Genomic DNA, 229,350 nt, shown 5'->3' on the forward strand with positions numbered 1-229,350 from the left:
GGGCTCGACGACGCGGCTCGCCACGACTTTCTCCACGGCAATGCCGAACGCGTATTCAGACTGGAGGCAAGCAGGTGAACGGTGCGCAGGCCCTGATCAACACCCTGGTCGACGGCGGCGTCGAGGTGTGCTTCGCCAACCCCGGCACCTCGGAAATGCATTTCGTGGCCGCGCTGGACACCGTCCCCCAAATGCGGGGAGTGCTAGCCCTTTTCGAGGGCGTCGCCACCGGCGCGGCCGACGGATATGCCCGCATCGCCGATCGGCCGGCGGCGGTGCTGTTGCATCTGGGCCCCGGATTGGGCAACGGCCTGGCCAACCTGCACAACGCGCGGCGGGCACACGTGCCGATGGTCGTCGTCGTCGGAGACCACGCCACCTATCACAAAAAGTACGACGCCCCACTGGAATCCGATATCGACGCGCTCGCGGGCACCGTCTCGGGTTGGGTGCGCCGCTCGGGTACCGCCGCCGACGTCGCGCTCGACGCGGCCGAGGCGATCGCGGCCAGCGTGGCCCGCTCGCAGATCTCCACCCTGATCCTGCCCGCCGACGTGTCCTGGTCCGACGGCGCCCAACCTGCGGCCGCGGCCGCCCGTCCGGCGAGCGCCGACCCGCTGCCGGCGCCCGAGGTCGCGCGGGTGCTGCGGTCGGGAGAACCAGCGCTGATCATGGTCGGTGGCGATGCCACGCGCGGCCCCGGGCTGGCCGCGGCGGCGCGAATCGCCGGGGCGACCGGGGCCCGCTTGCTGTGCGAGACCTTCCCGACGCGCCTGGAACGCGGCGCCGGTGTCCCCGCCGTCGAACGGTTGGCCTACTTCGCCGAGGCCGCCACGGCCCAACTCGACGGCGCCAAGCATCTGATCCTGGCCGGAGCCAAATCGCCGGTGTCCTTCTTCGCCTACCCGAACACGCCCAGCGACCTGGTCCCGGCCGGATGCGAGGTGCATGTGCTGTCGGAGTACCTCGGTGCGGCCGACGCGCTGATCGCATTGGCGGACGAGATCGCTCCTGGTACTTCCGCACCGCTGGCCGCCGCGTCGCGCCCGCAGCTGCCGACCGGCGCGCTGACCTCGGCGTCGGCGGCCGACGTGGTCGGCGCGCTGCTGCCCGAACGGGCGATCGTCGTCGACGAGTCGAACACCTCGGGCGTGCTGCTGGCACAGGCCACCGCCGGCGCGCCGGCCCATGACTGGCTGACGCTGACCGGCGGCGCGATCGGCTACGGCATCCCCACCGCGGTGGGCGTCGCGGTCGCCGCCCCGGACCGGCCGGTGCTCTGCCTGGAATCCGACGGGTCGGCGATGTACACGATCGCCGGACTGTGGACGCAGGCACGTGAGCACCTCAACGTCACCACCGTGCTGTACGACAACAGCGCTTACGACATCTTGCGGATCGAGCTGCAACGGGTCGGCGCCGGCTCTGCTCCCGGCCCTAAGGCGTTGGACCTGCTCGATTTATCTCGTCCCACAATGGATTTCGTGAAGATCTCCGAGGGTATGGGCGTGCCGGCCCGGTGGGTGAACACCGCCGAGGAGTTCGCCGACGCGCTGCGCGAGGCCTTCGCCGAACCCGGGCCGCATCTGATCGACGCGATGGTCCCGTCAATAGCGGGCTAGCACCGGAAGCCGGCTGACGAGCCAGTCCGTCAACGCATTGACGACCTCGACTCCGGTTTTGAAGCCGCCGTCGCGGACTTCGGCCGCCAACGCCACGCCCCATTCCCCCGATGGCGTGGGCAGAATCCCGAATTGCCGCACCAGGTAGCCGCCATCGCTGCCCGGACCCCAACCGCCTTTGGCCGCAGCGCCATTGGTGGCCAGGCCCCACCGGTGGTCGGGCGTGAGGTCGGTCATCAGCTCGATCACGTCCGCCGCTCCGGGGATCGACGGCAACTCGGCGGCGAATCGCGCTTGTCGCTGCAGACTCCACTGGGTCTGGTCGAATGCGGTGAAACCACGTCGAAGCCGCCGCGATTCGACCACCGTCGCGGTGTCGCCACCTTCGGCGACGACGCCCTGGACCTTGCGCGCCGCGGTCCACCGGTTCGCCCAGCAGCGCCCACAACTGTTCCGACGCGCGATTGTCCGACTCGGTGATGGCCTTGACGGCCAGCTCGCGGGCGCTGAGCCAATCGCTGCGCAATGCCGCGATGGCCAAGGGCACTTTGATCGTCGACCACGCGACCCCCGACCACCACCGGCCCAGGGAATACGTCCGGTCCGGACGGGCAATCGCGACACCAATGTTGGCCGGTACCACCTCGGAAAGCTGTTCGAAGCTCGCTTCCAACGTGAGCTCGAGGGGCCGGGACGTCATGGGGCTATCGGGGTATCGGCCATACCCGATCATGACAGTCGATACCTTCGGCCGCCAATTGCCGCTTGAGCACCTTGAACGTCACCGCCCGCGGCAGCTCCGCGCTGATCCTGACGTTCGACGGCCACTGCCTGGGTCCCAGGTCGGGCTGCTCGGCCAGGAACGCCCGGAACTTCTCGGCATCGAACTCGCTACCCGGCGCCATAACCAGTGCGGCCATCACCTGGTCGCCGACCGCGGATCGGGGATCGCGTACACGGCAACCTCGGCCGCGTCGGGGTAGCGCAGCAGCACCCGTTCGATCGGGGCGGCGCCGAGGTTCTCGCCGTCGACTCGCATCCAATCGCCCAGCCGCCCAGCGAAGTACGCGAACCCGGCTTCGTCGCGATAGCCGAGGTCGCCACTGTGGTAGATCCCACCGGCCATTCGCTCGGCCTCGGCGGCCGCGTCGTTGTAGTGACCTTCGAAACGACCCGGCCCGCTGGTGTTTACGATCTCGCCGACGACGCCCACCGGGCAGGACTTGCCGGTCTCGGGGTCGACGATGTCCAGTCCCTCGGTCAGCGGACCCAATGCGCCCGGTGGCGTATCGGGTGTGCGGGCGATCTCGACTCCGCCCTCGGTGGAGCCGAACCCGTCCTGGACCTTGCAGCCGAATCTGCGGCCAAACCGTTCGATGTCGGCGGGGAAACCCTCGTTGCCGTACACCGCCCGCAGCGGGTTGTCCGCGTCGTCGGATCGCTCCGGCGTGGCCAGCACGTAGGACAGCGGCTTGCCCACGTAGTTGGCGTGGGTCGCGCCGTACCGGCGGACATCCGGCAGGAATCCAGATGCGGAGAACTTGCGCCGCAACGTCATTGAGCCCTGGCACGCCGCGGCCACCGCCCAGCCGACCAGGACGGCGTTGGAGTGGAACAATAGCATGGACACGTAGCAGACGTCGTCGCGGCCAAGGTCGAAGCGTTGTGCCATCGTGATTCCGGCGATCGCGACCTTGCCGTGGCTGCACTTCACCGCCTTCGGTTCCCCGCTGGTGCCCGACGTGAAGATCAGCATGAAAAGGTCTTGGGCCGAGGCGGACTGGAAGCTCAACTCGGCGTCACGATGCGCGTCGACTTCGGCGGCCCACTGCGCCGAATCGACGTTGAGATGCTCGATATCATCGAGTGTCGCAGCGGATTTCGCGTCGGCCAGTACCACCTGACAGTCGGCTCGGCTGATGTCGCGGGCCAGCGCCTCGCCACGGCGCACCGGGTTGAGGCCGACCGGCACAATCCCCGACATCCCGGCCGCGGTCAGCACCGCCGAGAAGAAAGGCGTGTTCTCCAGCAGCACCCCGACGTGCGGCGGCCGGGCCGGGTCGAGGCACGCGCGCAGCGTCGCCGCGATCGCGGCGCCGTGTCGCAGGTGGTCGCGCCAGCTGGTGAACGAATCCTCGAAGTAGACGCCGCGGTCGGCGATCTCAGCCAGCGGCGCCAGCAGCTTGGTGACCGTCGGGTCAGCCGGAATCACGAAGCTAGGCAGGAGTTTCTGCCAGCTCGCGACCGATCCGGCGCAGCTGCCCGGTGGCCCCGCCCAGCGGGAACTCGGTCTCCTTGGCGGCCAGGAAGTAGCGGTGCGCCGGGTGATCGGTGTCGACGCCGACACCGCCGTGCACGTGCACGATGGTGTGCGCGACCCGGTGTCCGGCGTCGGCGGCCCAGAACGCGGCGCTGGCCACGTCGATCTCGGCCGGGATGTCTTCGGAGACCTTCCACGCCGCCTGGGTCAGCGTCAACCGCAGCCCCTTGACGTCGATGTAGCCGTCGGCCAGCCGCTGCGACACCGCCTGGAAGCTGCCGATCGGGCGGTCGAATTGCTCACGCTCGCGGGCGTATTCGGCCGTCATCTGCAAGCCGCGATCCAGCACTCCGAGCTGATAGGCGCTGCGCCCCAGGGTACCGAGCGTGCCGAGCCAGGCCACGACTTCACTTCCGCCGACCTTCCGCGCCTCATCCACCGCGACGCCGTCCAGCGCCAGGTGTCCGACGCTGTTCTTCCCGGTGGTCGTCAGCGTGGTCACCTTGACCCCCTGATCTTCGGCGCTCACCAGGAAAATGGCTGTGCTGGAATCGGTTTCGGCGGGAACCAGAAGCGTCCGCGACGGGGCCGAACCCCACCTGGGTGCGGGTCCCGGTCAACCGGTAGCCGTCACCGGCGCGGGTGGCCTGTATGGGTTCCTCGCCCATCTCGCCGTCCAGGGCAACCGTCAGGATCTTCTCACCCTTGACGGCCGGGACTCCCCAGGCCTGCTGCAGGTCCTCGGAGCCGAATCGTGCCAGCACCCCGGCGCCCAGCATCACCGAGTCCAGGTACGGCACGGCGGCCAGCTGGCGGCCCAGCGCAACCAGAATCGCGACCTGCTCGAGCGCGCCGAAACCGTCGCCGCCGAGCACGGACGCCGACGCGCTGGTGAGGATGTCGGCCTCGATCAGCTTCTGCCATGGGTCGCGGTCGAATCGCTGCTCGAGTGAGTCGAGTTCGCGTTGGTGCTCGGGCGTGCACACCGAATCGACGATCGTGTCGACCAGGCCGCCGAGGTCACTCGCCGCTTCGGTTGTCGTGAAATCCATGTCTGTCCTTAAGGCTCAGCGGTTTCGGGGCAGGCCGAGGGCGACCATGCCGATGATGTCGCGCTGCACTTCGTTGGTGCCGCCGCCGAAGGTCAGGATCAGGCAGGCCCGGTGCATCCGCTCGACCCGGCCTGCCAGCTTCGCGCCCGGCGAATCCTGGCGCACCGTCGCCGCGGTACCCAGCACCTCCATCAGCAGCCGGTAGGCCTCGGTGGCCAGCTCGGTGCCGTACACCTTCGCCGCCGACGCGTCGGCCGGGTTCAGGGCATCGCTGTGCGCTGACGCCAGCTCCCAGTTGATCAGCTTGAGCACCTCGGCCTTGGCGTGCACCCGGGCCAGGTTCAGCTGCACCCACTCCGAGTCGATTAGCCGGGCGCCACCGTCGTCCTTGGTGTTTTGCGCCCATTCGCGCACCTCGCGCAGGGCCAGGAAGATCGGCTGCGGGGACACCAGCGCGACGCGCTCATGGTTGAGCTGGTTGGTCACGAGCTTCCAGCCACCGTTCTCCTCGCCGATCAGGTTGGTCACCGGGACCCGCACATCGGAGTAATTAGGTGGCGCTGGTGTCCACCCCGGCCATGGTGTGCACGGGCGTCCAGGAGAAGCCCTCGGCGGTCGTCGGCACCACCAGCATCGAAATGCCGCGGTGCTTCTTGGCCTCGGGGTTGGTGCGCACCGCCAGCCAGACCCAGTCGGCGTAGGCGATCAGGCTGGTCCACATCTTCTGGCCGTTGATGACGTAGTCGTCGCCGTCGCGGACCGCCGTGGTGCGCAGGTTCGCCAGGTCGGTGCCGGTACCGGGCTCGGAGTAGCCGATCGAGAAGTGCAATTGCCCGGCCGCGATCTTGGGCAGGAAGAACTTCTTTTGCTCTTCGGTGCCGAACGCCATGATCGTCGGCGCCACGCTGTTGATCGTCAGGAACGGCACCGGCACACCGGCGATCGCGGCCTCGTCGGTGAAGATCAGCGAGTCCATCGGGGAGCGGTCCTGGCCGCCGTATTCCTTGGGCCAGTTCAGGGTGAGCCACCCGTCCTTGCCCATCTGCGCAACGGTGTCGCGATACGCGTTGCCGGTCCCGACCTCACTCTCGGTCGAGTGCAGCGCCTCGCGTCGCTCCGACGTCATGAGTGCAGTGAAGTACGACCGCAGCTCGCGACGCAGCTCCTCCTGTTCAGGGGTGTAACTGATGCGCATTCCAGCCGTCCTTTTGGTTAAGCGTGACAAGCTGCTATTCGACCGACGGTTACCCGTTCGTCTTCGGAGGTTGTAACACGTTCTAGTCTGGGAATCCAGCGAGCGTTTCCTCAGACGCACGTGAGCCCTATGGTGGAGCTACATTCTGAAGGGACATAGGAACGAGATCCGGGCTAGCTTCAAGGAGGATGCCGTGCGGGTGATCGTGGATCGTGACCGGTGCGAAGGCAACGCGGTGTGCTTGGGAATCGCACCAGATATCTTCGACCTCGACGATGAGGATTATGCCGTCGTAAAGCTCGATCCAATTCCGTCGGACCAAGAAAGTCTCGCCGAGCAGGCGATCGCCGAGTGCCCGCGCGCGGCGTTGCTGCGCGAAGACTAGCGGCAAGGGACTTGAGAAACTAGAGGTATTCATAAATTGACTAGCAGCACGAACGCGACCGATCTATCCGGGAAGGTCGCGGTGGTGACCGGTGCGGCCGCAGGTCTGGGCCGCGCCGAAGCGCTCCGCCTGGCCCGCCTGGGGGCCACCGTCGTCGTCAACGACATCGCCGCCGCGCTGGACGCCTCGGATGTGATCGACGAGATCAGCGCGGCCGGCTCGAAGGCCGTCGCGGTGACCGGTGACATCAGCCAGCGCGCCACGGCCGACGAACTGGTGTCCTGCGCCGACGGGCTGGGCGGACTCGACATCGTGATCAACAATGCCGGCATCACCCGCGACCGGATGCTGTTCAACATGTCCGACGAGGAATGGGACCAGGTCATCGCCGTGCATTTGCGTGGGCACTTCCTGCTCACCCGCAACGCCGCGACGTACTGGCGGAGCCGCGCCAAGGATGCGGGGGGTTCGATCTTCGGCAGGATCGTCAACACCGCCTCGGAGGCCGGACTGGTGGGCCCGGTGGGGCAGGCCAACTACGGCGCCGCCAAGGCGGGCATCATCTCGCTCACCCTGACGGCGGCGCGGGCGCTGGGCCGCTACGGGGTGTGCGCCAACGCGATCTGCCCGCGTGCGCGCACCGCGATGACGGCGGACGTGTTCGGCAGCGCGCCGGAGATCGAGGAAGGCGGCATCGACCCGCTTTCCCCCGATCACGTGGTGAACCTGGTGCAGTTCCTGTCGTCCCCGGAAGCCGCGGAGGTCAACGGGCAAGTGTTCATCGTCTACGGGCCGCAGGTGACATTGGTCTCAGCTCCGACCGCGGAGCACCGCTTCATCGCCGACGGCGCCGCATGGGAGCCGGCTCAACTGAGCAGCACGCTCCGCGACTACTTTGCTGGTAGGGATCCAGAACGTAACTTTTCTGCGACCGCGTTAATGGAACAATAACGTTCGCAAAGCTCTTTCTCCGAGCCAAATCGGGCTAGTAGAACGTGTGTCAGATTGGCAATAGCACAAGGGCTCTGAACAGGACAAATTAACGCTTTTGCTAGAGATAACCTGTTCATTGACACGGTGCACTTTCTCTGAGTTAATATGATCTGGCTCACACGGAGCCGACTGCGACGAATGACCACGCAACGGCGACGTATAGGCTTCGCCGAGAGCAGCAAAGGGGGATGCCGCGTTGATCGAACAACTTGCGGTTCCCGCCCGCGCTGTTGGTGGGTTCTTCGAGATGATGATCGATACGGCCCGTGCTTCGTTCCGACGACCGTTTCAAAGCCGCGAGTTCTTGGATCAGACGTGGATGATCGCGCGGGTGTCGTTGGTCCCGACGCTGTTGGTGTCGATCCCCTTCACGGTCTTGGTGGCGTTCACCCTCAACATCCTGCTGCGTGAAATCGGTGCGGCCGATTTGTCCGGCGCCGGAACGGCATTCGGCACCATCACCCAGCTGGGCCCGGTGGTGACCGTGCTCGTCGTCGCCGGGGCGGGTGCCACCGCGATCTGCGCCGACCTGGGTGCCCGCACCATCCGCGAAGAAATCGACGCGATGCGGGTGCTCGGCATCGACCCGATCCACCGGCTGGTGGTGCCCCGCGTTCTGGCGTCTACCGTTGTCGCACTGCTGCTCAACGGTTTGGTGTGCGCCATCGGTTTGTCCGGCGGGTACGTGTTCTCCGTGTTTCTGCAGGGCGTCAACCCGGGCGCATTCATCAACGGGCTGACCGTGTTGACCGGACTGCGCGAGTTGGTGCTGGCCGAAGTCAAGGCGCTGCTGTTCGGCGTGATGGCCGGCCTGGTCGGGTGCTACCGGGGCCTCACCGTCAAGGGTGGGCCGAAGGGCGTCGGCAACGCGGTCAACGAAACCGTGGTCTACGCGTTCATCTGCCTGTTCGTCATCAACGTGGTGATGACGGCCATCGGCGTGCGGTTCTCGACGAAGTGACGACGCGATGAGCTACGACTTCACCTACCGGCTGCGTTACGTCGCTTCGCGGCTGCAGGGGCCGGTCGACGACTTCGGCGAGCAGGCGCTGTTCTACGGCCAGACCGTGCGCTTCGTCCCCAAGGCGCTGACCCGATATCGCAAGGAGACGATCCGGCTCGTCGCGGAGATGACGCTGGGCGCGGGTGCGCTGGTGATGATCGGTGGCACGGTCGGCGTCGCGGCGTTTTTGACCCTGGCCTCCGGTGGGGTCATCGCCGTCCAGGGCTACTCGTCGCTGGGCAATATCGGTATCGAGGCATTGACCGGCTTCCTGTCGGCGTTCCTGAACGTGCGCGTGGTCGCGCCGGTCATTGCTGGCATCGCGCTGGCGGCGACGATCGGTGCCGGTGCCACCGCGCAATTGGGTGCCATGCGGGTGTCCGAGGAAATCGACGCCGTCGAATGCATGGCCGTGCACTCGGTGTCCTACCTGGTGTCGACGCGGCTGATCGCCGGTCTGGTGGCGATCGTCCCACTGTATTCGCTGTCGGTGCTCGCCGCGTTCTTCGCCGCCCGCTTCACCACGGTCTTCATCAACGGACAGTCGGCCGGTCTCTACGACCACTACTTCAATACGTTCCTGATCCCGTCGGACTTGCTTTGGTCGTTCCTGCAGGCCATCGTGATGTCCATCGCGGTGATGCTGGTGCATACCTATTACGGCTACAACACCAGCGGTGGGCCGGTGGGCGTGGGCATCGCGGTGGGTCAGGCGGTTCGGACCTCGCTGATCGTCGTCGTCGTCATTACCTTGTTCATCTCGCTGGCCGTTTACGGTGCGTCCGGTAACTTCAACCTCTCGGGGTAAGGGGACCGCTTAATTCAAATGGCAAGCAACCGATCGCGACGCACGACTGTCCGGCTGGCAGCAGCGCTGCTGGCCAGTTTGTTGGTCGCGTTCTCGGTGCTGACTTACCTGTCGTACACAGCGGCGTTCGCATCCGTCGACACGGTCACCGTCGCGGCGCCGCGCGCCGGGCTGGTGATGGACAAGGGCGCCAAGGTCAAGTACCGCGGCATCCAGATCGGCAAGGTCACCGACATCAGTTACCGGGGCGAGCAGGCCCGCCTGACGCTGGCCATCAACAGCGACCAGATGCATTTCATCCCCTCCAACGCGGCGGTGCGTATCGGCGGCAACACGATTTTCGGCGCAAAGTCCGTGGAATTCGTTCCGCCCCAGGCTCCTTCGCCGACGTCGCTGCGGCCCAATGCGCATGTCGAGGCCTCCGCGGTGCAGCTCGAGGTCAACACGCTGTTTCAGTCGCTAATGGATCTGTTGCATAAGGTCGACCCGGTCGAGTTGAACGGAACGCTGAGCGCCTTCGCCGAAGGCCTGCGCGGTCATGGTGACGACCTGGGTGCGCTGCTGTCGGGCCTGAATACCCTGACGCAACAGACGAATCCGAAGCTGGCGGCGCTGCAGGAGGACTTCCGTAAGACGGCCGTCGTGACAGGCGTCTACGCCGACGCCGCCGGAGATCTGAACACGATCTTCGACAATCTGCCCACGATCGACAAGACGGTGGTCGACCAGCAGAAAAACCTCAACGCCACCCTGCTGGCCACAATCGGCCTGTCCAACAACGCTTACGAGACGTTGGCGCCGGCCGAGCAGGACCTGATCGATGCCATCAACCGGCTGCGGGCCCCACTCAAGGTGGCCTCCGACTACTCGCCCGAATTCGGCTGCCTGTTCGCCGGTATCGACCGCGACATCAAGGAATTTGCCCCACTGCTCGGCGTTCGCAAGGCTGGCCTGTTCACGTCGTCGAGCTTCGTGCTGGGCGCGCCGTCGTACACCTTCCCGGAGTCGCTGCCGATTGTTAACGCCTCCGGGGGTCCGAACTGCCGTGGCTTGCCGGACATCCCGACCAAGCAGACCGGCGGGTCGTTCTACCGGGCACCGTTCCTGGTGACCGATAACGCCAACATCCCCTACGAGCCGTTCACCGAACTGCAGTTCGATGCGCCCTCGACACTGCAGTTCCTGTTCCACGGCGCCTTTGCGGAACGAGACGACTGCTGATGGCAAGCTCGGAAATGCCATCGCACCGGTCGATGGTGATCAAGGTCAGCATCTTCACGGTGGTGATGTTGATGGTCGCCGCGGGGTTGGTGGTGGTCTTCGGTGACTTCCGTTTCGGCGACGAAAACACTTACCACGCAACGTTTATCGACGCCTCTAAGTTGAAGGCCGGCCAGAAGGTCCGCATTGCGGGTGTGCCGGTCGGTTCGGTGAACGGCCTCAAGCTCAACCCGGACAACACCGTCGACGTGGCCTTCGAAATCGACAAGCGTTACACTCTGTACACGTCGACACGCGCGGTGATCCGGTACGAAAACTTGGTCGGCGACCGGTTCCTCGAGATCACGTCGGGCCCGGGGGAGCTGCGCAAGCTGGCACCGGGCGGAACCATCAACGCCCAACACACCCAGCCCGCACTGGATCTGGATGCGCTGCTGGGCGGACTGAAGCCGGTGCTCAAAGGCCTGGATGCCGACAAGGTCAACACGATCAGCGGCGCAGTCATCGAGCTGTTGCAGGGCCAGGGTGGAGCGCTGTCGAATGTGCTGGCCGACACCAGCGCCTTCACCCAGGCGCTGGGCCGGCGCGACCAGCTGATCGGTGACGCAATCACCAACCTGAATTCGGTGCTGGGCACCATCGACCAACGCAGCGCGCAATTCTCGGCCAGCGTGGACCAGCTGCAGCAATTGATCAGCGGGCTGGCCCAAAACAAGGACTCGATCGCGGGAGCCATTCCGCCGTTGGCGTCGACAACGACGGATCTGACTGAGCTGCTGAAGAATTCACGTCGGCCACTGCAAGGCATCCTGGAAAACACCCGACCACTGGCCACCGAAGTCGACAGCCGCAAGGCCGAGGTGAACAACGACATCGAGCAACTGGGCGAGGACTACCTGCGCCTGGCCGCGCTCGGCGCCTACGGGTCGTTCTTCAACATCTACTTCTGCTCGGTGACGATCAAGATCAACGGGCCGGCCGGCAGCGACATCCTGCTGCCCCTCGGTGGTCAGGTGGATCCCAGCCAGGGGAGGTGCGCTTTTGCCAAGTAACCCAAAGCGCGAACGCGATCCGCTACGCACCGGAATTTTCGGCGTGGTGCTGGTCGTCTGCGTGGTGTTGCTCGCATTCGGCTACGCCAACTTGCCGTTCTACCCACCGGGCCGGGTGTACGAGGCCTACTTCAGCGACGCCGGCGGAATCTCGCCCGGCAATTCGGTCTACGTGTCGGGCTTCAAGGTCGGCAAGGTGCAGGCCGTCGGTCTGGCCGGAGACAGCGCAAAGGTGACGTTCGCGGTGGATCGGCACGTCGCGGTCGGTGACCAGTCGCTGGCCGCGATCCGCACCGACACCATCCTCGGCGAGCGCTCGATCGCGGTGACTCCCGCGGGTCACGGCAAGGCCACCACCATTCCGCTGAGCCGCACGACCACGCCCTACACCCTGGCCGGCGCGCTCGAGGACCTGGGGCAGAACGCCAACAACCTGGACAAGCCGCAGTTCGAGCAGGCGTTGAACGTTCTCATCGACACGCTGCGCGGCGCCACCCCGGAACTGCGCGGCGCGCTGGATGGGGTGACGTCGCTGTCCCGCACGCTGAATCGCCGCGACGAAGCGTTGCAAAGCCTGCTGGCCCATGCGAAGTCGGTGACCGCCGTGTTGTCGCAACGCGCCGACCAGGTCAACAAGTTGGTCGACGACGGCAACGAGTTGTTCGCCGCGCTCGACGAGCGCCGCGCCGCGTTGGGGCAATTGATCGCGGGCATCAGCGGTTTGTCGGCACAGCTTTCCGGATTCGTCGCCGACAACCGCAAGCAATTCGGGCCCGCCTTGAGCAAGCTCAACGATGTACTGAGCAACCTCAACGAGCGTCGCGACTACATCACCGAGGCCCTCAAACGGTTGCCCACCTATGCGACGGAGCTCGGTGAGGTCGTCGGTTCCGGGCCGGGATTCAACGTCAACGTGTACGGCGTCATCCCGGCGCCGCTGCTGGCGGCGACGTTCGACTTCTTCTACCAGCCGGGCAAGCTGCCGGCCAGCCTCTCCGACTACCTGCGCGGGTTGATCCAGGAACGCTGGATCATCCGGCCGAAGTCGCCATGATCCAGCGAATCGCCGGCAGCCGCGGGCTGCGCTACACCACCATCATCGCGTTGGTCGCGGTGCTGGTGGGCGGCGTGTACGTGCTTTCCTCGAAAGCAAATAACCGCACCATCGTCGGCTACTTCACGTCCGCGGTCGGGCTGTATCCCTGCGACCAGGTCCGGGTTCTGGGCGTCCCGATCGGCAAGATCGACTCGATCGAACCGCGTCCGTCCGACGTGAAAATCACGATGACGGTGCCCAAGGACGTGAAGATCCCCAAGGACGCCAGGGCGGTCGTCATGGCCCCGAACCTGGTGGCGGCGAGGTTCATTCAGCTCGCCCCGGCCTACACCGGCGGGGCGGTGCTGCCCGACGGCGGCAGCATCGACCTGAACCGCACCGCGGTCCCGGTGGAATGGGACGAGGTCAAGGAAGCGCTGACCCAACTGGCCGTGTCGCTGGGTCCGACGACCGGATCGATGCAGGGACCGTTGGGCGCGGCGATCAACCAGGCCGCGGACACGCTGGACGGCAAGGGTCAATCGTTCCACAGCGCGTTGCGAGAACTTTCGCAGGTCGCTGGGCGACTGGGGGATTCGCGCAGCGACATCTTCGGCACGGTCAAAAACCTGCAGGTTCTGGTCAACGCCTTGTCCGCGAGCAACGACCAAATCGTGCAGTTCGCCGGAAGCGTCGCCTCGGTGTCGCAGGTCCTCGCGGACAGCTCGCGGCATCTGGACAACACCCTGGGCACGCTCAATCAGGCACTGTCCGACATCCGCGGCTTCCTACACGAGAACAACTCGACCCTGATCGATACGGTCAACCAGCTCAACGACTTCAGCAAGACGTTGAGCGACCAAAGCGACAACATCGAGCAGGTGCTGCACGTCGCGGGCCCCGGTATCGCCAACTTCTACAACATCTACGACCCGGCGCAGGGCACCCTGAACGGCCTGTTGTCCATCCCGGAGTTCGCCAACCCGGTGCAATTCATCTGCGGTGGTTCCTTTGAAACCGCCGGCGGGCCGCGGGCACCCGACTACTACCGGCGCGCCGAGCTGTGTCGCGAGCGACTGGGGCCGGTGCTGCGCCGGCTGGCGGTGAACTATCCGCCGGTCATGTTCCACCCGCTGAACACGATCACGGCGTACAAGGGCCAGATCATCTACGACACCCCGGAGACCAAAGCCAAGGCGCAGACGCCGATTCCGGAGCTGACCTGGATACCGGCAAAGGGCGTCCCACCGCCCGCCGTTCAGAACCCGGCCGACCTGCAGGCGCTGCTGGTGCCGCCGGCTCCGCAGACCGGCACGCCGCCGGAGGCACCGACTGTCGCGCCGGCACCCGCTCCGGGTCCGGCTCCCGGCTCCGCGTTCGGCCCCCTTCCGGGTCCTGCGCCAGGACCCGCCGCTGGGCTGCAAAACGGTCAGGGGTCCGGTGGATGAGGCGAATCTGGTTGCGCGGCGGCGCATTAGCGGCGGGCAGCGCGTTGCTTGCCGGCTGCCAATTCGGCGGCCTGAACTCGTTGTCGATGCCCGGCACCGCCGGTCATGGCAGCGGTGCCTTCTCGGTCACCGTCGAAATGCCCGACGTGGCGACGTTGCCACAAAACTCACCGGTCATGGTCGACGATGTCACGGTCGGCAGCGTCGCCGGTATCGCTGCCGAACAGCGTGCCGACGGATCGTTTTATGCCGCAGTGAAATTAGCCCTGGACAAAAACGTCGTGTTGCCCGCCAACGCGACTGCGACGGTCGCCCAGACCTCCTTGCTGGGTTCGCTGCACATCGATCTGGCCGCGCCGAAGGGCAAGCCGGCGACCGGCAGGCTGACCAACGGTTCCAAGATCTCGGAGGCCAACAACGGCCGCTTCCCCACCACCGAAGAGGTGTTCTCGGCCCTGGGCGTGGTGGTCAACAAGGGCAATCTCGGTGCGCTGGAAGAGATCACCGACGAGACTTTCCAGGCGGTGGCGGGCCGGCAGGGCCAGTTCTCCGGCTTGATCCCCAGGCTGGCGGAACTGACGGCGGGGCTCGACCGGCAGGTCGGCGACATCATCGACGCGGTCGACGGTTTGAACCGATTTTCCGCGATCCTGGCGCGCGACAAGGACAACCTCGGCCGGGCGTTGCAAACCCTGCCCGAGGCGCTGAAGGTGCTCAACAAGAACCGCCAGCACATTGTCGAGGCGTTCGGCGCGCTGAAGAAACTGGCGACGGTCACATCGCATGTGCTGTCCAAGACGAAGGTGGACTTCGCCGAGGACCTCAAGGAGCTGTATTCGGTCGTCAAGGCGCTCAACGACAACCGGAAGAATTTCGTCACGTCGATGCAGTTGTTGCTGACGTTCCCGTTCCCGAACTTCGGTATCAAGCAGGCGGTGCGCGGCGACTACCTCAACGTGTTCACGACCTTCGACCTGACCCTGCGCCGGCTCGGTGAAACGTTCTTCACGACGTCCTATGCTCTCGACCCGAACATGATGCACATGTCGGAGGTTCTCAACCCGCCCGACTTCTTGACCGGCGAATTGGCCAACCTGTCCGGTCAGGCGGCCGACCCGTTCAAGATTCCGCCCGGCACGGCAGCACAGTAGGGGCGGGGAAGTGATAGACAAGCTCACCAGGATTCAGCTCTGGATTTTCGCGGTCATCACCGCGATCACGCTGACCATCATGGCGATTTTCTACCTGCGGCTGCCGGCGACTTTCGGCATCGGAACGTACCTGGCCAGTGCCGACTTCGTCGCGGGTGGCGGCCTGTACAAGAATGCCAACGTCACCTACCGCGGCGTCGAGGTCGGCCGGGTGGCGTCGGTGGAGCTGAACCCCGATGGCGTCACCGCTGAAATGCGGCTGAACAGCGGCACTCCCATTCCGTCCAACGTCACCGCCACCGTCAAGAGCGTGTCGGCCGTCGGTGAGCAATACGTCGACCTGGTGCCGCCTAAGGATCCGGCAACCACGAAGTTGCACAACGGGTCTCGGATCGATCGGTCGCACACCCGGATCGGCCAAGACGTCTCCGATCTGTTGAAGCGGGCGGAGACATTGGTCAACAGTCTCGGTGACACCAAGCTGCGCGAGCTGCTGCACGAGACGTTCCAGGCGGCCAACGGGTCGGGCCCGGAGCTGGCCCGACTGCTCGAATCGGCCCGGTTGCTGGTTGACGAGGCCAACGCCGACTACCCGCAAGTCTCGCAGTTGATCGATCAGGCGGGCCTATTCCTGCAATCGCAGATCCGCGCCGGCGCCGACATCAAGTCGCTCTCCGATGGCCTGGCTCGGTTCACCTCCGAGGTGCAACACGCCCACCCCCAGCTTCGCTCGACGCTGGCCACCGCACCAGACGCGATCGACGAGGCCAACACCGCGTTCTCCGGTATCCGACCCAGTTTCTCGGCGCTGGCCGCCAGCCTCGCCAACCTGGGCCGGGTCGGCGTCATCTACCACAAATCGATCGAGCAGCTCTTGGTCGTTCTGCCCGCGCTGTTCGCCGCGATCACCACCGCCGCAGGGGGTATGCCCCAGGACGAAGGCGTGAAGCTGGACTTCAAGCTCGACCTCAACGACCCACCGCCGTGCGCCGTCGGCTTCTTGCCGCCGCCGCTGATGCGAACTCCGGCCGACGAGACGGTGCGCGAGCTCCCGCGAGACATGTACTGCAAGGTCGCCCAAAACGATCCCAGTACCGTACGCGGGGCGCGCAACTATCCCTGCCAAGAATTCCCCGGCAAACGGGCACCGACGATTCAGCTGTGCCGCGACCCGAAGGGCTATGTGCCGGTGGGACGCAACCCGTGGCGCGGTCCGCCGGTCCCGTACCACACGCCAGAGACGAATGGGCTGAACACGTTGCCGCCCAACAAGTTTCCCTACATCCCGCCGGAAGCGGAACCCGATCCGGGTATTCCGATCGTCGGGCCGCCCCCTCCCGGCGTGGTGCCGGGCCCGGGGCCGCTGCCCAACCACCAGCCCGCCTACGACCCCCCGCCGCCCAACGACAGCGGGCCGCCGCCGGGCAACCCGTCGTGGATGCCGCCGGGCGTCCCCCCGGTCCCGCCGATACTGCCGTATCCGAAGTGGCTGCCTCCGCCGTCGCCCCCACAAGCCATGGCGCCGCCGGTTGCTCCGAGCTTGTCGACGCAGGCCAGCGGCCCCGCGTACACCACCTATGACGAGACCACCGGCGCGTTCAGGGACCCGGCAGGAGGCACTGGTATCTTCGCGGCCGGCACGAACACGTCCAGCGCCGAGAATTGGGTGGACCTGATGCTTGATCCAAGGCCGATGTAAGTGGCCTCCGCAATCGATGGGCAATCAACCACGCCCCAGCGTGCACGTCGCCGCGCAACGCGCGCGGCGGGCCCCGCCAACAGTGAGTCGAGCACCACGAGCGAGGTTGCGCTCGAGGCCCCGGCCGCCCCGAAAAAGCAACCGGTCAAACGTGTCCAGGCCTTCAAGACGATCAAGCCGCCACCCCGGCGCCGGCCGAATGGCCGCATGGTCGGCTGGATTTCGTTCGCCGCCGCGCTGTTGGCGATCGGCGCGCTGGCCGGCAGCCTGACCGCCTTGCTCGTCTCCCAACGGCACGCCGAAGCGACGCGGGCCCGCGACCAACGCTTCGTCGACACCGCCACCCAGACTGTCGTCAACATGTTCAGCTATAAGCAGGACAACATCGACGACAGCGTGAACCGGTTCTACAACGGCACCAGTGGACCGCTGCGCGGCATGCTCGGCGCCAACAACAACATCGAGAACCTCAAGGCCCTGTTCCGCTCCACCAACGCGACATCCGAGGCGGTGATCAACGGCGCGGCTCTGGAAGGCATTGACACGGTTACCGATAACGCTTCGGTGCTGGTGTCGGTCCGCGTCACGGTGGCCGACATCGATGGCGTGCACAAACCATCCATGCCGTACCGGTTGCGGGTCATCGTGCACGAGGATGAGCAGGGGCACATGACGGGTTACGACCTGAAATACCCCGACGGGGGCAACTGATGCGACGGACCCGGTCTGTGAGGTGGCTGATCGTGGCCGCGGGATATCTCGCGGTCGTAAGCGTTGTCGGGTTGTCCGCGGCGGCCGGCTGGTTCTACTGGGAGCGGGTGGAGATCCGCGGCGAGCAGACGGCGCGGGCGGTGTTGCCCCAGCTGGCTGCTAAGGAGGTGCCCACGGTGTTCGCCTACGACTACCAGACCGTCGAACGCAGCCTCGCCGACGCGTATTCGATGCTGACGCCGGACTATCGCCAGGAATTTCAGAAGAGCGCCAATGCGCAGATCATTCCCGAGGCGAAGAAGCGCGAGGTGGTCGTTCAGGCCAACGTCGTCGGCGTCGGCGTGATGTCGGCCCAACGCGATTCGGCATCGGTGATGGTGTACATGAACCGCACGGTTACCGACAAGTCGCGGCAGCCGCTTTACGACGGCAGCCGGTTGCGGGTGGACTACAAGAAGATCGGCAACAAATGGCTGATCAACTACATCACGCCGATCTAGCTGTCAGTAGCAGATCGCAATGTTGTTGCACTGCAAGGGATAACGCTGGACGGGGCTGGGCGGTGGCCCGATCAGCTGTAGCGAGAACGGCGTCTTTTTCATCGCCAGTTCCATGCCGCAGACGGCGCCGTGCATCGTGGTGTGCGTGCCGCTCATCGTTTCATCACTGAACGCAAAGGTCTCGGTGGACGGGGCGGTGCCACCACTCGGGCATGCGACACCGTCCGCCTTTTCAACCTTGAAAGTCCACAACATGCTGGACATCCGGGCCCGGCCGCTGAAGTTTTGCAGCTTGTCGGCGCCGAAATCTGTTCGGGCGTAGAGCTTACGATGTTCAGCGCACATTGCATCGCGAAGACGATCGGGTCGCTGTAGTCGTTCATGTTCCGCGTTCCCGACGGTTGATCGCACAACGCCGAGATCGTCCAGGTGGCTCCGGACACGCCCGCCTCGTTGTAGGTGTACGTGCCGTCGGCCGGCGGCCCGAGCGCGCGCGCCGGGTTATCCGACTGCAGCGCGATACCTATTGCGACAGCCGCGAAGACGCCGGCTCCCGCCGCCAGCGCGCGACGCATTTTCACCTCGACCTCCCTTCCGGCCTCCCCGTTACGCTGCATCGAGTATCACAGCGTTTCGGCGCCAACACCATGGGTCCGCCGCGGCTGTTTCGCGCCCGGCGGATGCGCCTCGGCGAGGGCGTCGAGAAAGGACCGCGCCCAGCGGTCCACGTCATGAGCGAGCACCTGTCGCCGCAACGCCCGCATCCGGCGCCGCCCCTCGTCGACCGGCTGGTTGAGTGCCGCCTCGATCGCGTCCTTGACGCCCTCGAGGTCGTGCGGGTTGACCAGGTAGGCCTGGCGCAGTTCTGTTGCGGCACCGGTAAATTCGGACAGAACGAGCGCGCCGCCCAGATCGCTGCGGCAAGCGACGTACTCCTTGGCCACCAGGTTCATGCCGTCTCGCAGCGGGGTGACCAGCATGACGTCGCTGGCCACGAAGAACGCGATGAGTTCGTCGCGCGGAACGGAGCGATGGATGTAATGCACCACCGGATGCCCGACTTCGGCGTATTCGCCGTTGATGTGGCCCACTTGGCGTTCGATGTCGTTGCGCAGCAGCTGGTAACTCTCCACGCGTTCGCGGCTCGGCGTGGCCAGCTGGACCAGCACGGTGTCGTCGCGTTTAATGCGACCCTCGGCCAGCAGCTCGGAAAAGGCCTTCAGCCGAACGTCGATGCCCTTGGTGTAGTCCAGCCGATCGACGCCGAGCAGGATCTTGCGGGGGTTGCCCAACTCCGCGCGGATCTCCTTGGCATGGCGCCGGACATCGCGGTGTCGGGCCACCTGGTCAAGTTCGCCGGAATCGATCGAGATGGGAAAGGCGCCGACGCGAACGGTGCGGGATTCCAGCAGCACCTCGCCGAACCGAGAGCGAACACCGACGGCTCCGCGAGAAGTGTTGGCGCCCACCAGTCGTCGGGACAGGATCAAGAAATTCTGTGCGCCACCGACCAAATGGAAACCGACCAGATCGGCGTCGAGCAAGCCCTCGATGATCTCCGTGCGCCAAGGCATCTGCATGAACAGCTCTACCGGTGGGAACGGGATGTGCAGGAAGAAGCCGATGGTCAGGTCCGGTCGCATCGTGCGCAGCATCTTCGGGACCAGCTGCAATTGGTAGTCCTGGACCCACACCGTGGCGCCGCGGGCGGCGGCGCGGGAAGTGGCCTCGGCAAACCGCTGGTTGACCTCGACGTAGCGATCCCACCATTCGCGGTGATAGATCGGCTTGACGATGACGTCGTGGTACAGCGGCCACAGCGTCGCGTTCGAAAACCCCTCGTAGTACTGGGCGACGTCGTCGGCGGACAGCCGAACGGGGTAGAGGTGCAGGTCGTCTTGGGTTATCGGCTCGTCATCGACGTCGACTTCCTCGTCGACAACCCCCGGCCAGCCGACCCATGCCCCGCTGCGCTTGCGCAGCAGCGGCTCCAAGGCCGTGACCAACCCCCCGGGGCTGCGTTTCCAGGTTGTGGTGCCGTCGGGAAGCCGTTCCAGGTCGACCGGCAGCCGGTTGGCGACCACCACAAAGTCGGAATTCCCGAAGTCTGCTGTCTTCGAGCTCCGGCTTTCCCGCGAAGCCATTTACGCGTCGAGTTTCGCCGGTCCAATACCGAGCATGGACAAGAAGACGCGGCACTCGTCAGCGTCGTTCGCGTACGCCGCGACGACCCGCCTGGCCTGGTTAGCGGTGCTGTCGGCCAGCGGCTCGACATCGCCGATTTCGCCAGGGTCAGATTTCGTAGGCATGAGACAACTCTATGCGAAGTCGATATTCGCCCGCAGCCGTCCGGTATCACACCGGGCCGACGGGGTCGCGGGACCCGGTTTGTCGGCGGCGCGCACCCGACCGAAACCTGAGCGAAGCCATTTGTTCACGCAACGAACTGGACTCGTTAAGAAATACTCAATCTTCGCTCAGGTGAGATGCGGGCGCGGGCCGGCCGACGGCTGGGGCAACGCGCCGGATTTAAATCCGAAGATTCGCATTCGGTAGATTCCGATGGTGATTTTCGGGGGCGACCTGGCGAACGTTCGCCACCGCCCTGGCGCCCGCGCGTGCGGCGGGCTCAGTGCCGGTCCCAATCGACGTTCGGGCGCCGCATCTAGGTGGGCCGACGTCACCGTGATCACGCTTGCGACGTGGAAAGACGCCGCAAGACGGTGGTGTCCGGGGGTCACTTGGCGGTAGCCTGCTAAAGGCTGCACCTGTCTGTCTACTGACTGATGTCCAGTTGTTCAAAGGCAAACCAGGATGTCACGGCGACAAAGGCATTATCCTAAGCCGCAGTGCGGCGCTTTTTGGCTTCGCGCTGACGTCTAAGACTGCGGGAGAAGAACAATGGCTCTCACGCCGGCCGATGTTCACAATGTGGCGTTCTCCAGAGCGCGCATTGGGAACGTGGCTATAGCGAGCAAGAAGTCGACCTGTTCATCGACCTGGTCGAGCAAGAGCTGATTCGCCACATCGAAGAGGACGCCGAGCTTCGTCACTGCAACGCCGAGCTGCGCAACCGGGATGGGGGACTCAAGAAGCGGGAAGCCGAGCTGGCCCAGCGGGAAGCCATCCTGCACGAACAAGAATCCGCAGTCCGTCGGCACGAAGCCGAGGTTCGCAAGCACGAGGAACAGCTTCGCCATCAAGAGGCCCAGCTCGCCCACCGGGGAACGCCGCTTCCCCAGCAGCTTGCCCAGCTCCGCTACCGGGAAGCCCAGGTTGCGCAGCGCGAGGCCGAGTTCGCCCAGCACGAGGCCGAAGTCGCCCAGCACGGAGCGCAGCTCGCCCAGCGCGAGTCCGAGCTACGCCGCCGGGAGGCCGAACCCAACCGGTGGGCTTCCGAGCTGCACAAGCAGGAGGCCGAGCTCGAGCAGCACGAAGCCCGCCTCGCGCAGCGGGAATCGGAGATCGAACAGCACGAGGCCGAGCTGCATCACCTGCTGGAGCAGCCCCATGCGGTGGCCTCTGGCGCGGAGCCCACGACCAGCCAGATGGTGCGCCAGCAATTGCGTGCAGTGCCGCCGGTCGCCGTCAACGGCGCGACCCACCTCGAGGAGACGCGCGCGGTCACCGCGGTGCACGGGTGCCATGACATGGAACGCATGGCGATCCGCGCGGTCACCGACACGCTCGGCAATACGCTGACCGAGACGGTGCATGAGCGGACCCGTCGCAGCGACGGCGCCGTGGCCTCGGCCGACGAGGAACTGTCCGAACTCGATCGATTGAAGGAAGAGAACGCGGAACTGGCCCGTTCGCTGGGCCTGCTCAAATCCGTCGCCGCTTTGTTGGCGGCCGCGCTCGACCGGCCGTAGCCCGGCTGGCTGCCGCTCGGGCGACGGCGACCAACCCAACTCGGAGTCACTTACACATTTGCCGTAATGTGTAAACAAGGCGCATTCAACGACGAACGAGGTGGGCCGAATGACAGTCTCCGAGGAAGCCGACGCCGCGGCGGCCAACGCCAGCGCTAACGAGCTGGTGGCCTAGGAGACCCTTGACGAGGGCCGTGTCGCGCGGATCTGGCTCAACCGGCCCGAGGCCCACAATGCGCAGAGCCGTGGTCTGCTGGTGCAGCTGGACGAGGCGTTCGGCCGAGCGGAGGCCGACGACACCGTCCGGGTGGTGATTCTGGCGGCGCGCGGCCGCAACTTCTCCGCCGGCCACGACCTGGGCTCCGAGCAGGCCATCGCGGAGTGCACACCGGGCCCCGGCCAACACCCGAGCTTCCGGTCACGCGGGGCCACACTCGAGCCGATCATGGAGAAGCTGTACCACCAGGAGTGGCACTATTTCTTCGAAAACACTTGCCGCTGGCGCGATTTGCGCAAGATCACGATTGCTCAGGTGCAAGGCAATGCGATGTCTGCGGGCCTGATGCTGATCTGGGCGTGTGACCTGATCGTCGCCGCTGACAACGCGAAGTTCAGCGAAGTGGTCGCGGTGCGGCTCGGTATGCCGGGCGTCGAATACTATTCTCATCCTTGGTAATTCGGGCAGCGTAAGGCCAAAGAGCTACTGCTGAACGGTGATTCGATCGACGCCGATGAAGCGCATCGGCTGGGCATGGTTTCGAAGGTCTTCCCGGTCGACGAATTAGAGGAAAAGACACTGGCATTCGCGCGGCGCATCGCCGAGCGGCCCACGATGGCGTCGCTGCTGATCAAGGACTCGGTCAACGCCGCCTCCGACGCGATGGGCTACACCGAGGCGCTGCGGCACGCATTCCACGTCCACCTGCTGGGACACGCGCACTGGGCCGCCTTCAACGAGAACAGGTGGCCGGTCGGTCAACCGCCGCACGTCGAGGACTGGCGCGACGCCAAGCCGACGAAGATCGCTCGCCGCGATCAGCCGTAGAGCCTGGGTCGTTCACCCCGCGTCCAGTCCACCCTAACGAGACCCGGGGTAGCGATATTCGGGGCGGGTGCTGCATGCTTCTATAGCTAGAACCTGTTCCAGTTGAAAGGGCCCTCGTGTAGCTATCTTTCGAAGACCGGACGTATCTGATCACCGGCGGCGGCAGTGGGATCGGTAAAGGCGTGGCCGCCGGGCTGGCCGCGGCCGGGGCGTCCGTCATGATCGTCGGGCGCAACGCCGACCGGCTCGCGGGCGCGGTCGAGGAGGTCCAGAAGCTCGCCGACGGCGCGGGCAACGGCGGCGCGATCCGCTACGAGCCCGCCGACGTCACCAACGAGGACGAGGTGACCAGGGCGGTCGACGCCGCCACGGCGTGGCACGGTCGGCTCAACGGTGCGGTGCACTGCGCGGGCGGCTCCCTGACCGTCGGCCCGATCACCCACACCGACTCGTAGGCGTGGCGAAACACCGTCGACCTCAACGTGAACGGCTCCATGTATGTGCTCAAGCACGTCGGGCGGGAATTGGTGCGCGGCGGCGGCTCGTTCGTCGGGATCTCGTTGATCGCGGCCAGCAACACCCACCGCTGGTTCGGGCCCTACGGCGTCACCAAGTCGGCGATCGACCACATGATGATGCTGGCCGCCGACGAGCTCGGGCCGTCGTGGGTGCGGGTCAACAGCGTCCGCCCCGGCCTGATTCGCACCGATCTGGTGGACGCCGCCGTTATTCAATCGCCCGAGATCAGCGGCGACTACGCCCGGTGCACACCCCTGCCGCGGTGCGGGGAGGTCGAGGACGTCGCCAACCTGGTCATGTTCCTGCTCAGCGACGCGGCCGCCTGGATCACCGGACAGTGCATCAACGTCGACGGCGGTCACATGCTGCGTCGCGGTCCCGACTACTCCTCGATGATGGTCCAGATGTTCGGCGAGTACGCCCTGCGCGGAGTGGTCCCCAAATCATGAACAGGCTCGAGGGCAAACGAATCCTGGTGACTGGCGCCGCATCGGGCATCGGCCAGGCCACCGCGTGGCGGTTGCTGAGCGAGGGCGCCAACGTCGTGGCCGCCGACATCTCGACCGACGGGCTGAGCACCACCCAGGCCGGCGCCGACGAGGCCGCCACCGAACAGCGGCTCACCACCATGCCGATCGACGCCGATCGACGTCGGTGACGAGGATTCGGTGATCGACGGCGTGTGCTCGGCGGTCGAGCAGCTCGGCGGCCTGGATTCGCTGGTCAACGCGGCCGGCATCCTGCGCGCTTGGCACACGCACGAGACCACGCTGGACCAGTGGAACCAGATCATCAACGTCAACCTGACCGGTACCTTCCTGGTGGTCCGCGAAGCGCTGCCGGCATTACTGGCGAATTCGCGCAGCGCGATCGTCAACTTCAGCTCGACCTCGGCGTCGTTCGCGCACCCGTATATGGCGGCCTACGCCGCGAGCAAGGGCGGAATCCAGGCGTTCACCCATGCCCTGGCGCTGGAATACGCGAAGGACGGCCTGCGGGCGACGTGTGTGGCGCCAGGCAGCATCAAGTCCGGGATCACCGACGCGACCGGCGGATACATCCCGAAAGACGCGGACTGGTCGCTGTTTCCGCGGCTGATGCCGATCCCGCCGACCACGACGGAGTCCAGCGGCGCGGGGATGGCCGGCCCCGAGGCGGTCGCCGGCGTGATCGCGATGCTGGTGTCCGACGACGGAGCCTGGATCACCGGAACCGAGATTCGGATGGACGGCGGCACGCACGCCTAGTTGACGCAGGGGACTCCGCCGCCGTCGATCGGTTTGCCCTGATCGGGTGTCGGATAGGTGCTGGTGCCGTAGCCGTAGCTCGAACTGCTCCTGCTCGACGTGGTCGTGGTGGACGACGAGGAGGACGAGGAAGTGTACGAATCGTCCATCGATTCATCCGGCGTCGGCATCGTGAAATTGGTATCCACGACCACCCGGACATGGCCGGGCTCGACGCCGGCGTCGGGCTGCTTGGGTGCGTCCAGGTTGAGCAGGTTCGCCAGGTTCTGCGCGTCGGTTTCGGCGCCCGCGCCGTACTGGATGGACGTGGTGCCCGGGTCGAACCAGGTACGGTCGCGGACGGTGCCCGGGGTGTAGCCGTACTTCTTCAGCGTGCGCGAGACCTGGCTGGCCAGCCCGCTCATGCTGCCGGCGTTGACCACGTCGACGACCGTCGACGGATTGGGTTTGGCGGCCGTCATCGACGATGAGCTGGTCGGAATGTCGGAGCCGATCGCCGCTGCCACCTCGGCCTTGATCGCGGCCGGGTCGATGATATTGACGTCCTGGCCGTTGATGTTGTCATAGCGGACCACCGGCAGTGTGCGGAACTCGACCTGGTTTGCCGCTGCGCCGCCGGCGATTTCGCCCATCCGGCGGAACATGTCCTCGTCCCAGCCGGCCGACAGCACGACGTCCTTGCGGGCCACCGCCATCAGGCTCTTCATCTTGTCCAGGTTGGTGAAGGTGCCCGCATCCTGCAGCTCACGCATCACCGACGAAATGAACGCCTGCTGCCGGTGCGTACGGTCCAGGTCGCCGTTGTCCAGGCCATGGCGTTGCCGGACGAACGCCAGCGCCTCGGAGGCGTCCAGCCGCTGCGGACCGGCGGGGAAATCGGCACCGGAATAGGAGTCGTAGACGGCGTGGTTGAGGCACACGTTCACCCCGCCCAGGCTTTGCGCCAGGTCGTAGAAACCCGCCAAGTTGACCTCGGCGAAGTAGTCGATCGGAACCCCGGTCAGGTTGCGCACCGCGCGCAGGGTTGCTGCCCGGGCGGCCTCGCGGCCCTTCGTCTCGAGTTCTTTCTGACTACTCACGCCCTGGTTGGCGAGCTTCTGGGCGACGTACTGCTTGGTGAGGCCGTAGGCCTCCTTGATCTTGATGTGGTTGTAGCCCGGCACGCCGTTGAACGGCACCCAGTCGTCGCGGGGGATCGAGAAGGCGACCACTTTATTGTCGGCGCTGACGTGCACCAGGATCAGGGTGTTGGTGTTGTAGCCGCCGTCGTCGGAGTCGCCGGCGTGCAGCTGCTTCAGGATCGAGTTGGGCAGGTCGTTGCCGTCCTGATCTTTTCGGGAGTCCAGGCCGATCAGCAGGATGTTCATGTTGTTCCCGCTGGATCGCGGATCGTCGGGGCTCAGCGCCTGCGAGACGGTGATGCCGCCCAGCGCCCCGTGCGCCACGTAGTAGCCGGCTCCGGTCATCAGTACCGCCGCCGTCGATACCAGCGTCATGAATGCCCGCGTCACCCCTCTGCGCAGCGGCGAGGGTTGGCGCACCGCTCGATGGCGGCGATGCGCGCCGCCGGAGCGTGCCATCAGAAACCTCGACCCTTCACCCGCGCACCCCGGCGGACCGCGTCGGCGGTTTGCGGTGCTGCGGCGAAAAGCATGAGGTCAAGTATGCGGTAGCTTGCTGAGAAGGCCCCTATAAAGGGGGCCGTCAGCGACGCACTGTGGCCCTTCTCACTCGACCGAAGTACCGCCCGCAAACTTCCCCTACCAGCGTGTTTTGGCTACCATGCCTCGCGTTTGGGGTGTGTGAGCGTCGCGGGCCGGGCCCGGGAGGAAAACATGGCCGTCGAGATTGATTCCGACTCGTCACCGGACCGAGACAATGCCGGTCCGAAGGCGCCCGAGAACGGGTTTCGGCAGGTCTGGCAGAAGACTCCACCGGCGGTCCGGACCCTGGTACCCCTCGTCCTGTTGGTGGCCCTGGTGGTCGTCGGCTTCTACGACTGGGTTAGGCCGCCACGAGGTGATTGGTCGCGGCTGCCGGGCCGGCTTGTTTGCCAGGTGCAGTCGGGCACCCGCCTGCCGCCCCCGGTCAACGTGGTATCGGTCGCTGTTACACATCCCCGGGCTACCGTGCTGCAGCTGGCCGTGCGTTTTTCCCAACCACTGCCGGCGTCGCCGGGCTATCGATTGACCTACCAGGTCGCGAACAACGGAACGCCGTTCGCCGTGCTGGAGCAGCAGCAGGGCCGAGGCGAATTGCTGATCCGCGACGTCCGAAACACCGGGGACTACGTCCGGGAGGACCTGGGTACCCATGCCCATCTGACGGCACCCGACGTCGTCGAGATGACGCTGAACCTAACGCAATTCGGCATCCAAAGAGAGTTCGTGAATCCGGCGCTCACGGTTGCTTCTGAGCTGGACGCGCCGCCGACCGAACCGGTGACGTACGCGTTGCAGATCTGCCATAGCTGATAAAGCCGTTGTGGCGCAGCGCTACCGAACTCTTTCGAGATCCTCGCCCGAACGGCAGAAGACCTGGATGTTCGAGCCGGTCGCGATTTCTGCCAGGTATACGCCCAGCGGTTCAACCTCGTAGTAGTAGTGAACGTAGCCTTGCTTGTCCAACGTCGTGGCACACGTGAGGCCCGGCGCCCCGCATCGTTGCTTGGTGGGCAGCGCCAAAACACCGATTAGCAGCATGACGATGATCGCGACCAAAACCGGGGCTCGGTTCACGATGTGCCGCGTTTGCACGGAGAACGTCACCGATGGAGTGTAAGCGCAACATCGAGTAATCCCGGGGAAGTAGGGTCTGTCAGCTATGGCGCGTGCAACCCCTGACCACCCACCGCCGTCGCACACTCGGGTCGAGGTGCTCGGCAACATCGGGCCCAACTGGTTCGCCTCGGTGATGGGAACGGGAATCGTTGCGATCGGCGGCGTCACGTTGCCGTTCCACGTGGTGGGGCTGCGCGCCTTTGCCCAAGCCGTGTGGGTCATCGCTGCCGCGCTGCTGGTGGTGCTGATCGTGGTGGTGGGCAGCCACTGGCTGCGCCACCCGACGGTGGCCCGCGGCCACGCCCGCAATCCGCAGATGGCCCACTTCTACGGCGCCGCGCCGATGGCGCTGATGACCGTCGGAGGGGGAGCGATGGTGGTCGGCAGGGATCTGATCGGCGCGCGCATCGCCGTCGACCTGGACTGGGTGCTGTGGACCGCGGGCACCGTCGGCGGACTGTTCACGGCGGTCACCATCCCGTACTTGATGTTCACCCAGCACGACGTCGAACCCGACGCGGCGTTCGGGGGCTGGCTGATGCCGGTGGTCCCGCCGATGGTGACCGCGGCGATGGGAGCACTGCTGCTGCCGCACATAGCCGCGGGCACCGGCCGGCAGACCATGCTCTATTTCTGCTATGCGATGTTCGGGTTGTCGTTGCTGCCCTCGTTGAACATCATCGCGATGATCTGGAGCCGACTGGTGCTGTACGGCACCTCGGGCACCGCACGGGTGCCGACGCTGTGGATCGTGTTGGGACCGCTTGGCCAATCCATCACGGCCGCAGGACTTCTCGGGGCGGCCGCGTTGCACGGCTCCATCGAGCACGACGTGGCCGAGGACATGAATGTGTTCGCGATTTTGTACGGCGTTCCGGTCTGGGGCTTCGCGGTGCTCTGGATCGCGCTGGCCACCGCGCTCACGGTGCGTACCTTGCGGCGCGGGATGCCTTTCGCCCTGACGTGGTGGAGCCTGACGTTCCCGGTCGGCACCTTCGTGACCGGGACCTCGCAGCTCGCTGCGCACACGCACCTGCCCGCTTTCAAGGTGGCCGCGGCTATCGCCTACGCCGGGCTGCTGTTCACCTGGCTGTTGGTGGCAGTCCGCACGGCGCGGGGCAGCCTGCGGGACAACCTGCTCAAGTCGCCGCCGAGCACCGCACCGGTCAAGGCCCGCAAGGAGCACGTGTCCTGAGCGGCGATCAGCGGCGTTGCGGATGAAACGTCGTCTTACGATCTCCTGATGACGACGGCTCCTGAACAATTCTCCATCGCCGGCATGGGCAGTATTCGGATAGTCGCTGACCGTCAGGGCGACCCCGGTTCACGGGCGGTGGTGTTCTTGCACGGCGGAGGGCAGACCCGGCGGTCCTGGGGTCGGGCGGCCGCCGCCGTCGCCAAGCGAGGCTGGCAGGCGGTCACCATCGATTTGCGGGGTCATGGCGAGTCGGACTGGTCGAGCGAAGGCGACTACCGCGTCGTCAGCTTTGCCGCCGATGTGCAGGAAGTGCTGCGCGGGCTGCCCCCGAAACCGGTGCTGGTGGGCGCCTCGCTGGGCGGTTTCACCTCGATGCTGCTGGCCGGGGAGATCTCGCCCGGTATCGTCAGCGCGGTCGTACTCGTCGACATCGTTCCCAACATGGAGCAATCGGGGGCGAATCGCATCCACAACTTCATGGCCGACCGGGTGGAATCCGGATTCGCCTCGCTGGAAGAGGTCGCCGACGCGATCGCCGAATACAACCCGCACCGGCCCCGGCCCACCGATCTCGACGGCCTGACCACCAATCTGCGTCGCCGCGGTGACCGATGGTATTGGCATTGGGATCCCCAATTCATCAGTGGCACTGCGGCTTTCCCGCCCTTCGAGGTTACCGACGCCGATCGGATGCACAACGCCGTCGAACAGATCCTGCGCGGCGGAGTGCCGATGCTGTTGGTTCGTGGCCAGGTGAGCGATCTGGTCAGCCAGGAGCGCGCGGACGAATTTCTGGCGCGCTTCCCCCAGGTCGAGTTCACCGACGTGCAGGGGGCGGGCCACATGGTCGCCGGTGATCGCAACGACGTTTTCGCCGGAGCCGTCCTAGACTTTCTGTCCCGTCACGTCGATGCGGGCTGACGACCCGTCCCACCTTCGCCCGCTGGCCAGCGCAGACACGTAATTGTGCCGTCACCGCTGTGACCGGGTAGCATCCTGGCCCGACAAGAGGAGATCGGCGTGGTTGGAGCGCGAGGGTTGGGGCTGTTGGTCGCCATGATGACGGCGGCGACGGTGTTCGCGAATACGGCGGCGGCAGAGGCGCCGCCGATGCCGAGTGTGCCGGTCGATGACGAAAGTAGCAGCTGCACAGCGGATTTCGCGGCGCAGGGTGATGATGGCAGCTACTACTTGTTGACCAGCGGCCACTGCGACGCGCACGACGGCTCGGTATGGACCTACGGCCCCAGCATCCCGCTCGGATCGATCACCGCCAGCGAGAAAGAAGGCGACAAGCGCGACGCCGCGATCATCCACCTCAACCCGGCTGTCGGCGTCCCGACCGGCGGTGTCGGTGGCATGTCGGTCCGAGATGTGTTGAGCAGCAACGAACTTAAGCTGGGTGAGCCGTTCTGCAAGTTGGGTGCCGTCACTGGAGAAACCTGCGGAACGATCACCGAGATAAACGGCAACGTGGTCGAAGCCAGCGTGTACAGCCTGGGTGGCGACAGTGGCAGTCCCGGCTACGTGAAGAACGACGATGGGACGGTGAGCGCGGTTGGCATCTTGATATCCTCACCGGAAGGTGACGACAACACCACCTACTTCACCCTCGTGCAGCCGCTGCTGGGCAAGTGGGGACTGCGCATTCTGCCCCTGACCGCTCTGCGCAGCGCCCGGCGGTTTCGCCGAGCTTGGTACGGGGTACCGGCCGGTCCGGCATCTTGCGTACGGACCGCCCGGTAGGTCCCTAGGTGTCGACAGCGTCAACCGTGAAGGTAGCGGCACCAGCAACACGGAGGAGTGGGCGGTGAAACGTGCGATCGTGATCGGCGTGGCCGGCGCGGCCATAGTGGCCGCAGGTTGTGCCGGCTGTTCGAGCAACAAATCCGGCACCGGTGCTTCCAGTACGGCGGCCGCACCGGCCGGGCCGCAAGTCATCGTGGACGGACAGAAGCAGAACGTCACCGGCCCGGTCACTTGCACGCCGTCCGGCGACAACATCAACATTGGCATCGGTGATGCGTCCGCCGGTGTGGGTGCGGTGTTGACCTCCGGGGAGGACTGCGGCAGCTCCCGCAGCCAGCTTTTTAGGCTACGGCGCAATTCGGAAGCGGTCGCAGCGTCGGCCGCACCCGCGCAACTCAACTGTGCCGCGGTGGCGGAAACTGCGGGACCCTCAACGCTCATAAGTCGTCGCATACCTGGTCCATCCTGGAAAAAACCAGGGTTATATATCGCTTGTGGCACAGATCAGCAGAGGCGCTGAGACGTGGCTGGAAGCACTTTCATGACGGAGCGGCGCTGAAGGCTATTGTCCGGCAACGGCATCCATCGGCGGACCATCGCCGTGCCCGGCGTTGCGGTGGGCCAGGCTGGTGGCAAGTGCCCGGCCCCTTGTACGGTTCCGACGATGTCCACAGCGTCGTTGACCGTGAAATGCGAAGTGACGGTTAGTGGTTTGCTGCCACTGTCGGTGATCACATTCGTATCCGGGGTGAGCAGATAGGTCTGCGTGTACCCGCTCGGGCTACGCGCGGTGATCGAATCCGCCGACACCGCGATCAAGACTCCCTCTTGACTGACTGGCTGCGGGGCCGGTGCGGGCGCCTCTTCGGCGATCATATGGCTTGGCCTCGTGGGCATTTCGCTGCCGACCCCGGTGACTGCGAGCACTGCGAAGTTCGCCGCACACAACAACGAGACGGGAGCGGCGGTGTCCAGTGATCGGTGCCGTTTGACCGGACCGGTCATTCGGTGCTTGCCGCCCATGGTCAATCCCTCTTTCGGTTGCGTTGAGATTTACCCGACCCGCCTTGCGGGTAAACCCCGGTGCCGGTGAACCGTGGCTCCTTCGGGAGGCCCCTCACGACCGCCGGCCGCCGGCGCCTCAGCTCGTGTCCCGAGCTGTCGGGGTGGGCGTGGCCGGCGGGAACACGCGGCCCGCGCGGGTGGCGACCGGCGCTCACCGGGACTTGTGACAATCTCGTGACACTCGCAGACTGGATGATGTGCGGGACCGCGAGACGATCGAGGCAGAGTTGCGGCGGATCGCTGCGCGGGGTCACCAGCTGTCATCCCGAGAGGCCGACGCACTGCTCGACGAGCTGCTGGCCCACAGTTCGGGGATGCCGGTCGCCCACTCGGTGACGGCGTCCGAACATGAGCTCTACGTCCCCGACGCCTGGTTGCGTGAGACCAAGACCAGGAAGACCACCCGGCGGTGGCTTCTGGGTGGGCTGCGCCGCTTCGGCCTTGTTGCGGCGTTGCCCCTGTCTCTGGTAGCCGTCCTCGCCGCGGCGGTGGTGATGCTGGCGGCGCACCATCAGAGTCCGCCGGCGCAGTCGGCCGAGGCCCCGCCGTCGGCCGCGCCGCCTGAACGGTCGGCCCCGCCTGAGCCGGTTGCGCCGAAGGCCCCCGCACCGCGGGTTGACATCGCCGATGCCGCCTTCGTCGGGGCGTTGAAGCACGAAGGCGTGCCGGTTCCCAGTCAGGAATACGTGGTGGCGCAGGGACACGCGGTCTGCGATTTCCTGGCGCACCGACGCAATTTCGCCGACGCGGTCGGATTCGTGCAGCGATCATCGATCTGGGACGCCAACCAAAGCGCCAACGTCACCGCGGGCGCCATCGTGTCGTACTGCCCGCAGTCGCAACCGTCCATGGCGGACGAGATGCAACCGGCCTATCAGAACACGCTGTCTGACCTGCAGGCCATCGAAGGAAAACTGCAAGGCATCCAGGACGACCTGCACGGCATCCAGGGTGCCCTGGACACCCTTCCGGGTCACCCGTAAACCGAGCTATTCAGCGTTGAGCCCCCTGTCAGGATTGAACTGACGACCGCTCGCTTACAAGGCGAGTGCTCTACCACTGAGCTAAGGAGGCGGGGTAAATCGGCTGCCAGCTTAGCCGTTCAGGAGTCGCTCTCGATGATCCGCTGCGAGGGCACCGGCCGCGCGACCGGGCGGCGCCCGGGCAGCGGGATGCGCTCGGCGATGTTGCTGAGCGGGTTGACGACCATGGTCAGCGCGTTGACGGCGTCCTGCAAGGTGGCAATGGCCGGCTCCAGCGCCTCCATCCCCGGCGTCAACCGGGCCAGGGTGTCGGCGACGTCGGCAAGTTGGTCCAGCGGACCGTGTTTGGCGGTTAGCTTGTCGATCAGGCCGCCCTCGGACAACAGCCGGTCTGCCAGCCCGTCCTCGGACAGCACCCGTTCGATCAGCCCGTCTTCGGCCAGCAGTTGATCGGCTAATCCACCCGGCTGCAGCGCGCGGTGTAGGCCGCCGCCCTCCGCGGTCAAACGATCGACCAGACCGCCCTCCGACATCAACCGGTCGACCACGCCCCCGGGGCGCAACAGCCGGTCGAGCGGCCCGTCGGCCGCCATCACGCGTCCCAGCGGCGCGTCGTCGTCCATCATTCTGGCCAGCCGATTGGCACGGGTGATCGCCTCGTCGAGCCCCAACATCGACGTCACCGCGTTGGTGCGGGTTTGACCGCCCTCGCCGAGCGACCGCCTAGCCACCCCGACGGCCGCGGTGGCTAGGTTCAGGCTCGCCTCCGCAGCCGCAAGACCGACCCGGGCGGGCGCGGTCGCCGCGGAAACCATGCTCTTGGCGAGGTCCATGGCCCGAGTCTATGCACGACGCGCACCGATAAGTGGCTACCGGGTCCAAGCTGATGCAATGATTCCTGGCAGACTACTAGCAGAAGCTTGTCACCGAGCTCTCAGGAATCACACACTCACCGCGAAGACAACGTTCAACCAAGGACGGAACCAACCAGATGACAGCGGCACCCCAGGGCGAAACCAAACCGGAAGCGCGCGTCCTCGTCGTCGACGACGAGGTCAATATCGTCGAACTGCTCTCGGTCAGTCTCAAGTTTCAGGGTTTCGAGGTGTCGACCGCGACCAACGGAGCCCAAGCGCTGGATCGCGCGCGTGAAGCACGGCCCGACGCGGTGATCCTCGACGTGATGATGCCCGGGACGGACGGCTTCGGTGTGCTGTGCCGGCTGCGGGCCGACGGCATCGATGCCCCGGCGTTGTTCCTGACCGCGCGCGACTCCCTGCAGGACAAGATCGCGGGTCTGACGCTGGGCGGTGACGACTACGTGACCAAGCCGTTCAGCCTGGAGGAGGTTGTCGCGCGGCTGCGGGTCATCCTGCGGCGGGCCGGCAAGGGCAGTGCGGAAACCCACAATGCCCGACTGACTTTCGCCGACATCGAGCTCGACGAGGAAACGCACGAAGTGTGGAAGGCCGGCGAACCGGTGTCCTTGTCGCCGACCGAATTCACGTTGCTGCGCTACTTCGTCATCAATGCGGGAACGGTGCTGAGCAAGCCGAAAATCCTTGACCACGTGTGGCGTTACGACTTCGGCGGCGACGTCAATGTCGTCGAATCCTATGTGTCGTATCTGCGCCGCAAGATCGATACTGGGGAGAAGCGGCTGCTGCACACCCTGCGCGGGGTGGGCTACGTTCTTCGGGAGCCGGGCTGAGTACGCGCTCTGTCATGCGGGGAAAGTAGCAATCGGTGCCGAACAAGACAGAAACGGTTACACAGGTCCGCCGGGGATTGCCGCTGCGAGTGGGCCTGGTCGCGGCAACCCTGGTCTTGGTGGCGTGCGGCTTGGCGGCCTCGGGCATCATGGTCACCTCGATCCTGCGGCACAGTCTGGTCAGCCGGATCGACCAGACGCTGATCGAGGCGTCGCGCGGCTGGGCGTTGGCACCGCGGCGGCAATTGACGGCCTCGTCTTATGAGGGCCCGGACCCGGGCCGGCCCCCGTCGAAGTACTACGTGCGTGGCGTCGGCACCGACGGCAAACCGTTCACGGCCATCAACGACCGCAATGCTGAACCGGCCCTGCCGCCCGACAACGACGTGGGCCCCAATCCGACGACGCTGCCCTCGGTCAACGGCTCCGACATCCAGTGGCGGGCGGTGTCGGTGCACGGCCCCAACGGCCTGACGACAGTCGCGATCGATCTTTCCGACGTCCAGCACACGGTGCGCTCGCTGGTGTGGTTGCAGTTCGGCATCGGGGTCGCGGTGCTGGTGGTGGTCGGCATCGCCGGCTTCGCGGTGGTGCACCGCAGCCTGCGCCCGCTGCTCGAGGTCGAGCAAACCGCCGCCGCGATCGCCGCGGGCCAACTCGATCGTCGGGTCCCCGAGCGGGATCCGCGCACCGAAGTGGGCCGACTTTCGTTGGCGCTCAACGGAATGCTCACCCAGATTCAGCAAGCGGTGGCATCCTCGGAGTCCTCGGCCGAGACGGCCCGCGGCTCGGAAGACCGGATGCGACGGTTCATCACCGACGCCAGCCACGAACTGCGCACCCCGCTCACCACCATTCGCGGATTCGCGGAACTGTACCGGCAGGGCGCGGCGCGCGACGTGGCGATGTTGTTGTCGCGCATCGAAAGCGAAGCCAGCCGGATGGGCCTACTGGTCGACGACTTGCTGCTGTTGGCGCGCCTGGACGTGCAGCGCCCGCTGGAACACCATCGCGTTGACCTGCTCGCGCTGGCCAGTGACGCGGTGCACGACGCGCAGGCCATCGACCCGAAGCGCACGGTCACGATGGAAGTCCTCGACGGCCCCGGCACCCCGGAGGTGCTGGGCGACGAACCCCGGATCCGTCAAGTGCTGAGCAACCTCGTCGCGAATGCCTTACAGCACACCCCGACGAGTGCCGACGTGATCGTTCGGGTCGGCACAGCCGGCGACGACGCGGTGATCGAGGTGGTCGACCGCGGGCCCGGGATGAGTGCCCAGGATGCGTCGCGGGTGTTCGAGCGGTTCTATCGCACCGACTCCTCGCGCGCGCGGGCCAGTGGCGGCACCGGCCTGGGGTTGTCTATCGTCGACTCGCTGGTCCACGCTCACGGTGGCAAGGTCACGGTGGAAACCGCGCCCGGCGAGGGGTGTTGCTTCCGCGTCACCCTGCCGCGCGTCAGCGATGTACCCGCCCAGGTGGGCTAAGCCAGTTGCTCCAGGGCCGCCTTGGTCCGGGCCTGTGCTTGATCGAGCGATTCCGGCGACGGGTTGCGGTCGACGTTGGCGAAGCCGAAGTCGCTGAGGCTGCGGGTGGGGAACACGTGCACATGCAGATGGGGTATTTCCAGCCCGGCGATGATCAACCCGGCGCGTTCGGCCCGAAACGCCTTGCACACGGCCTTGCCGATCAGCTGGCTCACCGACATCACCCGCGCGAATACGGGGTCGTCGACGTCTTGCCACTGGTCGATTTCGGCGCGCGGCACCACCAGCGTGTGCCCTTGGGTCATCGGCTCGATCGTCAGGAATGCGACGACGTCGTCGTCCTCATACACGAATCGGCCGGGTAGTTCGCGGTTGATGATCTTGGTGAAGATCGACGCCATGGCCCCAGCATAGGTTCTCCCGGTCCGGCACCCGTGCGTCAGTCCTCCTGGCCGAACTCCATCACGTCGAGGTTCCAGTAGCCACGCATGTTGGTGATCAGGCCCGCTTCATTGACCTTGTAGGTGAACACGCCGCGCACCTTGCTGGTCATGCCGCCCTCAAACTTGCTCTGCAGCACGAGGATATGGGCGATCTCGTTGGGATCGCTCGATGCGAACGTCTCCTCGCAGGTGATGGTCAGCTGGTTCTTGGCGATGTTGTTGTCGAAGAACGCGCCGACGGCCGTCTTGCCGCGCACACCGGTGCCGTCCGGGTTGGTGACGGACTTGCCGATCGGGTCCTCGATGACGACATCGTCGGTCATCAGCGCCAGCCCGCCGTCGCGGTCCTTGCCTTGCGCGCAGCGCCACGACGACTGCGACGCGGTCAGTGCCGGGGATTGAGCGGTTTGGGTCATCGTTATCTCTCCTGTCACTAGAGGGCGCACGCGGCGCGTGCGCCCTCTTCGGTTGCCTTACGGATGAGCCCCAGCCCGCTGCAATCGCCGGCCGCATGCACGTCGACGTCGGGCAGGGCGGCCTTCAGGCCGTCGAACAGCGTGTGTCGGGTTCGACGGATCCGGCGATCACGACGCTGTCGGCCGGCAGCTCCCGAGTTGTCCCACCGACGGGCGTGAACGCCACGCCGTGAGGCCTGATGCGGTCGACGGCCGCGCGGACGTGCATGGTGACGCCGAGGCGGTCGAGCCGATCCATGTGCTCAGTCTTGCGCTTGTCGCCCACTTCCGGGGCGATGTCCTTGCCGGGCTCGAGGATCGTCACCTGCCGGCCCCGGACCGCCAGGAACTCGGCGAGTTCGAGGGCCACCAGGTCAGCGCCGATGATCGTGACGCGCCGACCGAACGGCATCCAGGCGCGGGTGGCCAGCCGAACCGCGGCCGGGTGCATCAGCCGCTGCCGCCAACCGCCGAGCATCCGAGCCCCCAGGCGCTGCCACGCCGGATCGGCGGAATCGGCGTGCCCGCCCAGCAATTCGCGCAAGCCCGGCCCGGTGTGCACGTGCGGCAGGTCGGCGCCCGCTATTGCCGGTACCGCGACGCGGCCACCGGTGGCCACCACAACCGCGTCGGGTGCCTGCGCGACGACGTCGTCGGCCGAAACAGCATGGCCCAGATGCTCTTTCGCGGCGCTGAGCTTGATCTCGTCACGCAGGTACCGCAGGAAGGGCTGGTTCTCGGGATGCAGGACGGACGCCCAGCGCAGTGCGCCGCCGAGCTGGCCGGCGCGTTCGAAAAGCGTGACGTGGTGTCCGCGTTCGGCGGCCACCCGGGTGGCCTCCAAGCCCGCCGGCCCGCCGCTCACCACGACGACGCGCTTGGCGCGGTCGGCTCGGGGCGCGGCGAGTTCGCGCTCCTTGCCGGTGCGGGGGTTGACCGCGCAGTCGACCGAGAAACGCTGTTCCATTGCGTCGATACAGTTTTCGCGAGAGATGCACCTACGGACCCGATGCGGCTGTCGGCTTGCAGTTTGTCCGGCAGCTCGGGGTCGGCGAGCAGCGGGCGTCCCATCGCGACGAAGTCCGCGCGCCCGTCGGCCAGGATCCGTTCGGCCCGGGCGGGGTCGTGAATCCGGCCGACGGCGATCACCGGCACGTCCACCACCTGCTTGACGGCCGCGGCGGCACCGACGTTGAGTTCGTCGCCGTCGTCGGCGGCGTTGACCATGCCGGTGACGAGGCGATCGATCACCCCGCCGCTGACATGAAAGGCGTCGCCGCCGGCGGCGACGAGTTCGGTTGCCATGCGGGCGGTTTCGTAGATCGGCCGCCCGCCGGCGATCCGTTCGTACCCGGAGATGCGCAGCGTGATCGGCAGCGCGTCGCCGACCTCGGACCGAATCGCGGCGAGTGCCTCCAGCACCACCCGCACCCGGCCCCGGGGCGAATCGCCCCGATAGCCGTCGGTACGCCGATCGCGTTGTGGGGCAAGAAAAGAGCACAGCAGCATATAGCCGTGTGCGGCGTGCAGCTCGATACCGTCGTAGCCCGCCTCGGCGGCCCGGCGCACCGCCGCCTTGTACAAATCGAAGATCTCGCAGAGTTGCCGCCTGCTGATCTCGCTGGACGGCCTGCCGGTGAGGTACGATGGGATCACCGAAGGCCCAAGCGATTCGACACCGAAGATTTCGGGCCCCAGCCCGTCGGGACCGGCGTGCACGAGTTGCGGCTGGATCTTGGCGCCGTGTTCGTGCACGACGTCCACCAACGCCCGGTGGGCGTCGACCGCCCCGTCGGTCCCCAGGTGCAGGCCGCCGGGAGTCTCCGGATGACGGTGGTCAATCCCGGTGGCGCCCAACGTGATCAGCCCAACACCGCCGCGGGCACGCGCGGCGAAGTAGTCGCGGGTGCGTTCGGACGGCAGGCCGTCGCCGGTGCTGTACATCGTCTCCATCGGAGACATCACGACCCGGTTGCGCACCGTCGTGGCGCCGATTCGTCCCGGCGCCAACAGGTGCGGAAAGCTGGTCACCCAGGACCGGTCGAATTACCGGTCGGCGTCGGTGTACCGGATAACGCCGCGAATGTTCTTGCCGTCCAGCATGTCCTGGTAGCCCTCGTTGATCTGCTCCAGCCGGTACTGGGTGGTGACCATGTCGTCCAGGTTGAGCTTGCCGGCCTTGTACATCGACAGCAGCTGCGGGATGTCGTACTGCGGGTTACCGCCACCGAAGATGGTGCCCTGCAGGTTCTTCTGCATCAGGGTCAGCATCGCCAGGTTCAGGGTCACGTTGGTGTCCAGCAGGCTGCCGATGGCGGTCAGCACGCAGGTGCCGCCCTTTTGGGTGATGTTGAGGTAGCTGTCGACGTCGGCGCCGTGCAGCTCGCCGACGGTGACCACGACCTTGTGGGCCATCAGGCCGTAGGTGACCTCGGCGATGCCCATCATCGCGGCGTCGATCTCGGGGTAGACGTGGGTGGCACCGAACTTCAGGGCCTGGTCGCGCTTCCACTCCACCGGGTCGATCGCGAAGATGTAGCGCGCACCGGCGTTGACCGCGCCCTGCAGCGCGGCCATGCCGACACCGCCGACGCCGACGATCGCGACGTCCTGGCCCGGCCGGATGTCAGGGGTACGGACCGCCGAGCCGTAGCCGGTGGTGACGCCGCAGCCCACTAGCGCGGCCACCTCGAACGGCACCGACGGGTCGATCTTCACTACCGAGCTGCGGTGCACGACCATGTACGGCGAGAACGTGCCCAGCAGCGTCATCGGGAAGACGTTCTGGCCGCGCGCCTGGATGCGGAACGTGCCGTCGGACACCGCGGCCCCGCCCAACAGGCCCGCGCCCAGGTCGCACAGATTGCGCATGCCGGCCTGGCAGGTCGGACACTGTCCGCACGACGGGATGAAAGACAGCACCACGTGGTCGCCGGGTGCGATGTCCTCCACCCCGGGGCCGACCTCGGTGACGATGCCCGCGCCCTCGTGGCCACCGAGCACCGGGAACCCCGCCATCGGAATGCCGCCGGTCACTAGATGGTGATCCGAATGGCACATCCCGGCCGCTTCCATCTGGATCTTGACCTCGTGCGCTTGCGGGTCGCCGATCTCGATGTCCTCGATGGACCACGGCTGGTTGAATTCCCAGATCAGTGCGCCTTTTGTCTTCATGAAGATCCTCCGCTAACGTGCCCTGACCCGAGTGCCGGTGAGAGGGTCCGGCCGGGGCCGGATGGCAATTTAGAACGTGTTCTCATTCGCAGACCATTATGACGTGCATCACCGAGCTGTAAACAAGCGGGGGACCACCAACCGGTCGGCGGGGCGATCGCTGGCGCGGCGTAGCCGGGCCAGGCGGGTCGGCGCCATTGGTCTAGTCACCAGATCGGAACCGGAGCCTGGCCCAGCGGGTAGTAGCCGGGCAACTTCTCCCCGGCGATGCTGCGCTGGATGCGCTTCTGCATCCCGTCGCTCAGGTCGCCGGATTCGATGAGCTTGCCGAACATGTACGCGACGTGCCCGAAGTCGAAGAAGTCACGCTGCCACTCGATGAGTGCTTCGTCGTTGAGGCGGAACCAGCTGCCGCCGATGCCGTAGATCTCGTCTTGGGTGCCGTCGGCCTTGTTGACGATCTGCTTCCAGAAGCCGACGATCTCGCCCTACTTCTCGTCGATGAGCACTTTCTGGTACTCGTAGACCCAGTTCTCCAGGCCCTCCATCTCCAGGCCGAGGGCGACGTCGCGGATCTCGTCGACGCCCACGCACATCACGTCTTCCTTGCGACCGATGTTCCAGCCGTAGGTGGCGTCTTTTGCGTAGAAGTCGGCCAGCGGCTTCCAGTCACCGGCCTTTTCGCAGTCCTTGTTGGCCTGCAGCCAGCGGTCGACCCATGCCTCGAGATCAGCACGCGAATGTGACGCCTTGTTTGTCATGGGTCAGTCTTCCTTCTCTTTGATGAACAGTGCCTGGGTGGGACACATTTGGACCGCAAGCTCGACTTCGCCGCGCGTCTCTTCCGGCGGCTCCGGGTCGACGATCTCGACCTTTCCGCGCTTGGGGACCCGGAAGACGTCTGGTACCTCTAGCTCGCACATGGCATGGCCCTGGCACAAGTCCAGGTCGACCTCGACTCGAAAACCCATGAGCGGTCAGGCTTTCCGCTTGCGGTAGCGGGCCTTGGCGGGCCGGGCCAGCTGTACGACCATCTTGGAGTGGTCGTTGTGGTAGCTGTCGGGCGGCTGAGCCATCTCGAACTCGTACTCGCGCAACAGGACCGAAAAGATCGCCTTGATCTGCATCTGGGCGAACGCCGCACCGACGCACCGGTGCCGGCCGGCGCCGAACGGAATCCAGGTCCACCGATTGACGATGTCGGCCTGCTCGGGCTTGTTGTAGCGATCTGGCTTGAACGCGTCCGGATCCGGAAAGTCCTCCGGAATCCGGTTGCTGATAGCCGGGGAGGCCGCGACGTAGTCGCCGTCGTGGATCGGGAAACCTTCGACCTCGAACTCGCCCTTGGCGACCCGCATCAGGATGATCAGCGGCGGATGCAGGCGCAGGGTTTCCTTGACCACGTTGTCCAGCTTCGGAATCGACCGCAGCGCATGGAAGCTCACCTCCTGGCCGTCGGCGTAGAGCTCGTCGAGCTCGGTCAGCACCTCGGCGTACACCTCGGGATGACGGATCAACTCGATCAACGTCCACGCGGAGGTGCCCGAGCTGGTGTGGTGGCCCGCGAACATCAGCGAGATGAACATCCCGGTGACCTCGTCGGCGGAGAATCGCGGGTTTCCGTCCTCGTCCTTGATCGACACCAGCACGTCGAGCATGTCGCGGTCGGCCTCGTCCATCGGTGGATTGGCCAGCCGCTGATTCATGATTTCCTGAACCAGCGCAACGAGTTTAACGCGAGCCTCGTCACGCAACTTGAAGCTCTCGATCGGCAGGTACGGATCGACGTAGCACAGCGGATCGGTGCCGCGCTCCAGCATGTGGTAGTACTCGGCGAACCGGTGGTCGAGCTGTTCGCGGAACTTCAGCCCGATCAGGCAGGTCGTCGAGGTGTAGATGGTCAGCTCGGCGAAGAAGTCGAGCAGCTCGATCTCGCCCTCGTCGCCCCAGTTGGCGATCATCTTCTTGACTTCGCCCTCGATGGTGGCGGCGTGGCCCTTCATCTGCTCGCCGCGCAACGCGGAGTTGTGCAGCATCTCCTTGCGCCGCTCGGGGCTGGCGTCGAACACCACCCCCTTGCCGAAGATCGGCGTCATGAACGGGTAGGCCTCGGCCTGGTCGAGATCTTCGTCGGCGGACCGGAAGAAGAACTCGTTGGCAGTTGCGCCGGACAACAGGATGACGTGTTTGTCGACCAGTTGGAACCAGCCGACGTCCCCGCACTCCTCGCGCACGCGCTTCATCAAACCGATTGGGTCGGTGCGGAATTTCTCCAGATGGCCGTGTTCTTCTTCGCCGCCGGAAACCCGGGGCACGATCGCGGTGGTCATTGTCCTGGCATCCCCTCTTCGCCGAGTGCGAGTTTCTGGCGGTCCTTGTTGTCGGCCAACGGGGCCTCGGGCTGAAGCTCCATGCTTGCGATGAAGCCACCGCGCGGGGTCTCGGCGACGAAAGCGATTGCCCTGGCCAGATCGGACGCTCGCAGGAAGTAGTCGTGGCGGGCCTGGCCCCACTTGGCCCAGTCATCTAGAGCGGGCCCGATCTTCTCGGCCGGTAGGCTCCAGCCCATGTTGGTCTTCGTCGGGCCGGGGTGCACGATCGAAGCCCGCACGCCGGTGCCCTCGAGCTCCAACTGGAAGTTGGTGACCATCGCGACCAGTGCGGCCTTGGCGGCACCGTAGGCACCCATGTGCGGCCGCTGGCGCAGTGCCACATCGGAACCCACGAAGATCAGGTCGCCGCGCCGACGCTCGAGCATCCCGGGCAGCACCGATGAGGCCAACCGGAAGGCGCCGACCAGGTGGATCTGCAGCTGCGAGTCGAACTCGTCGCCTACGATCTCGGCGAGCTTGCCGAAGTAGGTGTCGCCCGCGCCGGCCACCAGTACCTCAATGTCACCGAGCGCGTCGGCCGACTGTGCGACAAAGGATTTCACCGAGTTCGGGTCGGTGACGTCGAGGTGGAATCCGACCGCCTCGCCGCCGTCGGCGTTGATCTTGCCGACGATGTCGTCGAGCTTCTCGACCTGGCGGGCGCCCAGGGCGACCGGGAATCCGTGCGCCGCGAGTTCGATCGCGGTGGCCTCTCCGATACCGGAGGAGGCGCCGGCCACGATCACCGGTCGGCCTTCGGGAAGGGGATCGAAGCGAGGCATCAGCGGGTCTTCACGGTGATGGGTAGGTGAGCGAATCCGCGGACATTGCTGGAGTGGACGCGGACGGCGTTGGCCTCGTCGACTTCATATCCGCGGATTCGCTTGAACAACTCGGTGAGCGCCACGCGGGCTTCCATCCGGGCCAGGTGGGCTCCCAGGCAGAAGTGCGCGCCGCTACCGAAACTCATGATCTTGGAACCGATTTCACGCCCGACCAGATAGTCGTCGGGGTTGTCGAACACCCGCTCGTCGCGATGGGCGGAACCGGGCAGCAGCAGCACGTCCCCGTCGGGGATGGTGGTGTCGTAGAGGGTGAGCTCGCCGGCCACGGTGCGTGCGAGGATCTGGCTGGACGTGTCGTAGCGCAGTGTCTCCTCGGCCCACGGTGTCACCAGTTGGTGGTCGTCGTAGACCGCCGCCAGCTGGTCGGGGTTCTTGTGTCCCCAAAATACGGCGTTGGCAAGCAATTTGGTGGTCGTCTCGTTTCCGGCGATCACCATCAAGAACATGAAGCCGAGCACTTCGTCGTCGGTGAGCCGGTCGCCGTCGATCTCGGCTTCCAGCAGTGCGGTGGTCAGGTCGTCGGTGGGCTTGGTGCGCCGGTCGGCGACCATCTGCTGGTAGTAGACGATCAGGTTGATCGACGCCTCGACGGCTTCCGGCGGCACGTCGGTGACACCCTCGTCGCGGTGCATCACACCGTCGGCCCAGGCCCGGACCTGCACGCGGTCCGTCTCGGGTACACCCATCAGCTCGGAGATCACATCCATCGGCAGTTTGCCCGCGAACTCGTCGACGTAATCCACCGGGGCGTCCCCGGATTCGGCCGCCTCCAGCATGGCGTCGAGGTGCTTGACAGTGATCTCGGTGACTCGCGGTTCCAGCTCGCGGATGCGGCGCGGTGTGAAGCCCTTCGACACCAGCGTGCGCAGCCGCAGGTGGGCGGGATCGTCCATCGCGAGGAAGCTCATCGTCTTGCTGGCGTGCGGGCCGCGCGAGGCCGGGTCCAGCGAAACACCGAACTTGTTGGAAAGCGTTGTGCTGTTGCGGAATCCCTGCAGCACATCCTGATGGCGCGACAACGCCTAGAAGTTCAGTTTGTCGTTGCGGTACAGCGGGGCCTCGTCGCGCAGCCGCTTGTAGTACGGATACGGGTCCTCGTGGAAGTCGTAGTCGTAGGGATCGAGAACCAGCTCGTGGTCTCCAACATGGACGGTCATCTAAGCTCTAGTCTCCTGGCTTGTCTCCCCGGCTCCGGGCAGGATCAGACCGACCACATAGGCCAACCGGTCGGCGATTTCGTGGTAGGTGAACTGGCCACTGGCGGCTTGGACCAGTGCGCCGAAGAACGTCATCTCGAGCGCGGACACCGTGCCGGCGTCGGCGCCGGGCCCGATGGCCGTCGCGATGCGGCGGTGGATCTCCGCACCGATCCGGTCGCGTGCGGCACCCACGGCGGGATCGGCGCCACCGCCGAGCAACGCGATCGTGCACGCCGCCCCGACCTCGGGCTCGTCGGCGACCACCAATGCCAGATGGCGTAACACCTTGTCCACCCGAACCGGCATGGGATCGTTGACATCGGTGAAGAACGGCACCTGCTGCACCAGGTCCAGGTACACCTCGGCGATCAAATGGTTTTTCGACGAGAAGTAGGTGTAGGCGGTGGCCGGAGCGACTTTGGCGCGGGCCGCGACGGCGCGCACCGTCAGGTCGGCGTACGACTTCTCGCGCAGGGTTTCGATGCCGGCGGCGAGCACCTTGCGGAAGGTCCCCTCCTGGCGGCGATTGCGCGCCGCCTGACCGGGTGGTTGCTTGGTCTGCGCCGGGGCCGTAATCAGGGCATCGCTGGACACATGTCCAAGCTATCGGACAGATGGGACAGCTAGCAAGCCCGTCAGCTAAAAGTACTGGTCAATTGGCATTTATGTCGCGAATTTCAGGCCGCTTCGAGATCGGCTCTTGCACCGCGGATGACCCGACGGCTATGGTTCCAGAGGATATTATCGGACAATTGTCCATTCGAATGGGCGGATCGAGTCGCCCCTTGGATTTGCCACGCACAGATGGGAGCGGGAGATGGCCTTGTTGGCCGACGGCGTGAGTGAACTCTTCATCGACGGCAAGATGTCGGCGGGCGGTGCCGGTATCTTCCCGACGGTCAACCCGGCGACCGAAGAAGTGCTGGGAGTCGCGGCCGACGCCGATGCCGACGACATGAGCCGGGCGATCGAGGCCGCGCGTCGCGCTTTCGACGACACCGACTGGTCGCGCAACACCGAACTGCGGGTGCGGTGCGTGCGCCAGCTGCGCGAGGCGATGCTGCAGCACCTCGAAGAATTGCGGGAGATGACCATCGCGGAAGTCGGCGCGCCGCGGATGTTGACCAGCATCGCTCAGCTCGAGGTCCCGGTCAACGATCTGGCGTTCGCGGCCGACACCGCCGAATCCTACGAATACAACCGGGATCTCGGCGAGGCCAAGCCGATGGGCATCCCTACCCGGCGCACTATCGCCCGTGAGGCCGTCGGCGTGGTCGGTGCCATCATGCCGTGGAACTTCCCCCACCAGATCAACCTGGCCAAGATTGGGCCGGCGCTGGCGGCCGGAAACACTGTCGTACTCAAGCTCGCCTCCGACACCCCGTGGTGTGCCGCGGTGTTGGGCGAACTCATCGCCGAGCACACCGACTTCCCGGCTGGGGTGATCAACATCGTCACCTCCAGCGCCCACAGCGTCGGTGCGATGTTGTCCAAAGACCCTCGGGTGGACATGGTTTCGTTCACCGGGTCGACGGCCACCGGCCGCGCCGTGATGGCCGACGGCGCCGCGACCATCAAGAGGGTCTTCCTCGAGCTGGGTGGCAAGTCGGCGTTCCTTGTTCTCGACGACGCCGACCTGGCCGGTGCGGTGGGAGTGGCGGGCTTCTCGGTGTGCATGCATGCCGGGCAGGGATGCGCGATCACCACCCGCCTGGTGGTGCCGCGGGCCAAATACGACGAGGCCGTCTCCATCGCGGCCGCGACGATGGGCGGCATCAAGGCCGGTGACCCCACCGACCCGGGAACCGTTTGCGGCCCGGTCATTTCCGCGCGCCAGCGGGACCGGATCCAGGGTTATCTCGACTCGGCGATCGCCGAGGGCGGCACGTTTGCCTGTGGGAGAGGCCGGCCGGCCGACCGCGAGGTCGGTTTCTTCATCGAGCCCACCGTGATCGCGGGTCTGGGTAACGACGCCCGCGTGGCGCAAGAGGAGATCTTCGGTCCGGTGCTGACCGTGATCCCGCACGACGGCAACGACGACGCGATCCGCATTGCCAACGACTCGGCGTACGGCTTGTCGGGCACGGTGTTCGGTGCCGATCCCGAGCGGGCGGTGCGCGCGGCCGCGCGGGTACGCGCCGGAACCATCAATGTCAATGGCGGGGTGTGGTATTCGGCCGATGCGCCGTTCGGCGGCTACAAGCAATCCGGCAACGGCCGCGAGATGGGGCTGGCCGGGTGCGGGGAGTACCTGGAGACCAAGACCATCGCGACAGCGGTCTGACCGGAGGAGCCGAGCATGAGATTCGAGAACAAGGTCGCCATCGTCACCGGATTGGGCGGTGGCATCGGCCAGGCCTACGCCGAGGCGCTGGCCCGCGAGGGCGCGGAGGTTGTCGTGGCCGACATCAATGCCGGGGCGGCCGACGGGGTGGCCAAGCAGATCTGCGCCGACGGCGGGACCGCCCTGAGCATCCCGGTGGACGTCTCCGATCCGGAGTCGGCCAAGGCGATGGCCGACCGCACGCTGGCCGAGTTCGGCGGCATCGATTACCTGGTCAACAACGCGGCGATCTTCGGTGGCATGAAGCTGGACTTCCTGCTCACCATCGATCCCGAGTACTACAAGTAGTTCATGAGCGTCAACCTCGACGGCGCGCTGTGGTGCACCCGCGCGGTCTACAAGAAGATGTCCAAGCGTGGCGGCGGGGCCATTGTCAACCAGTCCTCCACCGCGGCCTGGCTGTACTCGAACTACTACGGTCTGGCCAAGGTGGGTATCAACGGCCTGACGCAGCAACTGTCGCGCGAGCTGGGCGGGCGCAACATCCGGATCAACGCGATCGCCCCCGGGCCCATCGACACCGAGGCCAATCGGACCACCACGCCCAAGGAGATGGTCGACGACATCGTCAAGGGACTTCCGTTGTCGCGCATGGGAACTCCCGAGGATCTGGTCGGCATGTGCCTGTTCCTGCTGTCCGACGAGGCCAAGTGGATCACCGGGCAGATCTTCAACGTCGACGGCGGACAGATAATCCGATCATGACCGATCTGAAGCTGGGCTATATCGGGCTGGGCAACATGGGCGCCCCGATGGCCACCAAGATGACCGAATGGCCGGGCGGGGTAACCGTTTACGACATCCGGGTTGAGGCGATGACGCCGCTGGCTGAAAAGGGTGCCGGCATCGCCGACAGCGTCGCCGATATCGCCGCGGCCGACGTCATCCACATCACCGTGCTCAACGACGCCCAGGTGCGTGAGGTGGTCGCGGAGTTGGCCGCCCACGCCAAGCCCGGCACCGTCATCGCGATCCACTCGACGATCAGCGACACCACCGCCGTCGAGCTGGCGGCCGAACTCAAGCCGCGCGACATCCACGTCGTCGATGCACCCGTCAGTGGTGGCGCCGCCGCGGCGGCCAAGGGTGAGCTCGCGACGATGGTGGGCGCCGAGCGCGCGGTGTACGAGCGGATCAAGCCGGCATTCAAGCACTGGGCGTTGGTGGTCATCCATGCCGGTGAGCCGGGTGCGGGCACCCGAATGAAGCTGGCCCGCAACATGTTGACGTTCACCTCCTACGTGGCGGCGTGTGAGGCCATGAAGCTCGCCGAGGCGGCGGGCCTGGACCTGCAGGCGCTCGGCCGGGTCGTCCGCCATACCGACGCGCTCACCGGCGGTCCGGGGGCGATCATGGTCCGGGAAGACATGAAAGATCTTGAGCCGGATAGCTTCCTGTACGAGCCTTTCCTGCACACGCGTGGGCTCGGTGAAAAGGACCTGAGCCTGGCGCTCGCACTGGGCGAGGCGGTATCGGTCGACTTGCCGCTTGCTCAGCTGGCATACGAACGACTGGCCGCCGGCCTTGGCGTACCCCACACAGAGAAAGAGTCGTAATGGACGAGCTGCGCCGCAAGGGCCTCGACAAGATGAACGAGGTGTACGGCTGGGAGATGCCCAATATCGAGGGCGACCCGTACTTCGACCTGACCGTCGACCACCTCTTCGGCAGCATCTGGACACGGCCGGGATTGTCGATGCGCGACAAGCGCCTGATGACGCTGACGGCGGTGACCGCGATCGGCAATCGTGACCTGGCCGAAATCCAGATCAACGCAGCACTTCTCAACGGTGAGCTCAGCGAGACGGAGCTGAAGGAGATGGCGGTCTTTTTGACCCACTATCTCGGGTTCCCGCTGGGCTCGGCGCTCAACGGCGCGGTCGATGCGGTCGTGGCCAAGCGGAAGAAGGCCGCGGCCAAGGGCGCCGGCGAGGACAAGAAGGCCAACGTCGAGGGTGCGCTGAAGATGCACTCGGGGAAAAACGACTAAGCCCGCCGAGCAGACGCAACGTGCCTTTCAGTACGGTTGGCCGCCCTCGGGCATCACGTATTCCGAGGGCGGTCCGTAGACACCGTTGACGGTGGTGCCGCCGTTGATCATTCCGGCAGCCATCTCCAACATGCTCTGGGGGAAGCCAAGACTCGGCTTGGTCAGCTGTCGAGCCGGGCCAACTCCTCGGCGGACAGGTGCACGTCGACGGCGCGGAGATTGTCGTCGAGCTGGGCGAGGGTACGTGCCCCGATGATGATCGACGAGACGGCGGTCTGGGCGTGCACCCACGCCAGCGCCACGGCGGCGACGTTCGTATCGTGCGCTTTGGCGATGACCTCGAGTTCGTCGATGACCGCGTAGGTCCGCTCGGTGAGCGAGCTGGCCACCAGCGCGCCGCGATCGGCGTTGTGCTGACCGGCATTCCGCCGGGTGTACTTGCCGCTGAGCACACCGCTTTTCAGCGGCGACCACGGGGTGATGCCGAGGCCGAATTCGCTGGCCATCGGAACCAGCTCACGTTCGACGGTGCGTTCCAATAGCGAGTATTCGATCTGCAGGCCGATGAACGCCGGCCAGCCGCGGAAGCGGGCGATCAGGTTGGCCTCGACGATCTTCCACGCCGGCGTATCCGACACCCCGATGTAGCGAACCTTCCCGGCCGCGACGAGGTGGTCGAGTGCCGCCATCGTCTCGTCGATCGGGGTGTTCTTGTCCCACATGTGCAGCCAGTACAGGTCAATGTAGTCGGTCTGTAGCCGCCGCAGCGAGTTTTCGCACGCGTTGATCAGCGATTTGCGACCCGCACCACCACCGTTGGGATCGCCGGGGTACAGGTTCCCGCTGAACTTGGTCGCGATCACCAGCCGATCGCGCCGTGCCGCGTGCCGCCCGACGTGGTCGCCGATGATCTTCTCGGAGTGGCTTCGGGTGTAGAAGTTGGCGGTGTCGATGAAGTTGCCGCCGCATTCGGTGTAGCGATCGATGATCTGTTGAGACTCTTCCACGCTGGTGCCCCAGCCGAGGTCTTCACCGAACGTCATCGCGCCCAGACACAGGGGGCGGACGCGCAAGCCGGACCGTCCGAGTGTCACGTATTGATCCAGAGGCATGGTGGCCGCTTCCTGGTAGATTGTTCGGATATGAGGTTGTTCGCTTATAAACTAGTTCACTACTGAACGATCTGGCAAGTCGATGTCTGCGGTTGGTGCGGCCAAGATCTGGTCTCTGAACTATCGGGTGCTGGTCTCGGTGATTTCGAGTGCCGAGGCCGATATCTGCGCGGTGGGGCTCGAGTCCAAGGAGCTGTTTCTGCTCGCCGAGATCGACGAGCACCCCTACCCGGCCGAGTTGGCCGCTGCGTTGAGCATGCCCAAGGCGACGGTGACGCTGTATCTGAAGCGGCTCGAGGCCGCCGGATTCGTGCGCCGCGAGATCGACCCGGCCGATCTACGGCGCCATCGGCTGCTGCTGACCTCGACCGGGCGCCAAGCCGTCGCCAAGGGTCTGGCGCTGCTGTCCGACGAGTTCGACAAGCGCCTCGGCCGGCTCACTCCGGCCCAGCAGAAGGACCTCAAGAACCTGCTCGAGAAGATCCTGTAACGCCGTGCCGCTAGTCTGACCTGTCGTGCGCGTTCTGGTGATCGGCTCCGGTGCCCGAGAACATGCCCTGCTGCTGGCTCTCAGCAGAGACCCGCAGGTCACGGGGTTGATCATCGCTCCCGGCAACGCCGGCACGGCCCGGTTGGCCGAGCAGCACGACGTCGACATCAGCTCCGGTGCGGACGTGGTGGCGCTGGCCCGCGACGTCCGGGCCGACCTCGTCGTCATCGGCCCCGAGGTTCCGTTGGTGCTCGGCGTGGCCGACGCCGTCCGCGCCGCCGGCATCGCCTGCTTCGGGCCCGGCAAGGACGCGGCCCGCATCGAGGGGTCGAAGGCGTTTGCCAAGGAGGTGATGGCGGCCGCCGGGGTGCGCACCGCCGCCAGCGAAATCGTGGACAATCCGGCGCATTTGGATGCGGCCCTGGACCGGTTCGGACCTGCGGCCGGCGATCCGGCGTGGGTGGTCAAGGACGACGCCCTGGCCGCCGGCAAAGGCGTGGTGGTGACGCCGGATCGCGATGCCGCCCGCGCCCATGGCGCCGCCCTGCTGGAGTCGGGTCATCCCGTATTGCTGGAGTCCTTCCTCGACGGCCCCGAGGTGTCGCTGTTCTGTGTGGTCGACGGTGAAACCGCGGTGCCGCTGCTGCCGGCACAGGATTTCAAGCGGGTGGGAGACGGTGACGTCGGCCCCAACACCGGCGGGATGGGCGCCTACGCGCCGCTGCCCTGGCTGCCCGACGACGTGTACCGTGAAATCGTCAGCGGGATCGTCGAACCCGTTGCCGCCGAGATGGTTCGGCGCGGCAGCCCGTTCTGCGGATTGCTCTATGTCGGACTGGCGATCACCGCAAAGGGGCCGGCGGTGGTCGAATTCAATTGCCGCTTCGGCGATCCCGAGACCCAGGCGGTGCTGGCCCTGCTGGACTCTCCGCTCGGACAGCTGTTGCACGCCGCCAGCACCGGCGCGCTGGCCGGGTTTGGGGAATTGCGCTGGAAAGCCGGCGCGGCCGTGACCGTGGTGCTGGCCGCCGAGAACTATCCCGGACGCCCGCGCGTCGGCGATGTCATCGGCGGATCCGAGGCCGACGGGGTGTTACATGCCGGGACGGCGCGCAGAGACGACGGTGCGATCGTCTCGTCGGGTGGGCGGGTGCTGTCGGTGGTGGGCACCGGCGCCGACCTGAGCGATGCACGCGCCGCCGCGTATCGGATTCTCGACTCGATTCGACTGCCGGGCAGCCACTTTCGCACCGATATCGGATTGCTAGCGCAACAGGGCAAAATCCACGTCTAGAACGCCACCGCTTGCCCGTCGCGGCGCGGGTCGCTCGCCGCGACGTACCCGTCGTCGAGACGCCAGATCGCCTGGCAGCTGCCGAACGCGTTGTAGTCGTCGACCACGAGCAGGTCGTGCCCGCGCCGACGCAACTCGTCGAGTGTCGACGCCGGAAAACCTGGCTCGCAGCCGACCTGCATGCCCTGCACCCAGCGAAACCGGGGCGCGTCGCAGGCGGCTTGCGGATTCTGGCCGTAGTCGGCGATGCGGACCAACAGCTGCACGTGGCCCTGGGGCTGCATCAGACCGCCCATCACCCCGAAGCTCATCACGGGCGAGCCGTCCTTGGTCACGAAGCCCGGGATAATCGTCTGGTAGGGCCGCTTGTTCGACCCGACTTGATTCGGATGTCCTTGACTCGCAACGAAACCCGCTCCACGATTGTGCAGGGCGATGCCCGTACCCGGCACCACCACGCCGGACCCGAACCCCAGGTAGTTCGACTGGATCATCGACACCATCACCCCCGTGGCATCGGCGGCGGTGAGGTAGACGGTGCCCCCGGTCGGTGTGCCTGCCGATGCGGGCCGGGCCCGGTTGCGGTCGATCAGCGCGGCGCGCTGCTTGAGGTACTCGGTGTCCAGCAGGTCCGCGGGTCGAACCGGCATGTGGTCGATGTCGGAGACGTAGGCGTCGGCGTCCGCGAACGCCAGCTTGAGCGCCTCGATCTGCAGGTGCACGCTGTCCGCGGAATCGACCGGCAGGCAAGACATGTCGAACTGCGCAAGGATTCCCAGCGCGATCAACGCGACGATGCCCTGGCCATTGGGCGGTATCTCGTGAACGGTGTAGCCGCGGTAGGTTCCGCTGATCGTGCCCACCCAGTCGGCGCGATGGGCGGCGAGGTCCCCGGCCCGCAGTGCGCCGCCGTGCGCCATCGCGTGCGCTTCGAGTCGGGCCGCCAGTTCCCCGCCGTAGAACGACTGGCCGTTGGTTGCGGCAATCTTTTCCAAAGTGGTCGCTTGGTCGGGAAACCGAAAGCGCTCACCGGGTTTCGGTGCCCGCCCGCCGGGCAGAAACGCCTCGGCGAAGCCCGGCTGCGATTCGAACGCCGGGACTTGGGCCGCCCACTGCTGCGCGATCGTCGGCGATACCGGAAAGCCGTTGCGGCCGTAGGAGATCGCCGGCTCGAAGAGCCGCTCGAACGGGAGTTTGCCGAACTTGGCGTGTAACTGGACCCATGCCGACACCGCTCCCGGCACGGTCACCGAATTCCAGCCCAGCACGGGAACACCGTTGCCGCCGAAGTACTCCGGCGTCCACGCCGCCGGCGAATGGCCGGAGGCGTTCAACCCGTGCAACTGCTTGCCGTCCCAGACGATCGCGAACGCGTCCGAGCCGATGCCGTTGGAGACCGGCTCCACCACGGTCAGCGTGATGGCGGTGGCGACGGCCGCGTCGGCGGCGCTGCCGCCCTCGGCGAGCATCCGAAGACCCGCTTGGGCGGCAAGCGGTTGCGATGTGCTCACGACGTTCGATCCCAGGACGGGCTTTCGTGGCCAGGCGTATGGGAAGTTCCAGTCGAACGGCGCGCTCACCCACGTGAGCGTAGCGTTACGGCTTAATGCGTTGCCGACAGGGCTTATGCCGTCAACAGCGGTGCCATCCAGGTCAGTTCGGCCGGCAGCTGCGCGCTCCAGAACGCGGGGTTGTGCCCGCCGGGTGAGAAGCCGCCCGCGGGCGGGTTCGGCAGCTGGGCGATGAATTGCTTGGTCGCGTCGTAGAACGGATCACTGTCGCCGCAGTCGATCCGGATCGGAATGGACGCCAGCGCCGGCATTCCGAACACCGAATTCGCGGCGAAGTCGTCAGGCCCGTCGAAAGCGCCGGGCGCGGCTGCCCCCGACGACATCCACAGCGCCGGGCTGACCGCACAGATCGCCGCCGTGCGCGCGGGCCCCAGCCGGCCGCCGAGCAGCAATGCGCCGTACCCACCCATGGACCAACCCAAAAACGCCACCCGGGAGGTGTCCAGCCGCTGGCCGTCCAGCATCGGAAGCAGTTCGTTCAACACCATCGTGCCGGAGTCTTCGCCCGAAGATCGCTTGTGCCAGTAGCCGCCACCGCCGTCGACGGCGACGACGGCGAACGGCGGTAGTCGGGCATTGACGGCCTGGGCCAGACCCTGCTCGACGCCGCCGGCCATCACGGTGGCCGCGTCACTGCCCTTGCCGTGCAGTGCGATCACCGGACGCAGCGCCTTGGTCTGCCCCGGCGGCCGCGCGATCGCCCAGTTCGTGGAGACCCCGCCGCGTGCCGCCGACGCGAAGGAGCCCGTCGTCATCGTCGGCGCCGGGTCGCCGACGGGAGCCGGCTCCAGGGGAGCGGTGGGCGCGGGAGCCAACGGAACCTGCGTGCTGGCCGTCGACACCGGAATGTTGCGAGTTGTACTGGTGTGTAACAGGTTCTCGAGCACGAACGCGCCGGTCGCACCTATCGCTGCGCCGGCACCAAGACCGAGCACCGCGCGGCGGCTCAAGTCGGGCATGCGGGCCATCATGCCATGTTGGTTCGGCGGGCCGTTTAGCGGAAATGGCAATGCAGTACCACTTGGACTGGCACGATGGTCACTCGTGACTGCAGCGGTTACTCCGAAAAAAGAACGTCGACGGTATGCGCTAGTGAGCGCCGCCGCCGAGCTGCTTGCCGAAGGCGGGTTCGAAGCGGTGCGCCACCGGGCCGTCGCACAGCGGGCCGGTCTGCCGTTGGCGTCCACTACTTATTACTTCTCGTCGCTCGACGATTTGATCGCGCGCGGTCGAACACATCGCGATGATCGAGGTCGCCCAGCTGCGAGCCCGGGTCAACGCGTTGTCGCGCCGGCGCCGTGGGCCCGAGACCACCGCCGAGGTACTGGTCGACCTGTTGGTGGGCGACCTGTCCGACCAGACCCTCGTCGAACAACTGATCTCCCGCTACGAACGAAACATCGCCTGCACCCGCCTAACCGCGCTGCGCGAGACGATGCGCCGCAGCCTGCGCCAGCGGGCCGACGCCGTCGCCGAGGCGATCGAGCGGTCCGGCCGCGCCGTGCGTATCGAGCTGATCTGCGCGGTCGACGGCTCGGTGGTCTCGGCGCTGGTGGAGGGTCGTGACCCGCGGACCGCGGCGATGGGAACGGTGATCGACATCATCGACGTGCTGGCCCCGATCGAAGAGCGGCCGGTGCGGATCTGACCTGTCATCGCTCAGGCAGCGACGGCGTCACGATGTATCCGCTGGCCGCGTCCCCGTAGATCGTGATGCGGCCCGGGCAGCGCTGGGCGAAAAGCGCCACATACGCGCAGACCACGGCGTCGACCGGGTCTTCGGCGCGGCGCAGCTCGCTCTTGCGCTGCGCCGTCGCCACCCGTTTGCGCAGCTCAATCCAGTCGGGGTGATCGGCGACGCGCATCGGTACGTCGGTGCCGGCCAGCCGCTCGACCCCGTCCATCAGCAGCAATAGCTCGGAACTGAGCCGCTGCAGCGTTCGGCCGGGCTTGGCCTTGTATTTCAGGGTCCGCTCCAGCCGGAACAGTACGACGGTCGCCGCGTGCGGGTAAACCTCGATCGCGCGCCGCGCCGGCTGCGAGCGGGGATCGGCGTCGAGGCCCAGCGCCCGGGCCAGCCGCGCCGCGCGCGGACCGTTCGCGAACTCGGGTTTTCCGGTGTTGGCCGGATGCGCACCGGCTTCGAACCGGCGGAAGTCGCGGTTGAGCGCGGTCTCGGCCGGGCGCTGACCAGTGGGGTTGTTCACCACCAGCGGCGCGTCGAACCCGACCACGCACTCGCCACCGACGTAAGGGCGCAGCGCCGCCAGGATTTCGTCGTCGTCGCGGACCGCGCCGGCGCTCACCAGGCAACTTCCGGAATCGACGACGGCGACACCGGTCGGGTTGCGCATGCCCCACGCGAGGTCGACACCGGCGTAGTACATGCCGCGAGACTGTAACCACCGACGTCTCGACTGGCGCAAATGCGTTGCCGGTCGCGGTCTCGCGGTCGATAAGCTGGCCCGGTGAACATTCCGAATGTACTGGCCACCCGGTACGCCAGCGCCGAGATGGTCGGGACCTGGTCGCCGGAGGCCAAGGTGATCGCGGAGCGGCGGCTGTGGCTGGCCGTGTTGCGGGCGCAGGCCGAACTCGGTGTTCCGGTGCCCGCCGAGGCGGTCGCCGACTACGAGCGGGTGCTCGAGGACGTGGACCTGGCGTCGATTGCGGGTCGCGAGCGGGTGCTGCGGCATGACGTCAAGGCGCGCATCGAGGAGTTCAACGCGCTGGCCGGACACGAGCAGGTGCACAAGGGAATGACCAGCCGGGATCTGACCGAGAACGTCGAGCAGCTGCAGATCCGGCGGTCGCTGGAATTGGTCTTCTCCCACGGTGTGGCCGTGGTCGCGCGGCTTGCCGAGCGGGCGGTGTCCTACCGCGATCTGGTGATGGCCGGACGCAGCCACAACGTCGCCGCGCAGGCCACCACGCTGGGCAAGCGCTTCGCCTCGGCGGCTCAGGAGACGCTGATCGCGTTGACCAGGCTGCGCGAGTTGATCGACCGCTATCCGCTGCGCGGGATCAAGGGCCCGATGGGCACCGCGCAGGACATGCTCGACCTGCTGGACGGCGACGCGGTGAAGCTGGCCGAACTCGAGCGGCGTGTCGCCGAATTCCTCGGCTTCGCAACGGTTTTGAGCAGCGTCGGGCAGGTGTATCCGCGTTCGCTGGATCACGATGTGCTCTCCGCGCTGGTGCAGCTCGGTGCGGGGCCGTCGTCGATGGCTCACACCATCCGGTTGATGGCGGGGCACGAACTCGTGACGGAAGGGTTCGCGGAAGGCCAGGTCGGCTCCTCGGCGATGCCGCACAAGATGAACACCCGCAGCTGCGAACGGGTCAACGGGCTGCAGGTGGTGCTGCGCGGATACGCCTCGATGGCCGCCGAACTGGCCGGCGCGCAGTGGAACGAGGGCGACGTGTTCTGCTCGGTGGTTCGCCGAGTTGCCTTGCCGGACAGCTTCTTTGCCATCGACGGTCAGATCGAGACATTCTTGACGGTGCTCGACGAGTTCGGCGCCTACCCCGCGGTGATCGAGCGGGAGCTGGATCGCTACCTGCCGTTTTTGGCCACCACCAAGGTGTTGATCGCCGCGGTGCGGGCCGGCATGGGGCGCGAGGCCGCGCATCACGTGATCCGCGAACACGCGGTGGCAACGGCTTTGGCGATGCGGGAACGCGGTGCCGAGCCCGATCTGTTGGATCGGCTGGCCGCCGACGAGCGACTGCCGCTGGACCGCGCGGCGCTGGACGCCGCGCTGGCCGACAAGAAGGCGTTCACCGGCGCCGCCGCCGATCAGGTCGATGAGGTTGCCGCGATGGTGGATTCGCTGGTGGGCCGCTACCCGGACGCGGCCAACTACGCTCCAGGTGCGATCCTGTGACTCTCGCCGGCGCGCTCTCGGGGATAGATTTCACCGATCTGGACAACTTCGCCAACGGTTTTCCCCATGAGCTGTTCGCCGTGCACCGCCGCGAGGCGCCGGTCTACTGGCATGAGTCGACCGACAACACCCCGGACGGTGAGGGCTTCTGGTCCGTCGCGACCTACGCGGAAACCCTTGCCGTGCTGAGAGAGCCGGCGACCTACTCGTCGGTGACCGGCGGTGCGCGACCGTTCGGTGGGACGCTGTTGCAGGACCTGTCCATCGCGGGCCAGGTGCTCAACATGATGGACGATCCGCGGCATTCCCAGATTCGGCGGCTGGTCAGCTCCGGGCTGACGCCGCGGATGATCCGCCGCGTCGAAGACGACCTGCGTGCCCGGGCGCAACGGCTGCTGGACGACGTGGTGCCCGGCGAGCCCTTCGACTTCCTCGTCGACGTCGCCGCCGAACTGCCGATGCAGATGATCTGCATCCTGCTGGGAGTGCCCGAATCCGAACGGCATTGGCTGTTCGAGGCCATCGAGCCGCAGTTCGACTTCGGCGGCTCGCGCAAGGCGTCTCTGTCACAGCTGTCGGCGGAAGAGGCCGGGTCGCGAATGTACAACTACGGCCAAGAGCTGATCGCGTCGAAACGTGCCAATCCGACCGACGACATGTTGTCGGTCGTCGCCAACGCGACGGTCGAACAGGTGGACGGACCGGTCCCGTCCGATCTCGAGGTGTATCTGTTCTTCAGTGCCGGCGCGGAGACAACCCGCAACGCGGTCGCCGGCGGGCTGCTGTCGTTGGCCGAGCACCCGGACCAATTGCGCGCCCTGCGTGGGGATCTCGGATTACTGCCGACGGCGGTCGAGGAGATGGTGCGGTGGACCTCGCCGTCGCCGTCCAAGCGGCGCACCGCCACCCGTGACGTCGTTCTCGGGGGGCAGTCGATCGAAGCCGGGCAGAAGGTACAGATCTGGGAGGGCTCGGCCAACCGCGACGCCGACGTGTTCGACCGCGCGGACGAATTCGGCATCGGCCGAAAACCCAATACGCACTTGGGCTTCGGCCAGGGTGTGCACTACTGCCTGGGGGCCAATCTGGCGCGCCTGGAGCTGCGCGTCTTGTACGAGGAGTTGCTGTCGCGTTTCGGCGACGTGCGGGGTCACGCAGCCCGTCGAATGGACGCGGAGCAACCGTCACACCGGCATCCGGCACTTGGTCGTGGAACTGACCGAGGCATCGTGAGGTTCCGGCTCGCCGACGTCGAGCCGTCACCCGATGTGTTCGCCGCGGTGATGGCGACCGGAATCCTGTCCAGCGCCGCGGGCAACCACCACTACGGCGCGATCAGCGAAGGGCTCGGCATTCTCGCTTCGCTGGGTCTGGTGGTCTTGGTCGCGCTGGTTATCGTGACCGGCGCGCGCTGGGACTTCGGCGATCCCGATGTGACGTTACGGCTGTTCACGTTTGTGGCCGCCTGCGCGGTGCTGGACAGCAGGACCGGCTGGCAACCCAGCCGGTCCTGCTGTGGGTGCTGGGGCTTGCCGCGCTGGCGGCCTGGCTGGCGCTGATCGTGCTCAGCGCCCGCAACATGGCGGCGCGACGCTGGCGGGCATTGCGCCACCAGGCACACGGCGCGTGGGAGCTGGCCAGCGTGGGCAGCTCCGGTCTGGCGATCGTGGCGGGCAAGGTCGCCCGCTATACGTCGCAGCATTGGTGGTTGTCCGTGGCGGTGCCGATCTGGCTGGTAGCGCTGTGCAGCTACGCGCTGATGACCTGGCTGATCCTGTCGCGCACCGTCGCCGAGCGTCAGGATCGGGACGGCTTCGAACCCGACACCTGGATCCTGATGGGCGGCTTGGCAATTGCGACGCTGGCCGGCGACACCATCCATCGCCTGGCCCCGGTGTGGCTTGCCGGGCCGGTACTCGTTGTCACGGTCGTGACCTGGGTGGCGGCCACGCTGTGGATACCACCGCTGATCTACTTCGGCCTGCACCGCATGAGCCGTCGCCCCGAGATGCTGCACTTCGCCGGGGTGTGGTGGGCGTTCGTGTTCCCGCTGGGCATGTACTCGGCCGCCAGCTACCCGATGGCGGCCGAGCTCGGGCATCGCTCGCTGATCACCGTGTCGCTGGTCTTCTTCTGGGACGCGTTGGCAGCGTGGCTGATCGTGGTCGTCGCGGGATTGCTGCGGGCCCGGCGCGCGCTGGCCGCACGTTAGTGCCCGCGCATCGTGACCCCCGCCGAGCGCAGTTCCAGGGCCGCGAGCGCGCGGATCGTGACGGGGTCCTGGTGACGCCAGCCGCCGACCGGAACCGCGCTGATCGCGGCCAGCTTCCCCGGGGACCGATTCGTCAGCGCGTGCAGGGCCAACAACTGCTCGCCGGCCGGGGTGGCGGCCAGGGCGGTCACGGTCAGTTTACGCCGGAAGAACCGCAGTCGCAGGTAAAGCCACGGCATGTCGGTGATCAGGATCGGGGGAGCGACGACGGCCAGGGCGATCAGCACCGCGAGCCAGCCCGCCGTGGTGACCAGCTCGTGCAGGGAACCGGCGATGTCCAGCGCGGCCTGACTGGCCGAGTTGAGCGGTTTGCTGACATTGTCTCCGACGACCGGAATATGTTGTGCGCCATGGCCCGCCGAGGCAAGGTTGCTCGCGATGCTGTGGGTTCCATCCTCGACCTGGCGGCCCGCGTCGGCGATCGTCGAGATGGCGTCGTACACGGCGGTGCCGACCAGCAACCAGATCGCCGTCCAGCCGACGATGACGACGTCGCTGAACAGCTGGGCCAACAATCGGCCGGGCGTGGTGGCATAGGGCAGGAAGCGCGATGTCATAGCCTCGATCCCAGCACAGCTCCGGCCTCCGGTGGGCTTCCCGATAGGCTGGCCCGATGCGCCCTGCACTGTCGGACTACCAGCATCTGGCCAGCGGCAAGGTCCGCGAGCTGTACCGCGTCGACGACGAGCACCTGTTGCTGGTCGCCAGCGACCGGATCTCGGCGTACGACTTCGTCCTGGACAGCACGATCCCCGACAAGGGCCGCATCCTGACGGCTATGAGCGTGTTCTTCTTCGGCCTTGTCTCCGATCTTGTCCAGGCCCCCAACCACCTGGCCGGGCCGCCCGACGACCCGCGCATCCCCGACGAGGTGCTGGGCCGCGCGCTGGTGGTGCGCCGGCTGGAGATGATGCCGGTGGAGTGTGTGGCCCGCGGTTATCTGACGGGCTCCGGACTGCTGGACTATCAGGCGACCGGCAAGGTGTGCGGCATCGCGCTGCCGCCGGGGCTGGTCGAGGCCAGCAAGTTCGCCCAGCCGCTGTTCACCTCGGCGACCAAGGCCGCCCTGGGCGATCACGACGAGAACATCACCTTCGACCGGGTGATCGAGATGGTGGGCGGGGTACGCGCCAACCAGCTGCGCGACCGCACGCTGCAGATCTATGTGCAGGCCGCCGACCACGCCTTGACGAGGGGAATCATCATCGCCGACACCAAGTTCGAATTCGGTGCCGACCGCGACGGCAACCTGCTGCTGGCCGACGAAATCTTCACGCCGGACTCGTCACGGTACTGGCCCGCCGAGGATTACCGCGTCGGGGTGGTGCAGACCAGTTTCGACAAGCAATTCGTCCGCAATTGGCTCACCAGTCCAGAATCCGGCTGGGACCGGCACGGCACCGAACCGCCACCACCGTTGCCGGACGACATCATTGCCGCCACTCGGGACCGTTATATCAATGCCTACGAACGCATTTCCGGTTTGAGTTTCGGCGACTGGATCGGTCCGACCGTATGACGGACGCCGGTACCCCACCTGTGGCGAAGCGGGTGGAGACTATCCGCGAGCACCACGGCGATGTGTTCGTCGATCCGTACGAGTGGCTGCGCGAAAAGTCGAATCCCGAAGTCATCGGCTACCTCGAAGCCGAGAACGACTATGTCGACCGGTCCCTTGCCCACCTGGAACCGTTGCGGCAGCAGATCTTTGACGAGATCAAGGCGCGTACCAAGGAAACCGACTTGTCGGTGCCGACCCGGCAGGGCGACTGGTGGTACTACTCGCGCACCTTCGAGGGAAAACAATATCGCGTCCAGTGCCGTTGCCCGGTAGCCGATCCCGACGACTGGGACCCGCCGGTGCTGGACGAGAACACCGACATCCCGGGCGAGCAGATTCTGCTCGATTCGAATGAAGAGGCCGAGGGACACGACTTCTTTTCCCTGGGCACGGCCCTGGTCAGCCTGGATGCCAACCTGCTCGCCTACTCCGTCGACGTCGTCGGCGACGAGAAATACACGTTGCGGTTCAAGGACTTACGCACCGGCCAGAAGTATCCCGACGAGATCGCCGACATCGCCGGCGGAGTGACATGGGCGGCCGACAACCGGACCGTGTACTACCTGACCCTGGACGACGCCCACCGCCCGGACAAGGTGTGGCGGTATCGGCTGGGCTCGGGCGAGGCGCCGGAATTGGTGTATCACGAAGCCGACGAACGGTTTTGGCTTGGCGCCGGCCTGAGCCGAAGTGAGGCGTATGTCTTCATCGGCTCGGGCTCGTCGGTCACCTCCGAGGTGCGCTACGCCGACGCCGCGGACCCGCACGCCGAGTTCACCGTGGTGCTGCCGCGGCGCGAAGGCATCGAGTACTCGGTGGAGCACGCGGTGGTCGGCGGGCAGGATCGATTCCTGATCCTGCACAACGACGGCGCGGTGAACTTCACGCTCGCCGAGGCCCCGGTCGGCGATCCCACGCGGCAGCGCACCCTGGTCGCACACCGCGACGATGTTCGCCTCGAAGCCGTCGACGCCTTCGCCGGCCATCTGGTCATCAGTTACCGGCGTGCAGCGTTGCCGCGAATCCAGTTGTGGCCCATTGGTTCGGACGGTGAATACGGTGAGCCCGAGGAAATCGCGTTCGATTCGGAGCTGATGTCCTCAGGCCTGGGCGGCAATCCGAACTGGGTTTCGCCCAAGCTGCGGATCAGGGCGGGATCGCTCGTCACGCCGATGCGGGTCTACGACGTCGACCTGCGCACCGGTGAGCGCAACTTGCTGCGCGAGCAACCCGTGCTCGGCGACTACCGGCCAAGCGACTACGTCGAACGGCGCGACTGGGCACTTGCCGCCGACGGCACCTGCATCCCGCTGTCGATCGTCCATCGTGCCGGTCTCGAGTTTCCGGCGCCCACCCTCATCTACGGCTACGGCGCCTACGAGATATGCACGGATCCAACGTTTTCCATCGCGCGGTTGTCGCTGCTGGACCGGGGCATGGTGTTCGTCATCGCCCACGTCCGCGGCGGGGGCGAGATGGGCCGACTGTGGTACGAGCACGGCAAACTGCTGGAGAAGAAGAACACCTTCACCGACTTCGTCGCGGCGGCACAGCATTTGGTTGATTCGGGTGTGACCCGTCCGCATCAGCTGGTGGCGTTGGGCGGCAGTGCGGGTGGCCTGCTGATGGGGGCGGTGGCCAACCTGGCGCCGGAACTGTTCGCCGGGATCCTCGCCCAAGTCCCGTTCGTCGACCCGCTGACCACCATCCTGGATCCCTCGCTGCCGCTGACCGTCACCGAGTGGGACGAATGGGGAAACCCGTTGAGCGACAGCGAAGTCTATGCGTACATGAAGTCGTATTCGCCTTACGAGAACGTCGAGACCAAGAAGTATCCCGCCATCCTGGCGATGACGTCGCTGAACGACACCAGGGTCTACTACGTGGAGCCGGCCAAGTGGGTGGCCGCGCTGCGGCACGCCAATACCGATGGAAACCAAGTGCTGCTCAAGACGCAGATGGCGGCCGGCCATGGCGGCGTCAGTGGCCGCTACCGGGGTTGGCAGGAAACCGCATTCCAATACGCGTGGCTGCTAGCCGCTGCCGACGGCGACCGCTACGGCGGCGGCGAGGAGAACGATCTCGATGGCGATGCGCTGCGGTAGCCGCGTCGTCATCGACTTGGGCGGGTTGGGCATCCGGGACGCGTAGACGTTGGCCGGGAACATGGCCAGCATCAGCAGCAGGCATGCCGCCGCCGCGACCCGGGTCTCGGGAAGCAGCAGCCCGGCCGCGCCCAGCAGGTCCAGCACCCCGGTGAGGGTGACAAGCAGGCCGGGAGCGGGTAGTCGCGGCGGCACGATCGCGATCAGGTCGCGGCGCAGCGGCGGCGCGAAGTGGGCGATCCCGGTCAGGACGAACATGGCGGCCAGCCCGACGGCGATCGCCGCGGTCCAGCCGGCGAGGTAACCGACGCCGAGCAAGCCGGCGACCCGGGCGGTGATGCTGCCCAACAGCAGGGTGATCAGCGGAGCCATCTCGATTCCAACTAGACAGTGACAAGTTCCGACGCTCCAAGGTAGGCCCAGATCTAGTCACTGTCAAGTTTGCTCGGTATGCTGGCCGCCATGGACCGCCCGAATTACCACCACGGCGACCTGCGCGCGGTGATCCTGAGCCAGGCCGCAGACCTGGTGGCCGAACGCGGCGCGGACCGGGTGTCGTTGCGCGAACTCGCCCGGGCCGCGGGCGTGTCACATGCCGCGCCGGCCCACCACTTCGTCGATCGCCGCGGGCTGTTCACCGCCCTGGCCGCGCAGGGGTTCGCGCTGCTGGCCGAGGCGCTGACCGACGCGCGGGGGCACTTCGCCGACGCCGCGCTGGCCTACGTGCGGTTCGCCATCGACCATCCCGGCCACTATCGGGTGATGTTCGACAGGTCGCTGCTGGACGCCGCGGACCCCGAACTGGCCGCGGCCGAAGCCGCCGCCGGGGCCGAACTCGCGCGCGGGGTGGCGACGCTGCGCGATGCCCACGCGCGGGCCGACTCGGCGGGTGCACAGTTGGCGGCATGGTCACTGGTGCACGGGTTTTCGACGCTGTGGCTCAATGACGCGGTCAGCGCCGCGGTCAAACAGACCGACCCGATGGACACGGTGCTGCGGATCGCGACGATGCTGTTCGACGGCTGAGCGGGTAAGTCGGATCAGGTGGCCGGCAACCCGGCGGGCTCTGGATCCTGCTCGGGCTCCGGGCGCTTCATCGGCAGGAACGCCGCCGGGACGATCGTCGCCGCCAGCAATGCGACGGCCACCACGAACACCGCGGTATAGGCGTGGGAGAGGCCGTGCGTGACGGTGGTGGCGAATTGGGGGCCCAAGGTGTTCCACGCCGATGCTGAGGATTCGATCGGCATGCGTTTACCGGTGGCCTCTTGTTGCGCCGCAACCAGCCTGTTCGCGGTCACCAGGACGGGGTTGTGATTGAACAGCTGCGTCAGGACCACCGCCATCAACGCCGCCCCGATCGACCCGCTGACCTGCTGGTTGACCGTCACCAGAGTGGTCCCGCGCGCGACCTGATGGGGGGCGAGCGCCTGCAGGACCGCCGCGGACAGCGGCGTGGTGGTGCAGCCGATTCCCAGGCCCATGATCGCCAGCCCGATCAACAGCGTCGGGTTGTAGGCGGCCCCCGTGGCGACTCCCCACGTGAAGATGCCCAGGCCCGCCGCCATCACCGGGAGGCCGATCAGCACGATCTTGCCGGGTCCGTGCTTGTCCATGAAGGCCCCGGCGAGCGGCATCGTCAACACCGCGCCCAGGCCGACCGACACCAGATGCATCCCGGACTGCATCGACGTTTGGTGCATCACCAGTTGGAAGTAGCTCGGGACCAGCAGGCCGACCCCGACAAAGGGGGCGCCGAATACCAGCAGGGCCAAATTCGCGTGGGTGACCACGCGGTTCTTGAACAGCCGCAGGTCAATGAGCGGGTGTTCGGTGCGGAAGGAGTGGACGACGAACGCTGCGATCAACAACAGCCCCGTGATCGTCGGCACCAACACCATCCGGTCGGCGATCGTCTCCCACGCCGGAATGGACGACACTCCGGCCAGAAATAGCGTGACGCCGGGTGGCAGCAGCAGCACGCTGATGACGTCGAGCGATTCCGCCGGGGCGGGGCGATCTTTGGGAAAGGTGATTGTCGCCAGAACGACCGCGAGCAACCCGATCGGCAGGTTGATCAAAAAGATCCACTCCCAGCCGTAGGCGCCGACCAGCCAGCCGCCCAGGATCGGGCCGCCGATCGGACCGAGCAGGATCGGAATTCCCCCGATCGCCATCAGCCGGCCGACCCACTTCGGGCCTGTCTCCTGGGTCAGGATCACAAAGCTCAGCGGCATCAGCATGCCGCCGCCCATGCCTTGCAGCACCCGAAACGCGATGAGCGCCATGATGTTTGGCGATATCGCGCACAGTAGCGAGCCCAGCATGAACACCAGGACCGACCAGATGAACAGCCGTTTGGTGCCGAACCTGTCGGCCGCCCACCCGGTAATCGGGATTACGGTCGAAAACGCGAGCATGTAGCCGGCCACCGTCCATGAGACGACGGCCTGGGTGGAATTGAACTGGGTGGCGAAGGTGCCCTGCGCGACCGCGACGACGGTGCTGTCCACGATTGCCATCACGGCGGCCAGACCGCAGACGAACACGACGCGCAACAGCTTGGCGTCGAGCTTGTCGGGGTAGTCCCGGCCGTCCGCGGCCGCCGCACGTCCAATGGAAGCGATGGGTACTGCGACGTTGGGAGCTGCGGAACGCCCGTCCATGGCGTCGCTGAGCATACGATCGAGCATATCGAGACACCCTCGGGATTTTGTCGCTTTACCCTGATTGCCGATCCGCTAGCACCGGTTACCAGCCGCTACCGACGTCGCCAATTCGGTGCAACGCATATTCAACAAACGCCCATCGGGACGAATTCGGCGCCCCGTGCATGAATTCCGCAGACCATCCGGGTACAGATTGCAGCAGCCCAGCTCAAGGGCCTATTCGAGCGCTGACTGGGTGGCGGGCTTTTTCGGCAGAAATGCCGCCGGGATGATGGTAAATGCCACCAATATCACCGCGACCACGAAAACCGACGTATAGGCGTGTGAAAGGTCGTGCAGCAGATCAGCCGAAAAATTCGGGTCGAGTGACTGGTGTGGTATTTGTGACGGGTCGATCGGTACCCCGGTCATCGCGGCCTGCTGTTGTAACGCCGCCAGTTTGTTCGCGGCGGTGATGTCGGCGCTGCGGTTAAACTGGTTGGTCAGGATCATCGCCATCAGTGCGGTTCCCATCGAGCCGCCCACCTGATGGCTGACGCTCATCAGCGTGGTGCCGCGGGCGATCTGATGCGGCGCCAGTGCCTGCACCGATGCCACCGACAGCGGCATCATCGTGCACCCCATGCCCAGGCCCATGATCGTCAGCGCGATCAGCAGGGTCGGTGCATAGCCGGCGTGCCTGGCCACCCCGAAAGCGAACGTGCCCAGCCCGGCGATGATCATCGCGATACCGGCCAGCACGTATTTGCCCGGTCCGTGTCGATCCACCAGCGGACCGGCCAATCGCATGGTCAGCATGGCGCCGAGTCCCTGCGGGATCAGGTGCACCCCGGCCTGCATCGGCGTCTGGTGCAGGACCTGCTGGAAGTAGCTCGGGAGCAGCAGACCGGCACCGAAGAAGGCGCCGGCGAACACCAGCATCGTCACATTGGCCCGGGTGAGAACCGGATTGGCGAACAGATGCAGGTCGATCAGTGGGTGATCGGCGCGTCGCAACGCGTGCACGACGAACGCGGCGATCAGCGCCAGCCCGATGATCGCCGGTACCAAGACGCGACGGTCGGCGACCGTCCCGCAGCGCGGGATCGACGACACCGCGAACAGGAATGTCGCCAGCCCGGGTGAGAGCAGCAACCCGCCGACGACGTCGAACGTTTCCGACCGTGCGGGGTGATCTCGCGGAAACACCAACCAGGCGAGGGCGAACGCGGCCACCCCGATCGGCAGATTGATCAGGAAGATCCACTTCCAGCTGGAGGTGTCGATCAGCCAGCCGCCCAGGATCGGGCCGGCGATGGGGGCGATCAACATGGGAATGCTCAAGATCGACATCAACCTGCCCAGGCGCGCGGGCCCGGCTTCGCGCGTCATGATCATGAATCCCAGCGGCATCAGCATGCCGCCGCTGACGCCCTGCACGACGCGAAAGATGATGAGCTGCAAGATCGTTGACGCCACCGCGCACAGTAGAGAGCCCAGCACGAACGCCACCACCGAGCCCATGAAGAGCCGTTTGGTGCCGAACCGGTCGGCCGCCCAGCCGGTCAGGGGGATCACCGTCGCCAGTCCGAGCGTGTAACCGGTCATTGTCCATGCGACGACGGCCTGGCTGGACTCGAACTCGGCGATGAAGGTGCGTTGGGCGACGGTGACGACGGTGACATCCAGGATCGCCATGATGGTGGCCAGCAGGCACACCCCCGATATCCGCAACAGCGGGGCGTCCAGTTTGTGCGGATAAACTCGTTCCTCGGCGCCCAACAGCCCGGCGGGGACTGGGGGCAGCGCGGCGTCGCCCGCTGCGGAACGGGCCTTCTTCATGGCGTTGCTTAGCATATCCAACCGTTTCCCGATCGCGATGGTGGTCCGCGTTTGCTCGCGGCAATCCGCCGCCCCGCAGCGCGCCACGGGGCGCATAGTCGATGCGGCAGGCGGCCCAACTCCGTTGCGCGAACGCCACATTCCAGGCCGGCGTGACTTCTGGCATACGCGTCGATATACGCCTGCAGTCTGCGTGTCCTTCACTGTCCCGACACCTGCGCTCGTCAAACTGCGGGTGTGCCTGGAAAACTGATCGTCTCGGTCTCGGGGATAGGCGAGCGCACCCTGGACGACGTCGAGGCGTTCTGTGCACAGATGGATTCCCGCAAAGTGCCCGTTTCGTTGCTGGTGGCTCCGCGCCTGTCCGGCGACTACCGGCTGGACCACGACCCACGCACCGTCGAGTGGCTGACCGCCCGGCGCGCCGGCGGCGACGCCATCGTGCTGCACGGGTACGACGACGCCGCCACCAAGAAGCGCCGTGGCGAGTTCGCGATCCTGCGGGCACACGAGGCGAACCTGCGGCTGATGGCCGCCGACCGGGTGCTCGAGCACCTCGGACTACGCACCCGGCTCTTCGCGGCACCCGGGTGGACCGTCTCACTGGGCGTCGTCCAGGCATTGCCGGGCAACGGTTTTCGGCTGCTGGCCGATCTACATGGCGTCACCGACCTGGTGCGCCACACCACGGTGCGTGCCCGCGTGCTCGGTATCGGCGAGGGCTTCCTCACCGAGCCGTGGTGGTGCCGGATGGTGGTGTTGTCCGCCGAGCGGATCGCTCGTCGTGGCGGCATCGTGCGGGTGGCCGTGGCGGCCCGTCAATTGCGCAAACCGGGTCCGCTGCAAGCGATGCTGGACGCCGTCGACCTGGCTTCGATGTACGGATGCACGCCCACGGTGTATCGCTGGCGGTCCGACAAGGCGATCTCGGACGCGGCCTGATTAAGCCGTCTGACTGATCGCAAGATTGCGGGCACTACCCTGGTCCGACATGAGCGATTCTTCGGCGGCAGGCTTCGCCGCTGACGCGATTGTCGTCGGGGCGGGATTGTCCGGTTTGGTGGCCGCCTGCGAGGTGGTGGGCCGCGGCTTGCGGGTGCTGGTCCTCGACCAGGAGAACAGCGCCAACCTTGGCGGCCAGGCCTTCTGGTCCTTCGGCCTGTTTTTCGTGGACAGCCCCGAACAACGTCGGCTGGGGATTCGGGACAGTCACGAGCTCGCGTTGCAGGACTGGTTGGGCACAGCGGGTTTCGATCGTGAAGAGGACTACTGGCCCAGGCAATGGGCGCACGCCTACGTGGATTTCGCGGCCGGGGAGAAGCGCAGCTGGCTGCGCGAGCGGGGTCTGAAGATCTTTCCCTTGGTGGGCTGGGCCGAACGCGGTGGCTACAACGCGAGGGGCCACGGCAACTCGGTTCCCCGGTTCCATATCACCTGGGGGACCGGTTCCGCGCTGGTCGACATCTTCGTGCGTCAGCTGCGGGACCGCTCGACGGTCCGATTCGCGCACCGACACCAGGTCGACGAATTGATCGTCGAGCGCGGCGCGGTGACCGGCGTTCGGGGGACCGTGCTGGAACCGTCGACCGCGCCGCGCGGCGTGCCCTCATCGCGAAAATCGGTGGGGAAATTCGAGTTTCGTGCCTCAACGGTGATCGTGATCAGTGGCGGGATCGGCGGCAACCACGACCTGGTCCGCAAAAACTGGCCCCAGCGAGTGGGCCGCGTGCCCGAGCAGATGCTGAGCGGGGTGCCGGCTCACGTGGACGGCAGGATGATCGGCATCTCTCAGCGGGCCGGGGCGCGGGTGATCAACCCCGATCGGATGTGGCACTACACCGAGGGCATCACCAACTACGACCCGATCTGGCCGCTGCACGGGATCCGGGTCATTCCGGGCCCGTCGTCGCTGTGGCTGGACGCGGCCGGCAACCGGCTGCCGGTCCCGCTGTATCCCGGGTTCGACACGCTGGGCACGCTGGAATACATCACCAAATCCGGGTACGACTACACCTGGTTTATCTTGAACGCCAAGATCATTGAGAAGGAGTTCGCGCTGTCCGGGCAGGAGCAGAACCCGGATCTGACCGGGCAGAGCGTACGCGCGCTGGTGCGCAACCGGGCCAGCTCTGGGCCGCCCGGGCCCGTCGCAGCCTTCGTCGATCGCGGGGTGGACTTCGTCACCGCAGATTCGTTGGGGGAGTTGGTAACCGGCATGAACAAGCTGCCCAACGTGGCCCCCCTGGACTACGCGACGGTGGAGGCCGAGGTGACTGCCCGCGATCGCGAGGTCGCGAACAAATTCAGCAAAGACGGTCAGATCACCGCCATCCGCGCTGCCCGAGGCTATCTGGGTGACTGGCTGGGCCGGGTGGTGGCACCGCACCGGCTGACCGATCCCAAGGCCGGGCCGCTGATTGCGGTCAAACTGCACATCCTGACCCGAAAGACGTTGGGCGGCATCGAGACCGACCTGGCCGGACGGGTTCTCACCGACGGCGGCACCCCGCTGACCGGACTGTACGCGGCCGGGGAGGCCGCCGGGTTCGGCGGTGGTGGCGTGCACGGTTACCGTGCCTTGGAGGGCACGTTCCTGGGTGGCTGCATCTTCAGCGGCCGGGCCGCCGGCCGCGGCGGCGCCGCCGACGTCACCTAGCGGCCGGCTACGCCGAGCCTGCAATTTTGCAGGCCCGCACTCGCACTTTGCCTGCAGTTTTACCGGCACGGCGAGAAGCACGTTTCCAGTGCCGCCAGTCCTGAGCGGGCTAGAAGGTAACCGAGCTCTCCTCGGGCAACACCTGGAAGTCGGTGTCGGTCATCTCGGTGAACCGGCCGTAGTAGATCCCCCGCGCATCGGGCGCGACGACGCCCTGGTGGATGGGTACCGCCCGGGTCGGGGATACCGCGCGCAAATAGTCGATGGCCTCGGAGATGCGCATCCAGGGCGCGGCCGCCGGCGCGGCCAGCACGTCCACCGGCTCGTCGGGAACGAACAACGCGTCACCGGGATGCATCAGTCGCGCTCGGTGGTCGCCGTCGCCCACCAGATACGAAAGGTTCTCTATCACAGGGATTTCCGGGTGAATCACCGCGTGCTTTCCGCCGAGCGCCCGAATCGTCAGCTCGCCGACCGTCAGCTCGTCGCCCGCGTGCACGGTTTGGAAGGGAGCGTCGAGCTGTGCCGCGGTTTGCGAGTCGGTGTAGAGCGCCGCATTGGGGTTGGCCTCGATCAGGGCCGGCAGCCGTGCCGGGTCGACATGATCCGGGTGCTGGTGTGTGATCAGGATGGCGTCCAGTCCGGTGATGCCCTCGAAGCCATGCGCGAAGGTTCCAGGATCGAAGAGCACGCTAGTGTGGTCGAACTCGGCAAGTAGGCAGGAATGCCCGAAATGCGTCAGTTGCATGCTTACGATTGTGCCCTGACGGGGGTGGTCGTGTGCGGTTAGTTTTCGCGACGATACTGTTCGCCGGCGGCTTGGTCGATGCCCAGGTCTTCGTGGTCCCGGCGGCGGGTGAACCGGAGACCTGTCCGCCCGTCTGCGACCAGATCCCGGCCACCGCGTGGCTGCCGCCGCGCGCCGTGCCGCTCAACTCGACCTACAACTGGCCCCCGCTGGCGGGGCTGGTCGTGCAGGTGACCGGGTCCGGGGCGGCACCGCGGTTCCGGTTCGAGGAGCTGTGCGCCGCGCGGCCGCTGGCGCAGGACCCCCGCGCCTCGGCGGTGGCGGCACGCGTGACGGTGGCCCACCCGGAGGGCCAATGGCAGCTGATGGCCCAGATCGTGCACTGGCGCGGTGACACGGCCCGGGGCGGCGCGATCGCGTCCTCGGTGTTCGACAACGCCGTCGCGGTGCTGCGCGGCTGCCAGCAGGGGGCACCGTTGCAGTCGCCGTCGATCACCACCGACGAACTGACCCGGATGGCCGCGGTGATCAGCGGCCCGGTGGTCATGCATACCTACCTGGTCGCACACGTCGCGAGCAGTACGATCAGCGAGCTGACCCTGTGGTCTGGTGCGCCGCCGCAGGTGCCGTGGCCCTCGATGGCCGACGGTCAGGTGCTGGACTCGATGACGGCCCCGCTGTGCGAGGCCTACATCGCGTCGTGTCCGTAAGCCGCGGCCGGCCGGTAGAGTTGGCGCCGACAGCAACTCGTCAGGAGGGACGCCGGTGGCGCGGGTGATCGTTAATGTGATGCCCAAAGCGGAGATTCCCGACCCGCAGGGTCAGGCGATTGTCGGCGCGTTGGGCCGACTCGGACATCCCGGGATCTCAGATGTCCGTCAGGGCAAGAGGTTTGAGCTCGAAGTCGATGACACCGTCGACGATACCGTGCTCGCCGAGATCGCCGAATCACTGTTGGCCAACACCGTGATCGAGGACTGGACGATCAGCCGGGAAGTGTCGTGATGGCCCGGATCGGCGTTATTACCTTCCCCGGTACGCTCGACGACGTGGACGCCGCTCGTGCGGTGCGCCGCGTCGGTGCGGAGGCGGTGAGCCTGTGGCACGCTGACGCCGACCTCAAAGCGGTCGATGCGGTCGTGGTGCCGGGCGGGTTCTCCTACGGCGACTATCTGCGGGCCGGCGCGATCGCCCGCTTCGCCCCGGTGATGTCCGAAGTGGTCTACGCGGCGGGCCGCGGTATGCCGGTGTTGGGGATTTGCAACGGTTTTCAAGTGCTGTGTGAGACCAGACTGTTGCCCGGCGTGCTGACCCGCAACGCGGGTCTGCACTTCATCTGCCGCGACGTGTGGCTTCGGGTCGCATCGAACTCGACGGCGTGGACCTCGCGCTTCGAGGCCGACGCCGACCTGCTGGTCCCGCTGAAATCGGGCGAGGGTCGCTACGTGGCGCCGGAGAACGTGCTCGACGAACTCGAGGGCGAGGGCCGCGTGGTATTTCGGTACCACGACAACATCAACGGCTCGATGCGTGGCATCGCCGGCATCAGCTCGGCCAACTGGCGCGTCGTCGGCCTGATGCCACACCCCGAGCACGCCATCGAAGCGTTGACCGGTCCCTCCGACGACGGCCTGGGCTTGTTCTACTCCGCGCTCGACGCCGTGCTCACCGCCTGACGTCGTCTTCGCGGAGACACCTGAGGCACTGCGCAATCCGGCGAAGGCCTGACTATCGCGTCGGTCGGCTCGGGTGGGTCTTTTCGCGCGCCGCCTCGCCGTGCCGTAGCGCATCGCGGGTTTCCTACGGGTCGGCGCGAGCCAATTCGTGCCGGTAGGAGACCGCGCCTCCGTCGTGGAAGGAAACGGGTCATTGTCGGGGCCCTGGGGCAGGCGCACCATCGAAGGATCGGCGCCGACGGGGAGGAAGCCAGTGGTACAAGCAGGTACGGGTCTGCGGGGCCGAGTGGCGCTCGTGACCGGGGCGGCGCGCGGGCAGGGACGCGCTCACGCCCTGCGACTGGCTAACGAAGGCGCCGACATCATCGCCATCGACGTGTGCGCCCCGATTTCCGACACCATCCGCTACCCTGCGGCCACTTCTGACGAGTTGGTGGAAACAGCACGGGTCGTGGAGGATTCGGGACGCAAGGCGCTGATTCGCGAAATCGATATCCGCGACTTGGCGGCTCTGCAGCAGTTGGTTGGGGATGCCGTCGATCAATTCGGCCGGCTCGATGTCGTCGTCGCCAATGCGGGCGTACTGAGTTTCGGTCGCTTGTGGGAGATGTCCGAAGAGCATTGGGACACCGTCATCAACGTCAATCTCAGCGGTACCTGGCGCACCTTGCGCGCCGCAGTCCCGGCGATGGTGCAGCTGGGAAACGGCGGATCGATCATCGTCGTCAGCTCGACCACCGGCCTGAAGGCAACACCCGGCAACGGGCACTATTCAGCGTCCAAACATGGTCTGGTGGGGCTGACCAACGCCCTGGCGGTGGAATTGGGGGAGTACGGCATTCGGGTCAATTCCGTGCACCCGTACGCGGTGAGCACGCCGATGGGAAGCTCCGAGGAGATGCTGACATTCCTGGCCGACCATCCGTCGTACCTGCACAGTCTGTCCCCGATGCCGTTTCGGGCGATCGGCGCTCCCGAAGAGTTCATGACGCCCGAGGACATCGCCGATGTCGTTGCCTGGCTTGCCGGAGACGGATCCGCGAACATGTCGGGCAGCCAGGTCGTCGTGGATCGTGGCTACCTGAAGCACTAGCCCAGGACGGGGATCCGGCGCTGGGCGGCCGGACGCTTGTGTGCGGCTTGCATCACCGTCAACCCACGTCGAGCACCATCGGCTGCGACGGGCACTCGGCGACGGAGTCCAGATCGGCGAAGAACTCGATCGCGGCGGCGATGGTGTGGTCGATATAGGTGGCGAACTCGTCAAAGTCGACGGGTTCGCGGATCTTGCGGGAGCTGCGGGCGACGACGCCGACCCGCTGCGGATCAGACGACCCACGGACGGTCACCACGACGTCGCGGCTGCGCCGGTTCCACGAGTCGGCCAGTTCGGCCAGCTCAGCACCGTCAGCCGCCGGGAAGAAGCAACCCGGGGTGACTTGAATCGTGAATTCGTCACGGTGCCAACGGGAGATCCCGAGGTGGACATGCAGCCGCCGCGGGCGGGTGTTGGCGACGTAGAAAAATTCACCGTCGTGCTGGCCGCGGAAATAGCGGCTGCCACGAGTGCACAGGTAGCGTTCGATCAGGTCGGCGGAAAACGCCTCAGTCGTCATGAAATACATGGTGCGGCCTGGGGCTTTCCGGATCCTTTGCGCCGAGCAACGTGTCGGCAAAGAATCTGGTGAGAATTTGCTGAGTTTGTAACGATCCAGTCACGCGAAGTGAACTGCCCTGCAACAGGTTACGTCCGAACGGTTTACGACAGCGACACGCACCGCAACGATCGAGCAGCCGGCGACGTTCTGCATGCTCACCGGTTTGCAGTCGTCCCAGATCACTTCGTAGCGGGGCATCGCCGGGGGTCGCCGCACCCGGCCGCGCTAGCCTTCAGCTGTGCCGTCGGCACACAACGCAAGGAGGAGTGCCAATGGGGTTCGCGGTGCAACGGTTCGACCATATTGTGGTCATTGCAACGATATTGAGGCCACCGCGGCGTGGTACGAGCGGGTTCTCGGCATGAAGCGGGAGACGTTCGGGCCGTCCAACCGAACAGCGCTGTGCTTTGGCAATCAGAAGATCAACCTGCGCCCTGTCGGCGCGCTCACCGACGACCCCGATTGGGTGTCCGGGACCGTCGAAGCGGCGGGCTCCGAAGATCTGTGTTTCATCACCGATTCCAGCCCAGACGAGGTGCGTGCGCACCTGCAAGCGTGCGGGGTCGAGATCACCGCGGGGCCGGTAACCAAGACCGGTGCACTGGAACCGATGACCTCGCACTACTGCCGGGACATCGACGGCAACCTGGTCGAGATCGCGGTCTACTGACCGTTTTCGAGCGGGTACAGCGCGGGCAGGTTGACCACGATAGCCTCCTGGCTGCTGCGGGCGATCACCACCTCCGCGATGGTGTCGGGGTCGGGGTTCTCCTCCCGGTGCGGCAGATAGGGCGGAATGAAGACGTAGTCGCCGGGCGCGGCCGCGATGCGCACCTCGTCGACGCCGTCGTGAAAGACGAACTCAGGGTGGCCGGCTCGCACATAGATCGCGGTTTCCGAGTCACCGTGGTGATGGTTGGACGAGACGGTCGCGGGTAATGCGTGCGTCTCACCCATCCACAGCTTCTCGGCGCCGACCGACTTACCGCTCAGCGCCGCAAACCGGCGCAGTCCTTCCGATTGCGCGGTATCCGAGCTGATCTCCGACGCCTTGATGTGGTGCACCCGGCGCTGCATCACCAGCTGGTTGGGTTCGTCGAAGTCGGGGTGAAATCCATCTGTCGTTGCCATACTCGCAATTGTCCCGGTTTTCTGCTCGACGTACCGTCGGCTCAGTTGGGTGCGAGCCGCGCCGGATGTTTGCGCAGGTCGTCGCCCCCAGGGTGCGGTCCTGCAGCCGTAGCAACAGTCGCGGGCCGCGTGCCGGCTCAGCTGCCGATCAGTTTTGCGGCGAGGTCGTGCAAATCATCGACCACGAGGGTCGGCCGCGCCAGCCCGTCGGCCAGCAGCGGGGCATTTCCCGGCCGGGCTACCAGTGCGGTGCTGAAGCCGACGTTGTGCGCGCCCAGCAGATCCCAGGCGTGGGCGGCCACCATCATGCAATCGGCGGGCGCCACACCCAGCGTGTCGCAGGCATACCGGTAGACCACGGGGGCGGGCTTGAACGCGCGACAGGATTCCACGCTGAGCTGTTCGTCGAAAAGCGATGCGAGCCCGGCGTTGTCCAGTGGTGTCGCGACCCCGGCCCGATGCGGCGAATTCCTCAGCGTCACCTGCCGAAATCCGTTGTCGCGCAGCGCGGTGAGGGCTTCGACGGCGTCCGGATGTGCCGGCATGGCGCCCATCTGCTCCTGCAGGCGGTGCGCGTCGGCGTCGGTGACCTGCACCCGATAGCTGTCGGCCAGCATGTGCAGGATACCTCGACCGAGGGTGAAGAAGTCCGCGTAGCAGTCGGCCATCGTGACCGTCATCGAGTACATGACGAGCTGGCCGAACCACTCGCGCAGCACCCGCTCGTCGCCGAACAGCTCGCCGAAAAGCGGTGCTATGGAATCGATGTCGATCAGCGTCTCGTTCACATCGAAAACGAGGACAGACGGTGTCGTCGGCATGCCTGCTCCTGTACCTTCTTAGGATCGGGAAGGTTCGGCCGTAAGTATCCAACCAGACATGAGCATCGCCACGACGGCGAACACGCCGTTGGAGAACGCCTGCGCTCGTTCCGCATTGGCTTTACGCACCGCCACCGCAGCCTCCCCGCGTCGTCGTATCCGGCTCAGTTAGCCGTTGGAGTTCTCCCGAGCACCTCGTCGGTGTCGAGTCCCCGGTCCACGCCGTGCGGAACGACGGTCTGGCCAGGTTCGAGGTGCAGCTGCCGGCCGTCGACAAAGACGTCGATCTTGTCGGGTTCGAAGGACACCAGGTTGCTGACCCGCTCCACCTCCGGCCACGCGTTGACGTAGGACCAGGCCGCGCGTTTGCGCTTGCCGATGTCGTAATAGGAAGCCAAGCCCTTGTATGGGCAGAAGGTTTGACCCGCAACGGGTTTGAGCATCACATCGGCGATGTCGTCGCGGGGCACATACCAGCGCGGCGCGAAACCGGATTCGTACAGCACCAGCGGGCACTCGGTGTCCGCGATCACTTGGTCGCCGTCTTGGACCACCAGATGCCTTGAGGTCGAACGAATATCGATGCGGTGGTAGGCGTCGGTGGCATGCCCGACGATGCGTTCGTCTTCTTCGTAGAAGGCTTCCATGGCGCGCCAGGCGAATGCCACCCGTCCGGCCAGTACCGCGGCCTGCGGTGGCAGGCCGGTGTGCTGCCAGGCGCCGTGGGCGGCTTCGTGCTCCGCAGTCCGAACAGTGAACCACTGCGTGTCGCCCAGGTCCTTATGCTGCGTGACGCGGTCTTCGGAGACCAGGATGGTCGCGTCGATGTCCCCGGTCGGGAAGTAGGCGACCGGGTAGCGTCCCGGCTCGTGTAGCAGCACCACTTCTTCGCTGTCGGCGATCCAGCGGTCGGCGAAGCGCACTCGCATGCGACGGCGTAATGGCTCCGCGAACAGCAGGCGTGGCGGCAACGGCTGCTCGGTGAGGAAGTGGCCGACCGATCCGGTCGCCAGTGGACCCTGTTGCCATGCCAAACCCATTGTGGTGGACTCACTTTCGCGCCAGTAACGGACCGTGCCACTAGTCGATGACGACGACCATCTTTCCGCCGGCCTCGCCGGCCTCCATGATCCGGTGTGCCTCGTAAATCTGGTCGAACGAGAAGACGTGTGACGGCGTCGCGTCGAGCTCGCCCTCGGTTACCTGGCGGGCGATGTCCTGCAGGGGCACGTCAGATAACGGGAAGCCGGGAGTGCCAAATACGAAGCTGCCGAAGAAGTTCAGATTTACCCCGCTGGCCATGCGCAACAGCGGGTTGAAATCGCCTAGGGGATCAAGCCCGCCCAGCCAGCCGGCCAGGCAGGCCGTCCCGCCGCGGCGCAGCAGGTCGAGCGAGTCGAGGATGGTGCTGTTACCCCACCAAGTCCAACACGGCGTCGATTTGCTTGGATTCGGCGATGTGGGAGGCGAGGTCGCGCCTTTCCACTTCGACGCGCGATGCACCCAGTTCCTCGAGCACCGAAGCCCGCTGGCTGCTGCGGGCGGTCGCGATGACGTGCGCGCCGGCGGCGACCGCCATCTTGAGTGCTGCCTGGCCGAACGACGAGGTCGCCCCGCGCAGCAGCAGCGTCTGTCCCGCCTGCAGGTTGAGGTTGCGGAACAGACACGTCCAGGCCACCGCATCGATTTCCGGCAGGGGCCAATTGCGACCATGGCAGTTCGGAATCGATCGGGGCGACGTTCGCGGCGCGTACCCGGGTGTGTTGGGCGTAGCTGCCGTTGATGGTTCGCCCGAGGCCACCCATCAGGGCCGCGACCTTGGTGCCGACCGGAAACTCACCGCCCGGGCACGAGTCGACGATGCCCACACATTCGATGCCGCTGACTTCCGCGGCTTCCGCCCATTCCCCCCGGCGCATGTGCAGCTCGGCGTGGTTGATCCCGAATCCCTTGACCTGGATCACCACTTCGCCGTCCCTGGGCAGCGGTTTGGGGATTTCGGTGTAGACCAAGCGGTCCAGTCCGCCGAACCCGTCGAGGATGATTGCCCGCATGCTTTCCCCACCGGGTTGCTCACGCACCACGGCGGGCGCGGTGGGCAGGGTAGAACTGGTGATCCCCATAGCACTGACCTCCCCCGAGGTTTTGCGGAAAATCCGCATCGCGCATTATGCCCCGGCGTCCGGCTCGACTAAATGGGCTATCTGACCCAATATTATGGGCGAGTAGACCTAAAATTGTCCAGGGTGCACCCACGCTGCGAGGTCTACGCGGGAACCGGAAGTATCAGCCGGGACTTCCCGTGGTGGATGGTGTGCCGGCACGGGCGCAGTTCGGTGCCGGTGCCCGCTGGCGCACCGGTGCCCTCGTTCCGCATGTATTGAGGGAACGAGCCGCCCGATACCTGTAGGCGGAGCCGGTGGCCGGCGGCAAGCCGATGTGCGCAGGGGTGCAGCTGCAGCCGTAGCGGCCCTTCCCCGGCGGCGGGGTCGAGCCGTTGGAATGTCTCAGAGAAGTTGCGGGAGCAGCCTTTCGCGTCGACATCGCAGAGCCGGACGAACACGTCGGCGTGTGGATTACTCCTGCTGTGGTGAAGCTCCACCACGGGAGTCCCGATGATTTCCAGCATTTCGGCTAGTGCGGGGGTGGTGAAGGTCAGCACGTCTGAGCGTGCCTCAAGGTCGCGGTTGTCGCGCACTCCAGCGTCGTTGTCGATCAAGGGCCCGGCAACCGTCGGCGTGGGATGAGCGGGGTCGTAAGTGAACGAGGTGGTGCCGGTCTGCGGCTGTTGCCCGGTGAGCTGCCCGCCCAGACCGAGATAGTGGACCTGTTCGGTGCTTGGTGGCGGCCAGTGCGGGTGCTCACGCCATTCGTCGGTGCCTGTGACGGCGAACCGGACGGGCTGGTGCTTGCGGGTGACGGGTTCACCGGCCAGGTGCTCGGCCATCCAGTCGAGGTTGTCGGCGCCAAGCTGCCCGTTCGCGCCGCTGACTACTTGCTGGTGTATCCATGGCCCGACGGTGAGCGCGACCTCGAGTCCACGTTCATGCAGCACCTCATACTGGCGCATGGTGTGGGTGAGGATTAGGTCTTGCCAACCGACGACCAGCCGGATCGGCACCGATACCTTGTCCAACGCGGCGCTGGCGTTGTAGGGCTGCCAAAACGGGTCGCTGAGGTCCTGGTGACACAGCCACTTGCGAAACCACGGTGCCTGATGCCCGAGCGCAATGTCCGCGGCCTCGGCCAGGGGGAGGGCCGCAACGGTGCGAGCATTGAGCTTGGCGGCCCGGGCGAAGATCCACATGACACCGAGCAACCCGAACCGCTCCTGGTTCACCATCACCCTCGACCACGTGAGTAAGTCGTGGAGACGGAAAGCGCCTGTGCCCAACCCGAACTCGACGGCATTATGAAAGCCGGCGATGATCACCGCCGTGCGCAGCTCTGGCGGCGGATCGACCAGCAGGGCCCACTGTGTCCATCCCACAGCAGACGCCCCGTAGGTGGCCAGTCGCCCGTCGAACCACGGCTGGGTGCGCAACCACTCCATGGTGTCTTGTCCATCGTCGATGTCGGCGGCTATCGGCGTGAACTGGCCACCGGAACCAAACGAGCCGCGGCAGCTTTGCACCACCACGTGATAGCCCTGTCCGGCAAACAGCCGCGCATCCATGTTGATGGGCAGGCTCCGCCCGTACGGCGTGCGCATCAGGATCGTTCCGCGGCCCCGCGTTCCGGCGGGAACATAGTGGTCGGCTAACAGCGTGATCCCATCCCGTATGGGCACGGCGAGATCACGTTCGTTCCGGAAGCGATGTGTTGCCTTGGGCAGCTTCGAACGCGAGGCGACGGCTCGGTCGAACAACGACGCGCCGAAGCCGGGCCTTATTGCCTTTACCATCCTGCTACACCTCAATGACCTGAAACCAGTTACACAACTGCGAATTTCGGCGCTATCGCCTTCGTCGTGGTCATACCGTGACGACGAGTTTCTTGGCAGAAACACCGTTGCGTAGTTGGTCAAGCGCATCGGGGATCTTGGCGAGTCCCTCGCCAACCACCACCGCCTCGGGTGCGGCCCGGTAGGTGCCATTCGCCAGCGCAACCGGCAGAAAGTGTTCGTATATGGCCGGGCCAACCTCGTTGTCTTTGAGGCTTGTGCCCCAAATGGAGCTCACCCGAACACCGTGGCGGCGTCGGCATGCCAACGCGATCCGCGTGAGCCAGGCGGGCTGTGCGGCGGCGATACGGTGGCGACCGGGTACTTTCGAAGGTCTCGGCCGGGGCGACGTGATCGTAGGGCATCCCGTTGGGGTTGAAGTACGGCATTTCGTCGCGCCGCAACAGGTTTCGCCGTCGCAGCTCGACGGGATCGATGCCCATCTTGCGGGCGGCGACGTCGAGAAGGATCTCGCGGACCAGGGTTTCGTACTGCCAGGGTCCGCGGTAGGCGGCCAGCCCGCTGGTGTTGGAGAACACCGTCTTGTAGTTGAAGCTGGCGTTGGGTACGCGGTAGGGTCCGGGGAAGAACATCCCGATCGCCGCGGTGGTCAAGACCGGGTACGGCGTCGGATAGGCACCGATGTCCTGGATGAAGTCGATGTCGGCGGCGGCGATGTTGCCGTCGTCGTCGAACGCCATCCGGGCGGTGCCCTTGACGTGGCGGGCCTGCCCGGCCGACATCAGATTCTCGCGCCGGTCCTCGATCCACTTCAGCGCCGCGGGAACCTTCCGCGCGGCCAGCATGATGCACATGTCTTCGCGCATCGGCACGACCTTCTGGCCGAAACCGCCGCCGGTATCGCGCATGATGACTCGAACCCGTTGTGCCGCAATGCCCAACAAGCGGGCGCAGAAGGCGCGCAGTTCGTGCGGGGTCTGAGTGGACGCCCACAACGTCAGTTCTCCGGTGGCGGCTACCCATTCGACGACCAGGCCGTGGGTCTCGATCGGTACCGGCGCGTAAATCTGTTGGTAGATCTCCTCTTTCACGACGTGTGCCGCCGAGCCGAAAATCTCTTCGTCGGGCGGTGCTCCAGCCATCCCGCCGGCGACGTTGTCGGCGTAGGTCTCGTGTACCAGCACATCGGAGGACTGCGCCCGGGTGAAGTCGGACACCGCGGGTAGCGGTTCGTAGTCGACGTCGACCAATTCCAGCGCGTCCTCGGCGACGTAGCGGCTCTCGGCGACGATCAGCGCGACCGGGTCGCCGACGAACTTCGCTTCGCCCTCGGCCAGCGGTGGCCGCGGGGTGTCGGGGACGTCCTTGCCGGCGACGGCGTGCCAGGCCTCGTGGACGCAGGGGTTGAGGTCGGCGGCGGTGAAGACCGCGTGCACGCCGGGCAGTTGCAGCGCCGCCGAGGCGTCGATGCCGTTGATCCGGGCGCGAGCGAACGGGCTGCGCAGGAAGCAGGCGTGCCGCATCCCGGGCCGCGAGATGTCGTCCACGAAGGTACCATGGCCGGTCAGCAATCGGCCGTCCTCGACCCGCTGGACCCGGGTCCCGGCATAGCGGGGCGTCGGGGTGCTCGTTGCCCCCTGCACATCCTGAGTCATATCGCTCCATTGGGCCGTCGCTGAGCGAGAAGGTGAATGCCATCATACGAGAGTGCGGTTACCGCCATAGCACGTCGGAGTCTTGTTGGCCGCCGGCGCCGGGCGCCGGTATGGCAAGCCGAAAGTCTTGGTCGACGGCTGGCTGGACATTGCCGTCGGCGCGTTGCGCGACGGGGGATGCGGCGACGTCGTCCTGGTCCTGGGCGCCGCGGAGGTCACCGCCCCGCCCGGCGTCACCGCGATCACCGCGCCGGACTGGCACCGGGGACTCAGCGCGTCGGTGCGTGCCGGCCTGGCTGCGGCCGACCGCAGCGGCGCCGACTACGCCGTGCTGCATGTGATCGACACTCCCGACGTCGTGGCCCGGGTGCTCGGCCGAGTTGCCGAAAGTGCGCTTGCGCGAGCGTGTTTCGGCGACCGGCCCGGTCATCCGGCGGTCATCGCGCGCCGGCACTGGCCCGATGTGCTGACCCGGATAGCGGGCGACCAGGGCGCCGGGGCGTATCTGCGCGGCAGGCACGACGTCGAGCTGGTCGACTGCAGCGACCTGGCCGAGGGTATTGACATCGACGAGCCCGGCTAACTCACAGACCCAGCAGCTTTTCCGCGTTGAGGTGGCTGATGCGCGCCCGCTCGTCGTCGGTCAGCGGCAGAGCGTCCAGAAAGGCGCGGGCGGTCTTCATCGACCCGAACGGGTAGTCGGCCGAAAACGCCACTCGCTCGATGCCGACGTGGGCGACCAGGTTGGCGTAGGTGGCTTCGTCGTTGAAATTGGCGAACGTGTAGTGCACATTGCGCCGCAGGTAGGTGCTGACGGCGTGGTTGAGGCCGGTCAGTTCCGGCTTCAGCGTGGCGTCGAAACGCGGCAGCATGAACGACGTCGCCTCGCCCATGTGCCCGATGATGAGCTGCAAGTCCGGGTAGCGGTCGAACACGCCACCGAGAATCAGTCGCAGCACATGGGTGGCGGTGTTGATGTGCCAGCCCCACCCCACCGTCGCGAATGCGAACGTGACCTCGGGGGAGAACCCGGCGTAACTGGACTCGACGACGGCCGTCGGTGGGATCGTCGGATGCAGGTAGATCGGGGCGTTCAGTGCCGCCGCGCGGTCGAGAACCGGCTCGAAGAACGGATCGTCCAGGTAGCGGCCTTGGCTGTGCCCGTTGATCACTGCGCCCCGGAATCCGAGCTCGCGCATCGCCCGCTCCAGCTCGTCGGCCGCCGCGTCGGGCGCGCCGATCGGCAGGCTCGCGAAGCCCGCCAGCCGCCCCGGGTACCGAGCGACCGCCGCGGCGAGTTCGTCGTTGCATTCGCGGGCCAGCTGGGTCGCTTTCGGGCCGTCCAGCTGCTCGACACCGGGGGCGGCCAGCGACAGCACCGCCAGATCGATTCCCGCCTCGTCCATGGCCGCGATGCGCCCGTCGCCGAGATCGGCGATGGCGTCGATCACGCCCGCCCGCGACGCCAGCCAGCTGCCCGGTCCGCGCAGGAGTCCCGCTGTGGCGTAATGCTCTTCGAGTGCGATGGTCCGCACCGGCGGTCCTCAGGTCTCCAGCACGCGGTTGGCGGCGGTCCAGTAGGGCAGTTCGTCGCGCTTGGCGGCCCAACGGATTGTCTTGGTGTAGCCGTTTCGGCCAGCGTTTCCTCGGCGTGCTCGCGCCCGAAGCCGCTGTGACCGACGCCGCCGAACCCGGTGCCGATCGCGATCCGCACGTAGTTGTTAACGAACACGGCGCCGGCCCGGATCTGCCGGCTCACCCGCAGCGCACGGTCGCCGTCCTGGGTGAATACCGCCGCAACCAGTCCGAACGGATTGCTGTTGGCGATCCGCACCGCCTCACCCTCCTCGCTGAACGGGATCAGCGTGACCACCGGACCGAAGATCTCTTCCCGGGCGACCCGCATGCGCGGCGTCACGTCGGTCAGCACGGTCGGCGATACATAGAAGCCGTCCGCCAGCCGCGGATCCTCGGGCAGCGGCGCCTGCGCGGCAATGCGCGCGCCCTCGGCCACACCGAGCTTGAGATAGTCCAGCACCTGCTTTTGCTGCGCGCGGGTGACCAACGGCCCGACGTCGGTCATGGGGTCGGCCCCGTCGCCCACCCGCAGCTTTGTGACCGCCTTGCACAGCTTCGCGGCGAACTCACCATAAATCTTGTCCTGCACCAGGATTCGCGACGACGCGGTGCACGCTTCGCCTTGGTTGAAGAAGCCACCGTCGATGGCCGCCATCAGCGCCTCGTGCATGTTGGCGTCGTCGAAGACGATCAACGGGTTCTTCCCACCCAGCTCCATCAGCGTCGGGGTGAGATTGCACGCGGCGTTGCGCATCACCGCCGAACCCGTCCGCGGCGACCCGGTGAACGACACCTTGCCGACGAAGCGGTGTCCGGCCAGCGCGGCACCCACCTCGCCCTTGCCGGGTACGGCGTGCACCACCCGGTCGGGCAGCACGGACTGGATCAGTTCGACCATGCGCAGCACTACCGACGGTGTCTGCTCCGGTGGCTTCAGCACCACGGCGTTACCGACGGCGAGTGCCGGCGCGATCTTTCCGGCGGTGTGGGTGTGGATGGGCGGCCAGTTGAACGGCACGATGGCCGCGATCACGCCGTACGGTTCCAGCGTGGTGACGTCCAGGACGGTGTCGTGGTCGCGCGCCTTGTTCGGCAGGTTCTCCACGATGCTGCTGAAGAACTCGAAGATAGAGATCGCCGCTTCGAGGTCGAACTGGCGCGCCTGGACGATCGGCTTGCCCATTTCGCGAGACTCGAGCATCGCGAGTTCGTCGGCGTGTGCGCGGATGACCTCGGCGATCTGGCGCAGGTAGCCGCCCCGCTCCCGGGCGGGCCGCTGCTTCCAGCGCAGGTGTGCGGCGTGGGCCTTGCACACCGCCTGGTCTACCTCGTTGGGCCCTGCGCCTTGCACCACCGTGACGGTTCGGCCCGTCGCGGGGTTCTCGACGACGAACTGGTCGTCGGTGGACGGAGACGACCAGCGCGTCCTGGTCCGGGTCCGGGCGGGAGCTTGCAGAGTCATTGGCACGTCCAGCAAGGTCGGGGGTTGGGGTGGTCGACGGGCGGTCAGCACGCTCGACGAGGACGACGCTACGATCACCCGCGGCATCAGGGCCAACGACATGTTCTGATGGCTTTCAGCACGCGCTGTGATAATGGCTGCATGGAGCTGCGCCACCTTGAGTACTTCCTCGCGGTCGCGGACAACCGGAGCTTCACCGAGGCCGCGAAAAAGTTGCACGTCGTCCAATCGGGGGTGTCGGCGACGATCAAGGCGCTGGAACGAGAACTCGGCGCGGAGCTATTCGTGCGGGGCTCGGCGGGTGTCGAGCTGACTCCGGCGGGAGAGGAGCTGCGGCCTCGCGCCCGCGAAACCCTGGATGCCGCCCGCGCGGCCAAAGACGCCGTCAACGCCACCCGCGGCTCCATCCGCGGCACCGTCACCGTCGGGATCCTGACGTCGATCAGTGTGATCGACATGCCCGCGGTGCTGGCTGAATTGCACGCCCGGCATCCCGGGGTGACCGTGCACTTGCGCGCCGCCAGCGCCGGATCAGCCGGCCTGGCCCGCCAGCTTCGCGACGGCGATCTCGACGTCGCCTTTCTGGTGTTCACCGGGCCGCCGCCGGCCGACCTGAATGCCCGTCTGGTCGCCGCGGTTCCGCTGCTGCTGGTTGTGCCCGCCGATCATCCACTGGCGCAACGGGATTCGGTGCAACTGGCGGAGCTGGAAGGGATGTCGTTCGTCGACAGCCCACCGGGATACGGCACCAGGACCGTGATCGACAACGCCTTCACCGCCGCCGGCGTGGAACGGACCGTCGCGGTAGAGGTCGCCGACCTGGGCACGGCCGCGACCTACATCCGAAACGGCCTGGGAATCGGCTTCCTCAGCTGGACCATTCTCGACGAGATCGACGACTTCGGTCTGGCCACCCTGCGCGTCAGCGATTACGACCTCGAATGGCGACTGTTCGTCACCACGTCGGCGGCCCGGTCGAACAGCGCGGCCACCCGAGCGGTACTCGAGCTGATCGAGGAGGTCGCGGCCCGCTGACTTAGCCGGCGATGGCGGTCTGCTCGCGCGCGACCGTCGTCCTCGCGGCCGAGCCGTAGCCGTAGCGTTCGATCACCTCGGCCCATCGCTGCGCGACGAGCGCGCGCTGTTCGTCCGGCACGTCATAGGTGTTGGTTCGGTAGTCCGCTTTGTCGGCAAGGTATTGCTGCAGCCGTGCCAGATACTTTTCGAAATCGCCCAAATCCAGGTGCTCGTACAACTTGCGCAATTGCGCCTCGGGCTCGCTGATCAGGTCCTCATAGCGCAATTCGTAAAACCTTGCGGGGTCGACGAATTCGCGGCCCTCCTCCAGCTTCCGATACAGGTCGAGGTAGGTGGACAGCACGTTTTCGGTCAAACCCGCGTAAATCGGCCGTTGCAGGCCATGGACGCGGGAGAACGTCTTGAAAAGGTGAACCGTCGACGGATAAACGACGTAGGGATCCCGGACGATGTGGATGAATTTCGCCCCCGGGAAGAGTTCCGCCAGCACCTTGATGCGGAAACTGTTCGTGGGACTCTTCAGCACTACCGTCTTGCGGCGGAGGAAGTACACCCGCTGAACGAACCGGTACAGGGTTCGTTTCCAGGCTGCCAGCTCGCGGGGTGTCAGTTGTTCGACGTCCAGATACCGCTGACCGATGATGGGCCGGTTCGGGAACGCCATGGTCAGATAGAGCGACTGCTACCCGAGCATGGACAGCGCGAACTCGTCTTCCTGCGGGTGCGCCACGCTCAACTCCATTGTCCATGGCGCGATGCTTCGACATCAGAAATTCCAGATACGGTGCAATCCGCCTGGTGAGCAAGAAATGATGGGCCTGGATGCATTCGTAATTCGTGGGCGCGGTGTGGCGCTCGTCGAGGGCCAACAGTTCGTGCAGCAACGTCGTGCCGGTACGCCAGTGGCCGACGATGAAGATCGGCGGGTCGGCGATCGTCGTGTAGGCCACGCGGCGGCCGAACACCATCTTCTGGTACATCGCCAGGCAGGAATTGACGACCGTCGCAACCGTGCAGAACAGCACGACGTGCCACCGGCTCCAGTGCACGTCGAAACGGTTACGGACAAGCAGGCGTGCCCAGCCGGCGAAATCACACCCCACCCATAGGGGTGCCGACCACTCGTGCCACCGCGCAAATCGCGATGTCTTGCCAGCGTTCATCGCAGTTGGGACCAACATCGCAGGGTTGCGCGGTGCGCAACGTCGACTCGAGAAGCCGTCATGACGCGTCACCCTTCTCGTGGCAGAACTAGGCAGAGCGGTACGAGTGGGACGGTACTTGTTAGTTGTCCTACGCACGCCTAATTAACGAGAACGTCATTTCCAGGTCACGGTGAATTCGATCCGGCGCCGTTCTTGCTGGTAGGCGGCCGGATCGCGGTCGCCGGAAAAATCGCTTGGCCCCCGGGAACAACCTCCCGACACCAACCGTTAACAACATCGACAAGTTGAGTGACCGAGACTCAATACTGGGTTGACAGGCCGGCGCCCCCGAGGGCAGGCTTGAGCGGGGTTCACTCAGCATAGTGGCACCAAAGAAGCTCTACTCAACCAGGAGGAATCACTATGGCTCGTGCGGTCGGTATCGACCTCGGGACCACCAACTCCGTCGTCGCAGTTCTCGAGGGCGGTGACCCCGTCGTCGTCGCCAACTCCGAGGGCTCACGCACCACCCCGTCCATTGTCGCCTTCGCGCGCAACGGCGAGGTGCTCGTCGGTCAGCCCGCCAAGAACCAGGCGGTGACCAACGTCGACCGCACCATCCGTTCGGTCAAGCGGCACATGGGCACCGATTGGTCCATCGAGATCGACGACAAGAAATACACCGCGCAGGAGATCAGCGCGCGGGTGCTGATGAAGCTGAAGCGCGACGCCGAGGCGTACCTGGGTGAGGACATCACCGACGCCGTCATCACCGTGCCCGCGTACTTCAACGACGCCCAGCGCCAGGCCACCAAGGAAGCCGGCCAGATCGCCGGCCTCAACGTGCTGCGCATCGTCAACGAGCCGACCGCGGCGGCGCTGGCGTACGGCCTGGACAAGGGTGAGAAGGAACAGACCATCCTGGTCTTCGACCTCGGTGGCGGCACCTTCGACGTCTCGCTGCTCGAGATCGGCGAAGGCGTGGTCGAGGTGCGCGCCACCAGCGGTGACAACCACCTCGGTGGGGACGACTGGGACGACCGGATCGTCAACTGGCTCGTCGACAAGTTCAAGGGTACCAGCGGCATCGACCTGACCAAGGACAAGATGGCGATGCAGCGGCTGCGAGAGGCCGCCGAGAAGGCCAAGATCGAGCTCTCGAGTTCGCAGAGCACGTCGATCAACCTGCCGTACATCACCGTCGACGCGGACAAGAACCCGTTGTTCCTCGACGAGCAGCTGACCCGCGCCGAATTCCAGCGCATTACCCAGGATCTGCTCGACCGCACGCGGCAGCCGTTCCAGTCGGTGATCAAGGACGCCGGCATCTCGGTGTCCGAGATCGACCACGTGGTGCTGGTGGGTGGGTCCACCCGCATGCCGGCCGTGACCGATCTGGTCAAGGAACTCACCGGTGGCAAGGAGCCCAACAAGGGCGTCAACCCCGATGAAGTTGTAGCGGTGGGAGCGGCTCTTCAGGCTGGAGTTTTGAAGGGTGAGGTGAAAGACGTTCTGCTGCTTGACGTTACGCCATTGAGCCTGGGTATCGAAACCAAGGGTGGCGTGATGACCAAGCTGATCGAGCGCAACACCACCATCCCCACCAAGCGGTCGGAAACCTTCACCACGGCCGACGACAACCAGCCGTCGGTGCAGATTCAGGTCTTCCAGGGTGAGCGCGAAATCGCTTCGCACAACAAGCTACTCGGCTCCTTCGAGCTGACCGGTATTCCGCCGGCCCCGCGCGGTGTCCCGCAGATCGAGGTCACCTTCGACATCGACGCCAACGGCATCGTGCACGTCACGGCCAAGGACAAGGGCACCGGCAAGGAGAACACGATCAAGATCCAGGAGGGCTCCGGCCTGGCCAAGGAGGAGATCGACCGGATGATCAAGGACGCCGAGGCGCACGCCGAGGAGGACCGCAAGCGTCGCGAAGAGGCCGACGTCCGCAACCAGGCCGAGTCGCTGGTCTACCAGACGGAGAAGTTCGTCAAGGAGCAGCGCGAAGCCGAGGGCGGCTCGAAGGTCCCCGAGGAGACGCTGTCCAAGGTCGACGGCGCGATCGCCGAGGCCAAGTCTGCGCTGGGCGGCACCGACATCTCCGCGATCAAGACGGCGATGGAAAAGCTGGGCCAGGAGTCGCAGGCGCTGGGGCAGGCGATCTACGAAGCCACTCAGGCCGCCGGCGGCCAGCCGGGCGGCGCCGAGCCCGGCGGCACATCCGGCTCCGCTGATGATGTCGTGGACGCGGAGGTGGTCGACGACGATCGGGAGTCCAAGTGACCGAAGGCAATCCGCAGGAACAGGTAACTGTCACCGACAAGCGGCGGATTGATCCCGAGACCGGAGAAGTACGGAATGTCCCACCCGGGCCCCCGACCGAGGGGGTGCCGGGCGGGACCGCCCCGGCGGAATCCGCGACGGAGCAAGGTGCCGACAAGGTTGCCGAGCTGACCGCCGATCTGCAGCGCGTGCAGGCCGACTTCGCGAACTATCGCAAGCGTGCGCTGCGCGACCAGCAGGCCGCGGCGGATCGGGCCAAGGCCACCGTCGTCAGCCAATTGCTGGGCGTGCTCGACGATCTCGACCGCGCGCGCAAGCACGGTGACCTGGAGTCGGGCCCGTTGAAGTCGGTCGCCGACAAGCTGATGAGCGCGCTGACCGGACTCGGTCTGGTGGCGTTCGGCGCCGAGGGCGAAGATTTCGACCCGCTGCTGCACGAAGCCGTCCAGCATGAAGGCGATGGCGGCGAGGGATCCAAACCGGTGATCGGCACCGTCATGCGCGAGGGCTACAAACTGGGCGACAACGTGTTGCGTCACGCCCTGGTCGGCGTGGTCGACACGGTCGAGGGCGACGGCGACGAGGCCGACGCCGCGCCGAGCGCGGACACCGCTGCCAGCGACACCGACGAAAATGCCGACGCCGCCGGTGAATAGGGCACAGAATCAGCACAACAAAAACAGCGAAAGGTGAGAGGAGGTGACGCGACATGGCCCAGCGTGAATGGGTCGAAAAGGACTTCTACAAGGAGCTTGGCGTCTCCTCCGACGCCAGCCCCGAAGAGATAAAGCGCGCCTACCGCAAGTTGGCGCGTGACTTGCATCCGGATGCCAATCCCGACAACCCCGCCGCCGGTGAACGGTTCAAAGCGGTGTCGGAAGCACACAATGTGCTCTCGGATCCGGCCAAGCGCAAGGAGTACGACGAGACCCGACGGCTTTTCGCCGGCGGTGGCTTCGGCGGTCGACGGTTCGACACCGGCGGCTTCGGTGGCTTCAACGTCGGCGGCGACGGCACCGAGTTCAATCTCAACGATTTGTTCGACGCCGCGGGCCGCAACGGCGGCACCAACATCGGCGACCTGTTCGGCGGCCTGTTCGGACGGGGTGCGAGCGCCCGCCCCAGCCGACCCCGGCGCGGCAACGACCTGGAGACCGAGACCGAGCTGGATTTCGTCGAGGCCGCCAAGGGGGTGGCGATGCCGCTGCGGCTGACCAGTCCGGCGCCGTGCACCAATTGCCATGGCAGCGGGGCTCGTCCGGGCACCAGCCCGAAGGTGTGCCCCACCTGTAACGGCGCCGGCGTGGTCAGCAGCAACCAGGGCGCGTTCGGTTTTTCCGAACCGTGCACCGACTGCCGGGGCAGCGGCTCGATCATCGAGCACCCCTGCGACGAGTGCAAAGGCACCGGGGTCACCACCCGTACCCGCACCATCAACGTGCGGATCCCGCCCGGCGTCGAAGACGGACAGCGCATCCGGCTGCCCGGGCAGGGTGAGGCCGGGTTGCGCGGGGCGCCGTCGGGTGACTTGTACGTGACGGTGCACGTGCGTCCGGACAAAGTCTTCACCCGCGACGGCGACGACCTCACCGTGACGGTACCGGTCAGCTTCAGCGAATTAGCTTTGGGTTCAACGCTTTCGGTGCCGTCGCTGGACGGTAAGGTCGGCGTGCGGGTGCCCAAGGGCACCGCCGACGGGCGCATCCTGCGGGTACGCGGACGCGGGGTTCCCAAGCGCACTGGCGGCAACGGTGACCTGTTGGTGACCGTGAAAGTCGCTGTGCCGCCGAACCTGGAAGGAGCGGCGCAGGAGGCGCTGGAGGCTTATGCCGAAGCCGAGCGGTCCAGTGGTTTCAACCCGCGGGCCGGATGGGCAGGTAACCGCTGATGGCGAAAAACTCCAAACGCGAAGACGCCCGCACGTTTTTGATCTCGGTCGCGGCCGAGCTGGCCGGTATGCATGCGCAGACCTTGCGTACCTACGATCGCCTCGGGCTGGTGACGCCGAGCCGCACTTCCGGTGGCGGGCGGCGTTATTCGCAGCACGACGTGGATCTGCTGCGCGAGGTGCAGCGTCTGTCTCAGGACGAGGGCGTCAACCTGGCCGGCATCAAGCGCATCATCGAGCTGACGAATCAGGTCGAGGCGCTGCAGTCGCGGCTCAAGGAAATGGCCGAGGAGATAGCGGTATTGCGCGCCAACCAGCGCCGCGACGTCGCGGTGGTACCCAAGAGCACGGCGCTGGTGGTGTGGCAGCCGCGTAAGGGCCGCTAGGCGCGGATCGAGAACACCGCGACCGCCGGTGCACCGGGATGCGCAGTCCGGTAGCCGCCGCGGCTCAGCGCGTCGGGCGGCGCGGTCATCGGCTCGAAGCACACCACGTCCTCGCCGGGCGGCGCGAAGATCTGGGTCGCCGAATATCCCTGCTCGAAGTGGACTTCCAGGCGGCGTCCGCCGCCGGACACCGCGAACACCGCGCCGTCGACCACCTGGTCGTAGGCGTCGTCAAAGGTGTTGTCGCCCAAGGGTTGTTTCCGGGCCGGCTGCACCGAAGACTCGCCGGTGGGCAGACGCCGTTCGTCGAGACTCAGATGCCGCAGCGGCGGTGTCTCGAGGACCCACTCTTTGCGCGGGGCATCGGGGATCCGCAGATACGGATGGAAGCCGAAGCACAGCGGGACCGCGCTGTCGCCGGTCGCGGTGACGGTGGTGCGCACCGTCAGCGTCCGGTCGGCCAGCCGCACGGCCACGGTCAACAGATGCGGATACGGGAAGCTGGCCAGCAGCCGTTCCTGCGCACCGAAGTCCACCTCGGCGGTGAGCTCGTTGGCCGACTCGGTCACCACCCGCCAGCCCGGATAGGTGGCCATGGTCCCGTGAATCGGCAGCCCGTTGGGATCCGCGCGCACCCCGTTTTCACCGGGCGTTAGCTCGACGGTCACGTTCTCGGCCACATAAGTGTTGCCGCGCAACCGATTTGCCCAGGGATACAGGATCGGTATGCCCATCGTCTTGCCGGCTTCGATATAGGCTTGCAGGCCGCGCCGCTGACCGAGCAACTCCACGCCATCGTCGGTCAGCGAGGTGCCGATCATGCCCGCGTCCGGCACGAACTGCGCGGCCAACGACGACGTGGGGTCACGCAGGGCGACGGGATGCACGCGGTCAGCCTAACGGCTCAGCGGGTCGTGCTGAATACGCTCCGGTGGGGCGCCTTTGGCGATCAGCGCGGCCTTGGTCGTTTGGACCATCTTCGGACCGCCGCAGATGAGGATCTGCCGATCGCCCCAACCGCCGTACTTGGTTACCACCTCGGGGAGCCGGCCGATCTGGTGGACGTGCAGTCCACGCGGCGGCGTGACGTCCGGGTAGTCCGCGGCCCACACCGGGTCGCTGTTGTATTCGGACACCGGCGAGACCGACAGCCAGGGGTTGTGCGCGGAGATCTGCCACAGCGTCGGTAGGTCGTAGAGCTCGCAGCGGTAGCGCGCGCCGAAGAACAGATGCACCCGCGGGTTTTGCACGTAGCGGCACAGGTCCATGATCAGCGCGCGCAGCGGCGCCAATCCGGTACTGCCGGCCACCATCAGGATGTCTTCGCCGTCGCGGTCGACCTGCAGGCCGCCGTGTGGACTGGATAACCGCCACCGGTCGCCCGGTCGGCTTTCGTTGACGATCGCGGTGCTGACCAGACCGCCGGGGACCTGACGGACGTGAAACTCGATCCCGCCGTCTGGGTCGGCGGGGATGGCGGGACTGAGAAACCGCCAGCGCCGCGGGCATTGCGGAATGTGGACGTCGACGTACTGACCGGGGTGATAGTGCATCGGCTGGTCGAGCCGCAGCCGCACCACCGCGAAGTCACGGGAGACCCGCTGATGTTCGATGACGGTACCGTCCCACCAGGCGGGTCCCTCTTCGGCATCGGCGGCGCCGCTCATCACCCCGGTGATCAAGTTCAGCGACTGGTTGGCGGCCGCGTCGACGGCATCCGTCCAGGCATCGCCCAAGTGGGCGCGCAGCGTCGTCCGCAGCGCTCGCCGCAGCGACTCGTAATGTGTTGGCAGCACACCGTATTTGCGGTGATCCCGGCCGAGCTGGGCAAGGAAGGCCACCGGCTCCCTGGCGCGCTGTTCCACCAGCTCGCCGTAAACCCAGTGCAGCGCGTGACCGAAAGCGGCTCGCTGCGCGTCCATTTCGGGCGGGAACAGGTCGCGCACCGAGCCGTCGACCGCGAACCAGTGGGTGTAGAAGCGGTGGACGAGCGCGCCGCCGGCGCCCGACTCGTCCGGGACCAGCGCGTCGCGCAGCACCCGTAACGCATCGGCGTCCTCTAATCCCACGGGGCCCGATTCTAAGCTCGCCCGGCCAGGTCAGCCCTGGCCAACGGTGTTCGAGGTTCCGGCGGTGGCCACATTCGGTGAGCCCCAGTGGTAGGTGACCACATTGCCCGAGCCGGTGGTGCCGATCGCGTCTGTTTTGTCGATCGTGACGCGGTTGTCCTTACCGGCGACGCTGACGCTGGTGCAGTGCCCGCTGACGGTGATCGTGTCGTCCGCGCCGCTCACCGAGAGATAGCCGCCGTTGCAGGGGATCGTTTTCGTGGTCCCGGATCCGCTGACCTGCAGGGTGCCGTTGGTGGGGACGTCGGTCGCCAAGCCGTCGTGTGCGAGATCGGTGCGGGTCCCGGTGGCCGCCCAACCGGCCAGCACCAGCCAGCCGACCAGAATGAGAGACCAGCAGGCCATCCTGGGCAGGCGGATCCACAGAACGATCGTCGCGACCGCGGCCACGACCAGCGTCGCGACGTACCACCACCGGAACGGCAGCAGCTCGGCCAGCCGGAAGACGACCGGAACCCCGCGCGGCGGCGGCGCGAGCCCGGAGTCGTCGTCCATCGTGCGAAATCCCTCCAGAAAATCTAAACTTGAGCGGAACACACTCAACCTTGACGACGTTGAACAACGCGACAAGCATTTTCCCTATACCCGAACGGAGGCGTCGTGGACTCCTTTAACCCGACCACCAAGACGCAAGCGGCTCTGACCTCAGCCCTGCAGGCGGCCAGCGCTGCCGGCAATCCCGAGATCAGGCCGGCTCACCTGCTGTTGGCGCTGCTGACGCAGAACGACGGCATCGCCGCGCCGCTGCTGGAGGCCGTCGGCGTCGAGCCCGCGACCATTCGCGCCGAAGCCGAGCGCCTGGTCGAGCGGCTGCCCCAGGCCACCGGCTCGAGTTCGCAGCCGCAGCTGTCCCGGGAATCGCTGGCGGCGATCACCACGGCGCAGCAGCTGGCCACCGAGATGGACGACGAATACGTTTCCACCGAGCACCTGATGGTCGGGCTGGCCACCGGCGACTCCGACGTCGCAAAGCTGCTCAGCGGGCACGGCGCCTCACCCCAAGCTTTACGGGACGCGTTCGTCAAAGTCCGTGGCAGCGCCCGGGTCACCAGCCCCGACCCCGAGTCCACCTACCAGACGCTGGAGAAGTACTCCACCGACCTGACCGCGCGGGCCCGCGAGGGCAAGCTCGACCCGGTTATCGGGCGCGACAACGAGATTCGCCGCGTCGTGCAGGTGTTGAGCCGTCGCACCAAGAACAACCCGGTGCTGATCGGTGAGCCCGGCGTCGGCAAGACCGCCATCGTCGAGGGCCTGGCCCAGCGCATCGTGGCCGGCGACGTGCCGGAGAGTCTGCGCGACAAGACCGTCGTCTCGCTCGACTTGGGCTCGATGGTGGCCGGCGCGAAGTACCGCGGCGAGTTCGAGGAACGGCTCAAGGCCGTGCTCGACGACATCAAGAACTCCGCCGGGCAGATCATCACCTTCATCGACGAGCTGCACACGATCGTTGGCGCCGGCGCGACCGGCGAGGGCGCGATGGACGCCGGCAACATGATCAAGCCGATGCTGGCCCGCGGCGAGCTGCGGCTGGTCGGGGCTACCACGCTCGACGAGTACCGCAAGTACATCGAGAAGGACGCCGCTCTCGAGCGCCGCTTCCAGCAGGTGCTGGTCGGCGAGCCGTCGGTGGAGGACACCGTCGGCATCCTGCGCGGCCTGAAGGACCGCTACGAGGTGCACCACGGCGTGCGCATCACCGACTCCGCGCTGGTCGCCGCGGCGACGCTGTCCGACCGCTACATCACCGCCCGCTTTCTGCCGGACAAGGCCATCGACCTGGTCGACGAGGCCGCGTCGCGGCTGAAGATGGAGATCGACTCGCGGCCGGTCGAGATCGACGAGGTCGAGCGCCTGGTGCGTCGCCTCGAGATCGAGGAGGTGGCGCTGGCCAAGGAGGAGGACGAGGCGTCCAAGGAGCGGCTGGAAAAGCTGCGCGCCGAGCTGGCCGACCAGAAGGAGAAGCTGGCCGAGCTGACCACGCGCTGGCAGAACGAGAAGAACGCCATCGACGTCGTTCGCGAACTCAAGGAACAGCTTGAGGTGCTGCGCGGGGAGTCCGAGCGCGCCGAGCGCGACGGCGACCTGGCCAAGGCGGCCGAGCTGCGGTACGGGCGCATCCCCGAGGTGGAGAAGAAGCTCGACGCCGCGCTGCCGCAGGCCGAGGCCCGCGAGAACGTGATGCTCAAGGAGGAGGTCGGGCCCGACGACATCGCCGACGTGGTGTCGGCGTGGACCGGCATCCCGGCCGGGCGGATGCTCGAGGGCGAGACCGCCAAGCTGCTGCGGATGGAAGACGAGCTGGGCAAGCGCGTCGTCGGGCAGAAGAAGGCCGTGCAGGCCGTGTCCGACGCGGTGCGCCGCAGCCGGGCCGGGGTCGCCGACCCGAACCGGCCGACAGGGTCGTTCATGTTCCTCGGGCCGACCGGTGTCGGTAAGACCGAGCTGGCCAAGGCGCTGGCCGACTTCCTGTTCGACGACGACCGGGCGATGGTCCGCATCGACATGAGCGAGTACGGCGAGAAGCACTCGGTGGCCCGGCTGGTGGGTGCGCCGCCCGGTTACATCGGCTACGACCAAGGTGGTCAGCTGACCGAGGCGGTGCGTCGGCGGCCCTACACCGTCGTGCTGTTCGACGAAATCGAAAAGGCCCACCCGGACGTGTTCGACGTGCTGCTGCAGGTGCTCGACGAGGGCCGGCTGACCGACGGGCAGGGCCGCACGGTCGACTTCCGCAACACGATCCTGATCCTGACGTCCAACCTCGGGTCGGGCGGCAGCGAGGAGCAAGTGATGGCGGCGGTGCGCGCGGCGTTCAAGCCGGAGTTCATCAACCGGCTCGACGACGTGCTGATCTTCGACGGCCTCAACCCCGAGGAGCTGGTCGAGATCATCGACATCCAGCTCGAGCAGCTGGGCAAGCGGCTGGCGCAGCGGCGACTACAGCTGGAGGTGTCGTTGCCGGCCAAGAAGTGGCTGGCGCAGCGTGGCTTCGACCCCCTATACGGCGCCCGGCCGTTGCGCCGGCTGGTCCAGCAGGCCATCGGCGACCAGCTGGCCAAGATGCTGCTGGCCGGCGAGGTGCACGACGGCGACGTGGTGCCCGTCAACGTCAGCGCGGACGGCGACTCGCTGGTACTGGGCTGATCCCCTCGACGCCGAACGTGCTCTCATGGCGAGGATCCCGCGATTTTTCCGCCACCAGAGCACGTTCGGCGTGCCGCTAGCTCGAAGTCACGGGTCTGCGCGCCGGCGTCGATCACCGCCTGCAGGAGTTGCCGGGCGGCCGGCTGCGCAAGGGTTTCGCGGAACAGCTGATCCTCGAGGCGCAGCCCCGTCGGCAGGTCATTGCCCGCGGCCGCGTCGACCGCGCGCTTGGCGTTCGCGACGGTCGTCGCGGGCGACGAGCCGATGCGAGCGGCGAGCTTGTCGACGAACCGGCGCAGCTTGTCGGGCGGCAGCGCGCGGTTGACATATCCCCAGGCCTCGGCGGTCGCGACGTCGATGTCGCCGCAGCCGAGGATGACTTCCAGGGCACGGGCCCGGCCGATCAGCCGGGCAGCCGCTGCGTGCCGCCACCACCCGGGATGATTCCGACCGCCAGCTCGGGATGGCCCAGGGCCGTCACGCCGAGCGCGGCAAACCGCATGTCGAACGCCATCGCGAACTCGCAGCCGCCGCCGCGGCAGACGCCCTCGATCACGGCGATGGTGGCCTGCGGCAGGGTGCGGATCCGCTCGGTCATGGCGTGAAACGGCGTCAGCTCGTCGTGCAGCGCCACGTCGCCGGCGGGCAGGTCCAGAATCAGCCCGACATCGGCGTGGGCGACGAAGATTTTCGGGTCGGCCGAGTCGACGACCAGCACCCGCACCTCGTCGTCGGCCGCGACCTAGCGCGCCAGCCGGTCGAACTCGTCCACCAGCGGCAGGTCGAACAGGTTGATCGGGGGATTGTCGAACGTCGCCCGGCAAACACCGTCGGCGGCGGCAACCCGAATCAGCTGGTAGTCCTGGTAGCCCATGGGCCGAACCCTACGGGTCTAGGACTCCGAAATCTTCACGTATCCTTGCTGTACCAGCTGGGTCAGCCTCGCTATCGCATTTCGGTTGATCTTGATTCCGGGGATCAGGTCGGCCTTGCCCCAGCCCATGGCTTTGGCTGTCGCACCGCAGATCTCGACCTGCGCTCCCTTCTGGACGAGGTCGGCGATGATCGGCTTGTAGGGATTGCCGGTCGCGATATGCCGGTTGACGTTGTAGGTCTGGTCGTCGAGGGCGGCGTGCCCCGCATTCGTGTGGAACACGATGATGACCTGCGGCTGCACCTTACCATTCGGCGGCGTCGTCGAGGACGAGCCCGGCGTGGAAGAGCACGGCCGGCATGTCGCCCTCGAACGACAGCGATGCCACGCTGAACACGACGTTCACCTCGTCGAGCTGGACGGGGATGTCAATGTGCAACGAGTCGTCTTGACCCGACATTCTCACTTCCCTTCGGCCGAAAAACCGATCGGACAGGCGGCGTCCGAGGAAACCTTAATTGGGTTGTGACCAGGTCGCATTCCTAGTTCCGGTGGGGGAGCAGATACGCTACGTAGGATGGTCCCCCTATGGTTCACGCTGTCCGCGCTGTGCTTCGTCGGCGCGGTCGTGTTGCTGTATGTCGACGTCGATCGTCGACGTGGCCGTAGCAGGCGGCGTAAATCGTGGGCCCGCTCGCACGGATTCGACTACGAGCGCGAATCGACCGACATCCTCAAGCGCTGGAAGCGCGGCGTGATGTCGACGGTGGGCGACGTTCCAGCCCACAACGTGGTGCTGGGGCAGATCCGCGGTGAAGCGGTGTACATCTTTGATCTCGAGGAAGTTGCCACCGTGATCGCGCTGCACCGCAAGGTGGGCACCAACGTGGTGGTCGACCTGCGGCTCAAAGGGCTCAAAGAGCCGCGTGAGAGCGACATTTGGCTGCTCGGCGCGATCGGGCCGCGGATAGTCTACTCGACCAACCTGGACGCGGCCCGTCGGGCCTGCGACCGGCGCATGGTCACCTTCGCGCACACCGCGCCGGACTGCGCCGAGATCATGTGGAACGAGCAGAACTGGACGCTGGTCGCGATGCCGGTCTCCAGCACGCGCGCCCAGTGGGACGAGGGCCTGCGCTCGGTGCGCCAGTTCAACGACCTGTTGCGGGTGTTGCCGCCGGTGCCCGCCGACAGCAACGAGCCGGCCGGACTTCGCAGCGCGGCCCCGAGCCGTCCGCTCGCCCCGGCCGGCCGGGGGGAGTTGCCGCCCCGGCGCTCGGCGCAGGACGTCTCCGGGCTGCTGGGTGACGCCGGCCGCCGTGCCCCGGAATCGCCCCGCCGCGACGAGGGCCGCACCGAAGCCATCCGGCGCCCCCCGCCGTCGACAGGACGCAACGGCCAGCAGGCCGGCAATTTTCAGCGCTGAAAGATATTGCGCTGCAACATGTCTGACCGAGACGAACTGGCCGAGCTGGTGCGTCGACTGTCCGTCGTGCACGGCCGGGTCACGCTGTCGTCGGGCCAGCAGGCCGACTACTACGTCGACCTGCGCCGGGCCACGCTGCACCACCGCGCCTCCGCCCTGATCGGCGTGCTGATGCGCGAACTCACCGCGGATTGGGACTACGCGGTCGTCGGGGGCCTGACGCTGGGCGCGGACCCGGTCGCGACCGCCATCATGCACGCGCCCGGCCGCCCGATCGATGCCTTTGTGGTGCGCAAGTCCGCGAAAACCCATGGCCTGCAACGTCTTATCGAGGGGTCCGAGGTGTCGGGGCGGCGGGTGCTGGTGGTCGAGGACACCAGCACAACCGGTGGCTCCGCGCTGACCGCGGTGCACGCCGTCCAGGATGCGGGGGCCGAGGTGGTCGGCGTGGCCACCGTGGTGGACCGCGCCACCGGCGCCGCGGAGGCGATCCAGGCCGAGGGCTTGCCGTACCGCAGCGTGCTGGGCCTGGCCGATCTGGGGCTGGGCTAGGGCTTTTTCGCTGTGCGCCAGTTCCTTGCGATAGCGATCTGTTTGGCCGTCTGTCTGGCGGGCTGCTCGAGTTCCAAACGCGCCGTCGCGCCGTACGGCGCCCAGGGCGCCTGGCTGGGCGAATCGCTGGCGCTGCTCGGCTGGAATATGTCGGTGTCGAACCTGCGCTGGGACGGCGACTACGTGTTGGTCGACGTCTCGGCTAGTTTGGCCTCACCGACGGATCCCAAGGCGCCGCACGCCAAACCCGAGGACATCCGCTTCGGGCTCTACGGCGCGCTCGCTCACCCGATGGAGTCCGCCGGCCTGGGCAGCTGCGACACCGCGATGGCCACCGTCCGCGATATCCGGACGCCGTTGTCGGCGCCGCCGGACCGGCTCACCGGCGCGGTGTGCTTGGGCCCGCTGAAGGACCGCAGCCAGGTGCGTGGCGTATACGCCTACTCCGAGCGGGACCGGATCGCCAATACTTCCGCGGCCTATCCCGCGGCGTTCCCGGTGGGGCTGCTGCCGACCAATGTCAACGACACCGGCCTGGTCGTCAAGACCAGCAGCCTGTCGGCCTGGCACGGTGACGGCAAGCCGGTGACCAAGGCGCAACTCGGGGATCCGGGGGCCTTCACCGGCGCCGGCTACATGCTGCTGGGGCTGGAGGCCGACGCGCTGGCGGCCCGGTATCGCGACGACTCCGCCCGTCGCGGCGGCCCGATGATGTTGCTGGCGTCGCCGACCGTTCCCGGTCGCGGCCTGAACCCGGCCTGCGCGGTGTACGGGTCGTCGGTGCTGATCCTGCCCGACGCCTCGCTGGACGCGGTGCGCGTCTCGGCCTCGCTATGCACGCAGGGCGAGATCAACCAGGCGCTACTGTATGCGACGGTGGCGATCGTCGGCACCCACGCGGGCGTGTGGACGCCGCGATGAGCGACTCCGGGCCCACCGAATGGGCAGTACCGCCGCCGGCCGGGGTCGGGCCCTGGGAAGGTCCGTTGCCTGACGACCCACGGTATGACCCAATCCTGTTGCGCGACGGGGACACTCGCAATGTTGTCGACGCCTACCGGTACTGGACCCGGGAAGCGATCATCGCCGACATCGACCAGCGCCGGCATCCGCTGCACATCGCGATCGAGAACTTCGGTCATGACGCGAATATCGGATCGGTGGTGCGCATCGCCAACGCCTTCGCGGTGGACACCGTGCACATCGTCGGGCGGCGGCGCTGGAATCGCCGCGGCGCCATGGTGACCGACCGCTATCAACGGCTGTGCCATCACGACAGCACGGCCGAGTTGCTGGATTTCGCGACGGCTGCGGGGTTGAGTGTGGTCGCGGTGGACAACGTGCCGGGTGCGGCGCGGCTGGAGGAGGTCGCATTGCCGCGCGAATGCTTGTTGGTGTTCGGTCAGGAAGGCCCGGGCATCACCGATGACACCCGGATGGGTGCGGCGGTAACGGTGTCAATCGCTCAGTTCGGCTCGACCCGCAGCATCAACGCTGCTGTCGCGGCCGGGATCGCGATGCATGCCTGGATTCGTCAGCACGGCGACCTATCGCGCGCCTGGTAGCCGGGGCCCTTCGCCGAGCCGCATTCGTCGCCGAGCCACACCCTTCGCCGAACGTGCTCTGGTGGCGGACTTTTCGCGATTTTCCCGCCACGAGAGCACGTTCGACGCGGCCTGACCGAACACTCGAGCGCGCCTTAGCTCCAGAGCGTGACGTGAACCTTCGGGCGAAACCTCGTCACCCCGACGCCGGATCCGCGGATCATCGCCTGGATACACCGCGGCGTGGTGATGAAGCGAACCAGCTCAGACACCGCGGGCTGACGCGCGGCGGGCGCCAACGTCGTCGCACACCACTCGCCGGACCGGTCCAGGCCCGGCCCGTTCACATGCACCAGCCGGCCCGCGGCGAGGTCCTTGGCGACTGCGAAACCGATCGTCAACGCGACACCGCCCACCCGCTGCACCTCTCGAGCGCGGCCGCATCACTCTGGAAAATTCGCTGCTGTGACTCCGGAATTGCCAAGCCGCGCAGCATGTTTGTGACTTCGCCATCCTCGCTGCCCGCCGACGGCCCGAGCATCCACTGCTGCTGGCGTAACAGCCCCGGTGCCGGAATGCCCGAGGCCAGTGGGCTATTCGGTGCCACGACGGTGATGATCTGGTATTTCAGGAAGGGCCGCACGAAGATTGAGCCGTCGGGAGCCGCCGAACTCTCGCTGGCCGGGCCGATCGCGATGTCGACGGCTCGCGAGGCGATCAGCTCGCGGAATCGGCTCGTCGGGTGCACGCTCAACTCCACCGACAGGTCGTCGGCCCGCGACGAGAACAACTCGATCAGGCCGGGCGCCGCGTGTTCGGCGAAGGACGCCGACGCCGCGATCCGCAGCAGCCGGCGTCCGTGTGCCGCCTCGGTGACCTCGATCGCGGTCTGCTGCTGCAGGCCCAGGATTTCGACCGCGCGGCTGGCCAGGCGCAGCCCGCCGGGTGTGAACGCCAGCCCCGCACCGGTTCTGGTGAACAACGGGTCGTCGAGTTCCTTGCGCAGCGCCGCGACATGCATGGAAATTCCGGCGTCGGATACGCCCAGTTCCGCGGTGGCGGCTCGCACCGAGCCCAACCGAACCACTGCCGAATAGGCCCGAAGTTGAGCCGGAGTCATGGTTATGAGCCTACGTTGGGAAGCGTGCGAGACGTGCTTGCCGAATTAATGGAGATTTGGCGCGCTGGTGGCACCGCCGGTTTGGGAACCGTGGTGCGCACCTTTCGGTCGGCGCCGCGGCTGCCCGGAGCCTCGATGGTGGTCGCGCCGGACGGCTCGGTGAGCGGCTCGGTGTCGGGGGGTTGCGTGGAAGGTGCTGTCTACCAAGCCGCCACCGAGGTGGCGGGGACCGGAGTACCGCGGCTGGAACGCTACGGCGTCAGCGACGGCGACGCCTTCGCGGTCGGTCTGACATGCGGCGGTGTCATCGACATCTTCGTCGAAGCGATCTCGCAGACCACTTTTCCCGAATTAGGCGCGGTCTCCGAGGACGTCGACGCGCAACGTCCCGTCGCGGTCGCGACCGTCATCGCCCATCCTGACCCGCAGTGGATCGGCCGCCGGCTCATCGTCGGCCGGGAGGTACAGGCGGGGTCACTGGGTTCGGCGCGCGCCGACGCCGCCGTCGCCGACGACGCCCGTGGGCTGCTCGCCGTGGGCCGCAGCGAGGTGCTCAAATACGGGCCCGACGGACAGCGGCTCGGCGAGGGCATGGAGGTGTTCGTATCCAGCTACGCCCCGCAGCCGCGGATGCTGGTGTTCGGCGCCATCGACTTCGCCGCGGCCCTGGCACAACAGGGCGCCTTCCTCGGGTACCGCGTCACGGTGTGCGACGCGCGTTCGGTGTTCGCGACGCGGGCCTGCTTCCCGTCGGCCGAGCATGTGGTGGTCGAGTGGCTGCACCGCTACCTCGCCGCGCAGGCAGCGGCCGGCGCGGTCGACGAGAACGCCGTGATCTGCGTGCTGACGCACGATCCCAAGTTCGACGTCCCGGTGCTGGAGGTGGCGCTGCGCCTGCCGCGGGTCGGGTATGTGGGGGCGATGGGCTCGCGGCGCACGCACGACGACCGGATGCAGCGGCTGCGAGCTGCGGGGCTGACCGACACCGAGCTGAGTCGGCTGTCCAGCCCGATCGGCCTGGATCTGGGCGCCCGCACACCGGAGGAGACCGCGGTCTCCATCGCGGTCGACATCATCGCCCGCCGCTGAGGCGGCGGTGGTCGGCCACTGGCCCAACTGGTCGGCCGCATCCATCACGAAGCGCCGGAGCAGCAGGTCATGGGCGAGTTCGAGGCGACTTCAACGATCCCTTAACTCGCTATTGACGCCCCCGTCGCAGCGCCCGACACTTGGGTTCCTCAGCCAAGTGAGGTGCGTCACATGCAGGTACCCGGCCCCTTCGAATACGAACGCGCAACCACTGTCGACCACGCCATCGGGCTACTGGATCGGTTGGGGGAGGGGGCGCGCGTGGTCGCCGGCGGACACAGCCTGCTGCCGATGATGAAGCTGCGCATCGCCAACCCCGAATACCTCGTCGACATCAACGACCTGGCGCTCGAACTCGGCTACGTGATCACCGACCCGACCCTGGCCCGCATCGGCGCCATGACCCGCCACCGCGAGCTGCTGGACTCCGACCCGCTGGCCGCCGTGTGCCCGATCTTCCGCGACGCCGAATGGGTGATCGCCGACCCGGTGATCCGCAATCGCGGCACCCTCGGAGGCTCGCTGTGCCAGGCCGATCCGGCCGAGGACCTGTCGACCGTGTGCGAGGCGCTCGACGCGGTATGCCTGGCCCGCGGACCGTCGGGCGAACGGGAAATACCGATCGACGACTTCATCGTCGGGCCCTACGAGACCGCGCTGGCCTTCAACGAGATGCTCGTCGAGGTACGAATCCCGGTGCGGCACAACACGTCAAGTGCTTACGCGAAAGTCGAACGGCGGGTGGGTGATTGGGCTGTGGCGGCGGCGGGTGCGGCGCTTACCCGCGAGGGCGCCGCCATCGCGGCGGCCCGGCTGGGCCTGACCGCCGTCAACGTCGACTGCGCGGCACTGGCCGACGTCGCGGCCGGGCTGGCCGGACGGCCAGCGACCGACGAGGTTTTCGCCGATGCGGGGCAGCGGGTCGCGCAAGCCTGCGACCCGGTGACCGACGTCCGCGGCACCGCCGAGTACAAGCGGCATCTGGCCGCCGAGCTGACCACTCGCACCTTGCGCACCGCCGCCGAGCGGGTGCGCGGACAAGGGAGCAACTAGCCATGCAAGTGAATATGACCGTCAACGGCGAACAGGTGAGCGCCGACGTCGAGCCCCGGATGCTGCTCGTGCATTTCCTGCGTGATCACTTGCGGCTCACCGGGACTCACTGGGGCTGCGACACCAGCAACTGCGGAACCTGTGTGGTCGACATCGACGGCGTGCCGGTGAAATCCTGCACGATGCTCGCCGTGATGGCCTCGGGTCACAGTGTGCGCACGGTCGAGGGCCTCGCCACCAACGGGCAGCTGGACCCCGTGCAAAAAGGCTTCATGCGCTGCCACGGCCTGCAGTGCGGCTTCTGCACACCGGGCATGATGATCACCGCCCGCGCCCTGCTGGACCGCGATCCCAACCCCGACGAGGAGACCATCCGGCGGGCGATCTCGGGCCAGATCTGCCGCTGCACCGGATACACGACCATCGTGCGGTCCATTCAGTGGGCCGCGTCGCACGCAGCTCCCGTGGGGGCCGGATCATGACGACCATCGAATCGCGCCCGCCGTCCCCGGAAGACCTGACCGACAACGACCAAAAGCCGTGCGGTTACGGCCGGATGATGCGCAAGGAGGATCCGCGGTTCATCCGCGGCGGGGGTCGCTACGTCGACGACATCGCGCTGCCGGGCATGCTGCATCTGGCGATCCTGCGCTCGCCGTACGCGCACGCCACCATCGTCGGCATCGATGTGACTGTGGCACTTGCACATCCGAAGGTCAAGGCCGTGGTGACCGGCGCCGACCTGGCCGAGAAGGGGCTGGCCTGGATGCCGACGCTGTCCAACGACGTGCAGGCGGTGCTGGCCACCGACAAGGTGTGCTTCCAAGGTCAGGAGGTCGCGTTCGTCGTAGCCGAGGACCGGTATTCGGCGCGCGACGCACTGGAGCTGATCGACGTCGAATACGACCCGCTGGAACCGGTCGTCGACGTGCGCACGGCGCTGGAGCCGTCGGCCCCGGTGATCCGGACCGACCTGGACGGCAAGACCGACAACCACTGCTTCGACTGGGAAATCGGCGACGCGGCCGCCACCGACGCCGTGTTCGCCAAGGCCGACGTCGTCGTCAAGCAGGAGATCGTCTACCCCCGAGTGCACCCGGCGCCGATGGAAACCTGTGGTGCGGTAGCCGACCTGGACCCGGTCACCGGCAAGCTGACGCTGTGGTCCACCAGCCAGGCACCGCACGCCCACCGCACCCTGTACGCGTTGGTCGCCGGTCTGCCCGAGCACAAGATCCAGGTGATCTCGCTCGACATCGGCGGGGGATTCGGCGACAAGGTGCCGATCTATCCGGGTTACGTCTGCGCCATCGTCGGCTCGTTGCTGTTGGGCAAGCCGGTGAAGTGGATGGAGGACCGCAGCGAGAACCTGACCTCCACCGGCTTTGCCCGCGACTACATCATGGTCGGCGAGATCGCCGCCACCAAAGACGGCAAGATTCTGGCGATCAGGTCCAACGTGCTGGCCGATCACGGCGTGTTCAACGGCACCGCGGCGCCGGTGAAGTACCCGGCCGGCTTTTTCGGGGTGTTCACCGGCAGCTACGACATCGAGGCCGCGTACTGCCACATGACCGCGGTGTACACCAACAAGGCACCCGGCGGCGTGGCGTACGCGTGTTCTTTCCGGATCACCGAGGCCGTGTATTTCGTTGAGCGGCTGGTCGATTGGCTCGCGTTCGAGCTGATGGACCCGGCCGAGCTGCGGTTGCGAAACCTGTTGCGGCCCGAGCAGTTCCCGTACCGCAGTAAGACCGGCTGGGTGTACGACTCCGGCGATTACGAGACCACCATGCGCAAGGCCATGGACATGATCGGCTACGACGCGCTGCGGGCCGAGCAGCGGGAGCGGCGCGAGCGCGGCGAGCTGATGGGCATCGGCATGTCGTTCTTCACCGAGGTCGTCGGTGCCGGCCCGCGCAAGGACATGGACATCCTCGGCCTCGGCATGGCCGACGGCTGCGAGTTACGGGTGCACCCCACCGGCAAGGCGGTGGTGCGGCTTTCGGTGCAGACGCAGGGCCAGGGCCATGAGACGACGTTCGCTCAGATCGTCGCCGAGGAGCTGGGCATTCCGCCCGACGACATCGACGTGGTGCACGGCGACACCGACCAGACCCCGTTCGGGCTGGGCACCTACGGCAGCCGGTCCACGCCGGTGTCCGGGGCGGCCGCGGCCCTGGTGGCCCGCAAGGTCCGGGACAAGGCGAAGATCATCGCGTCGGGCATGCTCGAGGTGTCGGTGGCCGACTTGGATTGGGAGAAAGGCAAATTCCACGTCAAGGGCGACCCGTCCGCGGCGGTCACGATTGCCGACATCGCGATGCGTGCGCACGGGGCCGGCGATCTGCCGGAGGGTATCGAGGGTGGGCTGGACGCCCAGATCTGCTACAACCCGGAGAACCTGACCTATCCCTACGGTGCATATTTCTGCGTGGTGGACGTGGATCCGGGCACCGCGGTGGTCAAGGTGCGGCGTTTCCTGGCCGTCGACGACTGCGATACCCGGATCAACCCGATGATCATCGAGGGTCAGGTCCACGGCGGCATCGTCGACGGCATCGGGATGGCACTGATGGAGATGATCGCCTTCGACGACGAAGGCAACTGTCTGGGCGGGTCGCTGATGGATTACCTGATCCCGACCGCGGTCGAGGTGCCGCATCTGGAGACCGGGTTCACCGTGACGCCGTCGCCGCATCACCCGATCGGGGCGAAGGGCATCGGCGAATCGGCGACCGTAGGCTCACCGCCCGCGGTGGTCAACGCGGTGGTGGATGCGTGGCGCCGTTCGGGGTTCGGCACGCCGATATGCCGCTGATACCGTCGCGGGTCTGGGAGGCCATGCAGGGCAGAGCGAGGCCACCGATTTGACGGCGATCAGCGAGCGGGCTCGGCAACTGTTGGCGGCGCGAACACCGTTCGTGCACGCCACGGTGGTGCGCGCCGCCCCGCCCACGTCGGCGTATCCCGGTGACGAAGCAATCCTGTTGGCGGACGGAACAATTGAGGGGTTCGTCGGCGGGCAGTGCGCGCAGAACTCGGTGCGCAAGGCGGCGCTGGGTGTGTTGCAGGCTGGTGAAAGTGTGCTGCTGCGCGTGCTGCCCGACGGCGATGTGCATTTCCCCGAGGCCGCCGGCGCCTGCGTGGTGGTCAACCCGTGTCTGTCCGGCGGGTCGCTGGAGATCTTCCTGACCCCGCAACTGCCCGCCCCGCTGATCCGGATCTACGGCGCCACCCCGATCGCCGACGCGTTGCTCGACGTGTGCCGGGTGCTCGGCTACGACGCCCACCGAGACACCCCCGGCGACCTGTCCGACACCACCGCTGTGGTGATCGCCAGCCACGGCGGACCGGAAGCCGAAATCATCCGCGCGGCATTGGATAACGGCGTCGGCTATATCGGCCTGGTGGCCAGCCGGGTCCGCGGCGAGTCGATCCTGAAGGATTTCGAACTCTCCGACGCCGAGCGGTCCCGCATCCACACTCCGGTCGGATTGCGCATCGGCGCCAAGACCCCCGTGGAGATCGCGGTGTCGATCGCGGCCGAACTGATCGCCTCGGTGCGCGACGGCAGCCTGACCCGGCTGAGGGCCCCGGCGACCGGCGTCCCGAACCAGGCGGTCGATCCGGTGTGCGGCATGACCGTGCCGATCGGGCCCGCCACCGAACACCTGGAGCTGGCCGGCACCGACTACTGGTTCTGCTGCCCGGGATGCCGATCGGCATTCGCCGCCGAAAAAGCCGACACATGACGCCGTCGGTGTTCAGCAGCCCCGACGACGTGGTGTGCCTGTTCGACGCGAGGGATGATCTGCTCGACACCGGCACGGCGTCGGCGATCTATCTGGCCGTCACGCTCGGCAGGCCGCTGCTACTCGAGGGTGAACCGGGAGTCGGCAAGACCACGGCCGCGAAAACCCTTGCGGCGGTGCTGAACACCCCAATGGTGCGGCTGCAATGCTACGAGGGATTGACCGCGAACGAGGCGCTGTACGACTGGAACTACCAACGCCAGCTGCTGTCCATCCGCCTGGCCGAGGCGCGTGGTACCGGTATCGAGGAAGCCGATCTGTACACCGAGACCTATCTGGTGGACCGGCCGATTCTGCACTGCGTGCGTCACCGCGGGCCGACGCCCCCGGTGCTGTTGATCGACGAAATCGACCGGGCCGACGACGAATTCGAGGCGCTGCTGCTGGAGTTTCTCGGCGAGTCCGCGGTCACCGTCCCCGAACTCGGCACTTTCGTCGCCGAGCAGCCGCCGATCGCGGTGCTCACCTCGAACCGCAGCCGCGACCTGCACGACGCGCTGCGCCGGCGCTGCCTTTACCACTGGATCGACTATCCCGAACCGGCCCGGGCCGCCGCGATCGTCCGGCGCACGGTGCCGGGCGCGTCCGCGCCGCTGATCCAGCAGGCCACCCAGTTCGTCGGCAGTGCACGCGATCTCGACCTGGACAAGCCGCCCGGGGTGGCCGAGACCATCGATTGGGTGGCCGCCCTGGTGTCGCTGGGCGTCGCGAACCTCGTCGACGATTCCGCCGTCATGAGTTTGGGGGCACTGGCCAAGACGCCCGACGACCGTACCCTGATCCGCGACGCTTTCACCGAGTACAGCCGCACCTGAGAGGACCCGCAGCATGAAGATCGCCAACCAGTTCACCGTCAGCGCGCCCATCGACCGGGCCTGGGATGTGCTGTGCGACCTGGAACAGGTGATCCCGCTGATGCCGGGCGCCCAGCTGACCGGCCACGAGGGCGAGGACTACCTCGGCAAGGTCAAGGTCAAAATGGGCCCGGTGACCAGCGAATTCAGCGGCAAGGTGCGCTTCGTCGAGCAGGATCGCGAGCAGTACCGCGCGGTCATCGACGGAAAGGGTAAGGAAGCGCGCGGCACCGGCAACGCGGCCGCCACCGTCACGGCGCAGCTGCACGCCGACGGGGAGCGCACCAGCGTGACCGTCGACACCGACCTGAAGATCGTCGGCAAGCTGGCCCAGTTCGGCAGCGGCATGCTGAAGCAGGTGTCGGAGAAATTGCTGGGCCAGTTCGTGGAATCGCTGGAAGCAAAGCTGGCCGCCGAGAAGGGCGGAGCGTCCGAGGCTCCGACCGGCGCACCGACGGGGGCGAGCCCGGTCGCCGCGGCGGGCAACTCGCACGCGGCCGGCAACTCGCACGCGGCTGCCGAGGAGTCCACCCCGGCCTGGCCGGCCAACCCGGTCCCGGGAACCGGCCAATCTCCCGCCGCCGAGCCCGAGCCCATTGATCTGCTGCAGCTGGCCGGTGGTGACCAGCTCGAGAAGTACGCCGCCCCGGCGGTGGTAGCGCTGGCCGCGCTGGTGCTGATCTGGCTGCTGCTGCGGCGGCGTTAGCGGGCTGGTCGACACCCCCCTGCTGTTGCGGGGCGTCGATTGTGCGGCGCTCGTGACAGCGCTGGTCGCCCGGCTGCGCGGCGTCGGGGTGTCGGTATCGGCCAGCGGTCCGGCGAGTTTTGTCCAGGCGCTGCGAAAGCTGGCTCCGGACAACACGTTTGCGTTGTACTGGGCGGCCAGGCTGACGCTGGTCAACCGGATGGAGGATCTGGGCGCCTTCGACGAAGTGTTTGCCGCGGTGTTCGGCACGGCCGATCCCGACGCAACGTCCGACTCAGCGCTGCCGCTGCCGGGGCCCAAAACACCGGCCGCGGGCACGGTGCGTCCGGGTGGCAGCGGGCCGGGGTCGACGCAACAGCTGCCCTGGGTGACGCGGTCCGTCGCCACCGGCGCCGACACGGCAAGCTCGAGCATCCTGCTCCCCGACGTGCTGCCTAGCCGGATCGCGGCGCTGGCCGACGAGCCGTTCGACCGTTTCGATCCCGAAGACCTTCGCCTGCTTGGTATTTGGCTGGAAGCGACCGTGGCGCGCTGGCCGCGACGGCGCAGCCTGCGATTCGAGCCCAGCCCGGCCGGAAAGCGAATCGACCTGCGGGCCACCATGAACGCCTCGCGGTCGACCGGCTGGGAGTCGATGGTGCTGGAGCGGACCCGGCCGCGCCGACGGCCTCGGCGGGTCGTGCTGCTCTGCGACGTCAGCCGGTCGATGCAGCCCTATGCCGCGGTCTATCTGCATTTGATGAGAGCGGTGTTGCGCCAGGCTGGAACTCGGCCCGAGGTGTTCGCGTTCTCGACGTCGCTGACCAGGCTCACCTCGGTGCTGTCGCACCGATCGGCCGAGGTGGCGCTGCAGCGGGCCAAGGCCCGGGTCACCGACCGCTACGGCGGCACGTTCATCGGCCGCAGCGTGGCCGCGCTGCTCGCCTCGCCGCACGGCAACGCGCTGCGCGGCGCCGTGGTGATCATCGCCTCCGACGGCTGGGACAGTGATCCCCCCGCCGAGCTGGAACACGCGATGGCCCGGCTGCGCCGGCGCGCCGAGCTGCTGGTCTGGCTCAATCCTCGTGCGGCACAGCGGGACTTCGAGCCGCTGGCCGGTTCGATGGCGGCGGCCTTGCCCTACTGCGATCTGTTTGTGCCGGCGCACTCGCTGACCGGGCTGCGCCGATTGCTGCTCGAATTGTGCCGTTGAGAGCCACGGCCGTCCGGCCGCGGCGTTGCGTGTGCGGCCACAGGGCAGCCACGCCGATCCGGGCCGCCGCGGCTGACTGCGCACTCGGCATCACCCCGGCACACGGATGAGGCAGGATCGGTAGGCATGGACCAGCTATGGGCCAACCGGGCTGCCAGTTCCGAAGCCGCTGTTTTGCAGCGTCACCTGAAACGGCTGTGGGGGTTACCCGGAACGCAGCTGGGCGTGGTGGCCTGGCCGGCGACGCGGCGGGCACGGCTGTTCGGCACCTGGCACTACTGGTGGCAGGCGCATCTGCTGGATTGCCTGGTCGACGCGCAGCTGCGCGACCCCCAGCCGCACCGGCACGCCCAGATCGTCCGGCAGGTCCGCTCGCACCGGCTGCGCAACAACTTTCGCTGGACCAACAACTATTACGACGACATGGCGTGGCTGGCGATCGCGCTGGAACGTGCCGCCCGGATCGCCGGCGTCGAGCGGGGCCGCGCGCTGCCGAAGCTCGCCGACCAGTTCCTGAAGGCGTGGGTGCCCGAGGACGGCGGCGGCATCCCCTGGCGCAAGCAGGACCAGTTCTTCAACGCCCCGGCCAACGGTCCGGCGGGCATATTCTTGGCCCGCTACGGGGAGCACCTCAAGCGCGCCGCCCAGATGGGCGACTGGATCGACCAGACCCTGATCGACCCGGAAACCCACCTGGTGTTCGACGGCGTCAAGGCCGGTTCGCTGGTGCGCGCGCAGTACACCTACTGCCAGGGCGTGGTGCTTGGGCTGGAGACCGAGCTCGCGGTCCGCACCGGCGCCGAGGCCCGGGCCCGGCACGCGGCGCGGGTGCACCGCCTGGTCGCCGCCGTCAACGAGCACATGGCACCGTCGGGCGTGCTGACGGGTTCCGGCGGCGGCGACGGCGGGCTGTTCGCCGGCATCACCGCCCGCTATCTCGCGCTGGTCGCCACCACGCTGCCGGGTGATTCCGCCGACGACGCGGTGGCCCGGGACACCGCCCGCGAGATCGTGCTGTCGAGTGCGAAATCGGCGTGGGACTATCGGCAAACGGTCGACGGGCTGCCGTTGTTCGGGGCGTCCTGGGACCGCGACGCCGAACTGCCGACGGAGGAGGGCGCGCAGGCACAATTCGTCGAGGGTGCGGTGAACGCGTCGCAGACTCCGGAACGAGACCTGTCGGTGCAGCTGTCGGGGTGGATGCTGATGGAGGCCGCAGGTAACGTCACGGCCGAATCGTCGCATTAGAAGGAGCACTCAGTGAGTAAAGTCCACCCCGATGCCGAGTCGGCACTGCGAGACCTGCTGAAGGACGGAATCACCATTGCCGCAGGCGGTTTCGGCCTGTGCGGCATTCCGGAGACTCTGATTCAGGCCCTGGTGGACAGCGGCGTCAAAGAGCTCACGATCGTCGGAAACAACGCCGGCGTCGACGATTTCGGCATGGGGTTGTTGCTCAAGGGTCGGCAGGTCAAGAAAGTCATCGCCTCGTACGTGGGAGAGAACAAGGAATTTGAGCGCCAGGTGCTAGCCGGTGAGCTGGACCTGGTGCTCACGCCGCAAGGCACGCTGGCCGAGAAGCTACGCGCCGGCGGCGCCGGGATTCCGGGCTTCTACACCCGCACCGCGTTCGGCACCCAACTCGCCGAGGGCAAGGACATGCGCGTCTTCGACGGCACCGAATACGTGCTGGAGGAAGGCATCCATGCCGACGTCGCGATCGTCAAGGCCTGGAAGGGGGACACCGCGGGCAACCTGATCTACCGCAAGACCGCGCGCAACTTCAACCCCATGATCGCCACCTGCGGCAGGGTGACCATCGCCGAAGTCGAAGAACTGGTCGAGGTCGGCGAGCTGGAGCCCGACCAGATCCACACCCCTGGCATCTACGTCGACCGCATCATCGAAGGCCCCGGCTACGAGAAGCGAATCGAATTCCGCACCACCAGCGGGGGCGCCGCGGCCAAGAAGGACAGCCCGATCCGCGAGCTGATGGCCCGGCGCGCTGCCAAGGAGCTGCGCGACGGCTACTACGTGAACTTGGGCATCGGCATCCCGACCCTGGTGGTCAATTACATCCCCGACGACATCAACGTCACCTTGCAGTCGGAGAACGGCCTGCTCGGCATCGGCGCCTACCCGACCGAGGACGAGGTCGATCCCGACCTGATCAACGCCGCGAAGCAAACCATCACCACGATCAGGGGCTCCAGCTTCTTCAGTAGCGCCGACTCGTTCGCCATGATCCGCGGCGGCCACATCGACCTGTCCATCCTCGGCGGCTTGGAGGTGGCCGAGAACGGCGACCTGGCCAACTGGATGGTTCCGGGCACGATGGTCAAGGGACCGGGTGGTGCGATGGACCTGGTGTCGGGGGTCAAGCGGGTGATCGTCGTGATGGATCACACCGCCAAGGACGGCAGCCCGAAGATTCTCAAGCAATGCACGCTGCCGCTCACCGGAAAAGGCGTGGTGAACATGATCATCACCGACCTGTGCGTCTTCGATGTCGACCCGGAACGCGGGCTGACGCTCACCGAGCTGCATCCCGGAGTGACGGTCGCCGAGGTTCGCGAAAAAACCGGCTGCGATTTCGTCGTGGCGGCGCCGCTGGACAGCGCTTAACGCCGTCGGGCCAGGTAGCCCCGGGTGGCCGCGATCAGTGCCGGCAACAGCGAGACGAACAGGATGACCAGGATGATCTTTTCCAGGTTCTGGTGCACGAACGGCATGTTGCCCAGGAAGTAGCCGGCCACCGTCACGCCGCCGCCCCACAACACACCGCCGACGATGTCGAACGCCAGATACACCGGGTAGCGCATATAGGACACCCCGGCGACGACCGGGGTGAACGTCCGGATGAACGGCATGAAGCGGGCCAGGATGATGGCCGGGGGTCCGTATTTCTCGAAGAAGGCGTGCGAGTCGGTCACGTAATGCTGCTTGAAGAACCGGGAATCTTCCTTCTTGAACAGCACCGGCCCGATCCGGCGACCGATGAAATAGCCGGTCTGGTCGCCCAGCACCGCGGCCACCGCGACCGTCGGAGCCAGCACCCAGATGTTCAGCGTTCCGTGCGCGGCCAGCAAACCACCGGTGAACAGCAGTGACTCGCCGGGCAGCAGCGGAAACAGCAGTCCGGTCTCGACGAAAACGATGACCAGGATGGTCGGCAACACCGCGGAGGCGAACGGGCCCTGGGGTCCGATCCAGAACATCGGATCGATGATGTCGGGCATCAAACCCACTCAGCCGGCACGGCGGTGCTCATGGTGCCTCAACATACCGGCCCGAGGCGGCTGCCCGCCGCCAACGTGGGGTTGCGATACTTGGGCAACTGAAGTCTTCAGGAGGAACTGCAATGCCCATCGCCACCCCCGAGGCCTACGCCGAGATGCTGGGACGCGCCAAGGAGAACGCGTACGCCTTCCCGGCCATCAACTGCACCTCCTCGGAGACCGTCAACGCCGCCATCAAGGGCTTCGCCGACGCCGGCAGCGACGGCATCATCCAGTTCTCCACCGGCGGTGCGGAGTTCGCCTCCGGCCTCGGCGTCAAGGACATGGTCACCGGCGCGGTCGCGCTGGCCGAGTTCACCCACCACATCGCGGCCAAATACCCGATCAACGTCGCGCTGCACACCGACCACTGCCCCAAGGACAAGCTGGACACCTACGTGCGCCCGTTGCTGGACATCTCGGCCAACCGCGTGGCGGCCGGCGACAACCCGCTATTCCAGTCCCACATGTGGGACGGCTCGGCCGTGCCGATCGACGAGAACCTCGTCATCGCCCAGGAGCTGCTCAAGGCGTCGGCCGCTGCCAAGATCATCCTGGAGATCGAGATCGGCGTGGTCGGCGGCGAGGAGGACGGCGTCGCCCACGAGATCAACGACAAGCTGTACACCACCCCGGAGGACTTCGAGAAGACGGTCGAGGCGCTGGGCACCGGCGAACACGGCAAGTACCTGCTGGCCGCGACGTTCGGCAACGTGCACGGCGTCTACAAGCCCGGCAACGTCAAGCTGCGCCCCGACATCCTGGACCAGGGACAGAAGGTGGCGTCGGCCAAGCTGGGTCTGCCCGACGGATCTAAGCCGTTCGACTTCGTCTTCCACGGCGGATCGGGCTCGCTGAAGTCCGAGATCGAAGAGGCGCTGCGCTATGGCGTGGTGAAGATGAACGTCGACACCGATACCCAGTACGCGTTCACCCGCCCGATCGCCGGCCACATGTTCACCAACTACGATGGCGTGCTCAAGGTCGACGGCGAGGTGGGCAGCAAAAAGGTCTACGACCCGCGCAGCTACCTCAAGAAGGCCGAGGCGTCGATGACCGAGCGCGTGATCGAGGCCTGCAACGACCTGCACTGCGCCGGAAAGTCGCTCGGCGCCTAGCCCTTCGAACGTGAAGCCAGCTTCACGTTCGGCACCAAGCCGGGGCGTCCGGCACCAAGCGAGCTAGCCGCTGGCGGATTGGCAGATCTTCCACTGATCGTCGCGGTACTGCAGGTCGAGGCTGCGCGTCGAGCGGACCTGCGGGTCGTAGGCCATGAACGTGGTGACGTTGGCCTCGGCATGCTGGCCGTTGACGACGATCTGGTCGATGCTGGCGATCACCGGATACTGCTTGGCCGCCGAAACCCGTTGGTAGGTCTCGTTCCACGAGCGCTCGTCGTAGTCGACGTAGCCGTCGCGGGTGGTGCCGCAGGTGATGCTGCGCAGCTGGGTCAGGTCGCCGCGCTGCACCGCGGTGTCGAACGCATGAATGGATTGGCGCACCAGGTCTTCCTGCGAGACGTGGGAGTGCTTTCCGCGGGTCAGCAGCACGGTGCCCAGGATGGCGATCGCCGCCAGTGCCAACACGATCACGGTGATCGCCAGCACCCAGCCCCAGTTGAAATTCCTGATGGCCGAGCGTGGCTTGGCCCCGTCACGGCCCGGAATAGATTGCGGCACAGCAGGTTTCGGAGGCATCGGCTGGCCCGGTGGACCCGGCTGCCCCGGTGGACCCGACTGCCCCGGCGGCGTCGAGAAGACTTCCGTCGCCGGCTCGGGCGTGGTGTGGATGACCGCCGTTTCCTTCGCGTCGAAACCGGGCGCGGTGAAGCGCCGTTCGCGTTGCTGATCGTCCGGATTGGACGCGGCACCGTCGCCGGGATCGGGCTTGTCGATCACCACGGTCTCGGTCTCGGGGTCGGGAGGAATCAGCGGATGGGCGTCGGTTGCGTCGTCGGTCGGGTCCTCACCCGTCGGCGTGCCGCGGTCGGGCTCCGGTGGGTTAGGCATGAGTTGGAGCTTAGTCACCCGCGGCGGGACGGCAGAATAGAAGTTATGCCACCGATGGGTGATCTCCTAGGACCCGATCCGATCCTGCTACCCGGCGACAGCGAAGCCGAAGCCGAACTGCTCGCCAACGAGAATCCCGGCATCGTCGCGGCGGCGCATCCGTCCGCGTCGGTGGCCTGGGCGGTCCTGGCCGAGGAGGCGCTGGCCGACGACCGCGCCATCACCGCCTACGCCTACGCCCGCACCGGCCACCACCGTGGCCTGGACCAATTGCGCCGCAACGGGTGGAAGGGCTTTGGCCCGGTGCCCTATTCGCACCAGCCCAACCGCGGTTTCCTGCGGTGTGTGGCCGCCCTGGCTAAGGCCGCCGACGCGATCGGCGAGACCGACGAGCTGAACCGCTGCCTGGACCTGCTCGACGACTGCGACCCCGCGGCTCGCAAAGAGCTGGGCCTCTAGAAGCTCTCCGAACAGTCGCTGTCGCGGGTCTCGATCTGCACGGTGGCGTGTTCGAGGCCGCGCTCGTGCAGCACCTCGCGCGCGTCGTTGAGCACGCGGGTCGAGTCGCTGGCGCTGATCAGGTGCACGGTGCACATGTCCTTGCCCGGCGACAGCGTCCACACGTGCAGATCGTGCACTTGGGTCACGCCGTCCACGCCGCCGAGTGCCGACCGCAGCTCCTCGACGTCGATGTGAGCCGGCGACGTCTCGGACAGGATCCGCAGTGCCGCGCGCGCCAGCGAAAACGCGCGGGGCAGCACCCACAGCGCGACCAGCACGGCGACGACGACGTCGGCGTAGGGCCAGTGCGTCGTGACGGTCACGATGCCCGCGATCAGCACGCCCAGGCTGCCGACGGTGTCGGCGATGACCTCCATGTAGGCGCCCTTGACGGCCAGGCTGCCTTCGGATTGTGACCGCAACAGCATCGCGACCACGAAGTTGGCGATCAGCCGGCCAGCGCCACCACGATCATCGGTACACCGGGGACATCGGCGCCGGTGCCGAGCCGCTCGATCGCCTCGTAGAGGATGAACGCCGCCATCCCGACCAGCAACACCGCGTTGCCACCGTGGTGAAGACCTCGGCGCGGTGCCAGCCGTAGGTGCGGTCCGGGGACGTGCTGCCGCGCTTGGCCAGCACCACCGCCGTCAGCCCCATGAACACCGCGACGACGTCGGTCAGCATGTGCCCGGCATCGGCCAGCAGCGCAAGGGAATTGATAAGCAGCGACGTGGTCAGCTCGATCACGAAGAACGTCGTGAGAATCCCGGCGGCCATGACCATGCGGGGAATCATCCGAGACGCGTCGGCCTCGGCGGGGGTGTGACTGTGTCCTGCGCCCATGGCCCACAATATATGCATGGCAACGCATATATAGCAAGGCCTAGAACCAGCGGCTCCAGAAGCGGGTCAGCGAGTTGCCCGCGCTGGCCAGCAGGTGTGGCACCCCGGAGAAGTCGAAGAACCAGGCGGTCAGCGCGAAGAGCCATTGGCCGACCGCCGGCGCCAGCAGCAGGAACAGCAGGATGAACACGCCGTACTGTTTGGCCGGTGCGACGGCGCGCTGCGTCTCGGGGCTAAGGTGCGGTTCCACGGCGTCGTAGCCGTCCAGGCCCGGGATGGGCAGCAGGTTGAGGATCACGGCCATGATCTGCAGGAAACCCAGAAACGACACACCCGCCCACAGCACCCAGTGCTCCGGGTCGAAGAACAGCCGGGTTAGCGTCAGCAGCAGCACCGCCAACAGCAGATTGGCCGCGGGCCCGGCCAGGCTGACCAGGGTGCGGCGGGTGGGCGACATGAACCAGGTGCGGACGTAGATGGCGGCGCCGGGCAGGCCGATGACGCCGAGTGCGATGAACACCATCGGCAGCAGCAGCGACAGCCCGGGATGGGCGTAGCGCCGCGGATCCAGGCTCAGGTAGCCGCGCACTTCCTGGTCGTGGTCGCCGAATCGCCAGGCCGTCGCCGCGTGACCGAATTCGTGCAAGCACAACGACACCAGCCAACCGCCGATCACGAAGATGAACACCCCGGCGTAGGACATCGGCCGCACGGTCGTCCCGGCCAGCCAGGCCAGCACACCGCCGACGGCCGTCAAAGCTAACAGTGCCAAGAAGATTGGGCTGGGTCGCACCGATGCGTGCCCGCGTGAGTCCACCGGTCGAAACTACCGGACTAGCAACCAGCCTTCGATGTGACGGTAGAACGTCGACCGTCGCGCGGACCGCGGCGCGGCGACGCCGTCGCGAACCACGACGACCCCGGTGCTGCCCAACTGCGCGGCACGCCCGCCAACCCACCGGCGCCAACGGCCGTGCACCGAGGCCCGCAGGCCCGGGACGGCCAGCGTCGGTTCGATGTAGACACCGGTGACCTCGCCGTCGAACAGCTGCGTGTCGTCGACGACGGCCTCGCCGTGAATCCGCGCCCGGCCGTCCGGTGGCAGCCAGCCGGCCCGGCCGACGATCACCGCGCCGGTCTCGTCGCGCACCAGGGTGACCCGTCCGGGCGTGCCGCGCCGGGCCCGCCGGGCCGCCCGCCGTCCCGTTTTCAAGCGGTAGATGCGGGTCGCGCGGGTGCGGCGGGCCGGCACGTAGGCCACTTCCACGTCGAGCCGGTCGGCGCGCAGCAGCCGGCTCAGCACGACGGCCAGCTCGGCGTCGCCGCCGACGACGACCAGCCTTCGGTACGGCCCGATCGCGGTGTCGACGTCGGCCGGGCTCTGGACCCGATGCAGCGGCAGGCCGCGCAGCGGACCGGGCGGTCGCCGGTCGCCGAAACACAACACGGCGTCGTCGGCCGTGTCCGCGGCGATATTCATGGGCTCCTCGCGACCTGCTGGGCTCGAGTTGAATTGCCTGGTTCCTCAGCGGGCCGCAAGCCGCCCGCATCGTCGCCAGGCTAAGGTTGGTCCCCGGCTGGACCACAATAAGCAGGCGAGACCAGGCGGGAGCATGTCATGCCGGCAATCGTCCTCATCGGCGCCCAATGGGGCGACGAGGGCAAAGGTAAGGCCACTGACCTGCTCGGCGGGCGTGTGCAGTGGGTGGTGCGGTACCAGGGCGGCAACAACGCCGGACACACGGTCGTGTTGCCGACCGGCGAAAACTTCGCGCTCCACCTGATCCCGTCGGGGGTGCTGACTCCCGGCGTCACCAACGTCATCGGCAACGGGGTGGTGATCGATCCCGGCGTACTGCTCGACGAGCTCAAGGGCCTGGAGGATCGCGGGGTCGACACTTCGCGGCTGCTGATCTCGGCCGACGCCCATCTGCTGTTAGCCTACCACGTGGCCATCGACAAAGTGACCGAGCGCTACATGGGCAACAAGAAGATCGGCACCACCGGCCGCGGCATCGGGCCGTGCTACCAGGACAAGATCGCCCGGCAAGGCATCCGGGTCGCCGACGTGCTCGACCCCGAGCAGCTGGCCCACAAGATCGAGGGCGCGCTGGAACTCAAGAACCAGATCCTGGTCAAGATCTACAACCGCAAGGCGCTGGATCCGCACCTGGTGGTCGACACACTGCTGCAGCAGGCCGAGGGATTCAAGCATCGCATCGCCGACACCCGGCTGCTGCTCAACACCGCGCTGGAGGCCGGCGAGACCGTGTTGCTGGAGGGCTCGCAGGGCACGCTGCTCGACGTCGACCACGGCACGTATCCCTATGTGACGTCCTCGAATCCGACCGCGGGCGGCGCGGCCGCCGGGTCCGGCATCGGCCCGACCCGGATCACCACCGTGCTCGGCATCCTCAAGGCCTACACCACCCGGGTGGGCTCGGGTCCGTTCCCCACCGAATTGTTCGACGAGAACGGCGAATACCTGTCCAAGACCGGCGGCGAGTTCGGCGTGACGACCGGTCGCCGGCGCCGCTGCGGCTGGTTCGACGCCGTCGTCGCGCGGTATGCCACCCGGGTCAACGGCATCACCGACTACTTCCTGACCAAGCTCGATGTGCTGTCCAGCCTGGAAACCGTGCCGGTGTGCGTCGGCTACCGCGTCGACGGTGCGCAGACCGACGAAATGCCGATGACGCAAAGCGATCTGCACCGGGCCGAACCGATCTACGAAGAGCTGCCCGGCTGGTGGGAGGACATCTCCGGGGCGCGGGAGTTCGACGACTTGCCCGCCAAGGCCCGTGACTACGTGCTGCGTTTGGAAGAGCTTGCCGGAGCACATGTTTCGTGCATCGGCGTCGGGCCGGGCCGGGATCAGACCATCGTGCGCCGCGACATCCTGGCGGCGCGCCCGTGAGCGATCGCAAGCGCGGCGAAGCCGGGCGCAGCGGGTCGCGAACCGACCAGTCTTTGACCGACCCTGATCCCAAAGAACTGGACCCCGAATACGAACACCACGGCGGCTTCCCGGAATACGGGCCCGCCAGCCCCTGCCCCGGATTCGGCCGGTTCGTCGAGGCCATGCGCCGGCTGCAGGACCTCGCCGTCTCCGCCGACCCGGCCGACGAGGTCTGGGACGACGGGGCCGATCGGGTCGTGGCACTGACGGAGTTGCTGGGGCCGTTCCAGGCTCAGGTGGAGGGCCAGGCGCCGGCGCGCCGCGCGCCCGACCTGCCCGGCATGGGCAGCCTGCTGCTACCGCCGTGGACGCTGACCCGCTATGCCCCTGACGGTGTCGAAATGACGGGGCATTTCACCCGTTTCCACGTCGGCGGCAACTACGCGGTGCACGGCGGCGTGCTGCCGCTGCTGTTCGACCACATGTTCGGGATGATCTCGCACGCCGCGGGCCGCCCGATCAGCCGCACGGCGTTCCTGCACGTCGACTACCGCAAGGTCACGCCGACCGACGTTCCGTTGCTGGTGCGCGGGCGGGTCACCAGCACGGAGGGCCGCAAGGCATTCGTCTCCGCCGAACTGGTCGACGGCGACGAGACGCTGCTGGCCGAGGCCAACGGCCTGATGGTGCGGTTATTGCCGGGCCAGCCTTGACGCGCTCGCCCGTAGCATTCAACTGTGAGCGAAGGACAGCGCGAGACCACGGCCGGGCCCCGGGTGATGTTGCTGGGTTCCGGCCAACTCAGCCGCGATCTGGCGACGGCCTTGCGACGCCTCGGCGCGCGGGTCGACGAGCAAGCCGACACCGACGCGCTGTCGGCGGCGATGGACCGGCTGCGACCGGACTTCGTGGTCACCGCCACCGGTGGCGTCTCGGCTGCGACCATCGAGGCGCTCGCGGCCCGCGCCGACGGCGACGGCGTCGAGTTGGTGCCCAACGCGCGCACCGTCCGGCTGACCAACGACCGTGAAGGCCTGCGCCGGCTGGCCGCCGACCAGCTGGGCCTGCCGACCGCGCCGTTCTGGTTCGTCGGATCGGTCGACGAACTCAAGGCGGTGGCCGCGCACGGCGGATACCCGCTGCTGGTCGAGGCGCTCGGCGGCCCGGCCGGCCGCTCAATCGTTTCCGGGCCCGCCGACGTCGAGCCCGCGTGGCGGCGCGCGGTGACCGAAACCGGGCAGCAGCGGGTGTTGGCCGAGACGGTGGTCGAGGTCGAGTTTTGCGTCACGCTGCTCGCAATCCGCAGCGAGGGGTCGAACGGGTCGGTGATCGAGTTCTGCTCGCCCATCGGGCATCGTCGCGCCGAATCCGACGTGCTGGAATCCTGGCAGCCCCAGAAGATGAGCCCGGCCGCGCTGGACGCGGCCAAATCGATCGCTGCGCGCATCGTCAAGGCCCTCGGCGGCCGCGGCGTTTTCGGCGTCGAGCTGATGGTCAACGGTGACGAGGTGTACTTCGCCGACGTGAGTGCCGTTCTGCCGCAAAGCACTTGGGTGACGCTGCGCAGTCAGCGGCTCTCGGCGTTCGAGCTGCAGGCCCGGGCGATTCTCGGCCTGCCGGTGGATGCGCTGATGATTTCGCCGGCCGCGGCGCGAAGCAGCTACCCGGCTGCCACCGCCGAGGCGTTGACCGCGGCGCTGGCCGTGCCGGAAAGCGACCTACGCGTATTCGATGCCGGACCGGGCCCGCGGCGCGGCGTCGCACTGGCCACCGCGCCGGATGTGGCGACCGCGCGAGACCGGGCCCGTGACGTGGCCGCGGCGGTGGGCGCGGGTCGTTAACTAGACTCCCGAGCATGAGCTACGCAGGAGACATCACTCCGCTCGAGGCATGGAAGTTGCTCAGCGACGACCCCAAAGCCGTGCTGGTCGACGTGCGCACCGATGCCGAATGGCGGTTCGTCGGGGTGCCCGATCTGTCGAGTCTGGGCCGCGATGCTCTCTTCATCGAGTGGAACACCTCGACCGGGCACAACGAAAACTTCCTGAGTGAACTGAAGGACCGGCTCCCGGCGAGGTCGGGGCCCGTGGTCTTCCTGTGTCGCTCCGGCAACCGCTCCATTGGTGCGGCCGAGACGGCGACCGAGGCCGGCATCGAGCCGTCCTACAACATCCTGGACGGGTTCGAAGGCAATCTCAACGCGGAAGGCCACCGTGGCGAAACCGGTTGGCGGGCAGTCGGATTGCCCTGGAAGCAGCAATGAGCCAGTCGGTCCGCACCCCGAAGGCACTGCCCGACGGCGTGGGCCAAGCCACCATCGGTGTGCGCGGGGGGCTGTCGCGATCGGAGTTCGAAGAGACCGCCGAGGGAATGTTTTTGACCTCCGGCTACGTCTACCCGTCGGCGGCCGCGGCCGAGCAGGCGTTCTCCGGCGAGTTGGATCGCTTCGTCTACTCGCGTTACGGCAACCCGACGGTGTCGATGTTCGAGGAGCGGCTGCGGCTGATCGAGGGCGCCCCGGCGGCGTTCGCGACGGCCAGCGGGATGGCCGCGGTGTTCACCTCGCTGGGCGCGCTGCTGGGCGCCGGCGATCGGTTGGTGGCCGCGCGCAGCCTGTTCGGATCGTGTTTCGTGGTGTGCAACGAGATCCTGCCGCGCTGGGGCGTGGAGGCCGTCTTCGTCGACGGCGACGACCTTGCCCAGTGGGAGCGGGCGCTGTCGGTGCCTACCCAGGCGGTGTTCTTCGAGACGCCGTCCAACCCGATGCAGTCGCTGGTCGACATCGCCGCCGTGACCGAACTCGCGCATGCCGCGGGTGCAAAAGTGGTGCTGGACAACGTCTTTGCCACACCGCTGTTGCAGCAGGGCTTTCCGCTCGGGGTCGACGTGGTGGTGTACTCCGGCACCAAGCACATCGACGGCCAGGGTCGGGTGCTCGGTGGCGCCATCCTCGGCAGCCAGGAGTACATCGACGGCCCGGTCCAGAAGCTGATGCGCCACACCGGCCCGGCGATAAGCGCCTTCAACGCCTGGGTATTACTGAAAGGCCTTGAGACACTGGCGGTTCGAGTGGACTCCAGCAATGCCTCGGCGCAGCGCATCGCGGAGTTCCTCGAGGGGCACCCGGCGGTGCGCTGGGTGCGTTACCCGTATCTGGCGTCGCACCCGCAGCACGACTTGGCCAAGCGCCAAATGTCGGGCGGCGGCACGGTGCTCACCTTCGAACTCGAGGCCCCCGGCAATGCCAAGGAGCGGGCCTTCGAGGTGCTGGACAAGCTGCAGTTGATCGACATCTCGAACAACCTCGGCGACGCGAAGTCGCTTGTCACACATCCGGCTACGACGACGCACCGGGCGATGGGGCCCGACGGTCGTGCCGCGATCGGTCTGGGCGACGGCGTGGTTCGGATCTCGGTCGGCCTGGAGAACACCGACGACCTGATCGCCGATATCGACCGGGCGCTGAGCTAGCCTGCGCGCTGTTCGGCCGCTTGTTGTTCGGCTTGGGCCATCGCTTCTTGCGTCTGCGCTTCCATCCAGTTGGTCACCACCCGGGCGTAAATCATCTGGTTGGTGATGGCCATCTGGCTCCGCGCGTCGCCCAAGAAGGTGATGAACCAGGCGATGACGGTGGTGAATCGGTTCTTGAAGCCGACGAGATACAGCAGATGTAGCCCCAGCCAGGCCAGCCAGGCGATGAAGCCACCGAACTCCAGCTTGCCGACCTGCGCGACGGCGCTGAACCGGGAGATGGTGGCCATGCTGCCCTTGTCGAAATAGGTGAAGGGTTTGCGGGTGGCCGGGTCGTCGGTGCCCTTGACCATGTACTTGATCAACGTCGCGGCGTAGCGCGCGCCCTGGATCGCGCCCTGAACCATCCCGGGCACGTTCGGCACCGACATCAGATCGCCGACGATGAAGACGTTGGGGTGACCCTTGACGGTCAGGTCGGGCTCCACGACCACCCGTCCGGCGCGGTCGACCTCGGTGCCGTCGGACTGGTCGGCGATGATCTTGCCCAGCGAGCTGGCCTGCACCCCCGCCGCCCACACCTCGCACGCACATTCGATGCGGCGCTTGGTGCCGTCCTTCTCCTTGATCGTGAGGCCCATGTAGTCCACGTCGTCGACCATCGCGTTGAGCTGGACCTCGACGCCCATCTTCTCCAGCCGACGTTGTGCCTTGAGACCCAGCTTCTCGCCCATCGGCGGCAACACCGCGGGTGCGGCGTCGAGCAGGATCACGTGGCAGTCGCGAGGCTCGATGGTCCGAAACGCGTCCTTGAGGGTGCGGTGAGCAAGTTCCTGGATCTGGCCCGCCACCTCGACACCGGTTGGGCCGGCTCCGACGACGACGAACGTCAGGCGGCGCTGGCGCTCGACGGGGTCATCGGTGAACTCGGCGGCCTCGAACGTGCCCAGAATTCGCCCGCGCAGTTCCAGGGCATCGTCGATCGTCTTCATGCCGGGCGCGTACGTCGCGAACTGGTCGTTGCCGAAGTAGGACTGCTGCGCGCCGGAGGCGACGATCAGGCTGTCGTACGGCGTCACGGTCTCCATGCCCATCAGCGTCGAGGTGACGGTGCCGGCCGCCAGGCTGACGTCGGTGACCTCGCCCAGCAGCACCCGCACGTTTTTCTGCCGTTGCAGGATCAACCTGGTGGCCGGCGCGATCTCGCCATCGGACAAAATGCCGGTCGCCACCTGATACAGCAGTGGCTGGAACAGATGAGTGGTCGTCTTCGAGATCAGGGTGACGTCGACGTCGGCGCGTTTGAGCGCCTTGGCCGCATTGAGCCCCCCGAACCCGCTTCCGATGACGACGACGCGATGGCGCGACATGAGAATCTCTCTCAGGTCGTTCGATCGGTGTGGCCTCTACAGTCTCCGCAGCGCAACTCCACCGTACGACTTCGACGAGATGAACGTTCAGTTGTCGCTGTGTGCGCTCGCTCTGATCGGCCTCATGCGAACCGAGGCGCGTGCGGCGGTTAGCCTGCGCTCGTCATGTCTGGCCCGCCCAGGACGCCGCTTCCTCGGCAGAAGCGCAGCGGGGATACACGTCAGCGCGACCAGGAAGACCGCGACGACGAACACGACGAAATAGGCGCGGGATAAATCGTGGAGTACTTCGCTCGCGAAGTCGGGGGCAAGGGGTCGACGGGGTAGGGCGGCCGGGTCGACCGGTACTCCGAGCCGGGCGGCATTCTGTCGCAGGATCGCGATCTTGGTTGCAGCGGAAATGTTTTCGCTGCGATTGAACTCGTTGGTCAGGATCACCGACATCAATGCGGTACCCACGGACCCGGCCATCTGCAGATTGACGGTGATCAGCGTCGAACCCAGCGCGATGTGATGCGCAGCCAAAGCCTGCACCATCGAGCCGGATAGCGGCATCATGGTGCAGCCCATACCCATGCCCATGATCACCAACCCGGCCAGCAGCGTGGGCAGGTAAGCCGCCTGTGTGGCGGCGCCGTAGGCGAAGGTTCCCATGCCCGCGCCGATCAGCGAGAGGCCGACGAGCACGACCCTACCCGGACCGCGTTTGTCCATGAACGTTCCGGCCAGCGGCATGGTCCCCATGGCGCCGAGTCCCATGGGGATCATGTGGATCCCGGACTGCAGCGGTGTCTGGTGCAGCACCTGTTGCAAGTAGCTCGGCAATAACACCCATGCACCGAAAAACGCGATGGCAAATAACAACATGGCCGAGTTCGCGATCGCGACCACGCGGTTCTTGAATAGCCGCAGGTCTACGAGCGGATGATCCGCACGGTAGAGGGCATGAACGACGAACCCGGTGATCAGTGCCAGACCGATCGCCACCGGAGTCCAGACCTGGCGGTCGGCAACGGTGCCGACGTCCGGGATGCACGACACCCCATACAAAAACGTCGCCACGCCAGGCGACAGCAGCGCCATGCCGAGGAAGTCGAAGGTTTTCGACGGCGTCGAGTGATCTGGCGGAAAACGATGTCCGCAAGCACGAACGCGGTCAGGCCGATCGGCACGTTGATCCAAAAGATCCACTGCCAGCTATGGGTATCGATGAGCCAACCACCCAGCACCGGCCCGCCGATCGGGCCGAGCAGCGTCGGGATACCCAGCACCGCCATCAGGCGACCGAGCCGCTGCGGGCCGGCCGCATGCGTCATGATGGTGAACGCCAGCGGCATCAACATGCCGCCCCCGAGACCTTGCACCATCCGAAATGCGATGAGTGAGGCGATGTTTGGGGCGTTTGCGCACAGCAGTGAGCCGAAAGCGAACGCCAGCACCGATCCCATGAACAGTCGCTTGGTGCCGAACCGGTCGGCCGCCCATCCCGCGAGCGGGATGACGGTGGCCAGCGCGAGTGAGTAGCCGCTCGTTGTCCAGGCGACGATCGCCTGGGTGGAATGGAATGCGCTGATGAAGGTGCGTTGCGCGACGCTGATGACGGTGATGTCCAGGTTCACCATCACCAAGGCGAGCACGCACACGCCGGCGATCCGAAACAGCGCGGCGTCCAGCTTGTCGGGATGGATATATGCACCGGTGCCCGGTTGGCCGCTGGAGGCGGCGGGCACCGGGATCTCGGCCGCAGGGTCGCACTCCCGTCGCCACGACGTGTGCGTCGAACCGGGTACCATCAGCCCCGTGCGATGGGTTGACACGGTTCCTCCGTAGTTAGGTGCTGCGCCCGGCCGGGCAGGGCGGTGGTCACTCGAGGCGGCCACGCAACCTGGATTCTTCCGGTCGACGGGATCCGGGTCGCCACCGCTGGCACCCGTTTCGAACCCGCCGCCAGCTTCACTTGGGCATACCTGCTACCTGCAATTACGCTCCCACTATCGCGTGGTGTCCTCAGCGAAGTGATCGACGTGACCGTGCAGCCAGGTTTGCGGGTCGTGTTAGCCGACGACGATGTCTTGCTGCGGGAAGGGCTGGCCAGCCCCTGCTGACCCGTTCGGGTTATCACGTGGTGGGCCAAATCGGCGACGCCGTGGGCCTGGTGGAACTGGTCCGTGCCGAACAGCCGGATCTGGTGATTGTCGACATCCGAATGCCGCCCACTGGCACCACCGACGGGCTCGATGCGGCGACGGCCATCCGCGCGGAGATGCCGAGTGTGGGGTTGCTGGTTCTGTCGGCCCACGTCGTGGTTGAACACGCGCTCCAGCTACTGGCCAGCGGCCGTGCTGTGGGATATTTGCTGAAACCTCGGGTTGCCGATGTCGCTGACTTTCTCGATGCGCTCGAGCGGATCGTCGACGGTGGATCGGTGGTCGATCCGGGTCTGATTCGCGAATTGGTAGCCGCGGGCGAACGCAACGATCCACTCGCCGCGCTGAGTTCACGCGAGAAGGAAGTGTTGGCCCTGATGGCAGAGGGGCGCTCAAACGCCGGCATTGCGCGGCGGATGTGGCTGGCAGAAGGCACGGTGGAAAAGCACGTTCGTAGCATCTTGACGAAATTGGGCCTGCATGAGGCCCGCGACGATCACCGCCGCGTCCGCGCGGTCGTCACGTTCCTAGAGGCTCGCTGACTAGCGATCACGGTGACCACGGCAAGACCACGAATACCGGGCCGGTTGAGGTCGATGCTGCTGTCACGATCACCACTGCCCACCGCGCCGGCGATTGCGGTAGCAGGCGGATTCATCGCGGTCGAAACGGTCGTGCTGCTGCTACTCAAGAAGCTCACCGGCGCCGACAACGCGTTCGGGGTCTTGTATCTGATCGGAGTCTTGGTCGTCGCAACCGGCTGGGGTGCCGGTATGACCGCCGCGATGGCGGTGATAAGTGCGATCGCGTATGCGCATTTCCGTCGTTGGCCCGACCATGGTCCGGGCCTGGCCCAGGTTCAGGACTGGGTCTTTTTCGTCGTCGTCGCCGTCGTCGCGCTGGTGGCGCACGCTTTGGCGCGCACCGTACGAACGCGGGCGGCCGACGCAGAGCAACGTCGGCAACAAGCCGAGGCGAGCCGCGAGGCACTCACCGCCCTGGCCGATCAACAAGCCGCGTTACGCCGGGTCGCGACATTTGGTGGCACGCAGAACGCCGGCATCCGAAATTTTCTCGGCGGTGGCGGACGAACCCACGATGCCTCGCGGTGACCGACGTGTCGCTGTGGCGCTATGAACCTGACAAGACCGCCACACTGATGGCCGCCCACGACTATCCGGGGCAGACCCAGCGGAAGCCGGTCGGCAGTCGCTGGCCCGTAGACGGCGAGAACATCATTGCCGCGGTGGCTGACACCGGGCGGCCTGCCCGAGTGGATGACAACGAAAATTTGGTCGGTGCCATCCCCACGCTCATCCGCGGGCTGGGGTTGCGCGCCGGGGTGGCAACGCCGATCTTCGTCGAACGCCGGTTGTGGGGCGCCGCGGTGGCCGGATCGCGCGAGGCGCGCCCACTGCCGCCGGACACCGAGCAACGGCTCGGCGAATTCACCGAGCTCGTCGCCACCTCCATCGCAAATGCCGAAGCCCAGGTCGCACTGACAGCTTCCCGCGCCCGCATCGTCGCCGCCGCCGACGATGCGGGCAGGCGGCTGGAGCGCGATTTACACGACGGTGCGCAGCAACGGCTCGTGTCTCTGGCGCTGCAACTGCGCTCCATCGAGGCCGAAGTGCCCGCCGAACTCGAGCCGCTCAAGGCACAAATGTCCGACGCCGTAGCCGGCTTGACCGCGGCGTCGGCAAATCTCCGAGAGATCGCCCGGGGCATTCATCCGGCGATCGCATCCAGCGGCGGTATCGGTCCGGCCCTCAGGGACCTTGCCCGCCACTGCCCCATCCCGGTCAAGGTCCGCGTTGAACTCAAGGGCCGATTCTCGGAATCGGCCGAAGTCGCGGCGTACTACGTTGTCGCCGAGGCGCTCACCAACGCCGCTCGACACGCGCATGCGTCCGGGGTAGAGATTGACGCCCACACCAACGGATCGGATCTGGTGCTTTCCGTTCGCGACGACGGCGCCGCGGGTGCCGACAGCAACAATGGGTCGGGACTCATCGGTTTGATCGACCGAGTGGAAGCGCTCGGTGGCCAGTTGAGCGTGCTAAGCCCGCCGGGCGGCGGCACCACACTGCGGGCCACGATTCCGTCTTCGGCCTGAATGCGTCTACAGTCGCTCCGCGGTCACAAACTCGGCGAACGCAGCCTTGTCGTCTGCCATCGGCACATCGACCCAGCGGCCCGCCCGGTGCATCGCGTCCAGCGCGCTCTGGCCCGCGGCTCGCCAACCGTGGTTGTTGAGCCAGTCGGCAACGATCGCCCGGTTCTCGTCGTGGTAGGTCAGCTCAAGCACGTCCACGGCCTCCTCGAAGCCCAGCGCGTCGGCGACTTCCTTGAATCGCTCGCGCATCTGGTCTTGTCTCTCGTCGCTGTGCCGGGGCGAGGTTTCGGCCGCCAGCCGGCTGCCCGCGGGGCTGAGCTCACCGATCTCGGCGAAAAGCTTGTCCTGCGCTTCAGCGGGCAGGTTCATCAACAGCCCCTCGGCCAACCAAGCGGTCCGTGCCGTCGGGTCAAAGCCCGCGGCACGCAGAGCGGAGGGCCAGTCCTGGCGCAAGTCGATGGGCACCGGGCGGCAATCTGCAGTAGGCGCCACCCCGTTTTCCGCCAGCATCGTGGACTTGTATGCCAGCACCTTGGGCTGATCGATCTCGTACACGGTGGTCCCGGTCGGCCAATCCAGGCGGTAGGCACGGGAATCCAGTCCCGACGCCAGGATCACGACCTGCCGGATTCCGCCGGCAACGGCGTCGTTGCAGTACGCGTCGAAGAATTTTGTCCGCACGGCGTGATAGTCGGGCGTGTGCGCGACGGTGGCCGCGACTTCGGCGTCGATAGCTTCGAGCTTGGCCACCATCGCCGGGTCGAGCATCGCTACGCATAACAGGTCCGCGTCGGCGTTGGCGACCAGCAATTTGGCGTACGGGTCGCGGACCAACGGGTCGGGCCGGTCGGTTTCGACAGCACGGGCCGCAGCGACCATCACCGCGGTACTCCCGACACCGGTCTTGATGTCCCAGGTGTCGTCATGGGTGCGCACTGCGCTCATGTCGTCTTCTTTCGTTGCATTGCGTGAAGCTGCACAGAGCGGCTTTGAGAGCCCTGGCCGCCGCAAACGGTAGCCCGACACGATCACCGGTGTCGTCCCTGCTGCCTGGCTTCTTAACCCCCTGGTACCCGGTAAGCAGCACTTAGCTTGTTCATTCCCAGATCAAGACGTTGGGCAGGGAAGGGTCGACGCGCCGCAGCATCGTATAGCCGACGCCGGCAATCCCGCGGAAAAGACCAAGATTGAAGCGGCTGATTCCGCCGTTACATCGATAGCTGCCGCTTGACCTCGCAGTCTGTGCAACCGCTAGCAGCCGCTGGGTGGCCGTGTCGCGCAGATCGGTCCGGCGGAGCACGTCGGCGGCTTCCCACAAGAATTCGATGCTGCCGAGCGTCCCGCAGCAGAGCGTGTCGGTCGATGCCGGCCAGGCCCGCTCTACCCCCACCAGCGCGCGGCGAATGTCCGTCACGATGGGCTGGCCGCGCAGCGCCGTGTGCTTTGTTATCGCCACCCTGGCCAGGCCGATGCCCGGTGCGCCACGACACCACTTACCGGACCATGTCGTGTCGGAGCCGCTAAATGTGTCTGGCCAATTGCTGCGCTCGGCATCAAAGCTCGCGTTCTCAAAGGCAATGCATTCCTCTGCAACACTTGCGAACTCATCACTTCCGGTCGCCGAGGCCAATACTGCCAGTGCGTAGGCGAAGCCCGCGGCTCCGCGCGGCATGCCGTTGAGCGGGCGGCCGGAACCGGGCGCAGGCCAGCTGCGGCGGCCGACGGGGCCAACGCGGGGCTCGGCTAGCAGATGCCTGCCGCAATTGGTTGCGCGCTCAAGTGCATCGCTGGAACCGGTCTGGCGATAAAGGCGAAGCAGGCCCAAAGCGGCGCCCGCGCTGCCGGCCAGGATGTCGAGTTGTCGATCCGCCGAAATGACGTCGGGGGCAATCAATTTCGCCGCCCGGTGAGCGTCCGATAGCACATCGTCGGCATCGAGCAGCGCGGCGATCACCGCGAGGCTGTAGACGATCGATCCGAGACCGAGCCCACCGCCCAGACCGAGCAAGCGTGCGGTCTGTGCTGGATTACGGCCTCGTAGGGTCTCGCGGAGCCGGGCCAGGGCGGCGATGGCGAGGTCCCGCGATGATGTGCTGCCCGCAACGGCAGCATGTGCGGCGAGAAAGAGTGCGATGCCGCATGTGCCGTTGTAGAAGTCGTCGCCGAGCGCAATCAGTTGTGAGATCTCGGAGTCGCCGAGCCAGTCGAGGCCGATCCAGGCCGCGCCAGGACCCTCGAAATGGGCGTGGCTGAATAGCGTTCGGGCGACCGTGTCGGCTTCCGCCACGAATACTTCGTGGCTGGGCTCACCCGTCGTGACGAGGCCGTGCAGCCGGTTGGGCTCGGCTTCTCGCGGTTTTTGTCTAAGGCTGTCGGTGCTCTGTCGAATCACCTCGACCTGCCACGCGATTTCCTCACTGTCGAGGTCGCGGAGGCGGGCACGCGCGCGGTCGAGGCCCGACGTCCCCCGCACCGGGATTGAAGTTCCGGCCGCGTCGCGGATTTCATGACCAACGCTGGTCATCGTGAAATGCGGCACGTTCAAGTCGACGACGGCCGCCCGTTCCAGGCGTTGCAGCGGCCACACGGGATCGTAGTCTTGCTGCCAATCCGCAAGTCTGGCGGCGAAGTCGGCCTGAGCAGACCAGATGGCACCGTCGTCCATCGTGCGGTGATCTTTGAGACGCTCCAGCAGCATGTAGTAGAACCTGGTCGGCCGGGCGACTTTGCGGATCGTCAATCCGGCGAAGCCGTCGAAAAGGTCGTCCCGACGCTGCCGGCGAAGGAACATCGCGTAGTCGTTGAAACCCGAGATGAAGTCATCGAGGTGATCGCCGAGCCGGGCATGGCGGCCCTCGATATGCGGCAAGTTTGAAATCGTGCCGCTGTCAGCAACTTTCGTCGGCCGCATCGTGTCGGAATTGATGTCGGTCCACATCAGCTTGACGCGAGGTGCAGGGTTTGAGGTCACTCCGCCGATCGAAAAGACTGTGTTGGAATGCTTGCCGTAGACGGGAAGCATTCCGATCTCCTGGACCGAGTTGCTGAGCTTTTCTGTCGCGGCCTGGTATGCCCGTCCCGCGCCGTCGTCGGAATCCAGGCCGCCGGGTGCGTCAGCCGCCTGGAGGATCATCTCGAGATCGATCGGTACGGGGTGCTCACCGCGGGCGATGATGTTTTCTTGATGCATGTCGACGCCGGCGAAGCAGTGGAAGAGCGCCAACCACCCCCCGGCTCGACGAAAATATCTCCGAAAGCTTTGCGGTTCTTGGCAACTCGTGTGATCGACAAATTCGGTCCAGCCGTAGCCGGCGCGCGCCAGCACACGTGGCACCTGCAGGTCGATCGGAGCGCTGCGGTTCAGTCGCTGGATGAGCGCGTACCACGCTCGGTCAACGGTGAGACCCTTCGGTTTGTACACGACTCGCGAACCGTCGTCGAAGCGAATGGTTCGGACACTGCGGCCGAAGTTGTGCGGATCAGAAAGGCCACCACCAATACTGGCTATTTCGCCGCACGTGTCGACTCCAAACAAGTCGTGACGAATCGCGGGCAAGTCGGCGTCAAGCCGTCTGACCAGTTCGGCTGATGCGTCGATCCACTGCCGGGTGAGCGAGGCCATCAGTCGCAGCAAGACGGGCTTGGCGTCGAACAGGCGACGCATTCCCCCGCCTGCATCTCGGAAACGAAATCCTGGTAGCGGGCCGTCGAACGGCTGTGCGCCCCGTCGGCGTGAACGATCAGGTCCGCGTCGTCCTTTCGCGCCTTGGCGAAACGTTCGTACATCGCGGGGGCCGCGAGGTCAGATAGATCGACCACGAGTGCCCGGCGCAGGCTTGCGCGCGCCCGCTCACCCACGGCGGGGTCGACGCGACCGCCAACATCGGACCAAAGACGTGCTTCCGCGTCGCGCACCACCGGTTCCAGTAAATCGTCGAACGCGCAAGACTCCGCTTGGGGCGCAAATGGTTTCGAGACTGTCCTGGTGGCGGTCTGCGATGCTTCACAGATCCAGACCGCGTCGTCGATCCACGTCGGTACCGGTCGGGCAGCGTTGCGACGGATGGTGGCGAACCTTGCCAACACGCCGTCGATCGATAGTCCGTCTCGTCCTAGCCGGCGAGCGAACAGCGACCAGTCGCCACTGGCCGAGGACCGGCACCATGCGGCGAGACGACGGGCGGCCAACTCGCTGTCGCTCTTTTGGCCGGGCAATTGTTCGAACGCGTCAGACAGCAGCTCGTCGATGGTCGCAGCGCGAAAAACGAGGCGCTCGAAGAAAGCTTCCATCGCGATCTCCCGGATCACGCCGAACCGGCGTCTGCGGCCAGCAGCCGCGAACTACGGCAAACAGTACCTGAAGTTTCGCTGTGACACTCGGAGTAGGGAATCCGATCCAGAGCCCGAATACGTCCTGGCCCGACGGTGCGCACCCAACGGCCGAGTAGCTCTTCTGCCACACCGGTTTTCGGCGGCCGTCTGTCACGAATCGCATTCCCCGCAAGGTCGGCAGTTCGGCGGGGAATGGGATTCGCCAATCAGGGGTGGACACTGGTGAGGAGTCCGAAGGCATTGTCACTTACATGTCGGCGTCAATATGGTGGCCACCATGCGCGTGGCGCCGGCACTTTCCAACGCTTCGTCGGAACAGCTGGGGGCGAGGATGTCCTCAATGCGGTCGAAGGTGATCAAGGTGCTCATAACGGTCTCCTTTTGTTCAATTCATGGATCCTCATAGCGCTCCCGAAGAAGGCGTTATGTGAACCTTTGGATGCCACAACGGTAGCCAGACTCGACCGTCGTTGTCCCCCCTGCTACCCGGCTTTTCGACCCCCTGCTGCCCGGTATTCGGCCGGGGCCGCCGCGGATATCAGCACGCCGGCTAGGCCCAGACGAAGTGGATGAAACCACATGCGGCGCAGCAGATCTCATCTTTCGTCGGCCGTCAGCCTCACCTTTCGATGCAAACCCGAAGTCGACAGGGCTCGGGCACGGGTCGCCACCCCAGCGCCAACGAGGCGCCGGGCTCCCGCTCAGCCTGCTCGCCGACCGGCTGCACCTGGCATTGGCGAAATAGCGTGGCCAGCACGACCCTCATCTCGTATTGAGCGAATGCCGCACCGAGACAACGGCGAACGCCACCACCGAACGGGATCCAGGTATACGTCCCGGCTCGTTGCTCGAGGAATCGGGCGGGCCGGAACTGCGGCGGGTCGGGGTAAATGTCCGGGCGCCGGTGCATGAGGTAGATCGAAGGCACCACCGTCACCCCGGCCGGCAACGGGACACCGCCAATTTCCATCGGTGCCTTCAGAAGCCGCGGGACCAGCGAGAAAACCGGCCGCAAGCGCAATGTCTCCATCACGACGGCATCGAGGAACTCGTACCCGCCCGCATGCACCTCGTCGACAAGTCGCGACTGCACGTCGGGGTGACCGACCACCCACTCCACCGCCGACGCGAGCGCGCTGGCGGTGGATTCGTGACCGGCCAACAGCAGCGTCATCAATTCGTCGCGGATCTCGACATCGCTCAACGGCCGGCCATCCGCGTGGCGGGCCCTCAGCAGCATGGACAACACGTCGGCGCGTTCGTCCAGGCCATCTGTTCGACGCCGGTCGTCGATCTCGGCGTAGAGCAAGCGGTCGACGGCGCGAAACATCTTGTGTGTCAGCGCTGCCCTGACGCGCTGGGGGCTCAGAACCAGCAACAGAAGCCGCCCGGGACTGCCCGTTGCCGTTGTCAGCATGCGCACGAGTTCCATCCGCAGCTGGTCGAGTCGCCCGCCCTCGGACAGCCCGAACACCGCGCGCAGGATGACCTCCAGCGTCAATGCCTGCATCCGGGTACGCACCAGCACGCACCTCGCCGTGCGGCCAGCGGGCGATTTCATTTTCGGCGATCGCGGTCATCGTGTCCGCGTAGGACTGCAAGTGGTTGCCGCGAAACGGCGGCACGAGTAGCTGGCGCTGTTGTTTATGCGCCTCACCGTCGAGCAGGAGCACCGAATTGGCGCCGACTACGGGCAACAGGATGCGATTGGCCTCCCCACCCCGCAGCAGCTCTGGGGGTCCGGTGAATACTTCTTTGACCGCGTCAGGATGGGACACCATCACCCAGGTCCCCTCACCGGCCAGTCTGAGAGTAAACGTGTCGCCGAAGCGAGCCGCCGAACGCTCCATGAACCTCCACGGGTTGGTCATCCACGCCGCAGTCTGAACGCTGACCGGGAGTCGGGGGCCCGGCAGGTGAGTCATGGGGCCTAAAGCCGCCGATCCACCAGGAGTTCGCACGCCGGCAACGCGTTCGAAGGTAACTGTGCTCATGCCAAGCTCCTTTTCGTTGAACCGGCGAAGTGCTAGATAGCGGGCACAACGCTAGCCCGACACGATCGCTGTTGTCCCCCCTGCTGTCCGGTATTCGGCAGCTGCCGCCGAAGGCCAATTCCGCAGTGTCACCTCGCCCGATCGGTCCGCATCGCCGGTCGGCCGTCCACCCGCAATGACGAGCTTTCGCCCCTCTGGCTGCGTTAGAGTCCCTACAGCATGAAGCAATTCATCGTGGTGGGACTGGCCACCGTGCTGTCGGCCGGCGCATTGGTCGGCGCCGCGCCCCCGGCCAACGCCGGCTGCCAGTTGGGCGGCGCCGTCATCAGCAAATGCGACGGTCCGGTCCAGGTCGACGGAACCTGGCAGCGGTGCGTCGTCTTTCCCCCCGCACCCGGGCGTGACGGTGCTCCGGTGTACGTCACCAATACCAACTGCCAGACGCTGGGTCCCGGCCAGCATTCGTCAAGCGCTGCCTTCGCAGACCCACCAACGCACATCGACGACTGACGCGGCTCACGGCCAGGCGGACGCGTTGCCCTTGTAGTTCCCGTTCAGCGCGGTACAGAAGTCGGAATTCGTGCCGGCGAGCAGCACGATGAAGTCGCCACCCTTGTCGTTGAATGTCTGTGGCGGATAAGCCCATCCGCTGTTGCACATTTGCGTCGGGCTGCCCAGCGAAGGCCTGCGTCAGTTGGACATCTCGCACGCCTTCATCGCGGCGACGTCCGGGTAGGCGCTCTTGGCGATGACGAGCATCGCGCCACCCCACTTGCCGTCATTGCGGCGGTAGCCGCGGGCGCCGAATCCGGCGTTGTCCTTCTGGCAGCCCAGCGCGCGCTGCAGCGCCATGAACGGCAGGGCGAGGTCGCGATCGTCGATACCGGCTGCGGCAGCGATGAATTGGGCCGTGTCCGAGCCGTCGACCTCTTGGACGTTGGGATCCTTGAGGCTCTTGAGTTGCTGCGACATCTGCGAGGCGTTGCCCCCGCCGCCGATGATGGGCCCGCCGTTGGTCGTCGTCATCGGGGGCAGCGTGCCGGTGGGATCGGCGACGGCACTGGGCATCGCCAACGCTCCCAGGGCCAGCGTGCCCGCAGCGATCGCTCGAATGCGCATGGCTGGAACTCCTCATCTCGCCGGCGGCATCGGTGGAGTGGCGTTCGGAGCCATCACCGCGCCGATCTTGCGGAACAGTATGTCGGCCTGATTACTGTAGTTGCCCTGGTCGTCGAAGGCCTCCAGGGCGTAGGTGACCGCGACGGCGATCGCGATCTTCTGCGCCGGCAGGTAGGCCTCGACACCCGCGCACCCGGAGAACAACGGATTCTGCATCAGCCAGTCGCCGGAGATGATGATGCCCAGCCCGTAGGTGTAGCCCTCGTTCTGCTCGAAGCAGGTCGGGCAGCCCGGCTGGGCGTGGGTCTTCTCGCGCAGCGCGGTCGACACCATCTTGCGGTACGAGTCGCCCGAGAGCAACTTGCCGGAGCCGATCCCGACGGCGGTGGCTTCCATGTCGCCGTGGGTAATGGTCCAGGACGGATTCCAGTACGTGGACTCCTCGTAAAACGGTGTTCCCGCAGGGATTTTGAGTGCCTGGCGCCGCTCGGAGGTGAACGTGTGCAGGACCGGCCAGGTATCGGCGTTCGCGGTGTGCTTCAAGTCGAGTGGCCCCAGCACCTCGTTGGCCAGCAGCGTCGGCATGTCCTGGCCGGTGGCCTTCTCCAGCGCCAGCCCCAGCAGCACGTAATTCGTGTGCGCGTAATTCCAGTTGGTCCCCGGCTCGTAGAGCAGTCGGCGCCCAGAGATCTGGGCGAGTAGGTCTTGAGTTGTCCACTGCTGGAACGGGTTTGCAGAGGATTCAGTGGCGAACTGCTTGTTGCCGAGGACGTAGTCGGGGTAGCCCGACGTCATCTGCGCCAGCTGCCCCAACGTGACGCGCCCGGCGTTGGGGAAGTCGGGCAGCCATTTCGACAACCGGTCATCCAGGCTCAGCTTCTTCTGGTCGACCAGCTTCAGCAGCAACGTCGCCACATAGGAGATCGCGACCGCGCCGTTGCGGAAGTGCATGTCGGTGGTGGCCTGCACCCCGGTCATCGAGTCGCCGACGGCCCGGGTGAGGACCTCCTTGCCGGCCACCGTGACGCACACGATCGCGGCCTTCAGGTGCGCCTGCGTCATGAAGTTGTGCACCACCCGCAGCACGGCATCGGCCTTGGCCTGGTCGGCAGAGGCCGCCTGCGTGGGCGCCGGTGACGGCGTCGATCCGCAACCGGTCACGATCAGGCACGCGACGACCAGACACGCGACCCGGCGCAACATCAGATCCCCAGATCCTTGGCGATGATCGTCTTCATGATCTCGTTGGTGCCGCCGTAGATCGTTCGGGTGCGGGCATCGACGAAGGCGCGCGACACGCTGTATTCCCGCATGTAGCCGTATCCGCCGTGCAGCTGCAGGCAGCGGTCGGCGGTGCGGACCTGCAGGTCGGTGGTCCACCACTTCAGCCGGGCCGCCCGCGCCGCGGTGAGCTCGCCGACCAGATGCTCGGCGAGGCAGTCGTCGAGATAGGTGCGGGCGATGTCGAGCTCGGTAGCCAGTTCGGCGAGGACGAATTGGCTGTGCTGAAAACTGGCGACCGGCGCCCCGAATGCCTTGCGGGCGCGGACATACTCGAGAGTCTCGGCCAGCACGGCTTCGGCGGCGGCCACCGCCCCCACTGCCAGCGCGAGCCGTTCCTGCGGCAGATTTCCGACCAGCTGATAAAAGCCGCTACCCTCCTCGCCGAGCAGATTCTCCACCGGAACCCGCATGTCGGTGAAGGTGAGCTCGCTGGTGTCCTGGGCGTGCAAACCGATCTTTTCCAGGTTGCGACCACGCTCGAATCCCGGGGTGTCGGCCTCGACCACCAGCGGCGACAGGCCCTTGTGCCGGTCCGGCGAAGTGCGCACCGCGACGACGAACAGGTTCCCGCTTTGTCCATTGGAGATGAATGTCTTGGCGCCGTTGACGACGTAGTGGTCACCGTCACGCACCGCGGCGGTGCGGATGCCGGCCAGGCCGCTTCCGGTGCCGGGCTCGGTCATCGCGATCGCGAGCACCGTCTCGCCGGTCACCACGCCGGGCAGCCAGCGCCGCTGCTGTTCGGTGTGGTCAGATCGGTGAGGTAGGGCAGCACGATGTCGTTTTGCAGCGTGAACGAGATCGCCTCGGCGGCCGCTCCGGCCCGCTGCAGTTCGTCGATCACGATCGCGTTGTAGTGAAAGTCGTCCACGCCTGCGCCGCCGAACTGTTCGGGCACCGAAAAGCCCCGCAGCCCAAGCTTTCCGGCTTCGGTGAACACCGAGCGGTCCCACTGCCCGCTGCGTTCCCAGGTCTCGTGTGCGGGGACGACGGTCTGCTGGACGAAATCGCGTACCAGTTCCCGGAACTGGTGATGTTCGGGGGTGTATTCCAGTCGGGTGGCCATCGAAACTCCTTCAGCGGAACGCGTCGCTACCGGTGAAGGCCTGGCCCAGCACCAACTGATGCATCTCGGGAGTGCCCTCGTAGGTCAGCACCGACTCCAGGTTGACCATGTGCCGGATGACGGGGAATTCCAGCGATATTCCGTTCCCGCCCAATATAGTTCGAGCGGTCCGGCAGATCTTGAGCGCCTCGCGGGTGCTGTTCAGCTTGCCGAAGCTGACCTGCTCGGGGCGCAGCCCGACGCTGTCCTTGAGCCGGCCCAGGTGCAGCGAGAGCAGCTGTCCCTTGTGCAGTTCGACGGCCATGTCGACGAGTTTGGCCTGGGTCAGCTGGAATCCCGCGATCGGCCGGCCGAACTGGGTGCGCTGGGTGGCGTATTCGAGCGCGGCCTGCCACGCCGTGCGCGCCGCGCCCATCGATCCCCAGATGATGCCGTAACGCGCCTCGGACAAACACGACAGCGGCCCGCGCAGCCCCTGGGCGTGGGGCAGCATCGCGTCGGCGGGCAGCCGCACGTCGTCGAGCACCAGCTCGCTGGTGATCGAGGCGCGCAGCGACAGCTTGTGGTGAATTGTGTTGGCGGCGAAGCCCGCGGCGCGGGTCGGCACGATGAACCCGCGGATCCCGTCGTCGGTGTCGGCCCACACCACCGCGACGTCGGCGACCGAGCCGTTGGTGATCCACATCTTGCGGCCGTTGAGCACCCAGTCCGAACCATCCCGTCGCGCATGGGTTTTCATCGCCGCCGGATCGGATCCGACGTCGGGTTCGGTGAGCCCGAAGCAGCCGAGCAGCTCACCGGCGGCCATGCCGGGCAGCCACTGCTGCTTTTGCTCCTCGGAGCCGAAGTTCCAGATCGCGAACATCGCCAGCGATCCCTGCACCGAGACCATCGACCGCACCCCGGAGTCGGCGGCCTCCAGCTCGGTACACGCCAGGCCGTAGTGCACCGACGAGGACCCGCCGCACCCATAGCCCTCCAAGTGCATGCGGAGCAGCCCGAGCTCGCCGAACTGCTTGCCCAGTTGGCGCACCGGCACGTCGCCGATCTCGAACCACTCGGCGACGTAGGGGATGACGTGCTCGGCGCAGAATTTCCGGACCGTGTCGCGCACCGCGATCTCGTCGTTGGACAGCGACGCGTCGAGGCCAAGCGGGTTGTCGCGATTGAACGCGGGAGGTTTGTGTGTGCTCATGGGAGCCAGCCTGCCACCGCGCCCATCGCCAAGAACAGCGTCCGGCCCAGCCCGGTAGTCTCGCTCTATGCAGCGGCTGGGTTGGCTCGGCGTCGACGTGGTGTGCGTCTTGGTGTTCTGTGCCGTGGGACGCCGCAGTCACGACGAAGGCCTCAACCTCACCGGCATCGCGACGACGGCCTGGCCGTTTCTGACCGGGACCGTGATCGGGTGGCTGGTGAGCCGCGCCTGGCAGCGGCCCACCGCCGTGGCGCCCACCGGCGTGGTGATCTGGCTGTGCACCGTGGTGATCGGCATGGTGTTGCGCAAGGCCACCTCCGCGGGCGTGGCCGCGAGTTTTGTCGTGGTCGGTGACGGTGACCGCGCTGTTGTTGCTCGGTTGGCGAGCGGCCGCCGGACTAGCGTTGCGGCGCTGCTCCGGCGTCTGATGGCACGGGCCGACGACGACACGTGGGGTCCCGACAGCGGCGTCGGAATGACCGCGACGTTCGGCGCGGTCGCGCGGGCGCTCGCGACCGGTAAGGGCCTGGTCAGCGATCCATTCGCCGAGCCGTTGGTGCGCGCCGCGGGCGTGCCGTACTTCACCCGGATGGTCGACGACGAGCGGTACACCGACGGCGGCGACAACGCGATCGTGACCGGGCTCGTCACGCTGCTCGGGGCGCACACCCGGTTCCTGGACGGATTCCTCGCCGACGCCGCACGGGCGGGCATTCGGCAAGTCGTGATCCTCGGCTCCGGCCTGGACACCCGGCCGTATCGGCTGTGGTGGCCGCCCGGAACCACGGTGTACGAGATCGATCAGCCCGACGTCATCGACTTCAAGACCGCGGTGCTGCGTCATCTAGGCGCCGAGCTGACCGCGCACCGCCGGGCGCTCGGGGTCGATCTGCGCCGCGACTGGTTGTCGGCGCTGCACCGGTCGGGGTTTGCTGCCGACGAGCCGACGGTGTGGATCGCCGAGACGCTGTTGACCGGGTTCCTGCCCCCCGACGGCCAGACCCGGCTGCTCGCCGATGTCTCGGCGGTCAGCGCGCCGGGCAGCCGGTTCGCCGGCGATCACATGCCGACCTGGGCCGCATTCCAGCTGGAGGCCGCCCAGACGTTCGTCGACACTTGGCGGCAATTCGGTCTCGACGTCGATCTGGCCGGACTGACCTACCCGGGCGAATATCGCGTCGTCCCGCAGTATCTTGCCGAGCACGGCTGGCAACCGGTCGAGCGAAACGTCGCCGATTTGTTCAGTGCGATCGGAATGAGCAGCCGCTGGCGCGGCACCCCCGCTGACGACGCGATTACGCCCCGCTATGTCACCGCACCGCGCGCAACCGGGCCCGGGGTGACACCGGGTCGGAATGCATCCGCCTGATAGGCGTTAGAGGTGAGGTGATGTCCAAGACTCGGCTCCGGTTCGTCCCCGCCGCGCTGGACGACGCGCTGGCGCAGCCGTTGCTGGCCGAGTTGGCCACCGAGTACGCGCAGCGCTACGACAGCACGGCGCCGACGGTGTTGGCGTGGCTCAAGGACAACCCCACCGACGAGTTCGCGCCACCGGACGGGGGCATGTTGATCGGCTTACTGGATGACCGCCCGGTGACCGGTGGCGGGTTTCGCCGCTTCGACGCCGAGACGGCCGAGCTGAAGAGAATTTGGACCGACAGCGGACATCGCCGCCGCGGCTACGCGATGGCACTGCTGGCCGAGCTGGAAGGCGAGATCGCGGTGCGCGGCTACCGCAGGGTCTACCTGATGACCGGCAACCGGCAGCCCGAGGCCGAGGAGTTGTACCGGGCCGCCGGCTACACCCGGCTGGACGAACCGCTGCCGTCCGAAGGTCCCGTCTTTCCGATCGCCTTCGAGAAGTGGCTCACATGACCGACCCGCTGCATCTGGCCGTCGCGCTGGACGGATACGGCTGGGACCCGCAGGCGTGGCGGCCCACCCTGGCGGCCGACCCGGACACGCCGTCGCCGCTCAGCGGCCGCTACTGGGCCGACCTGGCGGTCACCGCCGAACACGGGCTGTTCGACTTCCTGACCATCGACGACACCCTGATGCCGCAGCCCGGGCGCCGCGAGCGGATCGATCCGCGACGGCTGGCCGGTCGCGGCGACGCCGCCCTGGTGGCGGCGCGCATCGCACCCGCGACGCGGCACATCGGGCTGGTTCCGGTGGCGACGGTGACCCACACCGAGCCGTTCCACATCTCCAAATCCATTGCCACGCTTGACTACGTCTCACACGGCCGGGCGGGCTGGCAGCCTCGCGTCACCTCGACCGCGCACGAGGCGGCGTTGTTCGGGTGCCGCGAGGCAACATCGGACGGGTTGTTCGAGGAGGCCGCCGATTGCGTCGAGGTGGTGCGCCGGCTCTGGGACAGCTGGGAGGACGACGCGATCATCCGCGACGTGGCCACCGGGCGCTACGTCGACATCGACAAGCTGCATTACATCGACTTCACCGGCAAATTCTTCTCCGTCAAGGGCCCGTCGATCACGCCTCGCCCGCCGCAGGGTCAACCGGTGGTGGCGGTGCTGGCCCACCAGCGGCCGATCTACGAATTCGCCGCTGCCAGTGCCGATCTCGTGTTCATCACGCCTCACGACGAGGGGTCGCTGCGCGGCATCCTGGACGAGGTGGCCGCCGCCGGGGGCGAGCGGCTGAAGGTGTACGCCGACGTGGTGGTCTCGTTCGGGGGTGCCGGCGATCCCCGCTCCGATGCGCTCAACTTCACCGGAGCCGCAACCGAATTGGTGGACCTACTGCTGGAATGGCAGCGCCTCGGGGTGGCCGGGGCGCGGCTGCGCCCCGGCGTCAATGCCACCGACCTGCCGGTGATCGTGGACCAGGTGGTTCCGCTGTTGCAGCGGGCCGGCCGCTTCCGGGAGGCCTACCGGGACGGCGAAACGCTGCGGGCCCGGCTCGGTCTGCCGGTCGCGCCCAACCGATACGCGGCGGTTTCGCGATGAACGTCGCGCTCTCAATTCTCGACCTCTCGCCGATCAGCGCGGGTAGCGATCCGGCGACGGCGTTGCGCAACACCATCGAACTGGCCCAGCGTGCCGAGGACTGGGGCTTTCGCCGTTACTGGGTGGCCGAGCATCACTTCGTCGGCGTCGCCAGTGCCGCGCCGGCGGTGTTGATCGGCCAAATCGCGGCTGCTACCAACAGAATTCGGGTTGGTGCCGCGGCCGTGCAACTGGGCTATACCACCGCCGTCGCGGTCGTCGAGAGTTTCGGCATGCTGGAGGCTTTCTATCCCGGGCGCATCGATCTGGGGATCGGCCGGTCCGGGCAGCGCCGCTTGGAAAGCCAGAAGCCAAAAAAACCGAAAGAGCCGCGGCCGCCGCGGGTGTGGCACGAGGTGGACGGCGTCGTCGTTCCGACCCCCTTCGACCTGCGCGGGCTGCTCGATCTCGAGCAGCTGCAGGCGACGATGGGCATCCTGCAGCAGCCCGAGGCGGTATCCCCGGACTTCGCCGAACAGGTTGACGACATTCTCGCCCTGCTCGACGGTACGTATCACGTTGGCAAGTTCGACGTGCGCGCCGTGCCCGGCGAGCGAAGTGGATTGCGGCCGTGGATCTTCGGCAGCACCCGGGGGCAAAGCGCACGGGTCGCCGGCGCCTTGGGGTTACCCTTCGTGGCCAGCTACCACATCACGCCGGCCACCGCGCTCGAGGCCATCGAGGCCTACCGTGACGCGTTCGTGCCGTCGGCCGCGTTGGCGAAGCCGTATGTGGTGGTGTCGGCCGACATCGTCGTTGCCGACGACTCCGAGACCGCCCGTCACCTGGCCGACGGCTACGGCCATTGGGTGTACTCGATCCGGAGCGGCGTGGGTGCCATGCCCTATCCCGAGCCGGGCAGCTGCCCACCGCTGACCGACCAGCAATACGACCTGGTAAAGGACAGGTTGGCAACGCAGTTCGTCGGTAACCCGGACGAGGTTGCGCAGCGACTGCAGGCGCTGCAGCGGGTGGCCGGCGCCGACGAACTCGTGATCACCTCGGTGACGCACCGGTTCGAGGACAGGTTGCGGTCGCACGAGCTGATCGCCAAACGCTGGGGTCTGACGGAATGAATATCAGAAACGGCAAGCACCGCAAGCCGATTCATTTGGCCGCGCACTTCCCGGGTGTCAACAACACCACGGTGTGGACAGATCCCAGCGCGGGCAGCCAGATCGAGTTCGACTCGTTCACCCATCTTGCCCGTACCGCCGAGCGGGGGCTGTTCGACTTTTTCTTCCTGGCCGAGGGGCTGCGGCTGCGTGAACACCGCGGCCGGATCTACGATCTCGACGTCGTCGGACGGCCGGACACCTTCACGGTGCTGGCGGCCCTGGCGGGCGTCACCAACCGGATCGGGCTGACCGGGACCATCAACACGACGTTCAACGAACCATTCGAGGTGGCAAGACAATTCGCCACCCTCGACCACCTGTCCGGCGGTCGCGCCGGCTGGAACATCGTCACCTCGTCGGATGCGTTCACCGGCGCCAACTTCCGTCGCGGCGGCTTTTTGAAGCACGCCGACCGGTACCGGCGGGCCGAGGAATTCCTCATGACCGCACGGCAATTCTGGGACAGCTGGCAAGACGGCGCCGTACTGGCCGACGTCGAGGGCGGCACCTACGTCGACCTCGACCGGATCCGCAGCATCGAACACCAGGGGTCGCACTTCAACGTCCGCGGGTTCGCCACGCTGCCGGTCGGGCCGCAAGGCCATCCGATCCTGCTGCAGGCCGGCGACTCCAACGAGGGCCGGGCGTTCGGCGCCCGGTACGCCGACGCGTTGTTCACCTTGCACGGTTCGCTTGAGGACGGTCAGCGCTACTACGCCGACGTCAAGGGTCGGGCCAAGGCGTCGGGCCGAGAGCCCGATCAGCTCAAGGTGTTTCCCGCTGCGACCTTCGTTCTCGGAGACACCGACGCCGAAGCCCAGGACAAGGCGCGTCACATCCGCTATCAGCAGGTCAGCGGTGCCACAGCGATCGCGATGCTCGAACAGGTTTGGGGCCGTGAGCTTTCCGAGTACGATCCGGACGGTCCACTGCCCGAATTCGACCCGGTCGTCGACAGCGACATCACCCAGGGCCGGGTCCGCCACGTCGACCCGGTCGCGGTGGCCGGCAAGTGGCGAGAACGCGCCGAAGCGGAGAAGCTGTCGATCCGTGAGCTGATCATCGCGGTCACCACCCGGGAGCAATTCGTCGGCACCGCATCACGGATCGCCGACGAGATCGACAGATACATCCAGGCCGACGCGTGCGACGGCTTCATCCTGGTGCCGCATCTGACGCCGCACGGTCTCGACGAATTCGTCGACCGGGTGGTGCCGCTACTGCAGGAGCGTGGCGCGTTCCGCACCGAATACACCGGGGAGACGCTGCGAGATCATTTGGGGCTCAGCGAGTTCGCAGCGCATACATGATGACGGCCACGCCCAGCAGGCAGATCAACGCGCCGATGATATCCCAGCGATCGGGGCGAAACCCGTCAAAGCCCACGCCCCACAACAGCGAGCCGGCAGCGAAGACGCCGCCATACGCGGCCAGGATGCGACCGAAGTGGGCGTCCGGCTGCAAGGTGGCGACAAAGCCGTAGGCGCCCAGCGCCACGACGCCCTAGCCCACCCACATCCAGCCGCGGTGTTCGCGGATGCCCTGCCACACCAACCAGGCCCCGCCGATCTCGAACAGCGCCGCCAAGGCGAACAACGCGATCGACTTGGCGATCGTCACAGCGCGCCCGCTTTTCGCAGTGCGGCATCGGTCGCCTCGCGGATCGAGCCGCGCCAGAGCGGGCCATGCCCCGGGGCCAGGACTTCGGTCTCCAACAAAGCCAGCGCCGAAAGGGTTCTGATGCAGTCTTGCTGGCTGTAACTGAAGATCGCCGGCAGCAGCTGTGGCCCGTCGTGCCGGATCAACGGGTGCCCGGTGATCAGCGCGTCGCCGCTGGCCAGCACACCGTCGACCAAATAGGAGCAGTGGCCGTTCGTGTGGCCGGGGCTGAAAACGGGCCGCGGGTGGCCGGGCAGCGACGCGGCGATCTCGGGCCTCAGCGGCTGGGTGGTCGGAATCCCGTCGCGGATCAGGCCGCCGCTGCGCACCACGTGGGCCGTCCACACCGCCCACGTCGGACGCCAGATGCGCAGCGCAAGGTCGACGATCGAGACCTGTTCTAAGTACTCGCGCTTGGCGTGGCCGACCTCGTCGGCATGGCAGTAGACGGGAGTGCCGTGGGCGCCGGCGAACCAGATCGCCGAGCCGAGATGGTCGATGTGGGCGTGTGTCAGCAGGATCGCGCGCACGTCGCCGACGCCGTACCCCAGCGCCTCGAGGGAGGCCAGCACGGCTTCGCGGTCCCCCGGATAGCCGGCGTCGATCAGCAGCACCCCGGTGTCGTCGGCGACCAGCGTCCAGTTGACGGCCTCCCCCTGGACCAGGTGCACGGTGTCGGTGACTTGAACAAGCGTTGGCGCTGGTGCCATGCCGAACACTGTAGGAGCGATCGCAAGCGCGGCGAAGCCGGGCGCGGCGGGTCGCGACCAGACAATTAGGAGTAGAAATAACGGGTGGCCGAACTGAAACTTGGATACAAAGCGTCTGCTGAACAATTCGCACCGCGCGAGCTCGTCGAGCTGGCTGTCGCCGCCGAGGCACACGGCATGGACAGCGCCACCGTCAGTGATCATTTTCAGCCGTGGCGGCACAAGGGCGGGCACGCCCCGTTTTCGCTGGCCTGGATGACCGCGGTCGGGGAGCGGACCGAGCGCCTGGTGCTGGGCACATCGGTGCTCACCTCGACCTTCCGGTACAACCCCGCCGTCATCGCGCAGGCCTTCGCCACGATGGGCTGCCTGTACCCGAACCGCATCTTCCTCGGCGTGGGCACCGGCGAGGCGCTGAACGAGCTCGCCACCGGATACGAGGGCGAGTGGCCGGAGTTCAAGGAGCGCTACGCGCGGCTGCGCGAGTCGGTACGGCTGATGCGCGAGCTGTGGCTCGGCGACCGCGTCGACTTCGAGGGCGAGTACTACACGACCAAGGGCGCCTCGATCTACGACGTGCCCGAGGGCGGTATCCCGATCTACATCGCCGCGGGGGGACCGCAGGTGGCCAAGTACGCCGGGCGCGCCGGCGATGGGTTCATCTGCACCTCCGGCAAGGGCGAAGAGCTCTACAAGGACAAGCTGATCCCCGCAATGCGCGAGGGCGCCGAAGCCGCCGGTAAGAACGCCGACGACATCGACCGGATGATCGAGATCAAAATCTCCTACGACACCGACCCCGAACTGGCCCGGGAGAACACCCGGTTCTGGGCGCCGCTGTCGCTGACCGCCGAGCAGAAGCACAGCATCGACGACCCGATCGAGATGGAAAAGGCCGCCGACGCGCTGCCGATCGAGCAGATCACCAAGCGCTGGATCGTGGCATCGGATCCCGACGAGGCCGTCGAAAAGGTCGGTCACTACGTCGAGTGGGGTCTCAACCACCTGGTGTTCCACGCGCCCGGCCACGACCAGCGCCGCTTCCTGGAGCTGTTCGAAAAAGACCTGGCGCCCAGGCTGCGGCGACTTGGCTGATACCGCTCGTCCTGCCTCGGGGATCTACATCGCGGCGCCCGAGCCGGAAACCGGCAAGTCGACGATCGCGCTGGGGCTACTCAACCGACTGACGGCGACGGCCGCCAAAGTCGGTGTCTTCCGGCCGATTACGCGGCTTGACGGCGAAGAGCGCGACTACATCCTGGAGTTGCTGCTGACCCGGACCACCGCGGGCCTGCCCTACGAGCAGTGCGTGGGTGTCACCTATCAGGACCTCCACGCCGATACCGACGCCGCGATCGCCAGCATCGTCGACGCGTATCACGCGATGGCGCAATCCTGCGACGCGGTGGTGACTGTCGGCAGCGACTACACCGATGTCACGACGCCCGCCGAACTCTCGGTCAACGCCCGCATCGCGGTCAATCTCGGTGCGCCGGTGCTGCTGGCGGTGCGAGCCAAGAATCGCACCCCCGATCAGGTCGCCGCGGTCGTCGAGGTGTGTCTGGCCGAGCTGGCCGTGCAGCGCGCGCACACCGCGGCGGTGGTCGCCAACCGGTGCGATCCGGCCGAAGTGGGTGCGGTTGCCGAAGCGCTGCATATGTTTACGCCACCGGGTTATGTGCTGCCCGACGAGCCGCTGCTGCTGGCGCCGACGGTGGCCGAACTGCAGACGGCCGTGCACGGGACGCTGGTCAGCGGCGACGTCGAACTGGTTCGCCGCGAGGCGATGGGCGTGCTGGTCGCGGGCATGACCGCGGACCATGTGCTGGAACGGTTGCGCGACGGCATGGCCGTGATCACCCCCGGCGACCGCTCCGACGTCGTGCTGGCCGTCGCGAGTGCACATGCGGCCGAAGGGTTTCCGGCACTGTGCTGCCTGATCCTTAACGGCGGCTTCGACCTGCATCCGTCCATCTCCGCGCTGGTGTCCGGCCTGCGACTGCGGCTTCCGATCATCGCCACCACGCTGGGCACCTACGACACGGCCAGCCTGGTCGCCGCGGCCCGGGGGCGGCTCACGGCCGACTCGCATCGCAAGATCGACACCGCGGTCGAGCTGGTGAACAGCCACATGGACGTCGCGGATCTGATTGCGCAGCTTGCCATTCCGATCCCCACGATTACAACCCCGCAGATGTTCACCCATCGGCTCATGCGGCAGGCCCGCGCCGACCGCAGGCACATCGTCCTTCCCGAAGGCAACGACGACCGTATTCTCCAGGCCGCCGGCCGGGTGCTGAAACGTGGTATCGCCCATCTGACGATCCTGGGTGACGAAGGCCAAATCCGGTTACGCTCCGCAGAACTCGGCGTCGACCTGCACGAAGCCACAATTATCGATCCGCACAACGAAGAGCTATGCGACCAATTCGCCAAGCAGTACGCCGAGTTGCGCAAGGCGAAGGGAATCACCGTCGAGCAGGCTCACGAGATCATGCACGACGTCTCGTATTTCGGCACCATGCTGGTGTACAACCGCATGGTGGACGGCATGGTGTCCGGTGCGGTTCACACGACCGCGCACACGGTCCGTCCGGCGTTCGAGATCATCAGGACGGTGCCGGATGTCTCGACGGTGTCCAGCATCTTCCTGATGTGCCTGCCCGATCGGGTGCTGGCCTACGGCGACTGCGCGATCGTCCCGGACCCCACGCCCGAACAGCTGGCCGACATCGCGATCAGCTCGGCGCGTACCGCCGCGCAGTTCGGCATCGAACCGAAGGTGGCCATGCTGTCCTATTCCACCGGTGATTCCGGAACCGGCGTCGACGTCGACAAGGTCAGGAAGGCAACGGAATTGGTGCGCGCCCGGGATCCGCAGCTGCTGGTCGAGGGTCCGATCCAATACGACGCCGCGATAGACTCGTCGGTGGCCGCCACCAAGCTGCGCGACTCGCCGGTGGCCGGTCATGCCACCGTGCTGATCTTCCCCGACCTCAACACCGGCAACAACACCTACAAGGCGGTGCAGCGCAGCGCCGGGGCAATCGCGATCGGTCCGGTGCTGCAGGGCTTACGCAAGCCGGTCAATGACCTGTCTCGCGGGGCGCTGGTCGAAGACATCGTCAACACCATCGCGATCACCGCGATCCAAGCCCAGGGCAACGGCGATGGCTGAACACGTTGTGCTGGTCATCAATGCCGGCTCGTCGTCGCTGAAATTCCAGCTGGTGGCGCCCGATTCGGGCACGACGCGGGTGGGCGGGGTGATCGGGGAGATCGGCGAGCCGTCCGGGCGGGCCGCCGATCACGAGGAGGCGCTGCGCCTGGCGTTTCACCAGTTGGCCGAGGACGGTATCGACCTGAAGTCCAGTGGGCTGTTGGCGGTCGGGCACCGCGTCGTGCACGGCGGCCGGGCTTTCTATCGCCCGACACTGCTCGACGACGAGCGGATCGCCGACCTCGAGAAGCTGTCGGAGCTTGCCCCGCTGCACAATCCGCCCGCGGTGCAGGGCATCAAGGTGGCGCGCAAGCTGCTGCCCGACGTCGCGCATATCGCCGTGTTCGACACGGCCTTCTTCCACCACCTGCCCGCCGCGGCCGCGACGTACGCGATGGATCGGGAGCTGGCCGAGCGATATCAGATACGCCGCTACGGATTTCACGGCACGTCACATCGTTACGTGAGCGAGCGGGCCGCCGAATTCCTGGACTGGCCGCTGGCCAGCGTGAATCAAATCGTGCTGCACCTGGGTAACGGCGCGTCGGCCTCGGCGATCGCCGGCGGCCGGCCGGTCGACACGTCGATGGGCCTGACCCCGTTGGAGGGTCTGGTGATGGGCACCCGCAGCGGCGACATCGACCCCGGTGTCATCAGCTACCTGTGGCGCAGCGCGAAGATGGATGTCGCGGCGATCGAGTCGATGCTCAACAACCGGTCCGGGGTCTGGGGTCTGGCCGGTGAGCGTGACTTCCGCCGGCTGCACGCGATGATCGAATCGGGAGACGGCTCAGCGCAATTGGCGTACGACGTGTTCATCCACCGGTTGCGCAAGTACATCGGTGCCTACCTGGCGGTGCTTGGGCGTACCGACGTGCTGACTTTCACGGCGGGCATCGGCGAGCACGACGCGGCGGTGCGCCGTGACGCGGTGGCCGGGCTACAAGGGCTGGGCATCGTGCTCGACGACAGTCGCAATCAGGCCGGAGGAAAAGGCGTGCAACGGATTTCGGCCGACGATTCGCCGATCGCCGTGCTGGTGGTGCCGACCAACGAGGAACTCGCGATCGCCCGCGATTGCGCGGCCCTGCTGGACGACTGACCCGCTACCCGCCGCCCGCCTCGTCAGCCCTGTCACCCGCCGCCTCTCGTCGAGTGTGTGCTGACGGCTTTCAATGTGCGCCCACGGCGGCCTTCGTTCGGCGTGTCGCCACCTGGACGCACACTTAAAACCGCGAACGCACAGTCACCGCCCCTGTGTATGAATGAATATTCAGCCGAGCTGGTTATGCGATGGTTCCCACCATGTGGGATTCGAGTCGGCCATTCATCGGCAGTGAAGCATTGGCGTCTGGCACGTTGAGTCGGCATCAACTGCGGGCCCGCTACCGCGCGGTGCTTCCGAATGTCTACCTGCCGAAAGGCATCGAGCCGTCACTGGAACTGCGTGTCGTCGCGGCGTGGCTTTGGTCAGGGCGCCGAGGAATCGTGGCTGGAGCGGCCGCCGCCGCACTGCATGGCTCCCAATGGATTCCCGATGGCGCGCCTGTTGAGCTGATACATATCAATCCCCGTACACCGCCTGGTGTGCTTACGCGGCGGGATACGTTGCTGGACAATGAGATACAACTGATCGATGGCATCAAGGTGACTACGCCAGAGCGAACGGCCTTCGACATCGGGCGGCGTGGCGCCATTCGCTCAGCGGTTGTTCGACTCGACGCACTGGCACGGGCAACGGGGTTCAAGGTCGATGACGTGCTCCGCGTTGCGAAAAGTCATCCTCACTCGCCTGGACTGCGGCGACTGGAGTCGTCGCTGGAACTCGTCGATGCTGGTGCCCAGTCGCCGCGGGAGAGCTACTTGCGGCTGCTACTGATCGATGCAGGTCTGCCGCGGCCGCAGACCCAGATATCGGTGCTCGGAGTCGACGGTATTCCCGTTGCCTACCTCGACCTTGGCTGGGAGGACTGCATGGTCGCGGTGGAGTACGACGGGGACCACCATCGGACCGATCGACGGCAATACGTGAAAGACATTCGTCGGCGGGAGATGCTTGAGCAGATGGGCTGGATCGTTGTCCGCATCGTGGCCGAGGACCGGCCCGCCGCGATTGTACGTCGTGTCCGCGAAGCTATCGGCGCTTCGGCTGTGCGGCAACGGTTTTGAGTGTGCGCCGACGGCGGGGTTTCGTCGGCGTGTCGCAGCCCTGGGCGCACACGCAAAGCCGTGACGGCACACCGACTGCCCCGCGAGCGCAGCGAGCAACGCAGCATACCGACCGCCCAGCGAACGCAGCACACCCAGCGAGCGACCCGCCAGGCGAGAAATTAGAAGGTGCTGGTGGGGCGGACGCGATTGGCCATGTCGACGAGGGTGTAGCGGTGCCGCTGGGTGGGCGCGACGCGGGCCAGGCTGCGCAACGACGCCTCGACGCCCAGCCGCAGCCCGTGCTGGGTGAACGGGAAGCCGAGGATGTGGTTGGTGCTCGCGGTGTTGGTCTCCAGCCAGTCCATCGCCCCGCCGAGCACCAGCGCGCGGATCTGCAACACCCGAGGCTCGGTCGGTGGTAGCGCCTCGACTCGCCGGGCGGCGTCGCGGATCTGCTCTTCGGTGATCTCACTGGTCGACCGGCCGGACAGCAGGGTCACCGCACTGGTCAGCCGCGCGGTGGTGAAATGCCTTGAGGTGGCGGGCACTTCGTCGAGGGTGCGCACCGCGCCGATTCGATCCCCCTCGGCCGACAGCGATCTCGCCAACCCGAAGGCCGCCGAGATCACGCCGTCGTTGGTGCGCCACACCGTTCGGTAGAACTTGCCCACGTCGTCGTGGCCGGCGAGTTCACCCGTGGCGGCCAGCGCCAGCTTGGGCGCCAGCTCGCCGGGGAAGGTGTCGAGCACCTCGGTGAAATGCTTGATGGCGGAGTCGTAGTCGCCGGTGAGCAGCTCGGCGACGGCCCGGAACCAGACCAGCCGCCAGCGCCAGCCCACCCGCTCGGCCAGGTCGTCGAGCTTGCGCGTCGCCTTGGCCACATCCCCGAGGTCCAGCAGCGCGCGGACCTCCATCAGCGGCAGCTCGACGGACTCCGACACGTCGATGCCCTCGGCGGCCAGTGAGCCGTGCCGCGCCGCGCGCAACGAGTCGAGCGTCTGCACCGGTTGCGAGAGCACCGTCGCCTGCAACACCGGGGCGGCGACGTCGGTCGGATCGACCAACGGCACCGACAGCGCGGTCACGATCTCCCGGGCGGTCAGCTTCTCCGAATGCACCTGCCCGTCCAGATAGACGTCGGTGTGGGCCACCGACAGGTCGACGCCGAAGGTGGATCGGCTCGGGCTGAACAGCGTCGACAACCCGGGCCGCGGCACGCCCGAATCCTGGGCGACGACCTCGCGCAGCACACCCATCAACTGCGCGGAGATCTCCTCGGCCGAGGCGAACCGGCGCCGCGGGTCGGGGTCGATCGCGCGGCGCAGCAGTCGACCGAACGAGTCGTAGGTGGACAGCACCGGGTCGTCTTCGGGCAGGCCGTCCACGTAGCGGCCATTGCGGGTGCGCAGATTCAACGTGAGCGCGGCCAGCGTGCGTCCGACCGTGTAGATGTCGGTGGCGATCGTCGGGCCGGTACGCACGATCTCGGGCGCCTGATAGCCGGGTGTGCCGTAGAGGTAGCCGAACGAGTTGACCCTCGACACCGCGCCCAAATCGATCAGCTTCAGCTGCTCCTCGGTGAGCATGATGTTCTCCGGCTTGAGGTCGTTGTAGACCAGGCCGATCGAATGCAGATAGCTCAGCGCCGGCAGGATTTCCAGCAGATAGGCGATGGCCTCGGCGACCGGCAACCGGGGGTCCTTCTTGCCCCGCTTCAGCGACTGCCCGCCGATGTACTCCATGACGATGTAGCCGACCGGGTCGCCGTGCCGGTCGGTGTGCTCGACGAAGTTGAAGATCTGCACGATCTGCGGGTGCACCACCTCCGCGAGGAACTGCCGCTCGGCCATCGCGATCGCCTGCGCCTCGGCGTCCCCGGAGTGCACCAAGCCCTTGAGCACCACCGGGCGGTCGTTGACGTTGTGGTCGACGGCCAGGTACACCCAACCCAGCCCGCCGTGCGCGATGCAGCCCTTCACCTCGTACTGGCTTGCGACGATGTCGTCCGGATTCAATTGGGGCAGAAACGAATACGGGCTTCCGCAGGACGGACATTTGCCCTCCGACTCGCCCTTGCCTTCGGAGGTGGAGCGCCCCACCGGCTTTCCGCAGTTCCAGCAGAACCGCTTGTGCTCCGGCACCACCGGGTTCGTCATCAGGGCTTCGAGCGGGTCGATGTCGCGGATGCGGGGGATTTCGACCAGCCCACCACCGAGCTGCCGGGTCGGCGGCAGCACCCGGGTCGCGACTATCATCCGGTCTTGCGGTTCGGTATCTACGCCGCCCAGCGTGATGTGCGGCAGGTCGTCGTCATCGTCGTCCCACTCGGGACGAAAGAGGGCCTGGGTCGCATGCGCGCGACCGGTCGTCGCACCGGTCTGTGCGTCCGGTGGCTGGGTGCCGGGGTCCATGTCCTCGGCGTCGGCGTCGTGTTCGGCCTCGGTCATCAGTCCACATACTTCGGTACGGGCGGGGCGGGCGCCGGGCCGAGGACGGTCAACCACTTGCGGTACAAGGTGTTCCAGGTGCCGTCTCGGCGAATGCGTTCCAGCGTGCCGTTGACGAACCGCACCAGTCCGGTGTTGTCCAGGTTGATACCGATGCCGTAGGGCTGGGTCGCCATGTTCGGGCCGACGATGTGCAGATACGGGTCTTCCTCGACCAGCCCGGCCAGGATCGAGTCGTCGGTGGACACGGCGTCGATCTCCCGCTGTTGCATGGCCACCAGGCAATCCGCCCAGTTCACCACCGAGACGACCACCGGGGGCGGGTCGATCTGGCGGATGCGGTGCAACGACGTGGTGCCCCGGGCCACGCAGACGCGCTTGCCGGACAAATCGCCGACCTTGGTGATCGCGGAGTCGCGCGGCGCCAGGATCCGCTGGCTGGCGTCGAGGTAGACGGTGGAGAAGTTCACCTGCTTGCGGCGCTCGCAGGTGATGGTCATCGTCTTGACGACGATGTCGACCTCGGAGTGCTGCAGCGCGGTGATGCGTTCGTCCGAGGACAGGATCCGGTACTCGACGTGGGACGGGGCGCCGAAGATGTCGCGCGCGATCTCACCGGCGATGTCGACGTCGAAGCCGGTGATCTCGCCGGTGATCGGGTCGCGGAAGCTGAACAGGTTGCTGCCGATGTCGAGCCCGACGATCAGCCGGCCGCGGGCCCGGATCGGGGCCACCGCGGCATCGGCCTCGGGCTTGGTGTCGAACGGGCGCAGGCTGGCGGTGGCGTTGCAATCCTGGCCGGCGTCGTCCGGCGGCAGCGGTGATTCGGCCCCCAGTTGCTCCATGCCGACCGGGGTGGGCGGCGGCAACGTCGGCGCGGTGGCGACGGTCAGTGTCTCCGTGTGCCCGCAACCCGCCAGCACGATCGCCGTGCCCAATACGGCGGCAGCCCGGCGGATCCTGGGCGGGCGGCGCATTATCGATACTCCTTCAGCCGCGGCCACAGGCCCAGCGCGACCGCGATCGCGGCACCCAGACTGAGCACCACACCGCCGACCTGGGCGCCGGACAGCCCGCTGCGCGCGTTGATCACGTCGTTGCGCAGATGCGCCCGGCACTGGGTCATCGCCTTGCCCAGCTGATCTTCGAGCTTGTCGAACGCGGGGGTGGAGTCGTCCTCGGCGCTGCCCAGCGCGATCTGAGTGGCGGCGCGATAGTTACCGACCGAGATGTAGGAATTGATGCGGTCGTTGGCCTGCCGCCAGCGCACCAGCAACTGATCGGCACCCTGCAGGTCGGGTTTGTCGACGGCGTCCCGTCGGGCCATGTACTGGTCGATCTGGGAATGCATGAAGTCGATGCGCTGATAGAACGACTGTTTGCGGGCCTGCTCGTCGCCGCGCCGAATCAGCGACAGGGTCTCGTCGGCGCGGGCCTGCTGCGCGGTGATCGCCACGTTGGTCACGGTCTTGAGCGACTCGGCGGCCGTGTCCTTGGCACTACGGCTGGCGGCCGTCGAAATTGTCAGCGCGGTCCCGACCCACACCACCATGACGAGGATGCCGAGCCCGCCCACGACCAGTCCCGGGTTGATTCGGCGCCGGGTGCGCCGGGCCAACCAGCGATGTGAGAACAGGCCGAACACCACCGTGGTGGCAATGACGAGGACCACCGGAGCCGGGAAGTGGGTAGACGCGGTCGTTTCCACATCCACCCGCTCCGAGGTCGCCTGATAGAGCTGCGCCGCGTCGGGCAGGATCGTCGACTGCATCAGACCCGAGGCTTCCGACAAGTACGACGAACCGACCGGGTTGCCCTCCCGGTTGTTGGTCCGCGCTATTTCGATCAGGCCCGTATAGACGGCCAGCTCGGCGTTGATCTTGCCGAGTAGCTGCACCAGCGGTTCATCGGTCAGGCCGCTCGAGGCGCGGGTGACGGCGACCGCCGCGTCGGTGATGGCCTGCTCGTATCGCATCCGCACCGGCCACGGCTCGGCCTGGGCGATGAACGCGGTGGCCGCCGCGGCGTCGGCCACCGACAGCGTGGTGTAGAGCCGCCCGGCCGCGAACGCCAACGGCTCGGTGTGGTTGAGCACGGTCGACAGCACTTGCTGGCGGTGGTTGATCGTCGTCGAGGTGGCGAACGCGCTGGACACCCCGAGCGCCGCCAACACGATGCCGATCGTCAGGATGCGACCGGGGGTCGTCGAGATGAACCACCAACGGGGGTGGGCCGGTTCGCCCGGCGACCGTGACCCCAGCGGTTCGGTCGACGGATGCGCCAGCTCAACCGTCACGTGTTTTCCGACCTCAACTTTCGGTCACTGAACTGCGCTGCTCGTAGGTGTATAAGCGAATTCTAAGAGGATGTCGGGGCCGATGGGGGAGGCGGACCCAATTTCGTTGATCGCCTGCATATCCTGAACGCGTGCATGGCGACAGTGACGGATGGGTGGTATCCGACAGCGGCGCCCACTACTGGGGTCGGTTCGGCGCGGCCGGTCTGCTGCTGCGCGCGCCACGGCCCGACGGAACCCCGGCGGTGCTGCTGCAGCATCGGGCGGTGTGGAGCCATCAGGGCGGCACCTGGGGGCTGCCGGGCGGCGCCCGAGACAGCCACGAAACCCCGGAGGAGACCGCCGTCCGCGAAGCCCACGAAGAGGCCGGGCTGCCCGCCCAGCGCCTCGCGGTGCGCGCGACGGTGGTCACCGCCCAGATCGCCGGAATCGCGGGCACGAACTGGAGCTACACCACCGTCGTGGCCGACGCCGCCGAGTTGCTGGACACGGTGCCCAACCGGGAGAGCGCCGAGATGCGCTGGGTCGCCGAGGACGAGGTGGCCGACCTGCCGCTACACCCCGGCTTCGCGGCCAGCTGGGAACGGCTGCGCACCGCGACGGCGCTGATTCCGCTGGGACACGGCGACGAACGTCGCCGGCACCTGCCGCGCACGCTGGAGATCGACGCCGGAGTCTTCGTCTGGTGCATGTCGGTCGAGGCGGATCAGCCGGCGTCGCAACTGAGTCCCCGGATCAGCTCGCTGCTCGAAGCGCTGACCTGAGCCGATCGGCCGCGGCCCGGGGATCGGCGGCGGTTGTGATCGCGCGCACCACCACGATCCGGCGCGCCCCGGCCTCAAGCACCTCGGGCAGCCGCTGCGCGTCGATACCGCCGATCGCGAACCACGGCGTGGCGGTCTGGAGCGCGGCGGCGGTGCGGACCAGTCCCAGGCCGGGCGCGGCACGATCGGGTTTGGTGGGCGTCGGCCAGCACGGGCCGACGCAGAAGTAGTCGACTTCCCCTGTTTCCAAGGCCGCGGCGGCGTCGGTGACCTGGCCGGCGTCGTGGGTGGACAGGCCGATCAGCGTGTCGGGGCCGACGATGTCGCGGGCGACCGCCGGCGGCAGATCGCCCTGGCCCAGGTGCAGCACGTCGGCCCCGGCGGCGACGGCGATGTCGGCCCGGTCGTTGACCGCGAACAGCGCGCCATGCCGGCGGGCCGCGTCCGCGAGGATCTCGCAGGCGGCCCGCTCGTCGCGCGCCTCTAGCGGACCGAACCGCCGTTCACCGGCCGATCCCTTGTCGCGCAGCTGGATGATGTCCACCCCGCCGGCCAGGGCGGCGTCGGCGAAATGGGCCAAGTCGCCGCGCTCGCGCCGCGCGTCGGTACACAGATACAGCCGGGCAGCGGCAAGACGGGTAACCGGATCGTGCACACCGCGACGCTAGCGCGCTAGCGTAGAACCCGAACAACGAGAGACACGGGAGTTCCGGGCGATCTGCGGGGCTGAGAGTGGACACAGCCGGAGTAACCGGAGCTGTCCTTACCGTCACACCTGATCCGGATCATGCCGGCGAAGGGAGCGGAGATGCATTCAGGTGCACCGGCCGGGACGCTGGCCGTCATCGGCGGCGGCGTCATCGGACTGTCGGTGGCGCGCCGGGCGGCCCAAGCCGGATGCGCGGTGCGGGTGCACCGCGCCGGCGCCCACGGCGCGTCCTGGGTGGCCGGCGGCATGCTGGCCCCGCACGGCGAGGGTTGGCCCGGCGAGGAACGATTGCTGCGACTGGGCCTGGAGTCGCTGCGGCTGTGGCGCGAGGGCGGCTACCTGGACGGCCTGCCTCCGGACGTGGTAACCGCGCGCGAGTCGCTGGTGGTGGCCGTCGACCGGGCCGACGTCGCCGATCTGCGCACCGTCGCGGACTGGCTGGCCGACCAGGGACACCCGGTGATCTGGGAGCCGGCCGCTCGCGACGTCGAACCTCTTCTGGCGCAAGGCATCCGGCACGGTTTTCGAGCACCCACCGAGCTTGCCGTAGACAACCGCGCCGTGGTCGAGGCGCTGGCGACGGCATGTGAGCGCCTCGGCGTCCAGTGGGCCCCGCCGGTGCACGACCTGACGCGGGTCTCCGGCGACGCGGTGGTGATCGCCAACGGCATCGACGCACCGTCGCTCTGTCCCGGCCTTCCGGTGCGCCCGGTGAAGGGCGAGGTACTGCGGCTGCGCTGGCGCAAGGGCTGTATGCCGTTGCTGAGCAGAGTGATTCGCGCGCGGGTGCACGGCCGCCAGGTGTACGTGGTGCCGCGTGCGGACGGAGTGGTGGTGGGCGCGACGCAGTACGAGCACGGCCGTGACACGGCGCCGGTGGTGTCCGGTGTGCGGGATCTGCTGGACGACGCGTGCGCCGTGCTGCCGGCATTGGGTGAGTACGAGCTGACCGAGTGCGCCGCCGGGCTGCGCCCGATGACACCGGACAACCTGCCGCTCGTGCATCGCCTCGACGAACGCACTCTGGTGGCCACCGGGCACGGGCGGTCGGGTTTCCTGCTGGCGCCGTGGACCGCCGAACAGATTGTGTCCGAACTCGTTCCGGTGGGAGTCCAGTGATGATCGTGGTGGTCAACGAAAATTCGGTCGAGGTCGACGGGCAGACCACGGTCGCCGGGTTGCTGGCATCGCTCGGCTTTCCCGAGCGCGGTATCGCGGTGGCGATGGACGACGCCGTGCTACCCCGATCACGTTGGGCCACCCAGCTTTTCGACGGAGCTCGGCTCGAGGTAGTGACGGCGGTGCAGGGTGGTTGATTCCAAGCTGACGATCGCGGACCGCAGCTTTTCTTCGCGGCTGATCATGGGCACCGGGGGAGCGACGAGCCTGGCGGTGCTCGAGGAGGCGCTGCGGACCTCGGGCACCGAGCTGACCACCGTCGCGATGCGCCGCGTCGACGCCGAGGGCGGTACCGGACTGCTGGACCTGCTCAACCGGCTCGGCATCACGCCGCTACCCAACACCGCGGTGTGTCGCAGCGCGGCCGAGGCGGTGCTCACCGCGCAGCTGGCCCGCGAGGCGCTGAACACCAACTGGGTCAAACTCGAGGTGATCGCCGACGAGCGCACACTGCTGCCCGACGCGCTCGAATTAGTCCGGGCGGCAGAACAATTGGTCGACGATGGATTCGTCGTACTGCCCTACACCAACGACGATCCGGCGCTGGCCCGCCGGCTGGAAGACACCGGTTGCGCGGCGGTGATGCCGCTGGGCTCGCCGATCGGAACCGGTCTGGGCATCACCAACCCGCACAACATCGAGATGATCGTCGCGCGCGCCGGTGTTCCGGTGATCCTCGACGCCGGCATCGGCACCGCCAGCGACGCCGCCCTGGCAATGGAATTGGGTTGTGACGCAGTGTTGTTGGCCACGGCGGTGACCCGGGCCACCGATCCGCCGGCGATGGCCGCCGCGATGGCGGCCGCGGTCACCGCCGGCTATCTGGCACGACGCGCCGGGCGGATCCCGAAACGCTTCTGGGCGCAGGCATCCAGTCCCCATCGATGAAACGCTATGTAGCGCTGGGTAGTTCGATGGCCGCCGGCCCGGGGATCCGGCCACGTGCGGCGGACGCCCCGCGATGGTCGGGCTGATCGGCGCGCAACTACCCGCATCTGGTTGCCGAGCGGATGAACCTCGAGCTGGTTGATGTCACTTTTTCCGGCGCCACCACCGGCCACATCCTCACCGATCGTCAGCACCACGCGCCGCCCCAGATCGACGCGCTGGACGGCTCGGAGGAGCTGGTCACCATCACCATCGGCGGCAACGACGTCGGCTACGTGCCGCTGCTGATGGCCGCCGCACTGCCGCGTGCGGCCCGGCGGCTGCCCCTGCTGGGCGCGCGGATCGCCGAACTGCTGGACCGTGACGAACGGGACCGGGCGCTGGACGACGTGGTCGATTCGTTGTGCGCGGTCGGCATGGCGGTGCGTGCCCGCGCGCCGCGCGCCCGGGTCCTCTTCGTCGACTACCTGACGATGCTGCCGCCCGCGGGCTTATCCGCCCCGCCGATTTCGGACGCGCACGCCGAATTGGGCCGCCACGTGGCCACCACCCTGGAACGACGCACGGCCGACGCGGCCGCGGCATCCGGCTGCGGGGTCATCGGCGCCGGCGCGGCCAGCCGGGACCATCACGCATGGTCCACCCAGCCATGGACCACCAGGCCGGCGAAATACGTCGTGCCGCTGCCGGGCCGGCCGGCTCCCCTGCACCCCAACGGCGCGGGAATGAGCGCGGTGGCCGAACTCGTTGCGGCCCAACTGTGATCAGGCGTTGGCCTGCCACCACTTGTACAGCGACGGGATGTCGGACTTGGAGAAGATGGAGCCCAACACGTTTTTCCGTCGACCGTCCAGAGCACCAGGCTGACGTCCTTGTAGGTTCCGCACGCCATCTGGGCACCGGCCTGGTCGGCGTTGCCTTGGTGCCAGGGACCCGGCTCTTTACTGCCGCTGCCGCTGCACGAGGCCAGGGTAACGTCTTTGAGGTTGGAGGAGTAGGCACCGCTCAGGTCGTTGGCGCTCTTGAACAGCTGGTAGACCGCGGAGGCCGGCCCATTCGAGTCGGGGTTTTGCCCGCATTACAGCTCGGCCACCTCGGCACCGGTCAGGGGAGACGACTGACAGTTGTTGAGGCCGTAGCCCTTCGCAAGCGAAGCGGCCAGTGTGTTGACATCTGCCGTGGTGTCCGCGGTCGCGGTGGCAGTGCCGACGCAGCAGAAAGCAGCCGTAAGAGCTGCGGCCGTCGTGGCGCGCAGCGAGTTGGTGGGGTGAAGCATCCTCTACTCCTGAGGTTCGTCGGACCGCCGGGACGGCAGCCCCAGCAAATTGTTGCCAGACTGATAGTAAGGCTAAACCGTAGTTATGCAACCCATTCCGTCGCATACCATTTACACTGGCAACATTCGGGGCAACGTGCGCACGGAACCCGTTGCGGCTCAACCGTAAAGCTCAGCCGTTGTCGCGCCACTAGTTGTAGAGGGACGCGACGTCGTTGCCGGAGGCGCGGATTACGCCCAGCATGTTCTTGGCGTCGTTGCTCCAGACGACCTCGGCATGGTTCTGAAAGGTCCCGCACGCCACCAATCCCGCGCTCGTGGTGGAGCTGCCCTGGTGCCATAGCGTGGGTGAGGAGGCGTCCCCGCAGTTGCTCACGGCGTCACCGGCGACTACGCCGTGGAACGAGTTCAGCAAGGCGCTGCGGTCGGGAAAGAGGAAATACTTGCCGAGCATCGGCCCGCCGGGGTCGGGGCTCGGTCCGCACCACAGGTAGGCCAGCGCGTCGCCGGGAGCCGCCTGCACGATGCAGTTGTTGAGGCCGTATCCCTTGGACAGCCCGCTGGCCAGGGTGTTGATATCCGCGGTGTCGCCGGAGGTGGGATCGGCGGTCGCCGTCGCGGCGCCCGCAAACGCGAAACCACCCATCAGCACCGCGGCGGACACGGTGCCCAGCGCGTCGGTCAGAGGTGACATCCGACGACTCCTTTCGGTGGTCGCGACGGCGGTGCTGCTACCGGAATCGTAGGGCTATGTCGTGGCTGTGCAATACATTCCACCGGATACTGTCTTTCTGGGCACTATTCCCGGTTGACCTGGGCAATTCCGTGTGCGTGCGGGATTGCGATGCACACAACGCATTTCGTCGGTGCGGCGACTTTCGAGCTAACCCGGCCAGTCGGAGAGCCCCTGCGGCGACGTCGATGTCGCGGGTGCTGGCGAACCGATTTCTGCCAAGTTGATGCCCCGGTGACTTTGCTCGGGTATGGTAGGCACCGCTTCACGCCAGCTAACTTCTCGTGACTGGAGAATTCATGACTGCACAACACGCCCCCCGGTTACCCGCCCCAGCAGCCCGCGGGGCAAGCACCGGATAACTATTTGGTGTGGTCCATCTTGGCGACACTGTTCTGCTGTTTGCCGTTGGGCATCGTGGCCATCGTCAAATCCTCTCAGGTGAGCGGATTATGGGCGCAAGGTCAGTACGCCGAGGCGCAGGCCGCAGCCGACGCCGCCAAGAAGTGGGTGAAGTGGTCGGTCATCGCGGCGGTCGTGAGCGCCGTCCTGTACGGCATCGTGCTGGCGATCATCGCCATGACCGCTGACAACTCGACCCCCGCGGCGCTGGCCGCAATGCTGTAAAGGGGTTGCACTCACGGTGACCCCCCGGCGGCCGCTCACGTTCGGTCTCGGCGCCCCGCTGATGGTGGCCGCGTCGACGATGGTGCTGTGCGCGGCCACCTGGGTGGGTGATCCGACCACCCCGGGCGGCCCGCTTTCGGTGTGTCCCACGAAGGCTCTGCTGAGCATCGACTGCCCCGGGTGCGGCAGCCTGCGCATGATCTATTCGCTTTTGCACGGCAACTTGATGTCCGCCGCCAGGTTCAACGCGTTGGGCTTGGCGGCGGTCGTGCTGTTGGTGTGGGCGTACCTGGCCTGGACCTATGGCCGGGTGACGGGCCGGCGGATCAAGAGCTGGCAACACCAGCGCTGGTCGGCCGCGATCGACCTGGCGCTGGTATCGGTTTGGTTGGTGGTGCGCAACATTCCGTTTGCCCCCTTCACTGGGCTGTACGTCTGACCTCACGCCGCGGTGAGCCCAATGGGCTGACGGGCTAACCTTGGGCGCGATGGTGAACAAATTCCGAACGCTGGCGGCGATGCTCGCCGCGGTCGCTCTCGCCGCAGTGTCGTCCGGATGTTTGCACCGTCCGGCGAACTCCCAGCAGGCAAGTGGCCCCGCCGCGGCGCAGTTCGCCAACGTGGTGCACAACAAGGTCACTGCCGACGCGATGATGGCACACCTGACGAAGCTGCAAGATATCGCCAACGCCAACAACGGCACCCGCGCGGTGGGCACTCCCGGCTACGAAGCCAGCGTCGACTACGTGGTGAATACGTTGCGCCACAGCGGTTTCGACGTTGCGACCCCCGAGTTTTCGGCGCGGGTCTTTCACGCCGAGAAGCCCGTCGTGACGGTCGGCGGCAGGGACGTCGAGGCGCACGCGCTCGAGTTCAGCCTCGGCACCGGACCGGACGGGGTGCACGGCCCGCTGCTGGTGGTGTCGACGGGCAACGGCCTAGGCTGTGCGGCCTCGGACTACGACACTCTGCCGGCCAAGGGCGCGGTGGTGCTGGTGGATCGCGGCACCTGTCCGTTCGCGCAGAAGGAGGAGGCCGCGGCGCAGCACGGTGCCGCGGCGATGATCGTCGTCGACAACGTGGACGAGGAGCAGATGGGCGGCACACTCGGAGCCAACACCGAGGTGAAAATGCCGGTGGTCGGCGTCACCAAATCGACCGGGATGCTTCTTCGTGCCCAGCCGGGGCCCGCGACGATCAAGCTGGACGCCAGCAGCCGGAGTTTCAAAGCCCGCAACATCATCGCCCAGACCAAGACGGGTTCGCCCACCGACGTGGTGATGGCCGGCGCGCATCTGGACAGCGTGGCCGAGGGGCCGGGCATCAACGACAACGGTTCGGGAGTGGCCGCGATCTTGGAAACCGCGGTGCAGCTGGGTAATTCACCGCCGGTGCGTAACGCCGTGCGGTTCGCCTTCTGGGGCGCCGAGGAACTCGGTTTGATCGGATCGCGCAACTACGTCGAGTCGCTGAATCTCGACGACCTCAAAAGCATTGCGCTGTATCTGAATTTCGACATGCTCGCGTCGCCGAACCCCGGTTACTTCACCTATGACGGTGACCAATCGCTGCCGGCGGACGCCCGCGGCCAGCCCGTGGTTCCGGAAGGCTCGGCCGGCATCGAGTACACGCTGGTGGCCTACCTGAAGTCGGCGGGCAAGACCGCACAGGACACGTCGTTCGACGGGCGTTCCGACTATGACGGCTTCACCCGGGCCGGTATCCCGGCGGGCGGCCTGTTCTCCGGCGCCGAAGCGAAGAAGTCCGCCGACCAAGCCAAGCTGTGGGGCGGAACGGTCGACGAGCCGTTCGATCCGAACTATCACAAGCAGACCGACACCCTCGACCACATCGACCGCACGTCGCTGGGCATCAACGGCTCCGGCGTCGCCTACGCGATCGCGCTGTACGCCCAGGATCTCACCGGGCACAACGGGGTTCCCGTCATGGGGGACCGCACCCGCCACGTGCTTAAGCCATGATTCGTCGCCTGGGCTCGGTGTTGGCGCTGATCGTTCTGGCGGTGGGGTGTTCGTCGCCCCGGCCGGGGCCGCCGACAGCCGCGCCGGACCTCGGCCGCACGCTTGCCGGAAAGGTCACCGCCGACGGGATGTTCGTCCACCTGCGCGTGCTGCAGGATATCGCCAACGCCAACAAGGGAAACCGGGCCGAGGGAACGCCGGGCTATGACGCCAGCGTCGACTACGTTGCAAAAACGCTACGCTCCAAGGGGTTCGAGGTAGCCACCCCGCAATTCGACCGGCTGTATGCGGTCGCGCCGGGTAAGCCGTCGCTGACGATCGCGGGTGGCACCTATTCGGTCGACCAGGCCTCGCTGCTGGTCCGGACGCCACCCGGCGGGCTCAGCGGGCAACCGGTCCGACCCGCCCGGCAGCCGTCGGGTTGTGCGCCGGACGACTATCTGTCGGCACTGCCCGCCGGGGCGATCGCCGTCGTCGACGACGCACGCTGCTCGGTGGTCGACAAGCAGAACAGCGCCAGGGCAAAGGGAGCCGCGGCCCTGATCGTGGTCAGCACGCCCACCGGCCGCGGCGCTCCGCCCACGTTGTTCACCCCGGGCTACTACAAGCAACTGACCCTGCCGGTTGCCGTCGTCGGCAGCTCCGGCGGCAGCGCGCTGGCCCACGCCACCGCGCCGGTACGCCTGGTGCTGGACGCCGAGAACATCAAGATCACGTCGCGAAATGTGTTGGCGCAGACCAAAACCGGCTCAACCGACGATGTGATCTGGTCGGTGCACATCTCGACGGCCCGCGCGGCGGTCCGGGTATCAACGACAACGGATCCGGGGTCGCCGTGGTGCTGGAAACCGCACTGCAATTGGGCCCGCTGGCGCCGGTGAACAACGCGGTGTGCTTCGTGTTCTGGGGAGCCGACGAGGACGGTCTCAACGGCGTGATGGATTACGTGTTCGGCCTCGACGACGAGCAGCTCAACGACATCGCGATGTACCTGAACTTCAACCTGCTCGGTTCGCCCAACGCCGGGTTCTTCACCGATGACGGCGACCAGTCTGGCCCGCCCGCGCCGGGAATCGCGGCCGGTGACGTGCCCGAGGGATCGGCCGGTGTCGAGCGCACGCTGTCCGCTTATCTCAACCTGGCCGGGAAGCGGCCCGCCGATATGCCGTTGGGTCCCCGGACCGACTACCACTCCTTCATGGCCGCCGGCGTGCCGATCGGGGGCATGAGCACCGGGGCATCACAGCTGAAAACCCCTGTGCAAGCACGCCTGTGGGGCGGCAAGGCCGGTGTCGGCTTCGGTCCCAACTTCCAGGGCCCCCGGGACACGATCGACAACATCAACCGGGAAGCATTGGCCGTCATGGGTTCTGGCGCGGCATACACGGTGGGCAGCTACGCGATGTCGATTTCCGGCGTCAACGGCGTCCCGGCCCACGACAAACGGCATCGCACCCGGCTACCCTAGCGACGTTTGCTGGGTCCGGTGTTTTCGCTACGCTGTTCAACCAGCGGACCTGGAATGAGAACCCCTTGATGCTGCCGGGCGGCCGGCCGGGATGAGGTTGGGCATGATGAACGGCGGGCGAAGTCGACGGCGGTCCCACGGCGGTCGCCGCCGCGCGTTTGTCGGTTCGCTGAGGGCGGCAATCGCCTGCGCAGCGACGGTAGTCGTGGTAGCGGGATGCACGACGGTCCTGGACGGGCGGGCCCTGTCGATGCTCAACGACCCGTTCCGGGTGGGCGATCTGCCCGCCACCGACGGTCACAGCGGGTTCCGCGAGAACCTGCCCGCGCCGATCGGCACGGTGATCAACACCGACAACGGGCTGATCGACAAGTTGTCGTTGCTATCGGTCAACGACATCGAGGAGTACTGGAAGTCGACGTACAGCCAGTCGCTGAAGGGAACGTTCCTTCCGGTCGCCAAACTGGTCTCCTACGACTCCAACGATCCGAGCAGTCCCATCGTTTGCCACAACGAGACGTACAAGCTCGTCAACGCGTTCTTCACGTCGCGCTGCAACCTGATCGCCTGGGACCGCGCGGTGTTCATGTCGGTCGCGCAGAAGTATTTCGGCGAGATGTCCGTCACCGGTGTGCTGGCACACGAGTTCGGCCACGCGTTGCAGCAGATGGCCCAGCTGGTGACGAAGAGAGACCCCACCATCGTTCGTGAGCAGCAGGCCGATTGTTTCGCGGGTGTGTATCTGTATTGGGTAGCCGCCGGGAAGTCCCCCCGTTTCACGCTGAGCACCGCCGACGGCCTGGACCATGTGCTGGCCGGGATCATCGTCACCCGGGACCCGGTGATGGACGCCGAAACCGAGAACGACGACGAACACGGCTCGGCGCTGGATCGCGTCAGTGCCTTCCAGATGGGTTTCATCAGTGGTGCTTCGGCGTGCTCGGGAATCAACCACGAGGAGATCGCGCAGCGCCGCGGTGACTTGCCCAAGGCTTTGCAGACCGATCCCTACGGCGACACCCAGACGGGCGAGGTCGCGATCAACGAGGCCACCTTGTCGATGCTGATGGAGCTGTTGGGAACGGTGTTCTCGCCGAAGAGCGCCCGCCCTGTCCTTCCACACGACCGGGTGCCCGGATGCCAAGCCCAGCCCGCCCGCGTCCTACTGCCCGGCCACCAACACGATCATGGTCGACCTGGCCGGCCTGGCGGCGATGGCGAAGGTCTCCGACGAGAAGGAACACACGCTTCCGCAAGGTGACGACACCGCCCTGTCGATCATGATGTCGAGATACGCGCTTGCGGTACAGCACGAACGCGGCCTACCGATGCAGAGCCCGTGGACCGCGCTGCGCACCGCGTGCCTGACCGGTGTGGTGCACCGCAAGATGGCCGAGCCGATCGACACCTCGTCCCATAAGGAGCTGGTGCTGACCGCCCGTGACCTGGACGAGGCCGTCGCCGGTTTGCTCACCAACCACATGGTCGCCAGTGATGCGGACGGGACCAGCGTGCCGGCCGGCTTCACCCGTATCGCGGCGTTCCGCGGCGGCGTGGCCGGCAACGTGGACGCGTGCTATTCGCGCTATCCCGGCTGAGCGGGCGTAGAGTATGGGCCACTTGACCTCAGGAGGCGTCCGTGTCGGAAGAACCGCCTAGCTATCCGCCGCCACCGGGCGAATCCGGGTATCCCCCGCCGGGACAAAGTCATTCGCCGCCCCCGCCGGGTCCGGGTTATGCGCCCCCGCCGGGCCCCGGTTATCCGGCGGCCGCGGGCACCAACAGCATGGCCATCGCGTCGTTGGTCTGCTCACTGTTGGGGTGGCTCTGCGGTGTCGGCGCCATCCTCGGCATTATCTTCGGCATCGTCGCCCTGGGCAAGATCAAGGAGACCGGTGAAGGTGGCCGCGGTTTGGCCATCGCCGGAATCGCGATCGGCGCGGTGCTGATCGTGGGCGGCATCATCGTCGGGATCTTGAGCGCGATCACCGGGAGTATTACGCACGAGCGGTATCACGACAGGTATACCGGAGCTCCGGCCGTCGTGCTCACCGTCGCAAGCATCGCACCGCCGGCCATCCCGGGTATCGCTGCCTGAATAGACTGGCGCCCAACCGATCTCGGTCTTGGTGACGCCATGTCGTGCAGAAGTCGGAGAGCAGCGGCACCGGCCGGGAGACGATCGAGCCGTGCAACGACGCTGGTAACTCAGCCCACCAGTCGCAGCGCCGCGTCCGCGGCGAGCGCGGGCACGTCCAGAGTCTTGCAGCGCAAGTCGTGTCGCGCGCCGGTGATTTCGACGACCTCGGTCGGGGCCGCGATCAGTGCCGCGGCGTCGCGCACTTCGGCGGGGGTGCCGAACGGGTCCGACGTTCCGTGGGTGAACACCGTGGGCACTCGGATGTCGGGCAGGTGTTCGGTGCGGGGCCGGTCCGGCTTTCCCGGCGGATGGACCGGGTAGGAAAACAGCGTCAGGACGTCGACCTTGGCCGGACTCGACTCGGCGACCACCATCGACGTCTGGCGCCCACCGTAGGAATGCCCGCCCGCGATCAGCGGACCGTCGACAAGGCTGCGGCACAACGCGATTGCCTCTTCGATTCCGGCGCGGTTGGTTGCCGCCGAGCCCGACAGCGGCCCCTTGGGCCGGCGCCGGCGGTAGGGCAGGTTGTACCGGATCGCCAACCATCCGCGCCGCGCCCACTCGTCGCAAATCCGTTGCAGCAGCTCGGATTCGCGGTTGCTCCCGGCGCCGTGGGTCAGCACCGCGACGCCGCGCGCCACGCCGTCGGGTTGGTGTGCGATGCCCGCGATCGGTTCGAGATTCATGGCAGGAAGCGGGCAATCATGTCAGCCGGAACAGCGGGGAGACCGGGCCGTGGCCGTGGCCGAGTGGGTAGCCGCCGCGCAGGCATTCGGTGACCCATCGCTTCCCGAACTCGACCGCCTCGGGAACGGCACATCCATGGGCCAGTGCACAGGCGATCGCGGCGGCCAGCGTGTCGCCGCCGCCGTGGTCGTTGCCCGTCGCGATGCGCTCGGCATCGAACTCGTGGAAATCGGCACCGTCATAGAGCAGGTCGCTGCTGCGTTGCGAGAAGCGCAGGTGACCTCCTTTGACCAACACCCACCGTGGGCCCAGCGCGTGCAGCGCCTTGGCCGCCGCGCGTTGCGATTCGCCGTCCACCACGTCGATACCGACCAGCAACCGCACCTCGTCGAGATTCGGCGTCACCAGCGTGGCCAACGGAAACAGTTGGGTGCGCAGCGAATCCAGGGCCGCGGGCGCCATCAGCGCGGCGCCGTGCATGGACGCGGCCACCGGGTCGACGACCAGCGGAACCGTCAATCCGAGCCGGCGCCAGGTGTCGGCCACGGTGTCGATGATGCGCGGTGAGGCCAGCATGCCGGTCTTGGCGGCCTGAATGCCGATGTCGGTGACCACCGCTTCGATCTGGCCGGCGACCACATCATCGGGTATCGCGTGAAAGCTCTTGACGCCCAACGTGTTCTGCACCGTCACGGCGCTCACCGCCACGCACGCGTGCAGGCCCAGGAGCGCGATGGTGCGCATGTCGGCCTGAATACCCGCGCCGCCACCCGAATCCGATCCGGCGATGGTCAGCACCCGCAGGGGCGTCGTGCCCCGCGGCGGTAGCGGCAGGAAACTCACTGGGTCGTGATCGGCAAATATACCCGGTTGCCGTGCTCGGCGAACTCGCGGGACTTCTCGGTCATGCCCTCGTTGAGCATGGCTTCGATGTCCTTTTCGGTCTCCAGACCGTGCTTGGCGGCGTAGTCGCGGACGTCCTGGGTGATGCGCATCGAGCAGAACTTCGGCCCGCACATCGAGCAGAAGTGCGCGGCCTTGGCGGGCGCGGCGGGCAGTGTCTCGTCGTGGTACTCCCGCGCGGTGTCGGGGTCCAGCGACAGCGCGAACTGGTCGTTCCACCGGAACTCGAACCGCGCTTGGCTCAACGCGTTGTCGCGGTCCTGCGCGTGCGGGTGCCCCTTGGCGAGATCGCCCGCGTGGGCGGCGATCTTGTAGGCGATCACCCCGTCCTTGACGTCCTTTCGGTCCGGCAGCCCGAGGTGTTCCTTGGGGGTGACGTAGCACAGCATCGCGGTGCCGGCCTGGGCGATGATGGCCGCACCGATCGTCGAGGTGATGTGGTCGTAGGCCGGGGCGATGTCGGTGGCCAGCGGGCCCAGCGTGTAAAACGGGGCCTCCTCGCACCACTCCTCTTCCAGCCGCACGTTCTCGACGATCTTGTGCATCGGGATGTGGCCGGGGCCCTCGATCATCACCTGCACGCCATGGGCTTTCGCGATCTTGGTCAGCTCGCCCAGGGTGCGCAGCTCGGCGAACTGCGCGGCGTCGTTGGCGTCGGCGATCGACCCGGGTCGCAGCCCGTCACCGAGTGAGAAGGTGACGTCGTATTGGGCGAAGATGTCGCAGAGCTCTTCAAAGTTGGTGTACAGGAACGACTCCTGGTGGTGGGCGAGGCACCAGGCCGCCATGATCGACCCGCCGCGGCTCACGATGCCGGTGACCCGCTTGGCGGTCAGCGGCACGTAGCGCAGCAGCACGCCGGCGTGCACGGTCATGTAGTCCACGCCCTGCTCGCACTGCTCGATCACGGTGTCGCGGTACAACTCCCACGTCAACTCGGTCGGGTCGCCGTTGGTCTTCTCCAGCGCCTGGTAGATCGGCACGGTGCCGACCGGCACCGGCGAGTTACGCAGGATCCACTCGCGGGTCTCGTGGATGTTCTTGCCGGTGGACAGGTCCATGATGGTGTCGGCGCCCCAGCGGGTGGCCCACACCATCTTGTCGACCTCCTCGGCGATCGACGACGTCACCGCCGAGTTCCCGATGTTCGCGTTGACCTTGGTGGCAAACGTCTTGCCGATGATCATCGGCTCGATCTCGGGGTGGTTGTGGTTGGCCGGGATGACGGCCCGCCCGCGGGCGACCTCGTCGCGCACCAGCTTGGCGGGCATGCCTTCGCGCGCGGCGATGAACGCCATCTCGGCGCTGATCTCACCGGCACGAGCCCGCTGCAACTGGGTGCCGCGATCGCGGACCACGCCGGGGCGCGGCGGCAGCCCGGCGGTCAGGTCGATCGCGGCGTCCGGATCGGTGTACGGCCCGGACGTGTCGTACAAATCGAAGTGCTCGCCGTTGGAGAGGTGCACCCGGCGCAGCGGCACGCGGGCCCCGGGCACCTCGTCGAGCTCGAGGTAGGCCTTCGTGCTTCCCCAGATGGGCCCGGTGGTCACGGATGGTTCGACGGTGACGGTCATGTTTTCATCTCCCTACGCCGGCATTACCCGGTCAGGTTCGTACGGTCGACGGCCCCAAGCCGTCCTCTCAGCGCACTCGGCGTGCGCTCCCGCGTCGTGTGGATACAACCAACGCGACGTTACCCCTACACCGGACCATCCGCGCCGCGCGGGCGTGCGGAAGTAGCGACGGGATCCGCACCAGCCCGCCGCTAGGCCTCTTCCATCGCCTCGCCGATTTCTTCCAGCAGCCGATTGTGGTGATTGCTGGCCAGCATGTGTCCGGCTGCGATCACCAGCGCCACCGGCCAGTCGATCAGTTCGAGCGCGGCCAGCGCGGCCAGCCCGCCGTAGTAGGCCAGCTGTTCGGGCCGTGGAATCTCGGTCTGCCCGACCACCGGCAACTTCACGACGAAGGTTTCGCCCGCGCGAATTTTTTCTACCGCATCGCGTTGCGATGTTGCACGGCGAGTTTTCTTTTCCGCCATCATTTGCCTTTCAGTAACGAGGGGTTTCCCAACTCGCCGGGTGACTTGGTCACCGGCGGACCTATGTCGACGACCGATTCCCTGGTCGATCCGATATTTTCATCCGTTGCTTCGGTGCTGCGAGTCCCGTTGCTCGAACTCTATGCGCTGCTGTGGCGCGTCGGGATCGTGGACATAGTCCAGCCCGATCGGACACACCGCAGGGCGCCGCGGTTTTCGTCGCGAGTGGTCTCGAGGCCCCGGGGGACGATCTGCCCGGACCCGTCCGCCCATGCTGTCGCGCGGCCGCACGGCCGACCGCAGCGCGCGTCGGCGTAGGTCGGTTTGGTTCAGTTGGTGCTGCGCAACTCCGCAGCACCGGCCCGCCGTCCCGTCGTCTTCTTGGCGGTCGACTTTCGCGGTGCGGCTTTTTGGGGCGACGACTCGCTGGGCACCGGCTTGAGCTGAGCTTTCGCCGACGATCCGTTGGATTGGTTGAGCCGGTGCAATACCAATGCCCCGCCGCCGACGGCCAACAGCACCGGCCACTCGATCAATCCGGCCACACCCAGCGCGCCGAGCGCCAGTGCGGCCGCCGGCGTCGAATGGCTGCCCGAGCTGATGCCGCGTTTGATGCCTTCGGCGGCGCCGGTGACCCCGCCGACGATTCCACTGATTGCGGCGCCCCCGACAGCGCCCGCGGCGGCGGTGGTTGCATCCGCCGCGCGGGTGACCGTCTTCCCAGCATTACGGACTGCCCCTCCGACGACACCCATGATGACTCCCTGGTTCCTCGGTCGCGCTCGTTGGGAACGCGTAGCAACATGTATACCCGCCGAACGGCAAGTTAACAGCGCTGGCAACAAATTGTTCACGCATCTAACAGGGAGAAATGCTGCCACGTTGCAAACGCTCAGACAACGCAAAGGTGCCTGAATTTCCTCGGTTTACTCAGGATTCAGGTCGACCAAAACCGGCGCATGATCACTGGGCGCCTTTCCCTTGCGCTCTTCCCGCACGATTTGCGCGTCGGCCACCCGTGCGGCCAGCGCCGGTGAGGCGAGGATGAAGTCGATGCGCATCCCTTGCTTTTTCGGAAACCGCAGCTGGGTGTAATCCCAATAGGTGTAGACACCGGGGCCCGGAGTGAAAGGCCTTACCACGTCCGCGAATTGCGCGTCGACAATGGCATTGAACGCCCGGCGTTCCGGATCGGAGACGTGCGTGGCGCCCGCGAAGAATTCCATGCTCCACACGTCTTCGTCGGTGGGTGCGATGTTCCAGTCGCCCACCATTGCGATCTGCGAGGTGGGATCGGCGGCCAACCAACCCGCGGCCGCATCATGCAGGGCGGCAAGCCATTCCAGCTTGTAGGTGTAGTGCGGGTCGGCCAGGGTGCGACCGTTGGGCACATACAGGCTCCACACCCGGATGCCGCCACAGGTGGCGCCCAGGGCGCGCGCTTCCGCGGTCGCGGAGACCTCCGGCTTGCTGCTCCAGCTGGGCTGGCCCTCAAACCCGATCCGCACATTCTCCAGGCCCACGCGTGAGGCGATCGTTACGCCGTTCCACTGGTTGAAGCCGACGTGGGCGACCTCGTAGCCGAGTTCCACGAACGGCAGGGCGGGGAACTGGCTGTCGGAGCACTTGGTCTCCTGCATGGCCAGCACGTCGACCTCGGCGCGGGCCAAGCCAGTCGGTGACGCGGTCGAGGCGAGTGCGGATCGAGTTGACGTTCCAGGTGGCCAGTCGCACGCGCGGCGACGCCGGGCGTAGCGGGTCGCCGCGATCAACACTGCCGTCGGGCATGGCTAGACGGTATTCCAGCCACCCGGCCGGACTTCGAAGTAGCGACGGCGGTGGTGCAGCCGGAAGCCCAGACTCGCGGCGAGGCCGCCGGCGGCCTCGTCCGCCTCGTCGACCGCGATGTAGGCGTGGGTGGCGCCGTGGTGTGCACTCCAGACCAACAGGGCTTCGCGCGGCGCCGAAAGTCCGACCCACCGGGTGCCGTCCGGCGCGTCGGTCACGGCCGCGCCGGTGGCCGACGGATCGGACTCGCGGGACGCGAGGTCACCCACGTCGCGCACCAACACCCGCTCGGTGTGGTCGGCCACCAGCGTGCGTGGCAGCGTCAGCAACCGGTCCGGGATGGCCAGAAGCGGGGGGAGGCCGCGACGGTCGTACCAGTCGACGATCGCCGGGACGGTGCTGAGCTGAGCCGAGATATCCAGTGGCACAGCGGAATTGGCTCTACCGTCGGTTTCGTCTCCGGCCCGCAGCAGCCAGCCGTCCACCCAGGCGTGCTCCGCGCCGGGCCGGGCCGCGTCGGCGGCATGCTCCAGCGCGCGGATCGCCGACGTGCGCACCGGCGCGTCGGTCACCACCCGCAGCGCCACCACGTCACCGGCCGAGAACTCGACGATTGCGCCCGTCTTCGTCCGCACCCGCACCACCGGATCCACCGCCAACAGGTGGCCCACCGCGTCCGTCAGCGGCGGAGCCGACCCGGCCGGACGCCGGTAGCGAACCGTCACCCGCGTTCCCAGGTCCGGCCACGAGACCATCAGTGACCGAACGGATCCGGTCCCTCGCCCGGCAACCAGGACAGTCCGGGCACGCTCCAGCCGTGGGATTTGACGCAACGCTTCGCGGCGCGAGCATGCCGGCCGATCAGGCGGTCCAGGTAGAGGAATCCGTCTAGGTGCCCGGTTTCGTGTTGCAGCATCCGGGCGAATAGGCCGGTGCCCTCGATCGTGACCGGTTTGCCGTCGGCGTCCAGGCCGGTGACCCGTGCCCATTTCGCCCGCCCGGTGGGAAACGACTCACCCGGAACCGATAGACATCCCTCGTCGTCATCATTCGGGTCGGGCATGGTCTCGGGGATCTCCGAGGTCTCCAGGATCGGGTTGATAATCACACCGCGACGGCGCTCGGTCATGCCGCGATCGTCGGCGCAGTCGTACACGAACAGTCGCAGGCCGTAACCGATCTGATTGGCGGCCAGCCCGACACCATGGGCGGCGTCCATGGTGTCGTACATATCGGCGATCAATCCGGCGAGGTCTGCCGGTAGCGAACCGTCGGCACCGACGGGCACCGGTTCGGTCGACGTGTGCAACACCGGATCGCCCACGATGCGAATGGGTACCACTGCCATGGTCGGCTAGCTTAAGCGGCCGCGATGCAAGCAATGTAGCCAATCCGCCGACTCGCGGGTCTGGATGAGGACTTGAGGGTTCGCGGCGTGGTTCAATATTCGCCGAAACACGCCCCGGTGTAAGTCATGTCAGTGGAGCTACAGGGAATTCGGCGGAAGGGTCCAGGGGAAGCAATATGGACAGCGCCATGGCGCGGGCAAATCGAGCGGGGGACGATGCTGAAATCGCCGATGGGCTGACCCGACGCGAACACGACATCCTGGCCTTCGAGCGCCAGTGGTGGAAGTTCGCCGGTGTCAAGGAAGACGCGATCAAAGAGTTGTTCTCGATGTCGGCCACGCGGTACTACCAAGTCCTCAACGCGTTGGTGGATCGGCCGGAGGCACTGGCCGCCGATCCGATGCTGGTGAAGCGGTTGCGGCGGCTGCGGGCCAGCCGCCAGAAGGCGCGCGCAGCGCGGCGCCTCGGGTTCGAGGTGACCTGACTGGTTACAGTAGGGCTCGATGAAAGAGCGTGTTCCCGACTCCACGGGACTCCCACTGCGGGCCATGGTGATGGTGCTGTTGTTTCTCGGCGTCATCTTTTTGCTGCTCGGCTGGCAGGCGTTGAACTCCTCGGGGAAGTCGGACGACGACTCGGCGTCACCGGCCTCGAGCGTGACCAGCTCCAGCGCCCCCGCTTCGCCGGCCTCGACGAGCGCTAAGCCCGCGGCGACCGACGCCGACATCCACGTGTACAACATCTCCGGCAAGGAAGGTGTCGCCGGGCATGCCGCGGACCAACTCAAGGCCGGCGGCTTCAAGGTCGTCGGCGTCGGCAACTTGACGTTGCCCGAAGTGACGGTCACGACCGTCTACTTCACCGACGCCGACGGCGAGCATGCCACCGCCGACGCGGTCGGCAAAAATCTGGGAGCGCCGGTCGAACCGCGCCTGCCCGCGCTCAGCGGAGAACCGCCCGGCGTAATCGTCTTGGTCACGGGCTGACTCCGGGTCGTGGGCCGGGTTAGGCTCTCGCTATGCCTACGCTTGCCGGTCGCCGCAATGTCGTCGTCACCCTGTCCGCTCTCGGCGCAGTCACCAGTGTCGTTTTGCTGAGCGCGTGCTCCTCGCCGCAGCACGCGTCGTCGGTGCCGGGCACCACGCCGGCCATCTGGACGGGATCGCCCGCCCCGTCGGCGACCGCGGGCACCGCGAGCGAGGGCAAGCAAACCATCACCACCCACCTCCGCGCACCCGACGGCACCCAGGTCGCGACCGCGACGTTCGAATTCGCCAACGGCTATGCCACCGTCACGATCGCCACGACCGGTGAGGGCCAGATTACGCCCGGCTTCCACGGCGTGCACATCTCCAAATCGATAAATGCGAGGCCAATTCGGTCGGCCCGACCGGCGGGGCGCCCGGCGACTTTTTGTCCGCGGGCGGCCACTTCCAGGCGCCCGGCCACTCGAGCGAACCCGCCAGCGGGGACCTCGCCTCGCTGCAGGTGCGCAAGGACGGTGCCGGAACGTCGGTGACCACCACGGACGCCTTCGCGATGGACGACCTGCTCTCGGGTGAAAAGACCGCCATCATCATCCGCGCGGGCGCGGACAACTTCGCCAACATTCCGCCGGAGCGCTACACCCAGGTCAACGGGACGCCGGGTCCGGACGCGACGACGATGAGCACTGGTGACGCCGGCAAGCGAGTGGCGTGCGGTGTCATTGGTGCCGGCTAACAAGCTCGTCCCGCACATCGATTTCGCCCGGTCGCCGCGGCCGACGCTCGGCGTGGAGTGGGAGTTCGCGCTCGTCGACGCCCAGACCCGCGACCTGAGCAACGAGGCGACCTCGGTCATCGCCGAGATCGGCGAAAACCCGCGCGTGCACAAGGAACTGCTGCGCAACACCGTCGAGGTGGTCAGCGGTATCTGCGACTGCACCGGGCAGGCGATCGAGGATCTGCGGCAGACCCTGGGCCCGGCGCGCCGAATCGTCCGGGACCGCGGCATGGAGCTGTTCTGTGCGGGTGCGCACCCGTTCGCGCAGTGGAGCACCCAGAAGCTCACCGATGCGCCCCGCTACGCCGAGCTGATCAAGCGCACCCAATGGTGGGGCCGGCAGATGCTGATCTGGGGTGTGCACGTACACGTCGGAATCTCCTCGGCGCACAAGGTGATGCCGATCATGACGTCGCTGCTGCGCTACTACCCACACCTGCTGGCGCTGTCGGCGTCCTCGCCGTGGTGGACCGGCGTGGACACCGGATACGCCAGCAATCGGGCGATGATGTTCCAGCAGTTGCCGACGGCCGGCTTGCCGTTCCAGTTTCAGACCTGGGGTGAGTTCGAACGGTTCGTCTACGACCAGAAGAAGACCGGCATCATCGACCACGTCGACGAAGTCCGTTGGGATATAAGACCTTCCCCGCATCTGGGCACCCTCGAGGTGCGAGTCTGCGACGGCGTGTCCAACCTGCGTGAGCTGAGCGCGCTGGTGGCGCTGACGCATTGCCTGGTGGTCGACCTGGATCGCAGGCTGGAAGCCGACGAGTCGTTGCCGACGATGCCGCCGTGGCACACCCAGGAGAACAAGTGGCGCGCGGCGCGCTACGGCCTGGACGCGGTGATCATCCAGGACGCCGACAGCAACGAGCGGCTGGTCACCGAGGACCTCGTCGACGTGCTGACCCGGCTGGAGCCGGTCGCCAAGTCGCTGCACTGCAGCGACGAACTCGCGGCGGTGGAGGGCATCTGGCGCCACGGCGCCTCCTATCAACGGCAGCGGCGGGTGGCCGAAGAGCACGACGGCGATCTGCGCGCGGTCGTCGATGCGTTGGTGGGCGAACTGGACATCTGATGGAGCTGGCGATGTTTCCGCTGGAGTCGGCGCTGCTGCCGAATCAGGATCTGCCGTTGCGCATCTTCGAGCCTCGCTACGTCGCACTGGTGCAACATTGCCTCGGCACCGGTGAACCCTTCGGCGTGGTGCTGATCTCGCGTGGCCGTGAGGTGGGGGGCGGCGACGCGCGCTGCGACGTCGGCGTGCTGTGCCGCATCGACGAATGCGTCGAGCAGGGGGGTGGGCCGATACTGGCTGCGTTGCCGGACCGGCGAGCGGATTCGGGTGTCCGAGTGGCTGCCCGACGATCCCTACCCCCGGGCGTCGGTGCAGCCGTGGCCGGACGAGGCGGGGGAAACGGTCACTCTGGCACAGCTTGTCGATGTCGAGGACCGGATGATGGCCTTGTTCGAGCGGATCGCGGAGGCGCGCGGCGCCATGCTGCCGGACCGCGAGGAGCTGCTGGGCCCCGACGACGCCGACGCGGGAGAGCGGTTGTACACGTTGGCCACTCGCATCCCGATCGGAGCCGCCGACCGCTACGCCGTCCTGTCGGCGCCGTCGCCGGCCGACCGGCTCGCGGCGCTGGGTGAGGCGGTGGACGCGATGGCGGAGATGGTGGAGTTTCAGTTGTCGGAGTAGCGATGTGCTTTCCTATAGGGAAACTAACTGCGCGACTGGATGGTTGAGTGAAAGTACATCTGCAAGTCAACGGATCGCCGACCGGTGCCTTGGCAAGCGCGGCCGACATCGCCGCGACCGGCGCCGACGGCCTGTTCACCTTCGAAGGTCAGCACGATGTGTTCTTTCCGCTGGTCGTCGCCGCCACCGAGACCAGCCTGGACTTGATGACCAACGTCGCGATCGCCGCGCCGCGCAGCCCGCTGCACCTGGCGCATGCCGCCTACGATCTGCAGGTCTTCAGCGGCGGCCGATTCCGGCTCGGGCTGGGCTCGCAGATCAAGGTCCACATCGAAAAGCGCTACGGCAGCACATGGGATCGGCCCGCGGCGCGGATGGCCGAAACCATCGCCGCGATCAAGGCGATCTTCGCCTCGTGGGAAGGCCAGTCGCCGCTGAACTTTCGGGGTGAGTTCTTCACCCACACCCTGATGGCACCCAATTTCAACCCCGGCCCCAACCCGTTCGGACCGCCACCGGTGCTGATGGGGGCGCTCGGCCCGATCATGACGCGCACCGCCGCCGAAGTCGCCGACGGCCTGCTGGTGATGCCGTTGAACAGCGCCCGCCATTTCACCGAACGCACTATCCCGGCGATCGACGAGGGACTGCGCCGTTCGCAGCGCTGCGCCACCGATTTCGAGGTGATCGCCCAGGCCATGGTCGCGGTCGGCAGCAACGAAGGCGACCTGGCCGCCGCCGTCGACGGTGTCGCGTCGCTGATCGCGTTCTACGGCTCGCCGCCGGCCTACCTGCCGGTGCTCGAGGTGGAGGGCTGGGCGGACGTGCAACCCGAACTCAACGCGCTGTCCAAGCGGGGCCGGTTTGCCGAGATGCGCGCGCTGATCACCGACGACATGGTGGCCCGGATCGGGATCGTCGGAAACCCCGAGCAATGTGCTCGGCAGATCGCGGAGCGGTTCGGCGACCGCGTCGACGAAATATGTTGCTACTTCCCGTACTACACGCCGGTCAACACCGATCTCGCCGGCCTGATCGACGCCCTGCACCGGAGTCCCGCGCGGCGATGAGCGGTGACCTGGTGGTCGAGGTCGACGCGGGCGTGGCGGTGCTGACGCTCAATCGGCCCGAGCAGCTCAACGCCTACACCGCCGAGATGGGCGCGCTGCTGAGCCGGGCGTACCGGGAGTGCGACGAGGACGACGACGTCCGGGCCATCGTGGTGACCGGCGCGGGCCGGGCCTTTTGCGCGGGCGCCGATTTCTCCGGCGGCGCAACGCCGTTCGACAGCCCGCAAGACGTCGACGCGTTCTCCGCGTCGCCGATCGACCCGCCGGCGTTCGACTTGCGCAAACCGGTGATCGCCGCGGTCAACGGGCATGCCATCGGAATCGGGCTGACCATCGCGCTGCAGGCCGACATCCGCATTCTGGCCGAGGACGCGAAATATGGTGTGGTGCAGGTGCGCCGCGGGGTGATACCCGATTGCATGTCGCACTGGACGCTGGCGCACCTGACGGATTTCGGCGTCGCCACCGAGGTGCTGCTGACCGGGCGCACCTTTGACGGGTCCGAGGCCGTCGCGTATGGCATCGCGAATCGCGCGCTTCCGGCCGCGCAGGTGCTCGACGCCGCGTTGGAGATGGCCCGCGACATCGCGGTCAACGTCGCACCGATGTCGGCGGCATTGAGCAAGAGGTTGTTGTGGGACACCGCGATTCACGGCTACACGCCGCGGCAGGTCGCCTGGCTGGAGACCCAGTTGCATCACCGCGTGATGGGCACCCCCGACGCGGCCGAAGGCGTCGCCGCGTTCGTTGAGCGGCGGGCGCCGCGGTTCGAAGCGCGGGTGTCGCGGGACTGGAAGCCCTGGCCGGAGCCGCCGAGTTCGCCGAACACGCGGTTCAGCTCTTGAGCAGGTCGGCCAGCGCGACACCGAGGTTGTGCAGGTTGGTCTCCAATGAATAGGTGCGATCGAGCGTCCAGTTGACGATGCCGCCGGAGAGCGCACCAACGATGATGTCGGCCAACGTATCCGCGTCGTGGCGAGTGCTGACCTCGCCGCGGGACACGCCGTCTTTGATCAGTTCGCCGAACGTGGCGTGCAGGTTGAACCCGCGCTGAATGCCGTAGCCGGAGGTGGCCAGCATTTCGCCGATCAGCTCGCGGTAGGTGTCGCCGGACTTGACCAGCGTCGTGGCGATGTCGTCGAACACCCCGACCAGTCGGGCCGGGATCGGTTGGTCGGCGCGGTCGAAGACCACCTCGTGCAGGTTGACCAGTCGGCGCTGCGCCAGCGCACGGATCATGTCCTGGCGGGTGGCGAAGTGGTTGAAGAACGTCCGGTCGGCGACGTCGGCGCGCTCGCAGATCTCCTCGATGGTGGTGGCCGCCACCCCTTGCGCCAGAAACAGGTCGAACGCGGCGACGAGGATCTTCTCCCGCATCTCGTGCTTGCGCCGTTCGTGTCGGTTCATGCGCCGGCACACAGCTTCTCGGACAGGGTCCAGAACTCGGCGGCCCACTGTTCGTCGCGTGCGTAAGGTGCGGCTTCGCCGATCCCGCAGTCTTCCAGGTACAGCGCGCCCCGGTCGGCCAGCTCGGGGCTCACCGCGGCCCACACCTGGGTGGCCGCCCCCTGTTCGGGTGTGGCGAAATCGAGGCGCCCGTTGCTCGTCTCACCCCGTAGCGCACTGTTGGCTACGACGAGCTTGCGCAGATCGGAGAAGTCCTCGCGCGACATGTACCGCGCCAGCGAGGTGGCGACGGTTCCGGGATGCACGGCGTAGACGCGAATGCCCAGGGCGCGCAACCGCCGATCGGCCTCGATCGCGTGCAGGATGTTCGCCGTCTTGGCGGCGCCGTAGGCCACGAACTTGTCGTATTCGCGACGTTCCCAGTTCGGGTCGTCGAAGCTTACGTCGCCAAGCACGTGGCCACCGGAGGACAGGATCACCACCCGGGCTTCCCGCGCGGCGGTCAACTGTGGGACTAGTAACCGCGTGAGCTCGAAGTGCCCGAAATGAATTGTGCCGATTTGCAATTCGAACCCGTCTCGGGTCCGGTCGAACGGGGTGAACATCACCCCGGCGTTGTTCATCAACACATGTAGCGCGGGTGTGAGATCGCCGATCTCCGTGGCCGCCGCGCGGACGCTGGACAGCGCGGTGAGGTCGAGCTCGACGGTCGAGGTAGTCGCGCCCGGTACCTCGGCCCGCACCCACGCGGCGGCCTCGGCCAGGGCGGATTGGTTGCGCGCGGCCAGGATCACGTGGGCGCCCACGGCGGCCAGCGCTCGCGCCGACTCCCGGCCCAGGCCGGACGAGGCTCCGGTGATCACACATGTCTTGCCGGACAGGTCGATTCCCTCGACCACCTGTAGCGCGGTCCGCTGCTTGCTCATCGGTGAGCGAGCTGCCAGAGCGGAACGACCGTGGCCGGGTCGCATTCTTCGTCGACGATCCACTTGCACATCCGCCGGATCGGTTCGATGGCGTCCTGAGGCATCGCGATCGCGACGCTGCATGCGTAGCCCAGGCTGGTCAGCCGCTGGGCGCCGAACAGCGGCAGCGTGTTTAGCAACTGCCGTTTGAGCGATTCGGGGTAGATGCCGATCGTCTGAGTATAGGCGTTGACTGCGGCGGTCACCCGGTCGATGCTATCGACCGGCACGATGTTGGCGACGCGCCCCGACAACATCGGCGAATAGTCGACCGGCTCGTCGAATTGGGAGACGACGATCGCGCCTTCGCATTGCTCGCCGCCGATCACGCGATAGAAGTCGTCGGTCAGGCGCGAGGCCTCGAGATGATCGAGCAACTCGCGGTTGGGATAGCGCGGCGCGGTGCTGACGATGTCGGGCAGCGAGACCAGTTCTCGGTAGATCAACTCGCCGAGCCGGTTCGCGTTGGCCAACCCCTCGGCGTCGGTTCCGCTGAGCACATAGATGACCCGGGCGTTGGCGCAGCCCTCCTGATTGGCCACGCCGATGTCGGTGGCGGCTCATCGCGCCACCTCACGCAAGGTGTCGTCGTCGGCGAACGCCTCCGGGCCGATGATCGTCGCGCTGCGTTTCGGATCGAGCGCGATCAGCTCCAAACCCGGTTGGATGTGCCGGGTTACGTGCTTGACCGACGCCATCTCGCCCCACGTCACGATCTTTTCGATGTGCTGGGGCCGGTAGAGCCGCTCTTCGACGGCCAGATCGCCACCCTTCCAATACCCGACCGCCAAATGCCGGGTGATCGGATGGTCCGGCGCGATATCGGCCAGCGTGCGGGCGATGGCGATCGCGGTCAGCGGATCGTTGGACGGGGCCTTGATGATGACGTCGGACCGGGTGATCACCGACCGCAGGATCGTCACCGCCGACACCAATCCGCCGTTGCCCGCCGGGATGTGCAGCACTCGGGATCCGAAGGCGCGCACCCGGAGTTCGCGTCCGTCGCGCAACGTTTGCGGACCCATCCGTTGAGGTAGTCCAAACCGACCTGGCTGTCCGCGATTTCGGTGACGTTGTCCCGCGAAAACAGCGGCCGCAGCACGAGATAGCTGTTCTTCATCATCTCGCCGGGCAGCACGTTGGCGACCAGCGAGGCCTCGTAAGCTTCCTGCAGGTGGGTGTTCGACTCGAAGTCCAGTGCGTCGCCGAGGGCGCCCAGCACGTCGAGGATCTCGTCCAAGCTCAGCTCGTAGAGGTCGCTCATCTCGCTGGGGCTGTGCAGCGGCAGCCGCTCGACGTACTTGCTCATGTCCGGCGCCTGGAACCGGGCGGCGCCGATGCGGGTGTCGAACGGAACGAGGTCGTCGGTGATGATTTGTCCCCGCAGGAACAGCGGGACGGTGTAGGCGATCACAGCTCGACGCCCTTCATGAAGTTCACCGCCTCGTTATGCACCTCATGTGTTGCGGCGCAAGTGATCCGGTCGTCGTCAACCCCTGCTTCTCGCTGTAGCGCATGATGTCGCGTTCGAACGCGAGGCTGGCCTGGCCGCACGGGCAGTGCAGGTCCCAGTCGATGGTGACCTCGTCGCCGGTGATGACGCCGCCCCAATGCGCGCGCAGCAGGATGTCGTAGACGGCGGCGCGTCCGGTCTGCACGCCGCTACGGGGAGTGGCTCGCTGGTGTCCGGGTCGAGCACGAAAGGCACTACCCATGGCGCGACGTGGTAACGGCCCTCGCTGCAACCCCAGTGAAAGGTGCTCGACTCCGAGAAGCCGTAGCCGACCTGGATGCGGTCGACGCCGAGGAAGTCCTTGATGACGTCCATGAAATCGTCCGGCAGCGCAACACCTTTCATACCGCCACCGGTGAGGATCGCGGAGTCGGGGGCGAACACGTTACGCACGCCGCGCTGCAGGCCTGCCTTGGCGATGTCGTACATCAAGTGATATGTGCCGAGCATGAACACCCGCTTGCCACACAACTGCTCGGTGATGCGGGCGAAGAACGCATCCATGTCCTGGGCCTGGCGGGCCTGCATGGCGATGAACTCGTCCTTGCGGGCGGCCAGCGCCGGGTCGATCTGCAAGCGGTCGAGTTCCCCGCGCGATGCCGCCACGCGCATCTTGGACGCCAGGAACATCAGGTCGGTGTCGACCGCGAACGGGTAGAGCGCGTGGAAGCGGCTTTCGTCGCCGCCGGTAAAACCGCGCTTGATCATGTTGGCAATGCGCAGATGTCCGAGCTTGCCGTTGGCGAAGTTGGGCCACACTACGTCGACCGACGGGTTGAGTTCGGCCTCGGTCGGCTCCCGGCCGAAGGTCTGGAACAGGCAGATCTTCCACAGCGTCATGCCTTCTTCGGCGCCGCGCTTGTCCTTGGGCAGGATCGAGATGGTTCCGGTGGTGCCGCTGGAGGTGATGACCTCCAGCGGCGTTTGCTCGTCCAGTCGCTCGATCCAGTCGTCGATCCCGGTGCAGCCGTCGGTGTCCACGCCCGTCAGGTCGTAGCTGGTGAGTTTGTCCAGCCACTTGGTCATCAGGTCGAAGCGCTTCCTGTCCACCAGAGCGGCCGGGTACGACTTGAATGCGGTATGCGAACAGCAGGGGGACAACGTCAGTGAATTGGTTGAGTTCTTTGATGCCCAGCCGGTCGGCCAGTTTGCGCAGCATCTCGATATCCCGGTAGTGCTCACGAAAGCGGATGCCCATGGCCTGGCGCTGCAGCTCTTCGAGCTCGCCGCGGCCGATGCTGTGCATGCGGGTGTAGGACTGGCCGAAGAAGCCGATCGGGTCGTTCATGAACTCGGTCACCGGCCGCGCCGCCGTACTCGTCATCGGGCCATGGTAAGCATTTGATGCAGCAGCACGCAGTAGTGCAGTTTACTGCAACATCCCGCGCCCGACGGATGTCCTGCCGGCTTTGCGGAGACCCCACACCCGGCGTGCGAGCTTCATCCGACGGACGTAACCGCCTCGGCGAGAACGGGTTCGGTGCTACCACGTGGGTTGACGACGCAGACGGTGGCGATCAGGGCGGCAATGAAGAACAACGCCGCGGCGATCTGCAGCAGCCGGGCGAAACTGGCGTCGGTGAGCGTGCCCGCGGCGATCAACCCCACGCACGCCACGGCGGTCAGCGCCGACGTCCGGCCCACCGCGTTCTGCACCTCCGCCGCGATTCCGCTGTGGCCCGCGTCGACGGAGGACAGGTTCAACGCGCCCAACGGCGTCGTGGTGAGCACCAATCCGATGGCCAGCACGGTCGTGCCGGGCAGCAGGTTCGCGACGATGGTGAACCCGTTGCCGGGCCGAATGAGCATCAGCCCCAGTCCGGCCAGGATCGGTCCCGCCGTCAGGAAGACGCGAGGCCCGACGCGCGCCGCCACACCGCCGACGCGCTTGGCGAACAGAAACGACAGCACCGGGTTGGGCAAGGTGGCCAACGCCGCGACCGTCGCGCAGTAACCGGCGACCTCCTGTGTGTACAGCGCGATGGCAAGCGAGGCCATCGCGATGGCGCCATAGACGAACGCGGTGATCAGGTTGGCGGCCGCGAAGTTACCGACCCGGAAAAGGCGCAGCGGTATCAGCGGGTGCGGGGCGCGCCGTTGCCAGCTCACGAACGCCAGCAGCGCCGCGACCCCGACGATCAGCGTCGCGACGACGCGACCGGACCATCCGCGCTGCCCGGCCTCGATCAGTGCATCCACGTGGCGGCCAGCCCGATCGCCGCCAGCACGGCCCCGCGGACATCGAGGCCGGCGCGTTGCGCCGGACGGGGAACGGGGCGCAGCCAAAACGTCAACGCGAAACCGATGACGATCGGGACGGCCGACAACGCATAGATCCAACGCCAGCTCAGCAGATCCACGGCCAATCCACCCAGCAGCGGCCCGATCGCGAACGCGGTGCCGGTTCACCCGGTCTAGGTGCCGATCGCCTTGTGACGATCTTCGGGGGCGAAGGTGGAATTGATTATCGCCAGCGACCCCGGCACCAAAAACGCCGCGCCCAGACCTTGGACGATGCGCCCGGCGATCAGCATCACCGGCGAGGCCGCCGTCGCCGCCAGCGCGGAGCCGGTCCCGAAAGCCACCAGCCCGAACCGCATGACCGGCACGCGGCCGAACAGGTCGGAAATGGAACCGCCCGGCAAGATGGCGGCCGCCAGGGCCAGCAGGTAACTGTCGACCACCCACTGCTGCAAGCACAGGCCTCCGCCGAGCTCGCGCTCGGTGGCCGGCAGGGCCAGGTTTACCACGGTGCTGTCGAGGAAGGCGACCATCGACACCATGACGGCCACCACCATGACCCGGGTGGTGGGCGCGGTCCGGCGAAATCTCGCGAGCAATCGTGCTCGGCGTGCCGATCGCACCGCCCCGGGGGACGGCCGTATCACGAGCATGGCCGTCTCACGGGGCGGTCGCTCATCCGAGTCCTCCTCGAGGCCGCCGTAACGTGTTGGGCCGGCGACCTATTCAGGATGAAGTACGTGCAGTGGTTACGTCCGGGGTCGCCGAAACGTTCAGGCGGAACTCATATGATCACCGCTCGGTGTGGGCCGGGTTGGGCGGCGCGTGACATCAGCCGCGGTACCACGACCCGATGCAGGGGGTCGATCGCGGCCCACACCGCACGGGCGGCGATGCCGCGGCGATAGTGCACGCGGGTGGTGAGCGTGGCCCGCCGACCGTCCTCGCGTCGCAGCGTCAACTCGCCGCGCATCAGCGCGCCGCTCGTCGTCAGCACGAGTTCGTCGGGATCCGAACGCGTGATCGACCAACCGATGAGGTGATCGGGCGAGGACGGCGGACCGAGCTGAAATCGCAGGACATGACGATGGATCCACAGCACGACACGCCCACCACGGTCGCGTCGCAGCGCGTCGCGAAACATCTGTTCGGCGCTGCGCGCGTCGCCGCGCGGGATCGGTACCTCGAAGACGTCGGCGTAATCGGACGCACTCTGGCCGTTCTCGGCCTGCTCGGACAGTACCGCTGCCGCAACACGTTTGAGTGTCCACCGGGTCACCACCCGGTGCGCGCCGGTGCCGATGACCAGGGCGCGATACACCGTGCCGTGTACGCCAGGGAAGGCCGCCAACGTGATCGCGCGGACCCGGGTGCGGCCCGCGGACTGGGCGTCCAGCTCGAACACCGACCGGTAGACCGCGAACAGGTGGCGGCCCCGCAGCGCGAAGCGTACGGGCGGCCGTGCCTCGTCGAGCACAAAACCGATTGGGACGGTGGAAGGGTCGTGCGGGTCGCGACACATCACCCGCAGCAGGGCCGACCACGTTTCTGCGCGATCCGAGTCGATGGTTATGGCATGCTCATCGATATAGGGTAATCGTTCCATATAGAAGGAATGTACTAGATCATGGCACCTCCGCGGAAGCATGAGACCGATGTGATCCTGGACGCGGCCCGCGCGCTCGTGCTCGAGGGCGGGCCCCGCGCGGCCAGTGTCGCGGCGATCGCGAAATCCAGCGGTGCGCCGGCGGGCACGCTGTATCACCGCTTCGGCAACCGCGACGGCATCTTGGCGGCCGGGTGGCTGCGCGCGCTGGAACGCTTCCAATCCCGGGCGATGGCGGCCTCGGAGACCAACCCGGACACGCCGATCGACACCGCGGTCGCGATGGCGGTGAGCGCGATCAGCTTCGCGCGTGAGCTTCCCGAGGATGCTCGGCTGCTACTGACCATCCGCCCGGCCGACCTGCTCGACGACGAGCCCGACGCGCGGTATCAGGAGACGGTGGCCGCGATGAACGCGCCGCTGACCGAACGGATCGGCGTGCTGGCCCGAAAACTGTATGGGCGCAAGGATTCCCGATCCGTCGATGTCGTTGCCCGCGCGGTTGCCGACCTGCCCTATGCCGTCGTCCGGCGCCACGCCCGCGACGATCCGATGCCGTCCTGGCTGGAGGCCGACGTCGCGGTGTCGGTGCGGGCGGTGCTAGAGAGTTTTGGCGAACGCCCGTAGCGAGTCCACCTGACTCGGGTCCAGGGAGGGTCGCACCGTTCGGCGGGCGGTTTCCAGGTCGGCGGCGGTCACGTCGGCGGCGTCGATGGAGCGCCGCATCGCGGTGAGCGCGGCCTCGCGCAGCAGCGCCACGCAGTCGGCCGCGCTGTACCCGTCGAGTTCGGCGGCGATGTCGTCGAGATCGACGTCGGAACTCAGCGGGATGGATTTGGCTGCGGTCCGCAGGATTTCGCGACGGGCAGCCGCATCGGGCGGCTCGACGAACACCAGACGCTCCAGCCGGCCCGGGCGCAGCAGCGCCGGATCAATCAGATCGGGCCGGTTGGTGGCGCCCAGCACGACGACGTCTCGCAGCGGGTCGATGCCGTCGAGCTCGGTCAGCAGCGCGGCCACCACCCGGTCGGTCACGCCCGAGTCGAAACTCTGCCCCCGTCGGGGGGCCAGCGCGTCCACCTCGTCGAGGAACACCAGCGACGGCGCCGAATCCCGTGCCCGACGGAACAATTCGCGGACGGCCTTTTCCGAAGCGCCCACCCATTTGTCCATCAGCTCAGAGCCTTTGACCGCGTGCACGCTCAGCTGCCCGGTGCTGGCCAGCGCGCGCACCACGAAGGTCTTGCCGCAGCCGGGCGGACCGTAGAACAGCACGCCGCGCGGCGGGTCGACACCGAGGCGGGTGAAGGTGTCGGGGTGCTGCAGCGGCCACAGCACCGCTTCGGTCAATGCCTGCTTGGCGTCGGCCATGTCACCGACATCGTCGAGCGTCACGTCGCCGATGGTCAGCTCTTCGCTGGCCGAGCGCGACAGCGGCCGGATCACCGACAGCGCGTCGATCAGGTCGTCCTGGTCCAGCTTCGGTGGCCGGCCGTCGGCGCTGGCCCGCGACGCCGCCCGCAGCGCCGCCTCGCGCACCAGCGCGGCCAGGTCTGCGGCTACGAAACCCGGTGTCCGGCCGGCGATTTCGTCGAGATCCAGCTCCCCGGTGGGCGCGGACTTTAGAATCGTCTCCAGCAGCGCTTTGCGGGTCGCGCCGTCGGGGAGCGGCAAGCCGAGTTCCCGGTCACACAAATCGGGGGAGCGCAGCCGCGGGTCGAGCTGGTCGGGCAGCGCCGAGGTGGCGATCAACGCCACGCCGTCGGTGGCCACCGCGGTGCGCAGCTCGGCGAGGATCAGGGCGGCCACCGGCTCGGCGGTCTCCGGCAGCAGCGCGTCGGCGTCGGTGATCAGCAGCACGCCACCGCCGTCATGGATCGCGGTGACCGCCCCGGCCACCGTCTTGAGCCGGTCTTTGGCCGCCAGTGCACCGACCTCCGGGCCGTCGAGTTCGACCAGCCTGCGGCCCGCGCACACCGCACGCACCATCGTTGCCTTGCCGACACCGGCCGGGCCCGACACCAACACGCCCAAATTCGTGCTGGCGCCGAGCGTTTGCAGCAGATGCGGTTCGTCGAGGGCCAGCTTGAGCCATTCGCTCAGCTTGCCCGCCTGCACCTGGGAACCCTTGAGGTCGTCGACGCCGATGGCGGGATCGGCGACCGCGGCGCGCTCCGGTCGAGGCGCGGTGGTGCCGACCGGGACGCCGGCGCCCCACGACACCAACGAGTTCGGCTGCACGCTGACCGGTCCGTCGGGGTCCACGCCCGTGACGGTGAGCAGTTCCGAGGTCCAGCTGATCCCGACCGCAGCCGCCAGCGCCCGGCTGGCCGCGGACGTCGACGTGCCGGGGCCGAGGTTGCGGGGCAGCAGCGACACCGCGTCGCCCACCGTCATCACCTTGCCCAGCAGGGCCTGCCGCAGGGTGGCCGAGGTAATCGATTGGACGGCAAGCGAAGAGCCGTTCAGGGTGACCGACCGCGCGCCGTAGACCGTGACCGCGCTGACGATCACGGTGGTGCCTTCCCGCAGCCCGGCGTTGGACAGCGTCACGTCGTCGAGCAGCACCGTGCTGACCGGGATTGCCGTCTCGGCCAGTCCCACGACCGCCGCGGTGGTTCGCGAGCCTGTCAGCGAAACCGCGTTCCACTCCCGGATGCCAAGGGCGGCAACGGCATTGGGGTGCATTCGGATGACGCCGCGGCGCGAGTCGACGGCCGAGGTGTTCAGCCGGGCGGTCAGCGTCAGCTGACCGGACCCCGCACCCGTCATGGCAATCGCCCACCCGGCTTACGCAGCCCCAGCCGCGCCACGGACCGTCCGCCGGGTCGCCCCAGCCGGACGATCGGCCGCCGGCCGGGCTGGGCGCGGCGATTGGCCCGCCGCACGGCGCGGCGCTGTTCGGGCTTTTCGTCCCACACCTCGGGGTGTGCGGCCAGCCAGCGCTGGTTGCGCACCGCGAACGGGACGTGGCACAGGTAGGCGATGATGATGACCCAGATTAGAACGTAGGGGGCCAGCACAGCGGCCGCCGCACAGATGGCGAGGATGGCCAGCAGCGGCGCGGCCCAGTTCGGCGGCACCGCCGCGGCGTGCATCTTGCGCATCGGGATCTTGCTGATCATCAACATCGACGTCCCGGTGATCCAGAGGCACAGGAACGCCGTCGAGGACCACCAGCCGTCGCCGAACTGCAGCTTGAGCCCGATCAGGCCGATCATCGAGATCGCGCCGGCCGGCGTCGGCATCCCGACGAAGAACTCGCGCGCGTAGGCCGGCTGGGTCCCGTCGTCCTGCAGCGCGTTGAACCGGGCCAGCCGCAGGACGACGCACACCGCGTACAGCAGCACCACGATCCAGCCGGCCGGCGACGTCTCCAGCAGCGTTACGTAGAGCACGATCGCCGGGGTCACCCCGAAGTTGACCGCGTCCGCGAGCGAGTCGATCTCCTCACCCAACCGTGACTGCGCGTCCAGAATGCGGGCCACCCGGCCGTCCAGTCCGTCCAGAATCGCCGCCGCGGCGATGAGCGCCATCGCCGCCTTCGGTTGATGCTCGAGGGCGAACTTGATCGACGTCAGCCCCGCGCAGATGGACAGCACCGTCATCGCGCTGGGCAGGATCTGCAGGTTGACCGACCGGCCCCGAATCTTGTTGCTCATCGCAGGTCGGCCAATACTGTCTCGCCGGCCACCGCGCGCTGCCCGACCGCGACGACGGGCTGGGTCCCCGGCGGTAGGTACGTGTCCAGCCGCGAGCCGAACCGGATCAGGCCGTAGGTGTCACCGATCGACAGTTTGTCCCCGACGTGCGCGTCGCAGACGATGCGGCGCGCGACGAGCCCGGCGATCTGCACGGCGACCACCTCGGCGCCGCGCTCGGTCCGGATCCGCACGCTGGTGCGCTCGTTCTCCTCGCTCGCCGACGGCAGGTCGGCCGACCCGAAGCGGCCGGGCCGGTGTTGCACGGCGATCACTTCGCCGCCCACCGGGGCGCGCTGGACGTGGGCGTCGAAGATCGATAGGAAGATGCTGACTCGCGGCAGCGGCGCGTCGCCCATGCTTAGCTCGGCGGGCGGGGCCGCGGAGTCGACCAGGCAGACGACGCCGTCGGCCGGGGCGACGACGACACCGGGCCGGGTGGGCGGCACCCGCGGTGGGTGCCGGAAGAACGCGGCGCAGGCGCCGGCGGCCAGCAGGCCGACCCGGCGCGGCCACCGGTGGTTGCGTCCGGCCAGGGCCAGGGCCAAGCCGGCGGAGATGAACGGCAGCCCGGCGGGATGCACCGGCGGAACGGTCTCGCGCACCAACTCGAGCATGTGCCGCGCGCTGACGGTCGAGCCTTGGTAGGACTGGCCTTCCTCGGCGGAATGGCGGGGGCGTCGTGCCACCCGCGTCATCTTACGGAGCCCCGGTGGTCGGCCGCGTCGTCCGGGCCAGCAATAAAAGCGTCGATCTCGCATGCGCATCCGGGGTGCCGGGATTTCGGACGCCGCTGCACGACCCCATTCGACGCTCAGCTCAGATCCCAGACCTGCAGTTCGGTTCCGGCAGGCACTTCGACGACATCCTCGGGAATGTCCAGCAGTCCGTTCGCCGACGCCAGCCACCGCAAGTGGTGCGAGGCCGGCGGCCCGTAGCTGATCACGCTGCCGGAGTCGGTGTCCAGATTCGCGCGCCGGAATTGGCGCTTGCCCCGCGGCGAGGTCAGTGACTCGGCGAGCACCGCGGGTCGGTGCGGGCGGTAGGGATCCGGCAGCCCCATCGCCGTGCGCAGCGCGGGACGGATGAACACCTCGAAGGACACCAGCGCGCTGACCGGGTTGCCGGGCAGGGTGACGATCGTGGTGCCGGCGACCCGTCCGACGCCCTGCGGCATGCCGGGTTGCATTGCCACCTTGACGAATTCGACGCCCTGATCGCCATCCCGACCGAAGGCGTCCTTGACGACCTCGTAGGCGCCGGCGCTGACGCCGCCACTGGTGATGATCAGGTCGACTTCGTTTTCAGGGGCCGCATGCCGTTCCAGGATCGAACCGAACTGCGCGACATCGTCTTCGGCCGTCGCGACGGCGATCACGTCGGCGCCGGCCTCGCGCACCGCTCCCGCCAGCATGATCGAGTTGGACTCGTAGATCTGCCCGGGCCGCAGCGGGGTGCCCGGCGTCACCAGCTCGGTCCCGGTCGAGATCACCAACACCCGCTGCCGCGGGATCACCGGCAGCCCAGGCAATCCCAGTGCCGCGGCCAGGCCGAGCACCGCCGGCGTCACGACCTGGCCCCGGCGCAGCACGGTGGTGCCCGGCGCCACGTTCTCGCCGGCTCGGCGGATGTGCTTGCCGGGCTGAGCACCCTGGTGAATCGCCACCGAGCCCACGCCGCCGTCGGTGTTCTCCACGGGCACAACGCCCGTCGCGCCCGAGGGCATCGGCGCCCCGGTCATGATCCGGTGCGCCGTTCCGGGTTGCAGCGACAACTGATCGGTGCGCCCGGCCGGAATATCCTCGGCCACCGGCAAGACCACCGGGCGTTCGGGGGTGGCGCCCTCGGTGTCCTCGGCGCGCACCGCGTACCCGTCCATCGCGGAGTTGTCGAACACCGGCAACGCCAGCTCGGCCACCACGTCGTCGGCCAGCACCAGGCCCTGCGCCTCGGTCAGCGGCACCGTCACGGCGGGGCGGGCGCTGATCATGGCAGCTACGACGCGCTGATGTTCCTCGACTGACCGCACCCGGCCATTATCTGCCTCTCGGACTGCGGCGCTATCAGCGCTACCCCGACGTAGAGTCGAGAACGTGATTACCGGGTTGGCCCACACCGGGGTGTGCGTCTCGGATTGTGAGGCCACAGTGGCGTTCTACCGAGACGTGTTGGGCCTGCGCGTGCTGTCGCCGCCGTATGTGATGGCCGGTAACGATTCGCGACGACATGGGTGAGTTGGTGGCCGATCCGACCATGAAGGCGGCCATCGTCGGCTTTGCCGACGGCAGCGACCGTGTGCTGGAGGTGATCGAGTACCTCAACGTCGACGGTGGGCACCAGCGAGCGGCCGCGGCCCTGACCGATTACGGGCTCTCACACGTCGGGCTGATTTTCGAGGATCTCGACGCCACCCGCGCCGAACTCGAGGGCAAGGGAGTCCGATTCCTGGTGAGCGGAATAGCCGACGTCGCGCGGGTGCGCACCAGCTGGTTCGTCGATCCGTGGGGCGTGGTGTTCATTCTGGTGGAAAAGAGCCGGCCCGAACGACCCTACTTCGCGCAATGGGGCTGAAGCCGCGCGTCGGGGTCATCGGCGCGGGCGCCGGCGGCATCGCGATGGGCATCCAGCTGGCGCAGGGCGGCTACGACTTCACCATCTTCGATCGCGCCGACGGCTTCGGAGGCACCTGGCGGCACAACACCTCTCCGGGCGCGGCCTGCGATGTGCCCTCACATCTGTACTCGTACTCGTTCGTGCTGAATCCGCGCTGGAGTAAGACGTATGCCAACCAGCCCGAAATCCTGGCCTACCGGGAAAGGGTGGCCGCCGAGCACGGGCTGGGGCCGCATTTGCGGCCGCACACGTCGATCAGCATGGTGCGCTGGTCGGACAAACAGCGGCGATGGACGCTGATTACCGCCGACGGCGACGAACACGAGTGCGACGCCGTGGTCAGCGCCGTCGGGATGCTCGATGTGCCTAACGTTCCGGATATCCCTGGCGCGCAACGGTTTCGGGGCCGCCAATTCCACTCCGCGCGCTGGAATCACCGCAAGTCGACGGCCGGTGAGCGGGTCGCGTCCATCGGCACCGGCGCCAGCGCTATCCAGTACGCGCCGGCGATCGCCCCAGAAACCGCGCATCTCACCGTGTTTCAGCGGACCCCGATCTGGATCTCACCACGCTTCGATTATCCGTTCAATCCGCAGCAACACGCGGAGTTCGAACGCGATCCCGCGGCGGTGCAGAAACTGCGCGACGAGGCCTTCGACGCCTACGAGTCGTCCAGTTTCGACGTCGACGCCGGACCAGACGCGTGAGGCCACCGAGCTGGCTCGCAGTTATCTGCATCGCAAGGTTGCCGATCCCGAGCTGCGCGCCAAGCTGACGCCGGACTACCCGGTGGGGTGCAAGCGTCCGCTGATGTCGCGCGAGTGGTACCCGACGTTCGGGTTGCCGAACGTCAGCCTGGAAATCAACGCGATCGTCAAGATCACCGAACGCGGGCTGCGCACCGCCGACGGCGTCGAGCACCGGGTCGACACCATCATCTACGGCACCGGCTTCAAGGCCGCCGATTACCTCGCCAGCATCGACGTGTACGGGACCGGTGGCCGGCAGCTGCGCGACGACTGGAGCGACGGCGCGGAGGCCTACCCGGGCACGCTGGTCGCCGGCTACCCGAACTTCTTTATGCTCTACGGCCCCAACACCAATGGCGTCAACTCGATCATCTACATCCACGAGGCGCAGACGACGTTCATCCGCCAGATGCTCGATTTGTTGTGCGGTCGCGGCGCGCGAACCATTGAGGTGACCCGGGGCGCGCAGCGCCGCTACAACGACGAGATCCAGGCCGCGATGGCGGGCAAGGTGTGGCTGGCCTGCACCAACTACTTTCGCCATCCCAGCGGCAAGGTCGTCACCCAATTGCCTTACAGCGGAAGGACATTCTTCGAGCGCACCCGCACGCTGGTCGACGGCGACTACCGGCTGCGCGCCTAGCTGTCGCCGAGCACCGGCAGCAGCAGTCGTGACGACGACCGCACGGTGTTGACCGTGCTGGTGCCGACGGGCGCGTGGCGGAAGTCCATGATCGCCGGTACGTCGGGATTCTGGTCGTCGCTGCACAGCGTCAGCCGGATGCGGTGTCCGCGGCGGAACTGGCGGGCGTTGGGGACCAACGGGATTCGGTACACGACGTCTTCGCCGATCGGAACCCCGAGCGCGGTCCGGCACGGCAGCACCGGGGCGCCCGGATGGCTGGCGTCCTCGTCGACCTCGCGCAGGCTGGCCCGCAACCAGCCACTGGTGAGGTGCTCGACCGGCGAGCCGTCTGCGGCGATGTCGGACACGGTCACGATCCATCCGGTGTCCAGCGCCGTCGTCGAGGCGACCAGGCGCAGCTCGATGTCGCCGGCCACGTCCAAGTCGTCGTCCAGCGGTGTGGTGGTCTAGGTCAGCAGCGACGGTGGGTCGATCTCGCTGGGCCGGGCGCGGTTGAGTCCGCTTCCCAGGGCCCAGTATTCGCGGCTGCCGGACTCGCCCTCGTCGGCGGCGAGGCCCCCGTCGGTGCGCAGGGCGAACTCCACATGGGAGCTGTTCGGCGGCGGCCACGACTCCTCGGCCTGCCACTCGTCGGCTTCGGGCAGGAAGTAGCGGAACGCGGGACCCTCGAGAATCCCCGTGTCCTGTCCCTTCAGCCAATGGTCGTACCACGCCAGTGCCTCGATGTGCATGCTCTCCCACGGCCAGGTCAGGCCATATTTGCCGAGCATCGCGACCCGGACACACGGGCTCTTGGTCAGGTTGCGCAGCGTCGCGAAGGTCGACGGCAGATGAAGCGGTGCGTTGTCCCAATCGCAGCCCAAATAGACTGGTATGTCGATGTTTTCGAGCAGCGGCGTCAGGTCGCGCTCGTCCCACCAGGCGTCCCGTATCGATGTTTGACGACCGCGTTCTGCCAGAGCTCGTCCCACGGCCGCGGCGGATGGGGCAGTCTCATCAGCAGGTCCAGTACCCCTTTGGCCGATTCGCCGCTAATCGTGGCGAACTTGCGGTGGATCGGGGGCAGGTTCAGCAGCCGACGGGCAATGGCGAACGGCGCGCTGCGGTAGAACCGGTCGCTCTTCGGCGCCGTCAGCCCCAGCATCGACAGAAACGAACTGACGAATTTCGTACTGGGCAGGCCGTGGTGCGTCGCGCCTTCGTAGAGATCGCTGGTGACGGCGAACGGAAAGATGGCCTTGAGATGTGGGGGCCGTTCGACCGCGGCCTCGAGCTGAGTCATGGCGAAGTAGCTGATGCCGAGCATGCCGAGATTGCCGTCACACCAAGGCTGTTCGGCGACCCACTCGATGACGTCGTGCATGTCGCGGCGCTCTTGGCTGTCGAAGAAGGCGAAAGTTCCGCCGGAGCCGCCGGTGCCACGCAGGTTGACGATGAGGTGGACATAACCGCGCGGCACCCAGAAGTCGGTGACCCCCGCTTCGATGAAGCCGGCCGGCGCACCGAGGTCTTGTATCTGTCGGGCGTAGGGAGACGCGGCCACCAGCGCCGGGAACGCGCCGTCGGCGTCCGGCCGATAGACGTCGGCGACCAACTCGATCCCGTCGCGCATCGGAATTTTCACGTTAAAGTCCTTGCGAATGCGGTACCGGGGCTGGCTGAGGTTGCGGAAATCGCGGCCCGATGTCTGCGGCCCGTTCAGCCGACGTTGGCCCGGCTCGATTCCGGCGACACGCTTCGAAGTGGTGCTCATGGGGACTCTCCAAAAGTTTCATACTGCATTGAGATGGTCTCACGGTACGTTGAGACAAGTTTCAACGCAAGAGGAAATTCACGTTATGATGAAACTCGTGCCGAAGAAATCGTTAACTCCGGGCCCGCGGGATGAACGCGGGGTGCTGGCGGCCCGGATCCTGGCCGCGGCCCGCGACGAGTTCGCCCGTCACGGGTGGGCCGGAAGCACCATTCGGGCCGTCGCGCGGGCGGCCGACGTCGACCCCGCGCTGGTCTACCACTACTTCGGCTCGAAGGAAGGCCTGCTGGACGCCGCGACGAACCCGCCGCAGAAGTTCCTGGACAACGTCGCCACGACGTGGACCACGCCGATCGACCAGCTCGGCGTTGCGTTGATCACGCTGTTGCTGGCCAGCTGGGCCGACGACGAGGTAGGCCCGACACTGCGCGCGATCCTGCAGACCGCCGCGCACGAACCGGCCACCCACGAGAAGCTGCGCCGCGTCGTCGAGGGCAGCCTGATGGGCGTCGCGGAACTCGGCGACGACGAACGCGATCGGCTAGTCCGTAGCGGGCTGATCTCGTCACAGATGATGGGCTTCGCGCTGATGCGCTACGTGTGGAAGATCGAGCCCGTCGCCTCGATGACCGAGGACGAGGTGATCGCCGCGATCGCGCCGAACCTGCAGCGCTACGTCAGCGGTCAGATCCAGTAATTGTCGTGGCGGATGAACCACTCGCGCCGTTCGTCGTCGGTCATGTCGGCCAGCGCGCCGAAGCCCTCGAAGTAGGCCTCGCGCGGCGCGCCGGGCGCGAACAGCATCAGGATCGACGTGGGCTCGTCGGCCGCGTTGCGGAAGCCGTGGATACCGCCGGGCGGGACGTAGAGGAAGTCGCCCTGGTGACCGTCGGTCCAGTCGGTGCCGTCGTAGAGCTTGAGCGTCCCGGACAGCACGAAGAAGGCCTCCGACATGGCCCGGTGGAAATGGGCTGGGGGCCCGCCGCCGGCCGGGGCGATGTCGACCCGGTACAGGTCGTAGTCGCCGTCGGTGGACTGCTGGTCGGCGAGGTAGTGGTACTTGACGCCGGCGGTCTGGTAGTCCGGCGGGGAGTCGGCCCGTTTGAGCCAGGCGCTGACCTGCGGCTCGGCGGCGGTCTAGCGGGGCGGCGGGTACGGCGGCACGACCAGGGACATGGTTCCAGCCTGCCAGTTAGCATCGCGTAGGTGGAGTTCCCCGAAGACGTGCGAGTAGCCCGTCTGATGGACGCCCAGGCCAAGGCGGCGCATCTGTTCGACGAGATCGAACGGCGCGCGATGATCCGCCCCGGCATCGGAGAGCAGGCGTTATCCGACGAGATTCGCGACCTGGCCGCCGAGATGTTCGGCGTGACCCGGCATTGGCACCGGCGGATCGTGCGCGCCGGTGAGAACACCTTGCTGCCCTTCCAGGAGCATCCGCCGGACCGGGTGATCGCCGCCGACGACATCGCCTTCCTGGACCTGGGGCCGATCTTCGAGGAGTGGGAGGCCGACTTCGGGCGCACCTTTGTGCTGGGCGATGATCCGGCCAAAACCGCTGTCTGCGAAGCACTTCCGCGGGTGTGGCAGGCCGGTCGGGATTATTTCGACGCGCACGCCTCCGTCACCGACGCCGAGCTGTACGACCATGTCGTCGACGTCGCGCGCGCCGAGGGTTTCGAGTGGGGCAGCCCGATCGCCGGACATCTGGTCGGCGAGTTTCCGCACAAGAAGATCTCCGGCGACGGCGTCCAGTGGTATATCAGGCCTGGCTCGCGCAAACCCCTGCGGCGCAAAGACGCCGGCGGGCGGCCGTGCCACTGGATCCTGAAGATCCACCTGGTCGACCGCCCGCGCGGTTTCGGCGGCTTCTACGAACAGTTGCTCGATTTGCCGTAATGCCTATCTCAAGCGCGGCGCATGCGCCGGGCGGGGCGGGTCGGCACCATCTGCCGTAATGCCCTAGTCGACGGGGTAGATCACCCCGGTGAGCTCCTCGGAGACCGCCCACAGCCGGCGCTGCACCCCGAGGTCGTGCGACTTGTCGCTGGACGCGACAATTTGCGGGGCGCCCCGCATTTCACCGAAGCCATCGGGTCCGTAGTACTGGCCGCCGAGCACGCCCGGGTCGGTGGCGGCGCGCAGTTGCGGCAGCGCGCCGGCGGCCGCGTCTTGCGACATCAGCCCGAACACCCGGGTGGCGACGGGCTCGAGCAGCGGCGGCAGATTGCGGGTCAGCTCGGTGCGCGAGCCGCCCGGGTGGGCCGCCACGGCGATCGTCGTCCCGCGCGGGGTCAGCCGTCGCTGCAGCTCGTAGGTGAACAGCAGGTTGGCCAGCTTGGCCTGCCCGTAGGCCGCGACCCGGTTGTAGCTGCGCTCCCATTGCAGGTCGTCGAAGTGAATGTCGGCAAGAATGCGGTGGCCGATGCTGCTGACCGTCACGATCCGGGAGCCGGCGACCGGCAGCAGCCGGTCCAGTAGCAGGCCGGTGAAGGCGAAGTGGCCGAGGTGATTCGTGCCGAACTGCAACTCGAAGCCGTCGGCGGTGCTCGACTTCGGCGTCCACATCACCCCCGCGTTGTTGATCAGCAGGTCGATGCGGTCGTGCTCGGAACGTAGTTCCTCGGCGGCGGTCCGGACCGACGCCAGCGACGTCAGGTCGAGTTCGGTCAGCGCGACGTCGGCGTGCGGACTCTGAGCGGTGATGCGTGCGGCGGCGTCCTTGCCCTTGTCGAGGTTGCGCACCGCCAGCACGACGTGGGCGCCCCGCGCGGCGAGCGCGGCGGCGGTTTCGTAGCCCAGGCCGGTGTTGGCTCCGGTGACGACGGCGACGCGGCCCTTCTGGTCGGGGATGTCGGCAGCTGTCCACTTGGCCATGGCAAACTCCTTACTAGTATATTAAACGGGCAAGCGCTCCGGTTGACTACGACTATACGGAACGCGCGCCCCGCTTTGTCGACCGATGGGTGGTGAACAGATGGCACAGCCCGAACGTCGACTGCGGGCCGACGCGGCGCGCAACTGGGCGCGGGTGCTTGAAGTCGCCTATGACACCTTCGCGGCCGAGGGCCTGTCGGTGCCCATCGACGAGATCGCGCGGCGGGCCGGTGTCGGGGCCGGCACCGTTTACCGGCACTTCCCGACCAAGGAGGCGCTGTTCCAGGCGATGATCGAGGACCGCATGCAACGGCTGGTGGACGACGGGCGCGCCCTGCTGGAATCCGAGGGCTCCGGCGAGGCGCTGTTCACCTTCCTGCGCTCGATGGTGTTGGAGTGGGGCGCGACGGATCGTGGGCTGGCCGACGCGCTCGCCGGGCTCGGCATCGACATCGCCGCCGCCGCGCCCGACGCCGAGGATGCCTTCCTGGCCATGCTCGACGAGCTGCTGCGGGCCGCGCAGCGGGCGGGTACCGCGCGCCAGGACATCGGGGTGCGCGAGGTGAAAACGATCCTGGTCGGCTGCCAGGCGATGGAGGCCTACAACGGCGAGCTGGCCGAGCGGGTTACCGACGTCGTCGTCGACGGTCTGCGCGCCGGGCGATAGCGGCCGGCCCGCCCCGAACGTGCGGCCAGCTTCACGCTCGGCGCCGAACGTGCGGCCAGCTTCACGCTCGTGGCGAACGCGGGCGGTGGGCGCCCGGTACCGGCCGCCCCGTTCTTGCACTCGGCATAGGCGAGTGCTAAGAATGACGTTGGCACTCGCAGCGTGTGAGTGCTAGGTCGGGACGGTGAGGCCAGCTCTGGTCGTCCGTCGCGGGCACTGCGCCCGGCCAGCGTAAGTAACTGGGTCGTCGCCATCCGGTGACCTCAGTTTCATTCCCTATCCGGAGGAATCACTTCGCAATGGCCAAGACAATTGCGTACGACGAAGAGGCCCGTCGCGGCCTCGAGCGGGGTCTGAACAGCCTCGCCGACGCGGTAAAGGTGACGCTGGGTCCCAAGGGCCGCAACGTCGTCCTGGAGAAGAAGTGGGGCGCTCCCACGATCACCAACGATGGTGTGTCCATCGCCAAGGAGATCGAGCTGGAGGACCCGTACGAGAAGATCGGCGCCGAGCTGGTCAAGGAAGTAGCCAAGAAGACCGACGACGTCGCCGGTGACGGCACGACGACGGCCACGGTGCTGGCCCAGGCACTCGTCAAAGAGGGTCTGCGCAACGTCGCGGCCGGCGCCAACCCGCTGGGCCTCAAGCGCGGCATCGAGAAGGCCGTCGAGAAGATCACCGAGACGCTGCTGAAGTCGGCCAAGGACGTCGAGACCAAGGAGCAGATCGCCGCGACCGCGGCCATCTCCGCGGGCGACCAGTCGATCGGTGACCTGATCGCCGAGGCGATGGACAAGGTCGGCAACGAGGGCGTCATCACTGTCGAGGAGTCCAACACCTTCGGCCTGCAGCTCGAGCTCACCGAGGGCATGCGGTTCGACAAGGGCTACATCTCGGGCTACTTCGTCACCGACGCCGAGCGTCAGGAAGCGGTCCTGGAGGACCCCTACATCCTGCTGGTCAGCTCCAAGGTGTCGACCGTCAAGGACCTGCTCCCGCTGCTGGAGAAGGTCATCCAGGGCGGCAAGCCGCTGCTGATCATCGCCGAGGACGTCGAGGGCGAGGCGTTGAGCACGCTGGTCGTCAACAAGATCCGCGGCACCTTCAAGTCGGTGGCGGTCAAGGCCCCCGGCTTCGGTGACCGTCGCAAGGCGATGCTGCAGGACATGGCCATCCTCACCGGTGGCCAGGTCATCAGCGAAGAGGTCGGCCTGTCCCTGGAGACCGCCGACATCTCGCTGCTCGGTAAGGCCCGCAAGGTCGTCATCACCAAGGACGAGACCACCATCGTCGAGGGCGCCGGTGACACCGACGCCATCGCCGGCCGGGTGGCCCAGATCCGCGCCGAGATCGAGAACAGCGACTCCGACTACGACCGCGAGAAGCTGCAGGAGCGCCTGGCCAAGCTGGCCGGCGGTGTTGCGGTGATCAAGGCCGGTGCCGCCACCGAGGTGGAGCTCAAGGAGCGCAAGCACCGCATCGAGGACGCGGTGCGCAACGCCAAGGCCGCCGTCGAGGAGGGCATCGTCGCCGGTGGTGGCGTGGCCCTGCTGCAGGCGGCCCCGGCCCTTGAGGAGCTCAAGCTCACGGGCGACGAGGCCACCGGTGCCAACATCGTCCGCGTGGCGCTCGAGGCTCCGCTGAAGCAGATCGCCTTCAACTCCGGGCTGGAGCCCGGCGTTGTCGCCGAGAAGGTGCGTAACTCGAAGGCCGGCACCGGCCTGAACGCCGCCACCGGCGAGTACGAGGACCTGCTGCAGGCCGGCGTTGCCGACCCGGTCAAGGTGACCCGTTCGGCGCTGCAGAACGCGGCGTCCATCGCGGGGCTGTTCCTGACCACCGAGGCCGTCGTTGCCGACAAGCCGGAGAAGGCCGCCGCTCCCGTCGGCGACCCGACCGGTGGCATGGGCGGTATGGACTTCTAAGTCCCTTACGAAGAAGCCCGGTCCCTGGAAACCCCAGTGGGCCGGGCTTTTTCGTGTGTCAGGACTGCTCGAGACGCAGGCAGTCGTCCTTGCAGCCGGGCTTGGTCACCGTCCCGGTCGTCGCCTTGCGGTGCAGGACGGCGCGACTGGGCATGACCTGCAGCGCGTCGTCGCCGGCGCGGCCGGTGCCGTCGACGATCAGCGAGTAGCCGCCCGCTTCGCGCGGCGGCCAGACCAGCGTGACGCCGTCATGGCGCGTGATGTTGTCGCGCGTGCTGTTGCCGATGGAGCCCACCTCGAACACGCCGTCGATCAGCATCGGGTCCACCGCGACGGCGTGGGCGTGCCGGCCGTCGCCGAAGGTGATCAGATACGCGAACGCGAAGTCGGCCAGCGCGCCGGCCAGTTGGTCCAGATCCACTTTCACGCTCATGCCGCGAGGATACGACGGCGAGCGCGGGGCCTGTAGACCAAGTGACGGCCGGGCCCGTACCCGGGGCCCAGGTACGGCGTCCTAGGGTTTACCCGTGGCTCTTCCGGGTCCCTCACCGACCGGCACCGCCGTCGTCACCGGCGCGTCGTCGGGCATCGGCGCCGCCCTCGCCCGCGAGCTCGCCGATCGTGGGCACGGCGTCACCCTGGTCGCGCGCCGCGAGGACAGGCTGCGCGAGCTGGCCGCCGAACTCGCGGGCCGGGTTCGGGTCGAGGTGATCGGCTGCGACGTCGCCGATTCGCCGCTCGCGCCGGGCTTTCGACGAGGTCGAGCGTCGCGGACTGACGACCGAGATCCTGGTGAACAACGCCGGCATCGGCACCATCGGGCCGGTGACCGACGTGCCGGTCGACGACGAGATCGCCCAGGTGCGGGTCAACGTCGAAGCTGTCATCGACCTGTCCACACGCGCGGTCCAGCAGATGGTGCCCCGCGGGCGCGGCGCGATCCTCAACGTCGGATCCACCGCGGGCTACTATCCGTTCCCGGGCCAGGTCGGCTACGCCGCCACCAAGGCGTTCGTGATCACCTACACCGAGGGATTGCGTGGCGAGCTCGCCGGCACCGGCGTCACCGTCACGCTGCTGAACCCCGGTCCGGTGCGCACCGAGTGCCTCAAGAACGCCGGCATGGACGAGCGGAGATTCGCCGACGCGTTCTTGAAGTTCATGTGGCTGCCCGCCGGCGAGGTGGCGCGCACCGGAATCGACGCGCTCGACCGCGATCGCGGCAGCGTAATCCCCGGGCTACCAAGCCAAATCAGCACCCGGCTGTTTCAGTTCATGCCGCGACGGCTGCTGCTGCCGCTACTGAAAAGGCAGCATCCGGGTCTGCAGAAAGACCGTTCAGCGACCTAGCGGCCAGGGTCGCATCCAGCCCTCGGCCGGAAGCGCGAGCGCGTTGCACAGCGTGCAGATCGTGCGATACCAGCCGACGGCCGTGAGCAATTCGATGCGCTGCTCGTCGTCGAGATTGCGGCCCAAAGCTTTCCATGTCGCCTCCGACCACGAGCCGGTGCGCTCCAGCTCGTCGACCGCCTCGATCAGCGTCCGCTCGGCCGGGCTCCACCGCGGGTCATCCGCACCGCCGGTCACCAGCGCGTCACACTCGTCGTCGCTGACCCCCGCGATCGGGCCCCAGAACGCGGCCTGGCCGCCCCACTCGTATTCGCAGCCGACCAGGGCGCAGCTGCGCAGGATCGCGATCGTCCGGGTCCGGGGCGACAAAAGCGCTGCGATGTAAAGGGATTCACCGAGCTTGCGCAGTCGGTCGGCCAGCGCCGGATGGCGCTGCAGGCAGCGCACCAGCAGCAGTGGCTCATAGGACCGGTCCGGGTGACCCCAGCTGTTGATGCTGGCGGCATCTTCCTCGCTCCACGGCGGGGCTAGCGGCGCGACGCGGCTCATGGGAATGACTGTACGAAATCAGCCCGGCAGCGAGAACACCACGCAGTCGTGCAGGGTGCCCTTGGCCGCGGCGGCGGAGTCGGCGTCGCGGTGCAGCAGCGCGCGGGTCGGCACCACATCCAACCGGACGGTCTCGGGGCCGGACTCGCCGACTTCGGCGCGGCCGTCGACGATCAGCGAATAGCCGCCCGGCTCGCGCGGTGGCCACAGCAGGGTGACATCGGGGCGCTGGGCCAGGTTTTCGCGGGTGCGCCCGCCGATCCGTCCGACGTCGAGGACGGCCCCGCCGCGCAGCCGAGGTTCGACCGTCACGGTGTGCACCCGGTATCCGTCGTCGACGGTGATCAGGTACGCGAACGGGAAGTCGGGCAGCGCGGCGGCCAGCCGGTCCAGGTCCACCCTCTTCTTGGTGCGCATGCTCTCGAGGATAGGCGTCGCGGGCGGGTGGTCAGTCGGTCGCCAGATCCGTGGGTATGGACCCCGAGCCGAGATTGTTGAGCAAGCTCAGGTTGGTGGTGCCCGGGTCGAAGCCGGTGCCGGCAGTCGGTGAGTTGAGCAGGCTGGTGCCGTAGTCCGACGTGCCGCTCGTGACGGCATGGGTGAAGCCGGTGCCGGGACTGTCGGTCAGCCAGGACCCGACGTGACCGCCGGTGTGATCGATGCTGGCGAGCGCGTTGATGTGGTGTGCCAAGTTTCCGGTGCCCGAGTGGGGCCCGAAAATCAGGTCGCCGTTGTCGAATTGCACGCCGAGGTTTTGCATCACCTGCTGCCAGGGTGCGAGCTGCTCGGCGGCCGCCGACGCGTCGGCGTGATACCCCGACATGGCCGCCACGTCCGTCGCCCACATCTGCTCGTAGGCGGACTCGATGTCCATGATCGTCGGAGCGTTCTGCCCCAGGTGGTTCTGCGACGCCAGCGCCCGCACCAGGGCACGATTGGCGTTGACCACCGCCGGCTGCACCGTGGCCGACAGCGCCGTCTCGAACGCGCCCGCGATGGCCGACGCCTGGCTGGAGGTCACCTCCGCCTGGGCCGCCGCCGCCTTGAGCCAGCTGACGTATTGGGTCGCGACGGCTAGCATCGCGGTCGCCGAGGGACCCTGCCACGACCCGTTGGCCAGATCCGAGGCCACGGATAAGAACGAGGATGCGGACGACGAGAGGTTCTCGGCGAGCCCATCCCAGGCTTCCGCGGCAGCATGCAGCGGTGCCGATCCAGGACCGGCGTAAAGGAGGGCCGAATTGATCTCTGGCGGCAAACACGCATAATGCGGGCTCGTCACTGCAATAACTTAACCGGGACAGGCCGTTCTTCGTGGCGTTATGGCGTGGGTGCGGGTGCTGGTTGGCGGCCGCGGACCAGCTTGCCGGGACGCGCGTCGGTGGGTTTGCCGTTTTCGGCGATCACTTCACCGGACACGATCGTGGCCACATATCCGTCCGCCGTCTGGTCCAGGCGACGCCCGCCGGCGGGTAGATCGTAAGTGATCACCGGCTTGTGCAGGCGCAGCCCGGCGTGGTCGATGACGTTGAGATCGGCCTTGTACCCGACCGCGATTCGGCCCCGATCGGCCAGCCCGGCGACTCGCGCCGGCACCGACGTCAGCTCGCGGATGGCCTCGGGCACCGAGAAGCGCCCGGACGCCCGGTCCCGGGCCCAGTGCGACAGGAAGAACGTGGAATAGCTGGCGTCGCAGATCATCCCGTAGTGGGCGCCGCCGTCGCCGAGGCCGAGCACCACGTCGTCGCGGTGCAGCAGCTCGCCGACGGTGTTCAGCGAGTTGCGCTCCATGTTGCTGGTCGCGACGAGCAGCATGGCGCGGCCGTCGTCGTCGAGCAGCCGGTCGTAGGCCTCCTCCATCGGGTGCACCCCGCGGGCCCTGGCCCGGGCGCCGATGCTGTCCGCCGGGTCCGGCTCGTAGTTGGGGTTCTCGCCGAGCGGGAAGATCCAGTCCCACATCTGCGCGACGTAGAGGATCGGGTGCCCCTGGCCCGGCTTGTCGGCCAGGATGCGGGCGCGGACCTCGGGCTTGCGCATCTCGGCGACCCGCTCGGGCAGCGGCAGGTGCGCGATCTCCTGATAGCTCGGGTACAGCACGAACGGGTTGGCGGTCAGCTGCAACCCGATGATCAGCCCGATCGGCCGCGGCAGCAGCTGCGCGGTGATGTCACCGCCCGCGGCGTTGGCCTTCTCGACCATGTTGATCGCGTCGGGCCAGGTGGGGTCGCCGGCGTTGGCGACGACGAGGGTGAAGGTGACCGGCAGCCCGACCTGCTCGGCGACGTCGAACACCGTCTGCAGCACCGGCTGGTAGCCACCGGCGGGAATGTCGGGCACGAATTGCAGCAGCCCGCCGCCGCCGTCGACGACGCCCTTGGCGATCTCCTCGATCTCCTCCCGGGCGGCGTCGTAACTCGGTATGGGCGAACCACTTTCGGTCTTGTGAATGGTCAACCGCGACGACGCGAAGCCCAGCGCGCCGACCTCGATGGCCTCCTTGGCCAGCGCCCGCATCTTGGCCAGGTCCTCGGTGCTGGCCGGTTCGCGGTCCGCGCCGCGCTGCCCCATCACGTAGACCCGCAGCGGGGAGTGCGGCAGGTAGGCGGCCACGTCGATGTCACGCTTGCCGGCTTCCAGCGCGTCGAGGTATTCGGGGAAGGTCTCCCAACTCCACGGCAGGCCGTCGGTCATCACCACACCCGGGATGTCTTCGACCCCGGCCATCACGTCGACCAGCACGTCGTGGTCTTCCTGGCGGCACGGCGCGAACCCGACACCGCAGTTGCCCATTACGACGGTGGTGACCCCGTGCGCCGAGGACGGGGTGAGGCGCTCCGACCAGATGGACTGCCCGTCGTAGTGGGTGTGCAGGTCGACGAAGCCCGGCGTGACCAGCAGGCCGGTGGCGTCGATCTCGCGCTCGGCGGTATCGCCGTTCACGGAGCCGACGGCGGTGATGACGCCGCCGGTCACCCCGACGTCGCCGACGTACGGCTCACCTCCCAGTCCGTCGACGATGGTGCCCTTGCGGATGAGGAGGTCGTAGATCACCTAATCAATCTACGACCGTGCCCGTGGTCCTGCCACGATCATTTCGCGATTGACCACATCGGTGTCAACCGCGCCGATCACCCGCAGTTCTGCGATGCGGTGCTGGGCTTCTCGGGGCAGCCACGGGCTCTCGGCTCGTAGTGTCGTGGGTATGTCAGATACCGATGCCGCCGCCCGGGAGTTGCTCCGCGACGCGTTCACCCGGTTGATCGAACATGTCGACGAGCTCACCGACGGCCTGACCGACGAACTCGCCAACTACCGGCCCACCCCGGACGCCAACACCATCGCCTGGCTGATCTGGCACAGCGCCCGGGTGCAGGACATACAGCTGGCCCACGTGGCCGGTGTCGAGGAGGTGTGGACCCGCGACGGCTGGGTGGATCGCTTCGGGCTGGACCTGCCCCGCCGTGACACCGGTTACGGCCACAGCGCCGCGGACGTCGCGAAGGTGCGTGCGCCGGCCGATCTGCTGTCCGGCTATTACCACGCGGTGCATCAGCTGTCGTGCGAGTACGTCGCCGGCGTCACCGCCGACGAGCTGACCCGCGTCGTCGACACCAACTGGGATCCGCCCGTGACGGCCAGCGCCCGGTTAATCAGCATCATCGACGACTGCGCCCAGCACCTTGGGCAAGCGGCATATGTGCGGGGGATCGCGCCGTAGATTGGGCGGGTGCGATTTCTCGCGACGCTGCTGTTGTGGCTGGCCACCACGGTCGCGTTGGCCGTGGCGGCTCCTGCGGCCTGGGCGCAGCTGAATCTCGTCGACGAGAACGGCTACGCCGCGTTGGCCCAGCAGGCGGCGGGGGATCCCACCTTGCAGTCGGCGATGGCCGGTGAGCTCACCACCCGGACGCGGACGCTGATCGCCGAGCACGGCGGCGCCGGTTATCCGGTCGACAGCGCGCAGGTGCACGACGCGGCCGCCGCGTTCACCACCGGGCCGTCGTTCCCGCCGCTGTTCGCGACGGCCAATCGGGCCGCGCACCGCTGGCTGTTCTCGGCGGCGGGCTCCGGCGATCCCTGGGCGGTCGACGTGGCCCCGATGCTCAACGACCCTGCGTTCCAGCCGATCCTGAGTGAGTACAACGTGAAGGTGCCTGGCACGCTGACCGTTCCGCTGACGTCGTCGCTGCCGCACTCGCTGCGGCAGGGGGAGCTGAGCCGGGTCGGCGCCTGGGGCAAGTGGGCCAGCCTGGGCGCGGTAGCGGTATGCGGGCTGTTCGCAGTGCTGACGCTGCTCGTCGCGCGGCGCCGCGGCAAGGCGCTGACGGCTCTGGGTGTTTCGGCGCTACTGGTCGGGGCGGCCGGATGGGTCGGCATCGAGGTCGGGGCCCGCTACCTCAACGACGGGCTCAATCGCACCACCGGTGACATCCGCCAGATCGCCGACGTGATGGTGCACAGCGCCGAAGCCGGCCTGCGGGAGTGGCTGAACCTCACGTTGGCCGCCGGCGCTGCGCTGGTGGTGTTCGGGGTGATCGTCGCGGTGCTGGGCAGCCTGGTCAAGAAGACTTAGCTCAGCGGCAGGGTGGCCAGGATCGGGCTGGTCGGTTGCGGCGAGCCCGCGCCCGGTTCGACGGTGAAGGCCAGCGCCGTGGACTTGCCCAGGTTGGTCAGCGTCGCCGTCGTGGACGGCGAGACGGCCGCGGTGCTCATCGTGCCCGCCGAGGTCGGGCCCTTGGCATCGATCAACCACATCTGGTAGACGGTGCCCGGGCTCGGCGGTGGCACGTTGTTCATCACCAGCACGCCGGCGTTACGGTCGCGGGAGAACACCACCGTGGCCGTCCCATTGGCCAGCGGGCGTGAGACCGTCCGCACATCCGGGGCCGCGATCACCTGCTCGGCCACCGATTGCGTCGGCGTCGGGCGCATCAACGTCTGCACCCCGAACGCCGTCAGGCCGGCCACGATCGCGGCCGCGACCGATATCAATGCGGTTGTGCGCCAAAGGTTTTGGCGCTTCGGTGGGCTGAACGCGGCCGCGACCAGCACGGCGGCGCGCAGCTGCGACGGCGGTTCGGCGGCGGTCGAGGCGGAGACGACGGCCATCGTCTCGCGCACGGCGCGGACTTCGTCGGCGAAGGCCGACGCGACCGATGCCGGGGCGGCCGCGACCTGCCGGTCGATGTCGGCGCGCTCGGCGTCGGAGACCGCGTGCAGCGCATACGGTGTGGCCAGTTCGAGTAGCTCGAAGTCGTTGGGCGCGGTCATGGCACGTCCAAGCAGTTGCGCAGACCGCGCAGCGCGTCGCGAATGCGCGATTTGATCGTCGACAGATTGGCCGCCAAACGTTGCGCCACTTCGGTGTACGTCAGCCCGCCGTAGTAGGCCAGCTCGATGCATTGGCGCTGCGCGTCGGTCAGCCCGCCGAGGCAATCAGCCACCCGGCGGCGCTCGTCTCCGGCGATCGCCGAGTCGGCGACCACATCGTGGTCGGTGTCGACATTGGCCGCGCCGTAGCGTGATTCGCGGCGGGTGCCCGCCTGCTCGGCGCGCACCCGGTCGATGGCACGCCGGTGCGCCATGGTCAGCAGCCAGGACAACGCGGAGCCCCGGGACGGGTCATAGTCCGACGCCGACCGCCACACCTCGAGATAGATCTCCTGGGTGGTTTCCTCGCTGTAGCCGGCGTCGCGCAGCACCCGGATCACCAGCCCGAACACCCGGCTCTTGGTCAGGTCGTACACGGCGGCGAAAGCCTGGGTGTCGCCACGCGCCACCTGGCGCAGCAACTCATCCAGGTCGCTGCTCAGCTGCGGCAGTCCGGTCATTGTCAGGTAGTCTATCGCTCCCCACCGGGCCGCAGCGGCGACGGTTATCGACGTGCCGGTCGCGGTGGTCGTGGGAATAAACACGCGGTTCTTTGCCGATATTCCGCGAAGCCCGGCCGGCCGTCCATCGACTTCTCGGTCAGCCGGACCCCGGGGACGTAGACCAGGAAGTACGTCATCAGCAGCGGCGCGCCGCCCAGATCGTCACCGGCGCCAGCAGCACACGTCGTCGAAGTCCAAGTGCGCCAACCGGTCTCGCCCCTGCGGGAAACTCTCCCGCCACAGCCGCAGCGTGTGCGCAGTGCGTGTACCCATGTCTAGCCGAAGGTGAACGAAAACACCTGCAAGCCCTTGCTCACTTGCAGGTCGAGCTGATCGCGGTGCGCGCCACCATCGGAGACGATCTCGTGCAGCGTGGGGACACCGCCGATCTGCGTGGTGGTGGTCTTCCCATCGCGGGTCGTGGTGAGCGTGCCGGTGCCGCCGACGACGACGAAGACGTTTTTGGCCGTGTAGTTCAGCCGGATCGCGGCATCGTCGCTGTCGGCGGTGATGCCCTGGTCGTCCAGGGTCCACCGGCCGCGCAGCGCGAATCTGTCGTTGGCCAGCTGCGCCGGGAAGCTGAACCCGGCGGTGCCCGGCTGGTAGCTGCCGTCGCCCCCGTAGGTGGTGGCCTTGTCGGGCGCCAGGTAGGTCTCGGGGGTGAGGTTGGTCGTCGGGGTGGTGTCGGGGCCGTTCACCGGCGGGGGCAGCGCGGCGTTCGGATCGGCATCGACTAGCAGCCGGCGGAGCAGTTGCTCGGTGCCGTCGTAGTCGCCTTCGCCGAACTTGGTGTGCCGCAGTGTCCCGTTCGCGTCGATCAGGTACTCGGCCGGCCAGTACATGTTGTTGAAGGCGTTCCAGGTCGCGTAGTCGTTGTCCAGCGCGATGGGGTAGTCGATGTGCAATCCGGCGGTGCCGCTGGCCACGTTGCCGGCCACCCGCTCGAAGGCGTACTCGGGGGTGTGCACCCCGATGACCACCAATCCGCTGTCGCGGTAGCGGTGGTACCAATCGACGACGTGCGGGATGGCGCGTTGGCAGTTGATGCACGAATAGGCCCAGAAGTCGATCAGTACGACCTTGCCGCGCACCGCGGCGGGATCGAGCGGTTTGTCGTCGGGGGTGTTGAGCCATTGCGTGATGCCGGTGACGGCGGGCGCCTGCCCGCACTGTTGCAGCTCGGTGGCACCGTCGGTGCAGTTGGTTGGCAGGCCGTTGCTCGTGTTGCCCTGGTTCAGCTGCAGCACGCTACCGGTGGTCGGTCCGGTCGTGCGGCTCGGGATCACCGAGCGCTGGATATCGTTGGCGCCCAGGCGATTCTGCATCGCCGTCGTGTAGTCGGGCACGGCGCGCTGCAGCATCGCGGGCAGGTTGAACACCAGCGCCACGGCCAGCACGATCATCGTGACCCCGCCGGCGATCCGGATGACGCGCTGCCGACGGCGCAATGCCGTGACGCGTTGTCCGACTTGTCGTCCCGCCAGCGCGAACGCCAACAGCGGAATTGCGTTGCCCAGCGCGAACGTCGCGGTCAACACGAACGTGGCGGGCCCCAGCGACGTCGTGCCGCCGGCGACCACGATCGCGGCCAACACCGGCCCCGCGCACGGCACGTACAGCGCGCCCAACGTCAGTCCCAGACCGAAACCATCTGTGCTGCCGCCCTTTTGGCGTTGCGGCAGAGCGGCGAACGGCCGCTCGATCAGGTGTTGCAGCGGCGGGAAGATCAATCCCAGCCCGATCAGGGTCAGCACCACCAGGGCCGTCCACCGGATGGCGTCCTGCGGCAGATGCAGCGCCGACAGCAGCGCGGACCCGATCAGGGTGGCCAGGCTGAAGCTGCACACCAGGCCCGCGATCACCAAGTAGGGGCGCATCGCCGCGCTCAGGCCGCGGCTGCTGGCTTTGCCGCCGGTGTCCATGCCGGACAGGAAGATCACCGGCAGCACCGGCAGGATGCATGGCGAGATGCCGGTGATCAGGCCGCCGAGCAAGCCGATGAGCGCAATGGTGTGCATACGTGTTATTCGAGACGACCTGGTTACGGATTGGTTCAAACGGGTGTCGTCTTGCGCACCCACCGTCCTTAACAGGCCCCTCGCCGTGCGTCCGCTCGATGAAGCCTGCTTCCCGGCGCACTAAGTTACAGCGCCACCACTTGGGGCAGTACGTCGTTCGCCGCGGCGACCGCCTCGCCGCAGGTGCGGCAGTGCGTGCTCGGGTAGCGGCGCAGCCGCCCGACCTTCACCCGCGCCTCGGGCTCGACGTGCTGTCCACGAACCACACACTGCATGTCGACGAGCAGGCCCACCTCGCGGGCGTGCACGTGCACGATACGGGTCGTCGGGGTGTCGGAGTCGCCGACGAGGTCACGCCGGTCGAGGGCCGAGGCGGCGGTCGTGGCCGGGGTCGCGGTGCGCATGGCCACAACTATTCCCGGCGAGCTGACCACCAAACATCCACCAAACGGGCCGACAACGGATGATTCGGCTGTCCGCCGATCGGAGGACCAAAAGCAATTAACCCCGGGCGTGCCCGGGGCTAATCAGTTGTGAGCGCGGGGATTACGCCCAGTTCCACACCGACATGTCGCCGGCCGGGTAGTTGGCGCAGACGTCGGTGGCCTTGGCCACGACACCCTTGTTGTTGAAGAAGATCTTCATGTGGTTGGGCCACGCCACCCACAGCGGGTCGGAGACCGGCGCGTAGAAGTTCTCGGAGTAGCCGCGGCGGTCCTGCGGCGACAGGGAGTAGAACCAGTGCGCCTTGTCGATCGTCGCCTGCTGGACGTTCGGGTGGTTGTTGAAGTCGATCATGTACCGCTGGTAGTACACCGGGCTGGTGTCGCGGGTGGCGGCGAGGATCTGCTCGGCGTCGCACGTGGTGTTGATCATCCGGCGGGGGATCGGGAAGTCCTCCGTGGAGTCCGCCACCGCGGTCTGCGGGACGGCCAGCGCGGCCATACCCATGGCAAGGAAAACAGCGCCTGCGCGCAAGCACGAACTCAGCCGAGACATAGTCGTCACGGTAGCACTTCGGGCGGACCGCGGGCGAGTCTTGGTCAGTTCTTAGTTCGGCTTATTAGCTATCGCCATCAGGGACGATGACGTGCGACGGGTCGGGCCGCAGGTCCGGCGGCGCCTGGCTGTAGTCGCCGAACGGGCCGTCGCTGCGCGCCACCGCGGCGCGAACTCCCTGGGTTTCGGCGGTGTTGATGAAGCCGAGCGCGTCAGGGGTGTTGCGCATCAGGCCGTCCAGGATGCCGCCCAGCGTCTGGGTGGAGGCCAGGCCCATGTTCTCGTAGGCCTGGTTGACGATCAGCTTCTGCGCCTGCAGCTGCGACAACGGGATCTGCGCCAGCTCGGCGGCGATCTCGGCAACCCGCGCCTCGAGGCGTTCGAACGGCACCGCCTCGTTGATCAGCTCGATCTCGGCGGCCTGGACCCCGGACAGCGGGCGGCCGGTCAGCGAGTGCCACTTGGCCTTGGCCAGGCTCAGCCGGTACAGCCACATGCCGGTCAGGTAGGCCCGCCACATCCGGCTGTACGGGGTGCCGATCACCGCGTCTTCGCTGGCCACGATGATGTCGGCGCACAGCGCGTAGTCGCTGGCCCCGCCCACGCACCAGCCGTGCACCTGCGCGATCACCGGCTTAGACGCCCGCCAGATGGCCATGAATTTCTGCGTCGGTCCGGTCTCGCGGGCGCTGACCATCGCGAAATCCTTGCCCGGATCCCACTTGCCGTCGGTCATCATGGATTCGCCCCAGTGCTGGAAGCCGCCACCGAAGTCGTAGCCGCCGGAGAACCCCTGGCCGGCGCCGCGCAACACGATGACCTTGATCCCCGGATCCCGCTCGGCGCGGCCGATGGCGGCCTCGATCTCGTCGGGCATCGGCGGCACGATCGTGTTGAGGTGCTCGGGGCGGTTCAGCGTGATGGTGGCGACCGGGCCGGCCGTCTTGTACAGCAAGGTCTCGAAGCCGGACATAGCCCCAGTGTGGGCTAACGCTCGTCGATGGGTGGGTCCGGTTCGCGGTTTTCCGGTGTCGACGCGTAGATCTGGTCGCCGATCTTCAAATACGGCGTGGTGAAGTAGGCCGTGCTGAGCACCAGCGTGCTGAAAATCAGCGTCGTGATGACGGCGTTCGGCCAGAGCCGTCCCGTCCCGAAGCCGAACAGCACGATGCCCAGCGCCGAAGTCCCCCAGTAGAAGTAGCGGCCCTTGCGGCGCTGCGAGACGAAGCGAAAACGTGCCTGCGCCCAGCCGGCAATGATCAGGATCAGACCGGCGATGACCATGCCGAATTCGATGATGTCGAGGATCTTCACGGTTGGCCTCCCAGCGTCTGCCATAAAAACGAATAACTCAGCGCCGCCTTGAACGCGGCTTGCTCGTTGTCGGCCGCGCCGGCGTGCCCGCCCTCGATATTCTCGTACAACCAAACCCGATGGCCCGCGGCCTGCAGTGCCGCGACCATCTTGCGGGCGTGGCCGGGATGCACCCGGTCGTCGCGGGTGGACGTGGTGAACAACACCGGTGGGTAATGCTGCGTCGCCGAAATATTCTGGTACGGAGAGTATTTGGAGATGAACTCCCAGTCGTCGGGGTTGTCGGGGTCGCCGTACTCGGCCACCCACGACGCCCCGGCCAGCAACAGGTGGTAGCGCTTCATGTCCAGCAGCGGCACGTCGCAGACCAGCGCGCCGAATTTATCCGGGTACTTGGTCAGCATGATGCCCATCAGCAAGCCGCCGTTGCTGCCGCCCTGGGCGCCGAGCTGCTCGACGGTCGTGATGCCACGGGCCACCAAATCGTCTGCCACCGCGGCGAAATCCTCGTCGACCTTATGCCGGTTCTCGCGCATCGCCTGGGTATGCCAGCGTGGCCCGTACTCGCCTCCGCCGCGAATGTTGGCCATCACGTAAGTGCCGCCGCGGGCCAGCCACAACCGGCCTAACACCCCGCTGTACCCGGGCGTCCTGGAGGACTCGAATCCGCCGTAACCGCCCAGCAGGGTGGGACCGGGCCCTTCGACCGCGCGCGAGCGCACCACGAAGTACGGGATCAACGTCGCGTCCTTGGACGGCACGAAATACTGTTTCACGTCCAGGTTTTCGGCATCGAAGAAGCCGGGGGCGGACTTGATCCGTTCCAGTCTGCCGACGCCGGTGCCGCGCAACAGCTGCGAGGGCATGTCGAATCCGCTTGAGTCCAAGAAGAACTCGTCACCGGTGTCGTCGGCGGCCGCGATCAGCGTGTTGGTCGCCGGCGGGATCCCGGCGATCTCTTCATGCTGCCAGGTGCCGGGTGTGACGATTTCGACGCGGCTGGCGACGTCGGCCAACGTGACGAGCAACAGCCGGTCCCGGGTCCACGCCGTCTGATGCAGGCAGGTGTGCGCGTCGGGCTCGAAGACTACCTGCAAATTGGCTGTCCCGGAGAGGAATTCGTCATACTTCGCGGCCAGCAGCGAGCCGGCGGGATAGCTTACGGAGCCAACGGTCCAATCGCTGCGCAGCTCGACCAGCAACCACTCGCGGTGCACCGACATGCTCGCGTCGGTCGGCACGTCGATGCGGATCAGTTCCGGCCCGCGCACTTCGTAGGACTCGGTATTCCAGAAGTCGACGGAGCGGCTCGCGAAGCAACGCACGAAGCCCGGCGTCCGATCGACGTTCGCGCCCACGCTGACGTCGGAGCGCGTCCCTTCGAAGATCGTCTCGGCCTGGCTCAGCGGGGTGCCCCGCCGCCACCGCTTGACGATGCGCGGGTATCCGGATTCGGTCAGCGAGTCGGTGCCGAAGTCCGTGCCCACCAGCACCGTGTCCAGGTCGGCCCAGTCGATCTGCGACTTGGCTTCCGGCAAGGTAAACCCGTCGGGGATGAATTCGAGTGTGAGCATGTCGAATTCGCGCACGATCACCGCGTCCGAGCCACCGCGGGACAGATGGACCAGTGCGCGGGTGAATTCCGGTTCGATGACTGTGGCCCCGGCCCACACCCACTTCTCGTCGTCGGTGCGCCCGAGCTCGTCGACGTCGATCAGCACGTCCCACTTCGGGGAGTCGCTGCGGTAGCTGTCCAGCGTGGTGCGCCGCCACAGCCCGCGCGGGTTGGCGGCGTCGCGCCAGAAGTTGTACAGGTACTCACCGCGCCGGCGCACATAGGGGATGCGGGCGTCGGTGTCGAGAACCTCCAGCGCCTCGGCGCGCATCCGCTCGAAATCGGTGTCGCAGAACTGCGCCGTCGTCGGTTCGTTCTGGGCGCGCACCCAATCGAGCGCGTCGTCGGCGGCGACATCCTCGAGCCACAGGTAGGGGTCGTCGGTGTCCTCGGCGCGCCGCGCGGTCATGGAAGCCATTGTGGCCCGAGCGGTAATGTGAGCTGTATTACAGGTGAAGCAGAAAGGGAGTCGAACGATGACTGTCTTCGCACGCCCGGGCTCCAGCGGAGCTCTGATGTCGTATGAATCGCGGTACGACAACTTCATCGGGGGTGAGTGGGTCGCACCGGCCAAGGGTCGGTACTTCGAGAACCCGACCCCGGTGACCGGCCAAACGTTTTGCGAGGTGGCGCGCTCCGACGAGACCGACATCGACAAGGCGCTCGACGCCGCCCACGCCGCGGCCCCGGCCTGGGGCAAGTCCTCGGCGACCGAGCGGGCGGCGGTGCTCAACAAGATCGCGGATCGCATTGAGGCGAACCGGGATTCGTTGGCGCTGGCCGAGGTGTGGGACAACGGCAAGCCGATCCGCGAGACGCTGGCCGCCGACATCCCGCTGGCCGCCGATCATTTCGGGTACTTCGCCGCCGCGATCCGTGCCCAGGAGGGCTCGCTGTCGCAGCTCGACGACGACACCGTCGCCTACCACTTCCACGAGCCGCTCGGGGTGGTCGGTCAGATCATTCCGTGGAACTTCCCGATCCTGATGGGCGCCTGGAAGCTGGCGCCGGCGCTGGCCGCCGGCAACACGGTGGTGCTCAAGCCCGCCGAGCAGACCCCGGCGTCGATCCTGTATCTGATGTCGCTGATCGCCGACCTGATCCCGCCCGGTGTGGTCAACATCGTCAACGGATTCGGCGTCGAGGCCGGCAAGCCGCTGGCCTCCAGCGACCGGATCGCCAAGGTCTCGTTCACCGGGGAGACCACCACCGGCCGGCTGATCATGCAGTACGCGTCGCAGAACCTGATCCCGGTCACCCTCGAGCTCGGCGGCAAGAGCCCCAACATCTTCTTCTCCGACGTGATGACCGCGCACGACAACTTCCAGGACAAGGCGCTCGAGGGCTTCACGATGTTCGCCCTCAACCAGGGCGAGGTGTGCACCTGCCCGTCGCGCAGCCTGATCCAGTCCGACATCTACGACGAGTTCCTGGAGCTGGCCGCGATCCGGACCAAGGCGGTCCGGCAAGGCGACCCGCTGGACACCGAGACCATGATCGGTTCGCAGGCCTCCAACGACCAGCTGGAAAAGATCTTGTCCTACGTCGAGATCGGCAAGGCAGAGGGCGCCAAGATCATCACCGGCGGTGAGCGCACCGAGCTCGGCGGCGACCTGTCCGGCGGCTACTACATGCAGCCGACGATCTTCTCCGGCAACAACAAGATGCGCGTCTTCCAGGAGGAGATCTTCGGGCCGGTGGTGACGGTGACGTCGTTCACCGATTTCGCCGACGCGATGAGCATCGCCAACGACACCCTCTACGGCCTGGGCGCCGGCGTGTGGAGCCGCGACGGCAACACCGCCTACCGGGCGGGTCGCGAGATCAAGGCCGGCCGGGTGTGGGTGAACTGCTACCACGTGTACCCGCCGCACGCGGCGTTCGGCGGGTACAAGCAATCCGGGTTCGGTCGCGAAACCCACCAGATGGCGCTCGAGCACTACCAGCAGACCAAGAACCTGTTGGTGTCCTACGCCGACAAGGCCCAGGGCTTCTTCTGATGCGCGCCCCGGCGGTCATCACCGCCGCGGCCGCCGAACTGCTGGGCCGGCTGCGCGAGCGCCACGGGTCGGTGATGTTCCACCAGTCCGGCGGCTGCTGTGACGGGTCGTCGCGCATGTGCTACCCCTGCGGGGACTTCCTGGTCGGCGACCGCGACGTCCTGCTCGGCGTCCTCGACGTCGGCGAAGAAGGTGTGCCGGTATGGATCTCGGGCCCGCAGTACCAAGCCTGGAAACACACCCAGTTGGTCATCGACGTGGTGCCCGGCCGCGGCAGCGGATTCAGCCTGGAAGCACCCGAGGGCCTGCGCTTCCTCAGCCGCGGCCGCGTCTTCAGCGACGCGGAAAAAGCCGATCTGGAAGCCGCGCCGGTGATCACCGGTGCCGCTTACCAAGCCGGCGAGCGGCCCTCGATTCGGGGCCCGGTGATTGACAAAGCCGTGCCGGAAACGTGCCCGCCTCGTGGTCGGTGACTCAGTACCCTCGAACAGGTGATACCGCTACCACGGCCCTGGCTGCTGGCCAGCGCGATGCTGATCGGCACCGCGGTCGGCATCCTGGCGGGGGTGGCGCTGACCGTGCTGGTCCATACCCGGGTCCGCCCCGATGTCGTGATCGCACTGGTGGTCGGGCTGCCCAGCATGATCGGGCTGCTGACCATCCTGTTCTCCGGGCGCCGTTGGGTCACGGCGCTGGGCGCGTTCATTCTGGCCATGGCACCCGGATGGTTCGGCGTCCTCGTCGCCATCGAGGTGACCTCCCGTGGCTGACAAGGAAGTCGGGGACGCGTCGAACCCGGGCACCGAGCCGTTCGTTCCGGATTTCGAGGACACCGGTGAGCATTCGGTGCCGTTCGTGCCGAACTTCGACGACGACACCGGGTCGCAGCCCATACCCGCGGTTGCCGACGAGCCGGACAAGCCCGACGCCGAGACTCCCTCGACCGACGCGGATGCGGAGGGCGAACTGGCCGGGCTGCCGGTGCAGTCGGTCACCGTGCCGGGCCGCTACCAATACCTGAAGTGGTGGAAGCTGGCCCTGGTGATCCTCGGCGTGTGGGCCGCGACGGCCCCGGTCGGGCTGAGCCTTTTCTACTGGTGGTACCACAGGATCGACAAGACCCCGGCGGTGTTCATGGCGCTGGTCTATGTGGTGGTCTGCGCCGTGGCCGGGGTGCTGCTGGCGATGGTTCAGGGCCGGCCGTTGATTCCGGCGCTGTCCATCGCGGTGATGTCGGGACCGTTTGCCTCCGTCGTCGCCGCGGCACCCCTGTACGGCTACTACTACTGCGCGCGCATGGGTCACTGCCTGGTCGGCGTCATCCCGTACTGACCCACGGTGTCGTGCGGTGAGAAGTCCTCTCCCACTAGGGTGGGCTCGTGACTTCTCACTATGACGTCGTCGTCCTTGGAGCCGGTCCCGGCGGATATGTCGCAGCGATTCGCGCCGCACAACTAGGGCTGAACACCGCAATCGTCGAACCGAAGTACTGGGGCGGCGTCTGCCTCAACGTCGGCTGCATCCCGTCCAAGGCGCTGCTGCACAACGCCGAACTCGTGCACATCTTCACCAAAGAGGCCAAGACGTTTGGCATCAGCGGCGAGGTGTCGTTCGACTACGGGGTCGCCTTCGATCGCAGCCGCAAAGTAGCCGAGGGCCGCGTCGCCGGCGTGCACTTCCTGATGAAGAAGAACAAGATCACCGAGATCCACGGCTACGGGCGCTTCACCGACCCGCACACGCTGTCGGTCGAGCTCAATGACGGTGGGACGGAAACGGTCACGTTCGACAACGTAATCATCGCCACCGGCAGCAGCACTCGGCTGGTGCCCGGGACGTCGCTGTCGCAAAACGTGGTCACCTACGAGGAACTTATCATGTCCCGGGAGCTGCCGGAGTCGATCGTCATCGCCGGGTGCGGGGCGATCGGCATGGAGTTCGGCTACGTGCTGCGCAACTACGGCGTCGACGTGACCGTCGTCGAGTTCCTGCCGCGCGCGCTGCCCAACGAGGACGCCGAGGTCTCCAAGGAGGTCGAGAAGCAGTTCAAGAAACTGGGCGTCAAGATCCTGCTCGGAACCAAGGTCGAGTCCATCTCCGACGACGGCTCGGTGGTCCGGGTGGCGATCAGCAAGGACGGTAAGTCAGAAGAGCTCAAGGCCGAAAAGGTGTTGCAGGCCATCGGTTTTGTGCCCAACGTCGACGGCTACGGATTGGACAAGGCCGGCGTCGCGCTGACCGATCTCAAGGCCATCGGGATCACCGACTACATGCGCACCAACGTCGAGCACATCTACGCGATCGGCGACGTCACCGGCAAGCTGATGCTGGCCCACGTTGCCGAGGCCATGGGTGTGGTGGCGGCCGAAACCATTGCCGGCGCAGAGACTTTGGCGCTCGGCGACTACCGGATGCTGCCGCGGGCGACGTTCTGCCAGCCCAACGTCGCCAGCTTCGGGCTGACCGAGGAGCAGGCCCGCGAGGAAGGCTACGACGTGGTGGTGGCCAAGTTCCCGTTCACCGCCAACGCCAAAGCCCATGGGGTGGGCGACCCGAGCGGCTTCGTCAAGCTGGTCGCCGACGCCCGCTACGGCGAACTGCTGGGCGGACACTTGGTCGGCCACGACGTGTCCGAGCTGCTGCCGGAGCTCACCCTCGCGCAGAAGTGGGACCTGACCGCCACCGAGCTGGCCCGCAACGTGCACACCCACCCGACCATGTCCGAGGCGCTGCAGGAGTGCTTCCACGGTCTGACCAGCCACATGATCAACTTCTGAGCCGGTCCATGATCCGCGGCGAGACCATTCTCGGTGCCCTCGGCGGAGCGGCGACCGGTTATGTGCTGTGGCTGATTGCCATTTCGCTCGCCGGTGACAACGCCACGGCGGGTCACTGGGGTCCGCTGGTGCTGCTAGGATCGGTGTTACTGGGAGTCGTCGCCGCGATTTGGGGCTTCGTGTTACGCCGGCGCGGTAAGTACATGTGGGCGGCGTTCGCCTTCGACTTGCCAATACTGCCAGTGGTTTTGACGCTGGCAGTGCTGGCCGACGTCTACGCCTGAGGCACTACCTCGGGTTGTCCAACTCGATGTTGAGGGCGGAGATCGTCGCCGCTAACCCGTCGTATTGCGTTGCTAGCAAGCAGAATTCGATGAGCCGGTGGCGGTCGAGATGCAGCGCGAGTTGCCGCCAGGTGTCCTCGCTGATGGACCGGTTCTTGATCAGCTCGTCCGTCGCGTTCAGCAGCGCCTGCTGCCGGGCGCTCAGTATCACCCGGGGTCCGTCGTCGTCCGGAACGTCGGGCCAGGCGAATATCGTCGCCTGCATGTGATTGTCCAGACCGAATCGGCGTGCCATCTTCCGATGGTGCTGCAGCTCGTATTCGCTCGAGCGCAAATGCGCTACGCGCAGGATCACCAGTTCGGTGTCCGCCCGGGGCAGCCGGCCGCGCAGCAGCCGACCGCCGTAGAGCGACCACGCCCAGAACAGGCCTTGGCGCTGACCGAGCGTGGTGAACAGATGCATCTCGGGTGTCTGCAATTTGCGGGCGGCGCCCTTGGCCAAAAGCCAGTTGATCGGGCCCAGCCGGCGGAATTTCGTGGTCGACGGGATGCGGGCGACGTGACCGTCTTGCGTGCCGCTCATGGCTGCTTCACCAGATACGGGGACACCGTGCTGCGGTGCTCGTCGAGATCGAGGGCGCGGCCCAACGCCGGGAAGGCCCGCTGGGGACAGTTATCGCGTTCGCAGACGCGGCAACCCGCGCCGATGGGTGTAGCTGAACGGCCTGGGTCTCCCGACAAGTCCAGTCCTTCCGAGTAGACGAGTCGGTGCGCGTGCCGCAGCTCGCAGCCAAGCCCGATCGCGAAGGTTTTACCCGGCTGACCATACCGGGCAGCCCGCCGTTCCACGGTGCGAGCCACCCACATGTAGTTGCGCCCGTCGGGCATCTGGGCGATCTGCACCAGGATCTTGCCGGGGTTGGCGAACGTCTCGTAGACGTTCCATAGCGGACAGGTGCCGCCGCTGGAGGAGAAGTGAAAACCGGTGGCGGACTGACGCTTCGACATGTTGCCGGCGCGGTCGACCCGGACGAACGAGAACGGCACCCCCCGCATCGACGGCCGCTGCATCGTCGAAAGCCGGTGCGCGATGGTCTCATAACTCACCGAGTAGAACGCCGACAGCCGTTCGACGTCGTAGCGGAAATTCTCGGCGACGTCGTGGAATTGACGGTACGGCAGCACCGCGGCGGCCGCGAAGTAGTTGGCCAGCCCCAGCCGGGCCAGCGTGTGGGACTCGTCGCTGGTGAATTTGCCCTCGGCGACCATGCTGTCAATCAGGTCGCCGAACTCGAGGTAGGCCAACTCGGCGGCCATCTTGAAGACCTGCTGGCCCAGCGAGAGGTGATTGCTCATGTCCAGCGTCTTGGTCTTGGGGTCGTAGCGGTGCAGCACCGTGTCACCGAGGTCGATGCGCCTGTTGATGTGCACGCCGTGCACCTCGGTGAGCCGCCGGGTGAGCTCGCGGGCCAGGTCGCCATGGTTCAGCCGGGTGTGGATCGTCAGGTCCTCGGCGGCGGTGTCGAGCTCGTGCAGGTAGTTCTGCCGCTGATAGAAGTAGTCGCGCACCTCTTCGTGCGGCATGGTGATCGATCCGCTGCCGCTGCCGTCGGAGTAACGCTCCTCGGTGGCGGCCGCCAGCTGCGCGGTGGTGAGCCGGTAGCGCCGGTGCAGGTTGACCACCGCGCGGGCCAGCGCGGGATGGGCGTTGACCAGCTCGGCGACCTCGGGCGGATCGACGTTGATGTCCAGATCGCGATCCATCGTCACCTCGCGCAGCTCGGCGACCAGGCGGGTGTCGTCCTGGGAGGCGAAGAAGGTGGCGTCCACGCCGAACACCTCGGTGATCCGCAGCAGCACGGCCACGGTCAGCGGGCGAACATCGTGCTCGATCTGGTTGAGGTAGCTCGGCGAGATCTCGAGCATCTGGGCCAGGGCGGCCTGGGAAAACCCACGCTCGTTCCGCAGTTGGCGAACGTGTGAGCCGACGAACGTTTTGGACATTTATCCCAGCCTACCTGGGCTGCAAAGAACCGGTTCGCAGACTTGGCAGCCGCGACGCGACGTTGTCGGGTTTGGCGTTTACCCGCCGTAGTTGGCATGATTCGCACCGGGGTCTGGGGTAAACCTCGGGGTAACGCAGGTAAGGCAATGGGGAGCGAGTCGTGAGCCTGGACAAATCAATGATGCCGGTGCCCGACGGTCACCCAGATGTGTTCGACCGCGAGTGGCCGCTGCGGGTCGGCGACATCGACCGCACCGGACGGTTGCGGTTGGACGCCGCGTGCCGCCACATCCAGGACATCGGCCAGGACCAGCTGCGCGAGATGGGATTCGAGGAGACCCATCCGCTGTGGATCGTCCGCCGCACGATGCTCGACCTGCTGCGACCGATCGAATTCGGCGACATGCTGCGCTGTCGGCGCTGGTGTTCGGGCACCTCGAACCGGTGGTGTGAGATGCGGGTCCGCGTCGACGGGCGCAAGGGCGGCCTGATCGAATCCGAGGCGTTCTGGATCAACATCAACCGGGAGACCCAGATGCCGTCGCGCATCTCCGACGACTTCCTCGCGGGACTGCACAAGACCACGTCGGTCGATCGGCTGCGCTGGAAGGGCTACCTGAAGCCGGGCAGCCGCGACGATGCGACCGAAATCCACGAGTTCCCGGTTCGCGTCACCGACATCGACCTGTTCGACCACATGAACAACTCGGTCTACTGGAGCGTCATCGAGGACTATCTGGCGTCGCACCTGGCGCTGATGGCTCGCCCGCTGCGCATCACCATCGAGCACGAGGCGCCCGTGGCGCTGGGCGACAAGCTGGAGATCATCTCGCACATCCATCCGGCCGGATCGACCGACCAATTCGGTCCGGGCCTGACCGATCGCCCTGTTACAACGCTCACATATGCGGTCGGCGACAAGACGAAAGCGGTCGCCGCGCTCTTCAATCTCTAACCGGAAAAGCGTCCCATTAAATTGCAGGCTGACCTGCGGATTTTGGTTACTGGCGGGTAGCTTCTGAACCGGTTCAGATTGCGTACACCTTCGCAAAGTTTGCAAAATCGCGGTGCTCGCGTGGCCGAAATTGGCAACGGAAATGGGTGGACCTGCATCAACAGGCTGTGCCATGGTCGTGTCAGCACACGAGTGAAGTCGAGCCCCAATCATCGCAAGAAACGCGATCCGGCTCAGAGTTCAGAACCAAAGGAGTAAGCCCAATGTCTGTCGTTGGCACCCCGAAGAGCGCCGAACAGATCCAGCATGACTGGGACACCAACCCGCGCTGGAAGGACACCAGCCGCACCTACACCGCCGAGGACGTGGTGGCCCTGCAGGGCAGCGTCGTCGAGGAGCACACCCTGGCCCGCCGCGGCGCCGAGGTGTTGTGGGAGCAGCTGCACGACCTGGAGTACATCAACGCCCTGGGCGCACTGACCGGAAACATGGCCGTGCAGCAGGTCCGCGCCGGCCTGAAGGCCATCTACCTGTCCGGTTGGCAGGTCGCCGGTGACGCCAACCTGTCCGGCCACACCTACCCGGACCAGAGCCTGTACCCGGCCAACTCGGTGCCGCAGGTCATCCGTCGCATCAACAACGCGCTGCTGCGCGCCGACGAGATCGCCAAGGTCGAGGGTGACCGGTCGGTGGAGAACTGGCTGGCGCCGATCGTCGCCGACGGCGAGGCCGGCTTCGGTGGCGCGCTCAACGTGTACGAGCTTCAGAAGGCGATGATCGCCGCAGGCGTCGCGGGGTCGCACTGGGAAGATCAGCTAGCTTCGGAGAAGAAGTGCGGCCACCTCGGCGGCAAGGTGCTGATCCCGACTCAGCAGCACATCCGCACCCTGACCTCGGCGCGTCTGGCCGCCGACGTCGCCGACGTGCCGACCGTCGTGATCGCCCGTACCGACGCCGAGGCCGCCACGCTCATCACCTCGGATGTCGACGAGTGCGACCAGCCGTTCATCACCGGCGAGCGGACCAAGGAAGGCTTCTACCGCGTCCGCAACGGCCTTGAGCCGTGCATCGCGCGGGCCAAGGCCTACGCGCCGTACTCCGACCTGATCTGGATGGAGACCGGTACCCCGGACCTCGAGCTCGCGGCCAAGTTCGCCGAGGGCGTCAAGTCCGAGTTCCCCGACCAGATGCTGGCCTACAACTGCTCGCCGTCCTTCAACTGGAAGAAGCACCTGGACGACTCCACCATCGCGAAGTTCCAAAAAGAGCTTGGCGCAATGGGATTCAAGTTCCAGTTCATCACGCTGGCCGGCTTCCACGCCCTGAACTACTCGATGTTCGATCTGGCCTACGGCTACGCCCGCAACCAGATGAGCGCCTACGTGGAGCTGCAGGAGCGCGAGTTCGCCGCCGAGGAGCGCGGCTACACCGCGACCAAGCATCAGCGCGAGGTGGGTGCCGGTTACTTCGACCGCATCGCCACCACGGTCGACCCGTCGTCGTCGACCACCGCGCTGACCGGCTCCACCGAAGAGGGCCAGTTTCACTGAGGACGAGCGGGCCTGAGCCTGCGAGGACGAAGTGAAACCATCGGCCGCAGCCACTGACGAGGCGAAGCCATCGACCTCAGCCACTGAGGACGAGTCGCTGAGCTGAAGCCGTTACAATTCGCGGCTGAAGTAGCATAGGCCCCGCCCGGCGATCCCGGGGGGGCCTATTGCGGTGTAGACTATACGACTGGAGAAATGCAGTGAGCGACAAAGGGATTCAGCGGGTCGGGGTTGTCGGGGCCGGTCAGATGGGATCGGGAATCGCCGAAGTCTCGATCCGCGCCGGCGTCGCCGTGACGGTTTTCGAAACCACCGAGGCGCTGATCACCGCGGGCCGAAACCGCATCGTGAAATCCCTGGAGCGCGGCGTCAGCGCGGGCAAGGTGACCGAGCGCGAGCGGGACCGTGCCCTGAGCCAACTCACCTTCACCACCGACCTGAACGACCTCGCCGACCGCCAACTGGTGATCGAGGCCATCATCGAGGACGAGGCCGTCAAGGCCGAGGTGTTCGCCAAACTCGACGAAGTGGTCACCGACCCCGACGCGGTGCTGGCGTCGAACACCTCGAGCATCCCGATCATGAAGATCGCGACGGCCACCAAGAACCCCCAGCGGGTGCTCGGGTTGCACTTTTTCAACCCGGTGCCGGTGCTGCCGCTGGTCGAATTGGTCAGCACGCTGGTCACCGGCGAAGCCGCCGCCGCGCGCACCGAGGAGTTTGCCAGCGCGGTGCTGGGCAAGCAGGTGGTGCGGTGCTCCGACCGGTCCGGATTCGTGGTCAACGCCCTGTTGGTGCCCTACCTGCTCTCGGCCGTGCGGATGGTGGAAGCGGGGTTCGCCACTGTCGAGGATGTGGACAAGGCGGTGGTCGCCGGCCTGTCGCACCCGATGGGCCCGCTGCGACTGTCCGACCTGGTCGGGTTGGACACTCTCAAATTGATCGCCGACAAGATGTTCGAGGAATTCAAGGAGCCGCACTACGGGCCGCCGCCGTTGCTGCTGCGGATGGTCGAGGCGGGCATGCTGGGTAAGAAATCGGGTCGAGGTTTCTACACCTACTGAGCTGAAAAGCGAAATTTTCCCTGACGTGCGCTTTGACGTCGTCGGACTGGTATGACCGTGTCGGGTATCATTTCCGCGGTCACCAAGGCGAGAGGGATCTAAATAGCATGACGCAGCTCAGGCCGTATTACGAAGAGTCGCAGTCCATCTACGACGTCTCGGACGAGTTTTTTGCTTTGTTCCTGGACCCGACGATGGGCTACACCTGCGGCTACTTCGAGCGTGACGACATGACGCTGGAAGAGGCGCAGAACGCGAAGTTCGACCTAACCCTGGGCAAGCTGAACCTCGAGCCCGGGATGACGGTGTTCGACATCGGCTGCGGCTGGGGCGGAGCGCTGCAGCGCGCGGTTGAGAAGTTCGACGTCAACGTCATCGGAATCACGCTCAGCCGCAACCAATTCGAGTACAGCAAAAAGAGGCTGGCCAAGGTCCCCACCGAGCGCACCGTCGAGATACGGCTGCAGGGCTGGGAGGAGTTCGAGGATCGGGTCGACCGGATCGTCACGATCGGCGCGGTCGAAGCCTTCAAGTCGGAGCGTTACCCCGCGTTCTTCGATCGTGCATACAACATCCTTCCCGACGACGGCCGAATGTTGCTGCACACAATTTTGGCCTACACCCAGAAGCAGATGCATGAAAACGGCGTCAAATTGACGATGTCCGATATCCGATTCATGAAATTCATCGGCGAGGTGAATTTCCCGGGCGGGCAATTGCCGGCCGTGGAAGACCTGTTGAAGCTCGCGCCGGACGCGGGATTCTCGGTGGAAAACGTGCAATTGCCGCAGCCGCATTACGCGCGCACGCTGAACATGTGGGCCGCCAATCTCGAGGCCAACAAGGACAGGGCGATCGAGATCCAGTCCGAAGAGATCTACGACCGCTACATGCACTACCTCGCGGGTTGCGAGAACTTCTTCCGCAAGGGCATCTGCAACGTGGGGCAATTCACCTGCGTGAAATAGCCCGGAGCACAATCGGCCCGCTTACTTTTCCAGCGTGAACTGGTCGACGTCGGTGTAGCCCTGCCGGAACAGCTTGGCGCAGCCGGTCAGGTACTTCATGTAGCGGTCGTAGACCTTCTGTGACTGCACCTCGATCGCGTTGTCCTTGTTTGCTTCCAGCGCGGCGGCCCACATGTCCAGGGTGCGCGCGTAGTGCAGCTGCAAGGACTGGATCCGGGTGAGCTTGAAGCCGGCGTCGCAGGCGTGCTCTTCCACCAGCGCCGGGGTGGGCAGCCAGCCGCCGGGGAAGATCTCGGCCAGGATGAACTGCGTGAAGTAAACGACTTCGTGGGTCAGCGGCAGGCCCTTGGTCCTGGCTTCCTTGAACGAGGGGCGCACGATGGTGTGCAGCATCATCACCCCGTCGGCCGGCAACACCGAGTACGCCATCTCGAAGAATCGGGCCCAGCGCGCGGCCGAAGTGCTCGAACGCACCGATCGAGACGATCCGGTCCACCGGCTCGTCGAACTTCTCCCAGCCCTCCAGCAGAACCCGCCGGGTGCGGCCGGTGTCCAGCTGATCGAACGACTTCTGGACGTGTTCGGCCTGGTTCTCCGACAGCGTCAGGCCCACGACGTTGACGTCGTATTTCTCGATGACCCGCCGCAGCGTGGCACCCCAACCGCAGCCGATGTCCAGCAGTGTCATCCCGGGTTGCAGGTTCAGCTTGGACAGCGACAGGTCGATCTTGGTGAGCTGCGCTTCTTCCAGCGTCATGTCGTCGCGTTCGAAGTACGCGCAGCTGTAGGTCTGGGAGGGATCCAGAAAGAGCCGGAAGAAGTCGTCAGACAGGTCGTAGTGCGCTTGCACGTTGCCGAATTGCGGCGTGAGCTGCACGGCCATAACGAAAGAAGCCTTTCTGTATCCCGGAGGCGGGGAACGAATTGGGAGGGATGCCCATCGGCCTCCGGTGCATGCCCTTTGCATGCTACGGGTTCGACCGGCGCAGTTCATGCGCGCGGCCGTCACATAGGGTCACACGACACCGGCGCAAACCCCAAAACCAGCCGCACGCCAGCGTGGGTTTAGGCCTCCCGGGGCGGCACGATCGGGGAAGGGTGCGGCTCCTCGCGGAACTTCTCCAGCGA

At 66.8% G+C, this 229,350-nt stretch carries 202 protein-coding genes, 1 tRNA gene, 45 pseudogenes and 1 riboswitch (2 of these 249 running past the window's edge); of the genes and pseudogenes, 130 read left to right on the plus strand and 118 right to left on the minus strand.

Going from position 1 to position 229,350, the window contains the following annotated elements; all coding sequences use genetic code 11:
* Positions 1–78, plus strand: partial view of an amidohydrolase family protein gene (locus T428_RS0113125; protein WP_025736850.1) — the 3' end only. The gene continues 747 nt to the left of window position 1, outside the view; only the last 78 of its 825 coding nucleotides appear in the window; its start codon lies beyond the left edge, outside the window; it ends in the stop codon at positions 76–78.
* On the plus strand, positions 75–1,622 hold the full coding sequence (locus T428_RS0113130) for an acetolactate synthase large subunit (protein WP_025736851.1): 1,548 nt from the start codon (positions 75–77) through the stop codon (positions 1,620–1,622). Before T428_RS0113125 ends, T428_RS0113130 begins: the two co-directional genes overlap by 4 nt.
* Here the strand turns inward: T428_RS0113130 and T428_RS27810 are convergent.
* From T428_RS27810 to T428_RS27825, 4 pseudogenes are all read right to left on the minus strand, one after another.
* Positions 1,608–2,322, minus strand: a pseudogene (locus T428_RS27810) (serine hydrolase). The gene T428_RS0113130 and the pseudogene T428_RS27810 overlap by 15 nt on opposite strands.
* Positions 2,323–2,326: 4 nt before the next feature.
* Positions 2,327–3,834: pseudogene (fadD17, locus tag T428_RS27815) on the minus strand (long-chain-fatty-acid--CoA ligase FadD17).
* Between the two features lie 4 nt (positions 3,835–3,838).
* A pseudogene (locus T428_RS27820) lies at positions 3,839–4,934 on the minus strand (acyl-CoA dehydrogenase family protein).
* A gap of 15 nt (positions 4,935–4,949) precedes the next feature.
* Positions 4,950–6,129, minus strand: a pseudogene (locus tag T428_RS27825) (acyl-CoA dehydrogenase).
* A 193-nt stretch (positions 6,130–6,322) separates the two neighbouring features.
* Here T428_RS27825 and T428_RS0113155 point away from each other — a divergent pair.
* The 12 genes from T428_RS0113155 (at position 6,323) to T428_RS0113210 (ending at position 18,136) form a co-directional block, all read left to right on the plus strand.
* Positions 6,323–6,514, plus strand: coding sequence for a ferredoxin (locus T428_RS0113155; RefSeq protein ID WP_025736852.1), 192 nt, complete (start codon positions 6,323–6,325; stop codon positions 6,512–6,514).
* A gap of 36 nt (positions 6,515–6,550) precedes the next feature.
* Positions 6,551–7,465, plus strand: a complete 915-nt coding sequence (locus tag T428_RS0113160) for a 3-oxoacyl-ACP reductase (RefSeq protein WP_025736853.1) — start codon at positions 6,551–6,553, stop codon at positions 7,463–7,465.
* 238 nt (positions 7,466–7,703) lie between these two features.
* The gene (locus T428_RS0113165) at positions 7,704–8,468 is read left to right on the plus strand and encodes an MlaE family ABC transporter permease (protein WP_025736854.1); all 765 of its coding nucleotides are present in this window, start codon (positions 7,704–7,706) and stop codon (positions 8,466–8,468) included.
* 7 nt (positions 8,469–8,475) lie between these two features.
* Positions 8,476–9,318: an MlaE family ABC transporter permease gene (locus T428_RS0113170; RefSeq protein ID WP_025736855.1), complete on the plus strand. Its 843-nt coding sequence runs from the start codon at positions 8,476–8,478 to the stop codon at positions 9,316–9,318.
* 18 nt (positions 9,319–9,336) lie between these two features.
* A complete protein-coding gene (locus T428_RS0113175; protein WP_025736856.1) occupies positions 9,337–10,539 on the plus strand; it encodes an MCE family protein in 1,203 nt (400 codons plus the stop codon).
* Positions 10,539–11,591 carry an MCE family protein gene (locus tag T428_RS0113180; protein WP_025736857.1) on the plus strand — a complete coding sequence of 351 codons (1,053 nt, stop codon included), beginning with the start codon at positions 10,539–10,541 and terminating at the stop codon, positions 11,589–11,591. The genes T428_RS0113175 and T428_RS0113180 overlap by 1 nt, the downstream gene beginning before the upstream one ends.
* Positions 11,581–12,645 carry a virulence factor Mce family protein gene (locus T428_RS0113185; protein ID WP_025736858.1) on the plus strand — a complete coding sequence of 355 codons (1,065 nt, stop codon included), beginning with the start codon at positions 11,581–11,583 and terminating at the stop codon, positions 12,643–12,645. Before T428_RS0113180 ends, T428_RS0113185 begins: the two co-directional genes overlap by 11 nt.
* Positions 12,642–14,075 (plus strand): virulence factor Mce family protein, encoded by a 1,434-nt coding sequence (locus T428_RS0113190; protein ID WP_025736859.1) that lies wholly within the window; start codon positions 12,642–12,644, stop codon positions 14,073–14,075. The genes T428_RS0113185 and T428_RS0113190 overlap by 4 nt, the downstream gene beginning before the upstream one ends.
* On the plus strand, positions 14,072–15,226 hold the full coding sequence (locus T428_RS0113195) for an MCE family protein (RefSeq protein ID WP_025736860.1): 1,155 nt from the start codon (positions 14,072–14,074) through the stop codon (positions 15,224–15,226). The genes T428_RS0113190 and T428_RS0113195 overlap by 4 nt, the downstream gene beginning before the upstream one ends.
* Positions 15,227–15,236: 10 nt before the next feature.
* Complete coding sequence (locus T428_RS0113200; protein ID WP_025736861.1) at positions 15,237–16,925, plus strand: virulence factor Mce family protein; 1,689 nt, start codon at positions 15,237–15,239, stop codon at positions 16,923–16,925.
* Complete coding sequence (locus T428_RS0113205) at positions 16,926–17,636, plus strand: hypothetical protein (RefSeq protein ID WP_025736862.1); 711 nt, start codon at positions 16,926–16,928, stop codon at positions 17,634–17,636.
* 17 nt (positions 17,637–17,653) lie between these two features.
* Positions 17,654–18,136: a mammalian cell entry protein gene (locus T428_RS0113210; RefSeq protein ID WP_025736863.1), complete on the plus strand. Its 483-nt coding sequence runs from the start codon at positions 17,654–17,656 to the stop codon at positions 18,134–18,136.
* 3 nt (positions 18,137–18,139) lie between these two features.
* Here the strand turns inward: T428_RS0113210 and T428_RS27830 are convergent.
* The 5 genes and pseudogenes from T428_RS27830 to T428_RS32800 all read right to left on the minus strand — a co-directional run bounded on the left by T428_RS27830 (position 18,140) and on the right by T428_RS32800 (position 21,648).
* A pseudogene (locus T428_RS27830) lies at positions 18,140–18,711 on the minus strand (hypothetical protein).
* A 48-nt stretch (positions 18,712–18,759) separates the two neighbouring features.
* Entirely contained in the window at positions 18,760–20,280 is a 1,521-nt protein-coding gene (locus tag T428_RS0113220) for an alpha,alpha-trehalose-phosphate synthase (UDP-forming) (RefSeq protein WP_025736864.1), read from the minus strand.
* Entirely contained in the window at positions 20,281–20,445 is a 165-nt protein-coding gene (locus T428_RS32790) for a hypothetical protein (protein WP_090607062.1), read from the minus strand.
* A 615-nt stretch (positions 20,446–21,060) separates the two neighbouring features.
* Positions 21,061–21,465: a hypothetical protein gene (locus T428_RS33600; RefSeq protein WP_025736865.1), complete on the minus strand. Its 405-nt coding sequence runs from the start codon at positions 21,463–21,465 to the stop codon at positions 21,061–21,063.
* A gap of 30 nt (positions 21,466–21,495) precedes the next feature.
* A complete protein-coding gene (locus T428_RS32800; protein ID WP_156942949.1) occupies positions 21,496–21,648 on the minus strand; it encodes a hypothetical protein in 153 nt (50 codons plus the stop codon).
* Positions 21,649–21,684: 36 nt separating this feature from the next.
* Here T428_RS32800 and T428_RS31200 point away from each other — a divergent pair, with 36 nt between their 5' ends.
* The 4 genes and pseudogenes from T428_RS31200 (at position 21,685) to T428_RS27860 (ending at position 24,819) form a co-directional block, all read left to right on the plus strand.
* Entirely contained in the window at positions 21,685–22,008 is a 324-nt protein-coding gene (locus tag T428_RS31200) for a hypothetical protein (protein WP_211243950.1), read from the plus strand.
* 205 nt (positions 22,009–22,213) lie between these two features.
* Positions 22,214–23,053 (plus strand): annotated as a pseudogene (locus tag T428_RS27850) (enoyl-CoA hydratase).
* Between the two features lie 146 nt (positions 23,054–23,199).
* Positions 23,200–24,021: pseudogene (locus T428_RS27855) on the plus strand (SDR family oxidoreductase).
* Positions 24,018–24,819: pseudogene (locus T428_RS27860) on the plus strand (SDR family NAD(P)-dependent oxidoreductase). Before T428_RS27855 ends, T428_RS27860 begins: the two co-directional pseudogenes overlap by 4 nt.
* Here the strand turns inward: T428_RS27860 and T428_RS0113260 are convergent.
* Positions 24,816–26,399 carry an LCP family protein gene (locus T428_RS0113260; protein ID WP_025736867.1) on the minus strand — a complete coding sequence of 528 codons (1,584 nt, stop codon included), beginning with the start codon at positions 26,397–26,399 and terminating at the stop codon, positions 24,816–24,818. The pseudogene T428_RS27860 and the gene T428_RS0113260 sit on opposite strands and share 4 nt — an antisense overlap.
* Before the next feature lie 255 nt (positions 26,400–26,654).
* Between T428_RS0113260 and T428_RS27865 the strand changes: the two genes are divergently transcribed.
* Positions 26,655–27,293 (plus strand): DUF2510 domain-containing protein, encoded by a 639-nt coding sequence (locus T428_RS27865; protein ID WP_156942950.1) that lies wholly within the window; start codon positions 26,655–26,657, stop codon positions 27,291–27,293.
* Between the two features lie 21 nt (positions 27,294–27,314).
* Here the strand turns inward: T428_RS27865 and T428_RS0113270 are convergent, their stop codons facing one another.
* Positions 27,315–27,521: a hypothetical protein gene (locus tag T428_RS0113270; RefSeq protein ID WP_425412037.1), complete on the minus strand. Its 207-nt coding sequence runs from the start codon at positions 27,519–27,521 to the stop codon at positions 27,315–27,317.
* Between the two features lie 121 nt (positions 27,522–27,642).
* Here T428_RS0113270 and T428_RS0113275 point away from each other — a divergent pair, with 121 nt between their 5' ends.
* The 4 genes from T428_RS0113275 to T428_RS32005 all read left to right on the plus strand — a co-directional run bounded on the left by T428_RS0113275 (position 27,643) and on the right by T428_RS32005 (position 31,066).
* Positions 27,643–28,794 carry a TDT family transporter gene (locus T428_RS0113275; protein ID WP_025736869.1) on the plus strand — a complete coding sequence of 384 codons (1,152 nt, stop codon included), beginning with the start codon at positions 27,643–27,645 and terminating at the stop codon, positions 28,792–28,794.
* A 48-nt stretch (positions 28,795–28,842) separates the two neighbouring features.
* Positions 28,843–29,718, plus strand: coding sequence for an alpha/beta fold hydrolase (locus T428_RS0113280; protein ID WP_211243951.1), 876 nt, complete (start codon positions 28,843–28,845; stop codon positions 29,716–29,718).
* 93 nt (positions 29,719–29,811) lie between these two features.
* Positions 29,812–30,543, plus strand: a complete 732-nt coding sequence (locus T428_RS0113285) for a S1 family peptidase (RefSeq protein ID WP_425412038.1) — start codon at positions 29,812–29,814, stop codon at positions 30,541–30,543.
* 64 nt (positions 30,544–30,607) lie between these two features.
* On the plus strand, positions 30,608–31,066 hold the full coding sequence (locus T428_RS32005) for a lipoprotein LpqH (RefSeq protein WP_084298741.1): 459 nt from the start codon (positions 30,608–30,610) through the stop codon (positions 31,064–31,066).
* On the opposite strand, the gene T428_RS27870 is transcribed toward T428_RS32005, so the two are convergent.
* The gene (locus T428_RS27870) at positions 31,051–31,569 is read right to left on the minus strand and encodes a hypothetical protein (protein ID WP_051465234.1); all 519 of its coding nucleotides are present in this window, start codon (positions 31,567–31,569) and stop codon (positions 31,051–31,053) included. The two genes, T428_RS32005 and T428_RS27870, sit on opposite strands and share 16 nt — an antisense overlap.
* Before the next feature lie 239 nt (positions 31,570–31,808).
* Here T428_RS27870 and T428_RS0113295 point away from each other — a divergent pair, with 239 nt between their 5' ends.
* A complete protein-coding gene (locus T428_RS0113295) occupies positions 31,809–32,594 on the plus strand; it encodes a DUF732 domain-containing protein (RefSeq protein ID WP_025736872.1) in 786 nt (261 codons plus the stop codon).
* Positions 32,595–32,613: 19 nt separating this feature from the next.
* On the opposite strand, the gene T428_RS0113300 is transcribed toward T428_RS0113295, so the two are convergent.
* Positions 32,614–32,685: transfer RNA gene (locus T428_RS0113300), tRNA-Thr, on the minus strand.
* A gap of 28 nt (positions 32,686–32,713) precedes the next feature.
* Complete coding sequence (locus tag T428_RS0113305) at positions 32,714–33,427, minus strand: hypothetical protein (RefSeq protein ID WP_025736874.1); 714 nt, start codon at positions 33,425–33,427, stop codon at positions 32,714–32,716.
* A gap of 158 nt (positions 33,428–33,585) precedes the next feature.
* Between T428_RS0113305 and T428_RS0113310 the strand changes: the two genes are divergently transcribed.
* Together T428_RS0113310 and T428_RS0113315 are read left to right on the plus strand one after the other, a co-directional pair.
* Positions 33,586–34,305: a response regulator transcription factor gene (locus T428_RS0113310; RefSeq protein ID WP_025736875.1), complete on the plus strand. Its 720-nt coding sequence runs from the start codon at positions 33,586–33,588 to the stop codon at positions 34,303–34,305.
* A 35-nt stretch (positions 34,306–34,340) separates the two neighbouring features.
* Positions 34,341–35,814, plus strand: a pseudogene (locus tag T428_RS0113315) (sensor histidine kinase); the annotation flags it as partial.
* Here T428_RS0113315 and T428_RS34520 read toward each other — a convergent pair.
* The 11 genes and pseudogenes from T428_RS34520 to T428_RS0113365 all read right to left on the minus strand — a co-directional run bounded on the left by T428_RS34520 (position 35,789) and on the right by T428_RS0113365 (position 44,874).
* Positions 35,789–36,193, minus strand: coding sequence for an HIT family protein (locus T428_RS34520; RefSeq protein WP_025736877.1), 405 nt, complete (start codon positions 36,191–36,193; stop codon positions 35,789–35,791). The pseudogene T428_RS0113315 and the gene T428_RS34520 overlap by 26 nt on opposite strands.
* A gap of 38 nt (positions 36,194–36,231) precedes the next feature.
* Positions 36,232–36,651 (minus strand): ketosteroid isomerase family protein, encoded by a 420-nt coding sequence (locus T428_RS0113325; protein ID WP_025736878.1) that lies wholly within the window; start codon positions 36,649–36,651, stop codon positions 36,232–36,234.
* A 124-nt stretch (positions 36,652–36,775) separates the two neighbouring features.
* Positions 36,776–37,657 (minus strand): FAD-dependent oxidoreductase, encoded by an 882-nt coding sequence (locus T428_RS34525; protein ID WP_245604896.1) that lies wholly within the window; start codon positions 37,655–37,657, stop codon positions 36,776–36,778.
* The gene (locus T428_RS34530; RefSeq protein ID WP_245604897.1) at positions 37,552–38,721 is read right to left on the minus strand and encodes an NADH:flavin oxidoreductase; all 1,170 of its coding nucleotides are present in this window, start codon (positions 38,719–38,721) and stop codon (positions 37,552–37,554) included. Before T428_RS34530 ends, T428_RS34525 begins: the two co-directional genes overlap by 106 nt.
* Positions 38,722–38,736: 15 nt before the next feature.
* The gene (locus T428_RS0113335) at positions 38,737–39,864 is read right to left on the minus strand and encodes an NDMA-dependent alcohol dehydrogenase (RefSeq protein WP_025736879.1); all 1,128 of its coding nucleotides are present in this window, start codon (positions 39,862–39,864) and stop codon (positions 38,737–38,739) included.
* Positions 39,865–40,070: 206 nt separating this feature from the next.
* Positions 40,071–40,625 (minus strand): annotated as a pseudogene (locus T428_RS27880) (nuclear transport factor 2 family protein).
* 3 nt (positions 40,626–40,628) lie between these two features.
* A complete protein-coding gene (locus T428_RS0113345) occupies positions 40,629–40,835 on the minus strand; it encodes a ferredoxin (protein WP_025736880.1) in 207 nt (68 codons plus the stop codon).
* A 6-nt stretch (positions 40,836–40,841) separates the two neighbouring features.
* A complete protein-coding gene (locus tag T428_RS0113350) occupies positions 40,842–42,194 on the minus strand; it encodes a cytochrome P450 (RefSeq protein WP_025736881.1) in 1,353 nt (450 codons plus the stop codon).
* Positions 42,191–43,018 (minus strand): SDR family oxidoreductase, encoded by an 828-nt coding sequence (locus T428_RS0113355; protein ID WP_025736882.1) that lies wholly within the window; start codon positions 43,016–43,018, stop codon positions 42,191–42,193. The genes T428_RS0113350 and T428_RS0113355 overlap by 4 nt, the downstream gene beginning before the upstream one ends.
* Positions 43,018–44,238, minus strand: a pseudogene (locus T428_RS27885) (cytochrome P450). The gene T428_RS0113355 and the pseudogene T428_RS27885 overlap by 1 nt, the downstream one beginning before the upstream one ends.
* A complete protein-coding gene (locus T428_RS0113365; protein ID WP_025736883.1) occupies positions 44,239–44,874 on the minus strand; it encodes a TetR/AcrR family transcriptional regulator in 636 nt (211 codons plus the stop codon).
* Between the two features lie 223 nt (positions 44,875–45,097).
* On the opposite strand from T428_RS0113365, the gene T428_RS0113370 reads away from it, so the two are divergent.
* From T428_RS0113370 to T428_RS0113385, 4 genes and pseudogenes are all read left to right on the plus strand, one after another.
* Positions 45,098–46,564, plus strand: coding sequence for an aldehyde dehydrogenase (locus tag T428_RS0113370; protein ID WP_025736884.1), 1,467 nt, complete (start codon positions 45,098–45,100; stop codon positions 46,562–46,564).
* Positions 46,565–46,579: 15 nt separating this feature from the next.
* Positions 46,580–47,329, plus strand: a pseudogene (locus T428_RS27890) (SDR family oxidoreductase).
* Positions 47,326–48,180, plus strand: a complete 855-nt coding sequence (locus T428_RS0113380) for an NAD(P)-dependent oxidoreductase (RefSeq protein WP_025736885.1) — start codon at positions 47,326–47,328, stop codon at positions 48,178–48,180. The pseudogene T428_RS27890 and the gene T428_RS0113380 overlap by 4 nt, the downstream one beginning before the upstream one ends.
* A complete protein-coding gene (locus T428_RS0113385; RefSeq protein WP_025736886.1) occupies positions 48,180–48,614 on the plus strand; it encodes a carboxymuconolactone decarboxylase family protein in 435 nt (144 codons plus the stop codon). The genes T428_RS0113380 and T428_RS0113385 overlap by 1 nt, the downstream gene beginning before the upstream one ends.
* Before the next feature lie 27 nt (positions 48,615–48,641).
* Here the strand turns inward: T428_RS0113385 and T428_RS27895 are convergent.
* A pseudogene (locus T428_RS27895) lies at positions 48,642–49,726 on the minus strand (aldo/keto reductase).
* Between the two features lie 82 nt (positions 49,727–49,808).
* Here T428_RS27895 and T428_RS0113395 point away from each other — a divergent pair.
* Together T428_RS0113395 and purD are read left to right on the plus strand one after the other, a co-directional pair.
* Positions 49,809–50,216, plus strand: a complete 408-nt coding sequence (locus tag T428_RS0113395) for a MarR family winged helix-turn-helix transcriptional regulator (protein ID WP_025736887.1) — start codon at positions 49,809–49,811, stop codon at positions 50,214–50,216.
* Between the two features lie 25 nt (positions 50,217–50,241).
* Positions 50,242–51,510, plus strand: coding sequence for a phosphoribosylamine--glycine ligase (gene purD, locus T428_RS0113400; protein ID WP_025736888.1), 1,269 nt, complete (start codon positions 50,242–50,244; stop codon positions 51,508–51,510).
* Here the strand turns inward: purD and T428_RS0113405 are convergent.
* On the minus strand, positions 51,507–53,090 hold the full coding sequence (locus T428_RS0113405; RefSeq protein ID WP_025736889.1) for a gamma-glutamyltransferase family protein: 1,584 nt from the start codon (positions 53,088–53,090) through the stop codon (positions 51,507–51,509). The genes purD and T428_RS0113405 overlap by 4 nt on opposite strands.
* Before the next feature lie 44 nt (positions 53,091–53,134).
* Positions 53,135–54,052, minus strand: a complete 918-nt coding sequence (locus tag T428_RS0113410) for an alpha/beta hydrolase-fold protein (protein WP_025736890.1) — start codon at positions 54,050–54,052, stop codon at positions 53,135–53,137.
* Between the two features lie 73 nt (positions 54,053–54,125).
* Between T428_RS0113410 and T428_RS27900 the strand changes: the two are divergent.
* Positions 54,126–54,729 (plus strand): annotated as a pseudogene (locus T428_RS27900) (TetR/AcrR family transcriptional regulator).
* Positions 54,730–54,733: 4 nt separating this feature from the next.
* Here T428_RS27900 and T428_RS27905 read toward each other — a convergent pair.
* Positions 54,734–55,468: a DUF429 domain-containing protein gene (locus tag T428_RS27905; protein WP_036467974.1), complete on the minus strand. Its 735-nt coding sequence runs from the start codon at positions 55,466–55,468 to the stop codon at positions 54,734–54,736.
* Positions 55,469–55,549: 81 nt separating this feature from the next.
* On the opposite strand from T428_RS27905, the gene purB reads away from it, so the two are divergent.
* The 3 genes and pseudogenes from purB to T428_RS27915 form a co-directional block, all read left to right on the plus strand.
* The gene (gene purB / locus T428_RS0113425) at positions 55,550–56,968 is read left to right on the plus strand and encodes an adenylosuccinate lyase (protein ID WP_025736891.1); all 1,419 of its coding nucleotides are present in this window, start codon (positions 55,550–55,552) and stop codon (positions 56,966–56,968) included.
* Positions 56,965–58,201: pseudogene (locus T428_RS27910) on the plus strand (cytochrome P450). The gene purB and the pseudogene T428_RS27910 overlap by 4 nt, the downstream one beginning before the upstream one ends.
* A pseudogene (locus T428_RS27915) lies at positions 58,198–59,209 on the plus strand (tellurite resistance/C4-dicarboxylate transporter family protein); the annotation flags it as partial. The pseudogenes T428_RS27910 and T428_RS27915, both read left to right, overlap by 4 nt.
* On the opposite strand, the gene T428_RS0113440 reads toward T428_RS27915, so the two are convergent.
* Positions 59,177–59,797, minus strand: coding sequence for a hypothetical protein (locus T428_RS0113440; protein WP_025736892.1), 621 nt, complete (start codon positions 59,795–59,797; stop codon positions 59,177–59,179). The pseudogene T428_RS27915 and the gene T428_RS0113440 overlap by 33 nt on opposite strands.
* Positions 59,798–59,853: 56 nt before the next feature.
* Between T428_RS0113440 and T428_RS0113445 the strand changes: the two genes are divergently transcribed.
* Both T428_RS0113445 and T428_RS0113450 read left to right on the plus strand, forming a co-directional pair.
* The gene (locus T428_RS0113445) at positions 59,854–60,759 is read left to right on the plus strand and encodes a phosphoribosylaminoimidazolesuccinocarboxamide synthase (RefSeq protein ID WP_025736893.1); all 906 of its coding nucleotides are present in this window, start codon (positions 59,854–59,856) and stop codon (positions 60,757–60,759) included.
* Positions 60,756–62,906, plus strand: a complete 2,151-nt coding sequence (locus tag T428_RS0113450; RefSeq protein ID WP_025736894.1) for a S9 family peptidase — start codon at positions 60,756–60,758, stop codon at positions 62,904–62,906. Before T428_RS0113445 ends, T428_RS0113450 begins: the two co-directional genes overlap by 4 nt.
* Here the strand turns inward: T428_RS0113450 and T428_RS0113455 are convergent.
* Positions 62,835–63,278, minus strand: a complete 444-nt coding sequence (locus T428_RS0113455) for a DoxX family protein (RefSeq protein WP_025736895.1) — start codon at positions 63,276–63,278, stop codon at positions 62,835–62,837. The genes T428_RS0113450 and T428_RS0113455 overlap by 72 nt on opposite strands.
* Before the next feature lie 90 nt (positions 63,279–63,368).
* Between T428_RS0113455 and T428_RS0113460 the strand changes: the two genes are divergently transcribed.
* Positions 63,369–63,932, plus strand: coding sequence for a TetR/AcrR family transcriptional regulator (locus T428_RS0113460; RefSeq protein WP_025736896.1), 564 nt, complete (start codon positions 63,369–63,371; stop codon positions 63,930–63,932).
* Between the two features lie 14 nt (positions 63,933–63,946).
* On the opposite strand, the gene T428_RS0113465 is transcribed toward T428_RS0113460, so the two are convergent.
* The gene (locus T428_RS0113465) at positions 63,947–65,587 is read right to left on the minus strand and encodes a DHA2 family efflux MFS transporter permease subunit (protein WP_025736897.1); all 1,641 of its coding nucleotides are present in this window, start codon (positions 65,585–65,587) and stop codon (positions 63,947–63,949) included.
* 204 nt (positions 65,588–65,791) lie between these two features.
* A complete protein-coding gene (locus T428_RS0113470; RefSeq protein WP_025736898.1) occupies positions 65,792–67,411 on the minus strand; it encodes a DHA2 family efflux MFS transporter permease subunit in 1,620 nt (539 codons plus the stop codon).
* 222 nt (positions 67,412–67,633) lie between these two features.
* Between T428_RS0113470 and T428_RS0113475 the strand changes: the two genes are divergently transcribed.
* A complete protein-coding gene (locus tag T428_RS0113475) occupies positions 67,634–68,338 on the plus strand; it encodes a DUF2334 domain-containing protein (protein WP_025736899.1) in 705 nt (234 codons plus the stop codon).
* Between the two features lie 49 nt (positions 68,339–68,387).
* The gene (locus tag T428_RS0113480; RefSeq protein WP_025736900.1) at positions 68,388–70,052 is read left to right on the plus strand and encodes an FAD-binding dehydrogenase; all 1,665 of its coding nucleotides are present in this window, start codon (positions 68,388–68,390) and stop codon (positions 70,050–70,052) included.
* A gap of 109 nt (positions 70,053–70,161) precedes the next feature.
* Here T428_RS0113480 and T428_RS0113485 read toward each other — a convergent pair whose 3' ends face one another.
* The gene (locus T428_RS0113485) at positions 70,162–70,800 is read right to left on the minus strand and encodes an MBL fold metallo-hydrolase (protein WP_025736901.1); all 639 of its coding nucleotides are present in this window, start codon (positions 70,798–70,800) and stop codon (positions 70,162–70,164) included.
* A 32-nt stretch (positions 70,801–70,832) separates the two neighbouring features.
* Between T428_RS0113485 and T428_RS27920 the strand changes: the two genes are divergently transcribed.
* The 4 genes from T428_RS27920 (at position 70,833) to T428_RS0113505 (ending at position 73,569) form a co-directional block, all read left to right on the plus strand.
* The gene (locus T428_RS27920) at positions 70,833–71,510 is read left to right on the plus strand and encodes a hypothetical protein (protein WP_036467977.1); all 678 of its coding nucleotides are present in this window, start codon (positions 70,833–70,835) and stop codon (positions 71,508–71,510) included.
* A 55-nt stretch (positions 71,511–71,565) separates the two neighbouring features.
* Positions 71,566–71,805 carry a phosphoribosylformylglycinamidine synthase subunit PurS gene (gene purS / locus T428_RS0113495; RefSeq protein WP_025736902.1) on the plus strand — a complete coding sequence of 80 codons (240 nt, stop codon included), beginning with the start codon at positions 71,566–71,568 and terminating at the stop codon, positions 71,803–71,805.
* The gene (purQ, locus tag T428_RS0113500) at positions 71,802–72,476 is read left to right on the plus strand and encodes a phosphoribosylformylglycinamidine synthase subunit PurQ (RefSeq protein ID WP_025736903.1); all 675 of its coding nucleotides are present in this window, start codon (positions 71,802–71,804) and stop codon (positions 72,474–72,476) included. Before purS ends, purQ begins: the two co-directional genes overlap by 4 nt.
* A 274-nt stretch (positions 72,477–72,750) precedes the next feature.
* Complete coding sequence (locus tag T428_RS0113505) at positions 72,751–73,569, plus strand: mycofactocin-coupled SDR family oxidoreductase (RefSeq protein WP_025736904.1); 819 nt, start codon at positions 72,751–72,753, stop codon at positions 73,567–73,569.
* A 58-nt stretch (positions 73,570–73,627) separates the two neighbouring features.
* On the opposite strand, the gene T428_RS0113510 is transcribed toward T428_RS0113505, so the two are convergent.
* Complete coding sequence (locus tag T428_RS0113510; protein ID WP_025736905.1) at positions 73,628–74,092, minus strand: YbjN domain-containing protein; 465 nt, start codon at positions 74,090–74,092, stop codon at positions 73,628–73,630.
* Positions 74,093–74,406: 314 nt separating this feature from the next.
* On the opposite strand from T428_RS0113510, the pseudogene T428_RS27925 reads away from it, so the two are divergent.
* Positions 74,407–74,804 (plus strand): annotated as a pseudogene (locus T428_RS27925) (VOC family protein).
* On the opposite strand, the gene T428_RS0113520 reads toward T428_RS27925, so the two are convergent.
* The 6 genes and pseudogenes from T428_RS0113520 to T428_RS0113555 form a co-directional block, all read right to left on the minus strand.
* A complete protein-coding gene (locus T428_RS0113520) occupies positions 74,798–75,265 on the minus strand; it encodes a cupin domain-containing protein (RefSeq protein ID WP_025736906.1) in 468 nt (155 codons plus the stop codon). The pseudogene T428_RS27925 and the gene T428_RS0113520 overlap by 7 nt on opposite strands.
* Positions 75,266–75,402: 137 nt before the next feature.
* The gene (locus T428_RS0113525; protein ID WP_025736907.1) at positions 75,403–76,086 is read right to left on the minus strand and encodes a haloacid dehalogenase type II; all 684 of its coding nucleotides are present in this window, start codon (positions 76,084–76,086) and stop codon (positions 75,403–75,405) included.
* A gap of 164 nt (positions 76,087–76,250) precedes the next feature.
* On the minus strand, positions 76,251–77,126 hold the full coding sequence (locus T428_RS0113530) for a DUF427 domain-containing protein (protein WP_025736908.1): 876 nt from the start codon (positions 77,124–77,126) through the stop codon (positions 76,251–76,253).
* A gap of 40 nt (positions 77,127–77,166) precedes the next feature.
* Positions 77,167–78,209 (minus strand): annotated as a pseudogene (locus tag T428_RS35765) (zinc-binding dehydrogenase).
* Positions 78,210–78,352: 143 nt separating this feature from the next.
* The gene (locus tag T428_RS0113550) at positions 78,353–79,876 is read right to left on the minus strand and encodes a CocE/NonD family hydrolase (protein ID WP_169733656.1); all 1,524 of its coding nucleotides are present in this window, start codon (positions 79,874–79,876) and stop codon (positions 78,353–78,355) included.
* A gap of 478 nt (positions 79,877–80,354) precedes the next feature.
* Positions 80,355–81,645, minus strand: a pseudogene (locus tag T428_RS0113555) (xanthine dehydrogenase family protein molybdopterin-binding subunit); the annotation flags it as partial.
* Positions 81,646–81,727: 82 nt separating this feature from the next.
* On the opposite strand from T428_RS0113555, the gene T428_RS27935 reads away from it, so the two are divergent.
* On the plus strand, positions 81,728–82,228 hold the full coding sequence (locus T428_RS27935) for a nucleotidyltransferase family protein (protein ID WP_036467981.1): 501 nt from the start codon (positions 81,728–81,730) through the stop codon (positions 82,226–82,228).
* A 1-nt stretch (position 82,229) separates the two neighbouring features.
* Here T428_RS27935 and T428_RS0113565 read toward each other — a convergent pair whose 3' ends face one another.
* Both T428_RS0113565 and T428_RS27940 read right to left on the minus strand, forming a co-directional pair.
* Positions 82,230–83,180 (minus strand): amidohydrolase family protein, encoded by a 951-nt coding sequence (locus T428_RS0113565; protein ID WP_025736914.1) that lies wholly within the window; start codon positions 83,178–83,180, stop codon positions 82,230–82,232.
* Entirely contained in the window at positions 83,093–84,787 is a 1,695-nt protein-coding gene (locus tag T428_RS27940; RefSeq protein ID WP_245604900.1) for an aldehyde dehydrogenase family protein, read from the minus strand. Before T428_RS27940 ends, T428_RS0113565 begins: the two co-directional genes overlap by 88 nt.
* A 39-nt stretch (positions 84,788–84,826) precedes the next feature.
* Between T428_RS27940 and T428_RS0113575 the strand changes: the two genes are divergently transcribed.
* Positions 84,827–85,720: a LysR family transcriptional regulator gene (locus T428_RS0113575; protein ID WP_025736915.1), complete on the plus strand. Its 894-nt coding sequence runs from the start codon at positions 84,827–84,829 to the stop codon at positions 85,718–85,720.
* Between the two features lies 1 nt (position 85,721).
* Here T428_RS0113575 and T428_RS35770 read toward each other — a convergent pair.
* Positions 85,722–86,886: pseudogene (locus T428_RS35770) on the minus strand (sulfotransferase family protein).
* Positions 86,887–87,291: 405 nt separating this feature from the next.
* On the opposite strand from T428_RS35770, the gene dnaK reads away from it, so the two are divergent.
* From dnaK to T428_RS0113600, 4 genes are read left to right on the plus strand one after another with little or no spacing between them, the layout of a single operon-like run.
* On the plus strand, positions 87,292–89,154 hold the full coding sequence (dnaK, locus tag T428_RS0113585; protein ID WP_025736916.1) for a molecular chaperone DnaK: 1,863 nt from the start codon (positions 87,292–87,294) through the stop codon (positions 89,152–89,154).
* Positions 89,151–89,810, plus strand: coding sequence for a nucleotide exchange factor GrpE (gene grpE, locus T428_RS0113590; RefSeq protein WP_025736917.1), 660 nt, complete (start codon positions 89,151–89,153; stop codon positions 89,808–89,810). The genes dnaK and grpE overlap by 4 nt, the downstream gene beginning before the upstream one ends.
* 53 nt (positions 89,811–89,863) lie before the next feature.
* Positions 89,864–91,042 carry a molecular chaperone DnaJ gene (gene dnaJ / locus T428_RS0113595; protein ID WP_025736918.1) on the plus strand — a complete coding sequence of 393 codons (1,179 nt, stop codon included), beginning with the start codon at positions 89,864–89,866 and terminating at the stop codon, positions 91,040–91,042.
* On the plus strand, positions 91,042–91,428 hold the full coding sequence (locus T428_RS0113600) for a heat shock protein transcriptional repressor HspR (protein ID WP_025736919.1): 387 nt from the start codon (positions 91,042–91,044) through the stop codon (positions 91,426–91,428). Before dnaJ ends, T428_RS0113600 begins: the two co-directional genes overlap by 1 nt.
* Here the strand turns inward: T428_RS0113600 and T428_RS0113605 are convergent.
* From T428_RS0113605 to T428_RS27950, 3 genes are read right to left on the minus strand one after another with little or no spacing between them, the layout of a single operon-like run.
* Positions 91,425–92,315, minus strand: coding sequence for an aldose 1-epimerase (locus T428_RS0113605; RefSeq protein ID WP_025736920.1), 891 nt, complete (start codon positions 92,313–92,315; stop codon positions 91,425–91,427). The two genes, T428_RS0113600 and T428_RS0113605, sit on opposite strands and share 4 nt — an antisense overlap.
* Positions 92,316–92,324: 9 nt before the next feature.
* Entirely contained in the window at positions 92,325–93,497 is a 1,173-nt protein-coding gene (locus tag T428_RS0113610; RefSeq protein ID WP_025736921.1) for an FAD-binding oxidoreductase, read from the minus strand.
* 30 nt (positions 93,498–93,527) lie between these two features.
* Positions 93,528–94,052, minus strand: coding sequence for a DUF3060 domain-containing protein (locus T428_RS27950; RefSeq protein WP_025736922.1), 525 nt, complete (start codon positions 94,050–94,052; stop codon positions 93,528–93,530).
* A 105-nt stretch (positions 94,053–94,157) separates the two neighbouring features.
* Here T428_RS27950 and clpB point away from each other — a divergent pair, with 105 nt between their 5' ends.
* Complete coding sequence (gene clpB / locus T428_RS0113620; protein WP_025736923.1) at positions 94,158–96,704, plus strand: ATP-dependent chaperone ClpB; 2,547 nt, start codon at positions 94,158–94,160, stop codon at positions 96,702–96,704.
* A gap of 23 nt (positions 96,705–96,727) precedes the next feature.
* Here the strand turns inward: clpB and T428_RS36095 are convergent.
* The 4 genes and pseudogenes from T428_RS36095 to T428_RS33610 form a co-directional block, all read right to left on the minus strand.
* Positions 96,728–97,428 (minus strand): annotated as a pseudogene (locus T428_RS36095) (enoyl-CoA hydratase/isomerase family protein).
* Positions 97,429–97,446: 18 nt separating this feature from the next.
* Entirely contained in the window at positions 97,447–97,578 is a 132-nt protein-coding gene (locus T428_RS35440) for a hypothetical protein (RefSeq protein WP_281173864.1), read from the minus strand.
* Positions 97,579–97,596: 18 nt separating this feature from the next.
* Positions 97,597–97,881: a DsrE family protein gene (locus tag T428_RS33605; protein WP_211243952.1), complete on the minus strand. Its 285-nt coding sequence runs from the start codon at positions 97,879–97,881 to the stop codon at positions 97,597–97,599.
* Position 97,882: 1 nt separating this feature from the next.
* Positions 97,883–98,038: a hypothetical protein gene (locus T428_RS33610; protein WP_211243953.1), complete on the minus strand. Its 156-nt coding sequence runs from the start codon at positions 98,036–98,038 to the stop codon at positions 97,883–97,885.
* 117 nt (positions 98,039–98,155) lie between these two features.
* On the opposite strand from T428_RS33610, the gene ttfA reads away from it, so the two are divergent.
* From ttfA to T428_RS0113650, 4 genes are read left to right on the plus strand one after another with little or no spacing between them, the layout of a single operon-like run.
* Positions 98,156–99,004: a trehalose monomycolate transport factor TtfA gene (gene ttfA, locus T428_RS0113635; RefSeq protein ID WP_025736924.1), complete on the plus strand. Its 849-nt coding sequence runs from the start codon at positions 98,156–98,158 to the stop codon at positions 99,002–99,004.
* Between the two features lie 18 nt (positions 99,005–99,022).
* On the plus strand, positions 99,023–99,556 hold the full coding sequence (gene pyrE / locus T428_RS0113640; RefSeq protein WP_025736925.1) for an orotate phosphoribosyltransferase: 534 nt from the start codon (positions 99,023–99,025) through the stop codon (positions 99,554–99,556).
* Between the two features lie 12 nt (positions 99,557–99,568).
* The gene (locus T428_RS0113645; RefSeq protein WP_025736926.1) at positions 99,569–100,477 is read left to right on the plus strand and encodes a hypothetical protein; all 909 of its coding nucleotides are present in this window, start codon (positions 99,569–99,571) and stop codon (positions 100,475–100,477) included.
* Entirely contained in the window at positions 100,474–101,121 is a 648-nt protein-coding gene (locus T428_RS0113650) for a TrmH family RNA methyltransferase (RefSeq protein WP_025736927.1), read from the plus strand. Before T428_RS0113645 ends, T428_RS0113650 begins: the two co-directional genes overlap by 4 nt.
* Before the next feature lie 134 nt (positions 101,122–101,255).
* Here T428_RS0113650 and T428_RS27965 read toward each other — a convergent pair.
* Positions 101,256–102,220: pseudogene (locus T428_RS27965) on the minus strand (LysR family transcriptional regulator).
* Positions 102,221–102,244: 24 nt separating this feature from the next.
* Between T428_RS27965 and T428_RS27970 the strand changes: the two are divergent.
* From T428_RS27970 to T428_RS35445, 10 genes and pseudogenes are all read left to right on the plus strand, one after another.
* Positions 102,245–103,414: pseudogene (locus T428_RS27970) on the plus strand (XdhC family protein).
* A gap of 66 nt (positions 103,415–103,480) precedes the next feature.
* Positions 103,481–104,362, plus strand: coding sequence for an FAD binding domain-containing protein (locus T428_RS0113665; RefSeq protein ID WP_025736928.1), 882 nt, complete (start codon positions 103,481–103,483; stop codon positions 104,360–104,362).
* A gap of 2 nt (positions 104,363–104,364) precedes the next feature.
* Positions 104,365–104,844 (plus strand): (2Fe-2S)-binding protein, encoded by a 480-nt coding sequence (locus T428_RS0113670; RefSeq protein WP_025736929.1) that lies wholly within the window; start codon positions 104,365–104,367, stop codon positions 104,842–104,844.
* A pseudogene (locus T428_RS27975) lies at positions 104,841–107,236 on the plus strand (aerobic carbon-monoxide dehydrogenase large subunit). The gene T428_RS0113670 and the pseudogene T428_RS27975 overlap by 4 nt, the downstream one beginning before the upstream one ends.
* Positions 107,233–107,937: pseudogene (locus T428_RS0113680) on the plus strand (XdhC family protein); the annotation flags it as partial. The pseudogenes T428_RS27975 and T428_RS0113680, both read left to right, overlap by 4 nt.
* Before the next feature lie 176 nt (positions 107,938–108,113).
* Complete coding sequence (locus T428_RS0113685; RefSeq protein WP_025736931.1) at positions 108,114–108,992, plus strand: AAA family ATPase; 879 nt, start codon at positions 108,114–108,116, stop codon at positions 108,990–108,992.
* Between the two features lie 13 nt (positions 108,993–109,005).
* Positions 109,006–109,737: an SRPBCC family protein gene (locus T428_RS0113690; RefSeq protein ID WP_025736932.1), complete on the plus strand. Its 732-nt coding sequence runs from the start codon at positions 109,006–109,008 to the stop codon at positions 109,735–109,737.
* Between the two features lie 4 nt (positions 109,738–109,741).
* Positions 109,742–110,929, plus strand: coding sequence for a vWA domain-containing protein (locus T428_RS0113695; RefSeq protein WP_036467987.1), 1,188 nt, complete (start codon positions 109,742–109,744; stop codon positions 110,927–110,929).
* 126 nt (positions 110,930–111,055) lie between these two features.
* Positions 111,056–112,177 (plus strand): glycoside hydrolase family 76 protein, encoded by a 1,122-nt coding sequence (locus T428_RS0113700; protein WP_025736934.1) that lies wholly within the window; start codon positions 111,056–111,058, stop codon positions 112,175–112,177.
* A gap of 12 nt (positions 112,178–112,189) precedes the next feature.
* Complete coding sequence (locus T428_RS35445; protein WP_036467989.1) at positions 112,190–113,554, plus strand: 3-oxoacid CoA-transferase; 1,365 nt, start codon at positions 112,190–112,192, stop codon at positions 113,552–113,554.
* Here the strand turns inward: T428_RS35445 and T428_RS27985 are convergent.
* Entirely contained in the window at positions 113,551–114,168 is a 618-nt protein-coding gene (locus T428_RS27985; protein ID WP_036468045.1) for a DedA family protein, read from the minus strand. The two genes, T428_RS35445 and T428_RS27985, sit on opposite strands and share 4 nt — an antisense overlap.
* 122 nt (positions 114,169–114,290) lie before the next feature.
* Between T428_RS27985 and fbaA the strand changes: the two genes are divergently transcribed.
* The gene (gene fbaA / locus T428_RS0113715; protein ID WP_025736935.1) at positions 114,291–115,325 is read left to right on the plus strand and encodes a class II fructose-bisphosphate aldolase; all 1,035 of its coding nucleotides are present in this window, start codon (positions 114,291–114,293) and stop codon (positions 115,323–115,325) included.
* 63 nt (positions 115,326–115,388) lie between these two features.
* Here fbaA and T428_RS0113720 read toward each other — a convergent pair whose 3' ends face one another.
* A complete protein-coding gene (locus T428_RS0113720; RefSeq protein ID WP_025736936.1) occupies positions 115,389–116,216 on the minus strand; it encodes an Rv0361 family membrane protein in 828 nt (275 codons plus the stop codon).
* A gap of 45 nt (positions 116,217–116,261) precedes the next feature.
* Here T428_RS0113720 and T428_RS0113725 point away from each other — a divergent pair, with 45 nt between their 5' ends.
* Positions 116,262–116,675 (plus strand): DUF3151 domain-containing protein, encoded by a 414-nt coding sequence (locus T428_RS0113725; RefSeq protein ID WP_025736937.1) that lies wholly within the window; start codon positions 116,262–116,264, stop codon positions 116,673–116,675.
* On the opposite strand, the pseudogene T428_RS27990 reads toward T428_RS0113725, so the two are convergent.
* The 3 genes and pseudogenes from T428_RS27990 to T428_RS0113740 form a co-directional block, all read right to left on the minus strand.
* Positions 116,672–117,563: pseudogene (locus tag T428_RS27990) on the minus strand (cation diffusion facilitator family transporter). The gene T428_RS0113725 and the pseudogene T428_RS27990 sit on opposite strands and share 4 nt — an antisense overlap.
* A 40-nt stretch (positions 117,564–117,603) precedes the next feature.
* Positions 117,604–118,380 carry a site-2 protease family protein gene (locus tag T428_RS0113735; protein ID WP_025736938.1) on the minus strand — a complete coding sequence of 259 codons (777 nt, stop codon included), beginning with the start codon at positions 118,378–118,380 and terminating at the stop codon, positions 117,604–117,606.
* Between the two features lie 9 nt (positions 118,381–118,389).
* The gene (locus T428_RS0113740; protein ID WP_025736939.1) at positions 118,390–119,043 is read right to left on the minus strand and encodes a hypothetical protein; all 654 of its coding nucleotides are present in this window, start codon (positions 119,041–119,043) and stop codon (positions 118,390–118,392) included.
* Positions 119,044–119,181: 138 nt separating this feature from the next.
* On the opposite strand from T428_RS0113740, the gene T428_RS0113745 reads away from it, so the two are divergent.
* The 5 genes from T428_RS0113745 to T428_RS0113765 all read left to right on the plus strand — a co-directional run bounded on the left by T428_RS0113745 (position 119,182) and on the right by T428_RS0113765 (position 123,933).
* Entirely contained in the window at positions 119,182–120,480 is a 1,299-nt protein-coding gene (locus tag T428_RS0113745) for an adenylosuccinate synthase (RefSeq protein ID WP_025736940.1), read from the plus strand.
* A 53-nt stretch (positions 120,481–120,533) separates the two neighbouring features.
* The gene (locus tag T428_RS0113750; protein ID WP_025736941.1) at positions 120,534–121,175 is read left to right on the plus strand and encodes a PaaI family thioesterase; all 642 of its coding nucleotides are present in this window, start codon (positions 120,534–120,536) and stop codon (positions 121,173–121,175) included.
* Between the two features lie 66 nt (positions 121,176–121,241).
* A complete protein-coding gene (locus tag T428_RS0113755; protein WP_025736942.1) occupies positions 121,242–122,303 on the plus strand; it encodes an ATP-grasp domain-containing protein in 1,062 nt (353 codons plus the stop codon).
* Between the two features lie 14 nt (positions 122,304–122,317).
* Positions 122,318–122,725 carry a rhodanese-like domain-containing protein gene (locus T428_RS0113760; RefSeq protein ID WP_025736943.1) on the plus strand — a complete coding sequence of 136 codons (408 nt, stop codon included), beginning with the start codon at positions 122,318–122,320 and terminating at the stop codon, positions 122,723–122,725.
* Positions 122,722–123,933 (plus strand): O-succinylhomoserine sulfhydrylase, encoded by a 1,212-nt coding sequence (locus T428_RS0113765; RefSeq protein ID WP_036467991.1) that lies wholly within the window; start codon positions 122,722–122,724, stop codon positions 123,931–123,933. Before T428_RS0113760 ends, T428_RS0113765 begins: the two co-directional genes overlap by 4 nt.
* Here T428_RS0113765 and T428_RS0113770 read toward each other — a convergent pair.
* Together T428_RS0113770 and T428_RS27995 are read right to left on the minus strand one after the other, a co-directional pair.
* Positions 123,930–125,303 (minus strand): NAD(P)/FAD-dependent oxidoreductase, encoded by a 1,374-nt coding sequence (locus tag T428_RS0113770; RefSeq protein ID WP_025736945.1) that lies wholly within the window; start codon positions 125,301–125,303, stop codon positions 123,930–123,932. The genes T428_RS0113765 and T428_RS0113770 overlap by 4 nt on opposite strands.
* 87 nt (positions 125,304–125,390) lie before the next feature.
* Positions 125,391–127,096 (minus strand): annotated as a pseudogene (locus T428_RS27995) (DHA2 family efflux MFS transporter permease subunit).
* Positions 127,097–127,345: 249 nt separating this feature from the next.
* On the opposite strand from T428_RS27995, the pseudogene T428_RS28000 reads away from it, so the two are divergent.
* From T428_RS28000 to T428_RS28005, 3 genes and pseudogenes are all read left to right on the plus strand, one after another.
* Positions 127,346–127,992, plus strand: a pseudogene (locus tag T428_RS28000) (response regulator).
* A 54-nt stretch (positions 127,993–128,046) separates the two neighbouring features.
* Positions 128,047–128,562, plus strand: a complete 516-nt coding sequence (locus T428_RS34565; protein ID WP_245604902.1) for a DUF4118 domain-containing protein — start codon at positions 128,047–128,049, stop codon at positions 128,560–128,562.
* Positions 128,559–129,566 (plus strand): GAF domain-containing sensor histidine kinase, encoded by a 1,008-nt coding sequence (locus tag T428_RS28005; RefSeq protein WP_245604903.1) that lies wholly within the window; start codon positions 128,559–128,561, stop codon positions 129,564–129,566. The genes T428_RS34565 and T428_RS28005 overlap by 4 nt, the downstream gene beginning before the upstream one ends.
* 6 nt (positions 129,567–129,572) lie before the next feature.
* Here the strand turns inward: T428_RS28005 and T428_RS0113790 are convergent, their stop codons facing one another.
* The 6 genes and pseudogenes from T428_RS0113790 to T428_RS36100 all read right to left on the minus strand — a co-directional run.
* The gene (locus T428_RS0113790; protein ID WP_025736946.1) at positions 129,573–130,511 is read right to left on the minus strand and encodes a class I SAM-dependent methyltransferase; all 939 of its coding nucleotides are present in this window, start codon (positions 130,509–130,511) and stop codon (positions 129,573–129,575) included.
* Between the two features lie 151 nt (positions 130,512–130,662).
* Positions 130,663–133,230, minus strand: a complete 2,568-nt coding sequence (locus T428_RS28010; protein ID WP_051465235.1) for a type 2 lanthipeptide synthetase LanM family protein — start codon at positions 133,228–133,230, stop codon at positions 130,663–130,665.
* Positions 133,188–133,484: a hypothetical protein gene (locus T428_RS33615; RefSeq protein ID WP_211243954.1), complete on the minus strand. Its 297-nt coding sequence runs from the start codon at positions 133,482–133,484 to the stop codon at positions 133,188–133,190. Before T428_RS33615 ends, T428_RS28010 begins: the two co-directional genes overlap by 43 nt.
* A 657-nt stretch (positions 133,485–134,141) precedes the next feature.
* Positions 134,142–134,267, minus strand: a complete 126-nt coding sequence (locus tag T428_RS35450; protein WP_281173865.1) for a hypothetical protein — start codon at positions 134,265–134,267, stop codon at positions 134,142–134,144.
* Positions 134,268–134,517: 250 nt separating this feature from the next.
* Complete coding sequence (locus tag T428_RS28015) at positions 134,518–135,420, minus strand: cytochrome P450 (protein WP_211243955.1); 903 nt, start codon at positions 135,418–135,420, stop codon at positions 134,518–134,520.
* Positions 135,421–135,505: 85 nt separating this feature from the next.
* Positions 135,506–135,892: pseudogene (locus T428_RS36100) on the minus strand (cytochrome P450); the annotation flags it as partial.
* A gap of 219 nt (positions 135,893–136,111) precedes the next feature.
* Here T428_RS36100 and T428_RS0113810 point away from each other — a divergent pair.
* Positions 136,112–136,402, plus strand: a complete 291-nt coding sequence (locus T428_RS0113810; RefSeq protein WP_025736947.1) for a CDGP domain-containing protein — start codon at positions 136,112–136,114, stop codon at positions 136,400–136,402.
* 6 nt (positions 136,403–136,408) lie between these two features.
* Here the strand turns inward: T428_RS0113810 and T428_RS28020 are convergent.
* The 4 genes and pseudogenes from T428_RS28020 to T428_RS0113830 form a co-directional block, all read right to left on the minus strand.
* Positions 136,409–137,011 (minus strand): annotated as a pseudogene (locus T428_RS28020) (hypothetical protein).
* Between the two features lie 12 nt (positions 137,012–137,023).
* Positions 137,024–138,214, minus strand: a complete 1,191-nt coding sequence (locus T428_RS0113820; RefSeq protein ID WP_036467993.1) for a serine hydrolase domain-containing protein — start codon at positions 138,212–138,214, stop codon at positions 137,024–137,026.
* Positions 138,214–139,361, minus strand: a pseudogene (locus tag T428_RS28025) (acyl-CoA dehydrogenase family protein). The gene T428_RS0113820 and the pseudogene T428_RS28025 overlap by 1 nt, the downstream one beginning before the upstream one ends.
* 10 nt (positions 139,362–139,371) lie before the next feature.
* Positions 139,372–140,556: an acyl-CoA dehydrogenase gene (locus tag T428_RS0113830; RefSeq protein ID WP_025736949.1), complete on the minus strand. Its 1,185-nt coding sequence runs from the start codon at positions 140,554–140,556 to the stop codon at positions 139,372–139,374.
* A gap of 67 nt (positions 140,557–140,623) precedes the next feature.
* On the opposite strand from T428_RS0113830, the pseudogene T428_RS32010 reads away from it, so the two are divergent.
* The 6 genes and pseudogenes from T428_RS32010 (at position 140,624) to T428_RS0113855 (ending at position 145,992) form a co-directional block, all read left to right on the plus strand.
* Positions 140,624–140,984, plus strand: a pseudogene (locus T428_RS32010) (DUF3054 domain-containing protein).
* Entirely contained in the window at positions 140,984–141,925 is a 942-nt protein-coding gene (locus tag T428_RS0113835) for an SAM-dependent methyltransferase (RefSeq protein WP_025736950.1), read from the plus strand. Before T428_RS32010 ends, T428_RS0113835 begins: the two are co-directional and overlap by 1 nt.
* Positions 141,926–141,945: 20 nt before the next feature.
* A complete protein-coding gene (locus T428_RS0113840; RefSeq protein WP_036468048.1) occupies positions 141,946–142,431 on the plus strand; it encodes a GNAT family N-acetyltransferase in 486 nt (161 codons plus the stop codon).
* Positions 142,428–143,525, plus strand: a complete 1,098-nt coding sequence (locus tag T428_RS0113845; RefSeq protein ID WP_025736952.1) for an LLM class flavin-dependent oxidoreductase — start codon at positions 142,428–142,430, stop codon at positions 143,523–143,525. The genes T428_RS0113840 and T428_RS0113845 overlap by 4 nt, the downstream gene beginning before the upstream one ends.
* Positions 143,522–144,640: an LLM class flavin-dependent oxidoreductase gene (locus T428_RS0113850; protein WP_025736953.1), complete on the plus strand. Its 1,119-nt coding sequence runs from the start codon at positions 143,522–143,524 to the stop codon at positions 144,638–144,640. The genes T428_RS0113845 and T428_RS0113850 overlap by 4 nt, the downstream gene beginning before the upstream one ends.
* Complete coding sequence (locus T428_RS0113855) at positions 144,637–145,992, plus strand: NtaA/DmoA family FMN-dependent monooxygenase (RefSeq protein ID WP_025736954.1); 1,356 nt, start codon at positions 144,637–144,639, stop codon at positions 145,990–145,992. Before T428_RS0113850 ends, T428_RS0113855 begins: the two co-directional genes overlap by 4 nt.
* Here the strand turns inward: T428_RS0113855 and T428_RS28030 are convergent.
* A pseudogene (locus tag T428_RS28030) lies at positions 145,967–146,302 on the minus strand (YnfA family protein). The gene T428_RS0113855 and the pseudogene T428_RS28030 sit on opposite strands and share 26 nt — an antisense overlap.
* Positions 146,299–147,051, minus strand: coding sequence for an MBL fold metallo-hydrolase (locus tag T428_RS0113865; RefSeq protein ID WP_025736955.1), 753 nt, complete (start codon positions 147,049–147,051; stop codon positions 146,299–146,301). Before T428_RS0113865 ends, T428_RS28030 begins: the two are co-directional and overlap by 4 nt.
* Positions 147,052–147,135: 84 nt before the next feature.
* Here T428_RS0113865 and fgd point away from each other — a divergent pair, with 84 nt between their 5' ends.
* From fgd to T428_RS0113885, 4 genes are all read left to right on the plus strand, one after another.
* Positions 147,136–148,146, plus strand: coding sequence for a glucose-6-phosphate dehydrogenase (coenzyme-F420) (gene fgd, locus T428_RS0113870; RefSeq protein ID WP_025736956.1), 1,011 nt, complete (start codon positions 147,136–147,138; stop codon positions 148,144–148,146).
* A complete protein-coding gene (pta, locus tag T428_RS0113875) occupies positions 148,139–150,229 on the plus strand; it encodes a phosphate acetyltransferase (RefSeq protein ID WP_025736957.1) in 2,091 nt (696 codons plus the stop codon). Before fgd ends, pta begins: the two co-directional genes overlap by 8 nt.
* Positions 150,222–151,373, plus strand: a complete 1,152-nt coding sequence (locus T428_RS0113880) for an acetate kinase (protein WP_025736958.1) — start codon at positions 150,222–150,224, stop codon at positions 151,371–151,373. Before pta ends, T428_RS0113880 begins: the two co-directional genes overlap by 8 nt.
* A gap of 203 nt (positions 151,374–151,576) precedes the next feature.
* A complete protein-coding gene (locus T428_RS0113885) occupies positions 151,577–152,440 on the plus strand; it encodes a hypothetical protein (RefSeq protein ID WP_025736959.1) in 864 nt (287 codons plus the stop codon).
* Between the two features lie 161 nt (positions 152,441–152,601).
* Here the strand turns inward: T428_RS0113885 and T428_RS0113890 are convergent, their stop codons facing one another.
* The 3 genes from T428_RS0113890 to glnX are packed head-to-tail and all read right to left on the minus strand — an operon-like array spanning position 152,602 to position 157,165.
* Positions 152,602–154,869, minus strand: a complete 2,268-nt coding sequence (locus T428_RS0113890) for a serine/threonine-protein kinase PknG (RefSeq protein ID WP_025736960.1) — start codon at positions 154,867–154,869, stop codon at positions 152,602–152,604.
* Positions 154,869–155,846, minus strand: a complete 978-nt coding sequence (locus T428_RS0113895; RefSeq protein WP_025736961.1) for a glutamate ABC transporter substrate-binding protein — start codon at positions 155,844–155,846, stop codon at positions 154,869–154,871. Before T428_RS0113895 ends, T428_RS0113890 begins: the two co-directional genes overlap by 1 nt.
* A complete protein-coding gene (glnX, locus tag T428_RS0113900) occupies positions 155,846–157,165 on the minus strand; it encodes a protein kinase G-activating protein GlnX (RefSeq protein ID WP_025736962.1) in 1,320 nt (439 codons plus the stop codon). The genes T428_RS0113895 and glnX overlap by 1 nt, the downstream gene beginning before the upstream one ends.
* A gap of 131 nt (positions 157,166–157,296) precedes the next feature.
* Here glnX and T428_RS0113905 point away from each other — a divergent pair, with 131 nt between their 5' ends.
* On the plus strand, positions 157,297–157,929 hold the full coding sequence (locus T428_RS0113905; RefSeq protein WP_025736963.1) for an NUDIX hydrolase: 633 nt from the start codon (positions 157,297–157,299) through the stop codon (positions 157,927–157,929).
* Here the strand turns inward: T428_RS0113905 and thiE are convergent.
* A complete protein-coding gene (thiE, locus tag T428_RS0113910; RefSeq protein WP_025736964.1) occupies positions 157,901–158,584 on the minus strand; it encodes a thiamine phosphate synthase in 684 nt (227 codons plus the stop codon). The genes T428_RS0113905 and thiE overlap by 29 nt on opposite strands.
* 153 nt (positions 158,585–158,737) lie before the next feature.
* Here thiE and thiO point away from each other — a divergent pair, with 153 nt between their 5' ends.
* The 4 genes and pseudogenes from thiO to T428_RS28035 all read left to right on the plus strand — a co-directional run bounded on the left by thiO (position 158,738) and on the right by T428_RS28035 (position 161,469).
* Entirely contained in the window at positions 158,738–159,757 is a 1,020-nt protein-coding gene (thiO, locus tag T428_RS0113915; RefSeq protein ID WP_025736965.1) for a glycine oxidase ThiO, read from the plus strand.
* Positions 159,757–159,954 (plus strand): sulfur carrier protein ThiS, encoded by a 198-nt coding sequence (gene thiS / locus T428_RS0113920; protein ID WP_025736966.1) that lies wholly within the window; start codon positions 159,757–159,759, stop codon positions 159,952–159,954. Before thiO ends, thiS begins: the two co-directional genes overlap by 1 nt.
* Positions 159,947–160,705, plus strand: coding sequence for a thiazole synthase (gene thiG, locus T428_RS0113925; protein ID WP_025736967.1), 759 nt, complete (start codon positions 159,947–159,949; stop codon positions 160,703–160,705). The genes thiS and thiG overlap by 8 nt, the downstream gene beginning before the upstream one ends.
* A pseudogene (locus T428_RS28035) lies at positions 160,702–161,469 on the plus strand (SGNH/GDSL hydrolase family protein). Before thiG ends, T428_RS28035 begins: the two are co-directional and overlap by 4 nt.
* A gap of 314 nt (positions 161,470–161,783) precedes the next feature.
* Here the strand turns inward: T428_RS28035 and T428_RS34570 are convergent.
* Both T428_RS34570 and T428_RS28045 read right to left on the minus strand, forming a co-directional pair.
* On the minus strand, positions 161,784–161,981 hold the full coding sequence (locus tag T428_RS34570; protein ID WP_245604905.1) for a hypothetical protein: 198 nt from the start codon (positions 161,979–161,981) through the stop codon (positions 161,784–161,786).
* Positions 161,982–162,171: 190 nt separating this feature from the next.
* Positions 162,172–162,675, minus strand: coding sequence for a hypothetical protein (locus tag T428_RS28045; protein ID WP_036467996.1), 504 nt, complete (start codon positions 162,673–162,675; stop codon positions 162,172–162,174).
* A 342-nt stretch (positions 162,676–163,017) separates the two neighbouring features.
* Between T428_RS28045 and T428_RS0113945 the strand changes: the two genes are divergently transcribed.
* From T428_RS0113945 to T428_RS28060, 6 genes and pseudogenes are all read left to right on the plus strand, one after another.
* Positions 163,018–163,341: a CD225/dispanin family protein gene (locus T428_RS0113945; protein WP_084298745.1), complete on the plus strand. Its 324-nt coding sequence runs from the start codon at positions 163,018–163,020 to the stop codon at positions 163,339–163,341.
* A gap of 61 nt (positions 163,342–163,402) precedes the next feature.
* Complete coding sequence (locus T428_RS0113950) at positions 163,403–163,780, plus strand: DUF2752 domain-containing protein (RefSeq protein ID WP_051465247.1); 378 nt, start codon at positions 163,403–163,405, stop codon at positions 163,778–163,780.
* A 49-nt stretch (positions 163,781–163,829) separates the two neighbouring features.
* A complete protein-coding gene (locus tag T428_RS0113955) occupies positions 163,830–165,323 on the plus strand; it encodes a M28 family metallopeptidase (protein ID WP_025736970.1) in 1,494 nt (497 codons plus the stop codon).
* Positions 165,320–166,791, plus strand: a pseudogene (locus T428_RS28050) (M28 family peptidase). Before T428_RS0113955 ends, T428_RS28050 begins: the two are co-directional and overlap by 4 nt.
* A gap of 103 nt (positions 166,792–166,894) precedes the next feature.
* Positions 166,895–168,389: pseudogene (locus T428_RS28055) on the plus strand (neutral zinc metallopeptidase).
* 41 nt (positions 168,390–168,430) lie between these two features.
* Positions 168,431–168,889 carry a DUF4190 domain-containing protein gene (locus T428_RS28060; RefSeq protein ID WP_025736971.1) on the plus strand — a complete coding sequence of 153 codons (459 nt, stop codon included), beginning with the start codon at positions 168,431–168,433 and terminating at the stop codon, positions 168,887–168,889.
* A gap of 110 nt (positions 168,890–168,999) precedes the next feature.
* On the opposite strand, the gene T428_RS0113975 is transcribed toward T428_RS28060, so the two are convergent.
* The 4 genes from T428_RS0113975 to T428_RS0113990 all read right to left on the minus strand — a co-directional run bounded on the left by T428_RS0113975 (position 169,000) and on the right by T428_RS0113990 (position 172,565).
* Positions 169,000–169,620, minus strand: coding sequence for an alpha/beta hydrolase family protein (locus T428_RS0113975; protein ID WP_025736972.1), 621 nt, complete (start codon positions 169,618–169,620; stop codon positions 169,000–169,002).
* A 16-nt stretch (positions 169,621–169,636) separates the two neighbouring features.
* The gene (gene thiD, locus T428_RS0113980) at positions 169,637–170,464 is read right to left on the minus strand and encodes a bifunctional hydroxymethylpyrimidine kinase/phosphomethylpyrimidine kinase (protein ID WP_025736973.1); all 828 of its coding nucleotides are present in this window, start codon (positions 170,462–170,464) and stop codon (positions 169,637–169,639) included.
* The gene (gene thiC / locus T428_RS0113985; RefSeq protein WP_025736974.1) at positions 170,461–172,098 is read right to left on the minus strand and encodes a phosphomethylpyrimidine synthase ThiC; all 1,638 of its coding nucleotides are present in this window, start codon (positions 172,096–172,098) and stop codon (positions 170,461–170,463) included. Before thiC ends, thiD begins: the two co-directional genes overlap by 4 nt.
* Positions 172,091–172,201: riboswitch (TPP riboswitch) on the minus strand. (Overlaps the previous gene by 8 nt.)
* An 88-nt stretch (positions 172,202–172,289) precedes the next feature.
* Positions 172,290–172,565, minus strand: coding sequence for a hypothetical protein (locus T428_RS0113990; RefSeq protein ID WP_156942965.1), 276 nt, complete (start codon positions 172,563–172,565; stop codon positions 172,290–172,292).
* A 63-nt stretch (positions 172,566–172,628) separates the two neighbouring features.
* Here T428_RS0113990 and T428_RS34580 point away from each other — a divergent pair, with 63 nt between their 5' ends.
* Positions 172,629–172,883: an Rv1535 domain-containing protein gene (locus T428_RS34580; protein ID WP_084298746.1), complete on the plus strand. Its 255-nt coding sequence runs from the start codon at positions 172,629–172,631 to the stop codon at positions 172,881–172,883.
* A gap of 11 nt (positions 172,884–172,894) precedes the next feature.
* Here T428_RS34580 and T428_RS0113995 read toward each other — a convergent pair whose 3' ends face one another.
* The 4 genes and pseudogenes from T428_RS0113995 to T428_RS0114010 form a co-directional block, all read right to left on the minus strand.
* Positions 172,895–173,320 (minus strand): hypothetical protein, encoded by a 426-nt coding sequence (locus T428_RS0113995; protein WP_025736976.1) that lies wholly within the window; start codon positions 173,318–173,320, stop codon positions 172,895–172,897.
* A 171-nt stretch (positions 173,321–173,491) separates the two neighbouring features.
* A pseudogene (locus tag T428_RS28065) lies at positions 173,492–174,299 on the minus strand (exodeoxyribonuclease III).
* A 56-nt stretch (positions 174,300–174,355) separates the two neighbouring features.
* Positions 174,356–175,108 (minus strand): GNAT family N-acetyltransferase, cg3035/Rv0428c family, encoded by a 753-nt coding sequence (locus tag T428_RS0114005; RefSeq protein WP_025736977.1) that lies wholly within the window; start codon positions 175,106–175,108, stop codon positions 174,356–174,358.
* Positions 175,108–175,701 carry a peptide deformylase gene (locus T428_RS0114010; RefSeq protein WP_025736978.1) on the minus strand — a complete coding sequence of 198 codons (594 nt, stop codon included), beginning with the start codon at positions 175,699–175,701 and terminating at the stop codon, positions 175,108–175,110. The genes T428_RS0114005 and T428_RS0114010 overlap by 1 nt, the downstream gene beginning before the upstream one ends.
* A 176-nt stretch (positions 175,702–175,877) precedes the next feature.
* Between T428_RS0114010 and napA the strand changes: the two genes are divergently transcribed.
* From napA to T428_RS0114045, 7 genes and pseudogenes are all read left to right on the plus strand, one after another.
* On the plus strand, positions 175,878–176,186 hold the full coding sequence (gene napA, locus T428_RS0114015; protein WP_025736979.1) for a nucleoid-associated protein NapA: 309 nt from the start codon (positions 175,878–175,880) through the stop codon (positions 176,184–176,186).
* 19 nt (positions 176,187–176,205) lie between these two features.
* A complete protein-coding gene (locus T428_RS0114020) occupies positions 176,206–176,688 on the plus strand; it encodes a LytR C-terminal domain-containing protein (RefSeq protein WP_036467999.1) in 483 nt (160 codons plus the stop codon).
* A gap of 32 nt (positions 176,689–176,720) precedes the next feature.
* Positions 176,721–177,424 (plus strand): annotated as a pseudogene (gene sodC, locus T428_RS28070) (superoxide dismutase[Cu-Zn]).
* The gene (locus T428_RS0114030; RefSeq protein WP_211243956.1) at positions 177,405–178,544 is read left to right on the plus strand and encodes a glutamate--cysteine ligase; all 1,140 of its coding nucleotides are present in this window, start codon (positions 177,405–177,407) and stop codon (positions 178,542–178,544) included. The pseudogene sodC and the gene T428_RS0114030 overlap by 20 nt, the downstream one beginning before the upstream one ends.
* A pseudogene (locus T428_RS28075) lies at positions 178,544–179,168 on the plus strand (LON peptidase substrate-binding domain-containing protein). The gene T428_RS0114030 and the pseudogene T428_RS28075 overlap by 1 nt, the downstream one beginning before the upstream one ends.
* Positions 179,169–179,215: 47 nt before the next feature.
* Complete coding sequence (locus T428_RS0114040) at positions 179,216–180,238, plus strand: TIGR03617 family F420-dependent LLM class oxidoreductase (protein WP_025736982.1); 1,023 nt, start codon at positions 179,216–179,218, stop codon at positions 180,236–180,238.
* On the plus strand, positions 180,235–181,083 hold the full coding sequence (locus T428_RS0114045) for an enoyl-CoA hydratase-related protein (protein WP_025736983.1): 849 nt from the start codon (positions 180,235–180,237) through the stop codon (positions 181,081–181,083). The genes T428_RS0114040 and T428_RS0114045 overlap by 4 nt, the downstream gene beginning before the upstream one ends.
* Here T428_RS0114045 and T428_RS0114050 read toward each other — a convergent pair.
* From T428_RS0114050 to T428_RS28085, 5 genes and pseudogenes are all read right to left on the minus strand, one after another.
* A complete protein-coding gene (locus tag T428_RS0114050; protein WP_025736984.1) occupies positions 181,073–181,645 on the minus strand; it encodes a TetR/AcrR family transcriptional regulator in 573 nt (190 codons plus the stop codon). The genes T428_RS0114045 and T428_RS0114050 overlap by 11 nt on opposite strands.
* Positions 181,642–182,571, minus strand: coding sequence for an SDR family NAD(P)-dependent oxidoreductase (locus tag T428_RS0114055; protein WP_025736985.1), 930 nt, complete (start codon positions 182,569–182,571; stop codon positions 181,642–181,644). Before T428_RS0114055 ends, T428_RS0114050 begins: the two co-directional genes overlap by 4 nt.
* Positions 182,568–183,635: pseudogene (locus tag T428_RS36105) on the minus strand (acyl-CoA reductase). The gene T428_RS0114055 and the pseudogene T428_RS36105 overlap by 4 nt, the downstream one beginning before the upstream one ends.
* Entirely contained in the window at positions 183,530–184,024 is a 495-nt protein-coding gene (locus T428_RS34595; protein WP_245604908.1) for an aldehyde dehydrogenase family protein, read from the minus strand. Before T428_RS34595 ends, T428_RS36105 begins: the two are co-directional and overlap by 106 nt.
* Before the next feature lie 75 nt (positions 184,025–184,099).
* Entirely contained in the window at positions 184,100–185,149 is a 1,050-nt protein-coding gene (locus T428_RS28085; protein ID WP_245604909.1) for a long-chain-fatty-acid--protein ligase, read from the minus strand.
* Here T428_RS28085 and T428_RS34600 point away from each other — a divergent pair.
* A complete protein-coding gene (locus tag T428_RS34600) occupies positions 185,130–185,468 on the plus strand; it encodes a hypothetical protein (RefSeq protein ID WP_245604910.1) in 339 nt (112 codons plus the stop codon). The genes T428_RS28085 and T428_RS34600 overlap by 20 nt on opposite strands.
* Positions 185,469–185,563: 95 nt before the next feature.
* Here T428_RS34600 and T428_RS34605 read toward each other — a convergent pair whose 3' ends face one another.
* The 3 genes and pseudogenes from T428_RS34605 to T428_RS0114075 all read right to left on the minus strand — a co-directional run bounded on the left by T428_RS34605 (position 185,564) and on the right by T428_RS0114075 (position 187,970).
* Positions 185,564–186,322 (minus strand): MFS transporter, encoded by a 759-nt coding sequence (locus T428_RS34605; RefSeq protein WP_051465239.1) that lies wholly within the window; start codon positions 186,320–186,322, stop codon positions 185,564–185,566.
* Positions 186,310–187,017: pseudogene (locus T428_RS35775) on the minus strand (MFS transporter). Before T428_RS35775 ends, T428_RS34605 begins: the two are co-directional and overlap by 13 nt.
* 131 nt (positions 187,018–187,148) lie before the next feature.
* A complete protein-coding gene (locus tag T428_RS0114075; protein WP_025736986.1) occupies positions 187,149–187,970 on the minus strand; it encodes a DUF2867 domain-containing protein in 822 nt (273 codons plus the stop codon).
* A gap of 21 nt (positions 187,971–187,991) precedes the next feature.
* Here T428_RS0114075 and T428_RS0114080 point away from each other — a divergent pair, with 21 nt between their 5' ends.
* The gene (locus tag T428_RS0114080) at positions 187,992–188,597 is read left to right on the plus strand and encodes a TetR/AcrR family transcriptional regulator (protein ID WP_025736987.1); all 606 of its coding nucleotides are present in this window, start codon (positions 187,992–187,994) and stop codon (positions 188,595–188,597) included.
* Here the strand turns inward: T428_RS0114080 and T428_RS0114085 are convergent.
* The 4 genes from T428_RS0114085 to moeA form a co-directional block, all read right to left on the minus strand.
* Positions 188,571–190,742 carry an AAA family ATPase gene (locus T428_RS0114085; RefSeq protein ID WP_025736988.1) on the minus strand — a complete coding sequence of 724 codons (2,172 nt, stop codon included), beginning with the start codon at positions 190,740–190,742 and terminating at the stop codon, positions 188,571–188,573. The genes T428_RS0114080 and T428_RS0114085 overlap by 27 nt on opposite strands.
* Positions 190,739–191,632: a CDP-diacylglycerol--serine O-phosphatidyltransferase gene (gene pssA / locus T428_RS0114090; protein WP_025736989.1), complete on the minus strand. Its 894-nt coding sequence runs from the start codon at positions 191,630–191,632 to the stop codon at positions 190,739–190,741. Before pssA ends, T428_RS0114085 begins: the two co-directional genes overlap by 4 nt.
* Positions 191,629–192,360: a phosphatidylserine decarboxylase gene (locus T428_RS0114095; RefSeq protein WP_025736990.1), complete on the minus strand. Its 732-nt coding sequence runs from the start codon at positions 192,358–192,360 to the stop codon at positions 191,629–191,631. The genes pssA and T428_RS0114095 overlap by 4 nt, the downstream gene beginning before the upstream one ends.
* A gap of 125 nt (positions 192,361–192,485) precedes the next feature.
* Positions 192,486–193,700, minus strand: a complete 1,215-nt coding sequence (gene moeA / locus T428_RS0114100; RefSeq protein WP_025736991.1) for a molybdopterin molybdotransferase MoeA — start codon at positions 193,698–193,700, stop codon at positions 192,486–192,488.
* Positions 193,701–193,764: 64 nt separating this feature from the next.
* Here moeA and T428_RS34620 point away from each other — a divergent pair, with 64 nt between their 5' ends.
* From T428_RS34620 to T428_RS34630, 4 genes are all read left to right on the plus strand, one after another.
* Positions 193,765–193,905, plus strand: a complete 141-nt coding sequence (locus T428_RS34620) for a VOC family protein (protein ID WP_245604913.1) — start codon at positions 193,765–193,767, stop codon at positions 193,903–193,905.
* Entirely contained in the window at positions 193,898–194,242 is a 345-nt protein-coding gene (locus T428_RS28095; RefSeq protein WP_245604914.1) for a VOC family protein, read from the plus strand. The genes T428_RS34620 and T428_RS28095 overlap by 8 nt, the downstream gene beginning before the upstream one ends.
* Positions 194,233–194,991: a flavin-containing monooxygenase gene (locus tag T428_RS34625; protein ID WP_051465241.1), complete on the plus strand. Its 759-nt coding sequence runs from the start codon at positions 194,233–194,235 to the stop codon at positions 194,989–194,991. The genes T428_RS28095 and T428_RS34625 overlap by 10 nt, the downstream gene beginning before the upstream one ends.
* Before the next feature lie 103 nt (positions 194,992–195,094).
* Positions 195,095–195,676 (plus strand): NAD(P)/FAD-dependent oxidoreductase, encoded by a 582-nt coding sequence (locus T428_RS34630; RefSeq protein ID WP_245604915.1) that lies wholly within the window; start codon positions 195,095–195,097, stop codon positions 195,674–195,676.
* Here the strand turns inward: T428_RS34630 and T428_RS28105 are convergent.
* A pseudogene (locus tag T428_RS28105) lies at positions 195,673–197,432 on the minus strand (CocE/NonD family hydrolase). The gene T428_RS34630 and the pseudogene T428_RS28105 overlap by 4 nt on opposite strands.
* Positions 197,433–197,520: 88 nt before the next feature.
* Here T428_RS28105 and T428_RS0114120 point away from each other — a divergent pair.
* Positions 197,521–198,129 carry a TetR/AcrR family transcriptional regulator gene (locus tag T428_RS0114120; protein ID WP_051465248.1) on the plus strand — a complete coding sequence of 203 codons (609 nt, stop codon included), beginning with the start codon at positions 197,521–197,523 and terminating at the stop codon, positions 198,127–198,129.
* On the opposite strand, the pseudogene T428_RS28110 reads toward T428_RS0114120, so the two are convergent.
* Positions 198,117–198,608, minus strand: a pseudogene (locus T428_RS28110) (cupin domain-containing protein). The gene T428_RS0114120 and the pseudogene T428_RS28110 overlap by 13 nt on opposite strands.
* A gap of 30 nt (positions 198,609–198,638) precedes the next feature.
* Here T428_RS28110 and T428_RS0114130 point away from each other — a divergent pair.
* On the plus strand, positions 198,639–199,331 hold the full coding sequence (locus T428_RS0114130) for a M24 family metallopeptidase (protein WP_025736993.1): 693 nt from the start codon (positions 198,639–198,641) through the stop codon (positions 199,329–199,331).
* A 63-nt stretch (positions 199,332–199,394) separates the two neighbouring features.
* Here the strand turns inward: T428_RS0114130 and T428_RS0114135 are convergent, their stop codons facing one another.
* On the minus strand, positions 199,395–200,309 hold the full coding sequence (locus tag T428_RS0114135) for an SDR family NAD(P)-dependent oxidoreductase (protein WP_025736994.1): 915 nt from the start codon (positions 200,307–200,309) through the stop codon (positions 199,395–199,397).
* Between the two features lie 100 nt (positions 200,310–200,409).
* Here T428_RS0114135 and T428_RS0114140 point away from each other — a divergent pair, with 100 nt between their 5' ends.
* Together T428_RS0114140 and groL are read left to right on the plus strand one after the other, a co-directional pair.
* Positions 200,410–200,976 carry a TetR/AcrR family transcriptional regulator gene (locus tag T428_RS0114140; protein WP_025736995.1) on the plus strand — a complete coding sequence of 189 codons (567 nt, stop codon included), beginning with the start codon at positions 200,410–200,412 and terminating at the stop codon, positions 200,974–200,976.
* A gap of 299 nt (positions 200,977–201,275) precedes the next feature.
* Positions 201,276–202,901: a chaperonin GroEL gene (gene groL / locus T428_RS0114145; RefSeq protein WP_025736996.1), complete on the plus strand. Its 1,626-nt coding sequence runs from the start codon at positions 201,276–201,278 to the stop codon at positions 202,899–202,901.
* 58 nt (positions 202,902–202,959) lie between these two features.
* On the opposite strand, the gene T428_RS0114150 is transcribed toward groL, so the two are convergent.
* Positions 202,960–203,334 carry a hypothetical protein gene (locus T428_RS0114150; RefSeq protein ID WP_025736997.1) on the minus strand — a complete coding sequence of 125 codons (375 nt, stop codon included), beginning with the start codon at positions 203,332–203,334 and terminating at the stop codon, positions 202,960–202,962.
* A 94-nt stretch (positions 203,335–203,428) separates the two neighbouring features.
* On the opposite strand from T428_RS0114150, the pseudogene T428_RS28115 reads away from it, so the two are divergent.
* Positions 203,429–204,251: pseudogene (locus T428_RS28115) on the plus strand (SDR family NAD(P)-dependent oxidoreductase).
* On the opposite strand, the gene T428_RS0114160 reads toward T428_RS28115, so the two are convergent.
* From T428_RS0114160 to T428_RS0114175, 4 genes are read right to left on the minus strand one after another with little or no spacing between them, the layout of a single operon-like run.
* Positions 204,240–204,800, minus strand: coding sequence for a carboxymuconolactone decarboxylase family protein (locus tag T428_RS0114160; protein WP_025736998.1), 561 nt, complete (start codon positions 204,798–204,800; stop codon positions 204,240–204,242). The pseudogene T428_RS28115 and the gene T428_RS0114160 sit on opposite strands and share 12 nt — an antisense overlap.
* A gap of 18 nt (positions 204,801–204,818) precedes the next feature.
* Positions 204,819–205,217 (minus strand): pyridoxamine 5'-phosphate oxidase family protein, encoded by a 399-nt coding sequence (locus T428_RS0114165; RefSeq protein ID WP_025736999.1) that lies wholly within the window; start codon positions 205,215–205,217, stop codon positions 204,819–204,821.
* A gap of 31 nt (positions 205,218–205,248) precedes the next feature.
* Positions 205,249–206,082: a PPE family protein gene (locus tag T428_RS36285; RefSeq protein WP_025737000.1), complete on the minus strand. Its 834-nt coding sequence runs from the start codon at positions 206,080–206,082 to the stop codon at positions 205,249–205,251.
* Between the two features lie 38 nt (positions 206,083–206,120).
* The gene (locus T428_RS0114175; RefSeq protein WP_025737001.1) at positions 206,121–207,851 is read right to left on the minus strand and encodes an N-acyl-D-amino-acid deacylase family protein; all 1,731 of its coding nucleotides are present in this window, start codon (positions 207,849–207,851) and stop codon (positions 206,121–206,123) included.
* A 151-nt stretch (positions 207,852–208,002) separates the two neighbouring features.
* Here T428_RS0114175 and T428_RS0114180 point away from each other — a divergent pair, with 151 nt between their 5' ends.
* Positions 208,003–208,518, plus strand: a complete 516-nt coding sequence (locus tag T428_RS0114180; protein ID WP_025737002.1) for a mycothiol transferase — start codon at positions 208,003–208,005, stop codon at positions 208,516–208,518.
* 9 nt (positions 208,519–208,527) lie between these two features.
* Positions 208,528–209,373, plus strand: a complete 846-nt coding sequence (locus T428_RS0114185; RefSeq protein ID WP_025737003.1) for a hypothetical protein — start codon at positions 208,528–208,530, stop codon at positions 209,371–209,373.
* Here the strand turns inward: T428_RS0114185 and T428_RS0114190 are convergent.
* The 9 genes from T428_RS0114190 to T428_RS0114225 form a co-directional block, all read right to left on the minus strand.
* On the minus strand, positions 209,370–210,071 hold the full coding sequence (locus tag T428_RS0114190) for an anti-sigma factor (RefSeq protein ID WP_025737004.1): 702 nt from the start codon (positions 210,069–210,071) through the stop codon (positions 209,370–209,372). The genes T428_RS0114185 and T428_RS0114190 overlap by 4 nt on opposite strands.
* Positions 210,068–210,631, minus strand: a complete 564-nt coding sequence (locus tag T428_RS0114195; protein ID WP_025737005.1) for a sigma-70 family RNA polymerase sigma factor — start codon at positions 210,629–210,631, stop codon at positions 210,068–210,070. Before T428_RS0114195 ends, T428_RS0114190 begins: the two co-directional genes overlap by 4 nt.
* 44 nt (positions 210,632–210,675) lie before the next feature.
* Positions 210,676–210,933, minus strand: coding sequence for a DUF1295 domain-containing protein (locus T428_RS36115; RefSeq protein WP_425412039.1), 258 nt, complete (start codon positions 210,931–210,933; stop codon positions 210,676–210,678).
* Positions 210,934–210,948: 15 nt separating this feature from the next.
* A complete protein-coding gene (locus T428_RS0114200) occupies positions 210,949–212,691 on the minus strand; it encodes a cytochrome c biogenesis protein DipZ (RefSeq protein ID WP_025737006.1) in 1,743 nt (580 codons plus the stop codon).
* 125 nt (positions 212,692–212,816) lie between these two features.
* Positions 212,817–213,095 (minus strand): hypothetical protein, encoded by a 279-nt coding sequence (locus T428_RS0114205; RefSeq protein ID WP_156942954.1) that lies wholly within the window; start codon positions 213,093–213,095, stop codon positions 212,817–212,819.
* A gap of 142 nt (positions 213,096–213,237) precedes the next feature.
* Positions 213,238–213,690, minus strand: a complete 453-nt coding sequence (locus T428_RS0114210) for a DUF5078 domain-containing protein (RefSeq protein WP_025737008.1) — start codon at positions 213,688–213,690, stop codon at positions 213,238–213,240.
* A gap of 64 nt (positions 213,691–213,754) precedes the next feature.
* Positions 213,755–214,663 (minus strand): crotonase/enoyl-CoA hydratase family protein, encoded by a 909-nt coding sequence (locus tag T428_RS0114215; protein ID WP_025737009.1) that lies wholly within the window; start codon positions 214,661–214,663, stop codon positions 213,755–213,757.
* Between the two features lie 14 nt (positions 214,664–214,677).
* Entirely contained in the window at positions 214,678–215,004 is a 327-nt protein-coding gene (locus T428_RS0114220; protein ID WP_025737010.1) for a hypothetical protein, read from the minus strand.
* Complete coding sequence (locus T428_RS0114225; protein WP_025737011.1) at positions 215,001–217,028, minus strand: prolyl oligopeptidase family serine peptidase; 2,028 nt, start codon at positions 217,026–217,028, stop codon at positions 215,001–215,003. Before T428_RS0114225 ends, T428_RS0114220 begins: the two co-directional genes overlap by 4 nt.
* A gap of 67 nt (positions 217,029–217,095) precedes the next feature.
* On the opposite strand from T428_RS0114225, the gene exaC reads away from it, so the two are divergent.
* From exaC to T428_RS0114255, 6 genes are read left to right on the plus strand one after another with little or no spacing between them, the layout of a single operon-like run.
* On the plus strand, positions 217,096–218,619 hold the full coding sequence (gene exaC, locus T428_RS0114230; protein ID WP_025737012.1) for an acetaldehyde dehydrogenase ExaC: 1,524 nt from the start codon (positions 217,096–217,098) through the stop codon (positions 218,617–218,619).
* The gene (locus T428_RS0114235) at positions 218,619–219,092 is read left to right on the plus strand and encodes a DUF779 domain-containing protein (RefSeq protein WP_025737013.1); all 474 of its coding nucleotides are present in this window, start codon (positions 218,619–218,621) and stop codon (positions 219,090–219,092) included. The genes exaC and T428_RS0114235 overlap by 1 nt, the downstream gene beginning before the upstream one ends.
* An 18-nt stretch (positions 219,093–219,110) precedes the next feature.
* Positions 219,111–219,389: a putative holin gene (locus tag T428_RS0114240; RefSeq protein ID WP_025737014.1), complete on the plus strand. Its 279-nt coding sequence runs from the start codon at positions 219,111–219,113 to the stop codon at positions 219,387–219,389.
* Positions 219,382–219,951, plus strand: a complete 570-nt coding sequence (locus T428_RS0114245) for a hypothetical protein (RefSeq protein WP_025737015.1) — start codon at positions 219,382–219,384, stop codon at positions 219,949–219,951. The genes T428_RS0114240 and T428_RS0114245 overlap by 8 nt, the downstream gene beginning before the upstream one ends.
* 47 nt (positions 219,952–219,998) lie before the next feature.
* Positions 219,999–221,396, plus strand: a complete 1,398-nt coding sequence (lpdA, locus tag T428_RS0114250) for a dihydrolipoyl dehydrogenase (protein ID WP_025737016.1) — start codon at positions 219,999–220,001, stop codon at positions 221,394–221,396.
* Positions 221,397–221,404: 8 nt separating this feature from the next.
* A complete protein-coding gene (locus T428_RS0114255) occupies positions 221,405–221,680 on the plus strand; it encodes a hypothetical protein (protein WP_036468004.1) in 276 nt (91 codons plus the stop codon).
* Positions 221,681–221,684: 4 nt separating this feature from the next.
* Here the strand turns inward: T428_RS0114255 and T428_RS0114260 are convergent, their stop codons facing one another.
* Both T428_RS0114260 and ramB read right to left on the minus strand, forming a co-directional pair.
* Entirely contained in the window at positions 221,685–222,263 is a 579-nt protein-coding gene (locus T428_RS0114260; protein WP_025737018.1) for a carboxymuconolactone decarboxylase family protein, read from the minus strand.
* The gene (ramB, locus tag T428_RS0114265; protein WP_025737019.1) at positions 222,260–223,684 is read right to left on the minus strand and encodes an acetate metabolism transcriptional regulator RamB; all 1,425 of its coding nucleotides are present in this window, start codon (positions 223,682–223,684) and stop codon (positions 222,260–222,262) included. Before ramB ends, T428_RS0114260 begins: the two co-directional genes overlap by 4 nt.
* 161 nt (positions 223,685–223,845) lie before the next feature.
* Between ramB and T428_RS0114270 the strand changes: the two genes are divergently transcribed.
* The 4 genes from T428_RS0114270 (at position 223,846) to T428_RS0114285 (ending at position 228,222) form a co-directional block, all read left to right on the plus strand.
* The gene (locus T428_RS0114270; RefSeq protein ID WP_025737020.1) at positions 223,846–224,640 is read left to right on the plus strand and encodes an acyl-[acyl-carrier-protein] thioesterase; all 795 of its coding nucleotides are present in this window, start codon (positions 223,846–223,848) and stop codon (positions 224,638–224,640) included.
* Between the two features lie 263 nt (positions 224,641–224,903).
* Positions 224,904–226,190: an isocitrate lyase gene (gene aceA / locus T428_RS0114275; protein WP_025737021.1), complete on the plus strand. Its 1,287-nt coding sequence runs from the start codon at positions 224,904–224,906 to the stop codon at positions 226,188–226,190.
* A 200-nt stretch (positions 226,191–226,390) separates the two neighbouring features.
* Positions 226,391–227,254, plus strand: coding sequence for a 3-hydroxybutyryl-CoA dehydrogenase (locus T428_RS0114280; RefSeq protein WP_025737022.1), 864 nt, complete (start codon positions 226,391–226,393; stop codon positions 227,252–227,254).
* 107 nt (positions 227,255–227,361) lie between these two features.
* The gene (locus T428_RS0114285; RefSeq protein ID WP_025737023.1) at positions 227,362–228,222 is read left to right on the plus strand and encodes a cyclopropane mycolic acid synthase family methyltransferase; all 861 of its coding nucleotides are present in this window, start codon (positions 227,362–227,364) and stop codon (positions 228,220–228,222) included.
* Between the two features lie 21 nt (positions 228,223–228,243).
* Here the strand turns inward: T428_RS0114285 and pcaA are convergent.
* Positions 228,244–229,105, minus strand: a pseudogene (pcaA, locus tag T428_RS28120) (cyclopropane mycolic acid synthase PcaA).
* Between the two features lie 182 nt (positions 229,106–229,287).
* A protein-coding gene (locus tag T428_RS0114295; RefSeq protein WP_025737024.1) for a TetR/AcrR family transcriptional regulator crosses the window boundary here: on the minus strand, positions 229,288–229,350 show its 3' end. The gene runs 639 nt beyond the window's last position; only the last 63 of its 702 coding nucleotides appear in the window; its start codon lies off the right edge, out of view — the gene reads right to left on this strand; its stop codon occupies positions 229,288–229,290.

This window comes from Mycobacterium genavense ATCC 51234 (assembly GCF_000526915.1).
GTDB classification, from domain to species: Bacteria; Actinomycetota; Actinomycetes; order Mycobacteriales; family Mycobacteriaceae; genus Mycobacterium; species Mycobacterium genavense.

Coding starts and splice junctions, on each gene's coding strand:
- T428_RS0113170 (WP_025736855.1), top strand. CDS start 8,476: ATGAGCTACGACTTCACCTACCGGCTGCGTTACGTCGCTTCGCGGCTG.
- T428_RS0113175 (WP_025736856.1), top strand. CDS start 9,337: ATGGCAAGCAACCGATCGCGACGCACGACTGTCCGGCTGGCAGCAGCG.
- T428_RS0113180 (WP_025736857.1), top strand. CDS start 10,539: ATGGCAAGCTCGGAAATGCCATCGCACCGGTCGATGGTGATCAAGGTC.
- T428_RS0113190 (WP_025736859.1), top strand. CDS start 12,642: ATGATCCAGCGAATCGCCGGCAGCCGCGGGCTGCGCTACACCACCATC.
- T428_RS0113195 (WP_025736860.1), top strand. CDS start 14,072: ATGAGGCGAATCTGGTTGCGCGGCGGCGCATTAGCGGCGGGCAGCGCG.
- T428_RS0113220 (WP_025736864.1), bottom strand. CDS start 20,280: ATGGCTTCGCGGGAAAGCCGGAGCTCGAAGACAGCAGACTTCGGGAAT.
- T428_RS32790 (WP_090607062.1), bottom strand. CDS start 20,445: ATGCCTACGAAATCTGACCCTGGCGAAATCGGCGATGTCGAGCCGCTG.
- T428_RS32800 (WP_156942949.1), bottom strand. CDS start 21,648: ATGGGGCTGCTCCAGCAGGTGATGCAGCTCGGCCTCGTGCTGTTCGAT.
- T428_RS31200 (WP_211243950.1), top strand. CDS start 21,685: ATGGTGCGCCAGCAATTGCGTGCAGTGCCGCCGGTCGCCGTCAACGGC.
- T428_RS0113260 (WP_025736867.1), bottom strand. CDS start 26,399: ATGGCACGCTCCGGCGGCGCGCATCGCCGCCATCGAGCGGTGCGCCAA.
- T428_RS27865 (WP_156942950.1), top strand. CDS start 26,655: ATGGCCGTCGAGATTGATTCCGACTCGTCACCGGACCGAGACAATGCC.
- T428_RS0113270 (WP_425412037.1), bottom strand. CDS start 27,521: ATGCTGCTAATCGGTGTTTTGGCGCTGCCCACCAAGCAACGATGCGGG.
- T428_RS0113275 (WP_025736869.1), top strand. CDS start 27,643: ATGGCGCGTGCAACCCCTGACCACCCACCGCCGTCGCACACTCGGGTC.
- T428_RS0113280 (WP_211243951.1), top strand. CDS start 28,843: ATGACGACGGCTCCTGAACAATTCTCCATCGCCGGCATGGGCAGTATT.
- T428_RS27870 (WP_051465234.1), bottom strand. CDS start 31,569: ATGGGCGGCAAGCACCGAATGACCGGTCCGGTCAAACGGCACCGATCA.
- T428_RS0113305 (WP_025736874.1), bottom strand. CDS start 33,427: ATGGACCTCGCCAAGAGCATGGTTTCCGCGGCGACCGCGCCCGCCCGG.
- T428_RS0113310 (WP_025736875.1), top strand. CDS start 33,586: ATGACAGCGGCACCCCAGGGCGAAACCAAACCGGAAGCGCGCGTCCTC.
- T428_RS34520 (WP_025736877.1), bottom strand. CDS start 36,193: ATGGCGTCGATCTTCACCAAGATCATCAACCGCGAACTACCCGGCCGA.
- T428_RS0113325 (WP_025736878.1), bottom strand. CDS start 36,651: ATGACCCAAACCGCTCAATCCCCGGCACTGACCGCGTCGCAGTCGTCG.
- T428_RS34525 (WP_245604896.1), bottom strand. CDS start 37,657: ATGGAACAGCGTTTCTCGGTCGACTGCGCGGTCAACCCCCGCACCGGC.
- T428_RS0113335 (WP_025736879.1), bottom strand. CDS start 39,864: ATGAAGACAAAAGGCGCACTGATCTGGGAATTCAACCAGCCGTGGTCC.
- T428_RS0113345 (WP_025736880.1), bottom strand. CDS start 40,835: ATGGGTTTTCGAGTCGAGGTCGACCTGGACTTGTGCCAGGGCCATGCC.
- T428_RS0113350 (WP_025736881.1), bottom strand. CDS start 42,194: ATGACCACCGCGATCGTGCCCCGGGTTTCCGGCGGCGAAGAAGAACAC.
- T428_RS0113355 (WP_025736882.1), bottom strand. CDS start 43,018: ATGCCTCGCTTCGATCCCCTTCCCGAAGGCCGACCGGTGATCGTGGCC.
- T428_RS0113370 (WP_025736884.1), top strand. CDS start 45,098: ATGGCCTTGTTGGCCGACGGCGTGAGTGAACTCTTCATCGACGGCAAG.
- T428_RS0113380 (WP_025736885.1), top strand. CDS start 47,326: ATGACCGATCTGAAGCTGGGCTATATCGGGCTGGGCAACATGGGCGCC.
- T428_RS0113385 (WP_025736886.1), top strand. CDS start 48,180: ATGGACGAGCTGCGCCGCAAGGGCCTCGACAAGATGAACGAGGTGTAC.
- T428_RS0113395 (WP_025736887.1), top strand. CDS start 49,809: ATGTCTGCGGTTGGTGCGGCCAAGATCTGGTCTCTGAACTATCGGGTG.
- T428_RS0113410 (WP_025736890.1), bottom strand. CDS start 54,052: ATGATGGCCCGCATGCCCGACTTGAGCCGCCGCGCGGTGCTCGGTCTT.
- T428_RS27905 (WP_036467974.1), bottom strand. CDS start 55,468: ATGTACTACGCCGGTGTCGACCTCGCGTGGGGCATGCGCAACCCGACC.
- T428_RS0113440 (WP_025736892.1), bottom strand. CDS start 59,797: ATGACATCGCGCTTCCTGCCCTATGCCACCACGCCCGGCCGATTGTTG.
- T428_RS0113445 (WP_025736893.1), top strand. CDS start 59,854: ATGCGCCCTGCACTGTCGGACTACCAGCATCTGGCCAGCGGCAAGGTC.
- T428_RS0113450 (WP_025736894.1), top strand. CDS start 60,756: ATGACGGACGCCGGTACCCCACCTGTGGCGAAGCGGGTGGAGACTATC.
- T428_RS0113455 (WP_025736895.1), bottom strand. CDS start 63,278: ATGGCTCCGCTGATCACCCTGCTGTTGGGCAGCATCACCGCCCGGGTC.
- T428_RS0113460 (WP_025736896.1), top strand. CDS start 63,369: ATGGACCGCCCGAATTACCACCACGGCGACCTGCGCGCGGTGATCCTG.
- T428_RS0113465 (WP_025736897.1), bottom strand. CDS start 65,587: ATGCTCAGCGACGCCATGGACGGGCGTTCCGCAGCTCCCAACGTCGCA.
- T428_RS0113470 (WP_025736898.1), bottom strand. CDS start 67,411: ATGCTAAGCAACGCCATGAAGAAGGCCCGTTCCGCAGCGGGCGACGCC.
- T428_RS0113480 (WP_025736900.1), top strand. CDS start 68,388: ATGAGCGATTCTTCGGCGGCAGGCTTCGCCGCTGACGCGATTGTCGTC.
- T428_RS0113485 (WP_025736901.1), bottom strand. CDS start 70,800: ATGCAACTGACGCATTTCGGGCATTCCTGCCTACTTGCCGAGTTCGAC.
- T428_RS0113510 (WP_025736905.1), bottom strand. CDS start 74,092: ATGACGACTGAGGCGTTTTCCGCCGACCTGATCGAACGCTACCTGTGC.
- T428_RS0113520 (WP_025736906.1), bottom strand. CDS start 75,265: ATGGCAACGACAGATGGATTTCACCCCGACTTCGACGAACCCAACCAG.
- T428_RS0113525 (WP_025736907.1), bottom strand. CDS start 76,086: ATGCCGACGACACCGTCTGTCCTCGTTTTCGATGTGAACGAGACGCTG.
- T428_RS0113530 (WP_025736908.1), bottom strand. CDS start 77,126: ATGGGTTTGGCATGGCAACAGGGTCCACTGGCGACCGGATCGGTCGGC.
- T428_RS27940 (WP_245604900.1), bottom strand. CDS start 84,787: ATGTCGTTGGCCCTGATGCCGCGGGTGATCGTAGCGTCGTCCTCGTCG.
- T428_RS0113575 (WP_025736915.1), top strand. CDS start 84,827: ATGGAGCTGCGCCACCTTGAGTACTTCCTCGCGGTCGCGGACAACCGG.
- dnaK (WP_025736916.1), top strand. CDS start 87,292: ATGGCTCGTGCGGTCGGTATCGACCTCGGGACCACCAACTCCGTCGTC.
- dnaJ (WP_025736918.1), top strand. CDS start 89,864: ATGGCCCAGCGTGAATGGGTCGAAAAGGACTTCTACAAGGAGCTTGGC.
- T428_RS0113600 (WP_025736919.1), top strand. CDS start 91,042: ATGGCGAAAAACTCCAAACGCGAAGACGCCCGCACGTTTTTGATCTCG.
- T428_RS27950 (WP_025736922.1), bottom strand. CDS start 94,052: ATGGACGACGACTCCGGGCTCGCGCCGCCGCCGCGCGGGGTTCCGGTC.
- T428_RS35440 (WP_281173864.1), bottom strand. CDS start 97,578: ATGGGCTACCAGGACTACCAGCTGATTCGGGTTGCCGCCGCCGACGGT.
- T428_RS33610 (WP_211243953.1), bottom strand. CDS start 98,038: ATGTCGGGTCAAGACGACTCGTTGCACATTGACATCCCCGTCCAGCTC.
- ttfA (WP_025736924.1), top strand. CDS start 98,156: ATGGTCCCCCTATGGTTCACGCTGTCCGCGCTGTGCTTCGTCGGCGCG.
- pyrE (WP_025736925.1), top strand. CDS start 99,023: ATGTCTGACCGAGACGAACTGGCCGAGCTGGTGCGTCGACTGTCCGTC.
- T428_RS0113650 (WP_025736927.1), top strand. CDS start 100,474: ATGAGCGACTCCGGGCCCACCGAATGGGCAGTACCGCCGCCGGCCGGG.
- T428_RS0113665 (WP_025736928.1), top strand. CDS start 103,481: ATGCAGGTACCCGGCCCCTTCGAATACGAACGCGCAACCACTGTCGAC.
- T428_RS0113670 (WP_025736929.1), top strand. CDS start 104,365: ATGCAAGTGAATATGACCGTCAACGGCGAACAGGTGAGCGCCGACGTC.
- T428_RS0113685 (WP_025736931.1), top strand. CDS start 108,114: ATGACGCCGTCGGTGTTCAGCAGCCCCGACGACGTGGTGTGCCTGTTC.
- T428_RS0113690 (WP_025736932.1), top strand. CDS start 109,006: ATGAAGATCGCCAACCAGTTCACCGTCAGCGCGCCCATCGACCGGGCC.
- T428_RS0113700 (WP_025736934.1), top strand. CDS start 111,056: ATGGACCAGCTATGGGCCAACCGGGCTGCCAGTTCCGAAGCCGCTGTT.
- T428_RS27985 (WP_036468045.1), bottom strand. CDS start 114,168: ATGCCCGACATCATCGATCCGATGTTCTGGATCGGACCCCAGGGCCCG.
- fbaA (WP_025736935.1), top strand. CDS start 114,291: ATGCCCATCGCCACCCCCGAGGCCTACGCCGAGATGCTGGGACGCGCC.
- T428_RS0113720 (WP_025736936.1), bottom strand. CDS start 116,216: ATGCCTAACCCACCGGAGCCCGACCGCGGCACGCCGACGGGTGAGGAC.
- T428_RS0113725 (WP_025736937.1), top strand. CDS start 116,262: ATGCCACCGATGGGTGATCTCCTAGGACCCGATCCGATCCTGCTACCC.
- T428_RS0113740 (WP_025736939.1), bottom strand. CDS start 119,043: ATGAATATCGCCGCGGACACGGCCGACGACGCCGTGTTGTGTTTCGGC.
- T428_RS0113745 (WP_025736940.1), top strand. CDS start 119,182: ATGCCGGCAATCGTCCTCATCGGCGCCCAATGGGGCGACGAGGGCAAA.
- T428_RS0113755 (WP_025736942.1), top strand. CDS start 121,242: ATGTTGCTGGGTTCCGGCCAACTCAGCCGCGATCTGGCGACGGCCTTG.
- T428_RS0113760 (WP_025736943.1), top strand. CDS start 122,318: ATGAGCTACGCAGGAGACATCACTCCGCTCGAGGCATGGAAGTTGCTC.
- T428_RS0113765 (WP_036467991.1), top strand. CDS start 122,722: ATGAGCCAGTCGGTCCGCACCCCGAAGGCACTGCCCGACGGCGTGGGC.
- T428_RS0113770 (WP_025736945.1), bottom strand. CDS start 125,303: ATGTCGCGCCATCGCGTCGTCGTCATCGGAAGCGGGTTCGGGGGGCTC.
- T428_RS34565 (WP_245604902.1), top strand. CDS start 128,047: ATGCTGCTGTCACGATCACCACTGCCCACCGCGCCGGCGATTGCGGTA.
- T428_RS0113790 (WP_025736946.1), bottom strand. CDS start 130,511: ATGAGCGCAGTGCGCACCCATGACGACACCTGGGACATCAAGACCGGT.
- T428_RS28010 (WP_051465235.1), bottom strand. CDS start 133,230: ATGCGTCGCCTGTTCGACGCCAAGCCCGTCTTGCTGCGACTGATGGCC.
- T428_RS35450 (WP_281173865.1), bottom strand. CDS start 134,267: ATGAGCACCTTGATCACCTTCGACCGCATTGAGGACATCCTCGCCCCC.
- T428_RS0113810 (WP_025736947.1), top strand. CDS start 136,112: ATGAAGCAATTCATCGTGGTGGGACTGGCCACCGTGCTGTCGGCCGGC.
- T428_RS0113820 (WP_036467993.1), bottom strand. CDS start 138,214: ATGTTGCGCCGGGTCGCGTGTCTGGTCGTCGCGTGCCTGATCGTGACC.
- T428_RS0113830 (WP_025736949.1), bottom strand. CDS start 140,556: ATGAGCACACACAAACCTCCCGCGTTCAATCGCGACAACCCGCTTGGC.
- T428_RS0113835 (WP_025736950.1), top strand. CDS start 140,984: ATGGCACGGGCCGACGACGACACGTGGGGTCCCGACAGCGGCGTCGGA.
- T428_RS0113840 (WP_036468048.1), top strand. CDS start 141,946: ATGTCCAAGACTCGGCTCCGGTTCGTCCCCGCCGCGCTGGACGACGCG.
- T428_RS0113845 (WP_025736952.1), top strand. CDS start 142,428: ATGACCGACCCGCTGCATCTGGCCGTCGCGCTGGACGGATACGGCTGG.
- T428_RS0113850 (WP_025736953.1), top strand. CDS start 143,522: ATGAACGTCGCGCTCTCAATTCTCGACCTCTCGCCGATCAGCGCGGGT.
- T428_RS0113855 (WP_025736954.1), top strand. CDS start 144,637: ATGAATATCAGAAACGGCAAGCACCGCAAGCCGATTCATTTGGCCGCG.
- T428_RS0113865 (WP_025736955.1), bottom strand. CDS start 147,051: ATGGCACCAGCGCCAACGCTTGTTCAAGTCACCGACACCGTGCACCTG.
- T428_RS0113880 (WP_025736958.1), top strand. CDS start 150,222: ATGGCTGAACACGTTGTGCTGGTCATCAATGCCGGCTCGTCGTCGCTG.
- T428_RS0113885 (WP_025736959.1), top strand. CDS start 151,577: ATGTGGGATTCGAGTCGGCCATTCATCGGCAGTGAAGCATTGGCGTCT.
- T428_RS0113890 (WP_025736960.1), bottom strand. CDS start 154,869: ATGACCGAGGCCGAACACGACGCCGACGCCGAGGACATGGACCCCGGC.
- T428_RS0113895 (WP_025736961.1), bottom strand. CDS start 155,846: ATGCGCCGCCCGCCCAGGATCCGCCGGGCTGCCGCCGTATTGGGCACG.
- thiO (WP_025736965.1), top strand. CDS start 158,738: ATGCATTCAGGTGCACCGGCCGGGACGCTGGCCGTCATCGGCGGCGGC.
- thiS (WP_025736966.1), top strand. CDS start 159,757: ATGATCGTGGTGGTCAACGAAAATTCGGTCGAGGTCGACGGGCAGACC.
- T428_RS34570 (WP_245604905.1), bottom strand. CDS start 161,981: ATGCTTCACCCCACCAACTCGCTGCGCGCCACGACGGCCGCAGCTCTT.
- T428_RS28045 (WP_036467996.1), bottom strand. CDS start 162,675: ATGTCACCTCTGACCGACGCGCTGGGCACCGTGTCCGCCGCGGTGCTG.
- T428_RS0113950 (WP_051465247.1), top strand. CDS start 163,403: ATGGTGGCCGCGTCGACGATGGTGCTGTGCGCGGCCACCTGGGTGGGT.
- T428_RS0113955 (WP_025736970.1), top strand. CDS start 163,830: ATGGTGAACAAATTCCGAACGCTGGCGGCGATGCTCGCCGCGGTCGCT.
- T428_RS0113975 (WP_025736972.1), bottom strand. CDS start 169,620: ATGAATCTCGAACCGATCGCGGGCATCGCACACCAACCCGACGGCGTG.
- thiC (WP_025736974.1), bottom strand. CDS start 172,098: ATGACCGTCACCGTCGAACCATCCGTGACCACCGGGCCCATCTGGGGA.
- T428_RS0113990 (WP_156942965.1), bottom strand. CDS start 172,565: ATGGCGGAAAAGAAAACTCGCCGTGCAACATCGCAACGCGATGCGGTA.
- T428_RS34580 (WP_084298746.1), top strand. CDS start 172,629: ATGTCGACGACCGATTCCCTGGTCGATCCGATATTTTCATCCGTTGCT.
- T428_RS0113995 (WP_025736976.1), bottom strand. CDS start 173,320: ATGGGTGTCGTCGGAGGGGCAGTCCGTAATGCTGGGAAGACGGTCACC.
- T428_RS0114005 (WP_025736977.1), bottom strand. CDS start 175,108: ATGGTCTCGTGGCCGGACCTGGGAACGCGGGTGACGGTTCGCTACCGG.
- T428_RS0114010 (WP_025736978.1), bottom strand. CDS start 175,701: ATGGCAGTGGTACCCATTCGCATCGTGGGCGATCCGGTGTTGCACACG.
- napA (WP_025736979.1), top strand. CDS start 175,878: ATGGACAGCGCCATGGCGCGGGCAAATCGAGCGGGGGACGATGCTGAA.
- T428_RS0114020 (WP_036467999.1), top strand. CDS start 176,206: ATGAAAGAGCGTGTTCCCGACTCCACGGGACTCCCACTGCGGGCCATG.
- T428_RS0114045 (WP_025736983.1), top strand. CDS start 180,235: ATGAGCGGTGACCTGGTGGTCGAGGTCGACGCGGGCGTGGCGGTGCTG.
- T428_RS0114050 (WP_025736984.1), bottom strand. CDS start 181,645: ATGAACCGACACGAACGGCGCAAGCACGAGATGCGGGAGAAGATCCTC.
- T428_RS0114055 (WP_025736985.1), bottom strand. CDS start 182,571: ATGAGCAAGCAGCGGACCGCGCTACAGGTGGTCGAGGGAATCGACCTG.
- T428_RS28085 (WP_245604909.1), bottom strand. CDS start 185,149: ATGACCAAGTGGCTGGACAAACTCACCAGCTACGACCTGACGGGCGTG.
- T428_RS0114075 (WP_025736986.1), bottom strand. CDS start 187,970: ATGGAACGATTACCCTATATCGATGAGCATGCCATAACCATCGACTCG.
- T428_RS0114080 (WP_025736987.1), top strand. CDS start 187,992: ATGGCACCTCCGCGGAAGCATGAGACCGATGTGATCCTGGACGCGGCC.
- T428_RS0114085 (WP_025736988.1), bottom strand. CDS start 190,742: ATGACGGGTGCGGGGTCCGGTCAGCTGACGCTGACCGCCCGGCTGAAC.
- pssA (WP_025736989.1), bottom strand. CDS start 191,632: ATGAGCAACAAGATTCGGGGCCGGTCGGTCAACCTGCAGATCCTGCCC.
- T428_RS28095 (WP_245604914.1), top strand. CDS start 193,898: ATGGGTGAGTTGGTGGCCGATCCGACCATGAAGGCGGCCATCGTCGGC.
- T428_RS34625 (WP_051465241.1), top strand. CDS start 194,233: ATGGGGCTGAAGCCGCGCGTCGGGGTCATCGGCGCGGGCGCCGGCGGC.
- T428_RS34630 (WP_245604915.1), top strand. CDS start 195,095: ATGTCGCGCGAGTGGTACCCGACGTTCGGGTTGCCGAACGTCAGCCTG.
- T428_RS0114120 (WP_051465248.1), top strand. CDS start 197,521: ATGAAACTCGTGCCGAAGAAATCGTTAACTCCGGGCCCGCGGGATGAA.
- T428_RS0114135 (WP_025736994.1), bottom strand. CDS start 200,309: ATGGCCAAGTGGACAGCTGCCGACATCCCCGACCAGAAGGGCCGCGTC.
- T428_RS0114140 (WP_025736995.1), top strand. CDS start 200,410: ATGGCACAGCCCGAACGTCGACTGCGGGCCGACGCGGCGCGCAACTGG.
- groL (WP_025736996.1), top strand. CDS start 201,276: ATGGCCAAGACAATTGCGTACGACGAAGAGGCCCGTCGCGGCCTCGAG.
- T428_RS0114150 (WP_025736997.1), bottom strand. CDS start 203,334: ATGAGCGTGAAAGTGGATCTGGACCAACTGGCCGGCGCGCTGGCCGAC.
- T428_RS0114160 (WP_025736998.1), bottom strand. CDS start 204,800: ATGAGCCGCGTCGCGCCGCTAGCCCCGCCGTGGAGCGAGGAAGATGCC.
- T428_RS0114165 (WP_025736999.1), bottom strand. CDS start 205,217: ATGCGCACCAAGAAGAGGGTGGACCTGGACCGGCTGGCCGCCGCGCTG.
- T428_RS0114180 (WP_025737002.1), top strand. CDS start 208,003: ATGTCAGATACCGATGCCGCCGCCCGGGAGTTGCTCCGCGACGCGTTC.
- T428_RS0114190 (WP_025737004.1), bottom strand. CDS start 210,071: ATGACCGCGCCCAACGACTTCGAGCTACTCGAACTGGCCACACCGTAT.
- T428_RS0114195 (WP_025737005.1), bottom strand. CDS start 210,631: ATGACCGGACTGCCGCAGCTGAGCAGCGACCTGGATGAGTTGCTGCGC.
- T428_RS0114200 (WP_025737006.1), bottom strand. CDS start 212,691: ATGCACACCATTGCGCTCATCGGCTTGCTCGGCGGCCTGATCACCGGC.
- T428_RS0114205 (WP_156942954.1), bottom strand. CDS start 213,095: ATGCGCACCGCGACCCCGGCCACGACCGCCGCCTCGGCCCTCGACCGG.
- T428_RS0114210 (WP_025737008.1), bottom strand. CDS start 213,690: ATGTCTCGGCTGAGTTCGTGCTTGCGCGCAGGCGCTGTTTTCCTTGCC.
- T428_RS0114215 (WP_025737009.1), bottom strand. CDS start 214,663: ATGTCCGGCTTCGAGACCTTGCTGTACAAGACGGCCGGCCCGGTCGCC.
- T428_RS0114225 (WP_025737011.1), bottom strand. CDS start 217,028: ATGACCGCGCGGCGCGCCGAGGACACCGACGACCCCTACCTGTGGCTC.
- exaC (WP_025737012.1), top strand. CDS start 217,096: ATGACTGTCTTCGCACGCCCGGGCTCCAGCGGAGCTCTGATGTCGTAT.
- T428_RS0114235 (WP_025737013.1), top strand. CDS start 218,619: ATGCGCGCCCCGGCGGTCATCACCGCCGCGGCCGCCGAACTGCTGGGC.
- T428_RS0114255 (WP_036468004.1), top strand. CDS start 221,405: ATGATCCGCGGCGAGACCATTCTCGGTGCCCTCGGCGGAGCGGCGACC.
- T428_RS0114260 (WP_025737018.1), bottom strand. CDS start 222,263: ATGAGCGGCACGCAAGACGGTCACGTCGCCCGCATCCCGTCGACCACG.
- ramB (WP_025737019.1), bottom strand. CDS start 223,684: ATGTCCAAAACGTTCGTCGGCTCACACGTTCGCCAACTGCGGAACGAG.
- aceA (WP_025737021.1), top strand. CDS start 224,904: ATGTCTGTCGTTGGCACCCCGAAGAGCGCCGAACAGATCCAGCATGAC.
- T428_RS0114285 (WP_025737023.1), top strand. CDS start 227,362: ATGACGCAGCTCAGGCCGTATTACGAAGAGTCGCAGTCCATCTACGAC.